Genomic DNA, 229,651 nt, shown 5'->3' with positions numbered 1-229,651 from the left:
AATTTGTTGTCGGTCGCCTCGGCGACGCGTTTGCAGAAATACTCACAGCCGCCATAGAGCGTATCGAGCGCCTTCGGCCAGCTGGCGGCGAGCCGCCATCTCACCTCCGGCGAAGACTGTGCAATGGCTGGTGCCGCAACTGCGGCGCTCGCCGCGAGCCCGGCGCCTGTCACTTTCAGGAATTCACGACGTTTCATGCGTATCCCTCCGTTGCGTCGATTCCTCGACTAAGGGAACGATCTTCGTGTCGTCTTGGCCTCGCCGCTAACCGACGTGGTTGTGATGATGTGGCGTTTCCGATGGCCCTTCGGGCTCTTGTGGATTCCGTGCGTTGCGGTTCCAGCGTCAGGATGACTGGTCGTTCTGCGATAATCAAGCGCTGTCGCGGCGCTCGCAGTTGCGAGAGCCGCGCGCAGTTGCCACACAGGAGCCATGACGAGCACATGCGAAAAACCCCGGAGATAGCAGGATCTCCGGGGTGCCTCCGTCCTTAGTCGTGTAACCCGCTCAACGGCTCACGTCTTGGTCCGCATCCGCATCATGAAGCTGTCGAAGCTGAGCTCCGCAACCTGGAACCAGGGCAGTGCCTCCGCGCGATAGGCGGACAGGCTTGCATACATCTTGCCGAAATGCGGGTTGGTCTTGGACAGTTCGGCATAGGTCTCGTTGGCGGCCGCGTAGCAGGCTTCGAGAACCTCCTGCGGGAAGGCTTTCAACGTCGCGCCCGCGACCAGGAGCCGCTTCAGTGCCGGCGCGTTCAACGCGTCGTACTTGCCGGTGATCCACGTAAAGGTATCGCGCGAGGCCGCATCGACCGCCGCTTGATAATGCTTCGGCAGCGTATTCCACTTGTCGAGGTTGATGATGTTGTGGCCCTGGCTCGTGCCTTCCCACCAGCCGGGATAGTAGTAGTACTTCGCGACCTTGACGAAGCCGAGCTTCTCGTCGTCGTAGGGACCGACCCATTCGGCGGCGTCGATCGTGCCTTTTTCGAGCGCCGGATAGATGTCGCCGCCGGCAATCTGCTGCGGCACCGCGCCGAGCTTGGCCATGATCGTGCCGGCAAATCCGCCAATGCGGAATTTCAGGCCCTTGATGTCGTCGAGCGTCTTGATCTCCTTCCGGAACCAGCCGCCCATCTGGGCGCCGGTGGAGCCGGTCGGGATGCCGTAGCAATTGTGCTCCTTCAGGAGATCGTTGACGAGCTCCTGCCCGCCGCCCCACAGCAGCCACGAGATCTGCTGGCGCGTGTTCAATCCGAACGGGAGCGCGGTGGCGAAAGTGAAAGCGGGATTCTTGCCCCAGTAGTAATAGAGCGCGGTGTTGCCCATCTCGACGGTGCCGTTCGAGACTGCATCCAGGACCTGCAAGCCCGGGACGATCTCGCCGGCGGCGAAGGGCTGGATCTGGAATTTGTTGTCGGTGATCTCGGCGACCTTCTTGGTGAAATATTCACAGCCGCCGTAAAGGGTGTCGAGCGACTTCGGCCAGCTCGTGGCATAGCGCCACCTGACCTCGGGCGACGACTGCGCAATCGCGGGCGCAGCCACGGCTGTGCTCGCGGCCAGGCCGGCGCCCGTTACCTTCAGAAAATCACGACGTTTCATGCGTACCCTCCGTAGTGTCGATGCTTCGACCCAGGAACGATCTTGCTGTCGTCTTGTCTTCGTCGAGGTTCGACGTTGTTTTGTTTGAGGCTTGCTAGCGTTTCCGAACGGCCCTGATGGGCTCTTTTTTTGGAGTTCCGGTCATTGCGGTTCCGTCAGCAAGGATGACCGGACGCCTTGCGATAATCAAGCCTCATGCCTCCCTCGCATCTGCGAACGCGGGCCAGACGCAAGTCGGGCCCACGACGATCTGCTAATCGATTGGGCAATAACAAAAGGGAGGCTCGCGCATGACGGGCAAGAAGGTCGTGGTCGCCGGGGCGACCGGTCTCGTCGGCAACGCCGCGCTGCGGCACTTCGGCACATCGGAGCCGTCAGAGGTTGTGGCGCTGTCACGGCGCAAGCCGCGCGATCTCTATGGCGCCCGCCACGTACCGGTAGACCTCACCAGCGAAGCCGATTGCCGCCGTGCTGCGGCCGAGCTCAAGGGCGCCACCCACCTGATCTACGCCGCGCTCTACGAGGCGCCGCAGCTCGTCGACGGCTGGCGCGATCCGCAGCAGATCAGGACCAACGATGTAATGCTGCGCAATCTGATGGGCGCGCTCGAGCCTGTGGCGCCGGATCTCAGGCATGTCGCCCTGCTGCAAGGTACCAAGGCGTACGGCGTTCACGTTCGTCCGCTGACGGTGCCCGCACGCGAAGGCCGTTCCGAAATGTACGAGCAGCCCAATTTCTACTGGGCACAGGAAAACTTCCTGCGCGAGCTTCAGGCCGGAAAGGACTGGCACTGGAGCATCCTGCGTCCTGTCCTGATCGTCGGCCTCGCCATGGGCGGCGCGATGGACCTGATCCCGCCGCTCGGCGTCTACGCCGCGATACTGCGCGAGCAGGGCAGGCCGCTGGATTATCCCGGCGGCGCCGCGCGGGTGTCGCAAGCGGTCGATGTCGATCTCCTCGCGCGTGCGATCGCCTGGTCCGGCGAGGCCAAGGCCGCGCAGAACGAAGCCTTCAACGTCACCAATGGCGATGTCTTCACTTGGGAAAACATCTGGCCCGCAGTGGCCGACGCGCTGGAGATGAAGCCCGGCAAGCCGGCCCCGCTGTCGCTCGCCAAGGAGTCCCCGAACTGGATCGAACCTTGGGACGCGCTCCGGCGCAAGCACGACCTGGTATCGCCCGGCCTCGCCGAATTCGTCGGCCTGTCATTCCAGTATGCCGACTACAGCCTGCGCTACGGACAAACCGAGTCCGGCCCGCCCTCCATCGTCTCGACCGTGAAAATCAACCGCGCCGGCTTCACCGAGATGATGGACACCGAGGACATGTTCCAGAAGTGGTTCAGGCAGGCGAAAGACGAGCGGCTGCTGCCTTGAAGCCAGAAATTTAGGTCGCCCGCCCGCACCAACCCGCAATGACGCGCACATCATCGCCAGGATGATGTAAGTGGGAGCGTCTCCTGCTGCGGTGCAAAATCGGTTGGCGCCGATGGCGGCATATGATGCTCAAAGAGCCCGCGCGCCCCAAATTGAAAAATTCCAATGCTCAGGGCATGTTCATCCCATGATTTCGATTTTGATCCTTGTGGGGGTCGTCGCCGCCGTCGCGATGACCGAACGAAGCGTTGAACATCTGCCGTTTGCGGTCGCAGCTCTTCTCTTCAACGCCGCTCTGCTGCTGTTATGTCTTGCCGACGCAGAGAGAGCGATCCTGCTGTCTGGTCTGCTGGCAGTCGCAATCGCCGGCATATCAATCGTTAAGTTCAATCACAGCGCGCTGAAATTGACCGTTTCCGATTTGCCTCTGGCGTTTGCGGGCACGGTCCCATTCTTTGTGCTGCAATACCCACGCATGATGCTGGGTGTTCTGGCGGGAGGCGTGATATTCGCCGCCGCTTCGATCGCGGTTCTGTTCCAAGCGGCTGGATCTCCCGTCTCCATCATCTTCCGAATTCCTTTGTTCTGTCTGGCGCTCGTTGGCTTTGCCAAGGCTTCCACGTCAAAGGAGGCCGCTTCTTTGCGTCTTACCCTGACGCAAGGGCGGTGCTTCTACTCCACCTTCATGGCGTCGCTGGGTGCCCCCGCTTCCTGGCGACAGTTCGGCGCGTTGGCGCTGAGCGATATCGCAAACGAACCGCTGCCATTGAGAGAGGCCACCCCTTCGCGTTCCGCCTGTTCTCCCGACATTATCGTCATTCAGCACGAATCTGTCTTCGATCCTCGTATCTTCGGACTGCCTGTCGAGCCGGGCGTCGAGGCCTTCCTGTCCCCGTCAGATGGGGAATCCGGACGCCTGAACGTCGACATCTTTGGGGGAGGTTCGTGGCAATCCGAATTCAGCCTGCTGACCGGCCTTTCGAGTGCCAGCTTCGGTTCAAGCGCCTATTATCTCTTCCAGAAGGGGGCCGGCCGTTTTCATAGCAGCCTGCCCCGTTCGTTGGCATCGCTCGGCTACAAGACGACACTCATATCCAGCTGTCGCCGCGGGTTTCTCAGCTACGACAAATTTTACAGTTCAATCGGTATCGAGGAGCGCATCTTCGCCGACGAACTTCCGCCACCGTTCGATGTCCGGCGTTTCGAGGCGACAAATTCCGACGCAGTGTTTCTGGATGCAGTCATCGATGCGCATACCAGGACGATCACCAGCGATCCGACACCGAGATTTCTGTATGTGCTGACCAACTTCAATCATGGTCCGCACAGCCGGCAGCTCGTGCCGCAAGGTCAATTCGAGAGCGAGCGCACCTTTGCCGCGGCCAGCTGCCGCGATGCTGGATACGCCGAGTACTACACGCGACTGGCAGAGACCGCGACCACCTGGAAAAGGCTCAAAGACAAGCTGGCGAGCAGCGCCCCGGGGCGGCCTGTTCTCATTGTGCACTACGGAGACCATCAGCCGGTGCTGACGAAACAGATCGATCAACACCTGAAACGGCCCGAAGATGGCAGGTCTCGGTTTCGTACATTCTATGCGATAGAGGCCCTCAACATCCCTGATTTCACCGCGGGACCGGGCGCCGACCTCGATATCGCCTTCCTTGGCACTGTTGCCTTGCAACGGGCGGGCGTTGCGCTCGACCCGATATTTGCCACGCGCGCGAGCTTGCTCGATGATTGTGGAGAAGCCTACTTCGCGTCAGCTTCCGAACGGAAGCGTCGTTTCCATCGCACGCTGGTGGATCTGGGCTTGATAGACCTGATGCCAAGCGCGAAGCAAGCTCGCTAGAGCGGTTCATCGATTGATTGAATCGGGAGGGATTCCGTCGGGCGGCGGTTTGTGATTCAAGATGCTGGCTGGATCGGAGGCCAGCATCAGATGGTCCGACCTCTTTCGAATGATCTTCGTGAACGAGCCGTGAAGGCGGTGGAATCCGGCGAGAGTTGCCATGCTGTGGCGGCCCGGTTCGATGTTGCAGTGTCGTCCGTCGTGAAGTGGAGGCAGCGCTATCGCGCGACGGGTTCGGTGGCGCCGGGCAAGATGGGCGGTCACCGTAAGCCGGTTCTGGGGCCGCATCGAGCGTTCATCGTGGAGCGGATCAGGCAGACGCCACATCTAACGCTGCACGGGCTGAAGGACGAGCTTGCCGCGCGAGGCGTGAAAGTCTCACACCATGCGGTATGGACCTTCCTGCGACGCGAAGGTCTCAGCTTCAAAAAAAACACTGTTCGCCCTTGAGCAGGGTCGCGCCGACGTCGCGCGGCGGCGGCAGCGCTGGCGCAGCTTGCAGGATCGCCTCGATCCAAGCCGCCTGGTGTTCATCGACGAGACCTGGATCAAGACCAACATGGCCCCGTTGCGCGGCTGGGGATCCAAGGGCGAGCGGTTGCGCGGCTTTGCGCCGCACGGTCACTGGCGAACCCTGACCTTCCTCGGTGCCCTACGCTCTGACCAGCTCACTGCGCCTTGCGTGTTCGACGGACCGATCAACGGCGAAAGCTTCCGCGCCTATGTCGAACAGCAACTCGTCAAAGTGCTCAAACCGGGCGACATCGTCGTCATGGATAATCTCGGTAGCCACAAGTCCCCGACCGTCCGGCAGATGATCCGGAAAGCCGGCGCAAGACTGTGGTACCTGCCGCCGTACTCACCCGACCTCAACCCGATCGAGCAAGTCTTCGCCAAGATCAAGCACTGGATGCGCATCGCACAGAAGCGCACGATCGACGACGCCTGCGACCACATCGGCAACCTCGTCAGAAGCGTTCTGCCCAGCGAATGCAGCAACTACTTCGTTAATGCCGGATACGCTTCTATCAAAAAATGAAACGCTCTAGCTCGGCGCGCTATCACGCGACACGGCTTCACGAGCAATGTGAATGGCGCTCTGTCGCTAAGACTTCGGAGCGGCGGCGCATTTCGTCCGCTCGGCCTTCAGCAATGCCCGCATTTTGGCAATGTAAGTGTCGTCGAGAGCCGCCGGTAGATCGGCACAGATGTACGGCAAATGAAACCTGACGTCTTCCTCGAAGCTGCGGCGCCACTCCGGTTCATCGTAGACGCCGAGAATCTCGTCATAGGCGAACAGCATGTGAGCGACGAAGTTCTTGTAGCGCACCCATTCATCCGGATCGGCCCGCAACTTCTGCAGATTCGGCTCGACCAGGTTGGGATATCGCAGCAGGGATTCACTGTAGGACATGTAGACCTGCCGGGCGGTCGCGATCCTCGCATTGGTGCGGATGCTCCAGACCTGATAGGCCACAAAGACGAGGGCCGCAGCGGCCACCACCGCAGAGGCGATCTGTGCCGTATTGCCATGCCTGCTGGCAAACGAGGGTTTGGGCGGTTCCATGAATGCTCTGCCCGAAGTCGTGGGAATGATCTGATTGACCGGACGCTAGACCAGCATCGGTCGATAAAGTGTTGCCATGACTGGTCATCGGATTAGGTTCTGTACCCATAACCATTGAGCGTTTGGGTTTGTCGTGATTCAAGGTCCCAGGAGGACCTTGATCATGGCCCGGTACGATGTTTCGGAGACCGAGTGGCGTTTGATCGCACCGCTGCTGCCCAACAAACCGCGGGGCGTGGCACGGGTGGACGACCGACGCATCATCAATGCGATCTTTTATGTTTTGAGGACGGGCTCGCCCTGGCGCGATCTGCCCAGTCGCTACGGGCCTTATACGACCGCCTATAATCGCTATAACCGCTGGTCGAAGGCTGGCGTCTGGCTGCGGATTTTCGAGACACTTGCGGCGCAATCACCCGGATCCCTGCACCTCATAGACTCTTCGATCATTCGCGCTCACCAGCATGCAGCCGGCGGTAAAAAGGGGGCCCGGATCACGCCATTGGCCGTTCTCGTGGAGGACTGAGCACCAAGATCAACGCCGTCGTGGATGAGAATGGCCTTCCATTGCGGATCGTGCTCTCCGCCGGACAGGCATCTGACAAGGCCGCCGTGGCAGCCCTGCTTGAGGGACTGCCGCCGGCCCGCGCGCTCATTGCCGATCGCGGCTACGACGCTCAGGCCATTGTCGAACTGGTTCGCCAGCGCGGCAGCGAGGCGCACATCCCGACCCAGCGGGACCGTAAAGTTCAGCGCTCCGTCGATCCGGGCCTCTATCGCCAGCGCAATATGATCGAGCGCTTCTTCTGCAAACTCAAACACTTCCGCCGCGTCGCTACGCGCTTCGACAAACTCGCTAGAAACTTCCTCGCCGCTGTTCTGCTGGCATCAACGAGACTTTGGCTCCGAGCTTATGAGTCCACGACCTAGTCCGCGATTGCGCTCATTCGCACGCCCGCGCTCCGAAGCGCTTCCTCCCCCGCTTGCGGGGGGCTGGGGAGAGGGTATCTCCGCAACCGCACAATCCCCCGGAGGAGAGAGCCCTCACCCGGCGCTAAGCGCCCTTCCCACCGCAAGCGGGAGAGGTGCAGCGAGACCGCGGCTACACCAACTCAACCCAAGCACTATCCCTCCTTCGCGAACGCCGCCTCCATCGCCTTCCGCGTCCTGATCGTGTCGTTGTTCGCGTCGAATTCCACGTCGCTCCAGCGTACGATCTCGCCATGGGCGACGTCGTGCTTCAGCTTGAGGCGATGCGCGAGGCCGATCGGCAGGGCGCTTGTCTTGAGGCTCGCGGCGGCCGGCACCAGCTTGCCCCACACGGTGTAACCGCCTTCGCCGTCCAGCATCTCGCCGGCACGCAGATTGCGCTTGGCTACGGAGGCGACGTCGCCGCGGAAGCCGTAGGGCTGCCCGGTTGGCTCGCCGCGCAGTGCAGCCGACAGGATCGACACGTTCAGCTCGAGCCCGATCAGATGATACGGCTTGTACATCGCGGCAAAGCGCCCGCTGCCGTCGGTCTTCAGGCCGTACTGCCTGAAGCAGTCGGCGGCGTAGTCGTTCGGCGCCTCCAGCACGACATAGACGCCCCAGCGCAGATCGCGAAACACCGGCCTTCCATCGCGTTCGAGCGACGACACCACCTCCACCACGCCCGATCGCTCCAGCACGCCGCCGCGTGAGCGCGGTCGCATGATGTGCGGCAGATCGTCGACGCCGCAGGGCGGAAACAACAATCCTTCCGATGGGACGTCGAGCCCACAAGCGTTCGCGATCGCGGCCATCTCGATCGCCGATTTGGTGCCGTCGAGGAAGGAGTTGAACATCTGCGGATTCATGCCGGCCGACTGTGCTTCGCCCGCGGTCAGGCCGTAATGCTGCCAGACGCCATCCGGCGTCACGTCGTGATAGGCTGGCAGATATTTCGTGCCCTTGCCGGCGGCCACCACGCGAAAACCGGTGGCGCGGGCCCAGTCGACCATCTCGGCGGTCAGCGCCGGCTGGTCGCCATAGGCGAGCGAATAGACCACGCCGGCTTTCCGCGCTTCCTCGGCGAGCAGCGGGCCGGCCAGCACGTCGGCCTCGACATTGACCATCACGACATGCTTGCCCGCAGCGATTGCCGCGCGTGCGTGCCTGATGCCGACGGCGGGATTGCCGGTCGCTTCCACCACGACATCTATCGCCCCGCCGGCAATGGCGCGTGCGCCGTCATCGGTGAAGGTGGTCGCCGCGATCCGCTCGGCGCTCCACCCCACGGTGCGGCAGGCCTCGCGCGCACGGTCGCGGTCGAGGTCGACGATAACAGGCACCTCGAGCCCGGGCGTATGCGGCACCTGCGCCAGAAACATCGAGCCGAATTTGCCGGCGCCGATCAGGGCAACACGGACAGGGTTGCCGGCGGCAGCGCGGGCCTGGAGGAGGCGGAAGAGGTTCATGGGAATGTTTCCGGTGCTGCAGAAATTCGTGAGAGGCCCGTCTTTATCCAGATCGTCATGGCCGGGCTTGACCCGGGCATCCACGCCTTACGGCTGGCAACCGTGTCAAGACGTGGATGCCCGGGTCAAGCCCGGGCATGACGGCTGAGGATTTTGTGCGAGGAGTACTACTCCGCCGCCTGCCGCGGCGCACGCGCAAGCCGCACCAGCGCATCATCATCCACCGTCTTGATCGGCGCGAAGTCGCGATGGGCGATGTACTCCGGCCGCGTCGGCTTGCGGATGTAGTTCGAGACCGCATTCAGCGTCAGGTACACGATCTTGCGCGGGTAGGGCGTGATGTTGCCGGCCGAGCCATGCACGAGATTACCGTGGAACATCAGCATGCCGCCGGGCTTGCCGGTCGGCGCGACGATGCCGCCCTGCTTGACCAGCCGCGTCACGGTCTCCTCGTCCAGCGTCCACAGCGGATAGGACGTGGTGGCGAGGTCATGCGAGGCCTTGAGATCGCCGGCGTTCTGGCTCTGCGGCACCAGCATCAGCGGGCCGTTGATCGGCATCACCTCGTCGAGGAAGATCGCGATGTTCATCGCGCGCGGCTCCGGCATGCCGTCGTCGCGCTTCCAGGTGCCGTAATCCTGGTGCCACTGCCAGACGTCGCCGGTGAAGGCCGATTTCGCGTTGATCTTGAACTGGTGCATGTAGACCGGCTCGCCGAACAGCTGCTCGACCGGCTCGATCATGCGCGGATGCGCGCCCAGAAGGCCGAATGCTTCGTTGTAGAGATGCGCGGCAAACGCCGTGCGCGGCGCGCCGCTCTTCTCGCGCCAGACCTCGGGCCGGTTGGCATCGTAAATGCCGACCGCTTCGCGGGCGAGCAAATCGACTTCCTCCTGGCTGAACAGCTCGGGCAAAAACAGCCAGCCTTCGCGGTGGAAGAATTCCAATTGCTCCTGAGACAGTTTCATGGGTCGTCCTCCTTGGTTTTGTTCTGTTTTTCTCGTCATTCCGGGGCGCGCGAAGCGCGAGCCCGGAATCCATTTCTCCGCAGTCTCCGTCGCCCAATGGATTCCGGGCTCGACGCTACGCGTCGCCCCGGAATGACAGCGAGTGTGTTGCTACGCCGCCGCCTCGTCCGTCGCCCTCAATCTCTCCTCAGTCATCCGTCCCGCCGTCTGCGCATGCGCCAGCGCCGCGCGTTCGGCCGCCTTCGCTTCCCCGCTGAGAATGTGTCCGGCAATCGTGGCATGCTCGGCCCAGGCGCTGCCGCGATAATCGAGCTCTGACAGCACGGTCGCCATCGAGCGGCGCATATGCGGCCATTGCGGCGATATCGTCTCCTCGATCACGGGATTGCCGGCGAGCTGGTAGATCGCGCGGTGAAAATCGACGTCGAGCGTGATGAGCTCGCTGAGCGAGGTGTTGCGGTCGATGCCGCGCCCGGCGGCGAGCGCCGCGTCCAGCCGCGCGCGTCCCGCCGCGTCGCTGGCCGCACGCGTCGCTGCGAGCCGCGCCGCCAACGCATCAATCGCGCCGCGCACCTCGTAGAGCTGGCGAATGCGCGAGGGGTCGAGCTGGGTGACTTCAAAGCCGCGCCGGCCGCTCTCGGCGACGAGTCCCTGCCGGTGCAGCAGATGCAGCGCGTGCGACACCGGCTGGCGTGACACGCCGAGCTTGTCGGCGAGCTCGTTCTGCCGGATGCGCTGGCCGGGTTGCAGCGTGCGGTCGGAGATCGCCTCGAGGATCCGGGCATAGACCTGGTCGATCAGGTTCGGGAGCGGGTCGAGAGGGATCAAGCCAACAACTCCAAAAGGCCAAAATGGAATACGGAATTCCATATTCGAAGGTATCGCGGGAGGGGGAGGCGGTCAAGACGGCCTGCGAGGCCTCGCGCTAAGCCATTGATATCGCTAGACCCGTCTACTGTGCATGGGGTTGTTTTCGCGCGAATTGCGCCGCGAGGCTATTCCGCCAGAAACGCGTCCACCACCTCGCCGAACTCCAGCGGCGCCTGCTCGAACATCCAGTGGCCGGCATTCTCGATCACCGCCGTCCTGGCGCCGGCGATGTGGCCGGCCAGCACGCGCCACATCACCGACAGGCTGCCGGTGGTCGCACCGCCGCCGATCAACAGCGTCGGTGTCCTGATCGCCTGCGCATCGCCGAGCGTGTAAGGCCTGCGTTGCTCGTTGATCTGGCCGAGGAAGGTCAACGCATTGTCGCGCAATTGCTGCTTGGCTGCGGCCGGCACCCGCCGCCACGAGCCGTCGCCTTCGATGCCCTCGTAGAAGTTCTGCAGCGCGCCATCGAGGTCGCCGGCGCGGATCATCTCGACCGAGCGCGCCGTGCGCGCGGCGAGCGGCGGATGCGCGGGCGTCCCCACCGGCACCGGCAGGCTGGAATCGAGATCGCCGCCCGGCTCGGCCAGCACCAGCTTGCGCAGCAGATCCGGCCGCGCCTGCGCCACGCGAAAGGCGATGTGGCCGCCGCGCGAATGGCCCATCAGATCGACCGGCCCGGGCTTGACCTGCTCGATGAAGGCAATCGTGTCAGCGACGTGCTGCGCCATCTTGTAGTCGTCGCCGATGGCGTCCCAATGCTCGGGAAAGAAATGCCGGAGGCTGACCGAGATCACGCGATGGCTCTTCGACAGCGGGCCGAGCACCGAATACCAGGTGCGAAAATCCCCCAGCGTGCCGTGCACGCAGACCAGCGGATGGCCCTCTCCGACTTCGAGATAGGCCATGTCGTAACCGTTGACGCGGAAGGTCTGCATGATCAGCTCGCCAGAAAATCGAGAACGACTTCGGAGTATTTCTGCGGCGCCTGCTCGAACATCGGATGCGTCGCGTTCGGAATGATCGCCGTCTTCGAATAGGGCACATGCGCCGCCAGCGCATGCAGCACCTTCGGCAGCAGCCCTTTGGTCCGCGCGCCCAGGATGAACAGCGTCGGCATCCTGATCGCCTCCGCATCCGCCTTCGAGAAGGGCGGGCGATTGTCGCGGACCTGGCCGATCAGCGTGGTGGCGTTGTCGCGCAGGTTCTGCTTCACCATCGCCGGCAGCCGCGGCCAGGTGCCGGCGCCTTCCAGCGTGTCGACGAACACCGCGAGGCCGCCATCGACGTCCCCGGCCGCGATCTTCTCGGCCGAGGCCGTGAACCGCGCCAGCAGCGGCGAAGGGCCGCCGACGTAATCCGGATCGAGGCTCGCATCGAGCTCGCCGCCGGGCTCGGCCAGGATCAGCCGCCGCAACAGGTCGGGGCGCGCCTGCGCCGCGCGGAAGCAGATGTGCCCGCCGCGGGAATGGCCCATCAGGTCGACCGGACCGAGGTCGAGCTTTTCGATGAAGGCGATGACGTCCTGGACGTGCTGGGCGATCGAATAGGTGTCACCGAGGCCGTCCCATCGCTCTGGGAAGAAGTGCCGCAAGCTGACGACGATCATCCGGTGCCGCTGCGTCAGCGGCCCGAGCACGCAACCCCAGACGCGGAAGTCATTGAGCGAGCCGTGCACGCAGACCAGCGGCGGCCGTCCCAGGTCTTCGCCCACGTCGAGATAGGGCATGTCGTATCCGTTGACGTGGAGGCTTTGCATTCGGGGCTCGCGGGAAGGGGGTGGAACTCCTGTGCAAGATCCCCGGAAACCGGGTGGATCGCAACTATTTCCAAGCCTAGATTTAGGCGCAGACCACTATGGGGGCATGCGACAAGGACGCATCCAGGAACCAGGCCATGACCAACCAGCATTTTGCCCTGTTCGACACCAGGATCGGCCTCTGCGCCATCGCGTGGGGTCCGCGCGGCATCAACGGCACGCAGCTGCCGATGGGCGGTGAGGACAAGATCCGCACCCGCATCAGCCAGCGTCACACCGAAGCCAGCGAGGCCGAGCCAACTCCGGAAGTGCAACGGGCGATCGATCGCATCGTCAAGCTGCTCGCGGGCGAGCCGGACGACCTCACCGACATCCCGCTCGATCTCGACGGCGTGCCCGACTTCAACCGCGGCGTCTACGAGATCGCCCGCGCCATCCCGCCCGGCAAGACCATCACCTATGGCGATATCGCCAAGCGCCTCGGCGGCGTCCAGCTGTCGCGCGACGTCGGCCAGGCGCTCGGGCACAACCCGTGCCCCATCGTCGTGCCCTGCCATCGCGTGCTGGCGGCCGGCAATAAGCCCGGTGGCTTCTCGGCCAATGGCGGCGTGGTGACCAAGCTGAAGATGCTCGAGATCGAAGGCGCGCTGGTGAACCACACGCCGAGTTTGTTCGATTGATCTCTTCTCTACCCTCCCCTGGAGGGGGAGGGTCGGCGCGTAGCGCCGGGGTGGGGTGATCTCTCAACTCGGGCACTGTACGATGTGGAGAGACCGTCACCCCACCCCGCTGCGCATTCCGCTTCGCTGCATGCGCATCGACCCTCCCCCTCCAGGGGAGGGTTAACAAGGGCGCCCTAAATCTTCGCCGCCGCCTTCGGCCAATATTTATCGCGCAAATGACGCTTCACCAGCTTGCCTGTGGGCGTGCGTGGCAGCTCGGCTTCGAAATCGATCGAGCGCGGGCATTTGATTGTCGAAAGCCGCGTCCTGCAGTAGGCGATCAGGTCGGCCTCGAGCGCCTTGCCGGCGCGCGTCATGTCGTGCGGCTGCACCACTGCCTTCACCTCTTCGCCCATCTCCTCGTTCGGCACGCCGAATACGGCGACGTCGGCGATCTCAGGATGGGTGATCAGCACGTCCTCGGTCTCCTGCGGGTAGATGTTCACCCCGCCGGAAATGATCATGTAGGACTTGCGGTCGGTGAGGAACAGGAAGCCGTCCTTGTCGAGATAACCGACATCACCGAGCGTCGACCAACCCTTGGCGTTGTAGGCCTTCTTCGTCTTCTCGGGATCGTTGTGATAGGTGAACGCCGGCGCGTCGGCGAAATAGACCGTGCCGATCTCGCCTAGCGGCTGCTCCTCGTCGTTCTCGTCCAGTATCTTGATCTTGCCGACCACGGCGCGGCCGACGCTGCCGCGGTGCTCCAGCCATTGTTGCGAGTTGCAGACGGTGACGCCGTTGCCTTCGGAGCCGGCGTAATATTCGATCAGGATCGGCCCCCACCATTCGATCATCTTGGCCTTGACGTCGACGGGGCAGGGCGCGGCGGCGTGAATCGCGCCCTTGAGCGTGGAAACGTCGTACTTGGTGCGTACATCGTCCGGCAGCTTCAGCATGCGCACGAACATGGTCGGCACCAGCTGGGACTGCGTGACCTTGTATTTCTCGACCAGCTTCAAGAACTCTTCGGCGTCGAAATGCTCCATGATGATGGAGGTGCCGCCCAGCACGGTCGCCATCATGTTGAACCGCAGCGGAGCTGCGTGATAGAGCGGCGCCGGCGACAGATAGATGCTGTCCGCGTTCATGCCGCACATGTCGGCGCACAGCACGCGCAGGAGCGGGTTCGGCGCGTCGATCGTCTTGCCTTCGAATGCCTTCTTGACGCCCTTGGGTCGGCCGGTGGTGCCGGACGAATACAACATGTCGTAGCCCGCGACCTCGTCCGCGATCGGCGTCGTCGGCTGCGCAGCTGCTTCCTTGTCGTAGGATCTGAAGCCGGGCAGTGGCTCGTCCATCATGTAGAAGATAGGCCCGCCCTGCGCACCCTCGATCAGTCCCTTGATCTGGTCGGCGCATTTCGGCGTGGTGATCACGACCTTGGCGCCGCAATCGGCGATGATGTAGTCGATCTCGTCCTGCTTCAAATAGCGGCTGATCGCGGTGTAATAGAGCCCGCTGCGTTGTGCCGCCCAGCAGATCTCCATGAAGGCGAGCCGGTTCTCCATCAATAGCGCGATGTGGTCGCCGGCCTTCAGGCCCAGCGAGCGGAAAAGGTGTGCGCCTTGGTTCGAGAGCTCGTCGAGCTCGCGATAGGTGATCGCCTTGCCGGTCCCGGCCATCTGGTAGGCGATCTTGTTTGGCGTCGTCTTCGCGTAGACGGACGGATGGGTCATGGCGTTTCCTCAAAAAAGAGGCGAGCGGTAAGTGGCGACAGGGGCGGAAGCCGCCTCCTGTCACCACTCGCCACTCGCCATTTGTTCTTCGCTTTTCTTCTTAAAGTCGCTCGACGATCGTCACGTTGGCCATGCCGCCGCCTTCGCACATGGTCTGGAGACCATAGCGCTTGCCGCGCTGATGCAGGGCGTGGACCAGAGTCGTCATCAGCTTGGTGCCGGAGCCGCCGAGGGGATGGCCGAGCGCGATCGCGCCGCCATTGACGTTGAGGCGCTCCGGATCGGCGCCGGTGGTCTTCAGCCACGCGGTCGGCACCGAGGCGAAGGCCTCGTTGACCTCGAACAGATCGATGTCGCCGATCTTCATGCCGGACTTCTCCAGCGCGCGCTTGGTGGCATGCACGGGCGCGTCGAGCATGATGACGGGGTCGCCGCCCATCATGGTCATGTGATGGATGCGCGCGATCGGCTTCACGCCGAGCTGCTTCAGGCCGCGCTCGTTCACCACCATGACGCCGGAGGCGCCGTCGCAGATCTGGCTGGCGCTGGCCGCGGACAGCTTGCCGTTCTCGGCGATCAGCTTGACGCCCTTGATGCCGTCGAGCGTGGCGTCGAAACGGATGCCCTCGTCGATATGGTGGGTGTCCTTGCTGCCGTCGGCGCGGGTGATCTCGAGCGGCACGATCTCCTTCTTGAAGTGACCGGCCTGGGTCGCCGCGATCGCGCGCTGATGGCTGTTGTAGGAGTACTCGTCGAGCTCGTTCTTGGACAGGCCGTACTTCTCGGCCATCATCTCGGCGCCGGTGAACTGGCTGAACACGATGTTCGGATAGCGGTGCTCGATGCCAGGGCTCTTGTAATTGCCAAAGCCGTTCTTGGCCGGGAGCTGCGACGACAGCCCCATCGGCACGCGCGTCATCGATTCCACGCCGGCCGCGATCACGACGTCCATCGCGCCCGACATCACCGCCTGCGCCGCGAAGTGCAGCGCCTGCTGCGACGAACCGCACTGGCGGTCGATCGAGGTGCCAGGAACGCTCTCCGGCAGCTTCGAGGCCATGATGGCGTTGCGGGCGACGTTGTTCGACTGCTCGCCGACCTGCATGACGCAGCCCATGATCACGTCCTCGACGAGGGCGGGATCGACATTGGTGCGGTCGACCAGCTCGTCCAGTACCTTGGCGGCGAGATCGGCCGGATGCCAGCCGGCGAGGCGGCCCCCCTTGCGCCCGCCGGCGGTACGCGCAGCGGCGACGATGTATGCCTCGGCCATTTCGGTCTCTCCCTGAATTGTTCTGTATCGAGTTGGGTTGTCGGGGCGATTTAAGGGGTGGGATATCGATTAGTCAATCGATCAATTAACTCTTGTGATGAGGTGCGGCTTCGGCTTATCTGCGCCCGCTTCAAGCGGCGAGAACAGGGATCTCCGTGACTACCAGCGTACCGAACAGGCTCCCCAGCGCAAAGAATTCCACGGCGGAGAAATTGCTCGTGGCCGCGAGCGAGCTGATGATCGAACGTTCCTCGATCGAGATTTCCCTGAGCGACATCGCCCAGAAGTCGGGCGCCAACGCCGCACTGGTCAAATATCATTTCGGCAACAAGGACGGCCTGCTGCTGGCGTTGCTCGCGCGGGATGCCGCGACCGAGATGTCCAATCTCGAATATCTGCTGGCGCAGCCGATCGCCTCGACGGCTAAGCTGAAGCTGCACATCGCCGGCATCATCCGCGCCTATTACCGGTTCCCCTACATGAACCGGCTGATCCACTATCTCCTGCATGAAACCAACGCAGGCTCCGCCGACGAAGTCTCGAAGTTCTTCGTCGCGCCGCTGCTCGACTTTCATCGCCGCCTGCTCGCCGAAGGCGTCAGCCGCGGCGAGTTTCGCGCCACAGATCCGGTGCTGTTCTACACCAGCCTGATTGGCGCCTGCGATCACCTGTTCTTCGGCCGGCACGCGATGTCGCGCGCGACCGGCGTCGGCCCGGTCACCGACGACGTCTGCCGGCAATATATCAGGCACATGGAAACGCTGATCTGCGGCGGCATCCTCACGCAAGCCGGGGAAGCTGCCGCGGCCGGATAATCCGGTCGAAACTTTGAAGTCTAGAGAAGAAACGCCCAAGGAAAGGTACAAGCGATGGAATTGAAAGACGTAGCCGTTCTCATCACCGGCGGCGGTTCGGGCCTCGGCGAAGCGACCGCCCGCGCCATGGCGGCCAAGGGCGCCAAGATTGGCGTGATCGACCAGAACAAGGACAACGCCGAGAAGGTCGCCGCTGAAGTGAAAGGCATCGCGCTCCACGCCGACGTCACCAGCGAGGAGCAGATCAAGGCCGCGATCGCCAAGGCGGAAGCCGCGCATGGCGTCGCGCGCGTGCTGATGAATTGCGCCGGCATCGGCGGCTCGCAGCGCATCGTCGGCCGCGACGGCGTCTATCCCTTGGAAAAGTTCGCGCGCATCATCAACGTCAATCTGATCGGCACCTTCAACTGCCTGCGGCTGTTCGCCGAACGTCTCGTCACGATCGAGCCGGTCGGTGAGGAGCGCGGCGTCATCATCAACACCGCTTCGGTTGCCGCTTATGAAGGCCAGATCGGCCAGATCGCCTATTCGGCCTCGAAGGGCGGCGTCGTCGGCCTCACCCTGCCGGCCGCGCGCGACCTCGCCAGTCAGAAGATTCGCGTCAACACCATCGCGCCGGGCCTGTTCTTCACCCCTCTGCTGATGGGTCTGAACGAGGAAGCCCGCAAGAGCCTGGGCGCCCAAGTGCCGCATCCCTCGCGGCTCGGCGATGCCAAGGAGTACGGCTCGCTCGCGGTGCACATCGTCGAGAATCCGATGCTGAATGGCGAGACGATCCGTCTGGATGGTGCGATCCGGATGGCGCCGCGATAGGTTCGTTTTCCGACCCTCCCCTGGAGGGGGAGGGTCGATCGCGCGAAGCGCGAGCGGGGTGGGGTGATCTGGCGGTGTCTTAATGCGGAGAGACTGTCACCCCACCCCGTCTCACATTTCGCTGCGCTTCATGTGAGCCGACCCTCCCCTCCAGGGGAGGGTGGGAGACGATCTCCGTGTGGCAAGAAAGCACGAGGCCCCATGCCCCAACCGCTGCTGATCGAGCATGACGACGGCGTCGACCGGGTGACGCTCAATCGTCCTGACAGTCTCAATGCGCTCGATCCGGCGCTGATCGACGCGCTCAACGTCTACTTCCAGGGCCTGCAGCGCAACCGCGACACCCGCGTCGTGGTGCTCAAGGGCGCCGGCAAGAACTTCTGCGCAGGCCTCGACCTCAAGGCTGCGATGGCGCGCCGTGCCGGGCAGCAGGAGCCGCCCGACGTCACGGAGTCGCTGGACTCGCAGCGGCGCATCGCCGACATCGTGATGCTGATGCGGCGCTGCCCGCAGCCGATCCTGTCGCTGGTGCAGGGCGCGGCTGCCGGTGGCGGTTTTGCGCTTGCGCTCGCCTCCGACATCCGCATTGCGACGAAATCGGCGCGGATGAACTGCGCCTTCATCAAGCTCGGCCTCGGCGGCTGCGACATCGGCACCAGCTATTTTCTGCCGCGGCTCGTCGGTGTCTCCGTGGCGTCCGAGCTGATCCTCACGGGGCGCTTCATCGGTGCCGAGCGGGCGCTTGCGGTCGGGCTCGTCTCCGAGGTCGTCGATGAAGACAGGCTCGAAGCCGCCGCCGCGCCCTATGTCGATGCGATGATGACGGCCTCGCCGGTCGGGCTGCGCCTGTCCAAGGAATGTCTCAACATGAGCGTGGACGCCGGATCGCTGGAAGCCGTGATCGCGATGGAGGACCGCAACCAGGTCCTGTGCAGCCGCTCCGAGGAATTTTCGGAAGGCATCAGGGCCTTCCTTGAGAAGCGAAAGCCTGTCTATATCAAGCGCTGAACGACAAAGATCCGCAAAGGACAGTAATTCCGGGAGACGCAAAATGAGTGGAAGCGCGGCGGCGGTGATGACGAAGCCCGCCTTTCGCAAGGTGGAGTGGCTGGCGCGCGACATTGATGTCGAGCGACGCGCCGACGGCACGGTGGTGCTGAAGTCGCGCATTCCGCTGCAGGCTTACGAGAAGCATCTTCCCGCCTCGCTCGCGAAATGGGCCAGGCAAGCGCCTGAGCGCATCTGGCTGGCACAACGCGGCGGTCCGAACCGCGAATGGCGCAAGGTGTCGTATGGCGAAGCCAAGCGCACCGTCGATGCGCTGACGCAGGCGCTGCTCAATCTCAGGCTCGACGGCCGCCCGGTCACGATTCTCTCCAGCAATTCGATCGAGCATGCGCTGATGACGCAGGCGGCGATGCAGGCGCGCTCGCCGGCAGCGCCGGTGTCGCCGGCCTATTCGTTGATGAGCCACGACCACGTCAAGCTGAAGTATCTGTTCGACCTGATCAAGCCGGCCGTGGTGATGGTGCAGGACGGCCCGACGTTCGAAAAGGCGCTGAAGGCGCTCGATCTCACCGGCGTCACCGTCGTTCACGTCGTGCGCCCCTGCGACGGCATCAAGAGCGTCAGCTTTGCCGAGTTCGCGGCAACGCCGGTGACGGCCGATGTCGAGGCGTCGATCGCGAAGATTACACCCGATACCGTCGGCAAGCTGCTGTTCACTTCCGGCTCGACCGGCATGCCCAAGGCCGTCATCAACACGCAGGAGATGATGTGCGCCAATGCGGCGATGATGATGCAGGTGCGGCCGCGCGATCCCGACGGTCCAATCTCGACCATGCTGGACTGGATGCCGTGGAATCACACCATGGGCGGCAATGCCGCGTTCCATCCGGTGCTGGTCGACGGCGGTACGCTCTATATCGACGACGGCCGGCCGATGCCGGGCCAGTTCGAGGAGACGCTGCGAAATTTGCGCGAGATCTCGCCGACCTATTACGCGAACGTGCCGGCCGGCTATGCAGCGCTCGCGGCGGCGATGGAGAAGGACGACGCGCTGTGCCGCTCGTTCTTCAAGAACCTCTCGATCATGGCCTATGGCGGCGCGCGGCTGCCCGACGATCTCTACGACCGCATGCAGGCCCTTGCGGTGAAGACCACCGGCGAGCGCATCGTGTTCTACACCGGCTGGGGCTCGACCGAGACCGCGCCGACCTCGACGGGCACCTATTGGAACACCGAGCGCGTCGGCCTGATCGGTCTGCCATTCCCCGGCGTCGAACTGAAGATGGTGCCGTGTGGCTCGAAATACGAACTGCGCCTTCGCGGCGTCAACGTCACGCCTGGCTATTTCGGCCAGCCTGACCTGACGAAGAAGATGTTCGACGAGGAAGGCTTCTACTGCATCGGCGACGCCGGCATTTTCGTCGACGATACCGATCCGGTGAAGGGCATCATCTTTGCCGGCCGTGTCGTGGAGGATTTCAAGCTCACCACCGGCACCTTCGTCCATGTCGGCTCGCTGCGCACCGACGCGATCGCGGCCGCAACGCCGGTCGTGCATGACGCGCTGGTGGCGGGACAGGATCGTGCCTTCATCGGCCTCTTGGCCTGGCCGAACCTGCATGCCTGCCGCCAGCTTGTCGGCAATCCTGATCTCAGCTTCGACGATGCGGTGAGGCATCCGGAGGTGATCGCCTGCTTCAGGCGTGGGCTCGAAGCTCACAACAGGGAGTGCGAAGGCGCCAGCAGCCGCATCATCGCCCGCGCCATGCTGATGGCCGAGCCGCCCTCGATCGACGGCAACGAGCTCACCGACAAGGGTTACATCAACCAGCGCGCCGGCCTCGAGCGCCGCGCCGCGCTGGTGGCGCGGCTCTATGCGGACAAGCCGGATCAGGATGTGATTGTGCTGCGATGAAGACCCGTCTCTATCACCTCGTCATTCCGGGATGGCCCGAAGGGCCAGGCCCGGAATCCATAACCCCGGCTGGTGGTTATGGATTCCGGGCTCGCGCCCCGGAAGGACGGCACAAAATGAAGATGAATAAACAAAGGTAGCCCGCCATGAATTTTGATTTCTCCGACGACCAGAAGCAGCTCCGCGACCAGGCGCGCAAATTCCTCACCGAAAAATGCTCGCCCAAGGCCGTGCGCGTCGTGCTCGACGGCAACGCGCCCTACGACAAGGAGTTGTGGAAGGGCCTCGCCGAGATGGGCTTTCTCGGCGTCGCAATCCCCGAGGAATTCGGCGGCGCCGGTGCCGGTCATCTCGAGCTGTGCGTAATCGCCGAGGAAATGGGCCGAGCCAATGCGCCGGTGCCGTTCTCCTCGACCGTCTATCTTGCCGCCGAAGCGCTGCTGATCGCGGGCAGCGACGCGCAGAAGAAGAAGTGGCTGCCGGCGATTGCCTCGGGCGAGGCGATCGGCACGCTGGCGCTGTTCGAAGGCAAGGGCAATCCGTCGCCGAAGGCCATCAAGCTGACGGCTGCGAATGGTGTGCTCAACGGCGTCAAGAAGCCGGTGGCCGATGGCGCGATTGCCGACGTCGCAGTGGTTGCCGCGCGCACGGGATCGAGCGGTCGCGACGGCGACATCTCGCTGTTCCTGGTCGATCTCAAGGCAGGCGGCGTCGAGGTGAAGAGTCTCACCAACCTCGATCCGACCCGCGGACAGGCCGAGATCGCCTTCACGAACTGCAAGGCGGAGCCGCTGGGCGCCGCCGGCGAAGGCTGGAGCATCCTCACCCAGGTGCTCGACCGCGCCGCCGTGCTCTGCGCCTTCGAGCAGGTCGGCGGCTCCGATCGCGCGCTGGAGATGGGCCGCGACTACGCGCTCGACCGCATCGCCTTCGGCCGCCAGATCGGCTCGTTCCAGGCGGTCAAGCACATGCTGGCCGACATGTATGTGTCGGCGACGCTGGCGCGCTCCAACAGCTATTACGGCGCCTGGGCGCTCTCGACCAACGCCGCCGAGTTGCCTGAAGCCGCCGCGGCTGCGCGCATCAGCGCGACGCAGGCGTTCCAGCACTGCGCCAAGAACAACATCCAGGTTCACGGCGGCATGGGGTTCACCTGGGAGTTCGACTGCCACATGTATTACCGCCGCGCCAACGCCATGGCGCTCGGGCTCGGCAGCCTCACTTATTGGGAAGACCAGTTGATCGACCGCATGCGCAAGAAGAACGCGGCGTAGCGAACGGTGCGTAGGGCGGGTCAGCGGAGCGGGTTGCGCAAAGCGCAAGCCGCTCCGCGTAACCCACCATCCAACCGCGAACGACACTCTGGAGAAGTGGTGGGTTACGCCTTCGGCTAACCCACCCTACGAAGACAAGAGAACCGTCATGAACTTCGACGACACCCCGCAGGAAGCCGAATTTCGCGCCACCGCACGCGCCTGGATCGGCGCCAACGCGCCCAAACAATACGAGGAGGATCTGCGCAAATCCTCGCTCGGCCGCACCGTGCTCAAGAACGGCAACATTCTCGAGGTCGCAAAGGCCTGGCAGAAGAAGAAGGCCGACGCCGGCTGGGCCTGCCTGCACTGGCCGAAGGAGTATGGCGGTCGTGGCTCGTCGCCGATCGAGCGTGTGATCTGGCAGCAGGAAGAGGGGCCGTTCGGCCAGCTGTCACGCATGTTCATCATCGGACACGGTATGTGCGGGCCGACCATGATGGCGTTCGCGCGCGAGGAGCATAAGCGCACCTATCTGCCGCCACTCGCCTCCGGCGAAAAGGTCTGGTGCCAGCTGTTCTCCGAACCTGCCGGCGGCTCCGACGTCGCAGGCCTGCGCACGCGCGCCGAGAAGGATGGCGACGATTGGGTCATCAACGGCCAGAAGATCTGGACCTCAGGCGCGCATTATTCCGACTATGGCATCCTCTTGACCCGCACCGATCCGACCGTGCCCAAGCACAAGGGCCTCACCATGTTCTTCCTCGACATGAAGAGCCCGGGCGTCGAGGTGCGCCCGATCAAGCAGGCGAGCGGAGCCTCCGACTTCAACGAGGTCTATTTCACCAATGTCCGCATTCCCGATCACCAGCGCCTCGGCGAGGTCGGTGACGGCTGGAACGTCTCGCTGACCACGCTGATGAACGAGCGCAGCGCGATCGGCGCGGCCGTCTCGACCGGTTTCCCGGAGCTGTTCGAATATTGCTCCAGCCTGATGCTGGATGATGGTCCGGCGATCGAGGATCGCGCGGTGCGCTCGAAGCTGGCGAACTGGGCGGTGAAGGCGAGCGGGCTGAAATACACCAGCATGCGCGCGATCTCGGCGCTGTCGAAGGGCGAGCGGCCGGGACCGGAAAATTCGATCGGCAAGCTGGTGGCGGGCTCCATGATCCAGGACGTCGCGACCTATGCATTGGACTTGCAGGGTGCGAGCGGAGTGCTTAGCGGCGAGGACGCCGAACTCGCCGGCCGCTTCCAGGCGATGCTGTTGCGTGCGCCGGGTACGCGGGTCGAAGGTGGCACCGACGAGATCATGCGCAACATCATCGCCGAGCGGGTGCTGGGCCTGCCCGGCGATATCCGTGTCGACAAGGACGTGCCGTTCAACAAGATCCCGACGAAGGGAAGAGGGTAGAGGTCCATCATGAATTTCGACGACACTCCGCAGGAAGCGGAATTTCGCGCCACCGCGCGCAAATGGGTCGCCGCCAACGCGCCGAAGGAGTTCGAGGCGGAATTGTCGAAGTCCTCGCTCGGCCGCATCCGGCTCGCCAAGCACGATATGGTCGCGGTCGGCAAGGCCTGGCAGAAGAAGAAGTTCGAAGGCAATTGGGCCTGCCTGCATTGGCCGAAGGAATATGGCGGCCGCGGCGCGACACCGATCGAGAAGGTGATTTGGCAGCAGGAAGAGGGTGTCTACGGCAAGCTGACGCAGCCGTTCCAGATTGGCGAGGGCATGTGCGGCCCGACCGTGATGGCATGGGGCAGTGAAGAGGCCAAGCGCCGCTATCTGCCGAAGCTCGCCTCCGGCGAGGAGATCTGGTGCCAGTTGTTCTCGGAGCCAGCTGGCGGCTCCGATGTCGCCGGACTACGAACCCGCGCAGAAAAACAAGGCGATAACTGGATCGTCAATGGCCAGAAGATCTGGACCTCCGGCGCGCACTATTCCGATTACGGCCTGCTGATCACCCGCACGGATCCGAACGTGCCCAAGCACAAGGGCCTCACCATGTTCTTCCTGGACATGAAGAGCAAGGGTGTGGAAGTGCGACCGATCAGGCAAGCCAACGGCATGCAGGAATTCAACGAGGTCTATTTCACGGACGTCGTGATTCCCGACAGCCAGCGGCTTGGCGCCGTCGGCGAGGGCTGGAGCGTCTCGCTGACCACGCTGATGAACGAACGCATGTCGATTGGTGCGCGGCTTGCGACCGGTGTCCCTGAACTGTTCGAGTTCTGTTCGAACCTGATGCTGGAAGATGGACTGGCTATCGACGATCCCGCCGTTCGCTCGAAACTGGCGAACTGGGCGGTGAAATCGAGCGGGCTGAAATACACGAGCTACCGGGCGATCTCGGCGCTGTCGAAGGGGGAGCGGCCCGGTCCTGAGAATTCCATTGGGAAGCTGGTGTCGGGCGTGATGCTGCAGGACATCGCAGCTTATGCGATGGACCTCCAGGGTACTGCCGGCGTGCTCACCGGGGAAGCCGAGGAAATCGTTCAGGGCCAGTTCCAGCAGATGCTGCTGTCCGCTCCGGGAATGCGGATCGCCGGCGGCACCGATGAAATCCTGCGCAACATCATTGCCGAGCGGGTGCTGGGATTGCCGGGAGATATTCGCGTCGACAAGGACGTGCCGTTTAACAAGATCCCGACCAAGGGTAGATAAGAGGTATTGTGTCCCGGCCGCCCGCATCACTGTGCGCTGCGGGCGGCCGGGACCGAAAGGCGAGTTAGGCAATGGACGCAAAAGTGAATCAGACCGACCGCATCGGCGTGCTCGAACAGCTCCTCAACGAGCGCTATTCCGTCCGCGCCTTCCTGCCGAAGCAAGTCGATCGCGCGACGATCGAGCATGTGCTGACGACGGCGCAGCGTACGGCGTCCTGGTGCAACAGCCAGCCGTGGCAGGTCATCATCGCCAGTGGCGAAGCCAAGGAGCGCTTTCGCCAGCTGATCTACAAGGAAGCGTCGGGCGGATTGGGCGATGATTACGACTTCACTCCGCCGCGCGAGTATGTCGGCGTCTATCTGGAACGCCGTCGCGAAAGCGGCTTCCAGCTCTACAATACGCTCGGGATCGCCCGAGGCGACAGAAGCGCCTACGCCAAGCAGGCGCTGGAGAATTACAATTTCTTCGGCGCGCCGCATGTCGCGATCATTCACACCAATGAACCGCTCGGTATCTACGGTGCGATCGATTGCGGCGCCTATGTCTCGAACTTCATGCTGGCGGCGCAGGCGCTCGGACTCGGCACCATTCCGCAGGCGGCGATTGCGCGCCATTCCGGCCTGATCCGCCGTCACTTCAATTTGCCCGATGACCGCCGCATCGTCTGCGGCATCTCGTTCGGCTATGCCGACAACGCGCACAAGGTGAACAGCTACCGTACCTCGCGTGCGAGCGTGGCTGAAACGGCGACGTTCGTGGACGAGTGATCGAGACGCGCGAAGGCGGCCGCGAGAACGGCCGCCTTCACGTCGAGTCGGGGATCGGTTGACGCCTGTCGCTATCCGCCGCTGCCGCCGATCACGGCGCGAATGGTCTCGTCGGGCCCGAAGTCTTCGGCGCCGTCGACATAGAGCAGCGCGGCGAGCTTCGAGCGCGCGCGATTGACGCGACTCTTGATCGTGCCGACCGCACAGCCGCAGATCGAGGCCGCGTCCTCATAGGAGAAGCCGGAGGCGCCCACCAGGATGAGCGCTTCGCGCTGGTCCTGCGGAAGCTTCTCGAGCGCGCCGCGAAACTCCTCGAACTCGAGATGGGCGTTCTGCGAAGGCTGCGTCTTCAGCGTCTTGGCATAGTTGCCTTCGGCATCCTCCACCTCCCGCCGCCGCTTGCGATAGTCGGAGCGGAACAGGTTACGCAGGATCGTGAACAGCCATGCCGGCAGGTTCGAGCCGGGCTGAAACGAATCGATGTTGGCGAGCGCACGCAACAGCGTTTCCTGCACCAGATCGTCGGCGCGGTCCGCATTGCCGCTTAGCGAAATCGCGAACGCGCGCAAACTGGGCACGGCCGCGAGGATGTCGTCACGCAGGGAGTCCGTGAGAGGCATTAATCCCTCCCATTGTTGTTGTCGTTGGAGCCCCCGTCGTCTTCCACTTGGGGTGCGCCTCCCGGCGCATCAAGCTTCTTGATCAGTTCCGCGAACCGGTCCGGAACCCCCTGCCGTACTACGTCGTCGTACATGGCGCGCAGCTGGTGCCCGATCCGGGACTGAATCTCCGGAGTTAGGCCTCCCTTGCCGGGGGTCGTGCTTTTGCTGACTTGAGACTTGAGATCTTTCATGACCTGTTCCACGTTTCCCCGAGTTAAGTAACTGTAAAATCGAGAAGTTCTCTCAACCGGGAGCCGTTCCCTGGACGAGTTCAATTCCAGGTTCGACAAAAAGTTCCCGGATCAAGGGAACTTTTCTCATTCTGGGGCGTCATCAGCCCCAGTAGGGGAACCCGGGCCTCCCCTCGCAGTTCCAGATTTTCAAGGTTGGCCCGAATGAATGGAGTGGGGATGTCCCGTTCGCAGCTTGTTGCTGAACACTTGCCGTTGTTGCGCCGGTATGCGCGCGCCCTGACGGGCAGCCAGGCCTCCGGTGACGCCTATGTCGCAGCCATGTTGGAAGCCATGCTGGGGGATCCTTCGGTGCTCGACGAGAGCCACGGGCCACGAGCCGGCCTGTTCCGGTTGTTCACCCAGATCTGGAATTCGGTGTCGGTCAATGACGACGCCGAAGTGGCGACGCTGCCGATGCCGCCGGAGCGCCGGCTCTCGAACATCACGCCGCTGCCGCGGCAGGCGTTCCTGCTGCTCTCGCTCGAGGGATTTTCGGAAGAGGAAGTCGCCTACGTGCTCGGCACCGACGTCGCCGAGACTCGGCGGCTTGCCGACGCCGCGGGACGCGAGATGGCGGCCGAGATCGCCACCGACGTGCTGATTATCGAGGACGAGACCTTCATCGCCATGGACCTCGAGAGCCTGGTGAAGAACCTCGGCCACAATGTCGTCGGCGTCGCGCGCACCCATGCCGACGCGGTGGCGCTGGCCAAGAACAAGCGTCCGGGCCTGATCCTGGCCGATATCCAGCTCGCCGACGGCTCGTCAGGCCTCGACGCCGTCAACGAGCTGCTGAAGACGTTCGAGGTGCCGGTGGTGTTCATCACCGCCTATCCCGAGCGCTTCCTGACCGGCGAGCGACCCGAGCCGGCGTTCCTGATCTCAAAACCGTTCCAGCCCGCGATGGTGTCTGCTGTGGCGAGCCAGGCCCTGTTCTTCCAGCGCAACTCGCGCAACCGCGCGCCCAAGGCGCCGGCGGCGTAAACAAGGCACTATTTGGCGAATTAGCCGATCCGGCGTGCTGCAAGGCACGCCGGATTTTTCTTGTCCGCTTGCGCGCTTGACGGCCATCGAATTCGCCGCTCATACCTCGTGCATTGCCCAATCGGAGATGTGCCCATGGACCAAGCGCTGCTCGACCGCCTCGCGATCCGCGACCTCGTCGAAAATTGGGCGGTGTGGCGCGACGCCGGCGACTGGGAACGCTTTGCGACCGTCTGGCACGACGAGGGCTGGATGTCCGCCACCTGGTTTCAGGGGCCGGCGCGGGATTTCATGCGCGTCAGCCAGGAGGGATTTGCTAGGGGCGTGCGCATCCTGCATTTCCTCGGCGGCACCAGCATCGACCTCGCCGGCGAGCGGGCCATCGCACAAACCAAGATGACGATCTCGCAGCGTGCCCCGGTGCATGACGTGGTTTGCGACGTCGTCTGCACCGGCCGCTTCTACGATTTCCTGGAGAAGCGGCATGACCAATCAGGTATTGGCCATTGGGGCATCGTCCGCCGCCAGCCGATCTACGAGAAGGACCGGATCGACCCGGTCGATCCTGCCGCGACACTGCGCCTCGATCAGAATGCGCTCGCCGCGCTGCCCGAAGGCTACCGCCATCTCGCCTACATGCAGGAGTTGATCGGCTACCAGGTCAAGCGCGACATGCCGGGCCTCACCGGACCGGAGGTCGAGAAGCTCTATGGTAAAGGGCGGGAGTGGTTGGCGGGGAAAGCGAAGTAGACGCCAGACAAAAGTAAGGCGCGACTGGCATCACCACAGTCGCGCCCTACGCCGCCGGCTTATGGGGCAGGGGGGAATAGCCGGCTGTTGAGACGACTCGCACGCCACGGAGTCGTTCCAGGTTGTTGCAAAATTTTTCGCCCCGCCTGCGATATTTCGCACACGGTTAAGTGATCTTAACGGCTGAGAACTTGCGGTCGTCTCCTTGCGTTGTTCCCGTGATCGCCATGGGGCGAGGGATCGACAGCCATGTCACAGATTTACAAAGCATTTTTCGGTGCAGTCGCGATCACCTTCGCGCTCGGCGCTGCTCAGCTGGCCTCCGGCCACGATCTGGCCGACCGCTGGCAGGCCGTCGCCGACAAGGCCGACAAGCCCGGCCATAACGTCAATCGCTCCGGCAAGTCCGACCGGCTCGCCGATCTCAAGCAGGGAGTTCCCTCCCGCACCGTGTCGATGCGGCTGAACGACCTAGCCGATACGTCGGTGCTGCTGCGGGTCCCGGCGGTGATCGAGACCGGCAATGCCAAGTCGCCGGCGCTGCTCAAGGATCAGAAGCTGGGCCGTAACAAGCCAACCATCGCCTGCGAGCCGATGGTCAGCTCCCTGACCGAAGTGGCAAAACTGCTGCAGCCGGGCCGCTGCGTGACCTGATCCGCGGCGGCCGTGGAAAAATCGTCCTCCTGTCCGGGGGCGATGGTTCACGTCCACTTGATCCCCAATCCCCTCGCGTTATATCCCGGGTTTCTTCCCCTTTTGATTGACCGGGTAAACGCATGACGACGTCCGATACCGCTGCGCATACGCAGCCATTCCAGGCCGAGGTTTCCGAGCTGCTGCACCTCATGGTGCACTCGGTCTATTCCGAGACCGATATTTTCCTGCGGGAACTCGTCTCCAACGCCTCGGATGCCTGCGACAAGCTGCGCTACGAGGCCATCGCCAATCCGGCCCTGCTCGGCGAGGGCGACGCCCTCAAGATCCGCATCATTCCGAACAAGGCGGCTGGAACGCTCACGATCGCCGACAACGGTATCGGCATGGAGCGGCAGGAGCTGATCGACCATCTTGGCACCATCGCGCGCTCCGGCACCAAGGCCTTCGTCTCGAAGCTGAAGGAGGCCAAGGAAGGCCTCGGCCTGATCGGCCAGTTCGGCGTCGGCTTCTATTCCGCCTTCATGGTGGCCGAGAGGATCGTGGTGCTCAGCCGCCGCGCCGGCGAGAGCGACGTCTGGACCTGGACGTCATCCGGCGGCTCCGGTTTCGAGATTGCACGGGCCAGCGACGAGGACGCAGCGCGCGTGGCGCGCGGCACCGAGATCGTCCTGCACTTGAAGGACGACGCGAAGAAGTATCTCGAGGCCTACGAGATCGAGCGCATCATCAGTGCCTATTCCGACAACATTCTCTTCCCGATCGAGCTCGTGCCGGAAGAGGGCGAACCACGCCAGATCAATTCGGCGAGCGCGCTGTGGCAGCGCTCGAAATCCGAGTTGACGCCGGAGGACTACAAAAAGGCATATCAGCAGATCGCGTCCGCCTTCGACGATCCTGCGATGACGCTGCACTATCGCGCCGAGGGCCGTTATTCCTACGCCGTGTTGCTGTTTGCACCGTCGACCAAGCCGTTCGACCTGTTCGAGCCCTCGCGCAAGGGGCGCGTCAAGCTCTATGTCCGCCGCGTCTTCATCACCGACGATGCCGATCTGCTGCCGGGGTACTTGCGCTTCATCCGCGGCGTCGTCGACAGCGAGGATCTGCCGCTCAACATCTCGCGCGAGATGCTGCAGAACAATCCGCAGCTCGCGCAGATCCGCAAAGCCGTGGCGACGCGTCTCGTGTCCGAGCTGGAAAGCCTCGCCGACAAGGACCCGGAGAATTTTACCAGGATATGGGACGCTTTTGGCGCGGTGCTGAAGGAAGGCATCTACGAGGATTTTGAGCGCCGCGAAAAGCTGCTCGCGCTGTCGCGCTTCACCACCACCACGGGCGAGAAGCGCTCGCTGAAAGACGTCGTCGCCGGGTTTAAGCCGAACCAGACCGAGATCTACTACCTCGTCGGCGACAGCATCGAGCGGCTGAAGTCCAATCCGCGGCTGGAAGCTGCGACCGCGCGCGGCATCGAGGTGCTGCTGCTGTCCGATCCCGTCGACGCGTTCTGGACCTCGATGCCGACGGAATTCGACGGCAAGCCGATGAAGTCGCTGAGCCAGGGCGATCTCAATCTCGACCTGATCCCGCGCACCGACGAGACGGACGAGACCAAAAAGGACGAGCCGGCGGCGGATGAAGCCGCCACCATCGCTGTGATCAAGGCGGCGCTCGGCGAGCGTGTGACCGACGTCAAGGCCTCAACGCGCCTCACCAGTTCGGCCTCCTGCCTCGTTGCCGACAGCCAGGGTCCGAGCCGCGAGCTCGAGCGCATCCTGTCGCAGCAGAACCGCGGCATGCGCACCAGGCCGATCCTCGAGATCAATCTGCGCCACCCGATGGTCACGGCGATCACCAGGGCGCAGGCCGGCTCCAGGGACGTCGACGATCTCAGCCTGCTCCTGCTCGAACAGGCGCAGATTCTGGACGGCGAGCTGCCGGAGGACCCCGCCGCGTTTGCCTCACGGTTGAACCGGCTGGTCTTGCAGGGACTCGGCGGATAGCGTCATCTGGCGCAGTCGTCATGCCCCGGCCTGACGACTGCGCGCGAGGCGCAAAGGCCGTGACGGGGGCGACAACGCCAATTGGTCGCGTCCATGCGGTGGATCACGCACCCACTCACCTTGCCGTCATATGGTTCCGGGAACAGTCGCCTCCGGCGTGGTGTTGTGCCATAGGAGGCGGTCGGCACCAGTTCCGCCGACGCCATCGATTCGAGGATGTTTCCATGCGCTTGCCGATCCTGACCCTCACCGCGATTGCCACGCTGTTCGTCGCGGCAGACGCCAGCGCCCAGACCTATGATCCGCGCTATCCGGTGTGCATGCACGTCTACTCGCCGGGTGGCTGGGGCGGGGGCGGCGACTATTACGACTGCTCATTTACCTCGATCCCGCAGTGCCGTGCGACGGCTTCGGGCCGCTCCGCGAGCTGCGACGTCAATCCCTATTACGCCTTCGACGAACCGCCGCCGGCCCCGCGCCGTCGTCACAAGAAAGAGCACTAGCGGTCGGCGATGCGGCGTCTCGGGATGTTTTTCAAGCGTTGTTCCTTCAGTCTGGCCATGATCGCCGGTGTATTGCTCGCGGCTACACCGTCGCATGCGCAGACCTTCGACCCCCGCTATCCCGTCTGCATGCACGTCTATTCCGGCGCGAGCGGCGGCGGCGGGGAGTGGTACGACTGCTCCTTCACCTCGCTGCCGCAGTGCCGCGCCACCGCGACAGGCCGCGCCGCGACCTGCGATCTCAATCCTTATTATCCGGTCTATGTACCGCGCCCGCACGGCAGGAGACGTGGTTAGCGCCGGGGCCACCGTCCGCAAGCTACTCCTTCCTGATCCCCGACAGCTCCACCACCTTGCGCCAGCGGTCGGTCTCCGCCGTCAGCATGCTGCCGAACTCGCCAGCATTGCCATGCAGCGGGATTGCGCCGAGTTCGGCGACGCGGGCCTTGATCTCGGCGTCGGACAGCGCAGTGTCGATCTCGCGATTGAGCAAGTCGACGATCTCGCGCGGCGTGTCGTGCGGCGCGCCGACGCCGTAGAATGAACTCGTCTCATAGCCTGGAAGTGTCTCGGCGATCGGCGGCACGTCGGGCAGAATCTCCGAGCGGTCGCGCGTGGTCACGCCGAGTGCGCGGAGCTTGCCGGCGCGCACCAGCTCGAAGGACGAGGTGACGTTGTCGAACATGCCCTGGATCTGGCCGCTCACGACGTCGGTCAATCCCGGCGCCGAGCCGCGATAGGGTACGTGGGCGAACTGCACGCCGGCCATCGACTTGAACAGCTCGCCCGAGAGATGCAGCGACGTGCCGATGCCGGAGGAGGCGATCGACATCTTGCCGGGATTGGCCTTGGCGTAGGCGACGAAGTCGGCGACGGTCTTCACCGGTAGGTCGCTGTTGACGACCAGTACCAGCGGAATCCGGGCGACACCCGCGACCGGCGCGATGCCCTTGGCGAAATCATACGGCAGTGCCGGATCGAACGAGGCGTTGATCGCATTGGCGGTCGAGGTCAGCAGCAGCGTGTAACCGTCGGGCGCGGACGTGATCACCGCTTGTGTCCCGATGTTGCTGCCGGCGCCAGGCTTGTTCTCGACCACGAAGGTCTGGCCGAGCCGGTCGGACAAGCGCTGGCACAGCAGCCGCGACAGCACGTCGGTCGCGCCGCCCGCCGCATAAGGCACCACCCACTTCACGCTGCGCGAGGGATAGGAGGGATTGCCGATCGCAAATGCGCGCGGCGCGGCGAACGCCGTTGCGACAAAAGCCGCGGTCTGAAGGAAATGGCGTTTGGTGATCATCCGCGTCTCCGCTCCCGCTGCACCGCTCGTAGAAGGAATGGAAGGTGAGCGCAGCATTCGGCCTCGTCGCTTCGCTATCGCAAGAATCGCGACAGACCGCACGCCGATCCCGTCGGCTTGGTAAAGGATGACTGGAGTTAATCGTGCACTAACCGGCTTTTACCTTGTCTCTTAACATCTGGGCAGGGCGCGCGGATTAGACTACCGCAATCAGCAGGCACGTTCCGAAAGAATGAACGACATGACCACCGGCGTCATCGAGCAACCGAAAGCCGCGCGCGCTCCCTCGGCATCGAAGATCTGGCTGACGGCGATCGAACTCACCGCGCGCATCGAAACGCTGCCGGGCCGCTTGTTCGCCGACGTCGTCGACGATTGGGCGCGGCGCCAGCCCGACCGCATCGCGCTGATCACGGACGACGCAAGCCTCGACTATGACAGGCTCGCCAAACGTATCAACCGTTACGCGCGCTGGGCGCGCTCGGTGGGCGTGGCCAAGGGCGATACTGTCGGCCTGATCATGCCGAACGGCATCGACTATGTCGCCGCCTGGCTCGGCATCAGCCGCGTCGGCGGCGTGGTGGCGCTGCTCAACACGAAGCTGGTGGGACAGTCACTCGCGCATTGCATCGACGTCGTGGCGCCCTCGCATCTCATCGTCGCACATGATCTGGCGGAAACGCTGGAGAGCGCGAAGCCGCATCTGAAGACCGAAGCAAAAATCTGGACCCATGGCGATGCCCGCAGCGAGCGGGCCATCGACGTTGCGCTCGCAGCGCTCGACGATGCTCCGCTTTCACCGGACGAGCATGGCGACGTCACGATCAACGACCGCGCCCTGCTGATCTATACATCCGGAACCACCGGTCTGCCGAAAGCGGCCAGCATCAGCCATCGCCGCATTCTCAACTGGGGTTTCTGGTTCGCCGGCCTCACCGGAGCCACGCCGCAGGACCGGCTCTATGATTGTCTGCCGCTGTTCCACTCGGTCGGCGGGATCGTCGCGCCGTGCAGCATGCTGGCCGCCGGCGGCTCGGTCGTGATCGCGGAAAAATTCTCGGCCTCGAACTTCTGGCCGGATATCGTGCGGCATGACTGCACGCTGTTCCAGTATATCGGCGAGCTCTGCCGCTATTTGCTGAAGGCGCCGCCGTCGGAGTACGAGAACCGACATCGTTTGCGTCTCGTCTGCGGCAACGGCCTGCGCGGCGACATTTGGGAGGATTTCCAGACCCGCTTCGCCATTCCGCGCATCCTCGAATTCTATGCCGCAACCGAGGGCAATTTCTCGCTGTTCAACGTCGAGGGCCAGCCCGGGGCGATCGGCCGCATCCCGCCGCTGCTCGCGCATCGTTTTCCGGCGAGCCTCGTCAGGCTCGATCCCGACAGCGGCGCGCCGCTGCGCAATCGAGATGGCCTTTGCATCGCCTGCACCCGCGGCGAGGCCGGCGAAGCCGTCGGCCGCATCGGTTCCGCGGACCAGGGTGGTGGCCGCTTCGAGGGCTACACCGATGCCGGCGAGACCGAGAAGAAAATCCTGCGCGACGTCTTCGCCAAGGGGGATGCCTGGTTTCGCACCGGCGATCTGATGCGGATCGACGATAAGGGCTTCTTCCATTTCGTCGATCGCATCGGCGACACGTTTCGCTGGAAGGGCGAAAATGTCGCGACGTCCGAGGTCAACGACGCGGTGCGCGACTTCACCGGCGTGGTCGACGCCACCACCTATGGCGTCAGCATTCCCGGCACCGACGGCCGCGCCGGCATGAGCGCGATTGTTGTCAACGAGGGTTTTGACATCGCAGCGCTACCTGCGCATCTCGCGCGACGTCTGCCGGCCTACGCCCGCCCCGTCTTCGTTCGCCTCTCGCGCGAACTCGATGCGACCGAGACATTCAAGCAGAAAAAGGGTGATCTCGCTCGCGAGGGATTTGATCCCGGTTCGATCGTCGATCCGCTGTTCATGCTCGATCCAAGATCCGGCGTCTATGCAATACTGACTTCCGAGGCCTACGCGCAGATCGTCGACGGTGCGGTCAGGCTGTAGCCCGACCTAAAATCCGGAGATAGGTCCAATTTTATCTGAATTGTCCAAGAAGGCATTTACCTCTGTCCGGTAAACAGACGGCCATGGGGAGGCGGTCATCAAGAGCCGCCGCAAGAGATACGATCAATTAACAAAGCAAGAGCGAGCCAGCTATGTCGGTAAGGTCTAAGGTCATCGAGGCGATCCAGCAGATCGCCAAGGAGCAGCACGTCACGCTTCCCGCCCTCTCGGACGATCTGTCCCTGCATGAGACCGGGTTCGACTCGCTCGCCTTCGCGATCCTGGTGGCGCGCCTCGAGGACGAAACCGGCGTCGACCCCTTCACCATTTCCGAGGACGCAGCGTTCCCCGCCACCGTGGGCGATTTCGTGCGGGCCTACGAAAATGTCCCCGCGTGAGATCTTTGCGCTTCGCGACCACCTCGGCGCGGAGCTGACGGGCCGCACGCTGTCGGACGCGCACGATTGCGTGTCGCTGACAGACATCCTCTTGCAGACGGTCCTGGGTGGCCGCCTGCGTGAGCTGTCCGGCCGCGCGGTGCTGCTCAAGCTGTCCGACCAGCTCCGTTCCGGGCTTGCCATGATCGAGCTCGACGGCATCGCCCGCCGCATGCTGCTCTGCCCGCCCGATCTCAATCCGGCGCATCTCGACGCGCTGATCGCCGATGCCGGGATCGATGCCGTCGTCACCGACGAGCCCGATCGCTGGGCCGCGACCGGCGTGCCGCTGATCGTCACCGCGCAATTGCCGCTTCAAGTCACCGCGCCGGCCACGACCGAGCGCGCCACCGAATGGCTGATGCTCACCTCGGGCACGTCAGGCGTGCCGAAAATCGTCGGCCATACGCTGGACGCACTCACCGGCGCGATCGTCGCCGAAGGCCCCGCGCGTGGACCCGCGCCGGTATGGGCGACGTTCTACGACATCCGCCGCTATGGCGGCCTGCAGATCTTCCTCCGCGCCATTCTCTCGGGCGGCTCGATGGTGTTGTCCGATCCGCATGAAGCACTCGCCGACCACGTCGCGCGGTTGAATGCGCGCGGCGTCTCGCACATCTCGGGAACGCCGTCGCACTGGCGCAAGCTCCTGATGAGCGGGTCGGCCGCGCACTTCAGGCCGGGCTACGTTCGCCTCTCCGGCGAAATCGCCGACCAGGCGGTGCTCGACGGCCTGAAGGCCGCATTCCCCAATTCCTCCGTTGGCCATGCCTATGCCTCGACCGAGGCCGGCGTCGGCTTCGCGGTCAATGACGGGCTGGAGGGCTTTCCAGCGAATTATCTCGGCAACCGCAATGGCGTGGAGATGAAGGTCGTCGACGGCTCGCTGCGCATCCGCTCGACGCGCACGGCGCACGCCTACATCGGCCGCAACGCCGCCGCGCTCACCGATGACGACGGATTTGTCGACAGCGGCGACATCGTCGAATTGCGCTGCGATCGCTATTATTTCGTCGGCCGCCGCGGCGGTATCATCAACATCGGTGGATTGAAGGTCCATCCCGAAGAGATCGAGGCGGTGATCAACCGCCATCCCGACGTGCGGATGTCGCGGGCGAAATCACGCCGCAGTCCGATCACCGGCGGCATCGTCGTCGCCGACGTGATCCTTGCCGACGGCACCGAGCCGGCGCGGGCGAAGGACATCCGCGACCAGATCCTGGATCAGTGTCGCGCGCAGCTCGCCTCGCACAAGGTGCCGGCGGTGATCCGCTTCGTCGAGAAGCTCGACGTCACTCCGGCCGGCAAACTGGCGCGCACCGATGCATAATGTTCTCGTCACCGGCGGCAGCCGCGGTATTGGGCTGGCAATCGGCAAGCGCCTCGTCGGTGCCGGCTACAATGTCATCGCAGCGGCGCGACGCGAGAGCGACGAGCTCAAGGCCGCGATCGCCGAAGCCGAGGGTCGGCTGCATTTCCGTGCTTGCGACCTTACGGTGATCGATGCGATCCCGGCATTCGCAAAACTCGTGCGCGACGAGTTCGGCGCGATCTACGGCCTCATCAACAATGCCGGCCTCGGCACCGAAGGCCTGCTCGCCACCATGCACAATTCCGAGATCGAGGCGCTGGTGCAGCTCAATGTGCTGTCGCCGATCATCCTCACGAAATACGTCGTGCGGCAGATGATGGCCGATGGCGCCGGTCGTATCATCAACATCTCGTCGATCATCGCAACCACCGGCTACAATGGCCTGTCCGTCTACGGCGCGACCAAGGCTGCCGCGACCGGCTTCACCCGCTCGCTCGCGCGCGAGGTGGGCAAGCTCGGCATCACCGTGAATGCGATCGCGCCGGGGTTCATCGACACCGAGCTGACGCACAATCTCTCAGACGAGAGCCGCAAGCGCATCGCCGGCCGTAGCGCGCTACGCCGCCTGCCGGAGACCGACGACGTCGCACGCATGGTGGAATATCTGCTCGGCGAAGGCGGCCGCAACGTGACCGGCACGGTGTTCACGATCGATGCGGGGAACACGGCGTAATTGGAACTTGCGCCGCTACAATTGCGTTGATCCGGCGCAATGACATCAAGCCGGATTTGGTCGTAAGATATTTTGCACTCGATTGGATTACGTCAATCGATCTGCCCTAATTGACAGGGAGCAGTGCATGGCCACGCAACACATGACCGCTTCAAATGAACGCCGGACAGAGCAGGCTCGCACCAAGCCGAGCGATGTTCTTTGCCCGCCGATGACGCATTAGAACTCCGGCAGTCACGGCCATGAAATGTATCCGCAACAATTCGTGCACCTGGTCGGTTGCCATGACGCTTGCCTTGAGGCCTTGCGCAAGCGCGAGGACGAGAGGCTGCACTAAGGCTCACGTCTGCTGCTTTGGCAGGTCAATCCGTTCGTGCAGGAATTCCGGCGGGCCCTCGGTGAGGCGGCGGATGCGGCGTTCACGCTCGTCCGTGGGCAATGCCGGATCGAGCAGGCCCTCGATTTCGTGCACCGCGATCTCCTCGATCCGCGTGGCGTCCGATGCTATGGGATGTGCCGATGCCGGGGGAGCAGGCGAAATCTTCAGACCCAACTCGACCAGCTTGCAGATCGCCTCCGAGCGCGACAGCTGATGGGCTTCAGCCCAGCCATCGATCGCCGCGGTCAGTCCTTCCGGCATCTTCACTGCGCTGATCGGGTCATGCCCCGTGCGCCGGCGGACCGGAGCTGTGGAGCCCTTGTTGCCAAAGTCGGGCACTTCGATCATCCCGCGTAACCCCCTGGAGATCGTCTAACTCTAGTGGCTCTCGCGGCCGGCTCTTTGACGTCGATCAATGACAGGCTGCGGCATTGCGGCGCGCTGCGATCTTGTTGTCCGGGCCCGTTTCGGCCAATGATGACAGGGCGGCCGGCGAACCCGGATCGATCCTGCCACGTATCTTGCTTCTCGCATCGATCTGGACTTGCTTCCCAACCATCCGGCATCACCCGATGACTTCAGGCGAATCCTTCTACGGCGGCATTCCCGTCTTCCGCGGCTTCACCAGCCTGATGGACCCCGCGCTCTATGCTCCGCTGCCGGACGACTGGAGCATCGGCGTGGCGGACATCGTCGATTCCACCAAGGCGATCGTGGCGCAGCGCTACAAGGCGGTCAACATGGCCGGCGCGGCCGTGATCGCAGCGGTGACCAATGCGCTGGAGGGGCGGGAATTCCCCTTCGTGTTCGGCGGCGACGGCGCGAGCTTCGCGGTCGCGCCTTCCGATATCGAGCCGGCCCGCGAGGCACTTGCCGCAACCGCGACCTGGGTGCGGGAGGATCTCGACCTGAAGATGCGGGTCGCGATGGTGCCGGTGGGAGCGATCCGCGCGCAGGGCCTCGACGTGCGCATCGCGCGCTTCGGTCCGTCGGCCAATTTGTCCTATGCGATGTTCTCCGGCGGCGGCCTCGCCTGGGCCGATGCCGCCATGAAGCGCGGCGAGTTCGCGGTCAACGAGGCGCCCGCCGGCACGCAGCCCGATCTCTCCGGCCTCTCCTGCCGCTTCGAGGTGATCCCGGCCGCGCGCGGCCTGATTCTGTCGGTGCTGGTGATGCCGGCGCGCGGCGCCGACCCTGCTGCCTTCCGCAAGGTGATCGAGGACATCATCCATCTGGTCGAGCGCAGCCCGGATGGCGGCCGCCCGGTGCCGGCGCAGGGGCCGCCGTTGAAATGGCCCCCGCAGGGGCTGGACTTCGAGGCCCGCACCAAGCGCGGCGGTTCGCTGCTCGCGCGTCGCGCCAGCGTGTTGGCCTACACGCTGTTCGTCTATCTGATCATGCGTTTCGACCTCAACGTCGGGGGCTTCGTGCCAAACGTCTACAAGCGTCAGGTGGTCGAAAATTCAGACTTCCGCAAATATGACGACGGCCTGCGCATGATCCTCGACTGCACTCCGCAGCTCGAACGCGCGCTGAGCGACCGCCTTGCGGCGGCCGCGCGCGACGGCATCGTGCATTATGGACTCTACCAGCAGGACGCCGCGATGATGACCTGCTTCACGCCCTCGGCGCTGCGGAGCGACCACGTGCATTTCATCGATGGCGCGCGGGGCGGCTACGCCTCGGCAGCGACGGCGCTGAAGGCAATGATGGCGTGACGTGTCAGCGTCCCGCGCGCGTCCAGGTCTCGCCGCCGCAGAGCGCGCCGACGCAGCCTTCGACCCGCAGCGCATCCGCCGATGTCACGCTGACGCTGCTCGCATAGGTACTGCCGTCGTCCGCATTGTAGATCTGGCCCGACCATTTGTTCGGACCCGATGGCTGCATGCCGCTGAACAGCGGCATGCCGATCATCGGGCGCTTGGCGAGCGCGGGATTGGGATTCTTGCTGTCGGTGGCGAGCTGGCCGGTCGCGGTGTCGTGGGGCTCGCGCAGCCAGACGATGTGGCCGCAGATGCCGCCGCCGCATTTGCTGACCTTGACGCGGGCATCGCCCGCCTGTGTCAGCCAGATCCCGTCAGCGCTCTGCGCATGGGCGGCCGTCGCGCCGAGCAGCGCGGCCAGAATGACGGAGAAGATAGCGAATCTGCGGAGCATGGAGGGAGCCTCGAAAAATGGAGGCGCCTCCATAGCAGTCCAGCAGGATAGTGCAACGCTGGATGGAATCACATTGCCGCGCTTATTTGCCTGCGCTCATTTGCCCCAGCGTACGAAGGCGACCGAAGCCGCGGTCGAGAGTCCGAACACGACCATGGCGCCGCCGACCAGCGCAAACAAAGTCCAGGCCGGCGCCTGCGCCATCATGAGGCCGACGCCGCCGATCGCGACGATCAGAAGCCGCGCGGTGGAGGCGAGCACGGGCCCGCCGACGCGGGCAGCGCCCTGCGAGGAGAAATACAGCGACACGCCCATGCCGAAGAACACGAAGGCCGGCCCGGCCCAGTGGAAATAGCTGTGCGCGGCGGCGGTGACGCCCAGATCGTTCGTGAAGAGCGAGACCCACAACGCGGGATCGAGCGCGATCACGAGTCCGATCAGGCCGACCGTGAGCCCGGAGGCCGCGGCCGCGGTCCAGGCCACGCGCCGCGCGCGCTTGATCTGCCCCGCGCCCATCGCCATGCCGACCATCGGCACCGAGGCGATGCCGAAGGCGAAGGTGATCGGGATCAGCAGAAATTCCAGCCGCGAGCCGATGCCGTAGCCGGCCAGCATCTCGGTGCCGAAGGTCGCCAGGATCTTGGTGAAGATCAGGATGGTCAGCACGGTCTGCAGCGGCGACAGGCAGGCGACCGCGCCGACCTTGAGAATGTCCAGGAACATCGCGCGCTCGAAGTGGAAGGCGCGGACGTTGAGCGATAGCCGGCTGCGGCCGGACAGGAGATACCAGAGGAAGAAGACCGCGGCGCAACTGAACGCGATCAACTGGCCGGCGGCGACACCAGGCATGCCGAATTGCGGCACGCCGAACAGACCGAGCCCGAGCGTGCCGCCGAGCGCGATCTGGAGCGTGCTCGCCCCGATCAGAATCATCGAGGGCAGCCGCATGTCCCCCGTGCCTCGGATCACCGAAGCGAGCGTATTGACGAGCCAGATCGCGACCGCGCCGGAGAACAGCACTTGCGAATAGCCGCTGGCTTCCTCGAGCACGCGCTCGCGGCCGCCGAGCAGCGCGAAGAACGAGCGGCCGAAAGCGAGCATCGTCACCGTGAAGAAGAGGCCGCCGCAGAGGCCGATGATCGCAGCATGCAGCGCCAGCGTCGCGGCGCGGTCGCGGTCTCCGGCCCCGAGCGCACGGCTGATCGCAGACGACACGCCGCCGCCCATCGCGCCCGCGCTCATCATCTGCGTCAGCATCGCGAATGGAAACACCAGCGCGATGGCGGCAAGCGGGATGGTGCCGAGGCGACCGATGTAGGAAGTCTCGGCGATCGCGACCAGCGTGCTGCCGACCATGGCGACCATGTTGGGAATCGCGAGCCGCAGCAGCGTCGGTAGGATCGGCGCCGTCAGAAGGCTGGCGATGGGGGAGGCGACCGGTGCGCGCGGCGGGACGGTGTCTGCGGAGGCGTCGATCGTCATGTTCACCGCGCGGAATATTGGATGATGATCGACATACTACAGGGCGCGCCTCTCCGGCACCAGCCCTCCGGTCACGCAGGGCTCACCACGGCAGGCCGCATAGGTCGACGATGCCCAGCGTCGGCGCCCGGACGATGTTGAAGACGTAGGGCGCCATATGGTCGAAGCGGATCCGCCCCTCCGGCTGCTCGCAATAGACCTCACCCTTGAAGGGCAGCCAGCTCCGGGTTTCGTAGAACGTAAAATTGTGTGGTTCGCAGAACAGCAGTGCGAAGCGCACCGCCTCGTTGGCCCGCATGGTGTGCACCGCCGCGTCGATCGCCACGGTCGCATAGCCGCGACCGCGCTGGTCCTCGCGGGTGCAAACACCGCCGATGCCGCCGATATGGACCTTTTGCCCGTTCCAGGTAGCGGTGCGGAAGTAGATGCCGACATGGCAGACGAGGCCGTCCTCGGGCGTCTCGATCAGCACGCGCAGATCGGCATTGGCCCATTTGACGTGAGCCCAGGGCTTGTCCGCAACCTGTTGCGGGCCCCAGACCGCCTGATGCAGAGGCTCGGCGATCCGCCACGAGGCGTCGCCGTTCAGAATGTCGATTTCGATGCTCATTGTTCTTTCTTTCGCATCTGCGCGTGGTGTGTCCCTTCTGTCATAAGCGCCTCAAAGGCAATGATATTTTCCGGCCCCTCTTAAAGCGCCCCACATACCTGCGCCGATTTTATGCAATCCGACCCAGCCGACGCATCACGTGTTTTCGCAAATTCGCGGTATTTAACGGCAGCGGAACCTTCTATAAGAGTCCCCGTTAAGCTAGTTCCCCATCAGTCGCGGACAACATCCCATGACCTTTACGCTCCCCCCACTCCCTTACGCCTATGACGCCCTCGGCCAGTTCATGTCGAAGGAGACGCTGGAATTCCACCACGACAAGCATCATCAGGCCTACGTCACCAACGGCAACAACGCGCTCAAGGGGACCGAATGGGAAGGCAAGTCCCTTGAGGAGATCGTCAAGGGCTCGTTCGGCAAGAACCCGGCCGTGTTCAATAACGCCGGCCAGCACTACAACCACATCCACTTCTGGAGCTGGATGAAGCCCAATGGCGGCGGCACCAAGCTGCCGGGCAAGCTCGAGAAGAAGATCAACGAAGACCTCGGTGGCTTCGAGAAGTTCAAGACCGACTTCCAGGCGGCTGGCGTCGGCCAGTTCGGCTCCGGCTGGGCCTGGCTCCAGGTCAAGAACGGCAAGCTCGAAATCGCCAAGACCCCGAACGGCGAGAATCCGCTGGTGCACGGCGCCACTCCGATCCTCGGCGTGGACGTCTGGGAGCACTCCTACTACATCGACTATCGCAATCGCCGTCCCGACTATCTCAAGGCGTTCGTCGAGAACCTCGTGAACTGGGAATACGTCGAGTCCCTGTTCGACAAGGCGTAAGTTTTACTCCGTCATTCCGGGGCGGCGCGTCAGCGCCGAGCCCGGAAGCCATCGGGCGTCATCCCGAATGGATGGATAGATTCCGGGCTCGCGCTTCGCGCGCCCCGGAATGACGAAGAGGCGGTCGCTCGCGCGGCCGCCTTTTTGCTGTGCGGAATTGAACGGCCGAGTCCTGCGCAATGCGCGCAAGGGTCTGTCATCCTACCGTTTGCATCGATGGGGCGCCGCCCTTAATCAGGACGGGCATCACCCTCGATCCGACCGAGCCATTTGTCAGACCCTTCCCCGAAAAATCCGGCGCCTGCCGACGACGCAGAGTCCGAGCCGCGACCGGGGCGTGTGCGCAAGCCGATCGGCTGGTCGACGATCATCATTGCGGCGCTGGTGGCGGTGAGCGCAGCTCTGGTCTGGCGGCGTGACGGCACCGACGGTGTCCTCGATATTCTGACCCACGACCTCTCGCTGTTCGGCGGTATCCTGCCGCGCGTGCTGGCCGGCTGCCTGCTCGGCGCGTTCATCTCCGAGATATTGCCGCACGAAAGAGTCTCGCGCTCGCTCGGGCCGAAATCCGGGTTGAGGGGCCTTTTGATCGGTACCGCGTTCGGCGCGATCCTGCCCGGCGGGCCCTTCACCGCCTATCCGGTGGCGAGCGCGCTGCTGGCGGTCGGCGCCGATTTCGGTGCCACCATCGCCATGGTCGTGAGCTGGACCCTGATCGGCTATGGCCGCGCGGTGGCCTGGGAAATCCCGATCATGGGCACTGATTTCACACTGTGGCGGATCGTCATCTCGCTGCCGCTGCCGGTGCTCGCCGGCGCGCTCGGCCGCTTCGTCTATGTCCGGCTCTATCCGAAGCGCGGCAGCGACGAGGATGCGGCATGAGCGCAGCGCTCCTGATCGACATCCTGTTGTGGGGCTCGGTGTTCGGCGTCGGCCTGATCGCCTTCCGCCGCGGCCCTCCGGTGTTCAAGGCCTCGCTACGCGAAGGCTCGATGGACTTCATCAACATCGTGCCCCGGATCGCGCTCGGCGTGATCGGCTCCGGCTATATCGCCGCCATCATCCCGCAGGAGGTGATCACCGGCTGGCTCGGGCCGGACAGCGGCTGGCTGGGCGTCGCAACCGCCGTGGTCGCCGGGGCGGCCACGCCCGGCGGCCCCGTGATCGGCTTTTCCATCGGCACGGTGGCGTTGAAGTCTGGCGGCGGGGTGCCCCAGGTGGTCGCTTATGTCGTGGCCTGGGCCCTGTTCGCTTTCCAGCGGGTAATTTTGTGGGAAATCCCGTTCATGCCGGCCCGTTTCGTCTGGTTCCGCTGCGCCGTGTCGGTGCCGTTCCCGTTCGTGGCGGCCGCGATCGCAATGGTGATCGGCAAGCCCTGAGCCAGCCGTGGACAGGGGTAATGTTATAATATAACGTCAATGGCATGGTTCCCGCCGCGTCCCCCGCCCATCCCCACGACCATGCCCATGGTCATTCCCAGGGTCACTTTCCTGACCACGCGCATTCGCATGGGCACGATCACAGCCACGCCCATGTCCACGACGCGGCCTCGCCGCATCCGGCCCAGGCCGCGCCTTGGTCGATCCTGCGCATGACCGTGGCCGGGCGCCTTTCGGCCGCGCTGGCCGTCTGTGCCGTGCTCTGGGGCGTGGTCTTCCTGGCGATGAGGTGATCATGGCGGCCGTGCATTTCCACAACGTCACGCTCGGCTACGACCGGCATCCGGCCGTGCACCACCTCAATGGCGAGGTCGCCTCCGGCGCGCTGGTCGCCGTGATCGGTCCGAACGGGGCCGGCAAGTCGACGCTGCTGCGCGGTATCGTCGGCATCCTCCGGCCGCTCGACGGCAGCATCCATCTCGGCGGGCTCGACTCCCGCGACATCGCCTATCTGCCGCAGAGCGCGGAGATCGACCGCAGCTTTCCCATCTCGGTGTTCGATTTCGTCGCGACCGGGCTGTGGCGGGCGACCGGCCTGTTCGGCGGCATCGGCAAGGCTGCGCGCGAAAAGATCCTCCGCGCGATCGCTTCCGTTGGCCTCAACGGCTTCGAGAACCGTCCCCTTGGCACGCTCTCGGGTGGGCAGATGCAGCGCGTGCTGTTTGCGCGCGTGCTGCTTCAGGATGCACGTCTGATCGTGCTCGACGAGCCTTTCAATGCCATCGACAGCAAGACCACGACCGACCTGCTTGCGCTGGTCAAGCACTGGCACGGCGAGGGCCGCACCGTGCTGGCCGCATTGCACGACATGGAGATGGTGCGCACCCATTTCAGCGAGACCCTGGTGCTGGCGCGCGGCCCCGTGGCCTGGGGACCGACGGCGGAGGTGCTGACCCCGGAGAACCTGATGGTCGCGATGCGGATGTGCGAAGCCTTCGACGACGGTGCCGCGGCCTGCGGGGCCGACGACGCCCGCTCGCAAGCGGCGTGACGTCAGATGGTCTATGACGCCCTGATCGGTCCGTTCACCGAATTCGAGTTCATGCGGCGGGCGCTCGCCGCCGTCATCGCGCTGTCGCTCGCCGGCGCGCCGATCGGCGTGTTCCTGATGCTGCGGCGGATGAGCCTCGTCGGCGACGCCATGGCGCATGCGATCCTGCCCGGTGCGGCCGTAGGCTTCCTGCTCTCCGGGCTCAATCTGTTCGCGATGACGGCCGGCGGCCTGATCGCCGGCTTTGCGGTGGCGATCCTCGCCGGCGTGGTCGCGCGCTCGACCGGGTTGAAGGAGGATGCGTCGCTTGCGACCTTTTATCTGGCCTCGCTGGCGCTCGGCGTGACCATCGTGTCGATCAAAGGCACCAATATCGACCTGTTGCACGTGCTGTTCGGCAACATCCTCGCGATGGACGACCAGACCCTGCTGGTGGTGGCCTTCAATGCCACCGTGACGCTGCTGGTGCTCGCGGTGATCTACCGTCCGCTGGTGATCGAGAGTGTGGATCCGCTATTCCTGCGGACCGTGAGCCGCGCCGGCGGCCCTGCGCATCTCGCCTTCCTCGCGCTCGTCGTCATCAACCTCGTCAACGGCTTTCAGGCACTCGGCACGTTGCTGGCGGTCGGCCTGATGATCCTGCCGGCCGGCATCGCGCGATTCTGGTCGCGCGATCTCACAATGATGATCTGCATCGCGGTGGTCGCCGCCACCGTCTCCGGCTATGCCGGCCTCGTGCTGTCGTTCCAGACCCGCGTGCCCTCCGGCCCTGCGATCATCCTGGTGGCGACCGTGCTCTACATCGTCTCGGTCCTGTTCGGCCGCGTCGGCGGCATCGTCCGCCAGTTGTTTCCCGGCCGGCATCTGGAGGCCTGACAGCGATGCGCTTCCTCGTGCTCCTCGCCTTGCTGCTGGTCGCTTCGCCGCTGCGCGCCGCGGAACGGCTCAACGTCGTCGCCAGCTTTTCCATTCTCGGCGATTTCGTCCGCACTATCGGCGGCGACCGGGTCAATGTGACGACGCTGGTCGGCCCCGATAGCGACGTCCACGTCTACACGCCCGCGCCAAGCGATGCGAAGCGGATCGCGGACGCAAAGCTCGTCATCGTCAATGGGCTCGGCCTCGAGGGCTGGTTGCCGCGGCTCGTGCAATCCTCCGGAGCCAGGGCGCAAGTGGTCACCGCGAGCGCCGGGATTACGCCCCTGAAGCTTGGTTCGGCCGTGGATCCCCACGCCTGGCAGTCCGTTCCCAACGTCAAAGTCTACGTCACCGACATCGCCAATGCGCTGGTCGCGGCCGATCCTGACGACGCGGAGTTCTTCCGCGCCCAGGCCAAGGCCTACCTGGAAAAGCTCGAAACGCTCGACCGTGAGGTTCGGGAAGCCGTGGCCAAGATCCCGCCGGAGCGCCGCAAGGTGATCTCCACCCACGACGCCTTCGGCTATTTCGCCGCCGAATACGGCGTCCAGTTCATCGCCCCCCTGGGCGTTTCCACGGAAACCGAGCCCAGCGCGCGGGACATCGCTGGTATCATCGGCCAGATCAAGGCCCAAAAAATCCCGGCGGTCTTCCTGGAAAATATCAGTGACGACCGGCTGATTCGGCGGATTGCGACCGAGACCGGGGTAAAGGTCGGCGGGACCCTGATTTCGGACGGTTTGACGGGTGAAAAGGGGCCTGCACCCACTTACATTGATATGGTCAGGCACAATATAAAGGCCCTGACCAGCGCGCTTGACCACTAGGGCAGGGGCCACCCCGCCTTGCGTCGCGCGGAAGCCCTACGTCCGGAGTTGTTATGTCTGAAGCGTCCCAGAAAATTCCCGTGACCGTCCTGACCGGCTATCTCGGTGCCGGCAAGACCACGCTGCTCAACCGCATCCTGTCGGAAAACCACGGCAAGAAATACGCCGTCATCGTCAACGAATTCGGCGAGATCGGCATCGACAACGACCTCATCATCGGCGCCGATGAGGAAGTGTTCGAGATGAACAACGGCTGCATCTGCTGCACCGTGCGCGGCGATCTCGTGCGCATCATGGATGGCTTGATGAAGCGCAAGGGCAAGTTCGACGCCATCATCGTCGAGACCACCGGGCTCGCCGATCCGGCGCCCGTCGCCCAGACCTTCTTCGTCGACGAGGACGTGCAGAAGAACGCCCGGCTCGACGCGGTCGTCACGGTTGCCGATGCCAAATGGCTGTCAGACCGGCTCAAGGATGCGCCCGAAGCCAAGAACCAGATCGCCTTTGCCGACGTCATCGTGCTCAACAAGACCGATCTCGTCACCAAGGCCGAGCTTGCCGAGGTCGAGGCCCGCATCCGCGCCATCAACCCCTATGCCAAGCTGCATCGCACCGAGCGCTGCTCGGTGGCGCTGGCCGACGTGCTCGACCGCGGCGCGTTCGACCTCGACCGCATTCTGGAGATCGAACCGGATTTCCTGGAGGCCGACGATCATGACCACGACCATGATCATCACGGCCACGACCATCATCACCACCATGATCACGGCCACGGCCTGAAGCATTATCACGACGAGGACATGCAGTCGCTGTCGCTCAAGTCCGACAAGCCGCTCGATCCGAACGTGTTCATGCCCTGGCTGCAGAACCTGGTGCAGGTCGAGGGCGGCAAGATCCTGCGCTCCAAGGGCATCTTGTCCTTCCACGACGACGACGACCGCTACGTCTTCCAGGGCGTCCACATGATGCTGGAGGGCGACCACCAGCGGAAGTGGAAGGACGGCGAGCCGCGCCAGAGCCGCCTCGTCTTCATCGGCCGCGAATTGCCCGAAGATCTCATTCGCAAGGGCTTCGAGAGCTGCATCGTCTCGTGATGAAAGAGTTTACGCCGGCCCCGGATTCAGCCTCGATCGTCTCCGTCACCGACCGCGTCAAGCCGGTCACGCTCGGCATGGGCGTGACATCGGTGCATTTCCTTGGGCCCCGCGCCGCCTTCGTCGGGGCCGAGGAAAACGTTGCGTTGGTCGATGCCAAGGGAGAGATCACCAAGGTCGCCGTGCACGGCGGCGGCATTCTGTCCACCGCCTCCGACGGCAAGCGCCTGATCATGGGCGGCGACGACGGCAAGGTCGTGTCGCTCGACGCAAAGGGCGAGGTGGCATTGCTTGCCACCGACCCGAAGCGGCGCTGGATCGACGCGGTCGCGCTGCATCCCGACGGAGCCTATGCCTGGTCGGCCGGGAAGTTCGCATTCGTCAAGAGCGGCAAGAATGAAGAGAAGTCGCTCGAGGTGCCCTCCACCGTCGGCGGCCTTGCGTTCGCGCCCAAGGGGCTGCGGCTGGCGATCGCGCACTACAACGGCGCGACGCTGTGGTTTCCGAACATGGCGGACTCGGCCGAATTCCTGCCCTGGGCCGGGTCGCATCTCGGCGTCACCTTCAGCCCGGACAACAAATTCCTCGTCACCACGATGCATGAGGCGGCGCTGCACGGATGGCGGCTCGCTGACAACCGTCACATGCGCATGACCGGCTATCCCGGCCGCGTCCGTTCGATGTCGTGGAGCGCGGGCGGCAAGGCGCTCGCGACCTCGGGCGCCGACACCGTGATCCTGTGGCCGTTCGCCAGCAAGGACGGCCCGATGGGCAAGGAGCCCGCGATGCTCGCGCCGCTGCAGGCGCGCGTCTCCGTGGTCGCCTGCCATCCGAAGAACGACATCTTCGCCGCCGGCTACAGCGACGGCACCGTGCTGATGGTGCGGCTGGAAGACGGCGCCGAGATCCTGGTCCGCCGCAACGGCACGCCGCCCGTCGCCGCGCTGGCGTGGAATGCCAAGGGTACGCTGCTGGCCTTCGCCGACGAGAATGGCGATGGCGGAATGCTGGAGCTTTAATCTGTCATCGTTCTGACCGTATAGGGGGCCATGCGGTTTCTGACGACCTTCCAGATTGCTGATTTCGCCGACACGCTGGTCAGCCTGTTCACGGCCTTCGTGCTGGGCACGCTGATCGGCGCCGAGCGGCAGTATCGCCAGCGCACCGCGGGCCTGCGCACCAATGTGCTGGTCGCGGTCGGCGCGGCCGCGTTCGTCGATCTCGCCATGCATCTGACGGGCTCCGACGGTGCGGTCCGCGTAATCTCCTATGTCGTCTCCGGCATCGGCTTCCTCGGGGCCGGTGTCATCATGAAGCAGGGCATGGACGTGCGCGGGCTCAACACCGCAGCGACCTTGTGGGCGTCCGCGGCCGTCGGCTCCTGCGCCGGCGCCGACATGGTCGCGCAGGCCGCGGCTCTGACCGTGTTCGTCATCGCCGGCAATACGATGCTCCGCCCCCTGGTCAATGCCATCAACCGCATCCCGCTGAACGAGAAGACCTCGGAAGCGACCTACTATTTCAAGCTCGCGGTCGCGACAGATGCGTTGCCCGACATGCGCGACCGTCTCATCGAGAAGCTCGAGGGCGCGAAATATTCGGTGGCCGATGTCGAGGTGGTCGATATCAGCGAGGACGTCCTGGAGATCGTCGCAAGGCTGGTCGCGAGTGCGGTGGACCCGAACGAGCTGAACGCTGTGGCGACCGATCTCCAGCACCTGCCGGGCGTGCGCCACGCCACCTGGGAAGTCAGCACCACGGATTGAGCGCGGCGTTTTGGCGCGCGAAGATGCGGTTCCCGGCTTCAGCGGCAACGGAACCGCGGCCCGGCGACTTCGTTGATATCGCGGACAAAGGCGGTGATCGACATGACCGGCAATGACAAGCGCAGACTGAAACTCGACTTCATGATCGCCTGCTTGCTGGTTGCGGCCGGCATCGTGATATCGGGGGTATCGATCGCGCAAATCCGCGCTGAAGGTCGCATGGAGCTGGCGCAGGCGACGCAGCCGCTCCAAGGCACGCCGTCCCACGATCAGAGCAAAACTCCCGCGGAAGCCAAGCCTGGCGGCGACCGGCCGACCACGCCGGCTCCAGAGCCCGCGCGCCCCGATCCGCAGACGCAGGGCGCTGCGAAGCCGGCGTTGCCGGCGGCTCCAGCCGAGAAGATTGCGCCGCCGATCAGGGAGAAGTAGGCCTCTCCGTCATTCCGGGGCGCGCTGAGCGCGAGCCCGGAATCCATTTCTCCGCATGTCATGCCGCTCGATGGATTCCGGGTTCGCGCCAAGTGGCGCGCCCCGGAATGACGAAGAGAGAGCCTCTCCTCACCGCACCAGAACATTCCGGAACTGCCAGGGATCGCTCGTATCGATATCTTCCGGAAACAGTCCCGGACGATCCGTCAGCGGCGTCCAGTCGGTGTAGAAGCCCTTCACCGGACCGAGATAAGGCAGCTGGATTTCCAGCAGCCGGTCGAAATCCATCTCGTCGGCTTCGACGATGCCTTCGTTCGGGTTTTCCAGCGCCCACACCATGCCGCCGAGCACGGCGGAGGTCACCTGCAGGCCGGTGGCGTTCTGATAGGGCGCGAGCTTGCGGGTCTCTTCGATGGAGAGCTGCGAGCCGTACCAGTAGGCGTTGTTGTCGTGGCCGAACAGCAGCACGCCGAGCTCGTCGATGCCGTCGACGATCTCGTTCTCGTCGAGGATGTGGTGCTTCTCCTGCATCTTGGCGGCGCGGCCGAACATCTCATGCAGTGACAGCACGGCGTCGTCGGCCGGGTGATAGGCATAGTGGCAGGTCGGCCGGTAGACCGCGGTGCCCGATGCGTCGCGCACGGTGAAGTAATCGGCGATCGAGATCGATTCGTTGTGGGTGACGAGGAAGCCATACTGCGCGCCGCGGGTTGGGCACCAGGTGCGCACGCGCGTGTTCGCGCCGGGCTGCATCAGATAGATGGCAGCGCCGCAGCCGGCCTCGTGGGTCCGCGCATTCTCCGGCATCCACTTCTCATGCGTGCCCCAGCCGAGCTCGGACGGCTGCACGCCTTCCGACAGGAAGCCTTCCACCGACCAGGTGTTGACGAAGACGTCAGGCTCTTTCGGCGACTTGGAGCGCTGGGTGTCGCGTTCGGCGATGTGGATGCCCTTGATGCCCGCCTGCCGCATCAGATCCGCCCATTCGGCCTTGGTCTTCGGCTTGGGGGCATTGAGCTTCAGATCGGCGGCGACGTTGAGCAGCGCCTGCTTGACGAAGAAGGAGACCATGCCGGGATTGGCGCCGCAGCAGGAGACGGCCGTCGTCGAGCCGGCGGGACGCGCCTTCTTGGCGGCCAGCGTCGCTTCGCGAAGCGCGTAGTTGGAGCGTGCTTCCGGACCCTTCGACGAATCGAAATAGAAGCCGAGCCAGGGCTCGTTGACGGTGTCGATATAGAGAGCGCCGAGCTCGTTGCAGAGCTCCATGATGTCGGTGGAGCCGGTGTCGACCGAGAGATTGACGCAAAACCCCTGGCCGCCGCCTTCGGTGAGCAGCGGGGTCAGCAATTCACGATAATTGTCCCTGGTCACGCCCTTCTGGATGAAGCGCACATTCTGCTTCTCGCAATGTGCCTTGCGGCCCTCGTCCTTGGGATCGATCACGGTGATGCGCGACTTGTCGTAGTCGAGATGCCGCTCGATCATCGGCAGCGTGCCTTTGCCGATGGAGCCGAAGCCGACCATGACGATGGGACCAGTGATCTTCGCGTAGATCTGCGAGGGGTGGCTCATGGGATGGTTTCTCCGGAACGTGCTGGCAGACAATGGGTGAGGGGGGATCAGGCGCTGCGGCGCTTGTCAGATGCTGCGGCGCTTGGCGGTCGCTTCGATCTCGACTTTCATTTCGGGCTTGTACAGCGCCGAGACGACGAGAAGCGTTGCGGCCGGGCGAATCTCGCCGAGGACTTCGCCGCAGACAGCGAAATGGGCGTCTGCATCCTTGGCGTCGGTGAGGTAGTAGGTCACGCGGACGATGTCGGCCATCTCGAATCCACCCTCCTTCAGGGCCGCTTCGATGGTCTTGAAGCAGTTGCGTGACTGGCTGGTGACATCGAACGGCATGCTCATGGTCGCGTAATCGTAGCCGGTGGTTCCCGCGACGAAGGCAAAGTCGCCGTCGATCACGGCGCGGCTGTAGCCGGCGGTCTTCTCAAACGGGGAGCCCGTGGAAATCAGGCGGCGGGACATGGTCATGGGCCTCGACTGAAGGGGAATTTCGTGGGGTTAAAGGGCGTTTCCGGGGCCTGCGCAACCCCAAAGGAGGTGAGCTTGGCACAGGCACGGCCGGTCGTTGCCGCTCAATGCGGCTTCGGTCTCGCCATCATGGCGATTCCTTAGGCCGCGTGCGCTTCGAGGGCGCGAACTACCCTCCGTTTGGGCAGGGCCGCACCGGTCGGGACGATCATCCCCTCGGCGCCATCCAGCGCACCGGTCTGGAATTCGATCGCCAGCAGGCGGTCGCGCTCGAACGGGCCGGGCAGCATCAATGCACCGGTCTTCTCGGGCGAGAAACCGAAGCGGGCGTAATAGGGGGCATCGCCGAGCAGGATCACCGCTTCATGCCCGCGCGCCCGGGCGGCGGCCAGCGCTTGTTGCATCAGCGCGGCGCCGATCCCGAGCTCGCGGCAGGCAGGGTCCACCGCCAGTGGTCCGAGGACCAGAGCGGGCCTGCCTCCGGCGCTGACGTGCCACAGCCGCACGGTTCCCACGAGCGTCCCCTCGCGCACAGCCGACAGCGCAAGGCCGGCGGCAGGTGCACGTCCGTCGCGCAGGCGCTGGCAGGTGCGGTCATGGCGGTTCTCGCCAAAGGAGGCATCCAGCAGCGTTTCACGGGCGGCGACGTCGGCAGCACGCTCGCTGCGGATCGCGAACGGAGCGGCTTTCGAAGTGAGGGCGACTTGTGGCTTCCGAAAAGCAGTCATGGCGCGTCAGTCCCCGCTTGAACGGGCGTGCGCGAAGCACGCCGATCCAAGGCGTCGTCAGAATGGCAATGTCAGGGAGGGAGCCGGCAAGCCGGCTCCCGGGTTCATCAGGCCTCAGAAAAGAGAGGCTGCCTAGATGTGGAAGGTCTTCAGCGGCGGGATACCGTTGAACGCCACCGACGAGTAGGTCGACGTATAGGCCCCGGTGCCTTCGATCAGCAGCTTGTCGCCGATCTCGAGCGTGACGGGGAGCGGATACGGATTCTTCTCGTACAGCACGTCGGCGCTATCGCAGGTCGGGCCCGCGAGCACGCACGGCGTCATGTCCGCGCCGTCGTGACGGGTGCGGATGGCGTAACGGATCGACTCGTCCATGGTCTCGGCGAGACCGCCGAACTTGCCGATGTCGAGATAGACCCAGCGCACTTCGTCCTCGTCGCTCTTCTTCGAGATGAGCACGACCTCGGATTCGATGATGCCGGCGTTGCCCACCATGCCGCGGCCCGGCTCGATGATGGTCTCCGGAATCTGGTTGCCGAAATGCTTGCGCAGCGCGCGGAAGATCGAGCGGCCGTAGGTCACCACCGGCGGCACGTCCTTCAGGTACTTGGTCGGGAAGCCGCCGCCCATGTTGACCATGGACAGGTTGATGCCGCGCTCGGCGCAGTCGCGGAACACCTGCGAGGCCATCGCCAGCGCACGGTCCCACGCCTTCACCTTGCGCTGCTGCGAGCCGACATGGAAGGAGATGCCGCACGGCTCCAGGCCCAGGCGCTTGGCAGCGTCGAGCACATCGACGGCCATCTCCGGGTCGCAGCCGAACTTGCGCGACAGCGGCCACTCGGCGCCGGCGCAGTCATAGAGGATGCGGCAGAATACCTTCGCGCCGGGAGCGGCACGGGCGATCTTCTCGACCTCGGCGGTGCAATCGACCGCGAACAGGCGAATGCCGAGCGCGAAGGCGCGCGCGATGTCGCGCTCCTTCTTGATCGTGTTGCCGAAGGAGATGCGGTCGGGCGTCGCACCCGCGGCCAGCGCCATCTCGATCTCGGCGACCGTCGCGGTGTCGAAGCAGGAGCCCATGGAGGCGAGCAGGGCCAGCACTTCCGGTGCCGGGTTCGCCTTGACGGCATAGAACACACGGCTGTCGGGCAGCGCCTTGGCAAAGGTCTGGTAGTTGTCGCGCACGACTTCGAGGTCGACCACGAGGCAAGGCTCGGTGTCCTGGCCCTCGCTGCGGCGGTTGCGCAGGAATTCCTGAATACGTTCGGTCATAGCACTCTCCCAAACGGCCCAGCGACGGGGATCCGTTCAAAAAATGTCGTCGGATAAGCGCCCCGGCCAGATCGCGCGATGGAGGCGCGACGAGCCAAAGACTCAAATCAGACTGTGCTGCCGTGGATTGGTTGGGAATTTCCCGCCCGCACACCTGGCAATGAAGGACAAGCCTTTTCAGTAGCCCGCGCCGGCGTTGGACTGCCGGTAGAGACCAAAAAAGCCCGATCCGTCGTTGCTTTAAGTCGCGTCCCCCGTTGAGAGCGGGGTGCGCCGGTTCGCCTCCGGCTGCCAGTCACGGTTGCAAAAAGTGAAGTCACCTTCGACAAGGCATCTCTTTGAGAGAGATGCTGGACGCTCCGGGTTTGCTTTCAGTCTTCAGACTTTTGGGTCTTTCGACTTCCGCACTTCCGAAGAGCCCCTCGGCTTCTTCACCCCTTGGCGGCTGTCCGGCCTCTTGTCCGGATACCTACCGACTGACACACGACCACAGGCACGTGCGAAATTGGGCAAGAGCGCACATAAGGCTTTTGACTCCGCTTCGCAAGAATTTTTTTAGGCTGCGGGCGGAATTGCCTAACATCTGCTTGCGCAGTGTTGCGCGAGCGACGCGGAAGATGAACGCGCGTTAAGTTTTCGGTGTCGTGCGCGTGTCTGACGCGCGCGAGGAAGCGTCAGCCGCGCTTCGTGAAGGGTTCGACGCGCTGAGCTGCGCGGACGAAGGCCGTCATCACGAGCACGCCGAGCGCGAACAGCACGGCCTGCAGGATGTGCGTGCCCTGGTCGCCGAGCCCGAACAGGATCGCGAGCGCCCAGCCGCCGGCAAACGCAGCGCCGAACACTTCGGCGCCGATCAGGATGGCGGCGCTGATGACAGTGATGACGCTCGGCCAGACGATCTGACGGGAGGACGAGGAGGGCGCGTTCATGGGCTCAGGGATCCCTAGGCTTCGAGGGCCGCAATCTCCCTGAAAAGGCGGGCGGGAGCAAGGCCAAATGGCCCAAAAAAGCCCCATCGCATGCTATAGCTGGCCGCAACAAATCAGCTCAAAAACCGGGACTTGCAATGTCAGAACCCCGCCAAACTACGGACTCCGAGACCAATCCGCTGCTGAAGGCCTGGGTGACGCCGTTCGCGACTCCGCCCTTCGACGAGATCGAGCCGGAGCATTTCCTCCCGGCCTTCGAGCAGGCCTTCGCCGATCATTCCGCCGAGATCGCGGCGATCACCAACGATCCCGCCGCGGCCGACTTCGCCAACACCATCACGGCGCTGGAGCGCTCGGGCAAGCTGCTCAACAAGGTCGCGGCCGTCTTCTACGACCTCGTCTCGGCGCATTCCAATCCCGCCATCCTGGAGATCGACAAGGAGGTCTCGCTGCGGATGGCGCGGCACTGGAATCCCATCATGATGAACGCCGTGCTGTTTGGCCGCATCGCCCAGCTGCACGAGAACCGCGCCGCGCTTGATCTCAGCCCGGAGCAGCTTCGCTTGCTGGAGCGTACCTACACCCGCTTCCACCGCTCCGGCGCCGGCCTTTCTGAAGAAGCCAAAAAGCGCATGGCGGAGATCAACGAGAAACTCGCCCAGCTCGGCACCGGCTTCAGCCATCATCTGCTCGGCGACGAGCAGGACTGGTTCATGGAGCTTGGCGAGGCCGACCGTCAGGGTCTGCCGGAGAGCTTCGTCGCGGCCGCCAAGGCTGCGGCGGAAGAGCGCGGCATGGCCGGCAAGGCCATCGTGACGCTGTCGCGCTCCTCGAGCGAGCCGTTCCTGAAGAGCTCGGCGCGGCGTGACCTGCGCGAGAAGGTCTATAAGGCTTTCACGGCGCGCGGCGACAACGGCAATTCCAACGACAATAACACGACCATCGTCGAGATCCTGAAGCTGCGCGAGGAGAGCGCCAAGCTCCTGGGCTACCCCACCTTCGCGGCCTACCGGCTCGAGGATTCCATGGCCAAGACGCCTGATGCGGTGCGCGGCCTGCTTGAGCGGGTCTGGAAGCCGGCGCGGGCGCGAGCGCTCGCCGATCGCGACGAGATGCAGGCGCTGATCACGGCCGACGGCGGCAACTTCAAGCTCGCGCCCTGGGACTGGCGCTTCTATGCCGAGAAGCTCCGCCTGCAGCGCGCCAATTTCGATGACGCCGCGATCAAGCCCTATTTGACCCTCGACAACATGATTGCCGCGGCCTTCGCTTGTGCCACGCGCCTGTTCGGCATCACCTTCGCCGAGCGCAAGGATGTTCCGGTCTGGCACCCGGACGTCCGGGTCTGGGAAGTGAAGGGACCGGACGGCAAGCACAAGGCGCTGTTCTATGGCGACTACTATGCCCGGCCGTCGAAGCGCTCCGGCGCCTGGATGACCTCGCTGCGCGACCAGCAGAAGCTCGACGGCGAGATCGCGCCGCTGATCATCAATGTCTGCAATTTCGCCAAGGGCGCCGGCGGCGAGCCCTCGCTGCTGTCGCCGGACGATGCCCGCACCCTGTTCCACGAATTCGGTCACGGCCTGCACGGCATGCTCTCCAACGTGACTTATCCGTCGCTGTCGGGGACCTCCGTGTTCACCGATTTCGTCGAGCTGCCCTCGCAGCTCTACGAGCACTGGCAGGAGCGACCCGAGGTGCTGCAGCAGTTCGCTCGCCACTACCAGACCGGCGAGCCGCTGCCGGACGATCTGCTCCAGCGCTTCCTCGCGGCGCGGAAATTCAACCAGGGCTTTGCCACCGTCGAGTTCGTCTCCTCGGCGCTGGTTGATCTCGAATTCCACACCCAGCCGGCTTCGGCCGCGCAGGATGTGCGCGCGTTCGAGAAGAAGGAGCTGGAGAAGATCGGCATGCCCGAGGAGATCTCGCTGCGCCACCGGCCGACGCAATTCGGCCACATCTTCTCCGGCGACCATTATGCCGCCGGCTATTACAGCTACATGTGGTCGGAGGTGATGGACGCCGACGCCTTCGGCGCGTTCGAGGAGGCCGGCAACATCTTCGATCCCGCCATCGCCAAGCGCCTGCACGACGACATCTACTCCTCGGGCGGATCGGTCGATCCGGAGGCCGCCTATGAGGCCTTCCGCGGCCGGCCGCCGGAGCCCGACGCGCTGCTGCGCCGCCGCGGCCTGCTCGACGCGCCGAAGGCGGCTTGATGGGCATGCGCGCCCTGTTCGGACTGCTGCTTGCCGCCGGCCTCACGCTCGCGGCAAGCGTGGCGCACGCGCATCCGCATGTCTGGATCACCGCGACCAGCGAGCTCGTCTATGCGCCCGACGGCAGCATCACCGGGGTGCGCCACGCCTGGACGTTTGACGACATGTTCTCGGCCTATGCGGTGCAGGGGCTCGAGAGCAAGACCAAGGGCGCCTATACGCGCGAGGAGCTGGGGCCGCTCGCGCAGACCAATGTCGAGTCGCTGAAGGAATACGCCTACTTCACCTTCGCGCGAGCCGACGGCAAGAAGGAGCGATTCCAGGAGCCGGTCGACTACTTTCTCGACTACAAGGATACGGTGCTGACCCTGCACTTCACGCTGCCGCTGAAGAACCCGGTCAAGCCCAAGCAACTGGTGCTCGAAGTGTTCGACCGCTCCTACTTCATCGACTTCCAGATGGCCAAGGACAATCCGGTCAAGCTGGTCGGCGCGCCCGCCGGCTGCCAGATGAAGCTCGATCGGCCCAGCGACGGCACCGCGTCCGCGCAGAAGCTCAACGAGCAGACCTTCATCAACGGCGAGAACTCGAATTTTGGCATGATGTTCGCCAACAAGATCACGGTGGATTGCCCTTGAGGCCGCAACTCTCCCCGCTCGCGCGCGAGTTGCTCGCCTGTGCTGCGGTTGTCGTCGTGGTGGCCGCGGCCGATGCCGCCCTCCATGATCTCCTCGCGCAAAACCCCTTTGGCGCGCCGCGTCCGGCGCAGGCCGCCGAGCCCGAGGCAGGCGGCTTCATCGGCTGGCTGCTCGCAAAACAGTCTGAATTCTATCGCCAGATGTCCGCGACCATCCGCGCCGCGAAGACCGACGGCTCGGCGGTGTGGACGCTGCTGTTCATCTCGTTCGCCTATGGCATCTTCCACGCCGCAGGGCCCGGCCACGGCAAGGCGGTGATTGCCTCCTATCTCGTTGCCAACCGCGAGACCGCGCGGCGCGGCATCGCGCTGTCGTTTGCCTCGGCGCTGATGCAGTCGCTGGTCGCCATCCTCATCGTCGGCATCTCGGCCTGGGTGCTGAACGCGACCGCAAAGACGATGTGCAAGGCGGAAGGCGCCATCGAGATCGCGAGCTATGGCCTGATCGCGCTGTTCGGCCTGCGGCTGGTCTGGGTCAAGGGCCGCACTTTCATCCGTGCGCTGCAGGCAGCCCAGCCGGTGCCGGCGATCGCCGGCGTGCCACATGATCATCATGATCATCACCATCATCATGAGGCCCACGATCATCATGGCCATGCTCACCATCACCACGATCACGGTCAAGCCGATGCCGATCATCGCCACGAGCACGACCACGTCCATGACGAGCATTGCGGCCATTCCCACGGCCCTACGCCGAGCGAGCTTGCCGGCCCAGGCGGCTGGCGGCGCGGCTTCGCCGCGATCCTGACCGTAGGCATCCGTCCCTGCTCTGGCGCGATCCTGGTGCTGGTGTTCGCGCTCGCCCAGGGCCTGTTCTGGGCCGGCATCGCCGCGACCTTCCTGATGGGGCTCGGCACCGCGATCACGGTTGCTGCGATCGCCGTCGTCGCCGTCTCCGCCAAGGACGTCGCCGCCCGCTTGAGCGCAGGCCGCGACGGCGGCGGCGCGCTGTTCATGCGCGGCATCGAATTCGGCGCCGCCGCGCTCGTGCTGCTGTTCGGCGCGGGCCTGCTGTTCGGCTACATCGCGGCCGAGCGGACGACGTGCTTCTGAGGTGTTTCTTCCCCTCTCCCCTTGGCAAGGGGAGAAGGAAGAGGCCTCACACCGGCAAGAACTTCTTCAACAAGGGCATGAAGAAGATTCCGAGATTGATCGCAAAGCCGATGCTCCAGAGGATCGAGCGCAGCGTCGGGCGGTTGCCGAGATAGGTCAGCACGTAGGCGATCCGCACGATCAGGAACAGCGCCGCCAGCTCGTCGATCAGGCGCTGCGGCGAATCCCGATACTCGGCAAGCAGGACGGCGAAGGCGAAGAACGGAAAGGTCTCGATGCCGTTCTGGTGCGCGCCGAGCGCGCGCTGCGCGAGGGCGTCTTCGTAGAAGGCGGCGTCACGCGGCCGGGAATTGTCGAATCCGCGAAACCTGATCCATTTGATCGAAGCGATCGTTACCAGATAGAGCAACAACGCTCCGAATACACACCATTCCGCCAGCGTCATGGTTCCTCCCCCTCGACGCGGACCCTAGCGAAACCGGCCCAATCTTGACAAGTTCGGTGCAACGCGCGACGCAACGGATCATGACGACCATAGCCCCCATCGAGACCGCGAAGCCCCTCCTTCAGTCCAGCCGGGGGCGGGTCGGCGTGCTCCTGGTCAATCTCGGCACCCCTGATACGGCCGACGCGCCCGGCGTGCGGGTCTATTTGAAGGAATTTCTGTCGGATGCCCGCGTCATCGAGGATCAGGGCCTGATCTGGAAAGTGGTGCTGAACGGGATCATCCTGCGCAGCCGTCCCCGCACCAAGGCGCTCGACTACCTGAAGATATGGAACACCGAGAAGAACGAGTCGCCGCTGAAGACCATCACGCGCTCGCAGAGCGACAAGCTCGCGGCCGCGCTGTCGGATCGCGATCACGTCGTGGTGGACTGGGCGATGCGTTACGGCAATCCATCGATCAAGTCGGGCATCGACGGGCTGATCGCCCGTGGGTGCGACCGCATCCTCGCCGTCCCGCTCTATCCGCAATATTCCGCGCCGACCTCGGCGACCGTCTGTGACGAAGTGTTCCGCGTGCTCTCCCGGCTGCGCGCGCAGCCGACGCTGCGGGTGACGCCGCCTTACTACGAGGACGAGGCCTATATCGAGGCGCTCGCCACCTCGATCGAGACGCATCTGGCGAGCCTGCCGTTCAAGCCGGAGCTGATCGTCGCCTCCTTCCACGGCATGCCGAAATCCTATGTCGACAAAGGCGACCCCTATCAAGGCCAGTGCGTTGCCACCACCGAGGCCCTGCGCCGCCGGCTCGGCATGGATGAGACGAAGCTGCTGCTGACCTTCCAATCGCGCTTCGGCAATGACGAGTGGCTGCAGCCCTACACCGACAAGACCATGGAGCGGCTCGCCAAAGAAGGCGTGCGCCGCATTGCGGTGGTGACGCCCGGCTTCTCTGCCGACTGCCTGGAGACGCTGGAGGAGATCGCGCAGGAGAACGCCGAGATCTTCAAGCACAATGGCGGCGAACAGTTTTCCGCGATCCCCTGTCTCAACGACAGCGAGCCCGGCATGGACGTGATCCGCACCCTGGTGCTGCGCGAGCTGCAGGGCTGGATTTGAGAGGCGTTCAGACCAAGTCGCGCGGTGCGGCTCGAAATCTTAACTTTTGCCGCTAGGTTTGCGTCTGCTCGCTTTCAAGAGCCTTTCGCAAATACATAATCGCGACCGGTCCTTGTCCGCACGTCTTGTGCAGAATCACGCTGATACCGACGTTACCGGCGACCGCTGAACCGGTAAGGTCGCGATCCCGACCAATGACAGCGCGGGAAACGGCTTTTCCGCCTTGGAGGATATATGAGCGGCTTCGACATTTTCGCGATTGTTCTGGTTTTGCTCGTCATCGTCACCCTGGTCGCCGGCGTGAAGACGGTGCCGCAGGGCTATGACTGGACCATCGAACGGTTCGGCAAATACACCCAGACCCTGAGCCCCGGGCTCAATCTGATCGTGCCCTATTTCGATCGCGTCGGGCGCAAGATCAACATGATGGAGCAGGTGATCGATATCCCCGAGCAGGAGGTCATCACCAAGGACAACGCCACCGTGACGGTGGACGGCGTCGCCTTCTACCAGGTGTTCGACGCCGCGAAGGCGAGCTACGAGGTCTCCAACCTGACCCAGGCCATCACCGTCCTCACCATGACCAACATCCGCTCGGTGATGGGCGCGATGGATCTCGACCAGGTGCTGTCGCATCGCGACGAGATCAACGAGCGCCTGCTCCGCGTCGTCGACGCCGCGGTGTCGCCCTGGGGCCTCAAGGTCAACCGTATCGAGATCAAGGACATCGTGCCGCCCGCCGACCTCGTCGAGGCCATGGGCCGGCAGATGAAGGCCGAGCGGGTCAAGCGCGCCGACATTCTCGCCGCCGAAGGCCAGCGCCAGTCCGAGATCCTGCGCGCCGAAGGCGCCAAGCAGGGCCAGATCCTCCAGGCCGAAGGCCGCAAGGAAGCCGCGTTCCGCGACGCCGAGGCGCGCGAGCGGTCAGCCGAGGCCGAGGCCAAGGCGACGCAGATGGTCAGTGACGCCATCAGCAAGGGCGACGTCGCGGCGCTGAACTATTTCATCGCCGACAAATATATCAAGGCGTTCGGGCAATTGGCGGACTCGCCGAACCAGAAGATTATCATGCTTCCAATCGAGGCGACCAGCATTCTCGGCTCGCTCGCCGGCATCGGCGAGATCGCCAAGGCGACGTTCGGCGAGAGTGCGGCATCCGCGGCCGCGCGCCGCGGTTCGGTGCCGACGACCGGCGGTACGCCGCCGGTGGTGCCGCCGCGGCAGGGATAAATCAAGCGCATGCCCCGTCCAGGGGCACGCGCCAATTCTCGGAGGTCGCGTCATGACCGACATGTTCGTATCGCTCGGTACCTGGAACTGGCTGATCTTCGGCTTCATCCTGATGGCGCTGGAGGTGCTGGCACCGGGCATCTTCCTGTTCTGGCTCGGGCTGGCCGCGCTGCTGGTCGGCCTGATCTCGTTCACGGTCGTCATATCCTGGCAGATCCAGCTCGTGATGTTCGCGGTATTCGCCGCCGCCGCGGTGCCGGTGTGGCGCCGGCTCGCCCGGCCGAAGCTGGATGCAAGCGCGAGCCCTTTCCTCAACAAGCGCACCGAGGCGCTGCTTGGTCGCGAGTTCACGCTGGAGAAGCCGATCGTCGACGGCAACGGCACCATGCGCATCGGCGATACGGTGTGGCGTGTCGCAGGTCCCGATACGCCGGCCGGAACGCGGGTGAAGGTGGTTCAGGTGGACGGCGTCAATTTGACGGTGGCTGCGGCGTAGTCGCTTCGCCTCTCCCCGCATGCGGGGAGAGGCCGGATTGCATCGCAGATGTATCCGGGTGAGGGGGACTCTCCGCGAGTCCGTCTCTCACCGTTTGCGCAGAGGCTCCCCCTCACCCCGACCCTCTCCCCGCAAGCGGGGAGAGGGGGAAGCGCTCCGCCACTTCTCCGCAAACCGGTGCAGCGGCATGAACGTCTCGCACAATTCCCGCCCGAGCGGCGTCAGCCCATAGCCGCCGCCGTCGCCCAGCTCCACGAACCCCGCCGCACGCAACTCCGTCAGGCGCGCCTGCAGCACCGTCGGTGAGGCCTTGTCGCAGGCCGTGCGAAGTGCGCGCGAGGTGAGGGGCGCGTCACGCAATTCCCAGAGGATACGCAGGCTCCAGCGCCGGCCCAGCAGGTCGAGCAGCGCCATGATCGGCCGCCCGGTGCGCGAGCCGCGGACCTTGCCTGATGCTGGCTGTTTCGTCATCCCGGGCCCTCTTGCGCGATGCTACAAATAGTGTAGCAATATGCTACATTAATTGTAGCATATGGAGACAGCGAATGTCCCAGCCTGGGCCGCGCATTGCCCCGCTCACGCCGCCTTATCCCCCGGAGATCCAGGCGCAGTTCGACCGCATCATGCGCGGCGCGCCACCGCTGGTGCTGTTCCGGGTGATGGCGGGCCACAGCCGCGCCTGGGACAAGTTTCGCGCCGGCGGCCTGCTCGATCCCGGTCCGCTCTCCCTGCGCCAGCGTGAGATCGTCATCGACCGCACCTGCGCGCTGACCGGGTGCGAATATGAATGGGGCGTGCACGTTGCGATCTTCGCTGGCCCGGCGAAACTCACCGCGGAGGAAATCCGCGCGACCGTCGGGGGCGATGCGGCGTCACCGTGCTGGTCGTTGGCCGAGCAGGCGCTGATCGCAGCCGTGGATGCGCTGCATCACCGTGCGACGCTGAGCGACGCCGAATTCGCCGTGCTCGCGAAGCATTACGACGAGGCGCAGATTCTGGAGATCATGCTGCTGTGCGGCTTCTATCGCATGGTGTCGTATCTGGCGAACGGGCTGCGACTGCCGCTGGAGCAGAATGCGGCGCGGTTTCCGGCGTAGCTCTAACCGCCGTCATTGCGAGGAGTAGCTCATCCTGCCGTCATTCCGGGGCGCGACAAAGTCGCGAGCCCGGAATCCATAACCACCATCGGGAGTATGGATTCCGGGCTCGCGCCCAAACGGGCGCGCCCCGGAATGACGAGTGGAGAGAGGGGGCGCCTTACGCCACGCCCGCGCGCAACAGATCGTGCAGATGCACGATGCCGACCACCTTGTCCGCTTCCGTTACGACCAGCGTGGTGATCTTGCGCGTGTTCAGCACCTCGATCATCTCGCTGGCGAGCATCGAGGGCGGCACGGTCTTGGGTTGCTTCGTCATGATGTCGTCGACAACCACCGTCAGCAAATCGGGCCGCATGTTGCGGCGCAGATCGCCGTCGGTGATGATGCCTGCGATTCTGCCGGCATCATCCACGATGCAGACGCAGCCCAGTCCCTTCGCCGACATCTCCATGATCGCATCCGACATCTCGGCGCCGAGCGGCTTGACCGGGATCTCCGCGCCCGTGCGCATGTAATCGCGGACGAATTTCAGCATCGCCCCCAGCTTGCCGCCGGGGTGGAAGTGGGCGAACTCCAGCGCGGTGAAGCCGCGGCCTTCGAGCAGCGCGATCGCGATGGCGTCGCCGATCGCGACCTGCATCATGGTCGAGGTGGTCGGCGCCAGATTGTGCGGGCAGGCCTCGCGCGCTTTCGGCAGCTCGATCACGAGGTCGGCAGCCTGGCCCAGCGAGGAAGTCGCGCTGGACGTCACCGCGATCATTGGGATCGCGAAGCGCGCCGAATAGTTCACGAGGGTCTTCATTTCCGGCTGCTCGCCGGACCAGGACAGCGCCATGATGACGTCGTCGGTGGTGATCATGCCGAGGTCGCCATGGGCGGCCTCCGCGGTGTGGACGAAGAAGGCCGGCGTGCCGGTCGAAGCCAGGGTCGCGGCGATCTTGCGTGCCATGTGGCCGGACTTGCCGAGCCCGGTGACGATGACGCGGCCCTTGGCATTGCGGATCAGATCGACCGCCTTGGCAAAGGTCTCGCCCAGTGGGCCGCGCAGGGCGGCGGCGAGGGCGTTGATGCCGCCGCTCTCCGTCTCCAGCGTGCGGAGCGCGGATTCGACGCTGGCAGGGGTGGAGCCGGATGATTGGGTCATCAGCGGTTTCGATCTCGGCATGTTTTCGTCCAAGGAAGGGTGGGGCGGTGGCCCGTTGGCGCCTGCTTAGCACGCCCGGGCGGGCGAGGCGACGCGACCTCCGGGACCCTCAACCGGTCATTAACCATAATTGTTTTAACTCCATTAACGATGGTCTCCGCCAGCCGGCGGGGATGATCGTTAAAGTATCTGATTTCGTTGGGGTAATTCCATCGTGGGGTCGTCTCCAGGCACCAGCCGGAGCAAACGCGCGCATTTCCTGCGTGCGGCCTTGCCGTGCCTCGTGCTGACCGCCCTCGGAAACGCGCCGGCCGCCGCCCAGAGCCTCACCCCCGACCTCTTCAATCCCACCCGCGGCGGCTTCGCTTCGCCCGACACGCTGCCGACGCGCCGCACCGCAGGCGTCCCGCAGGCGCCGTCGGACACTCTGCCGACGCCGCCCGACCCCAATGCCGATCCGCGCAAGCGCCAGCAGGCGCCGGCGGCCTCGCGTAGCGGCCAGACCCCGACCAATCAGGTCCCGACCTATGGCCTGCCCGCCGCAAACGGCGCCAGCAGCTCCGGCTACGACTCGCTCAACCGCAAGCGGCAGCAGCCCAAGCTCTATCCCGGCCAGCCGAAGCCGAAGCGCGCTGGTCCCGGCTCGCCTTTGCCGACCACGAAGCCGCAGCCGTCTACGCTCGGCCTGCCGAAGATCGCGCCGCCGCCATCCGCCTCCGCCAACAAGGCGCCGGTGCCGGCCGCGATGGCGGGCACCGTGCCTGGCCAGCCGCTGCGCCGCCGTCTCAAGGCGGATGACGATGCGTTCGGCGCGGTCGGCGATTACGCCGGCAGCTTTCTGATCAAGGGCGGGCTCGAGCTCTCCGCCGGCTACGACACCAATCCGGCGCGCCTCAACAAGCCGATCGGCTCGCCGGTCTATGTCGTCGCGCCAGACCTCCTCGTCGCGTCCGACTGGGAGCGCCACGCGCTGGTCGCCGATCTGCGCGGCTCGTTCTCGGGATACACCAACAACATGCCGGCGACGATCGACGGCTTCGCCTCACCCTCGCCGGTCGAGATCGACCGCCCCGATTTCACCGGCCACATCGATGGCCGCCTCGACGTCGACCGCGATCTCAAGCTGACCTCGCAGCTGCGCCTGCGGCTCGCCACCGACAATCCCGGCAGTCCGAACGTGCAGGCCGGCCTGCAGAAATATCCCATCTATGCTAGCTACGGCACCACGGTCGGGTTCGACCAGACCTTCAACCGCTTCCAGGTCGCGGCCGGCGCGACGGTGGATCGCACCGCCTACACGGATTCGAAACTCACCGACGGCTCGATCTTCGACAACCACGACCGCGACTTCAACCAGTATGGCGGCGTCGGGCGCTTCTCCTACGATCTCAAGCCGGGCCTGAAGCCGTTCGTCGAGATCCAGGGCGACACCCGAATCCACGACGAGGCCGCCGACCGCAACGGCTATTTCCGCGATTCCAACGGCGGCTACGCCAAGGTCGGTTCGTCCTTTGAGTTCTCGCGCATCCTCACCGGCGAAGTCTCGGTCGGCTATTCCGCGCGCAACTATGTCGATCCGCGCCTCAGCCAGCTGGCGGGCTTCCTCACCTCGGGCTCGCTGATCTGGAACGCGAGCGGCCTGACCACGGTGAAATTCGCCACCGACACGCAGATCGCGGAGACAACGATCCCCGGCTCCTCCGGCGTGCTGGTGCACACCTACGCCGCCGAGGTCGATCACGACTTCCGCCGCTGGCTGACCGCGGTCGGCAAGTTCACCTACGGCACCTACGACTATCAGAATCAAGGTCGGAACGACAAAACCTACTCACTCGAAGGCAATTTGATCTACAAGCTCAACCGCAACATCTGGGTGAAGGGCACGCTGCGGCATGACATCCTGGATTCGAACCAGGCAGGTTCGAGCTCGCAGGGGACGGTAGTGATGGTTGGGGTGAGGTTGCAGAATTGACGCCTGTTGGCGTGCGTTTGGTGTGAGAGAGGCGCGATGGCGCGGCTCTCTCCGCTCGACATTCCGGGGCGCCCCATTTGGCGCGAGCCCGGAATCCATCGGGCCTCAGGGGGCGTGGATGAATGGATTCCGGGCTCGCGCTTCGCGCGCCCCGGAATGACAGTGTAGCGGCTAACCTACCGCGGCAGATCCGTCTTCCCCATCAGGAACGTATCGATCGACCTTGCACACAGTCGGCCCTCACGGATCGCCCACACCACCAGCGATTGGCCGCGGCGCATGTCACCGGCGGAGAACACGTTCGGGCGCGAGGTCTGGTAGTCCAACGTGTTGGCCTTGACGTTGCCGCGCGGGTCGAGCTCGACCGAGAGCAGCTTCAAGAGGCCCTCGTGCACGGGGTGCACGAAACCCATCGCGAGCAGGACGAGGTCGGCGTCGAGAACGAATTCGGTGCCGACAATCGGCTTGAACTTGTCGTCGACGCGGACGCAGTGCAGCTTCTTGACCTGGCCGTTCTCGCCGGAGAACTTCTGTGTCAGCACGGCGAATTCGCGGACGGCGCCTTCGGCCTGGCTGGAGGAGGTGCGCATCTTCAGCGGCCAGTTCGGCCAGGTCAGGCCCTTGTTCTCGTGCTCGGGCGGCGCGGACATGATCTCGAGCTGGGTCACCGACAGAGCGCCCTGGCGCAGCGAGGTGCCGATGCAGTCAGAGCCGGTGTCGCCGCCGCCGATGACGACGACATGCTTGCCGCCCGCCAGAATCTCGGTGACGCCGCCCAGCGGTTCCTCGGAGACGCGGCGGTTCTGCTGCGGCAGGAAGTCCATGGCGTAATGGATCCCGGCGAGGTCGCGGCCGGGGATCGGCAGGTCGCGCGGGGCCTCGGCGCCGCCGGTGAGCGCAACGGCGTCGTACGCGTTGAGCAGTTCGCGCGGATCGACATTGCCTTCAGCGCCGACATGGCTGTTGTAGTGGAAGGTGACGCCTTCGCCTTCCATTTGCTTGACGCGGCGGTCGATGATGCCCTTCTCCATCTTGAAGTCGGGGATGCCGTAGCGTAGCAGGCCGCCGGCCTTGGCGTACTTCTCGAACAAATGCACGTCGTGGCCGGCGCGCGCCAGTTGCTGCGCGCAGGCCATGCCGGCCGGACCCGAGCCGATCACCGCGACCTTCTTGCCGGTCTTGCGGGAGGCAATTTCAGGCTTCAGCCAGCCATTGTCCCAGGCGCGGTCGACAATGGCGCATTCGATGGTCTTGATGGTGACCGGGTTGTCGTCGATGTTGAGCGTACAGGACGCTTCGCATGGCGCCGGACAGATGCGCCCGGTGAATTCAGGGAAATTGTTGGTCGAGTGCAGGTTGCGCGAGGCCTCTTCCCAGTTGCCCTGATAGACGAGGTCGTTGAAATCGGGGATCTGGTTGTTGACCGGGCAGCCCGGCGTGCCCGGCGTGACCGAGCCGGTGCCGTGGCAATAAGGAATGCCGCAGTTCATGCAGCGCGCGGCCTGGTCGCGCGTTTCCTTCTCGGAGAGGGGAACGACGAATTCGTGAAAATGCTTCACGCGCTCGGCGACCGGTGCGTACTTGCGGTCATGCCGTTCGATTTCCAGAAAACCCGTGATCTTGCCCATTAAACCCGAAGTCCCTGCCGCTTAATTCGTTTGTTGCTTCTTCAACCGTCATTGCGAGGAGCTCGTGACAAAATTGCGAAGCAATTTTGGACTTAAGCGACGAAGCAATCCAGTCTGTTGCTCAGGAGAAGGTCTGGACTGCTTCGCTGCGCTCGCAATGACGGGCGCTGATACTCTTACGCCCCGATCGCGATTTTCGGCTCGGCGTCCGCGTTGGCGGCCAGTTCGCGCAGTGCGCGCCGGTACTCGACCGGCATCACCTTGCGGAATTTGGGGAGCCAATCCTTCCAGTTCGCAAGGATGTCGGCGGCGCGCTTGGAGTCGGTCGCTTTCGCGTGGCGCGTGATCAGGATGTGCAAGCGCTCGACGTCGGAGGCGAGCAAATCCTTGAACACGTCGACCCGCCCATGGGCCTCGAGATCGCCGCTGGCGTGATAGCTGTCGGCGTTGATCATCTCTTCCGACAGCACCGGCTCGAGCTCGACCATCGCCATGTTGCACAGCTTGTCGAAGTCGCCGGTCTCGTCCAGCACATAGGCGATGCCGCCGGACATGCCGGCCGCGAAGTTGCGCCCGGTCTTGCCGAGCACGACCACGATGCCGCCGGTCATGTATTCACAGCAATGATCGCCCGCGCCTTCGACCACGGCGACCGCGCCGGAGTTGCGCACGGCGAAGCGTTCGCCGGCGATGCCGCGGAAGTAGCACTCGCCCTGGATCGCGCCGTACATCACGGTGTTGCCGACGATGATGCTCTCTTCCGGCACGATGCCCGAGTTCTTCGGCGGCTTGACGATGATCTTGCCGCCCGACAGTCCCTTGCCGACATAGTCGTTGGCTTCACCTTCCAGCTCGAAGGTGACGCCTTGCGCCAGCCACGCACCGAAGGCCTGGCCTGCGGTGCCCTTGAGGCTGACCTGGATGGTGTCGTGCGGCAGGCCGGCATGGCCGTAGATCTTGGCGACCGCGCCCGACAGCATCGCGCCGGCGGAACGGTTGGTGCTGTTGATGGCGGCGTCGATCTTCACCGGTGCGCCGCGATCGAGCGCGGGCTGCGCCTTCTCGATCAGCGTACGGTCGAGCACGGCTTCCAGATGATGGTTCTGGCGCTCGGAATGATAGATCTTCTGGCCCTTCTCTTCCTTCTGCTTGACGAACAGCTTGGAGAAATCGAGGCCCTTGGCCTTCCAGTGCGCGACCAGCTTGGTCTGGTCGAGCAGCTGAACCTGGCCGACCATCTCGTTGAAGGTGCGGAAGCCGAGCGAGGCCATGATCTCGCGGACTTCCTCCGCGACGAAGAAGAAGTAGTTGATCACGTGCTCGGGCTGGCCGGTGAAGCGCTTGCGCAGGATCGGGTCCTGCGTCGCGACCCCGACCGGGCAGGTGTTGAGATGGCACTTGCGCATCATGATGCAGCCGGCCGCGATCAGCGGCGCGGTGGCGAAGCCGAACTCGTCGGCCCCCAGCAGCGCGCCGATCACGACGTCACGGCCGGTTCGGAAGCCGCCGTCGACCTGGACCACGATGCGGCTGCGCAGCCGCTCGCGCACCAGCGTCTGGTGGGTTTCGGCGAGGCCGATTTCCCACGGCGAGCCGGCATGCTTGATCGAGGTCAGCGGCGAAGCGCCGGTGCCGCCCTCGAAGCCCGCGATAGTGACATGGTCGGCGCGCGCCTTGGCGACACCCGCGGCGACCGTGCCGACGCCGATTTCCGAGACGAGCTTGACCGAGACGTCACCGGTCGGGTTGACGTTCTTGAGGTCGTAGATGAGCTGCGCCAGGTCCTCGATCGAGTAGATGTCGTGGTGCGGCGGTGGCGAGATCAGGCCGACGCCGGGCGTTGAGTGGCGAACCTTGGCGATGGTCGCGTCGACCTTGTGGCCGGGCAGCTGGCCGCCTTCGCCGGGCTTGGCACCCTGCGCCATCTTGATCTGCATCATGTCGGAGTTGACGAGATACTCCGTGGTGACGCCGAAGCGGCCCGAGGCGACCTGCTTGATCGCCGAGCGCATGCTGTCGCCGTTCGGCAGCGGCTTGAAGCGGTCGGCTTCCTCGCCGCCTTCGCCGGTATTCGACTTGCCGCCGATCCGGTTCATGGCGATCGCGAGGGTAGTATGCGCCTCACGCGAGATCGAGCCGAAGCTCATCGCGCCGGTGGCGAAACGCTTGACGATGTCCTTGGCCGATTCGACCTGGTCGAGCGGAACCGGCTTGCGCTTGTCTTCCTCGGCGTTCTTGATCCGGAACAGGCCGCGCAGCGTCAGCAGGCGCTCCGACTGCTCGTTCAGGATCTTTGCGAAGGCGCGATAGCGGTCCAGCGAATTGCCGCGCGCGGCGTGCTGAAGCAGTCCGACCGATTCCGCGGTCCAGGCATGGTCCTCGCCGCGGCTGCGATAGGCATATTCGCCGCCGACGTCGAGCGAGGTCTTGTAGACCAGCGCTTCGCCGAACGCGTCGGCATGGCGGCGGACGGCTTCTTCCGCGATCTCGGCCAGGCCCACGCCCTCGACGCGGGTATGCGTGCCGGCGAAGAACTTTCCGACGAAGTCCGCCTTCAGCCCGACCGCGTCGAAGATCTGCGCGCCGCAATAGGACTGGTAGGTCGAGATGCCCATCTTGGACATCACCTTCAAAAGGCCCTTGCCGATCGACTTGATGTAGCGCTTGACGATCTCATAGTCGTCGAGCGAGCCGGGCAGGCGGTCCTTCATCGCGATGATGGTCTCGAACGCCAGGTAAGGATTGATCGCTTCGGCGCCGTAGCCGGCGAGGCACGCGAAGTGATGCACTTCGCGCGGCTCGCCGGATTCGACGACGAGGCCGACCGAAGTGCGCAGGCCGGTGCGGATCAGGTGATGATGCACGGCGGCGCAGGCCAGCAGCGAGGGGATCGGAACGCGGTCGCTGCCGACCATGCGGTCGGACAGGATGATGATATTGACGCCTTCGCGCACCGCGCTTTCCGCGCGCGCGCAGAGTTCGTCGAGCACTTGGTCCATCCCGGCCGCGCCGAGGCCGGCGTGGAAGGTGGTGTCGAGCGTGCGCGACTTGAAGTGCGATTCAGCCACTTCCGAGATCGAGCGGATCTTTTCGAGATCGGCGTCGGTCAGGATCGGCTGGCGCGTTTCCAGACGCTTGGTGGTGGCGAGACCCTGCAGGTCGAACAGGTTCGGCCGCGGTCCGATGATCGAGACCAGGCTCATCACCAGCTCCTCGCGGATCGGGTCGATCGGCGGGTTCGTGACCTGCGCGAAGTTCTGCTTGAAATAGGTGAACAGCGGCTTGGCCTTGTCCGACAGCGCCGAGATCGGCGTGTCGTTGCCCATGGAGCCCGCTGCTTCCTCACCGATGGAGGCCATCGGCGTCATCAGGATCGTGATGTCTTCCTGGCTGTAGCCGAACGCCTGCTGGCGATCGAGCAGCGACAGGTTGGAGCGCACGCCGGTGGTCGGCACCTTCGGCAGCTCTTCGAGCACGATCTGGGTCCGCTCCAGCCACTCCTTGTAGGGATGGCTCCTGGCGAGATCGGCCTTGATCTCGTCGTCGGGGATCAGGCGGCCCTGCTCGAGGTCGACCAGCAGCATCTTGCCGGGCTGCAGCCGCCACTTGGTGATGATCTGGTCCTCGGGAATCGTCAGCACGCCCATCTCGGACGCCATCACGATGCGGTCGTCCTTGGTCACGAGATAGCGCGCCGGCCGCAATCCGTTGCGGTCGAGCGTGGCGCCGATCTTGCGGCCGTCGGTGAAGGCGATCGCGGCGGGACCGTCCCACGGCTCCATCAGCGCGGCGTGATATTCGTAGAAGGCGCGCCGCGTCTCATCCATCAGGGGATTGCCGGCCCACGCCTCCGGAATCATCATCATGACCGCGTGCGGCAGCGAGTAGCCGCCCTGCACCAGGAATTCGAGGGCGTTGTCGAAGCAGGCGGTGTCCGACTGGCCTTCGTAGGAGATCGGCCAGAGCCGGTTGATATCCTTGCCGTAGAGCTCGGAACTCACCGAGGCCTGGCGCGCCGCCATCCAGTTGGTGTTGCCGCGCAGCGTGTTGATCTCGCCGTTATGCGCGATCATGCGGTAGGGATGCGCCAGCGACCATGCCGGGAAGGTGTTGGTCGAGAAGCGCTGATGCACCAGCGCCAGCGCGCTCTCGAAATCCTTCTCATGCAGGTCGGGATAGTACTTGCCGAGCTGGTCGGCGAGGAACATGCCCTTGTAGATCACGGTGCGGCAGGACATCGAGCAGGGGTAATAGCCCGCAAGCCCGCGGTCGCGGCGCTGATAGATCGCCTGCGAGATCGACTTGCGCAGGATGTAAAGCCGGCGCTCGAAATCGTCCTCGGTCTTGGCGGTGCCGTTGCGGCCGATGAACACCTGCATGCAGGCGGGCTCGGTCGGCTTCACGGTGACGCCGAGCGAGGAATTGTCGGTCGGCACGTCGCGCCAGCCGAGCAGGGTCAGGCCCTCTTCCTTGATCTGGTCGGCGATGATGCTCTTGATGACGTTGCGCCAGGCGGTGTCACGCGGCAGGAACAGCGCGCCGATGGCGTATTCGCCGGGCTGAGGCAGCGCGAAGCCGAGCTCCCCAGCCTTGCGGCTGAAGAAGGCGTGCGGGATCTGCACCAGAATGCCGGCGCCGTCGCCGGCGCGCGGGTCGGCGCCGACAGCGCCGCGATGCTCGAGATTGCAGAGGATGCTGAGCGCGTCCGAGACGATCTCGTGGGACTTCTTGCCCTTGATGTTGGCGATGAAGCCGACGCCGCAGGAATCCTTCTCCAGGCTCGGATCGTAGAGGCCCACGGCCGGCGGACGCGAATTGTGTTCCTGAATCGGATCGGTCGTTTTCGAGGCGACCGTCGCCGACAGTTCTTCTGCCACGATGTTTGCGCGCTCGAATTGCGACCCGTTCATGTCCTCGTCCTCTCCATGCGGCAAGCTGCCTCACCGCTCTCGTCGGCGCACCTTGGGCGTTCCGCGGCACCCGCTTCTGGGTCACCGCTCGTCCGCTGCGAGCCGCATTTTCTTAGAGCTCAGGCTAGGCGTTCTTCGTCCCCGAGAACGGCTTTGCCTGTTGCCTTCCTGGTGCTCGAGAGCACCGACTTTCATTGCAATCCGTATGCCGGAACCGCAAGCAAAATTGAGACAGTCTTCCTGTCCTAACCATCACCTTGCCAAATTTTTGTCTATCACACAAGCGCGCGAAAGTCCCGATTCCCGATCTGTCAATCAATCGCTTTCCGGAAGTTGCGCGGCCCCCGTTTTGAAGCAAACGCGCCCTGATCCGGCCCAAGCGGCGCCGGAATCCCCAGTGAAGCTTCGGATCACCCCTTCGAAAGGCGCGTCACGCCACAAGAAGCGAAAGCGCGCGAGGCATTCGGGGGCCTGACAGGAGCGTGCCGATCATGAAGTTTTTCACAGGATGTGTGGCCGCCGCCGCGCTGGCGCTGGCTGCGACCGCGGCTCAAGCGCAGATTCTTGCGCAAGTCCCGGCGAACGGTATTTCAGTCGGGGCCGCAATCGCCGTGTCCGATTTCGACGGGCCCTATGCACCGCCGGAGGCCGCGCCGCCACCGCCGCCGCGCTACGGCTACGGTTACGGCTACGAGGAGCGCGGCCCGGCACCGGCGCTGCTGCCCTCGACCGAGGTCTACGCGGTGCTGCGCGACAACGGCTTCTCGCCGCTCGGCATCCCGCGCCTGCGCGGCAGCGTCTATACCATCGCGGTGATCGACCGCCGCGGCGATGGCGGCCGGCTCGTGATCGACGCCCGCGACGGCAGAATTTTGCGCTTCATGCCGGCCGCCGACGCCTACGGCATGGCCCCCGCTTTCGAGGGGCGCGCGGTCGTGCCTTACGGGCCGCAAAGCGCGCTGCCGCCGCCCACCATGGTCCGCGGCGGCCCGCCACGTCCGCCAGCCCTGATCCCGCATGTCGCCAGCCGCGCCATGCCGCTGCCGAAGGCCGCTCCGCCGCGTGGCGGGGCGCCTGTCGCAGCGGCGAAGCCGGCCGAGCCCGCGACGCAGACCGCCGCCGTGCAGGCAAAGCCGGCCGAGGCTGCTGCGCCAACTGTGGGTCAGGCCAAGTCCGCGCCGACGATCCTGCCGACCCAGGAGATGCCGGCCGCGCAGGGGCTGGATTAGAGCTGAGCAAAACAAAAGCGCCCGAACATCTCGGGCGCTTTTTCACGAAGGCGATTACCGCTCAGCTTCGTCCATACCCCGCCGCTTCCAGGATCAGGTTCGCCACCTCCTTCGGATGCGACACCAGCGAGAGGTGGCCGGCATCGAGCTCGACCGTGGTTGCGTTCATGCGCTTGGCGAGGAAGCGCTCGAGGTCAGGATTGATGGTGTCGTCGTTCTTCGAGACCGCGTACCAGCTCGGCTTGGTGTGCCACGCCGCTTCCGTGGTGCGGCTGGCGAAGATCGAGGCGGCTGTCGGCCATTGCACCGCATAGAGCTCCCTGGCCCGCTCCGGCTTCACGCCATTGGCGAAATACTTCAGGAACGCGTCTTCCGAGAGCTTGGTGTAGCCGTCGCGCTCGACGATGCCGGCGCGCACCGGGCCGGTCGGAAACTGCTTCGACAGCGCGACGAAATCCTCGTTCGCATCGGGGGCGCGCGCGGCGACGTAGACGAGGCCGGACACCTTCGGGTCGGTACCGACCTGGCTGATCACGGTGCCGCCCCAGGAATGCGCGACCAGCACGGTCGGCCCGTCCTGCTCGGCCAGCGCGCGCCTGGTCGCCTCGACGGAGTCCGCAAGCGACGACAGCGGATTTTGCACGGCGGTCACGTGCAGGCCCGCGGCCTGGAGGACCGGGATCACCTCCGACCAGCTCGAGCCATCGGCCCAGGCGCCGTGCACCAGCACGACGTTCCTGGTCTTCACGGTCTGCGGGGGCTGGGCGTGAGCGAGGCTGAGAGGGGCCGCCAGCAGGCTCGCGGCGACGAAAAGGCTGCGCCAAAGTGTCATGATCGTTCTCCGTCTTGTTTTGGGTGCGACGTCCAAATGACGGAGCGCGGGGCTGCGACGTTACGCGTCCTCACCGCTCTGTGATGCGGTGCAACACGAAAAAACGCCCCGGGGCACCGGGGCGTTTTCGCAACCTGGAAGTGGTGCGCGTGTTTTACGCGGCGACTTGCGCGGCCGAGTTCTCGATCACCTGCGCCTTCGGCGCGCCGACGTTGATGGCGATCTGACGTGGCTTCTTGGCCTCGGGAATCTCGCGGACGAGGTCGACGTGAAGCAGCCCGTTCTCGAGGGAGGCGTCCTTTACCTGCACGAAGTCGGCAAGCTGGAAGGCGCGCTCGAAGGCACGCGCGGCGATGCCGCGATAGAGCACTTCGGCCTTGCTGTTCTCGTTCGCGACTTTCTCGCCCTTGATCGTCAGCGTGTTTTCCTTCGCGACGAGGGAGAGCTCATCCTTGGCGAAGCCCGAGACCGCAACGGTGATGCGGTAGGTGTTCTCGCCGGTACGCTCGATGTTGTAGGGGGGATAACCGGGGCTGCCATCCGAACCGGCCTGGTCGAGCAGGTTGAAGAGACGGTCGAAGCCGACGGTGGAACGGTAGAAGGGGGTGAGATCGTAGGTACGCATGGTCAAGTCCTCCATTGAGCGACTGTTGGCTAACCCGCCCGCCAATCGGGCCGGGCTTTCGTCTGTGTGCAGCCTGATGTTCCGGTTCCGAAACACTGGTAGCGGCCTGCACCATGGTGATATGGGTTCAGGGACACTGCGTTCAAGAGGGCGGCAACCTGCGCCTTTTCGGCGCTCCCGCCCCCTGATTTTCAGCACTTTGCGCCCAATGACGCTGGTCTCGATTCCGTCCAATCCCGTGCCCGAAAACGTCGTCAGCGGCACCATCAAGACGCCCGACGGCGTCGAGCTGCGCTTTGCGCGCTGGGCGCCGCCGGCGGGCCGCAAGGGCACGGTCTGCGTGTTCACCGGGCGCAGCGAACAGATCGAGAAATATTTCGAGACCGTGCGTGACCTGCGCGACCGCGGCTTTGCGGTGGCGATGATCGACTGGCGCGGGCAGGGCCATTCCTCGCGCCGCCTGCGCGATCCACGCAAGGGCTATGTGCGCGACTTCTCCGATTTCGAGATCGACGTCGAGACCTTCGTGCAGCAAGTGGTGCTGCCGGATTGCCCGCCGCCCTTTTTCGCGCTCGCCCATTCCATGGGTGGCACCGTACTGCTGCGGGTGGCGCATGCCGGCAAGCGCTGGTTCGACCGCATGGTGCTGTCGGCGCCGATGATCGACCTGCCCGGCCGCGCCACCTCGTTGCCGGCGCGAGCGCTTTTGAAGACGATGCGCCTGATGGGGATGGGCGGCCGCTATGTCCCTGGCGGCAGCGACCAGATCACCGGGCTCAACCCCTTCATCAACAATCCCCTGACCAGCGATCCCGTGCGCTATGCGCGCAACGCCGCAATCCTGGAGGAGGATCCAACGCTCGGGCTGGCGTCACCGACGGTCGCCTGGGCGGATACCGCCTTCCGCGCGATGCACACCTTCAAGGGCATGCACTACCCCTCCGAGATACGCCAGCCGATCCTGATGCTGGCGGCATCCAACGACACCGTGGTCTCGACCGCGGCGATCGAGGAATTCGCCTATCACTTACGCGCCGGCTCCCATCTCGTGATCGCCGGCGCCAAGCACGAAATCCTCCAGGAGCAGGACCGCTACCGCTCCCAGTTCTGGGCCGCCTTCGACGCCTTCGTGCCGGGCACGCCGCTGTTCAAGTGAGAGCGGCAGCGCCGGTGCGCTCCCTCGCAGCGCTATAGCGTCTTCAGATACTCGATCAGGTCGTAGCGCTCTTGTTCCTTGAGCACGCGGCCGATAGTGCCGTCCTTGCCGGGGCCTGGCGTGCCATCGAACGAGTGGCCGGCATTGCTGTTACCGAACATCTCGGTGCCGTCCGACGCTCGCGTCGAGAAGCGCGACTGCCCGGTCTTGCAGCTCTCTCCGTCGGCGACCGCGAAGCCGACCTGCTTCGGATCGTAGTCGCGACCACCGCCCATGCAGAACGATTTGGGGCGCTCGGCTGCGGGGCTCAGCATCCAGTAGAGCGAGGGTACTGATCCGTTGTGCAGGTAAGGCGCGGTGGCCCAGACGCCGTTGAGCGGGCGCGCGCGATACCACGGCCCCGGCTCCGTCTTTTCGGGCGGCTGAGGACCGGGGTTGGGGCAGTTCTTGCGCTTACCCCACCAGGCCTGCTGATCCTTCGGGTCGATCTTGGCGTCGTCCATCGCTTTGCGGCTGACGATGTCGACGAGCACCATCAGGCCAAGCGAGTACGGCATATCGGTCGAAGAAACATCCGGCAGATTGCAGCTCCACCAGGCATTGAGTTTCTGCGTGGGATCGAGCTTGAGAAAGCCCGGCACCTGAACCGTTCGTGTCGCTAGCACGCTGGCCTGAGCGGGGTCGGTCCCCATGCCTTTGGCGCTTTTCTGGACCTCGTTCAGGAATTTGTCGTCGCCGATGGTTTCCCACCGCGACGACGACCAGATGCTCTGGTCGGGAAACTCGCTGTCGAACACCGGATCGTTCACCGGCCCGAGATGGCATTCGGCGCAGATCTGCGCGTAGAGCTTACGGCCGTTCTTGACGCGTTCGCCATCGATCTTCCACGCAGCATCGCCAAATATGTCCGACGGCCATTTCGGCGATGTCAATCCTGAGAGCTGCTTTTTCGGATGGGGCGCCGACCCCTTCAGCAGATCCTCGATCCAGTTCAGATTCTTGATGTCCATCGACGAGCGGAACAGCGTGTCCTTGGGCGTATTGTCGGACAAATTGAGCAGCGCGGTCACGCCCAGCGCTTCGCCGGCGTTGCGGATCAGCGGTTGTTCGATGGACGCGTCATATTGCGCGAATTTGAGCCAGGGCACGGTCCAGATCGGCGGGAAGCTGACCGGCGCATCCTTGGCATGCAGATTCTTCTCGAAGCCGCTGAGGCCGCTGAGCGTCATGTCCTGGGCGAAGACCTGATTGCCGATGCGGTTGAGCGCGTCGAGGCGGCCGTATCCTTCCTCCGTGTCCTGCTGCGGCTCTTCCCGCTTCGTCTTCTCGTTGAACCTCGTCTTGCCGTCGATGGTCTTTGCGTAGGTCTTTTCCCAGTCGATCAGGAATGTGCTGATCGTGCGCAGCTTCTGCTTCAGCGCATCGCGATCCGCATCGCTGGCGGAGGCGCCGAGCACACGGTCGGCGAAGCGCGTGAAGCGACCCGGCACGAGGAGAGTGTAGGCGATCGACAGGCCGGTCGTGACCTCGAGCTTCCTCAGGTCGGTCATCGCCGGGCCGCCGTCGAAACGGATGTCGATGCCTTTGTAGTGGATCTGGCCGGTGTGGCAGGCTGCGCAGGTCAGGCCGATCCGGTCCTCGCCGATCTTGCCGGTCGCGGGATCGGGCACGCCGGTCATGCGCGCAAACCCGACGGGCAGGCCGTCGACGTTTTCAGCCTGGGCACCCCAGTTAACCGGCGGATCCCAAAGCCGCGCCGGCACTGGCTTCGTCTTGTCGTAGACGTTAGCATAGCCGAACCGGCGCAGCGTGGCGTCGTCGGTGTTGATCGTCTGAGGGCTGGGGATGAAGCCGAAGCGCTGCAGATGGTCGCTGTCATGCAGCATTCCGGGCTTTGCGAAGAAGTGGAGCCGCGGCTGCTCGAGCGCCATGAACCAGCTATAGGGCACCGGGAAGGTCGCGGTGCCCTGGCTGGCGTGATGAAACCAGTGCCGGTCTTCCAGCGCCCAGTTTTGCTCGAGCCAGTACGCGGCGCGGGGTTCGACGTGCTGCGGCAATGGCGGCGCTACGAGGTCGCCGAGGATGCCGGGCAGCATCGGCTGGAATTGATCGGGAAAGCGCAGCGCGACGACGCCGAAGAGAAGGAGCGCGGCGACCAATCCGCCGGCAGCGCGCAATATGAGCGAGGGCGGTTTGACCGGCTGGGCGACGATCCGCTGGGTGATCCTGTCAGGTAATTTGCGCTCGTTGAACAATGTCCTCACCTCGGCCACGCTGAGATAGCGGTCATCACCCTGACCCTTGCCCATGATCTTGAGCAGGATCGGCCATTCGAACTTCATCAGGATCGGGTAGTACCAGCGCGATTGATTACCGGCGCGCTTGAGATTGTCGGCCATGAAGGTCTGGATCTGCGCGGCGTTGAGTCCGGTCTCGGCGCCGCCATCGGGATCGGCATAGGTGCCGCCGAAGCTTGCGAGTCGCGCAATCTCGTCCTCGTTGACGCGCCCGTCGACGCTAAGGATGCGCGAGCCGGCACCGAGCTTGTCGAGCGGGCCGCCGCGCAGCGCATTGAGCTGTGCGCCCCAGAAGAGGCTTTGCAGAATGTGACAGGCTCCGTTGGCGATCAGCGCGACGCCGCGGACCTGGATGCGAGCCGAGGTCTTCTTCAGCCCGGTCTCGCCGCTCGCATTTGCGATGGTCTGTGACAGCGTCCGCAGCGGGACGGTGCCGCCATCGACAAAACCTTCGCCCACGAGGCCGCGCAGGAACGGACAGGGATTATTCGGCGAGACCTGGATCGAGGGATCGAAAGGGGGCTTCGAGGCGGGGTCGTTCATGGCCCAAAATCCTGAGAACGGCGAATCGTCAAATGCAGGCGCGCCGATCAAGCGCGGAAAGTCCTAACAAACCGGCATCAGGCTATACTACTTCAGCGTGTAGCGAAGTGTGGCTGAATTCACTGTCCTAGCAACAAAAGCGGGCCGGAGGGCGCCGACGAGTTGCCGCTGACCGCGGCCCGCCGGTCAGGACTCCGCCGCGCGTTTGACGTCGCTCTGGATCAAGGTCAGCCTGGCGAGCGGCACCCCCGCTTTCAGAAGCCCGTCGCGGTAATGGGCGAGGTCCTCGGGCCGCTTCCAGTGGAAATTGCGCAAGTGCCGGTCCACGTTCAGGGTCGGGTAATGGCCCATGAGCACGCCGGCGGCTTCGGTGGCTTCGCCGGTGCGGCCCAACTGCGCCAGCGCCGCGGCCCGGATCGCCAGCGCCTGCATATGGTTCGGGTTGATGTAGAGCTGCTCGCGGGCCCATGACAGCGTCGCGTCGTACTGCCCCAGCAGATAATGGCTGAAAGCGTTCAGCGCCGCCCATTGGTAGCGCGGGTCGCTGTTGTCGCGCTGCGAGGCCATCGAGAACAGCTCGATCGCTTCGCGATGCTCGCCGACGATGAAATGGCAGATGCCGAGCACGCCGCGTGCGCCGTTGTCATAGGGGTTGAGCGCGACGGCCCGCTTGGCGGCGTCCATCGCCGCCTCGTAATGCCCTTCCATCCCGTGCGCCCAGGACAGGATCGAGAAGGCGAAGGAGGAGCGCGGGTCGAGCCGCACGCTGGTCTCGGCGAGCTTCATCGCTTCCGCCCACATCTCGCGCGTGCCCTTGATCCAGCCGAACTGGATGCTCTGGATCTGGATCGTGGCGAGATAAGCGTGCGCGATCGACAGTTTGGAGTCGAGCTTGATGGCCTCCCCGAACAGGTCGATGGCGATGTGCAGATCTTCCTTGGTCTGCCGGTAGTAATGCGACAGCCCCTTGAGGAAGCGGTCCCAGGCGGTCACGTCGGTCGAGAGCCGCGCCGGTGCCGATGCTTCCGCCCGGACGATCTCGGTGGCGATGGCGGCGGACAAATTGGTGGTGATCTCGTCCTGCATCGCGAAGAGGTCGCCGATGTCGCGGTCGTAGCGGCCGGTCCAGAGCTGCTCGCCGGTTTCCGGCGCGATCAGCTCGGCGGTGACGCGAATCTTGGCTCCGGCTCGCCGCACCGAGCCCTGGATCAGGTATGTGGCGTCGATCTCCCGCGCGATCAGCCGGGTGCTGACATTGTTGCCCTTGAAGGCGAAGGTCGAGTTGCGGCTCAGCACGCGATAGAACGATTGCAGCGACAGCGCGTGGATCAGATCCTCGGTCAGTCCGTCGGAGAAATATTCGTCCTGGGCATCGCTGAGATTGGCGAAGGGCAGCACGCCGACGATGGCGGTGCGGTACTGTTGCGACAGCGCCGATGCTTCCCGCAGCTCGGGGGCCAGCGCCGGTGTGCCTTCCGGGGACCAGGTCCAGATCGCGACCGGGTCCTTGATGTTCTTGAGGCGATGGTTGCCGCCATCGACCAGCGGCACGGTCAGATGCCGGCTTGCCTCCTTGTAGGCCTTGGCCGAGATAGCGAAGCCGCCGGGGCTCGCCACGGATTCGAGGCGGACGGCAATGTTGACATCGTCACCGAACACCTCGTCCTCGTCGGCGATGACGTCGCCCATATGGATGCCGAGCCGGAACTGCATGGCGCGGTCGGCGGGCAGATGGTGGTTGCGCTCCGCCATCAGCGTCTGCATCGCGATCGACGCCTCGGTGGCGCCAACGATAGAGGGGAACTCCAGCAGGAAGCCGTCGCCGGTGTTCTTGATGACGCGGCCGCCGTGATTGAGGATGATGGGATGGATCGCGCTGCGGTGGGCCTTGAAGGCGGCATGGGTGCCGGCCTCGTCGCTGCCCATCATGCGCGAATAGCCGGCGACATCGGCGCAGACGATAGCAGCCAGACGTCTTTCCATATTCCGGGGCTCCAGAGACTTGGAAGGGATCTGTGACCGGCCACGGCGTGGCAGCCGCCTCGAATCCCGCATATCAAGAACCGTGCCTTTATAGAGCAGATGCGGCCGAGCGATAGTATGATCCGCATTGCAAATTCGAGGTAAATACTCCGCAAATCCGGCGGTGGACGGGGGCGGGTGAACCGACTAAGCCCGCCGCTTGAGAAGCGGAGCGGGGGCGGCGGGGGCACCTCACATGCTGGGCATTCACGAAATCTGGCTCTTCATCCTGTCGGGCGTGCTGCTCAACATCACGCCGGGGCCGGACTCCGTCTATGTGATAGGACGCAGCATGCAGATGGGTTGGCGAGGCGGCGCCGCTGCCGCGCTCGGCATCAGTTGCGGCTGCTTTTTCCACGTTGCGGCCGCGGCGATCGGCCTGTCGGCCCTGCTGATGGCCTCGTCGACTGCGTTCTCGATGCTGAAGCTGGTTGGCGCGGCCTATCTGGTCGTAACAGGACTTCAGATGCTGTGGTCGCGTCCGGTGCTGGCCTCGGCGATCGACGAGCCGGTGCGGAGTTCGCTGCGGCGGGTCTTCTTCCAGGGCATTTTCACCAACGCGCTCAATCCCAAGGTCGCGCTGTTCTTCCTGGCCTTCCTGCCGCAATTCGTCGCAGCCGATTCCGCGCACAAGCCGCTCGCCTTCCTGACGCTCGGCCTGATCTTCATCTTTACGGGGACGCTGTGGTGCCTGGTGCTGGCGGCGTTCGCGGCCAAGGCCGCGCACCGCCTGCGGAGTTCGGAGGGCGCAATCGCCTGGGTCAACCGCGCGCTCGGCGGCCTCTTCATCTATCTCGGCATCCGCGTCGCCATGCTGGAGACGCGGTAGCTCGTTCGAACGAATGACTGGTGCAGCCCGCGATCGGCCAGGTAGAGGCCGCGCGGGAGGGAGGTTTCGATGGTTCGTGGAAGCTGTCTCTGCGGCGCCGTGCGTTTCGAGGTCGATCAGGTGCGCGCGCTGACGCATTGTCATTGCGCCAATTGCCGCAAGCTCACGGGCGCTGCGTTCGCCACCTACGCCCATGTCGATGCCGACAAGTTTCGCTTCGTCGCCGGCGAGGACATGACCGTGGCTTATGAATCCGCGCCGGGGAGTTTCCGCTATCGCTGCAGGACCTGCGGCTGCCTGACGCCGGGCAGGGCGAGCTATCTGCCGACCGTCAGCATTCCCGCCGGCCTGCTCGACGACGATCCGCAAGTCAGGCCTCGCCTGCATGTCTTCATCTCATCGCGCGCGCCGTGGTGGACGATCCAGGACGATCTGCCCCAGCACGAAAAATGGGTGCCGGGCTTCGAACCGAAATCCTGAGCGTCTCAGGCAAACTCTTTCGCCAGCGCGCTGCCGGCGAGATAGAGGCCGAGCAAGATCATCGCGATCAGGAACCAGCGGCGAAACGCTTCCGCCGGCATCCGCGCCCGCACCGACTGGCCGATGAACATGCCGGCAAAGGCCATGGCCATGCCCACGGCGCCCGGCACGGCGTTGGCCGGCGTCAGCAATCCGCCGGCGGTCAGGGTGAAGGCGAGTGCCAGCGTCGCGGTCGTGAAGAACACGCCGAGCGCCTGCACGAGCTCGTCCTTCTCCATGCCGATCGCCTGCATGAACGGCATCGAGGGGATCACCTGCACGCCTGTCGAGGCCGAGATCATGCCGGTGATCACGCCGACCACGCCGCCGACCCATTTCTCGTTCTCTGGCGCGACGTGGAACTGGAACTTGTTCAGCCCGATCACCGCGTAGATCACCAGCAGGACGCCGAGCACGATCGTGCCGTAGCGCGCATGCGGGCCGGTCAGTGCGCCGGCATTGAGCCAGCAGCCGATCACGGTGCCGATCATCAGCGGCCAAAGCCGCCTCAGGATATCGCGCAAATAGGGGCCGGCGAAGGTCTGCCAGATGTTGGTGACGATGGCCGGCACGATCACAATGGCGATTGCGCGGCTTGGCGCCATGCTCACCGCGAGCAGGCCCATGGACACCGTCGGCAGGCCGAGTCCGACCACGCCCTTGACGAATCCGGCGATCAGGAAGACGGCAGCGATGACAATGAGAAGCGGGTCGATCATACCGGGCACATTGACCGAAGCCGCGTGCCGGCACAATCTGGAGGTTACGGAGACAGCCTTCGTCACTGACGAAAGCTGCGGAGACCAGCCATGCGTTTCGACCTCGTCGACCTCCAGCTCTTCATCGCGGTCGCCGACCAGCGCAGCATCACCCGCGGCGCGGAGCGGTCGCATCTCGCCTTGGCCTCGGCCAGCGCCCGCATCAAGGGGCTCGAGGATGCTCTAGGCGTCGCGCTGCTCAAGCGCGGGCGCCGCGGCGTCGAATTGACCGCGGCCGGCGAGAGCCTGCTCGAGCATGCCAGACTCGTGATTCATCAGGTCGACGCCATGCGCGGCGACCTCGCCGGCTTTGCCAGTGGCGTGCGCGCCAGCGTGCATTTGCTCGCCAACACCTCGGGGCTGTCGGAGCATCTGCCGAAGGCGCTGGCTGGCTTCCTGCGCGAGCATCGCGACGTTGCCATCGACATCGAGGAGCGCGAGAGCACCGACATCGCGGCGGCGATCACCGCGGGCGCCGCCGATCTCGGTTTTGCCGCCGAGCATGCGCTGCCCGATCATATCGAGCGCTTCTCCTTCAGCGAGGACCGCCTGACCCTGGTCACGTCGCGCCGCGGCCCGTTTGCTGGCCGCCGCCAGATCGATTTTCAGGAGGCGGGTGCCTGCGACTTTGTCGGACTGACCAGCGCCACCGCGCTTCAGGTCCATATTTCCAAGCATGCCGCACGGCTCGGGATGCGTCCGCATTTCCGCGCGCGGTTGCGTGACTTCGACGCGATCTGCCAGATGGTCGCCGCCGACGTCGGCGTCGCGCTGGTGCCCGAAGCCGCCGCCCGCCGCTGCGCCAAGCTGATGCCGCTCGCCATGGTCCGCCTGCGCGATGCCTGGGCGAACAGGCGCCTCGTGATCTGCGCGCGCAGCTTCAAGGCGCTGCCACGGCCGGCCAAGGTGCTGGTGGAGCATTTGCGGGCAGAGGCGGTGTGAGAGCTTAGCGGGATGTAGGGAGACTGTCGAACGTGCTCGGCCTGCATGGTTCGAGACGCCCGCTTTTAGCGGGCTCCTCACCATGAGGGTCTGATATTCAGCCAGCCGCAAAATGCGACCTCATCCTGAGGGCCCGCCGTAGGCGGGCGTCTCGAAGGATGGGCCACAGGCGAGCTACTTCGCCGTCTCGACCCCAGCGTCCTTGATCACCTTGGTCCATTTCGCGGTCTCGTCCGCGATGAATTTCCGAAAATGCTCTGGCTCGTCACCAACAACCTTCGCGCCCTGGGCGGCGAGCTTTTCCTTCACCGCGGGATCCGCCATCGCCTTCGTCGCCAGACCATGCAGCGCCGCGACGATCTCCTTCGGCGTGCCCTTCGGCGCCACCATGCCGTACCAGTTCTCGATGCGCAGGTCGGGAAAGCCCGCTTCTGCCGTCGTCGGCACATCAGGCGCAGTCGGTGAGCGCTCGGCCGAGCCGACCGCGATCGGCCGCAGAGCGCCTGCCTTGACCTGCGGCAGCAGCACGGGCAGGTCCAGGAACGTCATCTGCACCTGCTGGCCCAGCAAATCGTTCACCGCCGGCGCGGCGCCGCGATAGGGCACGTGCACGATGTCGATCTTGGCTGTCAGCTTGAACAATTCACCGGCCAGATGCGGCAGGCTGCCCGGGCCGGAGGAGGCGAAGTTGAGTTTTCCGGGCTGCGCCTTGGCCAGCGCGATCAGCTCGCCGATGTCCTTGGCCGGCACGTTGGTGGCGACGACAAGCATTTCCGGCACGATCGCAACCAGCGTCACCGGTGTGAGGTCGTTCAGCGTGTCGTAGGCGACCTTCTCCATGCTCGGGCTGATCGCAAGCGCGCCGGCGCTCGATATCGCGATGGTGTAGCCGTCAGGCTGGCTCTTTGCGACCGCGTCGGTGCCGAGCACGCCGCCCTGGCCGCCGCGATTGTCGATCAGCACCGGCTGGCCCGACAGCTCCGACATGCGCTGGCCGATCACGCGGGCGATGATGTCGTTGGGGCCGCCGGCCGGGAACGGCACGATCAGCTTGATCGGTTTGGCGGGGAAATTCTGCGCGGACGCCAGCGTCGGCAGCAGCAGGACCATAAGGAGGAGCGTACGGCTGATCTTCATGCGGGCTCCTGCAGGCTTCTTGACGACCTATTGGTTGAGCAGTTTCAGTGCTTCTTCGTGAACCCTGGCGTCACCGGCGGCGATGATGCGGCCGCCGCCTTGCGCCGGCTTGCCTTCCCAGGTGGTGACGACGCCGCCGGCGCCGGTCACGATCGGGATCAGGGCCGCGATGTCGTAGGGCTTCAGCTCGGTCTCGACCACGAGGTCGACGTGGCCGGCCGCGAGCATGCAATAGGAGTAGCAATCGCCGCCATAGCGCGACAGCCGCGCGCCCTTCTCGATCCGGCCGAAAATGGCGCGGTCGCGCTCGTTCATCAGCAACGGGCTGGTGGTGTAGGTCGTCGCTTCCGACAGCGAAGCGCAGCGGCGGACCTGGAGCCGGCGCTCGCCGGAGGGGCCATTATAGGTAGCCGAGCCGTTGTCGCCGGAGAAGCGCTCGCCAATGAAGGGTTGGTGCATCATGCCGTACACCGGCCTGCCCTTGTGCAGCAATGCGATCAGCGTGCCCCAGATCGGAAAGCCGCCGATGAAGGATTTCGTGCCGTCGATGGGATCGAGCACCCAGACATAGTCGGAATCCTCGCGCTCATTGCCGAATTCCTCGCCGACGATGCCGTGCTGGGGAAAGCTGGCCTTGATCAGCCGCCGCATCACCGCTTCGGCGGCGCGGTCGGCCTCCGTCACGGGGTCGAAATCCTTGGTCTTGCTCTTGTCGTCGATCGACAGCGAAGTGCGGAAGAACGGCAGGATGGTTTCGCCGGAGGCGGTCGCGAGCCGTCCGATGAAGGCGGAGAAGTCGATCACCGTCACGGCGTATCCTCAAAACGAAAGTCGGGTGAAGCTTGCTTCTGCCTAGCTTAAATCGTCTCTCGCGTGCAGCGCTGTCTTGATTTGCTCCCTGGTATTTTGGATGCCGGCGCCAGCTGCCCCCTCCGCCATGGGCTGGCCAAATATCGATCATTGAGTTGAAAACTTAGTTCCGAGCATGCCTTGTTCGTATGCAAACGACTATCAACCCATTGAATTTCCTTATCAAAGAAACTGAATCTGGGTTTCTGTATAAGCAATTGAGCCATGTGCGTTTTGCATGGGAAACGGCTCAAAAGCCCTTGCACTTTGTGCGTCGCGGCCGCATATTGTTGCGGTGCGGTAGCGCTCTGCGTTACCGCTGCCCTCCTTGGGCGTTTCCTCCCTAGACTTGGGCCGCTTCTTCATCAGAAGCGGCCCTTTTTTCTTAGAGCCTCCATCTTCACTTCAGCCGCGCGAAAATGCGAAGCGAAGATTCGGCGTTCGATCTGCTTGCAGCTGTGTTGGGTTGATCCGCGACGTGATCCCGCGGCGACGGCTTGTGCCTATTCCGCCGCGGCCTGGAACGGGCCGAGGTCGCCGAACGGGATCGTGGTCGCCAGCACGTCGGCGAGCACCCCGAAGTCGGAGGCAACCTGGCCGAAGCGAGGACCGCGCTCGCGCCGCCGCTCGTCCATGTAGATCCCGCGGTTGAGCTCGAGCTGCACGGCGTGCAGGCCGCTCGCGGGATTGCCGTAATGCTCGGTGATGAAGCCCCCGGCATAGGGCTTGTTGCGGCCGATCGAATAGCCGAGCCCGCCCATGGTCTCCTCGACCCTGTCGGGAAGCAGCGGCGTGCAGCTCGTGCCGTAGCGATCGCCGATCACGATGTCCGGCCGGCGCGGCTCGTCGCGGGAGACGCCGACCGAGGGCATCGAATGGCAATCGACCAGCACCACGGTGCCGAACATCTGGTGCACCTTGTTGATCAGCCGGCGCAGCGCGCGATGGTAGGGCTTGTAGAGCGTCTCGATCCGCGCCAGCGCATCGTCGACCACGATGCGGTCGCGGTAGATCTCCTGGCCGTCGCCGACCACGCGCGGAATGGTGCCGAGCCCGCCCGCGACCCGCATCGAGCGTGTATTGGCAAAGCTCGGCAGGCGGCCGGTGAACATGCGGGGATCGAGCTCGTAGGGCTCGCGATTGACGTCGACATAGGAGCGCGGAAAATTGACCCGCACCGTCGGAAAGCCGCGTTCGCTGAGATGGCCGATCAGCTCGTCCATGAAGGAGTCTTCCGAGCGCCGCAGTGTCCCCAGGTCGATCCGCGATGCGCTCAGGAATTCGTCCGGGTAGGTGGAGCCGGAATGGGGCGAGTTGAAGATGACCGGCGCGCGCCATTGCGCGGGCTCTACGATCTCGAAGGCTGGCGACATGTCGCCGTCAAACCGGGTCATCTTCTCAGGCTTCGTCCCTTATTCCAGGCTGGGTCCCTTGCGCCGCAGATTTCGCAAAGAGGCCCGGATCGAATGATTCGGCCGATCAAGCGGCTCTTATGTGTCGTCATTGTCCGGAATCGCAACCATTCTGCCAAGCGAAAAGATGTGATCGGAACTGGAACATGTCTTAACCGTGCGGGCAGCGAGGCGGGGACTGCAGCGGGCGGCGCGATTGATTCGTGCCGCGTTCGGGTTCACAAAGGGGGCCGCGCCGGTCGGGCCAGGGTAAAGATTTTCACCCGAAATTTACCCTCTGTCGGGCTTAGTGAACTTTGCTGATGCCTTGTAATTGCCTTGGGGATTCGACGTTCCAGCCATGCCAAAGATCCTGCTCGCCGAAGACGACAACGACATGCGACGTTTCCTGGTCAAGGCGCTGGAAAACGCCGGTTTTCAGGTTTCGTCCCATGACAACGGCATGGCCGCCTATCAACGGCTCCGCGAAGAGCCGTTCGAGATGCTGCTCACCGACATCGTGATGCCCGAGATGGACGGCATCGAGCTCGCTCGCCGGGCTTCGGAACTCGATCCGGACATCAAGATCATGTTCATCACCGGCTTCGCCGCGGTCGCCCTGAACTCGGATTCGGACGCCCCCAAGAACGCCAAGGTGCTGTCCAAGCCCGTGCATCTGCGCGAATTGGTCAGCGAAGTGAACAAGATGCTGGCGGCCTAAATCGGCCCCCTTCGGTCCTTGCACCGGCTCCCCTGAGCCGTTATAGGGACCCGACCCGATCTAGACGACATCTAGGGCGCGTAGCTCAGCGGGAGAGCACTACCTTGACATGGTAGGGGTCACAGGTTCGATCCCTGTCGCGCCCACCATCTTCTTCAATAACTTAGGCGCCCCGCGTCAGAGGCCTGAAGAGGTGGTTTCCACGAAATTTCCATGAGGGGTCATATCGGCGCTGCCCCTTCCGTACGAAGCCGGGTGTCGGAATGCGGGCACTCGTCGCCAGACCGCTGGAGAGGGATGCCGAAGCATAGCCTGGCTTCCCCCGCGTTACCGCGAGGGTAACGCAGAAGACCGTCCCTAGCTCATGTCTCCGTCTCGAGGAAGAATAGCCAGCGAGTGGCTCGCTTACATTCGGCCTCACGTCCGACCCTACGAGGCGCTGGGCCGGGGGCGGTGCGGGCCTTTATGACTTAGTCTCGTCTTTGCCCCTACCTGGCGTGAGGACGTCGGCAAATTGATGCACACAATGCAGCCCGAGATGCGACAGCGCGTTATTCTACTGGACGAGTAGACAGCTTTTGCAGCGCCTCCTCCCCACCGGGAAGGTTGGATCACAGAAACTATAATCCTAGTGTGGAGTTTCGAGTCCCTCTCCGGCTCCCGGATGACAAAGACACAGACAAACTGCTGCGGCGGCTACGCTATAAACATCCCGATAAAAAGCTTCTCGTTGGAATATCCGTCCAGCCCAGTGTGTCATTCTTAGAATTTAAATCGATCAAATTCAAAACGACAATATTTCACTCAGTAAAACTAGTACTGAACGCACTCAAATGAGGGCAGTCGAAGCCGAACAGCGTCGTTCGTATTCCGAGTGACAATCATTTATCAATTTTTTGGAGTTATTTTTTAACGTTGATCAAAAAACCGCGTTAGTTTTGGTTTGGCAGTCTTTTATTGGCGTCGCCAGAACGGCAACTTCCCCATCCGTACCTTGAGCAGTGCAGGCTCGACGAATGACGAATAGTCGCACATCGACGCGTCCGTGGTTGCCGGACGAAGAGGCGGAACTTCTATCGCTCTTTGCTTCGGGTGTTACAGCTGAGCAAGTCGGCGAACGTTTACACCGCAGCCGCCAAGCAGTTTACGCCCGACTGCAGCGCTTTCAAAAACAACATGGGAGAGCAAGTCGGGTGAGCGGGAAATCGTTTGCTCAGTTGCCAAAGTGATCGAGCATCGCGATCGATCTCCAAGCGAAACTGGCGATGCTATAGAAAGCTCTCGACGACATAGTCCCCGCCACTCTCCGCGTGTAGGCCGACGATTGGATTGGGTAGGCAAGCGGCGACTTGCCTACGATATGAGGCGGCACAGGAGCAGTACCGGTTTGGTCGTATCCATCACCGGACCAGACGGGACGGACCTATTATCGGCTCGCCATCAGTGCTCGAACAATCGGTGCAATGTCCCGTCATATGGCGGATTCGACGCGGCGGTGTTATGCGTTTGCGCCGGATACGCTGTGTCAATGAGCTCCCCAAATTAGGATCTGCCTATGCTGGAAGACACCATGTGCCCGGCACTCGTTGAGGGTCTCGATAGCATAGCGAAATCGAGTATCACTGATCCTCTTCGCCGTAGGAGGATGAAGGGCGGACCATTCCAAAACCCTTCGGCCTGAGCACGCGCACCTCGGAGCGACGGAGTTCGGTTTCCAGCTCCACGAGAGCGACTTCAATGCGCAGCCTTCGGAGTTCCTCCATCGCCGCGTCGATTTCCTGTTCCGACAGCTGCTTGGATTTTCGAGAAAGAAAGGGGATCTTCATAGCGATTCCTCTCTTGCAGAACTCGACATACCCTAATTCGTTGCCTACCTTCCTCGTGAAATCCAAAGAGTGCGAGACGCACTGTTCCATCGCAACAGCTTGCTAGATCAGTTTCCACCAAAGTTGCTTTGGCGGGTTCCTCAAATCAGTTGCGTGCGAGCTTTCGACTTCAATTGATTTCCCGGTTGATCGCTTTGAAATGGCGCTGCGGCCTCGCGCGTGCTCTGGGAAATTGCTCGCAAAGCGAGATCATGTCCGCCATCAGTCCTCGACGCAAGGAAATGAAAGGGATGTCTCAGAGCGCCATCTCCTCCGCGCACTACGGGCGGCGCTCAACATTCAAAACGGAGTGCCGATGGACCCTGGTATTACCTGCGTTCATGCAATGATCGAATTTTCTCGGGCTGCTGTCATGGTTCTACGTAGCGTCGCGACACCAGATTCCGATTGCGCTGGCCGCATCGTCGGCCGTGCTTCGTTTCCCTGGCAATGAGTCCCACGAGTTCGCCGCAATAGTACCTTTAGGAGCACCCTAACGAGTTATGGACCGTATTGGGTGGCTGTAATCCTGGTGGTCCTCGCAAAAAAGATCGGTCTGATCTTGGTCGTGGGGCCGCACCCCGATGTAGCGCCAGCCCACGGGCTTTCGATCTTACATGCAGACAAGCCCGCCTTAGATGGGCAGCAGCTGATGGGTAGTTCAGATGCTTCGAGCACAAGTTTGATTTTCGTTGCGCCACGATCGCCAGGAAACATCTCTCCTCTCCGCAACCTGCTCCTTACGGAGGAATGATCAGTCGACTTGACTACCGGCTGGCAGTACTTTGCTGCACAGGCATCGCAACCACCGCGACCATATGTCCGCAGTTGTTACCAAAACGCCCCTGAATCACGCGGTAACCGGCCAACGAAGGTTTCGACAGCTGGACCAGCTCTGCATGAAAGGATTGATCATGCATGTCGATCGTCACCGAAACGTCCTGAAATTCCAAGAAGGTGCCGGTAACTGGGAAATAGGACTTGTAGAACGCCTCTTTGATGACAAAGAGCAGCTTCCCCGTGTCCATTCGGTCCTGGTCGCAGGCGCCAGCCCTTGCCCGTTCTTCCGGGCGACAGACCAGAGCAATAAGATCGGGATCAAGGGCAGTATCTCCCTCGATGTCTATACCAAGTGCGCGAAAATCGCGACTTCGGGCGACAATTGCAAATGAGAGTCTATTGGAGTGTGTGATCGATCCCACAATTCCAAGCGGCCAAATCGGCTCGCGATGCTCGCCGACCGGGATGCCGCAGGATTCGGTGCCAAGAATGCTCAGTGCTGCACGGGCGTAGGCGCGACCCGCGCGAAATTCATGAGTTCTCTTGGGTACAGCACGAGCAAGCGCCTGTTCCTCAACTTCAAAACCAGGAAACTCGCGGCGACCAATCGGTCCGCCGGCGACTGCTACACCCTGAGGCAGAAGATTCTTGAGCAGGTTAAGCATGATGGCAGCGAGATTCTAATTGTCAAAACTTTGCAGTAGATTTATGTCAGTGACATGCCAAAAGATCGGCAAGAAGCTTTCGAAGAATGGATTATTTTAAGCCGTGAGACCAGCGCGAAGTCGGGAACTGCCGGTCATTAAGCAGGGCGCATTTCCGTCAGGCGGCGGATTCATCATTTGTCTGCTGCTGGGCCTCATTGCTACGGTTGCGTACTTTCACTGATTTTCGAGTCTTGAGTTTCTGTTGTGGATTTCTCAGGAACCAATCGATCTCGGATCACGCCAGTCCGCTCTAGGGCTTGAAAAGCCGGTGACAAAATCAAGTGATTGCGTGAACTTAACGTCGAAGTCTCCCGCTGGTGCCGCGAGGCGCTCGCAGCTGAGCCGCGTAGCTTGTCTTGTTCGATCAAACTGCTCGCCCAGCGGGTGCGAGATATGAAAGCCCTGCCACGGAGCAAATCAAAAGCCCGATCGGGGTTCACCCAACGCCGTTAGCCTCGCCGTTTTTTGATTCTTGAGGCTGTCATTCGAATTAGTCGAGGTGCCCCAACTCCGCAGCTTCGCATTAAATGACTATTTCTAATTAAGCTAAGCACACTCGTATTCGTTCGAGCAGTTTCTCATCGCATGATGGCGGGCGAATTGCAGAGTATATTAAATGAACTGATGGGCGGAGGGGCGGCGAATTCACGTGAAACTAAATTTGTGTTGCCAGCTCTATAAATAAGGCTAAGATTGGGCGGATATTTTATATGCTTGTATGTGAGGGGCCTTTGATTAGTTCCAGCCCGAGTCTCCGACGTATTTTTGAGGCAAATCTGAAGCTGAAAGGCATAATGCTGGATATCCAGCGGCTGCGCGGGCTTGTGACTCGGGCAGAGGCCGAGGTGCATAACAGGCAAAGAAGAGTTCGGTCAGGACAAATTCAGGACCTTGGGTGCCTCCGAAACGCAAGTCCAAAAGCGATCGCAAATTCGCGATAGCCCCTTCTCTTGAGGGGAATTCCGGTAAGTTTGATTTTGGTATGCCGGTCCTGCAGTCTGCATAGCGCTATCGAGTTGGATAGCACTCGTTCGTATGCTTGGGACCTGAAGATATTTGAATCAGATCCGCTTTCAGCTACGCCTAACGCAATTCTTCCGTAGCGGCATCGGTGCCTGCCGCCCCACTCACAGCGAGGATGCTGCTGGATTTGGAGCGTCGCCCAACCTGATCATTGACTGTAATAATCCGTGTCGCGACAGACCACACCGGCATGGGGGAGGGCATTTGCAGTTGAAGAAGGACGATCTTCGCGAGCCAACGGCCGGATATCGCTTCGAGCGCGAAGACCGTATCTCTTAACTCTATCAATCAAGCATAATGTTGAACACGTCTTGTCCGATCAAGGCGGTAGATTTAATTTGTGGGCTGCTATTGATTTCATTTGTTTGATTGAGAAGAAATCGCATCGTGTGGCTCTACATCGGGATGGCGTCGATTTCATTAGTGGTCGCTGTACTTGCCTTCGTCCTGTACGTCGCCTTCAACCTGCCCGAAGACATTTATCACGATGGGGACTAGGCTCTGTACGTATAATCATTGAGCGTCTGCGTGGTCATGATTCAAGGCCCTGGACGACCTTCAATCACGAGCCGGTACGATGTCTCCGAGACCGATTGGCGTTTGATCGCACCGCTGCTCCTCGATCATTCGCGCTCACACCAGCCTGCAGCTGGTGGTAAAAAGGGCGCCCGGATTCACGCCAATGCCCGTTCTCGTAGAGAACTGAGGACCAAGATCAACGCAGTCGTGGGACGAAATTCGCGCCAATCAGGCGCGCCTCATCTCGAGTTCCGATGCAAGCAGGCGGGGCGGCCGAAGAGGTGATTGGATCTGTCGTTCTGCTCGCTCGTTCAATGAACGAGCGAATGAACTGAACTGAACTGAGGTTCGTTCGCGCTGACGATACGCGCGAGGCAATATCTGTCATGCCGACCAGAGCGCTGTAACGTCTGCGATAGGCGGCGTCAGCGGCGTCGAGCGTTCGAATGGCGTGTTTCCGCACCAGCTTGCCACCAGTTCGTCGAGTTCGCTCCTCGACCTGATGGAACTGAAAGTGTGATCAGCATTCTGGAAAAACTCCAGTTGCAAGGAATCGCCGAACGAAACCTTGGAGAAGGCGTTGATGAATTGTTCGCGGTAGGTCTGGCGAGGCGCATGATGCTGCCCCGTGCAAATCACGAGCAATTTCACCCCTGCCTGGGCAGTGGCCTCATAGGCTTTCTCGAGTGAAGCGCGGGGGTCTAATCCATGATATTCTAGGTGCAACGGGCCCCCGTCCAGATGCAGGGTCTGCGAAATATGTTCGAACAGGCGCCTCAGAAGCTTGCTCTTGTGTAGGCGAAAATTCCTCCAGTTCCTGACGTCCCGCAAACGGTGGGAGAGATAGTCGAAGAAGTAGCGGGCAGTTGGCGGGATGTAAGGATCAATCAGTACCAGACCGACGACGCGAGGATCGGAAAATCCGTACAGGATTGCGTGATCGGCCCCGGAACACAGGCCGATCAGCACGACCCGGGAAATCCCGCGCGTTGCCTGCAGCCAATCCAGAGCGGCCTCGATGTCCGTCAAATTGGACTGAAGAAGCGGCTGATCCGACAAATGGGGCGAGCTGTCGCCAAGACCGGAGAAGTCGAACCGCAGAACCGTGATGCCGGTTCGAGCAAGCTTCCGGGACATTCCGACGTACATGCGGTGATGGCCGACGCGGTGAATTGTTCCAGTGTTCAGAATGACGACGGCCAGTCTGTTTTCGTTGGACGGCACAGCTGGATCCGCAACGATTCCAACCAGCCCCTTCTCGCGACCGAATTGGGCGATCTTCTCGACAATGTGTGCTACCGTAGCCACTTCAGCATCCGTTCAAATACCTCGACTGGCAAACCCTCTTCTTGGTCTGCAGAATCCCTCCAGGGTGAGGGGGCTTCGAGGATCACAACTTCGCTGTCCTTCGAGGCGCTGCCGATGTTGCACTTTCGATGCTGATTGTCGGTGAAAATCGTCAAGACCTTCGAGGGGAGCCGCACTTCACGCGAGGACAGGTCAATGGACCTCAAGCCATCGATAAAGGATGATGAAACAAGAAGGCCTCCCAGTTGGGATGCAGCAACCTCCGGCGGTCCGTGCATAGGAGAAACAGGCGTGGTTTTGCGGTGATCGCCCTGCGGAGCTTGGAGTGACTTAAGGTAGTCGGTTCCGCACAAAATTGGATCCCACAGGACGATGCTGTCGGCCCTGACGGGCAACAGCGGTGCCGCTTCCACGACGAGTGTGGCGCCAAGCCGCATGCCGATGATGGCGATACGCGACGTCCCACTCATTTCCGTCAATTCCCTTAACGCCGTGCTGATATCGTTCTTCCAGCCGTCGAGTTCCGCGTCAATGGTCTCTCCGCCGGAATCGCCTGCGCCGAAATAGTCGAACCTCAATGTATCAAAGCCCGCGGTGCAAAGTCGCTTAGAAAGAACCCGCATCGCTCGGTGTGCGTTGGTATATTCCGTCCCCCATGATCCGCACAGCAGCGCAGCGCCTCCGCCACTGCGGTGCGTTGCCGGTTCGAAGGAGCCGAACAGGGGGCGCTTCTTTGATCCGAAGAAAAACGGCAACATCGCAAGAGTTACTCGTTTTCACGATCGGCGTATTCGGCGAATTGCCGCAGAGTTTTGAAGTAGAGGGTTCGTGGATCTAATGCGCGCCCAGTTCGCTGTTTGATGATGCTGACCATTCTTACCGCCAGGAGCGAGTGTCCGCCCAATTCGAAGAAATTGTCGTCTGCGCCGATCTCCTTCACGTGGAGCAACTCACGCCAGACGTCGGCGACCAGTTTCTCGATCGCTGAGGCCGGAACGATTCGCTCCGGATCCATCCGTACTTGGGCGATGAACGGATCCGGCAAGGCCTTGCGATCGACCTTTCTGTTCGGCGTCATAGGGATGTTGTCTATCGGCACCACAACGGCCGGGATCATGTAGTCCGGGAGGTGATTCCGGAGGTAGTTTCGCAACTCACTGACGATTACATCTTCGTCCCTGTAAACGACATAGGCGACCAGCCGGCAATCTGACGAACTCAGTTCCCGTGCGACGACGACCGTGTCAGCTACAGCAGGATGCTGTCGCAACACCGACTCGATCTCGCCGATTTCGATCCGAAAGCCTCGCACTTTGACCTGACTATCAATGCGGCCAAGGTGAAAAAGCTCGCCGTCTGAACTCCATTTGCCGAGGTCACCGGTCCTGTAAAGTCGTTCTCCCTCGCGCCCAGTGAAACGATCCTGCAAGAACCGCTCTGCAGTGGTTTCCGGAAGGCCCTGATATCCAATTGCGACACCGTCGCCGGCGATCAGAATTTCCCCGGGAATTCCTATCGGACATAGTTCACCTTCTCGATCCGCAATGTAAACGCGCGTGTTCTCGATCGGGCCGCCTATCGAAATGGGTGCGTCGCCCGGCTCAATTCGCGCAACAGTCGACCAGATTGTCGTCTCGGTCGGCCCATACAAGTTCCACAATTCGCCCACTCGGGCGAGCAGCGCGTCCGCGAGATCGCGAGAGAGCGCTTCCCCGCCGCACAAGGCACGCAGCTTTCCGTCACCTTTCCAGCCGCCGTCAATGAGCATGCGCCAGGTTGCCGGCGTCGCCTGCATGACGGTAGCGCCACTGTCCGCGAGCAATTGGGATAGCGCGGCCGCATCGGACGCCGTGGTCTTGGAAGCCAGCTCGATACATGCGCCGATACTCAGGGGCAAATAAAGTTCGAGCCCGGCGATATCGAACGAAATGGTTGTGACGGCAGCCATCACGTCGGTGGGATGCAAGCCCGGGCGTCGTGACATCGAAGAGAGGAAATTCGATAGTGAATGATGGCCGACGACGACGCCCTTCGGTCGCCCTGTCGATCCCGACGTATAAATAATGTAAGCGGTTCTTTCCTTCGACGAGTCGATCGAGCATCCGTTGTCGCTTGCGGCTCCGGTGACGATCGTGAGGGAGCTGCTATCGAAGTGATGTATGTCGTCAGGCGCAACAATATGGTCGTTGGAATCCGTGTCCGTAATCAAGGCGCGAACCTTGCTATCGGTCAGCATATACGACAGTCGGTTTGCGGGGAATGACGGATCAAGGGGGACATAGTATGCTTCCGCCTTTTGTATCCCGAGCAGGAGCGCGACCATGTCGGTCGATCGGGCCATACAAAGCGCTATTCCGTCGCCTGGTTGGATACCGAGACTACGCAGATTATTTGCGACGACGCCGGCGCGCGCGTTGAGAGCAGCGTAGGTGATCGTTTGCCCGCAGAAGGATATCGCGGGTGCGTCGGGGAACCGGACGACCTGCTCTTCGAACATCGTTATGAATCGCGGCCTGCTTGCGCACGGCGTATTACAAGTACCGGCGTAGTGTAGAAGCTGAGCTCGCTCCACCTCAGGTAAAATCGGAACCGATGCGACATTAGAGGTAGGGTCGTCCGCGAGCTGTTCGAGAATGCGAAGGTACTGGGCGGCAAAACGCTCGATCGTGCGTTGCTCGAACAGATCCGTATTATATTCGAACGTGATGCTGTGCGACACTTGAGCATCCATAGACAGGCTTAGTTCGAACTGAGCGCCCCCGCGGTCGATGACGGCCGGCTCCCACTTCAACCCGTCAAATGAAACACCGTGAAACGGGACGTTCAGCATATTGAACATCACCTGCACGAGAGGTGCTCTGTTGTTTTCCCGTGCGGCCGAAATGTCCTGCACCAATCTGTCGAAGGAAACGTCCTGCCGGGCGTAAGCATCGAGTGCAACAGTGCGGACGCGCTTTAGGAGCGCGAGAAAGCTGGGCCTGTCCGAGAGATCAATGCGTAGGGCAAGAGTATTGACGAATGTCCCTACGAGGTTCTCCAAATCGCTGTGGGTACGATTGGCGATCGGCACTCCGATCGCGAAATCGTCTTGCCCGGTCAAGCGATACAACTGAAGAGCGAAGGCCGCCAAGGTCGTCATGAAGAGGGTGCATCCCTCACGCCTACTCAGTCGATCCAGCTTCGACAGTACCGACGGGTCTATCGATGTCAGATAGCTCGCGCCATTCAATCCACGCACTTGTGGTCGAACGAAATCGGTCGGAAGCTCAAGTGCGGGCAATCCTCGCAGTTGCTCGCGCCAATACGCCAACTGCGTCTCATGGTGGCTTTGTTGCTGTCGCTGCCACGCTACATAATCGTGATAACGGAGCTTGAGTGGATCAAGCGCTACGCTTTGTCCGATCCGTAACGCATTGTATGCAGCGGCCAATTCTCGGGCAACGATTCCGACCGACCATTGGTCGCCCGAAATATGGTGCAGGGTCAGCTGAAGCAGATGTTCTTTGTCTGCGATCTGGAACAGTGACGTCTGAAAGACCGGGCCGCGGGATAGATCAATTGGAGTTTGCGCGGCTGCTTGAGCCATCCGCATTGCCTCGGCCAGTGCCGAGTTACCGAGCAAGCGCAGGTCGGTCGCGCTGAGTTTTTGAGGCTGCCAAGCGTTGATCTGTTGCCGTACTTCGCCGTTCACCTCTTGAAACGTTGTCCGCAAATTTTCATGCCGTCGGCGCATCTCATCGAGGGCGCGAGAAAGAGCCTCTCCATCCAGATCGCCGAATAGACGTACCGCACCACTCAGATTGTAGGCTGTATTTTGCGGGTCGAGTGATTGTATGAGCCACATTCGCTGCTGCGAATAAGAGAGTGTCGAGGGCACTTCCACTGATGGGGCTATTGGAGCGACGATACGCGTAAGCGATTTGTCGCTTCCATCCGAATCGGGATCCGGCGATCGATGACCAACACCGCGGGACTGCACAACGAACTGTTTGGTCGCTCCTATGGCTTGCTCGATTTGCCGCGCCAGATCCTTCAAAGTCTGAGCTTCGAAGATCGTGTGAAGCGGAATTTCAAGATTGAAAATTCGGGATAGGCGCGAGGCGACTTGGGTTGCCAGTAGGGAGTGGCCGCCTAACTCGAAGAAATTGTCGTACCGGCCAAAATGCTCGATCCGAAGCACCTCTTGCCAGATCGCATGGAGGGCAATTTCTGTACTTCCCTGGGGCCCGAAATCGGCGACGGCATCTTCTTGGGGTGGATGTCGTGCGGCAAGCGAGGGGCGGTCCACCTTTCCCCCGGCGGTTAGAGGCAGCGCTGCGACGGGTAAATATCGGGTTGGCCTCCAGTGAACGGGAAGGCTGTGGGACGACGCCCGCTGCATAGCTGAGATCGTGAGCGGGTCCGGATGGCCGAGCTCGGCCGGGTCTGCATCGGTCTCGGTGAAATAAGCCAGCAGCTCGCGCATGCCCACGGTGTTCTCGCGCAAAACGACCGCTGCGTCTTTCACCCGCTTGACTTGCTTCAGGCATCTCTCGACTTCATTCAAGTTCATCCAGATGCCGTGAAGCTCAATTTGGTCGTTACGGCGGCCCATCAGTTCCACCGAGCCATCTGGTTGCCACCGCCCGGAGTCGCCGGTCTTATAGAGCCGGATATCCGGATCGTCCGGGGCAAAGATTGATGAAACGAACCGCTCTTCATTGAGCGCCGGTTGCCGGAAATAGCCCCGCCCGATGCCGGCACCGGCGATGTAGATCTCGCCCGTGGCTCCTACTGGTACCGGCTGCATCAACTGATCGAGAATATAGATCTGGGCATTCGCGATCGGGCGTCCAAGTGTGTTTGAACTTGGATCGGCAACTAGACACTCACGGTGAATGGCCTCGGACGCTCCGTCGGTTGGCTGATAGAGGTCGTAAAGCCGTATATCCGGCAGAAGCTCGAAGCAGCGTCGCGACACCTGCGGCGAAAGCCGTTCGCCGCTACAGAGAATGCGGCGGATGGACCTGCAGCTATCCATCTCGGCACAATTGAGGAACGACGACAGGGCCGACACAAAGAAGTGGATAGTCGTGACGCTATGCGCGCCGATCAACTGTTTTAGATACAGCGGCTCGAGATACCCCCGAGGTTTCGCCACGACCAGTCTCGCCCCAACCGTGAGTGGCCAGAAGAATTCCCAAACGGATGCGGACAGTTGCAACGATGTCTTCTGCAGAACGCGGTCATCGTGCGATAGACGATATTGGTCTTGCATCCACTGCAACCGACTTACAATCCCCTGGTGCTCGTGCTGCATTCCTTTTAGGTCGCCCGTGGGACCCGACGCAAATATCACGGCGGCGAGGTTGCCGGGCGCCAATCTCATCGCCTCGGCCTCAAGGTCGGCCCCTGCGAATTCCGCAAGATCTGCTTCATCGATTGAGATGACTTTATAGCGGGTGTCCAGCAGGTGCGCCCGCAGGTGACCTGCGGTCAGGACGACAGATGGATCGATTGCCCGGAGCAAAGATGCCATTTGCTCCGATGCCAGATCCGGATCGATCGGGACATAGGCTCCCCCCGCCTTCAGGACAGCGATGACAGCCACCAGCATGTCGATAGACTGGCAGAGGTAGACGGGAACCAAGACCTCTGGCCCGACTCCTTCAGTACGCAGACGGTGAGCGAGCTTGTTGGAAAGAACATTCAATTGCGAGTAGGTCAGGCTGATATCTTCAAAGCAGACGGCAATCGCATTCGGAGTAGCTTTCGCCTGCTGCTCGAAGAGCCGATGAACAAGCGTATCGCCAGCATGACCGTCGCGATTGCCGGCGAAGCCGATCAGTATCCGCTCTCGCTCAGTGGATGTGAGCAGATTAGCGCGACCGCAAATCGTGCTTGGCCTCGCGGTGCACTGATTTATCAAGTCGCAGAGTTTGTGGAGGTGCTGATCGAGTTGCTCGACGGTATATTTGGCAGAATTCCCGACAACGTCGATCCGGTATCCGGTTTGTACCGAACCTCCATAATAGACAAACTGGATGTCCTCCACGCGCCAATTACCCAGCGGAGCGCGGCGGATGGGGTGGTCTGCGAATTTGATATTTTCATCAAGCGGCATATAATTCGCGAAGACAGAAAAAATGTCGTTCTGCGGCAAGATCCCCAGGTCGCGCCTGAGGTCTTCGACCCGGTATAACTGATGACGAAAGGCCCCCCGCATTGTTCGAACGGTCCGTTGCAACAGGGTATCGAAATCCTCGTCTAGGTTTACGTTGAGGCGAAGGGGGATCACGTTGGCTGCCATGCCGACGGCGCGTCTCGATTGACTTCCGATTCTCGCCGATACCTGCATCCCGAGCACGATGTCGCTGGCTCCCGTCATGCGACAAAAATAAAGAGCGATGCCGGCCATCATCACGGCCGCGGCACTCGATCCGTAAGCACGGCTGAGGCGCTCGATCTCCACGTCGCCGGGAATCCACCCGGTGAGCTGCCGGACGCCCTGTCGCGTGGCGTTTACGGTTGAAAGACTTGCAGTCTTCGGTCGATTCCTAAGGACGGTCAGCCAATATTCTCGATCGCGCACGAAATGTTGGGATTCGCGATACGCTCGTTCGGCTTCGATCAGGTCGTCCTGAGTGGCGAAGCGTTGAGGTTCGTAGTCGCTACGGCTGGTCAGATGGCCGTACAGTTCTGCGACGCGGCGGAGCAGGAGCGTCCAGCCAGCGCCGTCGTTGACCAAATGATGGTTGACGGCATACCAGAAGTAGCAGGCAGTGCCGATGCGAAGGAGAGAGAATCGAAACAAGGGACCGCGAGCAAGGTCGAAGCTGCGAGACATATCCGTCCGCATCCATGCTTCGGCCGCCGAACGGGGATTATTCTGCGGCGTAAAGTCGACGAACGGCATAGCCCAGTCGTCGTCTCTTCCCAAGTATTGCCGGGGCCCGTCATTCGTATCTACCACTCGGAGGTGAAGCGCGTCCGCCTCCATCACGGCTTCACGCAGAGCCAATTCGAAACGTTCCTTGTCGACGGCACCGCAAATTTCGACGCACTCGCCGATATTGAACGCGGGATCGTTCTGGTCGAGCATTTGGGCCAGCCAGATACTGAGCTGGCCTTGCGATAATGGGAGAAGTTTCGAATTATCGAAATTGGAATTATCGAAGTCCAAGGGGAGTCTGCTCCTGGCCCACTCGAAATTAACGATGTAAAACTAACTGTCCGTGGCTAAGCTATCCGAGTATCACAGATTGCATAATACTGGAATAATTCCGCCGATGCCCACATCCGGGTCATAGGATTAATAGACCGATTAGCCTGGAACCGGAGCGACTTTGCCTAGGGTGCATATATGCTGGACTGATCGGGTGTGTCGATTTGCCGCCGATTTTGCCGCGTTTCATGGCCGCCCGTTGAACCCGGAGCCTGTTGCGCAGGAAGACATTACCAACAGGGCATTCGTGACCGGTTCCACGGAGCGGGCAGGATGGGGGTGAGGGGCGCGTTCCTCTGGGCATCGTTCGGGCGATATCTCGTTATGTCGATCAATCTTGCGGTCGCAATTGTCGTCGCAAGATTGATCGGCCCCGCCGCCTTCGGCGTTTCAGTTCTCGGCAGTTCAGTCTTCGTAATCGCAGAAGCCTTTAGAGAATTCGGCGGAGGCGCCTATCTGATTCAGCAGAAGGGGCTGACTCCGAAAAAGGTCCGCACGAGCATCACGATAAGCATTCTCGTATCAGTGGCGATTTCCCTCTGCCTGTATTTCTCCGCGGGTTTTATCGCGAGTTTCTACGGTCTTACTGAGGTCGGTCGCTATATTAAGATCGCCACCATCGGATATCTTCTGGGCTCTTTCGTCTTTCCGGTTTTCGCGTTGCTGAACCGCGAAATGGAATTTCGAACCTTTGCGTTGATCAACATATTGATGGCCCTTTCCGGAGGGCTCACAAGTATTTGGTTGGCAAAGTTGGGTTTCGGCTTCCTGTCGCTCGCTTGGGCGGCGACCGCTTCGGCTGCCTCGGGAAGCATTCTCTGCCTTCTTCTTTATGCAGACCGCTCGATCTACCGGCCGTCGTTGAGCGAATGGCGCAGCGTGATGGGGTTTGGGGCCTTCGACAGCGCCGCAGCCCTAGTTTCAGCGATTGGTGAATATGCGCCTTATCTAATTATCGGGCGGACGCTGGATTCTGCAAGCGTCGGACTTGCGCAGCGCGCCGTACTTATTTCCGTGTTTCCGGAGCGCGTGATCCTCGCTGGCGTCGGAGCAGTCATGCTTCCGATCTTCTCACGAAGTGTACGCGACAAGTCAGATACGAAAGCGATCTATCTCAGTGCGCTTGAATTAATTACGGCGGTGCATTGGCCCTGCTTGGTGTTGTTGGCCGCGCTTTCGACGCCGTTAATCTCGCTTCTCCTCGGGCCTCAATGGCTGGACGCTGCGCCACTTGTGAAGATCCTGTGTCTTGCCGCGGCCTTCTCCTTTCCTTGGGCTCTTCAGTATCCCGTTCTCGTGGCGGTCGGGGCCGTGAGAAAGTTGCCCTTTCTGGTGGCTGTGCAGGCGGCGCTGAATACGGCGGCCGTTGCTTTGGTTGCCGGACATGGCCTTTTGGCGATCTCGTGGTGTTTGGTCGGCATCGTGCCCCTGAACGCGCTGATCGCCGTTGCGGTCGTTCGTCGATATCTTGACTTTGGCTGGGGCGATTTCTTCGGCGCGCTTCGCAAAAGCATTTTGCTTTCGATTTTAAGTAGCCTTGGCCCGACTTATTTGATCTTCACTCATGGCGGGCCTGACAGCCTTTCGATCGAAGCAGGGGCGCTCTGTGTATCACTCTCGTTAGCCGGGTGGGGCATTGGACTGGTTATCACGCGCCATCCGCTTCTTCAGCAACTGGTACGAGCGTTTGTAATTTTAAGGCGAAAGATTGTCGTGCAAATGCCTTAACCATTTAAAAATTGAGAAAGATCGATGCCGACCCACACCTTCTCAATTAAACCATCGTCAGGTTCGGGCGAACCAAGTTGCGGTGTTCTTGGAAATAAACGTAGCTCCTTGAGGATGGATGATTTGTGCGGCGTTTAATATCGCGGAGTTTGCATTCTAGCCCGCGACCTACGAGCCAAGCGGGTGCCTTTTGGCCGCAGAGCCGTGCTTTCTGGGGCGCAACCGACCTTCCCGGTCGACCCGTCAGGAGGAATGGGCAGTCCGATGCACTGAATGAGACGGGTGCGGATCGGGCTTTGAAGGGGCAGGTTTATCGCCGCTTAGTATGCTAACGCGATCCCTCCGTTCAGCCCCAGAACGCGCTATCATAGAGCTCGCGTAAATTGCGATCGCAATGCTCACGCCTATGAGCGTGCAAGCGCATGCGAGCAAGATCCACATTACCGACATTCGGGTCCCCTAGGCACCACGCCGCGCATCGGCATGTTCAACATTCCTGAGCGAATCGTGTCGCAATCAGCCACCGTCGGTAAGGGTGGTACAGGAATTGGGCGGCTTAGGGGCCTGACGTCATTCGCTTAGCAGAAACATGAATGGGGACCAGTGCAACCTCAAGGTGAAGCTGCCTAACCGTCGCAGGAGATTGCGGGGGCCGCGGGACAAAATCGACCTTGGGGGTGATAAGTACCTTTTGCCCCCTAAGGCTTCGCGTTCACCCGAAACGCGGTTGTGGATTGATTGAACGCCGCGCCACTACCGACGCCCCGCGAAGGCGCGCCTAAAGTCTAGACCATGCATGCTGAGCAGTTGCAGGTCCAGAGCCTCAATCAGTCACCCTATGCTCATTGAGGACGGCACCATTGCTGCGGAAAGCCGTATGAAACTCCGCGATAGCTCCACGAACCGACCGTCGTCCTCACCGGTTGATTGCTGAAGGTGCTCGTCGCGATGACAGGGTAGCGCGGAGGGCCGCCATCTCCCGGGCAGCCGGCATAGAGCGGGTAATTGTAGTACTGAAAGTCAGGTCCCCAGGAAAAGGCGTTTGTCGCCCCGTAATTGTAGGGCCCGGAAGCGTGTCGTGATTTGGCATCTGCGGACGCCGGCAGAAGAACCAGCAGGAGCAATCCGAACGTGCCGGCTACGCTGAAGCGGGGAGCAGCTTTCACCATGTACCTTCCCTTTCATGTCGTCCTTGTCCAAGCAACGGCGATTCGCGCGCGATGGTCGGGCTATTGTTAGACACAATGTAGCAGAACCACCGCATTGTCTTTCACATTTACCTTCCGATTGGCCGATCTTTTGGAGCGGTCCATCCAGAATCCTCCTTCGAGACTGAACTTCCCACGTGAGAAACCTGCAGTCGGGGCCCTCAGGCCGTACCTTGCGAATACTGTCGCAATTAAATACCATCCAGTCTTTATTTGTTTAATTGGCGATTGTGCGAAATGAATATTGCAGGGGCATTGTTGCTGATCTTCGGATTCTTCCTCTGCATCTCGATCGCTTGGGCAACGATCGGGTTTGTTGCCATGGGACTTGGCCTGATTTTGCTCCAAGTCGTAGCCAAACGTCCGCCGATCGAGCTGGAAGAGAAGTTGGTTCAACCAAATCTCCCGGACGTCTCCCCCGATGAACTTGCCATCCCGTCCAATCTGGCAAGTGGAATTGAGCATAAGGAAGGGTGGGAGCTTCTTTTGAAATCCGATTCTGAGCTCGCAAGCGTCGCGGCAGTCCTCAGCCGATTTGGCTCCCAATATGTGGATCAACTCGCCCGAGTGTACATGGCGATCAACCGAAGAGAACTTCTGCCTGCCATACTCGAACTGATCGTCAGCGCCGCAAGACATGATGCCATACAGAGCGAGGCAGCAAAGTTGCCGACGCAAGTAATCATCTTTGCGGATAACGCGGAGGCTACAACACTTGTATCGCCGGCTGCTCGACCGCCTTCCTCCTTGCTCACCGGCGGGTCGTACGATGCCGCAGAGGATGGCATAATGCCGTCCCGCGCGTTTGAGGAAGTTTGGGACGGCCACAAGACGGCGACCGGCGAGATCGCCACGGCGTTTCCAGCGCTCGACTTCGATGACCAGAACAACCTCAAAGAGCTCTTCGAAAAATTGGCTTCAATTGAGGATAACGACAATCCTTTCGCCACACCGCGCGACCGATCTGGTGACCAGGATATTATCCGCAGAACTTGAAGGGGCGATAGATGCCGAACACTTGACCTTGTCAGAAAGAATTGTCGTCGCGAATCGCGGAGGCGCAGCCTTCTGATCGAGGTAAGTCGATGGCGATGGAGCCTGGCTGGGCCGAGCCCTGATCATACTGCTGTGCAACTGCCGACATCAGAGCTTCCAGAGCGAAGTTCTCCTCCATCAATCGGCGTTCGATAAACTCGCTCTCCGACGAGGTAAGCGTTGTCGCCTTCAATTCACGATAGCGGCAGATATTGTTGTAGTGCGTCCGCAACCGGATGAAATCCTCGTCCATAGCGGGATTGTCGGCAAGCAATTCGCCACCTAATCCATTCTGCAGATGTTTCTCGACTTGCTTAAGCAGATCACCAGCAGCTTGAGGCTTTCTGCGTCGATGAGGACGAGGCCGATTGGCACGAAGTAAAGGTGAATTGTCAAAATACTTCATGTGAAAAGCCTTTCAAAATTAATCGCGTCGCAATTATGACTGACGATCTACTCAAAGGCTCGGCGTCTCCTCCCATAACCGCCACCTCTTCGGACGTTGGAATCCAACGCTACGGCACCGCTTTGAGACCGCGCCGTCGCCAGAGCTCAGATCGAGCGACCAGCTGACTCCGCATTGATTCCCTCGACTGTACGATATCGTGCAGAACGATCTCCGTCGGCATCCAGCGCAACTTTGATTGGTCCTTGCCAGTCGACAGGTTGAGCGCTGAGAAGCCCTGCTCGATCGCCCATTTGATGATCTCCACGACGAGAGTGGTCATCACTCCATATTTTTTCCAGCTCGGCTCAAAACCGGAGAAGTAGAGATAGATGTCTCGGCCGAGGGCAAAGGCAATTCGGGACGCAACAACCTCGCCATTAACCTCGAGTTCGAAAACGCGTACCAGCCCGCGCGACGCCAATTTACCTATGACGTCGTCTAGGAAACCTCGGCTCTGAGCGGTATGGAAGTTGTCTCGATGCTGCTTCATATCGGCGGCCGACGATCGCGCCTGATGAAGTCGAAAGAAGCGGTGCAAGATTTCAGCGTCGATGTTAGCGGACTCGGCTACGCGTAACGCCAATCTGTGCCCGTCTCGATCGAGAAACTCATACCCCTTTCGAATGCTCTTGCGGGTATTGTTGGAGAGGGTCGCGTGGAGCGCCTCCCAACGGTTGGGCAAATTCACAACGTAGTCAGGCAGGATCCGCTCGGTTCTTAGTTTGTCATGAGGAAGTTGACTGAGCGCGTCGGACCGAAGACCGCTCCACTTGAATACATCCCAATTGTTTTCCTTCTCGCTAAAATGCTTGGCGAGCGCATATAGCGCATCGCTTTGATGTTCGGCCCTGCACACCAGCCCCCGCACCTCGGTGAGGCTCGGGTCAGTGCCGAAGAACTGCACCTTGCACAAACGGACTGGCCCGAAGCCGGGTTCATAAGTTCGCATCATCGGGGCAATTGCGACGAGTTCTCCATCGGGACGGCGGATTTCATGGAGCAAGAACTCGTCACGTCGCAACAATCCCGATCGAGAAAAGTGTTTCCACCATAGCTCGTTCCAGACCGGCGAAGTAAATGGAGTCCGAGGCGACAAGCTACTGTCGAGATTCTCCCACTCGTGTTGCAGCTGCCCAAAGGCCGTTGACTGTGATAGCCTGTTGACGATCAATGACATCGCTTTGCCATATAAACTTTGTGCCTCATACGAACTTGAATACTGTGCGTGCAAATATCTTTAAGGCATAAAATTCAAATACACCCCAGGTCGACTTGTACCGTGTGTTTGTTCGATACTGAGCTGCGCGAAGATCGTCCACATCGCATTGCGTGAGGTTGGGCGCATGCATGAGTGAGGGGCTTCCAATACGGTATCTAAGTCCAACCCGATCGAGAAAGCACACGTCAAATTGTCGCATAGCTCTCGCATAAAGATCCACATCTTCGCGGAGTCGAAGTTGCGGATCGAAGCCGCCGAGTTGATCGACGCACCGTCGGCGCAGGACTCCTGCGCTGCAGACGAGTAGTGCCCAATGGAACATGAGGCAGGCGACAAAGGCACGTCGCGAGCGAAGGCGCTGGCAGAGGTTTGCAAGCCGCGCTGCTTTCTCGAAGTACAATTTTTCTTGTTGCAACTGTGTTGGTGAACAGTTGCCGAAAGGATCGATCCGGCAGAAAACGACGCCGACATCGGTGTGCTTGGCGAAAAGGTCCTTGACGGCTGCATAATGCCCCGGAGGAATAATATCATCGTCGTCGAGAAAATGGACAAAGTCTCCGCGTCCGGATGGCCAGCCCAAATTTCTTACGGCGCTGGGGAAGCCACCTGTCGGTTGGGGGTTGGCCATATATACTATTCGTGGGTCGTTCAGGCTTGCGACCACTGACTCGGCTGACCGCTCCGGGCTGTCATCGACCACAAATATCTCGATCTCCACATCGCGCTGATCGAGTACGCTCGAGATAGCTTCGCGGAGTTCGAGCGGACGGCGGAACGTTGGAATTACGACTGTGAAATCAATTGGTTTCACTATTCACCACCGAAAACTCAAGGGTGCGACAAAACGCAGCTTGAAATACGTAATTATTAGCATCAACGGAGTCCGTTTTATACGTTTAAATGCGCGGTTGGTTATCGATCGTTCGATCAAGGGCCGCATCCGGGTCAACAGCCGAATAGGATGGACGGGAGACTCGGTGAACGCTGTTGGCGCCCGAGGGCGGGGAACCAGTCCTGTGATCGAGAGCTGTGAAATCAATCGTGCGCGCCGCCCGTCATCCGGCGTAGACCCTTCACGACAAGAAGACTGGCAAGTTCTGCGTAGAAGTATAAGGTCGTGTTTTGTGCACGGGAGGTGACCATGCGGCTAGTTCTTGCGGTGCTGTTGTTGTGGGGGTCGTCGGCCCAGGCTCAGAATTGCCAGTCAGCGGCTGGGCAGGCGTCTTGCGGGTCCGATGGCTTTTCCGGGACGCGCAACGGAGGCGTTACCTATTGGAGCAACGGCGACACCTCGCGGCGCTTTGGGAGTACAAGCTATAGTAGTGATGGAACGACCTTCCAAACCTTTGGCAACAGCACGTATTTCAGCAACGGTACGACGGCGCAGACTTACGGCAACACGACTATCTTCAGCAATGGTCGTGCCTGCCAGCGTTATGGCAATCAGCAATTCTGCAACTAGATCGGATCCGAGGCCGCGTCGTGGAGAGAGTATTGACGCCTTGGCCGCTGCAAACAGGTCGTCAGGTTGCTGACTTATGAGCGAGTATCCTTCCTACTCCGATTTTCCGTATACCTATCGGTGGACGAACGGGGGCCGGCAGGGGCAGCAATGCCGCCTTCTCGCGGTGGGTACCATGTATGCCTGCCTCATCGAGTTTCCCGATGGTTTCAAAATGGTGAGCACGGTAAACGCGCTGAGAGAGGAAGTCCGGGGCGCCAGCGATGGCGAGCCGGAGGCTCAGCTCTCGTACGCTTTTAAATAGGCAAGCGTCTATCCACGCAATACTCACATAATCGAGGTTCGGCTCTCGCTCTATCGTGAGCCGTCAGCGGACCCGTCGTGCGTGAAATCACTCGACAAACGGGATTTGGTGCGTGCGTCGAGATCGGCTAACTGAATATTAACCTTACTGTTATATTTAAATCGTCAATCATCAATGTGAGCCAAGGGTGTTGACCCGTATGGCCAGGCGCATCGTGATCTTGCTGGCGATGGCTTTGTGTCTCTGCGGGTGCTGCAGGGAGACAAGAGGCTACGCACAGTCGTCCAAGAATGCGGGCCTAGAGCGGGGTGCTCGCGCCGCCGTGCCGGTTTTCCTTCCCACCCCCCATAGGCCGGGTAATCTTCGCGGCGCAAGCACGGGGGCTGCTAACATGCCGCAAGTAACGCGAGATGAGGTTCCCACGGAAGCCGACCTTGCTAAGCTCAAGCCGTACTCCAAAGAGTGGGGAGCTGCGCTGGAGGCTATGAACCGCGCGGCCGATGAGAGGTTGAGCAAGAAGCTCATCATCTGCCGTGGTTGTTTATCCCCCGCGGATGAAGATCGAACGGAGCCTTCCGCGTCTTACCTGCAAAGCGTCTCAAGGGAGGAATGGGCCCGACCTTTTCCGGCGCCTAATATGCATTCCGTTGCTTCAAAACTTCCGAAAGCGTTTTGATCAGGATCCTGGCGTCCAGTTTCAGGCTCCAGTTGTTGATATACCAAAGGTCCAGTCGAACTCTTTGCGCAATATGGTCGACCGATGGAGTAGCGCCTCTGGCGCCGTTACATTGAGCCCATCCGGTAATGCCCGGCTTGACGTGTTGGCGATTCGAATAGTTGCTCAACATTTTTTCGAACTGGTCGTCGTGGGCCAGTGCGTGAGGACGCGGTCCGACCAGGGACATGTCCCCCTTCAAGACATTGAACAGTTGCGGCAGTTCGTCGACGCTCATGGATCGCAATATGCGCCCGAGATCTGTCACCCGCGGATCGTCCCGGATGGCTTGCGCGACCGCCGGACCGTTCTCCTGAACCGTCATCGTTCGAAACTTGAATATGGTAAAATGCTTCTTGTTGAAGCCTTTTCGTTCTTGCCGGAAAATGATCGGACCCGGGCTGTCCAATTTGATGGCGATCGCTGTAATGGCCAGGAGCGGCGAAAAGAAGAGCAGAGCCAAGGTGGAAAGAACGATGTCGACCGTACGTTTGATCAAGCATTCGGCTTCGCTGAGCGGAGCACGCTGGACGTGAAGGGCAAGGGTACGAATGCACTCGGACGCTGCATCACGCGTCAGCAGACGAATATTGGCGTCGGGCAGAAGCCAGACGGTGACCGGAAGAGTCTTTAAGTGACCCCGGACACGTTCGAGGTGCCCAGCGTCAGTCCATGGCAAAGCGAGTAGAATTTCCCGGCAGTCTTGACGTCTCGCGAAGTCGCATGCCGAACGCAGGATATTCGCGTCGGTAAGCGTGGTCACCGGACTTGCTGGTTCGCTCAGCACGAAGGTCTTGATATCCCCCGCGCCAACGCGAGTCAGAATACGTTGCTCTCTCAGCGCGGCAATCTCATCCGAAAAGCCAATCAATACGATTGGACGCCAGCCAACGATTTTGTGAGAAACGGCAATGGATAGGGATGCTTTCGAGAGGTTACGCGCCGCCAGCAGAAGCAACGGCGTGAGAAGGTTGAAGGTAACGAATGCGCCACGGGAGTAGCTCGGACCAATCTTGAGCAGGAAGGCAAGGAGCGCCAGCAAGAGCGCCGTCACAAACCAGCCAGATATGATTGCGCCAGTCTCAAGGGCGGGCGCCATCGCTTCGGGAAGTCTGTAATGCCCACGCCCCCCCATTCGGAGCACGTAAAGCAGCCCAGCGAGGATCCCTATCGCGCAATAGGAAGGCAGGTTTGGCAGGTCATGATTGACCAGCAACTGATAGCCACCTCCTGCAACGGCGCACGAAAGGAGGATGACCGTAAGATCGAGCGTCGACAGCAAATAGGGTACGACGCTCTCCGAAACGCGAAGACGCCTCCCTAAGGACCAGCGCTCGAGCCGACCAACGTCGCCTGAGAAATCCGAGCCGTCTGTCAAATTAGCACCGAACCAATTGAATATGGTGAATAGTAAATGTTGCCAGCAAATTAAATAAGAATTAACTATGCCACTATAGTCAAGTGACGACTTGGTGCAACATTAAATAATTGATCGGCGCATAGGGTATTCATGCGCCCTCGCGCCGTCGGGACGGGGGCAATACGGCCTTCGTGGCTTGAATCATCGACCAGTTGCGCCGTCCACCCAAATGGCCTGTTGAGAGCCGGTGCCTAGGTAATATGCTCAGTCCATCTGACGGTCTGAGCGTCGCTGGAGGCAACCAGCCTTGATAAAATTCTTGTTTTTTCTGTTTGGTGTCGTCGCCCTTGCGGCCGCAATTCAGGCACAGCCCATTGGGGAGCGCATTCTGCGGAATGGAGCGACGGCTGTTACGCCAGAATCATCGAAGCGATGCCAGATGGCGCCTCGTGGAGGGAGGCACGTGACCTATCGGCTTCCTCCCAGCAGCGGGCCCCGGGATGAAGGCGTCACCTTCGCGACGAACTGGGGAGAGCTTCGAACAGGCGGTTGGTACGGTCAACAGGCCGTGGACGATTGTCGGGTGCAGGTGGATGGTTTCCAGACCTGGCATGGCAAGCCGGCCGTCCGCATCGAAGTGCAGCCTAACGACGACCCGCTTTCGCTCAACTCCAACAGCGAGCGCGCCGAAATGTTTTCGATGCAAGACAGCAGCGGAACAGAGATTAGGGAAGGACCTGCGAGCGGACTACAATACTATGCCACCAGTTACTATTTCCCAAGCAATTGGGAGGGGCAGCAACTCCCTTGGTCCGCGTTCGCCCCTGCCGACTGCTCGGCCGACGGCGGAAATGCTTGCAATAGCTGGTCCGTTGTTTGGCAATTCTACGGGTGGGGAGGACTGGCAGCAGCTCAACAAACCATGGGCGGCCCTCAGCGATATACATTCAATCAAGCTGCTTTGTCGGATGGCGGGTTCGTGACACTAGGCCGATGGACGGATTTTATTTTTAGGGTGGACTGGCGCAGTGGCGCCTTCGCCATCTGGCGGCGGGACGAAGGCGAGAAGCGGTTCAAACTGGCGCTTGAGGGAACTGTTCCGGCTCCGTCTGGCAGACGTGTCTATGTCAAGCAGGGACTTTATCGCGGTGGCAGGGTCGAGGGGCGGACGGACGTTCTTTGGATTGGTCCAACGATTCGAGGCGCCACCTTTTCCGCAGTCGAGCGGCAAGCGTTTGGTACCAGAGACGGTCGTCTTGACGATCATGACTAGGTTTGCCCTGCCCACCCGGGCATCGGCGCGATGATGGTCAGGCGCGTTCAGCATGTTGAACGCGCGACCGAGTCTCAATGGATTAAATCCCATTCTCTTGCTACAGTTATGCTTTGGCGCGGCTCCGGAGTGCACAGGGCGCAAAATGAGTAAGATCAGTATTATTATCAAAACCCTTAACGAGGCGACGAACATCGCGAGGGCCGTCCAGAGCGCGCTCGCCGCTATTGCGGACTACGAGGGCGAAGTCATTGTCGCCGACAGCGCTTCAACGGATGAAACAGTCGCGATCGCAAGGCAGTTCCCGACGTCTGTTGTCGTGCTGGAGAGTGCTTCACAACGACGATGTGGTGTTGGGCCCCAGCTGGGTTATCAGTACTGCAAGGGCGAATATATTTACATCCTCGATGGTGACATGGAGCTCGATGCCGGCTTCATCCGCAAGGCAGTCGGCATCCTGGATCATCAACAAGACGTGGCAGGTGTGGGCGGATATATCCATGAGATGCGGACCGACAATCTCGAGCTCAAGGGGCGGGTCAAGCGCTTCCAGCGCGCGCGCAGGAAGGATAAGCTTGACGTTGATTGCCTGAATGGCGGCGGGCTGTATCGGCGGGTCGCCATTTCGCAGGTCGGGTACCTGTCCGACCGCAATCTGCATGCATTTGAGGAATACGACTTGGGAGCGCGGCTTCGCGGCGCGGGTTGGCGCCTTGTGCTGTTGGAAGACAAGGCAGTCGACCACTACAGCTACGTCATGGGAACGTGGTCGCTCCTTTGGCACCGCGTCCTCAGCGGCCGCTTTTTGAGCTGCGGTGAACTCTTCCGCGCGGCGATGGCAGGTCAGTACGTCGGACGCCTGCTGCGGGAGGTAAGAATTGTTCCACTCTCGATTGGCGTATGGGTTTATTGGGCGCTCGCCATCGTTGTGGCCCAATCGGCCTTGCCGTCTTTGACTCTGCTCGTCGCCCTGGGAATACCGGTCATCGCAATGGCCGTCCGCACAAAGTCATTAAACCTCGGGCTCTTCAGCGTCATCACCTGGCATCTTTCAGCCGGTGGGTTTGTCGTTGGAGTTCTTAGATCTCGTTGTTCTCCCAACGCAGTAATTGCAAGCCGCCTCGTGCATTCAGTTGATCGTGAGGCCGCTGATCCCGGAAGAGGCCCATTGTACGCCGGTGCAGGTCTCGAATCAGGGATCTATCCCGTTTGGTCGAAGCAGCCGGCTGCACAACGATAGCCTCCAGAGTACTATTAGGCTTCTCGGCCTTGCGACGGCCGTTCCGGCGGAGGGTCGAAGCGCGGCTTCCCCGAGGAGCGCGTAAACCACGCAGGTAGGTGATTCGGACGATCGGCTTGAGCGGTCCAATGCCGGGGAAGACGACCCGCAATAGCGAACCATTTACCTGAATCAGGCAAAAATTGAGCGTGAGACGTCCGAATATGCATTTCGGCGGCCGAAATATCGCCTCGGTCGAGGTTTCTTCGCGTCTATCACGGCTTTTTCTGTGCTTTTCGGGAAACACTTGGTTGAAAATATTAAATCGCGGGCTTTCAGGTCATCCTCCTCTGCAGTCTCTCCGTGTTAGAGCGGAGCAACACAGGGGTAGGGGCATGCATTTCCGCCTAGCGTTTCTGACAGCGCTGATTGCAACGTTGGTGGGTGGGTGCGCGATCATGCCGGTTGCGGGTCCGCAAAGCTGGGACATCACATCCGGGCAGGGTGATCTTCCCTATGCCCTTGTTCGATTGCGGCCAGAGGCACTCAATATCCTGGCGGCCCACGCGCCGAGGATCGCAGGCAGAATTGCCGACGGGCGGGGGCCCCAGCGGGTTGTCGTGGAGATTGGGGACATCCTCGGTGTGACCGTCTACGAAACGGGCGCCGGCCTGTTTGTGCAGAACGATCTGGGAGTGCGACCGGGCAACTTCTTCACCGTCCCGCCCCAGGCGGTCGGCCCGGACGGCAACATAACGGTACCGTCGGCAGGGCCCATACCTGCCAAGGGGCGGACGACGGCAGAGATCGAGCGCGAGATCGTCGCGGCCCTGAAGAAGCGATCGCTTGAGCCCAATGCTGTTGTCACCCTTCTCGACCAGCGTTCCTCCGCCTATACGGTATTGGGAGACGTTCGTGCGGCTGGCCGTTATGCTGCAAATGCCGGCGGAGAACGCCTGCTCGAAGCGATCGGACGTGCTGGCGGTCTTTTGGGGGCAGGCAACGAATCATGGGTGGTGCTTGAGAGGAACGGTAAGAAGGCTGTCAGCCCCTTCGGCGCTCTCATCGACGAACCCGGGAACAACATTTATGTTCGTCCGCGTGACTTGATCTACCTATACCGCGAGCCGCGCACGTTCCTCGCCTTTGGGGCATCGGGCCGCCAAGGGCAGTTCCCGTTCGAAGCGTGGCGTGTTTCGTTGTCCGAAGCGATCGCAAAAGCGACCGGCTTGAGCGACCTGACGGCAGACCCGGCCTCCGTGTTCCTCTATCGCGGCGAAACGCGCGAGGTTGCAGCGCAACTTGGGGTCGACATTTCTCGCTTCGAGGGACCTGTTATCCCGATCATTTATCAGGCTGATCTGCGCGATCCTGGCGGCTATTTTCTGACCTCGCGGTTCGAAATGCGCAACAAGGACGTGATTTATGTTTCGAACGCTGCGGCTGTTGAATCGACAAAGTTCCTGAATTTTGTCAGGACGATCGTGGCGACCGTTCAAGACCCGGTCACACTCGCGAACTCGGCGAAAGCGCTTAGTACTGGTGGCGGAACCACTATTGTGACCCAGCCCATAAGCGCAGGTAACTGAGCGACCGAAAACGTCCTCGGTGTTCGGCAGGCCCTGTTGAAACGTGGGGGACTTGATTTGCCCCGCAGTTGGCATGCCGCCGACTTATGGCAGAGCACTAAGTCGTGGTCATATGCATGACCGTTTATTGTACGACGGGTGCCCCTCCGAGTGTCTGTGGCGGCTCGCTTAGTTGGTCCTATTTGACCGGCAGCGGCGTCGCCACCCTTGCGACAAGATCGGACTTTCCGACCTCCATGTTGGCGAATTGAATAGCGAGGGGCGTGGCGATCGGGCCGTAGCCACGGTAGATCCCATACTTCCAGTAGGCTTGGTTACCCGTCGCCCCTATCATCCCGGAAAAGTCGACCGCCTTTTTGCCATCGAGCCAGATTTCGAGCTGCCCGTTGGTCGATCCCTCGCGCAGGTGGAACACCACGTGGTGCCATTCGTTGCGACTGAGCATTTGGTTGTAGCGAATGCTTGTCTCCGGCCCTGAGCGGGATCCCGATGCCTCACTGTAGATGATCAGCCGACCAGCCTTGAAGTGTATGTGGAATGGCCGAATTTTGGATCCGTGCATCTGGCTGATGGCTGTCCAGTCGGATTGGTATTCAGCGCCAGGCTCAATCAGGAACGAGTAGGCACCCCAAACGTCCGAGCCGTACTCATAGCGACGCTTGTAGCCATCAAGCTCGGAACGCTCTTTGTTCTCGCCAGACGAGCGGTCCTCACCCCAAACATCTCCCGCCCGCACCTCGAAGCGCGTTATATCGGCCGTGTCGACTGATGCCCTGCGGATACTCCAGTCTGCGCCGGCTGTTTCAGCTACGTATGGCGTGCCATCGATGGTGATAGGTCCTTCCGAGCTTCCGACGGCCGTCCATCTCATTGGCTGTGCATCCTGCGCTCTGGAGGAGCAGTTCACCGGCAGCAGGATGGCGAAGAACGCGGTTGTCACCGCAGCGGCGAGCCGGTGTGAGATTCGCATGATTGAGCCTCTCATTCGAGGGATCTTAGCCTCCCTACGTGGCTTGCTTGCAGGCGACGCGACGTTGATCTGCGGCGTAGCCGTCAATCCACTGGCCGACGTCTATGAATTCCACCGATGCGTGCGATCTGAGGAAGTCGAGCAAGCTCTCGAGAGCGTGCCAGACAGGCTCATCGTGCACCAGGTGATGTGTCAGAATCCCGATCGGCGCATCGGACTTCAAGAGGCCGAGCCTTCTACCCCGCAATTGCTGGACAAGGCAGTCAGAGACGACTTCGACGCTCTGAGCCGTTCTCGCCTTCCAATCGATGATGTCCAGGTGAACGTCGATCCGATGACCGTCCTTGAATTCCGGCATTCTGACAATTCCACGCCATTGCATGCGAGAACTCAACTGCAAGAGCTTCCGCTCGAAATAGCTAGGCATGAGCGAAACTCCAGCGAATCCGACGTGCGGCAAGGCGCTGACCAACGCAGGCGTAATACGGTTGAAGGGCGGGACAAATATTGGCTGCGACGAGCCAAAGAACTGTTGGAAGGAGCGCAATGCAACCTCTGCGTCCTCGATCATGCTGGCAATCGGTCGGTCGGGGCCAAACTCGGCGGGCTTTTTTCCAAGGTTGTGATTGATGTGCTTCCAGCCGTGGCACATCGGGTAGAATTGATGAACGCTTTCGGCGAGATATTCTTGGAGGCCCGTAGTTATTTCTCCCGGAATAACTGCCAACCCGATCTTGGTCTCGTGTCGAGTAGCCACGTCGCTAAGGCGCTTCAGATTTGTTGACGTCTCAACGGCATCGTCGTCGCGAATCCAGAAATGAGCCTTTGAAGAACTGGAATCCGCCCAGATGTCCAATTCTCGTCGTGCGTAGTCCCATAAGCTAGTCACATGCAGTCTCGCAATTTAGCAGCCGACCTTGCTAGATCTGGTCGGAAGCTGTGAGACGACGCACGCAGTTGGAACTGCTCGACGCCTCGTTTTGTGATCGGAAGATCAGGTGACCGTAAGGATCCCGCGGTTATGTCGACTTCGATGCAAATCGCATCCGAAAGGCGGTGGATGATCGTATCACCGTGCACGGATTAAACTTGTTCCAATTTATATCTATGCGAGGCGGTGAGGTTGATTGTCCTAACAACCGCACCCAAAATTAATATGGCGTTGCATTAAACTAAAAATACCTGTGGAACACCAGAAATAAATTCGTTCTTCTATTGAGATTAACGCGCCTTCTCCATCCGTGGCGGAAACATAATTTTGACCTTTAGGAGGCGAGTTGCCGAGGCGAAATTAACCCTTGTCCAATTGATCGTCTGCCGATTGTAGGATTTGCCTTGCCTCGCTCCGAGTTAGAAACGCACCTTAATTATACAACAAGGGGTATTTCCAATGGTTTCTGCCCGGCCGATCAAGGTGATGATTGCCACCCCGTTCGGGGAGCATCAAAGGGGGGGGATCGACCGCTTGACGGATTTGATCGTCGCGAAGATCAGCGAGGGTCATTCAGCGCGCGCCGGAGTTTCCAGATTGGTTACGCGCGGTCCCGGTGCGCGGGTCATGGCGCCGTTCGTTTTCGGCCGGGCCTTGGCCCGTCTCTGGATCGCCAAACAACGAGGCGATGTCGACATCCTGCATATCAACGTGGCCGCCGACGGAAGCGCTATTCGAAAGGCGTTTCTGGCGCGCTTTGCGCGGGGTCTGGGGATACCTTACGTCGTTCATCTTCATGGCTCGCGGTTTCAGGAGTTCTGGCCGTCGGCAAGTCCTCGCGTGCGCATGTGGGTTGATCGACTCTTTGCGGAGAGTTCCGCCGTGATTGTCCTCGGAAAGGTTTGGTCGGATTTGGTTCTGGCGCATGTGCCTCAAGTCCAGGGCCGAATAATCATCCTTCCAAATGCGACTCTGCCAGCCGATTTTGCCTGCGATGCGCCGTGGAACGGGAGTGTTAGGATCTCGTTTCTCGGTGAACTCGGAAGCCGAAAAGGTACGCCGCAACTCGTCGAAGCGTTGGGACGCCTGAATGGCGATCTGGATTGGACAGCGACGATCGCTGGAAACGGAAAAGTTCAAGAGACCAAGGCTCGAGTGGAGCAGCTGGGCATTGCGGACCGGGTCAAGGTGCCGGGCTGGCTGGATGCCGAGGCGACGAAGAGGGTCCTGCGAGGTTCCGATGTATTCGTCCTTCCGTCATTTGCGGAAAATCTGCCGATGTCGATCCTCGAAGCCTTTGCCTATGGGCTTGCCGTCGTTGCGACACCGGTTGGCGCAGTGGCCGACGTGATCATCGATGGCACGAACGGCCTGCTTGTTCCGACAGGGGATGTGGATGCACTTGCTTCTGCTCTTCGCAGGCTGATTGTCGATCACCGCCTTCGTGTCGCGCTTGGGGTGGCCGCCAAGGCCGATCACGCCTCGAAATATGAAATCGGGGTCTATGTGCCACGATTAATAGAGATATGGCGGAGCGCCACAGCTCCATTACACAGCTAAGTCCTGGCTTTGGAGGTCTTGCCGGGAACCCGACGTGCGGGCAATAAATGTTTAGGTCGCGGTGCGCTTGAAAAGGTTCACTAATTAAACATGTTGCGTTAATTGTTGCCCGGCGTATTTTAAATGGGATAATTACTTTGGCGGATCGATTTATTTAGTAGTGATTTGAACATGAGAGTCAGTGTTTTTGGGTTAGGGTATGTTGGGGCTGTAACGGCCGGATGTCTCAGCTCGTTCGGCCATTCCGTCATTGGGGTTGATCCCGCCGAGGCCAAGGTCGCCCTGATAAATGAAGGCAAGCCGCCCGTTATCGAGAAGGGCCTTGGCGAGAAAATCTCTGCTGCAGTCTCCAACGGGCAGCTCAGGGCAACCCGCGACGCGCGGGATGCCGTGCTCGGAACTGATTTGTCGCTTATCTGCGTTGGAACGCCGAGCAAGCGGAACGGCGATCTCGACACTGCCGCTCTAAGATTCGTCTGTGCCGAGATCGGTAGCGCACTTGCCGAAAAAGACTCATATCATTCGGTGATTATCCGATCGACTGTGCTGCCCGGCACCATACGGAATGTCATTATTCCGGAGCTTGAGAAGGCGAGCGGCAAAAAGGCAGGTGTCGATTTCGGGGTTGGCTCGAATCCGGAGTTTCTCCGTGAAGGGACAGCTCTTGAGGATTTTTTCGCGCCACCCAAGACCGTGATCGGCGTCGAGGACGATCGGACTGCCAGCGCGCTGGAAGCGCTCTATGGCCCGATCGAGGCGCCGATCATTCGAACGTCGATCGAAGTGGCGGAGATGATCAAATACTCCGACAACGTCTGGCACGCGGTGAAGGTCGCCTTTGCCAACGAGATTGGTGTTCTCTGCAAGAGCCTTTCCATCGACAGCCACGAAGTGATGGACGTCTTCTGCAGAGATACCAAACTGAACCTGTCCAGCTATTACCTCAAGCCCGGTTTCTCGTTTGGAGGTTCGTGCTTGCCCAAGGACGTCCGAGCCTTGGTGCACAAGGCCAAATCTCTGGACCTTGATCTTCCTCTGCTAGGGGCGGTACTGCCTTCCAACGAACGCCAAACAAGTCGCGGCTTCGAGATGATCGTCCAACTCGAAAAACGGCCCGTGAGTATCCTGGGCATGAGCTTTAAAGCCGGCACGGACGATCTTCGTGAGAGCCCCATCCTTGAGATAGTCGAGCGACTGATCGGAAAGGGATACGACATCCGCATTTTCGACCGCAACATTAGCTTGTCCAAGCTGGTAGGCGCCAACAAGGATTATCTTCTGCGCATGATCCCACATGTCTCGTCATTGCTCGTCGAGACCCTGGATGAAGCTCTTTCGCACGGTGGAATCATAGTCGTTGGGAATGCCGATCCTGAATTTCGGACGATCGGTGATCGCCTGCGACCTGGTCAATTTGTCGTTGATCTGGTCCGCATCAAGGATCACTCTCGATTAGTAGGAAATTACAATGGTATTAGCTGGTAAATCATTGCGGCCAAGACGAATATTGATCATCGTCGAGAATCTTCCGGTGCCGTTCGACCGCCGAGTCTGGAACGAGGCCACCGCTCTGGTCAAGGCCGGCTACGAGGTCAGCGTGATCTGTCCAGTGGGACACGGAGCGTCGGCTCGCCGCGAAGTCATCGATGGCGTTCACATCTACCGGCATCCCATCGTTGAAGCGCGCAGCGTCTCCTTTTACTTCGTCGAGTACGCTGTTGCGTTGTTCTGGGAGTTCCTGCTGGCATGGCGTGTGCTCTTCGAGCGGGGCTTCGACGTCATTCACGCGTGCAATCCCCCCGATTTGATTTTCCTGATCGGAGGGTTCTTCAAACTGCTTCTTGGAAAGAAGTTCGTCTTCGACCACCACGACATCAATCCCGAGTTGTTTGAAGCGAAGTTCGGTAAACGCAATCTGCTCTATCGAGTCGTGGTCGCCCTTGAGCGCTGCACTTTCGCTATTTCGGACATTTCGCTAGCGACCAATCTCTCTTACCGCTCGATCGCCCTTGAGCGTGGCAAGATGGACCCCTCTCGAGTCTTTGTCGTGCGTTCCGGCCCAAATTTGGAGCGGCTCAGGATCGTTCCTCCAGATCCATCCGTAAGGAAGGGGCGTGCGTATTGCGTCGGCTACGTTGGAGTGATCGGTGCACAGGAAGGGATCAACTATCTTCTTGAGGCAGTGAGGCACATCGTCCGCGATCTGAAGCGCACTGACATCCAATTCTGCATCGCAGGCGGCGGGCCCGAGCTCGAGCGGCTCAAGGCACTCGCAATCAAGCTGGAAATAGACGAGTACGTTACATTCCATGGCAGGGTCTCGGACGACGAACTGCTCAGGATTCTCAATACAGCGGACGTCTGCGTAAACTCGGACGAATGCAATGCGATGAATGACAAGTCGACCATGAACAAGATCATGGAATACATGGCGCTTGCGAAGCCGATCGTTCAGTTCGATCTCACGGAGGGCAGGTATACGGCGCAGAACGCCTCGCTTTACGCAGCGGCCAATGATTCAATCGATTTCGCGGTCAAGATACTTGATTTGCTGAGCAACGCGGAGCGCCGGAAGCAACTTGGTGAGTTCGGAAGGGCTAGGGTCATGGAGCAGCTCGCCTGGCCGCATGAGGAGCCGAAGCTCCTCAATGCGTACGAAGTCCTTTTCGAGGGTGGTCTGGCAGTGCATGGTCAATCCAGAGGGCAAGTTGCGAGTAGCCATGGCGCTGATCTCGTGCCCGGAAACCTGGTGAGGCGACTACTGAGTCCGCTTGCATCTAGAAAATGAGTTGGGCCATGCCCTCGTTTTGGACGAAGGTCAAAGCAGACGCCTACCGCGTTAAGGGCAGAACTCCCTCGATCGGTTCGGTGTTTGCGCTTGCGTTGCTCAATCGCAATTTCCGGCCAATCTTGACCATGAGGCTCTGTCAGTGGAGCGCGGAGCATTCTTCAGCTCTAAATCTACTGGTGAGAGTGCTGCACCGCTTCGCGTCGGCGAAAGCGGGGATCGATATGCCCTCGGTGGTTCGTGCCGGCGCCGGTCTTACTATCGTGCATGGTTGGGGTCTGGTTGTGAACCGCGATGCCGTCATCGGCTCGAACGTAACCTTGTTCAACAGCGTCGTGATCGGCCGCAAGGACAGAATCACACCCGAAGGGCGCGTAACGGAATACCCCGTTGTTGGCGATGATGTATGGATCGGACCGCAGGCCATCATTGTCGGTGGGATCAATATCGGAAACGGCGCGATCATCGGTGCGGGAAGTGTCGTCACGAGGGATGTTCCGGCGCACTGCATCGTTGCCGGAAACCCTGCGAGGGTTCTCAAGACAGGCGTGCCTCCTGACGTGATGAACCGAGCGCCGACGTGCGCCGAAAGTTCGGGAAGGAAGCATCAAATCAGTCGAAATGAGGATGGCCATGCGCGAGCGCCTGACTTGGCCCTTCATCGATCTGAAAATATCGAGTGAGATAATGAATTCATGAGCAGCGCGTTCGTCGATTAAGGCGGCTATGAAATACGCGACAGTATTGCGAATTAACCAAGGAGACCATGTTATCGGGGCGAAATCGCAAACAAGCTGACTATTAAGTCCCGATCGATTATATTCCACCAAGATTTTTTGTATTTTTTAGTACGCCGTCTCGGTTTTTTTCTTCCCGGAGACTGGCTCGAAGAGGCGATTGTACATATGGCGTGGCCAGATGCTGACTCGCTGGTGACAGGGATGGAAACGCAGGCAAGTGCGCCGTTCCGTCTTGAACCATTGTGCCGGTCCTTCGAACGGCAAGCAACTCAAACGCCAGATAACGTCGCGATCAAGCTCGGGGACGAATGCCTCACGTATCGCCAACTCGACGAGCGTTCGAACCAACTTGCACGCCTTTTGCGCAACCTGGATCTGAAGCCCAATAGTCTGGTTGCTGTGTGCTTTGACAGGTCGTTTGACCTGGTCATTTCAATGCTTGCCGTCCTCAAGGCGGGTGCTGGCTATCTCCCGATCGATCCGTCCTACCCGATCGAACGAATCTCGATGATTCTCGCCGATGCAAACCCGTCTGCGATCCTGACACAGGAAATGTTGGCCGGGAGGCTAGGACAGAGAGACTGCGGGACGGTCATCTGCGTCGATCGGGACCGCCGCGAGATCGACGAGCAGAGCCCGGATCGATTGGAGGAGATCGCTTCGCCAGATAATCTTGCGTATGTGATTTACACCTCGGGATCGACGGGCCGGCCCAAGGGGGTAATGGTCACCCATCTGAATGCAGCCCGCCTTTTTACCTCGACTGCGCATTGGTTCAATTTCGGGCCGCGCGATGTATGGACCCTGTTTCACTCATCGGCATTCGATTTTTCGGTCTGGGAGATCTGGGGCTGCCTGCTGAGTGGAGGTCGGCTGGTCTGTGTACCGCACTGGGTAGCCCGCTCGCCGAGCGATTTCTATCGGTTGCTGGCCGTGGATCAGGTCACCGTACTCAACCAGACGCCGGCCGCATTCTATCAACTGGTCCAACTCGAAGAATCCGGCGTCGTTGAATTATTGAAACTTCGCTATGTCATTTTCGGCGGCGAAGCGCTCAATTTCGCAAATCTCCGTCCCTGGTTCGAGCGTCATGGTGACCAGACGCCACAGCTAATCAACATGTACGGGATAACGGAAACGACCGTTCACGTGACTTACAGGCCCGTCACGGCAATAGACGCTCAAGCCGAAACAAGAAGCCTGATCGGCGTTCCTATTCCGGATCTGAAGCTCTATTTGCTCGACTCGGAAATGCGGCCCGTCGCCAAGGGCAGTGTCGGAGAGATCTATGTCGGTGGCGCTGGCGTGGCGCGGGGCTATCTGAATCGCGCGGAGTTGACGGCGGAACGCTTTGTTCGGGATCCGTTTGCAGCCGGGCCGCTGAACGTCATGTACAGATCCGGCGATCTGGCACGCGCCACGGAGGAGGGAGATGTCGAATATCTCGGCCGGGGTGATTTGCAAGTCAAGATTCGCGGCTACCGGATAGAGCTGGGGGAGATCGAGGCTACGCTTGCGGATCATCCGTCCGTTGCGCAGGCCGTCGTCATGGCGCGAAGAGACGGCCAGCCGGGCGAGCCGAAGCTCGTAGCTTATATTGTCAGTAAACCGTCTGCATCTGCTTCCACGCTGAACTTGCGTGACTTTCTCAAGTCGCGCCTTCCCGAGCATATGGTGCCTTATGCTTACGAAATGCTCGAAGCCTTCCCACTGACGGTGAATGGCAAAATCGATCGTGCCGCTCTTCCTGCGCCCCAACGAGTGGCTCACGTCGAGCCTGTACGTGCGTCGATGCCCTTGGAGGTAGAGATCGCCAACATCTGGTGCACGGCTCTAGGTACAGAGGCGGTTGGTATCGACGACAATTTCTTCGATGTTGGCGGAGACTCCTTCCTGCTCGCGAGAGTTCATGTTCGGATGCAACAAGAGCTGCAGCTCGATATTCCCATTACCGACCTGTTCGAATTCACCACGATACGCGGTCTCGCGCGGCATCTGAGTGCGAGCACCGCGCGGCAGGCGGGCCTCGCGGACGCGCGGTCCAGAGCACAAAGGCAACGCGCAGCGTTTGGCCGAAAGCGGCCATTCCGCATCGGAGATGCATCGTGAGCGATGGGAATGCAGAGCGTGAGGCTGCGCAAGGCGTAGCGATCATCGGAATGGCGGGACGGTTTCCCGGCGCGCGTAGCGTGTCGGAGTTCTGGCGGAACCAGCTGGATGGGGTAGAGGCGATCTCTCGCTTCGGAGTTGCCTCGCCGGAGGGACCTGGACAGGGCGCGCCGGCGGCGGGCGCGGGTATTGTGAACGCTCGGGCGATTATCGACGACATCGAACTTTTCGACGCGGACTTTTTTGGGATTTATCCGCGCGAAGCCGAATTGATGGATCCTCAGCAGCGTCTATTTCTCGAATGCTGTTGGGAGGCGATCGAGAACGCCGGCTACGTACCTGAGTCGTATCCTGGCCTGATCGGCGTGTATGCCGGATCCAGTCTTTCTTCGTATTTTCTCTCACGGCTGTGTGCGACGCCGGGGTTCATCGCGAAATTTACCTCCGGTTACCAGGTCTCGAACTACGTCGAGATGATGGGAAACAGCCTGGATTTCCTGTCAACCCGCGTGTCGTACAAGCTGAACCTGCGCGGACCAAGTTTCACCATGCTGTCTGCCTGTTCGACATCGCTGCTATCGGTGACCCAGGCGTGTCAATCGCTATTGACCTACCAGACGGATATGGCCCTGGCGGGTGGCGTTTCAATCACCCTTCCCCAGGAGCGCGGATATCAGTATCAGGAAGGGGGCATGGCCTCACCTGATGGTCACTGTCGGGCCTTCGACGCGGCCGCGCAAGGGACGGTCTTCGGAAGCGGCGTTGGTGTTGTGCTGCTGAAGAGACTCGACGATGCGATCCGCGATGGCGATCAAATCCACTCCGTCATCCGTGGCTTCGCCGTCAATAACGATGGATCGGCGAAGGTCGGCTACACGGCGCCAAGTGTGGAAGGGCAGACTAGCGTCATTGCCATGGCGCATGAGGCGGCGGATGTCGACCCGGATACGATAGGCTATATCGAGGCTCACGGAACAGGGACGCCGATGGGCGACCCGATAGAGCTGATTGGCCTGACCAAAGCATTTCGTCTCTCTACTGGACGCAAGCAATTCTGCACAATTGGAACAGCCAAAACCAATGTGGGGCATCTGGATATCGCTGCCGGCGTAACGGGATTGATCAATGCCTCTCACATCGTGGAACACGGTGTGTTCCCGCCGACTTTGCACTTCAAGAGTCCCAATCCAAAATTCGATTTGGCGAGCAGCCCGTTCAGGGTCATCACCGAGCGTACGGAATGGAACTGCGGCGATGGTCCGCGACGAGCGGGCGTGAGCGCTTTCGGCGTCGGTGGAACCAACGCGCATCTGGTGCTTGAGCAGGCGCCACAGAGAGAGCCGACACTCTCGACCAGATCATCGCAGCTGCTGGTGCTGTCCGCGCGTTCGCCGACCGCCCTCGAGAGCGCTACCGACAATCTAGCAGAGCATCTGCGGATGCATCCTGGGCTCGACCTTGCGGACGTCGCCTGGACCTTGCAGGAGGGTAGGCGCGAATTTTCTTGCCGCCGGATGGTGGTGGCAGGAGAGGTCGATGAAGCCGTCCTCGCATTGTCAAAGCGGGAACGAGTACAGACACGATCCAAGCCGTACGACACGCCCGAGATCTGCTTCATGTTCCCTGGGCAGGGTTCGCAGCACGTCGACATGGCGCGTGAGGTCTACGCAGCCGAGCCGATCTTTCGGGAGGTCGTCGACCGTTGTTCCGAGATCCTCGTCCCGCACCTTGGGGTCGATCTTCGAAGCGTGTTATATCCGCCAGAGGGAGCGAATGATCAGACAAATCGCGCCGTAACCGAAACAATCATCGCGCAACCGGCCATCTTCACAGTCGAATACGCCTTGGCGCAACTCTGGATGAGTTGGGGTGTCCGGCCAACAACGATGGCCGGCCACAGCATCGGTGAGTTTGTCGCAGCATGCCTTGCGGGCGTCATGTCATTGGAAGATGCGCTGAAGCTCGTTGCTGTGCGGGGACGTTTGATGCAGCAGCTGCCTGCCGGCGGCATGCTCTCGGTCCGGCTACCAGAGGCGAAGCTTCGCGGCATTCTGCGCGGGCCCCTTTCGATTGCGGCGGTCAACTCTCCCTCGCTTTGCGTGGTTGCAGGCCCGCTTGAAGCGATCGCCGACCTTGAGCGTGAGTTGGGCGATCAGAAGGTCGTTTGTCGGCGGTTGGTAACGTCTCACGCGTTTCATTCTGCGATGATGGATCCTCTCGTTGATCCATTGGCGGAGGCAATCGCCGAGACGAAGCTGAGCCAGCCTCGGATCCCCTATGTATCTGGCGTTACTGGCGATTGGATCACCGACGAGGACGCAACTGATCCTCATTATTGGGCGCGACATGCGCGCGAGCCGGTCCGATTTTCGTCCGTTGTTCAGGCGATCCGGCAGAATCCACAAGCGGTTCTCCTGGAGGTGGGACCAGGGAATGTCCTGGCTACGCTTGCGCGGCAGCACGGCGGCCCGCAAGACCAGATCATCGTGTCTTCGCTTTCAGATCAACACTCCGGTGGGCGCGATGTCGAAGCGCTCCTATCCGCCGTAGGCGCTCTATGGCTTGGCGGAGTTCGGCCGGACTGGAAGGGTTTGCACAATGGCGAGCACCGTCTGCGCGTTCCATTGCCGACCTATCCGTTCGAACGAAAGCGCTATTGGCTCGAAACGGTCCCAGAGGCGATCGGTGAAGAAGATCCGACATCAGCCGCAGGAGCCTCAGGGTCGGATCGCAACGTGCGCAATTTTCAGTCTACACAGGAAACGGAAGTCGCGAACATGGCGCCCAACAATGGATCGCAGTCAGCTTTGATGTCGCTGTCGGCTCGCTCGTCCAAAATTCAGACCGCGATTGCTGAATTGTTGCACGAACTCTCCGGAGTGGACGTCGCCTCGGCCGATGGCTCGATGACATTTCTAGAATTGGGCTTCGATTCTCTGTTCCTCACGCAGCTCGCGCAGGCCGTGCAGGAGAAGTTCGCGATCAAGATCACGTTCCGGCAGTTGCTCAATGACATATCGAGCCTGGCGGCATTGACCAACTATGTCCAGGGCGAGCTGGCGCCTGATGCGTTTTGCGAACCGCCAAGCACTCCGAGGCGTCCAGATGAGACCGGTACCGTGACGGCCATCGCGGCTGCCTCCGTCGCAGCGCAAGAATCTCGACCTGCATCTGCTGCGCCAGGTACCCCGTCGTCCCCGGCTGGAGACGCGGTAGGGCAGCTCATGCGAGATCAACTGCAGGCGATGAATCAATTACTCGCGAAGCAGCTTGAGACGATGCAGGTCGCAGTCGCGCAAACTGCGGTCCCGGTGGTCTCTAGCGCGTCAATTGTTCCTCTGCCGCCAGTCCCGCAGGCAGCGCCGGCTGTCGTTGCCCAGGAGATCACCCGGTCGGACGTCGGCAGGGCTCACGGTCCATACAAGCCGCCGCAGATTGGAGTGTCCCAGGATTTGACGGCAACGCAAAAGAGTCGGCTCAAGGGGCTCATCGAGCGGGTGACGCAGCGCACCGGGAAGTCCAAGAGTTTTACTGAAAAATACCGTGGCGTGCTCGCTGACCCCCGTGTGGTTTCTGGCTTCCGCGACCAGTGGAAGGAGATGGTCTACCCGATCGTCACGGACCGATCCAAGGGGTCTCGCATCTGGGATATCGACGGCAACGAGTACATCGACCTTGTAAACGGCTTCGGCCCGATCATGCTCGGCCATCGTCCCGCGTTCGTCCAGGACGCTATAGAAAAGCAGCTGCATGCCGGCTTTGAGACCGGCCCGCAAAGCGCGCTAGCCGGCGAAGTCGCGAAGATGTTCTGCGAGATGACCGGCAACGAACGCATGGCGTTCTGCAACACGGGGTCGGAGGCAGTTCTCGCAGCTTTGCGTGTTGCCCGCACCGTAACGGGCCGTAGCAAAGTCGTCATGTTCAATGGCGACTATCATGGCTTGGTTGACGAAGTTCTCGTCAAAGGCCTCCGGGACAAAGCCGGTGAACCAGTTGCGTTCCCGATCGCGCCCGGCATCCCGCGGCAAAGCGTGTCCAACATGGTCGTCCTCGACTACGGGGCAGACGAGTCTCTCGAATGGATCCGGAAAAACGCTGGCGATATTGCGGCGATTCTGGTTGAGCCCGTTCAAAGCCGTCACCCCGCGCTACAACCGCTTGGGTTCCTGAAGGAGCTCCGGAAGATTGCGACACAATCGGACGCCGCATTGATCTTCGATGAGGTCGTCACTGGATTCCGCGTCCATCCCGGTGGGTGTCAGGCGCTGTTCGGGATCCAGGCGGACCTTGCGACCTATGGAAAAGTGATAGCGGGTGGCATGCCCGTGGGTATTCTGGCCGGCACACGCCGTTTCATGGATGCTCTCGATGGCGGAACCTGGCAGTTTGGAGACGATTCCTATCCTGAGGTCGGCGTCACGTTCTTCGCAGGAACGTTCGTGCGTCATCCCCTCGTCCTTGCGGCAATGCACGCTGTCTTGCTGCATTTGAAGGAGCATGGGCCCGCTCTCCAGGAGCAATTGAACAAGCGAACTTCAGAGCTCGTTCATCGGCTCAACGAGGTCCTGCAGGCCGAGCAGGTTCCGACCCATATCGAGACGTTCGCGAGTTTCTTTTACTTCAGCTTCCCGGCCTCCGAGCGGCTCGCCAGCCTCTACTATTTCTACCTTCGCGACAAAGGCATTCATATTCGGGAGGGTTTCCCCTGCTTCATGACCACGTCGCACAGCGATGAGGACATGGAAAGCATTGTAAGCGCGTTCAGGGCCAGCGCGGTCGAGATGCGCGAGGGCGACTTCTTCTCAACGGCGGGGAATCTCGTGTCTTCCACGGCGGCCGTTTCCAGACTGGAAGATCCGGCTCCCGCAGGGCCACAGCAGATCCCTCTGACTGAAGCGCAGCGTGAAATATTTCTCGCGGCTGTCTTGGGGAGTGACGCGTCCTCCGCCTTCAACGAGTCGTTCAGCATCAGCCTGAAGGGCGATTTGCAGATTGGCTTGTTGCGCGAGGCCGTGAACGAACTGATCGAGCGACACGAGGCCCTTCGTTCCACCGTCGATGCGGATGGTGGCATCATGCATGTCCAGCCGCAATTACGGCTCAACGTGCCAGTGCGAGACCTGACCTCGTTTGAACCGTCCGAGCGCGAGAACGAATACCGGCGCACGCTGGCGGCGGACGCGCGAAGGCCCTTCGATCTCGTCAAGGGGCCGCTGATTCGTGCGGAGATCGTGCGCCTAGAACAAGGCCATTATCAGTTGGCGATTACGGCCCATCATCTCGTGTGCGACGGGTGGTCGACCAATCTGCTCGTCGATGAGCTGGCAAGGCTCTACACGGCAAAGGCTGGGAGAAGGGATGCCGATCTTCCCGTGGCGGCGCGTTTCTCCCAGTATGCCCGCAAGCAAGTCGAGCTCCAAGATGCCGGCAAGAATGCTGATGTTGAAAGATATTGGCTTGATCAGTTCCGTGACTTGCCCGAGCAACTGGCGCTGCCAACCGATCGCCCGCGGCCGTCGGTGAAGACGCACACGGGTGCCACGGCTCGGCATCACGTCGACGCAGCGTCCTACTCCAGGATCAAGCAACTTGGCGCGAAGAAGTTGTACGCTTTTTGCGACGTTGCTTGCGGGATTTTACGTGCTCCTTCATCGGCTCAGCAGCCAGACCGATATTGTTGTCGGCATTCCCGCGGCGGGGCAGAGTCTGCTCGACAACGGAAATCTCGTAGGCCACTGTGTCAACTTCCTCCCCCTTCGAACTCGCATCGACCCGAACGCCTCGTTTGCGGCAACTCTGAGCGATGCAAAGCGAGTTTTGCTCGACGCGTATGACCACCAGACCTATACTTACGGAACCCTCGTGAGAAAGCTCGGCGTCCCCCGCAATCCCGCGCGGATGCCGCTCATGGAGGTCCAGTTCAATCTCGAGCGCCTCGGAGCGGGTGCTCGATTTGAGGGTCTCAAAACGACGGTCGAGCCGAACCCAAAGGCTTCCGTAATTTTCGATGTCTTCTTCAACGTAGTCGAGTCCGATCAGGGTCTGATGATCGATTGCGACTACAATGCCGACCTTTTCGACGAAAGCACGATATCGCTCTGGATGCGATATTATGAAGCTCTCTTGCTCGATGCAGTCTCCAATGCGTCGAAAGCCGTCGATGACCTGACGCTCATGAGCCGCGAGCAGACCTCTTCGGTGCTTGCAAGGCTGAATCCGAATTCGATTGATGCGAGCGCGACGGAGTCGATCGTCGATATGTTCGAACGGCAGGCCGCCCGCATGCCAGGCAGTATTGCCGTGCAGATGGGCGATACCCGCCTGACTTACGATGAGCTCAACACGCGGGCAAATCAGCTCGCGCGTTATTTGCAGCGACTGGGAGTCAAGCCGTCGTCGATGGTGGCGACCAGCTTCGAACGATCGGTCGAGATGATCGTAGCGATGCTGGCGACCCTCAAGGCAGGGGCCGCCTACGTGCCGCTCGACTCGTCCTATCCTATCGAGCGTTTGACCACACTCGTCGATGACGCGAGACCGTCTGTCCTGCTCACCCAGGCCACGCTCGAAGGCAAACTGCCGAACAGCGGAACAAAGGTGATTTGTGTCGACAAGGTACGGCTCGATATCGGCCTGGAGGATTCGACCAATTTGCCGTCATTGTCCCGTCCCGACGTTCCTGCCTATGTGATCTACACTTCCGGGTCTACCGGGAAGCCGAAGGGTGTTGTCGTTAACCACCACAATGTCGTGAGGCTGCTGAAGTCGACCAGTCATTGGTTCAATTTCGCAGAGACCGACGTGTGGACGCTGTTCCACTCCTCCTCATTCGACTTTTCGGTTTGGGAAATTTGGGGCTGCCTCCTGACCGGTGGACGTCTGGTCATCGTGCCGTATCTCGTCACGCGTTCGCCGCAGGATTTTTACAACCTGCTGGCTGACGAGAGAGTCACGGTTCTCAATCAGACGCCGGCTGCATTCTATCAGCTGATCCAGGTGGAGGAGGAGGGTCTTCTCAAGCCATTGTCGCTTAGATACGTGGTCTTCGGCGGTGAGGCGCTGAATTTTGCGAGCCTCCGTCCTTGGGTCGATCGCCATGGCGATCGCAGTCCGCAGTTGATCAACATGTACGGCATCACTGAAACGACGGTGCACGTAACCTATCGGCTGCTGAACGCGACCGATGTGTCGGGAGAGGCCCGTAGTCTCATAGGAACGCCGATACCCGACCTTCGTCTCTATGTGCTGGATGCGAAGCAGCGTCCGGTGCCCCCGGGCGTGACTGGTGAAATCTATGTAGGCGGGGCCGGCGTCGCAGGCGGCTATCTGAACCGGCCTGAACTCTCTGCAGAGCGCTTCCTTCCTGATCCGTTCGCCACGGGTCCGAACGCGCGGATGTACAGATCGGGCGATCTCGCCCGGATGCTATCGACGGGCGACATCGAATATCTGGGTCGCGCCGATGCGCAACTCAAGATTCGCGGATTTCGGATCGAGCCCGGAGAAATCGAGGTCGCCTCGGTCGAACATCCCGGGGTGCAGCAGGCGGCGGTCGTCGTGCGCAAGGACGATGGAGGAGCTGCAAGGCTTTTTGCCTATTATGTGGCCAAGCCAGGGAAGCACGTTACACCTGCGGAGTTGCGGCAACATCTTCTGGACAAGTTGCCCGCGCATATGATCCCGCACGCGTGCGTCGCCATCGATGCCGTCCCCTTGACGATAAACGGCAAGGTCGATCAGAGCCGACTTCCTACGCCGGATCCCGACGTGGCGAGCCAGGGACGCGAATACGTTGCACCTACGACCTCGCAGGAGCAAAGCCTCGCAAAGATCGTCTGCGAAATACTGAAGCTCGATGTCGTCGGTACGACGGACAATCTGTTCGAGCTTGGAGCCGATTCGCTTCACGTTTTCCAAATAACCTCTCGCGCGGCTAAGGCTGGTCTACCGATCACGCCAAAGTTGGTGCTTCAACAGCGTACAATTGCCGGGGTCTTGGCTGAACTCGATAGAGATCAACCGGTGGCGTCGCACGTAATAACTCCGGTGGAGCGCGGCATGTATCGCGTGAGGCGCGAAGTCTCCCGGGGCAGGAAGGCTCAGGACTAACAGCGAGAATGGAGTCCGCATGCCCGTTTTGAGTCCCATGCAAGGAGGACTTGGCAGTTCAGGCGCCTCGGTCCGAGCGGATGAGGACATCTTCGCGTTTCCGGTCTCGCCTGCGCAGAAGCGAATCTGGCTTCAAAACGAAGAGCGGCCCGGGAATTCGGCCTATAACGCTTCATTTCGCTGGAGTCTGGAAGGTCATTTGGATCCTTCGGCGTTGCAGCAATGTTTCAACGAGATTGTGGCTCGGCACGAGGTCCTCAGAGCCACCTTCGCCTGGATTGACGGTGATGTCCGTCAATTGATTTCCCCTACGTTGAGGTTGCTCATCCCGGTTACCGATCTCCGGAATCGACCGGCGTCAGGAAAAGAAGCCGAGATCGAGCGGATGTGTGCGGCCGAAGCGACCCGGCCATTCAATGTCGAAAAGGGGCCGTTGATCCGCGTTGCCCTGCTCCGTGTCGATGAGCTTCGGTATGTGCTGATGCTGACACTCCATCACATCATTTGCGATGGTTGGTCGATCAGCGTCATCCTGCGCGAGCTGAAGGAGTTCTATACCGCTCGCGCCGAGTGCAGGGCGGCCGAGCTGCCTGCGCTTCCCATTCAATTTCCGGATTATGTGATCTGGAGCGCGGAACGTGCGGAAGAAGCGTGGGATCGTGAAATTGGCTATTGGAAGCGTAAGTTGCGGGGTTACCGGCCGGTCAGGCTGGCGCCGACGGTGCATCATCGCGGCGGATCAACGACGAACGGAGCGATCGTCTCGCGCCTGCTGCCGAAGAACATGACAAATGACCTGAAATCGTTCAACGAGAAGTACGGCGGAACGATGTTCAGCACTGCGTTCGCGGCTTGCGCTGTAATACTCCACCGACATACCGGCGCGACTAATCTCGCGATGTGGACTCCGCTCGCGGGCCGAAGCCTCACCGAACTTGAGAATCTGGTAGGGCTGTTTGTCAACCAGATCGCCCTGCGGCTCGATCTTTCGGGCGACCCGGGATTTGACCAACTGGCTGCTCATGCCCGGGACGAGGTATGGGATGCACTCGGTCATCAGGTTGTTCCATTCGAGAGTGTCATCGCTGAGCTACCGGAGGACGATAGACCGCGAAACGGGCAATTTTGCTCCGTCAATTTCGTCTGCCAGCGCGCATTTGGCGGCGCCGTCAATTCCGAGTTTGATTTTGCAGGAGTGCGTGTTTCGCCGATCCCGTCGAAGTCTCCGGGAGCTCTCTATGATCTCAACTTCTTCCTCGTCGAAAGGGCTGAAGGGTGGCGCCTGTCGCTTGAGTACGACACGGATCTCTACACCGAAGCCACGGCAAATCTGCTGGTCGAAGGCATGGTGCAGGTTCTTCAAGCGATCGCCGTGGATTCTTCCCTGAAGCTTTCCACACTGACTGCCGTCCATCCTGCCGATTCGGAACCATCCACGGCGCCAGCGCACGAAGGGGTCGTCGTATCGTTGGCAGAGCCAGAGGAATCGCCGCTTGCGGATGACAGCTGCGAGCTGCCGGCAAGCGTCAGTCAACTCAGATTCTGGAATCTATCGAGGTTGCGGCCTGATAGCGCCGCATTCAACATGCCTGCCTCGGTTCGAATTGCAGGCCCACTCTCGATCGACCTTCTCCAAAAGAGCCTGACGTCAATCGTCGAGAGGCACGAAGGCCTTCGTACGACCTTCAGGGAGGCCGAAGGCGAACTGAAGCAGATCATATCGAGCCGCACAGATTGCGAGCTTCACTTCTCCGATCTGAGCGAGATGTCGCAGCAGGCGGATTTCGAAGTCGGGGATCTTCTGCGCGAAGAGGCACAAGAGCCGTTTGATCTCGAACGTGGACCTCTTGCAAGAGCGCTCTTGCTTCGTCTCGGTCCTGAGGACCACGTGCTCGCAATCACCGTACACCACATCATTTCTGACGGTTGGTCGCAAAGTATTCTACAGCGAGAGATCTGGGTGACGTACGAAGCGCTCGTAGCGGGCCGGCAGCCTGTCCTTGCGCCCATACCAATTCAGTACGCTGATTTTGCGGTCTGGCAGCGCGATTGGCTTAACTCTGAAGAAGCCAATGGGCATCTTGCTTACTGGATGCAGTCGCTCACAGGGCCGCTTCCCGTGTTGGATTTTCCGACCGACCAACCGCCGGGACAGCGCCAGCAGGTCCGCGGTGCGATCGAACGGCTCTGCTTGCCTGCCGATCTGACCGAGCAGCTGAAGGACCGGAGCCGCGCGGCAAACGTAACGATGTACATGCTGACCTTGGCGGCATTCGCGGTGTTGTTGGAGCGCTACACCGGTCAGCAAGATCTGACGATCGGCTCCCCAAGTGCAAACCGAAGCACCCAGACGGAGAATGTCATCGGGCCGTTTTCGGGACCGATCGCCATTCGGCTCAATCTGGGTGGTCAGGAGAAACTGAGCGATGCGCTGAGGCACGCCAGCCAGCTGATCATGAATGCACTCGACCACGCGGCCTTTCCGTTTGAAAGCATTATGACAAAGCTCAAAATGCGGTCCGTTCGTGGTAGAAACCCTCTCTTTCAATTCTACTTTCTCTACCAGTCGGCATTTCTTCAGCGTCGCGACGCGGGCGGCCTGGCCATTACACCGATTCCGACGACCAGCGTTGGCAATCCGTTCGAGTTGCAACTCGCGATTATCGAGCGCGAAGGGAGCGTGTGGCTGAACCTCGAATACGATCGAGGTTTGTTCGAAGCTACATCGATACGTAACATTCTCTCGTTCTATCAATCGATACTCGAAGAGATTGCAAGGAATCCAGACAAGCGGATTGTTGATCTGACGCCGCCGCTCGTCCCGCGACCGTCGATGTCGGTCGAGGCGGCCTCGTCGGGGCGGACAGATTATCTTGCGCCGCGCAATCCATGCGAGGCTAAGCTGGCGGCCATATGGGAGAGGCTATTCGACTTGCCAAAAGTCGGGGTCAGCGACGATTTCTTCGATCTGGGCGGGCACTCGCTGCTGGCAGCATCGTTGATCGGCGAGATAAAGAAAGAGTTCGGCGTAAAGATTGATCTCTCAAAGTTGCTCGTCGACCGCACCATCGAGCAGATCGCCGCCGCGATAACTGCGGAGGATGAAGGCCCGCGCTCGTCCTTGATTCCTCTTCGGGCGTCCGGGACAAGAGCGCCCCTCTTTTGTGTACACGGTGGTGGTGGCCATGTGCTTGGCTATGAAGAGCTTGCCAAGGCGCTTCCTCACGATCAGCCGGTGTACGGACTGGCGTCGCCAGAGCTCGACGGCGCTCAGAAGGCGATGACCATCGATGAGCTGGCGAGATTGTACAACAGCGAGATAAGGCGTCTGCAGGCGAAGGGGCCATATCGGATATGCGGTTATTCGTTCGGCGGAGTCGTCGCATTCGAGATGGCGAAGCAGTTGATCGAGGAAGGGGAGGAAGTGCCCATCCTTGTGATGCTGGATACGGGCAATAGGGGATATTATAGGCACCTGCCTTTCAAGGAATGGTGCCGTTTCTGGAGCGTTCGGTGCGTTGATCGCGCGAGGCGATACTATCGCAGGATAGCGGACCACCGGGTCGACGTCGCTCTCTCAAGCGCATTCTTCTTTGTCAGAAAAAACCTACATTTGCGATTGTGGACGCTCACACGGCGTTTCGCTCGCCTAGCAAACCGGCCGATGCCGGTTCAACTGCGCGACAATCAGACGATGTTCAAGGCTTTGGCGAGATCGTATGAACCTGCGCCAATCCCGGCGCGGATTGTCCTTTTCCGGGTCGACGAGCGGGATCCGGAATATAGCCTCAATGAATCTTTGGGCTGGGAGCTGGTCGCACTGAAGGGCGTGAGCGTCAACTACGTCTCCGGGGACCATCTGTCGTTCATGCACGAGCCACATGTTTCGAAAGTAGCGGAACGGCTGAAGGAATATCTTGGCTAGCGATTGCGGTCGACGTGGATTCTGAGCCTGAAAAGGGCTGCCGCGCGACTTGACCGCGAGGAGGCGGACCGATGCGCATTTGGGAGCTTTCTTCGGGCATCGTGCTGATCGCTTATGTCATTTACGCACTTTCGCCGTATCGCAACGATTATCCCTGGCTGGCCTATCTTCCTTTCCTATGCATTCCAATCTTCGCGTTTCATGTCCAGTTCGAAGGGCCCCGGTGGGAGATGGCCCCGATCTATTTCACGTTCGTGGCCTGCCTATATCAGGAAATGGCGCCTCAGCGGACGATGGACATCCAGACGCATTATATCGTCGCGTCGATCGGATTGTGCTGCATTGGTGCCGGCATTCTCCTGAGTACGAGTCTCCCTGTATTCCAACTTCCAGCACCGAGGGGCCCTTACGCTGTCGGTACCAGCATTCGACATCTGGTCGACCGAAGTCGCGTGGAATTGGCCCAGCCCGACTTTCCGCGAGAGCTGATGGTGCAGATCTGGTATCCGGCTGATGAGACACCCAAGGGTAGACGGGCAGCTTACCAGGATAGAGCCACCACCACGTTCTGGAACGCGCGCTTTTCGCTCGTGAGAACGCATTCTGTCGTTGACGCTGCTGTCGCGGGGTCGAACGGGCGCTATCCGGTCATATTATATGTACCATCGTGGAACGGGATGAGAACCGAAAACACCCATTTGGCCGAGGAGTTGGCAAGCCAAGGTTATGTGGTGGTCGGAATAGACCATCCTTACAGTTCCTTCTCTACTGTGTTTCCCGATGGCCGTGTGATTATAAGCAGGCTGTTGGACGAAGAGTTTTTCAGGACGGACGCCTCCTTCAATCGGTTTCTGAAGACAGCCGAAACGGAAGTGCGCAACAGAGCGGAAGATGCCCGATTTGTGCTGAGTGCCTTGGAGCGGCTCGATGCCGCGGACCAGACGGATCCGATCGCGCATCGTCTCGATCTTGACCACGTTGGGATATTCGGTTTCTCCCTGGGAGGGGGAGTTGCGGCGCAGACCTGCTGGCTCGACCGGAGATTCAAGGCATGCCTCAACATGGATGGTTTGATGGCGGGGGAATCATTGAAGAGCGGTGCGATTGCCCCATTGTTTTTCATGAGCGAGGTCGACCCACGCCCACCGCCTTATCCTACCGATATTAGTCCGGCGAAGCGTCGCGAGAAGGAGCTGTACTGGGAACAGTTTGCTCAAGCCAGGGAGCTTTTTTCCACGTTCGGTGGGTATTGGTTGACGATCGATCGAGCGAAGCATTTCAACTTTTCCGATTATGCATTTTCGTCCCCGTTGCGTCTTTTCAGTCGCTCCGGGAGCATCGATCCGGAGAGAGCAGCCCGCACGATCGGCCAACACACCCTTGCGTTCTTCGAGTTCTACCTGAAGGGCAATCCCCGTCCGTTGGCAGATGAACCGGATTCAAATGGAACGGACGTTCGCTTCGAAAGGGCAAGATCTCATGTCGAGGCCAAGCCGTAGTCCCGGCTGGAAACATCTCTGCAAATGCCGGCAACTGGGTGGTCGGCAAAGACACGTGCACAATTATCTCGAACACAGCATCCGCAGTGGCGGTAGTGGGATTAACCAAAATGGAGCGAAAATCCCCGGATACTTGGAACGAACGATATCCTGATGATCGTCGGCCGACGTCAAGTTTGACCTGTAACTTCGTTCTTCCATGGGAAGGCACACCTCCCATGGCTCGTGGAGATATTCGCGTTCGAGGCTGGCAAGAAGAGCTTTCCGGGCCGGCAATCACCACACTGGCAATCCGAAACTCACAATGAACATGTCCAAGTTGCCCGCACCATTGCAGTATCTTCTTTCAGCGCGCCCGATTCTCTTTGTTCGAGGCATGATGGGGCATCTGCTCGCCCTTTTCAGATCATCGTATCTCAGGCATCGCGGTGCGTATGCGACATATGAGGAGGCCGCTGCGGCGGTCCGGAGCGGCGCACTTGTCGGCTACAACAACGACGAAGTTGTCATGCACTCCTTGGAGTACATGTCGGAACTCAAGCTCGAAGACTACCCGATTCTGTTCTGGCTAAATCGTCTTGCACCGGAGACCAGAGCCATTCTCGACGCTGGCGGTCACCTGGGGACCAAATACCGGGCCTTCGGCAGGCACCTGGAACTGAGAGGAAGGGTCGATTGGGTCATTTATGACTTGCCCGCGATCGTCCGAGCTGGACGCCGTTTTCTGGACGAAGGGAAATTGAGTGGACCTACGTTCATAGATGATCTGGCCAAGGCTCGGGAAACCGACGTTCTCCTCGCTTCGGGCTTGCTGCAATATCTCGATGTCCCCTTTGACGCCTTTCTCAGAAAGCTGCCATCGTTGCCGCGTCATCTGCTTCTCAACAAGGTTCAAACCCGCGAAGGCCCAACGGTCGTGACACTCGAAAACTTTGAGTGCGCGGAGATCCCGTACCAAATTCGCAACAGGGCGGAGTTCCTCGCCAGCCTCGACAAGCTTGGGTACGACATCGTCGACGAATGGTCGATTCCAAGCCTGTGCAGGACAATTCAGACCCACCCGCATTTGGGCCGCTCGTCCAGCCGTGGCTATTATGCAAGACTGCGGTTGGTGTAGCTCGTTGTTTTGACGACGAAGCTGATTTATCCGGTAATATTCGCCGCGTTGCCTGGCCGCCTCATTTCATCGAAAGGCGACGGCGGCGCCTTGATTGATGGCACAAGAAAAATATTGGGCATGTCTCAGATTGCAGCGTTTTTCAGACCGAAGCTACCCATGGTCAGGCTCCTCGCGGGATCAGTCGGAAGTCTGGCTACTGGTGTCGTTGCGCAGGCGATCGCTTTTATCCTTCTTGCGCGCTCCCTAGGCACGGCGCAGTTTGGCGAACTGACGACGATCAGCGCAGTGACGGCGCTTGCAAACACCTGGTGCGGATTTGGGCCGGGAGAGGCGCTACGCCGAATCGTGAGCCGCGACCCTGCGCGATATGCCGAGGCGCTTGGTCATACGCTCCTCGTCATCCTTGTCACGGGTGCCGTACTGACGGTCGTGGTCGTTCCCTGCATGTTTTTTGCGCCGGGAATTCACAGTGGCAGCCGGGGTGCCTGGCTTCAGGTTCTGCTTCTTCTGGTGCCGGTCAATATTGCATTCCCCTCCTTCTTCAGCCTGGTCGAGAACATCTTTCTGGCCCGCGGGGACTTTAAGACGGCCAACTTGATCAACGGCGGAACCGGTGTGGTTCGCGCCCTGGCCGCGGTCGCGGCGTGTGGTCTCTTTGGGGTGACTTCATTGGACAACTGGGCCGTGTGGTGGGCGGTGGTCCACGTCGCCATCGGCGTTGTCTGTGTTGCCCTGATCTGGCGGTTTGGGCGCCCCCAATTGTGCGTGCTCCGCCGAGAGTTGTGGTTAGGCGGAAGCCTCGCGTTTTCGAGCTTTCTCATCATGCTTCGGCACAGCGTGGACGTTCTCGTGCTGAGTGCTGTCACCTCGCCTGAGTTCGTCGGCGTCTATGGTGCGGGCCGGAGATTGATAGGTGCTGCACTCGTCGTGCCGGGCTCGTTTGATCGTGTCATCTACGGGAAACTCGCAGTTGCCGGCCGAGATGGGCCTCAGTCCAGCCTTGCGCTCGCAACGAAATACCTTCCCTACTCGGTCGGCATCAGTGCGGTGACAAGCGTCGGCCTGTTCCTGATCGCACCTTACATGCCATACGTGTTCGGCCACGCGTTTGTTGCGTCATCGGACGTTGTCAGAACCCTCGCGTGGACGGTGATCCCGACCGCCATCCAATTCCTCGCGTTCGACGCGCTCAATGCGGCGGAGCACCATAAGATGTCGACGGTCGTAAGCGGTGTCGCAAATGCCGTCGGCGCCATGATGGTGGTTTTGCTGGGCACCAGCAACGGGACATCCGGAATCTACGTCGCCCTTTATTTCTCCGACATCTTACGGGGCGGGGGGCTATGGCTCGCTCTCAACCTATCGGCGCGCCGACAACGGCACGTAGGAGCCTACTAGAATTCCATGAGATCCGCGGCTCATCTCGAACTCGCATATCTACTCAAATGCTCTGCGCTCTGATGTTTAGAGCGTTATGTGGAGGAAGTCAGATCCGCACCGGCGGCCCCCCAAAGCGTCCGTAGTCCATCACACCTACGCGCGCCAAGGGGAAAAGGGATCGCTAGGCATGTCCTTTGCGGTCGCGTCGAGCGGCCTCAACGATTGCGATGCGACCAATCGGGAAAGAGAATGATGCCGTGGGCGGGTGTCCAAAAGCCGGATCGAGTAGGCCCGGCAGGGCGCACAGGAGAAACACTCTGTGCCGCACTTAGTCGAGCATGAAGACGGACAGCTGGTGCTGAAAGATCCGTGCCAGCTGTTGCCCAGTCCAGAATTTGGGAAACGGTTTATCGGGCGGGCCTGGCTACGGGCCCGTCGATCGCGACAGGCTGTCTCTACTGGTTATAGCCATATTGCGTATAGTGCTTGTTGACGTAATAGGTCCTGTTCTCGCCGTCGTACTTGTAAAGTCTATCCATATTGACTTTGTTGAGAACGATACCGAGCGCATTTTCCGAAATGCCAGGAGCCCTGCTCAGGGCATGCTCGACAACATCGACCTTCGTAGCGCCCCATTCGACGACGAACAGATATGCGTCGATCAGGTGGGTCGTCGCCTTTGCGTCGACAACGGGCGCAAGGGGCGGCAAGTCTACGATGATGTAAGCGTACTCCTCGCGAAGTTGGTCCATGAACGTCTTCGTAAGCTGCGCGCCCATTATCTCGTTGCTTTGAACGAAAAGGCCATTGGTGATTGTCGGCAGGAACGAAAGATACTGGGACTGGTCGGACCAAACGGCATCTGCGAGGGGTGTTCTTCCCGAGATGACATCGAGAAAACCTACCTTCGCCTTGGAGGCCAATGAACGCGTCAGAGCCGGATTTCGAAGATCGAAGTCCAGAAGCATCACTTTTGCCCCGGCTGCCGCTATGGTCAGCGCGAGGGAAATCGCCACAGTCGATTTACCTTCTCTGGGCAGCGATGAGGTCATGCCGATCACTTTGGCGCCTTTGCCCGGGCAATTTAGATCTATTGCCAACTTAATCGAACGCATCGCTTCTGCATGGTGCGAAAGAGGGGAGTCGACGGTGGCCCAGGCAGGCCCCTTCGAACGCATAAGCTTCCTTTCGCCCTCTAGGGGCGGCACCAGCGACGGACCGTTTTCGGTCTCGTCGTTCTTCCAGAGCGGTACTGGCGTAATGCAATTCATCTGCAGCTGCCGTTCAACCTGGCCGACGCTACGAAATACATTGTCAGTGAACTCACGAAGAAAGGCCAGTCCAAGGCCGAGGGCAATTCCCCCGCCGAGAATTCCGGCTAGGATCTTCATCGTGGATTTGTACTCGCGGTCCAGCGCCGGCGCCGCGCGCGTGATCACTCTTGCCTCCGTGACCGGAAACGATTTTTGCTCGACCGACTCGAGATATCGTTTGTTCAGATTGTCGTACAGTTCCTTGGTGCTGGTCGCTGTGCCCTCGAGCTCGCGTAACCTCACCTGATTGCGGGTGGATGAATCCGATTGGGAAACCGCTTGGGCCACTTCTGTTTCCAGGCCCTTTTCGCGGCGCAAGGCGAGATCGTAGTCGCTCTTGAAGGCCTCGCCGACCCGGCGAAGCTCGTCGATCATGGCGGAGCGAACCTGCTTGGCCTGACTGTGCAGATTGATCACCGCAAGATGGTCGCTTCCAAACTTCGCAGACCATTCCTTTTCTTTATTGGTAAGTTCGATCAGTTGGCTTCGGAGCTTGGCGATCGGTTCGTTGATGGGAACATCCGTCACCAGGGCATTGGAGTTATCGGCTGAAAGAGCTGATTGAACCACTGCATTGACGCGCTCAAGCCGGGCCTTTGCTTCGGATGTCTGTCCACGCGCGGTCAGCAACTGGCCGTTGAGCTCGGAAAGTTGCTGCTCGCTCATGAGCCGCCCGCCGGTATCGACGATGCCGTTCTTGACCTTGAATTCCACGACCGCATGTTGGGCCGCCATGGTCTGCTCTCGCATCTCCTTGACGCGTCCCTCCAGCCAGGCACTCGCCTGTCGCGTCGCCTGATACTTTGAATCCAGCTGATCGGCGATGTATGCATCGGCAAAGGCATTGGCGAACTGCGCCGCCTGCTCGGGATCACGGCTTTCGTAGCTGATCTCGATAATCCAGGCGATGCCGAGGCGCTTGACCGTCAGATGCTTCTGAAGGACTGCCACCAATTGCCGGGTGTACGCAAATTCGCTCGGCGGTTTCGACGAGCCGAACCAGCCTGCATGGGCGGCCGGAATACTGTCGGTCAGACGAAGCTTCTTTATGACTTCGAGCGCCAGCTTCTCGGATTTCAGGATCTCGAGCTGACTCTCGACGGCGGACGACGTATCGATGATCAATTCGCCCGCGGGTTGAAACAGTTGGAATTTCGTTGTGTCGATTCCTACAGTCGCTGTCGCTTTGTAAGTCGCCGGCACGAGCAGGACATAGGAAGTAGCTGCAGCTATGGCCAATACGATGGCAATGCATACGACCCAGGCTTGGCGTCGCGCGAAACCTAGAACCATCTGGATGTATTGAGCGGAGGAACCGGACGTTAATCCTGTCTGTTCCGGCTCGAATGAAGAAAGCCTGCGATCTTTGTTCAGCTGAAGCATCAAAGAACCCAAATTAAATTGGAGCGCACTTGCGATATGTATTTAAATCTAGCACGCTTGCCGGGCTGCTTCCATGAGGAACCTGCTGCTTGCCGGGTATGGAGGCGGTTTGATCGATTTAAAGGTTAAGATGTTGAAGTGTTGGGGCTATTCCTCGAATAATTGTAAATGGGAGAGGCGCGGCTTAAAATTGCAAGTTGGAAAACGCCGAGTCGGGCCAGAAATCCGGTATTTAAAACAAGATGATTGTTGGTAGACGCTGATGTCTGAACTTTCTGGGCACCCGCTGGATGTCGCCACTGAACGGGCATTGCCCCGTCTGAGCGTCCGGCGTGGATTGGGGGCGACGGTGACGGCGGTACAGGGCGCACCCCTTCCGATACGTCTGGTGCTAGGGGTGCTTTTCATCTTCTACTTTCCAGCTTTTACGATTCAGTTGGCGCTGGATATGACGACCGGTCGCTGGGTAGGCTCGACAACGCTGCAGATCATAACGATTAGCTCAGAGCTGTTTGCGTTCGTAGCCTTGATCATGTCGCCGTCCACCAGAACGCTCGCCTTTCAATGCTGGCCGGTCTGGGTGCCGGTTTTGGTGGCATTTGCTTCGGCTGCATGGTCCTACAACCGTATGGCGACGATTCAGGCCGCCAACACCTACATGACCACGGCATTGCTTGGGCTTGTAATCATCGGATCAATGCCTGGATTTCGATCGATCGTATTCGTAGTCCGAACCATGGCCGTCGGATGCCTCCTGAGCATTATCTGGGTCGTGTTGTTCCCGGAGACTGCTATTCACCAGTTGACTGACCCGTACCAAACCGTTCACGCGGGCCTGTGGCGCGGAGTATTCAGTCACAAGCAAGGTCTTGGATACTTTTCCGGGGTCACGCTCGGACTTCTGTTGTTCTATCGAACTTCGATTTTTTCCGCGCCGGTTTTGGCATGTTTTCTGGCCTTCAGCGGCGGATGCCTGATCGGCACGCAATCGGCTACCGGAATGATCGCTGCGGTGATCGTGCCCGCGTTCCTGTCGATGGCATATTTGGTTGCCCGCCTGCCATATCCGCTTCGCCAGCCCATGTTCGTCAAATTCGGCATCGGCATCGGCATTCTCGGCCTGGCATTCAAGCTCGGCCTCCTCAATTACGTGATCGTTGGGATCCTCGGGAAATCCACCGATCTCACCGGCCGGGCTGATTTCTGGCCGATCATCCTGAAAAACTTCTATAGCTCTGGTTATAGCTTGCTCGGAGGAGGCTTCGGGGCTCGTATCGCTGATAATATGTCCGAATGGAGTGTCGACAACGGCTACGTCGACAAGTTTCTTGAGTTTGGCTACGCGTTCACTCCGCTGATTTTCGGAGCGTTCATCGCGATCTTGTGGGGCGCAATCCGCTTGGTCATCGCAAACCCCGCAGGGCAAGCGAGCACCAACATCTTCCCGTTCGCAATCTGGTCGGTCACCCTCGTCCTGAACATCTCCGAGAGCAATTTCATGACGAAATGCCTTAGCACGGTGCTGACCTCGATCATTGTCGGTATGGTGGTTCAGCAGACCCGATTGCTGTCATCGCAAGCGCGAAAGTCGACGGTCGAATATAGGCGGGTTGACTGATTTCGAGATTTTCGAGATCCGAGACAAACTCCGACGGGTAACCTGCAGCGCTGGGAAACGGTGTAAGCGCAACTCCACCTGGCCCGCGCGTGCTCCAGGCAGAGCGATGCCGCGTTCGCGGACTTTCGGACACATGGAGCCGAGAGGTGCAGCGCAATTGCATCAAAGCCTCGCGCGATCGAGGCAATAAATCGTATTCCTCCGATATTTGATTTACGCAGTTAATTTTCGGAAGTGGCCGACTCGGGTCTGATTTACGCCTCCGGTCATCTGCGACACCAAATTAATGGTCGTAGACTTTGGAGAAGGTAATATGATGTGGTTTAAGGCGTCGGTTGAGCCAGAAGTGTCACATTTTGAACAATTGGGGTTCCAAGCGATGCCGCAATAGGCAATTAACCATGTTTTACTGCTTTAGGGTGCAAGATTAGTGCGCCTCTGGTGGTGGGGTGTGCGGGGGTATTTGGCTGCGCATAGAGCGGCCTTCGACGCAGAGGGGATGACGTTGGAATATTCAATTGGAATAGGGGGGTCTGCAAATGCTGGTTGCGGCACGGTACGCCTTGAACTGCCTGAGCTCCAATTAAATCAGACGGCCCAAGGCGTGGGAAATAAATGGCGCAATTCACGGTATGGGCACGAAGATTTTATAAAACTCTACGATTCTAAAAAGCCCGAAATTCATAGGTGGCCTCTCAATTTGATCCAGTAATTCGACTGCATCAGGGCGCTCGTGGCCATCGAAGGGGGCTAACTAAATGGTTTCGCAGATTAATCCGCCCGTAATTCTGGCGGCTTCTCCGGATAATATCGCTTTCGACAAGGATCCCGGTGTTAGTTATTCTGATGAACTGACGCTTGTCGGCACGGCGACTGCATACAGCACGATTACCGTCTATGACGGCACGACCGCGCTTGGCACGACGACGGCTAACAGCGCGGGAGTCTGGTCGTATGCGACGCCCTCACTGACGGATGGTGCGCACAGCTTTACGGCAACCGCGACGGTTGCCGGCGTCACGAGCGTGGCGTCCTCAGCCGTGACGCAAACAATTGCTGGGGCCATTTCCAACTTCTCTCCGCTGACCGACCAATGGTCCTCTCCGATCTCCGTCGGCGGTATGCCGTACTATGCTGAAAATGCCAATATCAACGGCAATGCGCCATGGGCAATCACCCAGCTCGACAGCCACACAATTCGATTCGAGGTGCGCCCGAATGACATCTGGGCGGGCAATGACAGTCATCGCAGCGAAATCAGCGGTGGCACGGTTTACTCGGCGACCTCGACGATAGACCTGTCGTATCAGTTTACGGTTCAGCCCGGGTTCAACGACACAAGCAACGACTTGGATTGGCAAATTCTCGGGCAGTTCCACGCGGACGACAATGACCCGACATACCTGTCAATAGATGGTGGCAATCCGCCGTTTGCGTTCCACCTGACGGGCGCCAACGGATCCGGGGAGGGCGATTATCTCGCCGTCCAGGCATTCTATGCCCTGCCCGGCCAGAAGGCGTGGACGGCAGCGACGCTGCCGAGCGATCCCTTGAACGGCTATCTCTGGGTTTCTCCGACGCCGATCGTTCGCGGTCAAGCTATTGACGTCCACGTCGAGGCCAACTTCCAGAACAATGCGAGCGGATTCCTGGAGGTCTGGATCAACGGCCAGCAGGTCGTCGATTATCACGGCGCGCTCGGATATGGCGGCGGCGTCTATTGGAAAGAGGGAATCTACGAGGGCTGGTCCAGCAATCAGCCCATCACCGTGGATTATGCGAATACCAGCATTACGACGAAGCCCGGCGCGCCGCTCATCCTCGGAAACGTGGTGAATGGCAACCAAGTGATGCTGAACGGCACGGCCCAGGCCAACAGCATCATCACGATATACGATGGTTCGACTAAGCTGGGGACGGCGACGACATCGTCCAACGGTTTATGGTTCTACGAAACCAATACGCTGGCTGTCGGCGGCCATAGCCTTTCCGCTACGGCGACTGACAGTGCCGGCAATGTCGGAGCAGCATCGGCGGCGAGTGCGACGATCGCCGCGTTTACTGGTCCAATTGTCACGCAGGTTACGACATCGGCTCAGACCGGCGAGACTGTGACCGGAAGCTCCATCACATTCACGCTTAAGACGAGCTCGGTCGTGTCGGTGACCGGAACTCCGACCTTGACGCTGAACAATGGCGGCACGGCCGTCTACAGCAGCGGGTCCGGCACCAATACACTCAAATTTACTTACACCGTCGGAGCGAACGATAGCATCGTCAAGGGAGTTGCAATCACCGGCGCCAACTTGCCGAACGGCGCATCGATTACGGATAGCAGCGGAAATGCGGCGATCCTGACTGGCGCCGCCGTCCTGTTTCCCGGGGTCATTATCGACACGCAGCCGGTCAAGACGCCAGTCTTCGGTGATCCCGTGGACAATGGCAACGGCACCTTTACATTCACGGGTACCGCGGGCGCCAATACCACCGTCTATTTCGCGACTTCATATGGCACCGCGTTGGGAAGCGCTCCGGTCGACAGCAACGGTCGCTGGACTTTTACGACTCCCACGTTGGCCGGTAATAGCTGGACCAGCATCCAGGCCTATAACGTCAACTCGCTCGGAGATGTCAGCGCGATTGGGAGTGAAAATGGAATTGGGTTCGGCAACAACTCGAACCTGCCTCCTTCTCCGACCATTACGGGTAACGCCCTGGTTGGAAACGTCGTTACTCTTTATGGCTCAGTGGAAGCCGGCTACTCGATCAGCAAAGTCACCATTTTCGACGGCACCACGCAGATTGGCACCGCCTCGATAAATAGCAACAATACATGGTCGTTCTCGACAAATACCCTGACGAATGGTGTCCATAACTTCTCTGCCAAAGTGACGAATGCGGCCGGCACCAGCTCTGGCTCGGTGTCGGATCCGATCACTGTCGGCACGGTTGGATCCCCGGTCAACACGCCGCCGCCGGTCGACACCACGGTGCCGACGGTGTCGTCGCTGGTGGCCTCGGGTTCTGGCATCACGTCTGGAAATGGCACGCTTGGTGTCGGCGGCGTGGTGACGTTGACGATGAACCTGAGCGAGGCGGTGACGGTGTCCGGCGGCACGCCGACGTTGACGCTGAGCAACGGCGGCACGGCGACCTATGCCGGCGGCTCGGGCAGTAATGCGCTGACCTTCAGCTATACGGTAGGAGCCGGCCAGAATACCTCCGACCTCGCCGTGACAGCCGTCAATCTGAACGCAGCGACGGTGAAGGATGGCGCCGGAAACACGGCGAACCTGGCTGGTGCGGTTATCAACCCGTCGGGCACCTTGCAAATCGACACGACGGTGCCGACGGTGTCGTCGCTGGTCGCCTCGGGTTCTGGCATCACGTCTGGAAATGGCACGCTTGGTGTCGGCGGCGTGGTGACGTTGACGATGAACCTGAGCGAGGCGGTGACGGTGTCCGGCGGCACGCCGACGTTGAAGCTGAATAACGGCGGCACGGCGACCTATGCCGGCGGCTCGGGCACCAACGCCTTGACCTTTAGCTACACGGTCGGTGCCGGCCAAAACACCTCCGACCTCGCCGTGACGGCGGTGAATCTGAACTCGGCGGTGGCGAAGGATAGCGCCGGCAACATTGCCAACCTGGCCGGCGCGGTGGCCAATCCGTCCGGCACGCTGCAAATCAACACTGCTGCAACGACGGTATCGTCGGTGGCGGCCTCGGGCACCGGGATCACTTCGGGGAACGGCATTCTGAATGCCGGCGACGTGGTGACGTTGACGGTGAATCTGAGTTCTGCGGTGACGGTGGTCGGCGGTACGCCGACGCTGGCCCTAAACGGCGGTGGCACGGCGACCTATGCCGGCGGCTCGGGCACCAATGCCCTGACTTTCAGCTATACGGTGGGAGCCGGTCAGAACACCTCCGACCTCGCGGTGACGGCGGTGAACCTGAACTCGGCGACAGTGAAGGATAGCGCCGGCAACACTGCAAACTTGGCCGGCGCGGTGACCAATCCGTCCGGCACGCTGCAGATCGACACCACGGCGCCGACGGTGTCTTCGCTGGCGGCCTCGGGCACCGGGATCACCTCGGGGAACGGCATTCTGAATGCCGGCGACGTGGTGACGTTGACGGTGAACCTCAATGAAGCAGTGACGGTGGCAGGCGGCACTCCGACGCTGAAGCTGAACAATGGCGGTGTTGCGGCCTATACGGGTGGGTCCGGCACGAAGGTCCTGACCTTCAGCTACACGGTTGGAACTGGCCAGAATACGTCGGACCTCGCGGTGACGGCGGTGAACCTGAACTCGGCGACGGTGAAGGATAGCGCCGGCAACACTGCCAATCTGGCCGGCGCGGTGACAAACCCCTCCGGCACGCTGCAAATCGACACCACGACGCCGACGGTATCGTCGGTGGCTGCCGCTGGCACCGGGATCACCTCGGGGAACGGCATTCTAAATGTCGGCGACGTGGTGACGTTGACGGTGAACCTCGATGAAGCAGTGACGGTGGCAGGCGGCACCCCTACGTTGAAGCTGAACAATGGCGGTGTTGCAGCCTATACGGGTGGGTCCGGCACGAAGGTCCTGACCTTCAGCTACACGGTTGGAACTGGCCAGAATACGTCGGACCTCGCGGTGACGGCGGTGAACCTGAACTCGGCGACGGTGAAGGATAGCGCCGGCAACACTGCCAATCTGGCCGGCGCGGTGACAAACCCCTCCGGCACGCTGCAGATCGACACCACGACGCTGACCATCGAAGCCTTGGGCGCGACAAGTCTGGTTAAGGCCGGACGCAACTACTACATGAATCCCGTGGGTGGCGGTTCAGGGCCGGTGCTGAAGTATGGTGACGCGTCCGTGGTCGCAGCGCAATTTGGTGTCTGGACTCCGGTTGCCGCTGAAAAGACGTCGAGCGGCTACCAGATCGCCTGGCAAGCGCCTGGTACGAACCAGTTCATCATCTGGAACACGGACGCCAAAGGCAACTATCAGAGCAACACAGCTGAGCTGTCCGGTAACAGCATTACCCTGGAACAGGCGGAGACCAGCTTTCGACAGGATCTGAACGGGGACGGCACGATCGGTGTCCCGACGACGGTGTCTACGATTGAATCCTCTGGCAGCACAAGCCTCGTGCAGGTTGGCGCGAATTTCTATCTGAATCCCGAGGCTGGCGGTTCGGGACCGCAACTCAAATACGCCGGTTCGGCCGTGGTCGCAGAGCAGTTTGGTGTCTGGACTCCGGTTGCCGCTGAAAAGATGTCGGGCGGTTATCAGATCGCCTGGCAAGCGCCTGGTACGAACCAGTTCATCATCTGGAACACGGACGCCAAAGGCAACTATCAGAGCAACACAGCTGCGCTGTCCGGTGACAGCATTACCCTGGAACAGGCGGAGACCAGCTTTCGACAGGATCTGAACGGAGACGGCACGATCGGTGTCCCGACGACGGTGTCTACGATTGAATCCTCTGGCAGCACAAGCCTCGTGCAGGTTGGCGCGAATTTCTATCTGAATCCCGTGGCTGGCGGTTCGGGACCGCAACTCAAATACGCCGGTTCGGCCGTGGTCGCAGAGCAGTTTGGTGTCTGGACTCCGGTTGCCGTTGAGAAGACGTCGAGCGGCTACCAGATCGCCTGGCAAGCGCCTGGTACGAACCAGTTCATCATCTGGAACACGGACTCCAGCGGCAACTATCGAAACAACACGGGCGTTATCTCGGGGACCAGTGCGTCGTTCGAACGTGCGGAGACCAGCTTCCATCAGGACCTTAATGGGAATGGGGTGATCGGTGTTGCCGGAGCGGCGACAACGGCTATTGAATCATTGGGCAGCACGAGCCTGGCGCAGGTTGGTACGAGTTTCAATTTGACCCCCGTTGATGGGGGCTCCGGACTTGAGCTGAAATACTACGGCTCGCCCGTAGTCGCAGCGCAGTTTGGAGTCTGGACCCCGATCGGTGCGGAGCAGACCCCCAGCGGATACTTGGTTGCATGGCAAGCTCCTGGCACGGACCAGTTCATCCTCTGGACCACCGACAGCAATGGCAACTATCTGAGCGACACTGGCTTGGTGCTTGGAACCAGCGCGGCGCTTCAGCGGGCGGAGAACACGCTCCACCAGGATCTCAACGGCGATGGAGTCATCGTTTTGTCGGGTAGCGGGACGGTCATTGGATCAAACTCGCTCATAGTCGGCAGCGGTGCCAGCGTCGAGCTTGTTGGGGCCTATTCGGGTACAATACGTTTCGCGGGAACTACCGGGTCGCTCATAATTGACCAGTCGACGCAATTCGGTGGCACTATCAGCGGCCAACTCACCAAGGGCGATTTGATCGATTTACGCGACATTACCGCCGGCGCTGGCGCAACCGTCACCTATTCTGGGAATAATTCACCTGGAAATCTCAGCGTGAGTGACGGAACCAATACCGCCAATATTGCCTTGAGTGGCAACTATTCGCTGGGTAACTTCATCGTATCAAGCGATGGAAATGGTGGTACGTTGCTTGTCGATCCACCGCTTTCCACGGCTCAAGGCAACGAGGTCCTGACGAATGGCTCAGAGTCCAAGTCGGCATGGCTCGATTCAATCGACTCCAAGCTCGCACTTTGGTCGCAACATATCGCATCTGCATTCTCTTCCTCGCCGTTCGACACAAGCTCTTCGGGAGCCACTGTGAATTCCGAGACTGGTCGTGCCACTCCAACCTTCCAATTGGCCACGTCAGTAATTAGCCAACAGCAATATCCAAGTTGACTCTCCCAAGGCGCTCGGACCACAGCGGCGATTGGGCGCTGGTACCGCGATCAATCTGTGTGTGCGGTTTCTTCGCAACCTGACCGGTTCTTCGGACTAGGCTGTGTTAAAGCAATGCTTCTGCCTGCAAGGCATTTCAGCGAGAAAAATGCAAACATACTTGAAGATGTTGTTGCTGTGCTTTGTTGCCGTTCATCTGCAGTCACGCGCGAGTATGGCTGCGTCTGAGCGCATTGCTCTCGTTGTCGGGAACGCGTCGTATCGGGGGCAGCAGCGGGCTGAGATCGCGGCAAACGATGCCGGACTCATTGCAGGTGAGTTGCGGGCGGTAGGATTTGAAGTTACCCACACCCGTGACCTGACTAGTGCGAACCTCAAGAGTACATTTTTCGACTTCGTCGAGAAGGTCTCGAAGGCGGGCCCCGATGCGGTTGCTCTGGTGTACTTCAGTGGTTATGCACTTCAGTTTCAGGGGGAAAATTTTCTGCTGCCGGTCGATGCCGATGTCGATATCGACGTTGCCGAAACCTCAATTTTGCCCCGGTTCGCCCTGCGCGTCTCCGATCTGACCCACTCACTTTCGGCGCTTCGCCCACAGGCTGCTCTCGTCATTCTGGATGCCGCGCGCGGAAGTCCGTTTCTGCTTTCGGGGCAGCCACCAGCCAGCGGGCTGGCATGGATCGAGACGGCGCCTAACGTCCTCGTGGCATCTAATGCGGCACCGGGAATGATCTCGCCCGCTTTCCGGAGCAGCGACGGTTACGGCCTTTACGCCAAAGCCATTGCCGAGATGATTGAGGACAGGAATTCCACGCTCGTCGATGGCCTTGTACGTGTCCGTATCCGCGTCAATGAAATGACGCACGGAGAGCAGGTGCCTTGGCACGGCTCAGGCATATTATCGCAGCTCTCACTGTTTGAGCGCGGAATGTCAAAAGAGCCCGAATCCCGGGAAATGGACCGGTTGCGGTTGCGACCGATGTCGGGACTTTCCGGGCAGGATGCTTACTTTGCGGCGCTCTTGCGCGATACGCTCGATTCCTACGCGGATTTTCTGGCGGATCATTGGCGCAATCCGTTGGCCAAGCGCGTTCGCGCCCTTCTGGCGACTCGGCGCGAGGTTCTCCTGTGGCAGAGGGTTTGCCGAGCAGGTGCGTTGGAGAATTTTTGGTCATATTTGGAACGTTACCCGGGCGGTCCACACGCGGATGAAGCGCGCCGCACTCTGCAGAAACGCAAGGCGTCCCCAGTTCCTCCGCCAGGCTTCAGGCAGCCCGAGTACGATATTCCATCTCCGCTGCCGGGCGAGGCGGACTATCTCTTCAGTCCGACGGCTGGATTCGATCCACCGCCGCCGGTGCCCGCTGGTCTCTTGGGGGTGACTGCAGAGACCGCCCTCTTGCCGAAAACTCGGACGTCCGAGGCGGAAGACAGCACGGTCCACAGCAATTCGTCGATGGAGCAGGGAGCGGTCTCTCTCGAAAAGAACGCGTCCTCGACCCCGCTTTCGGATATCAAGCGGGCTCGGTCCTCCAATTCGGAGGGAAGCGTTTCCGAAGGACGTTCCGACACGCAGGCTGGGATCGGGCTGCCCTATTGGGTCTATCCAGATCTGGCGCCGGTGAGGCACAAAGACGATTTGACCAAAGCCTTCGCCTCTCGATTTTCAGAATGGGTAACTTTTGGTCTTTGGCCAACAGCTGAGCTCGGGCTGCATTCCAGTGACCCTGCCTTTACAGGGGCTCTAGTGCCTCCTGCCTCGCTCGACGGCGACGTGCCGGCGGACCAGGCGGCGGTCACGTCCTTGACCGCGCTTCGCCCGTCTCTGACCGAGCCTCAAGCGACGCCACGCGTGCGAATTCCCTTGCCAGTCGCTCGCCCAAGGGCGGGAGCTTCACTTCAGGCAATGCCTAGGCAGCCACTCTCTTCGCGTCGATCGCAACCAACATCGAGTGCGGGCCCGCGCGAAAGGCTCGCGCCGAGCAGGTGAATGTTCATCGCTCGCGCATGCTCTCTTGCCTATACTTCATGATGGGCGACAGCAAATAGCTGATCAGCCGTCGCGAGCCCGTCTTGATCTCTGCCGTGACAGCCATCCCTGGCGAGAGGCTAACGACTCGATCGTCGATCTGAATACGGGGATTCGAAACGGCAATGCGCGCCACGTAGGTCATTTCCTGACCCTTGGGTTCGCTCGTCGTGGTGGTGGATCCGGGCGCCTGTCGGTCCGTCGGTTTTTCTCCCGGAACTTCACGCGTGACTGCGTCGGATGAGATGCTAAGTACCTTTCCATGCAGGAGGCCGTATCTCGTGAAGTCGAAGGTATCGACCTTGATTTCGACATCGTCACCAGTGTGAACAAAGCCGATGTCACGATTGTTGATAGCCGCCTCGATCTCCAACTTGCTGTCGTAGGGGACAATGACCATCAGCGCCTGTGCGGGGGTAACAACCCCGCCAATCGTGTGAACGGCCAGCTGCTGCACCGTGCCGGATACTGGTGCAGTCAACGACTGAAGCTTGGCCCGCTGCTCCGCCTTTGAAAGGTCGGCCGTGAATCCAGAGGCCTTCCTTTCGGCTTCAGCAAGGTCTGCGAGCAAAGTACGACGGAATTCGGCCCTTGTCTGCGATCGCGTTTCGAGAATGGTCGCAATCGCCGCTTGCATTTCTATGGCGTGGCTCTTCTGGACCAAGCGTTCTTGCTGGCTTTCGGTGAGCTGCTGCAACACTTCATAATATTGTAGCTTGGATCCAAACTCGTTGAGGGTTTTGCGAATGTTCACGCGCTCCTCAATGGTGGGAATGACCGCATCGAGCTTGCTGACCGTGGCGGAAATCGTGGCCAGGGCCGCTTCCTTTTGCGCCTTTTGGCCGTCAAGCGACGCGATCTTGGCGCGGTGCTCGGAGACCTGTGCGATCAGGAATTGACGCTGCATTGCCACCAGATCCGGATTGACCTTGTCTGGGGGTTGAAAGGCACTCAGCGGGTCGTCCGTATCCGCCAGCGCCGCTCTCAAGCGAGCAATATCGAGCTGCACTGAACGGAGGTCACCCAGAAGATGACTGATCTCGCCGTCGTTGATGGTGGGGTCCAGCTCAATCAGGGGCTGGCCGGACTCGACAAACTGCCCCTCGGAAACGCGAATGGCGCGCACAACGCCCGTTTCGAACGGTTGAATGACCTTGCTGCGGCCGGTTGGAATGACCTTTCCAGTGGCAGTCGCAACGATATCAACGCGGCCGAAACTTGCCCATATCAGGCTGGCCACGAACAGCCCGAGAAGCGTGGCTCCGATGGCGCGCCCTAACGGCGAGGGAGGAGTCTCAACGATCTCCAGGGCAGCCGGCAAAAACTCGAGCTCTTCGGTCGAGCGCGGCTTAGACAGCGCAGGGAATTGTACGATTCTCGCAGTCGACTTCATTGTCCGGCTAATCCGATGATTTAACTGGGTAATCTACGCACGACCAGCGTGGTTGTGAATCACCCTGGTGCAACCGGAGCGAATTCTCGAATTATATCAGCTCCCACTCTGTTATTTCAGCCGATTGAGGATATTTTTTGAATAAATCTGTGCCGAATCAGCGCCTGATTATCGCTATAACTTTACCAACAAGGACTATCATTAAGTGGCAGGTGGCGGCCGGGGGTGTCGCCGATAGGGCAGATAATGAACGCAGATATGGACGTGCCCGGGCAAAATGACCCGGGTCTCATCGCACTCGCCATGATGCTGCGTTTTCACGGCATCAGCGCAGACCCGGCGCAAATACGCCACTATTGCGGCATGGCGGATATCGGCACTGCGGAAATGGTCCGGTGTGCGAGAGAGTTTGGGCTCAAGGCCCGTGAGCTCAAAACAGACTGGGGGCGGCTCCTCAATACACCCTTGCCTGCCATCGCTGCGCTCAAGGACGGCGGATTCATTCTTCTCGGAAAGGTGGGTGATGACAAGGTCGTCGCTCAGTCGACAAGGACGCCTCGCCCGGAATTACTGACCAGGGCGGATCTGGAAGCGATCTGGGACGGGCGTCTTGTTTTGATGACCAAGCGCGCCAGCTTGACGGAGCTCACGCGCCGTTTCGATTTGACCTGGTTTCTCGGCGCCATCCATAAATACCGAGCTCAATTGGTTGAGGTGCTGGTCGGATCCTTTTTCCTGCAGCTTCTGGGCCTGGCATCACCGCTGTTCTTTCAGGCCGTCATTGACAAGGTGCTGGTGCAGCGAAGCCTCAGCACACTGGACGTGCTCGCAATCGGCCTTATCGGAATAGGTCTCTTCGAGACCATTCTCGGTATTTTGCGTACTTATCTTTTTTCCCACGCGACCAACCGTATCGATGTCGAGCTCGGCGCGCGGCTGTTTCAACATCTGCTTGCGCTTCCAACAGCGTATTTTCAGGCTAGGCGTGTCGGCGATTCTGTCGCTCGCGTTCGTGAGCTTGAGAACATTCGGAACTTCCTGACCAGTTCTGCACTGACGCTGGTTATTGATCTCCTGTTTACGTTCGTCTTTCTTGGCGTCATGCTTTTCTACTCCCCGCTATTGACCGGCATCGTCTTGCTCGGATTCCCGTTCTATATCGGCATCTCCGCCGGGGCGACGCCGCCATTTCGCCGATTGCTAGACGAAAAATTTAAACGCGGCGCGGAAAATCAGGCTTTCTTGGTGGAATGCGTCAACGGCGTCGATACTTTGAAGGCAATGGCTATCGAGCCACAGATGCAGAGGCGCTGGGAAGAGCAGTTGGCTGGATATGTCGCTGCAAGCTTCAGGGTTCTCAGGCTAGGCAACTATGCAAGCAATAGCGTTCAGTTCGTCAACAAGCTCGTAACCGCCGGTATCCTGTATTTCGGGGCACGCCTCGTTATTTCCGGTGACCTGACAGTGGGTGAACTCGTCGCATTCAACATCCTGGCGGGGCGGGTAAGCCAGCCGGTGTTGCGTCTCGTGCAGATTTGGCAGGATTTTCATCAAGCGCAGATCTCGGTGGACCGCCTTGGCGACATTCTCAACACGCCTCCCGAACCCCGGTTTAATCCTGCCCGCGCCGCGTTGCCCTCCATTAGAGGCGACGTTACTTTCGATCGCGTTGTTTTTCGATACCGTCCCGATGGCCCCGAAGTACTTCATGCCGTCAGCTTTGGCGTTTCTGCCGGCCAGGTGATCGGAATAATCGGACCTTCCGGTTCAGGGAAGAGCACAGTCGCGAAATTGATCCAGAGGCTGTTCATTCCTGAGAGCGGCCGGATACTTATCGATGGCGTCGATATATCCATGGTTGATACGTCCTGGCTGCGTCGACAGGTGGGGTCCGTGTTGCAAGAAAGCGTTCTCTTCAACCAATCTATTCGCGACAACATCGCTCTATCAGATCCGAGCATGCCGATTGAACGGGTCGTCGAGGCAGCAAAACTCGCAGGTGCTCACGAGTTCATCCTGGAGCTTCAAGAAGGCTATGACACGGTTGTCGGGGAGCGCGGCACAAGTCTGTCAGGCGGACAGCGCCAACGGATCGCGATAGCCCGCGCACTTGTGACGAACCCGCGCATTCTTATTTTCGACGAAGCGACAAGTGCGCTCGATTATGAAAGCGAGCGCATCATCCAGGACAACATGCGGCGCATCGCACAGGGTAGGACGGTATTCGTTATCGCTCATCGTCTTTCAACAGTTCGGCGTGCAAATCGAATATTAACCATTGATCGCGGACGATTGGTCGAGGATGGTACGCATGACGAATTGATCAAGCGCGGAGGCCGCTATGCAGCCCTTCATCGCTTGCAGTCTGATATTCAGGAGGTCCGCTAAAAGCGCCTGCTAAGGGCTGGGGTGCTTGGTGGCCGCCCGAGTTCCCGACCTTGCGGGATTGCTTGAAATACGGCAAGAGAGATCGTCCAATCTGCATGCTGCGGGCGATTCCGAGATCGAGACTACTTGATGACCCACAAACTAGACTTCGATAACATGTCCGTCGATGAATTGTGGCGGTTGCACGAACAAATTGGTCGTATCCTGTCGGCGCGTCTGACGACGGAGAAGCGGGAGTTAGAGAAGCGTCTTTCGCAACTCCACCGCGAGGGCGAGGAGCGGGACACCGAGCTGCAGAATTCGCCAGGTGCCGTGCGTCGCCGTCGTAAGTATCCGGAAGTCTTGCCGAAATATCGTAATCCCAACAGCCCGACGGAGACTTGGTCCGGGCGCGGAAAGCAACCGCGATGGTTGGTTGCAGCTTTGAAGACAGGTCGACGCATTGAGGAGTTCGCAATCGCCCAAGCTGCCGCAGGCAAGCGGGGATCCCGCGGTCGACGTCAAAAAGGGCACGCCTCCCGAACCTGAGATTTTTGGTTGCGTGATCGATACCATGCAACCAGTAGCCACGTGAACAGGCTCCCGCTTTGCGATTGTCCATGAGGTTGCTCGATTAGCTTTCGCCAGCGACGTTAAATCTCGGCGCGAAGCAACTCCAGATAGCAGACGCGGCCGCAAAGATTCCTCCAGTCCTGCAGCCGCTCCAGCGGAATGCCTTCGATCTCACCATCGTCAACGAACGATGTGGAGTAGAGTCGATCGACATATGAACTGCCGAGGTCATTCCGAAGAAACTCTTCGACCTGGGTGGTCCACCCATGGACGTGCAATCGCGACGATTCGGCGTCCCTTGCTGGATCGCGTAGTCGCGCCAGCATAAGCCGTCCTTCGTCAATGAACTGGCCGAGTAGTGCACGCATACGCGCGTGCTCCGATGCGACCGTCAGGGCTTTCTGACGGTGGATGTATCTAACCACGGGGGCTGAGCCAAAACTTAGCAGGCTTCGCGTAGTCTCCAACGGAAAGTGGGCAACGGTCACCACCAACGTCGCAGTCAAGATCCCGACGACGTTGAAGAGAACGTCCATGCGCCTTCCTAAAATGTGCTTCGTCCCTCCGGCCGCGTCGAGCCCCATGGAGCAGGCAGGTGGCCCACCTGTAGAGGAAAGCCAGAACCTAGGTGACCTGCCCGGGAAAGCCAATCAGCCGAATTGATATTTCTCCGAGCGCTTTAAATGTTTATATTTGTTTAATTGTGTCCCACATCATATAATTGCGGCGGTTTTCTGATCCCTAATTGGCTGCATACGTAAGATTCTCGATAACTCGATAAATCTGTCCTCCATATCCGTCACGACGTTGCTAGCCCGATTTTTAATAATTATTCCAATGTCTTGTTCCTTTGAGCAGGTCGATTTCTGAGCGGATATTCGAGTGAACTTGATGCAGTCTTTTTTGGCGGCCTTTCTCGGTCGTCTGGATGGTCGAAATCGGTCCAAATATTCCGACAGAAGGTTGGAGATGGCGGAGATTGATCCGGTTGACTGGAACGTCGAGGAATTCAGACGCTTGCTGGACGGCCCATTTAAACCGACGAGTGAGCCAGCACGTGTTGATGAGCTATCGGATCTAGCCTGGGACGATCATCAACTGATCCCGGTCACGACCGAAGATAGTCTCGCTCCGGAAGAAGCCGGCGATGGAATTTTGATTCCTGCGCCAGCGGGCGGCGAGTCGGCCAATTATGGTCCCTTCATTCTTGCCCAACCGCCAGTTGAGCCGTCCTTGGAGGCGGTGGCCAGGCCGGCATTACAAGATACAGATGACGATCCGCAGCCGCTCAGTGCGACGACCATCAGCGTCCTCAAGATTGAAATAGCTTCGGTGTTCAGAACCGCCCCGGCGCCGCTGAGCGTTGATTCAATGCAGGATTATAGCGATCGCCCCTCAGCCACGTACACTCGTGCCGACTTGGATACAGCGGTGCACTCCACGGCCGAACTGTTTGAGGGAGGTTTGCCCAGAGAAGTCGAGAAGCATGGGGATGATGATGAGCTTGGTCGGTTCTTTGACGAGTTCTCCGCATCGAGCGACGCCTCTGTTTCGCCGATGCTCGAGATCACGGAAGGGCATCCTCAGCAAGAGAGTGCGGTAAGCGGCCCGTCACCCCTAGCGACGCTAGCTAGCGGAGCGCCGACGCCTATCGAAGGGCCACAACTTCAAAAAAATGAGATAGCCAGAAAGCCGGGTCTCAAAGTTGATGCCGCGACGCTAGATCGACAATCCGAAGCGAGCCCACCAGCAAAGGAAGTCGGGCAAACGTCGTCCCTCACCGATGCCGGGCTGTACGTCGAAGAAGCATCGACCATCGAAAAGGGCCGGATATCGGAAGATTATTTGCGCCAGTTGGACACGGCAGACCCAGACCGACCGGATGGCGGGGCACAGACCATGCTGGACCCTCCGATCGAAATCCCAGAACGCAGCCAAGGAAGTGACAACACTTGGATAGAACCTGCGTCGACCGCAGATCTAAACGTTTCGATCTCGTCTGCCGCGGATGATGCTGCTGGGTTCGAAGCTCTGGATATTCAGCATTTAACTCAGAGTGACGTTTCTTCTTGTGATCGGCCTTTGATTGGATCGGATGCTGCAGATGAAAAATTGACGCTGCTCCCGGCGGCGCTAGACCCACATGCATGCGACGCGACTGCGCTGGTAGCTTTCGAAGGGAATATTCAAGAGCATCAGCCGGCGGTGGTGGGCAGTCAAGAAGTCCCTCGAGAACCAATAATCTCACCCGGGGCGACCTCCAATCAATCAAATGGAGAGAGGATCGACGCCGCCGAACATGCTAGCGCCGATCGCGAGCCGGGGCCTGTAAAAGTCCCTGTAGTTCGCCCGACGTCCCCTTTGCACAAAGCCATCTTTGAACCTGATATCTGGACAGCTCGTGTTGATCGGGACCGGGCGATTGAATTGCGTTGGGCATTGAGAGATATCAGAGCAAATCGCTTGAGATGGCTACCGATCGACCCATTAACGCTTCAGACGCTTGTCGACTTGAATTTCGTCGAGATAGCGGATGGAAAGCCGGTGTTGACGAGTGCAGGCTCCGAAGCGATTGCGTCGACCTGACGGTGTATCCCTGTTGTTGCGGCATCCGCGCTGCTGCAGCCGTGATCGCATAGTGACGCCTCGACAAGGACTCGGTTCACCGCTGCCTCGGCAGAGCGGCATCGCACCGGGCGATTTGAGACGAGCAGAATTGTGCCGCCTGCGACTAACTTAGAGGAGTGTGGAATTTATCCTCCACACCGGTTCCAGGCCCCTGTGCCGCAGCAGGGTGCAAACGCTGCACTAGCCTGAAGGGCGGCTTGAAGCGAGGATCACAAAGCTTGGCGGGTTCCACGATCCCAGAGCGAAATTTGTGCTCAGTTGGGTCGGAGCTTGAGACGCCATCTGGTATCGACCTGAATTCCACGCTTGATACGAGTCTTCAGCCTGGAGACGGGCTCTTCGACGAAAGTCCAGGAAAGCATCGCAAATGCAAATGTTAGCGGCAAGCCCACCAGCAGAATGACTAGGCCGCTCCGATAGTCGGAAGGTAGGAGATGCACCATCGTCTGCTGGATCGGGAAGCCAAACAAATAGATACCGTATGAACAGTCCCTGTCTCGCAGAATACCCGGAAGACGTATTTTGCGTGTGCCAATGTAGATGACGATATATGTCAACGCCAGAAGGTGAAGGATAATAAGGGGCGAATACATCGTGGCGCCGGCCGCGATAAGCACCGCTAGCAGGGCACGGGGGCCAGACATGGCGAGACCGTCGTTCCAGTGGAACGCGCAGCTGCCAATGACGAATGCCAGGATGAGTATTTTCCAGTCGGCCACGCCGACAAAGTTATAGAGTTGCCCGCCTCGGATCACATACACCGCGCTCGAGACAATAGTCAGGAATGCAATCAGAGTGCTTATCTTCCTGCTGAAAATAAACTTCATCGCGATCATGGTCGAAATAAAGAGATAGCAGAAAAATTCCGGCTTAAGCGTCCATAGATTGAGATTCACCGCGCCAGGTACGGGATTGTGCAGAAACAATCCTGGAAGAAAAAACTGAACGTTGCCGACCATGTTCAGGAAGTATTTCGCAAACAATGGATCAGAAAAGTACTCGCGAAATGTCTTTTCCGTGAGCCATGGTCCGAGGACCAATGCGCTGAGCGCAATTTCAATAGCTAGCGCAGGCATTATCCTCAGCACGCGGAACAGGAGAAAGGTCGATACGCTCTTCGTGCGAATGGCACTTCCGGCGACCAAATAGCCGCTGACAATAAAGAACATCGGTAGAGCGGGCTTGACGAGAAGGCTGTGAAGCGGGTTGGCAACAAATGCTTCCGCAACGTCGGCTCCATCGCAAATGAACATCGCGTGTACCGTGAAGACCCACACCGACAACAGGAATCGAAGCGCGTCAAAGCCTGGGCCCGTCCCTCCGTTGATTTCCAGAATGTCCGCGGCCGTCGAAACGCGCCGCCGGCTCACCGATTGATTTAGTGCCGGAAACATCTTGCTCACAATAGAACAACAAAAGCGAAGGCCTGGTGCGGCCCATACATCAATGAAACAATAGACCGGTGCAACCGGAATGTCGGCCTAGGAACTCCGATTTTTTGACGGGGCGGTCTTGGTCCAAAGTAGTGGCGGCGCTTTAAGGACACGGGAGACGGTTTGCATTCGGTCCCGCTTCCGATGCTTATTGGCGACAGTTGCATATGTTCCGTTGAACCGGCACCCTTCGTACGACGACCAATTGTCAGGGCTCCCACGAGCAGCGTAAGAGTATGTCCCAAGTCGCACAGGAATACGGACGCCGCAGACGCGCATCCGCCGTGAAGATTGCTTGGATCGTTCTGTGTTCGATATCCATGGCTGGCTGGATGAGCACGCTGGTCTGGAGCGCGGTGCGTTTGATGCAGTGGTTGCTCGTCGGCGGATGAGAAAACGTTCGCGCGCACAGATCGGACGTGGCGCGGAAATCCGAATGATGCGATCTTTTCGGGTGTGGACGGCAGGTATCGGCAATTGCTGGCCGGTGCTGGATCAAATCGCACGTCGGAACACTTTTCACCTTGAGGTTCACGAAAGAGTTATTTAATATATTATATCTGGTAATATGGGCGAGCTAATTTATCCTGATTTGATGTTTGATTAATTGTAGCGCATGTCTGGGGCGGAATTGATCCGGCTAGCGGTCCGTGCGCGCTGACTTCCTGTTTTGAAGACGAAAAGATCATTGAGCAGTTGGAATTCATGTCTGGGGATCTGGCTCGTCGATATTCTGAAGTGAAACATTTGCGAAAATTGGTGGCTGATCTCGAGCTTCGGCTTTTGCAGCGCAGGCGCGGCCATGAAGATAAGGGCGAAGTCCAGGTTGTGTCGCGCGAGCCCGATGCCCCGACCGGGGCGACAAATGAGTAGCGTGGCGGCAAAACGACCGAGCTCCGAATCTGGTTTGCTGCCGTAAGGTTTCCAGGTGCTCCCTTTGCTTCTTACCAAAGGCAAGTCCGAAATCGGCTGCTTCGCGCATGCAACATTACCGCGAAGATGGGCTTCATTGACCAGCCAAATCAACAAACGGAACTATCCGGTAGTACGATTGGTCCCTGCGGTATTTGCATAATGAAATAGAACCCGCCTGCAGTCGTTGCAGACGGCTGCAGGTGCGTCATCAAAGGGCGCTGGGCCACGCGCTGTGGAAGTCTCACTGAGCTTCATCGCGAGCAGGGCGTATCTCCTCCCAGGCTTTTGGGGGCAATGCTCGCGCGTTGCAGGTAGAACGAAACGATGTTGATGGCGTTGATGCGATGTGACGGCCCGTCCCGCACCTTTTGTTGCCACCCTCGTTGCGGTTCAGCCGAAAATGCTGATGTCAATGACGTCGAGACGGACGCTGATGTCAATGACGTCGAGACGGACTACGAAATTGCTTTAGGGATGCTGGATCTCTGGCGAATAACACGTCGAGACAGTTGGTGCCGGTTGAAGAGACTTGAACTCCCGACCTCCGCCATACGATGGCGGCGCTCTAACCCTGAGCTAAACCGGCGATCTGATTAAAACATACTACTGAAATTCATTGGACGTGAACAGGGGTGTCGGGAAAAAAGGTTAATTGCTGTCGCCGAAATTTAAATATCAACGATTGAAGATCGGCCCGGTCGATGCATGCTGCGACAAGTTCCCCAACGGCGCTCTGCTCCGTCGGAACATGTCAATCGGCTGCGTGACTACGTCAGCTGGCCTGATGGCGAATTCGCAGAACAGCCGGTTGCATGCGACAATGTGATCCGCCGTTTGCGCCACAACGCCGCAGCTCCTGGCACGCCCGATGATTTATTATCTCGGCGCGTAAACATTAATTGTCTCCAGCGTCACGATTTAAATCATGCGATCAGCCGTATTGGCGGCCTGTATTATTCCTGCCCTTTTGGCGTTCGATCTGTCCGCGGATTTGGCGGATCTGCTGGCTTGTTTCGAAACTGATCTCGCAAGATCGCAAGCCCAGGCAATCCTCGCCGCGCTGAATGGTCAGGCCCTAGCCTCGGTCGGGATACCCGCACGGCAGTTGAGGCCTTTCGCTCAGCCGGAGCCTCGCCAAAAAGTGCGAGTTCTGCACTATATGGGCACCAATTTCGGAATGACCGGCGTCGAGACCTTCATCCTGCAACTCACTGCCGCTCAAAGGCGTCGCGGCCTTGTTCCGACGATCTTAATGGACCTGCACAATCGGCAGGAAGTCCGGGAGATTGCAGGGGGGCGCGGCATAGCCGTGCATGACCTGCCCAATCGAAATTCCATTGCACAGCTCCTGCCAGGGAAACTCGGCACGGCGGTGCTACGCGTTCAACGAATCGCGGCAATCTATCGATTGCTCAAGAAGAATGACGTCTTGCACATCCAGGCTGTTGGCATCTCCTGCCTCGACGGCTTTATTGCAGCGGCCATGGCGGGCGCCCATGTTATCGTCACGCACCACGGCACGCTGAGCTGGTTCGCGCCGCAACGTGATCTGCTCGCCGAAATCACCTTCTGGATAGAGAAGCGTATCTCGTCAACGATCGTCATGCCCTACAAGGCTGCCCTTGCTGAACTGATGTCGGAAGGTGTGTCTTCTGACCGGTCCAGGGTCATTCCATTCTGCGTGGACGAGGAGTTATTCACACAGTCTAGTCCTCTCGCGAACGGCGGCGCATTCACGCTAGTCATGGTCGCGCGCATGGTCTTCGGCAAGGGCCATCTGGAATTATTGGGTGCGCTCTCCAAGCTCTCCGCGCGCTATCCCGAACTTCGGGCCCTGTTCATCGGAGACGGACCGATGCGCGGGCAGATCGAAAGGGAAATCGACCGGCTGGATTTACGGCGTATCGTCGAATCCAAGGGTAAGGTCGATCACCGAGAGGTCCCCGAACTAATGCGGAGCGCCCAGGTGATCGTCCTCCCGACTTACGAGCCCGGCGAAATGTATCCCGTTTGTCTTCTCGAAGGTATGGCGCTCGGCCTCCCAGCGATTGGCACAAGATGGTCCGGTATTCCGGATATCATCGATGACGGTGTGACAGGCGTCATCGTTGAACCAAAAGACGAGGCGAACCTCATACACGCCATAGAACGATTCGTTGCCGAGCCGAGCTTTCTCGCGCAATCCCGTGAGGGCGCCCTGGCTCGAATACGGTCTCGTTTCACCGCAACAATCGTTGCCGACAGCTATGCGGAATTGTATCGCGAGGCGATGTCGAGCCGTACGCGGCATCTCACCTCGCATCACATACGGATTCGGCCGCCCCGGCGTCTGGCGTGACAAGGACCGGCATTGCGCCAGTTCCCACACGGGCTGCAGGGACCGGAGCCGCCGGAAAGGTGGAGTTCGCTCCGTTGGAAGGCGGTCGCTGCGGCCTCAGCACGCTCTTGTCGGCTTCGGGCCGCAGCATTTTCGGAAGGAACGATGGTTGACCGAGCGGCTCAGAGTGAGCCCGCAATTGGGCCGTGCTGCTGGTTTGCGACGGGCTGAGCCAAGTGCGGGAGCTCTGAACCCTTCCATGCTCCTTGACTGACCGCCGAGGTATTCGCTTCAGCGAACGGCGAAGACGGAAAGGCCGACGCAATGTGCTGCGCGAACAGCGCCAGGCGATGATCCAGCGAGGACCCCATCATGGGCGATGTATCACCTGCGGATGTATCCTGCACTTTGGCGGCCTGGCCGGCCGTATCGGTGGACGCAACGGTTGTGCGGATGGCACCGCTGAAGGCAGCAAAGTGGTGCTGCCAGTGATGAGGCGCGCTGTCGGGGCTTCCGCCGCTCCCGGTCGACGGAGTCGGTGAGTTTGTCGCCGTGGCGGTCGTGTTGACCTGCAGCACGCCTGCGGGATTGGAGATCGCTGCCGCAAGATTGGCGATATTGCCTGCGCCGTCTTTCACCGTTGCAGTGCCGGAATTGACCGCAGTCACGGCAAGATCTGCTGTGTTCTGACCGGCTGCGACCGTGTATTTGAAGGTCAACGTGTCGCTGCCCGAACCCGACGCATAAGTCGCCGTACCACCATCGTTGAGCTTGAGCGTGGGCGTGCCGCCCGTGACGGTGACTGCTTCGCTCAATTTGAGCGTTAGGTTGACAACCTTGCCAACTCCGACGACTCCCGAGCCCGCCGCTATTCCTGAACCGGACGCCGCAACAGACGTCACGATTGGTCTCGTCGTATCGATCCTCAGCGTGCCGGCGGGGTTTGAGACTGCACCCGTAAGACTGGCAATTCCGCCGGCGCTACCCTTCACGGTTGCCGTGCCCAAATTGACTCCCGTCACGGTCAGGTCAGAGGTGTTTTGACCGGCTGCGGTTTTGTAGGTGAACGACAATACGTTGGTGCCGGAGCCGCCGGTGTAGGTTGCAATACCGCCATCGTTGAGCTTCAGCGTCGGCGTGCCGCCCGTGACCGTCACAGCCTCGCTCAATTTGACGGCCAAAGTAACCGTTTTTCCGGCTCCAAGATTGCCAGTCCCGGACAGAATTCCGGCGCCGGACGCCGTGACCGACGTGACCGCTGGCGTGCTGGTGGGCGCCTTGATGGTGGCGTTGAAGGAAGACGAAGTCACGCTGTTGTTGCCGGCCGCGTCCGAGGCCGTTGCCGTAAGCTGATGCGTCCCCGTCGACAAAGCTGCTGTGGTGAGAGTCCACGCCCCACTTCCGTTCGCAGTGGCTGATCCCAACAGGGTCTTTCCATCATAGACGTTCACCTTGCTGTTTGCCTCTGCATTGCCTGTCAGTGTCAAAACCGAACTCTGGCCAGCCTTGGGAGATGATGAAACGATCGCTGGAGCTGCCGGGGCGACGGTATCGACAGTGACGGCAAGCGTTTTGGACAACGCGCTGGTGCCGCTCGAGGAGGTAGCGGATGCCGAGAAGCTGTGCTTGCCGTTTGCGAGCGTGCTGGTTGTGTAAGTCCAGTTTCCGCTGCTGTTTGCTGTTGCAGACCCGAGCAAAGTTGTTCCGTCGTAAATTTTGACGGAGTTGCCTGCGGAGGCAGTCCCGCTCAGCACTAGGGTATTGTCGTTCGTGATCCCGTCACCGACGATATTGCTGTCGTTCGAGAACGAACTGATCGTAGGTGCCGTCGGAGGCGTCGGCGTCTGACCGGTACCCGCTCCGCCGAATGGCGGGGTCGGGAAGTTGGGATCGGTCGAGGTGACGATATTGCTATAGTCGGCGGCCATCGTGTAGTTGGCAGCCGTCGGCTCTCCCCGATAGATGCCGAGCTTCAGGTTGTAGTTTGCTCCGGGGTCTCCCAACACCCCGTGGTAATTGACGATCTGGACGCCATCACGCCACATCTCGAGATAGCCGGTCGAGTCCGAGGCAAAGCGCGCCTGAATCTGAATGCTGTAGGCATGGCCTCGCTGAATGGAATTAGGGTCGATGTAGACTTGCTTTTCGGTCGCCTCGTTCAGATTGACAACGACGGCCATCTGCTCGCCCTTGAGCTGAATGGAGAATGTCGCTCCATTTGCCCCGTACATCTGGGTGAGCGAAAGCCAGGACAGGCCGGAATTCACGTTCGACGTGCCGGGCTCGATTGTCATCTGGTAGGTCGCATTGAAAACGTCGCCGTTGGCCACCGAATTGGCAGCCAGGATCTCCGAGCGAGAGCTGTTGCCTCCATCAGCCCAGTAGTCGCCGGCGCGCAACTCCATCCGAACCGTGTGAGAATCCGGTGTCGTCAGGCTCCACGATTGACCGGCATTTTCGCTGTACCAACCCTGGCCGTCTATGACGGATGGATTGCTCCAATTGTCCGTACCGGACACGAATTTGGTCACGCTCGGAACGACTTTGATCGACATGGCAGCTGATGCCGCGCTGGTGCCCGATGCATCGGTCGCCGTAGCCGCCAGGCTGTGAGTGCTGTCGGCGAGCTTGGGAGTCGTAAATGCCCATGAACCTGAACTGTTGGTGGTAACCGTTCCCAACCGTGTCGTACCGTCGTATATCGTTACGGTCGAATTTGCCGCAGCCTTGCCCCACAACGTAACGACATTGGAGTCAGTAACGCCGTCGCCGCGCGTACCGCTATCCGCAGAGAATTGTTCAATGGTCGGAGCCTGAATTGCCATGGACGGTTCTCTTTCTGAGAATAAGGCAGGGGACACGTTACGAAAGGTAGTCAAGAAGTCACCCAACATTCGCGCGCGCGGCAAACGTGGAGGTGTCTCTGCGATAATCAGGTTGCGAGACGACTATTTGCTTCAATAGAGGTGGTGATGTGATTAATTTGCGCCTGCCGTGTGCAACTGGAACCATGCCGACGCGACTTACTCTAGGCCCGGCTTATAGCTATCCGTTGTGAAGGCTGCGCCCGCGCCGGGTCTCGTTGGATGCATCCCGGGGCGCCTCGGAGAACCGAGTTTGTCATAAATCAGAGCCGATTGGGTCCCGGCCCAGGCTCGAGCCCGGACCGCCTTTAGCCCACGCCGTAGCCAAAGACGGTCGCTGAGTCATCGAGATCACCTTCAGGGTACCACTTCGTCATGAAGGCTCGCCATTCGTTCATCGAGGCGTCACTCTCCCACTCCATGTCTTTTGTATCCTACAGGTCTGCGGTGGATAGGATGCCTTGGCTGGCCTCGTAGCCGGCAGGTTTGATGACGCCGCCTATGGATCCGGAGACATTCGTCAGAGACTGCATCGGATGCCGACCCAACTCCGCGACCATCTCTATCGCCTGCGCGGCAAACTTTGGTATTGCGATGTTGAAGAAGATATCAGGGTTTGCACCCTTGATTTGCACGACCTGAGAATCGACTCTGGGCGAGTTGGTCTCATACGCTGCCTCGACTACGATAAGCTTGCTAGCTTGGTCACTTGTGGCCTGCGAGGTGCTATTCAAGGATGAATTATTTCGGCGGTAGATAACCATACAAAGTTAGGTTAACCCGTAAATTGAATTGAATCCGCCGGTCGCACTGCGCTACGAGATGTATCGCCGGACGGGCGCGGATCTTTCCCCAAAAGAGCCGCCCACCCACTCAACTGAAATCGCCCGGCACGGGTCGCCAGTTCATCGCCCCGAGTTGGCGGCCCGCCCCACATTTCGAGCATCAAACTTTTCGACGGGACTTTTGACTTACGATGGACCGCGAGCATTCGGCTTGGTCACCAAGCGATGACGCTCGTTTTCGCGATTTGGTCGAAGACGGCGTCTCACCAGAGAAGATCGCAACGGCGCTGAAAAAGACCCACGAACAGCTTCGTCGGCGTGGTTACGACCTCGGACTGCCCCTGACATGGCGACGCATCTAGGCTCGCGCATCGGCTCGATCGGCAACAATCAGGTTGCGAGCGGCAAGCTCCAACTCAATTTCGGCAATCCGCTCGAAGATAGAGCCGCATTCTTCGGACTCCTTGGTGAGTGACCGGATACCGCACGAGGCAAACTCCTCTTTGGGCACCTGAGCCACCATCAATTGGATAGCCGTTCAAATCATATTCTAAACGCGGCGATCCAACAGCAACCTTGGGACGAGAGCAAGGAGCATCGCTTTGCATGCGCCCGAGGGGGGACACCTGAGGATTATGCCTTTGCCCGGCGCCAAGGATTCGCTCGAGCGCACAAGCAGCGCCATCGGCGGGCCCCGTCGGACTCTGGTGGCCAAATCTTACTGAATCCGCTTACCGCCGGTCGCCAAAATCTGGGTTGCGAACTTGCGCGAACTCCCAGGTCGGCGGGTTTTTCTTGTCGACGAGCTAGCCTCCAATTATGTTTCAGCGGATCATTTTGAATGGAGATTTCTGACGTGGCTCTCGGGACAGTTAAATGGTTTAACGTAACCAAGGGGTATGGGTTCATCCAGCCACAGGACGGCGGCCCTGATGTGTTCGTGCACATCTCGGCGGTTGAGAAAGCGGGCTTTACCGGGCTCGCTGAAGGCGCAAAGGTGAGCTATGAGCTCGTCAACGGGCGAAGTGGCAAGGTGTCAGCTGAGAATTTACGTATCGGCTAATGTGGCGAAGGCCCGATGCCACGGATGGCGAAAACGCGGCCACGGCGTTCAAACATCTTGTGGCACTTCGCTGATCTCTGCCTAGGTTCTGTACCTGGTGCATCAGGCTCGTGCTGGTTACGAGCGTGAACAAGGTGCCGCTGACATCATCAGCACGCCTACACGCAGGCGGACCCTCGCGCTACTGTCGGCACAAGCGACCGGTGCCTGCCGGTCTAAAATCTGGATCAACTCCCGCCGGCTCAAAGGTCGGCGGGTTTTTGTTTGGCGGAAGGGGATGAGCTTTTTGAGCTAGCTCTTCGATGAGCATGAGCAGTGCGCGGCGCGTCCCGCGGCTCTTGATCTCCGTAAACGCATTGACCAAGCATAGAACTTCGCGATCAATTTCAAAGACAGTCATTTGCGACTCCAGCATCACAAGACCACCGCAGAGGAGTGCCGCGGTCCATACGTCATAATACCCGGGTAAAAGATCGAACTGAAATATGCAGCCAGTCCCGATAATCACTTTTTAGAATTAAATCCGATCTGTTTCAAAACGAATATTTTCGCTGTCAGCCACAACTATTTCACGTGCTTAACGTACACGCTGAAATGAGGGAAGGGCGCCGAAGGTTGGCTGCTGGCTGGCCTTTCGTACCTCGAAACAAGGGCATGTATGTCCCCACTCGGAAGACAAAGCTGCCGCAGCCAGCGTTCCCATCAGCTTTCCGCCCGCGAGCGACACTGTTCCGGCCCGAGCGTATCCCCCGGGTGACGCTTAGGCCGATTCCTAGCTTGGTCCAGCCTGATTGCGGTGCCTTCGGATCTCTTCGCTTATCGACGGTAACGGCTGCGGCCCGGTTTTAACCGGGCAGGTCGACTTCGTACTGGATCGCCAGTTCGAGCAGTTGCTGCTTAGTGGATGGTCAGCTCTGTTCGCCAAAGCGCGGGCCAAGATCGCTCTGTCTTTGTTGAAATGATCCTTCATGGCAGGCTTTGAGCGGGGAAGCGTCGCACGGATCAGCGGCGTTAGGATTTCTGTTTCGATCCGTCGCCTGATTGGCTTGAGATCGCACGCAGCTTTCCACCCGGCATAGGCAACCTGGGCGAGATCACGTCCAAGCCGACCATGCACCGAGGTCAGAAATTCAGCCCTCATCTTGCAATCGCGCTTGCTGGAGACTTGCGATCTTTCGCCTCGATACCCACCCGCGCAATGCCGATGACGACAAGCGTCAAAGGACAGATGTAGGTGAGAGCGGTAAATATGCTTCGCATGATGCAGAGGCGTTTGTCGGAAGCAGAAGCCGACGCGCCGAGTATGATGGCGCGCCGACTTCGCCTTGGTAAACCCGGACGAGGGCAATGTCCGATGTGTCAACCTAACACTTTCAACGACGGCAGCAATCGAACTCGCGAATTAAGCTTGATGCCGCGCCCCCGAATTAATTCTGGAACCGGATAGCATCGGCGTTGGACGTCTCATCTTTCGGAGGCGCGAGGGCATCATTTAATCCTGACAAGAAGAAATATCGAAATCTGGGACGACCCTCTTCACCTCCGTGCGATCAAGGCGACGTGAAGCGAGAACATCGCCACACCTCCCTCGAAACTGTGCTCGTCGGCTCTCCCCTTCGCCGTGGAACGTCCTTTACCGCTTCGCGATTATCGGCGGTAGGAAGGAAATGCAGTGCCACCATCTGACGCTAACAGGTTCGCGAGGAAAGCGGATGAGTACCGACGTTTGGCGGCACAAGCTGAAAGCGAAATCGACAAGAGGGCTTGGCTACGTCTGGCTGCCGAGTGGGACAAGCTCGCCGACAATGCGGCTCAGGGGCGAGGCATTTTCGAACGATACAAGTGAAATCTGTTAGTCGACGGACCAGAGGCCGATGATGAAAAGGGCGCTTCCGACGACAGTCAGATGCTCGCTGGCCCCCAAATTATCCATGCGCCGGCTGGCGCCATTCCCAACCCGATGATGCACTAAAATATTGGCAGCAGATTCATGCGGAGAATGGTCGCAGGTAATGGGCCGATTTACGAGACGGCTTTGGTGGGGTCGCTCTACTCGCATCAGGGGCGACGCTGGTCCCAGTTAAGCGCCTGAGCAACTGAACGCTCCTCGCCGCGGCGGCCGAAAGAAGGGCCGCCTCCTGGGCGGCCCGTTTGAAGTTGACGATAGGAGGTCAAAAGATTGTTTCGAGCAAATCCAGCCCCGGGAATTAAAAACTTAATTATTCAAACTTGGTGCCCGGTAGCCTCGTTTAAAGCAGCTCATTGTTTCGTCGTAAACTTAAATCGTCGTTCCAATTGAGGAACTTGCATCGATAACTGGTTCTTTTACGCGCATTTTAGTTGTTCGGATTTACCGTGGGTGAAGGTCCAGGCGGGCTCCCATTTCTCTTCGCTCAAGGTTCAGGATAATGACTATTTTTGATAGTGAGTTTACCGACCTGCAGCTCGAAATTGCGCGGCAGCGTTTGCACATTGAGGACCGAGAGGCGTTGGTCGAGGTCCTCACACAAGACGGTCATGATGTGAGCGACCAGGAAACGATCCTCAAAGAGCAGCGTTCTGAACTCGCCGTGACGATCGCCCGAATGGTCGCCTTGATCCGCTAAGTTTCAGCTGGGGCCGCCGCTGCTCGCGGTCATGCGGTCGATGACCTAGTCGACATGGCCTTGAACGCCGCGGGCTGGTCGTCGATATCGGCGAGCACCCAGTCATGGCGTTGGCCTGTGGCAGCCAACTCGGTCTCGGGCTTTTCGGCGCGCGTGAGTTGGCCGGCGAAGCTTGCCAGTTCGATCGGCCGCTTGATGGTTCGGGTCGTGTCGATGGCCTCCTAAGATTGCGTTGCGCTCGATCGCGATCAATAGCCGGCGCAGGCGCAGCACCGATGCGCAACGACGACAAGCGCAGTGAGATGCTCCATGGGTCGCCTTAACCCTACGCGGTGAGGTTAATACGCGCCTTGCGTTGTGGCTGCTCGAACATCGCTGTAACCTTGGCTGAAATAATACAATATCAAGACGAGGATACGCGTGAAGAAGACAAAGCGGACTTTGACGCCAGAGCAGACCATCACGGTTGTTGCGGAGATCGAGCAGCGGCTCGCAGAACTGGACGCGATGGAGCGACGCCTTGCACGGCCCGTGCACAAGTTGACCGACGACGAGCCGCCCTTCAACGCCGGCTGCACGCGGCACCGCTGCTACTAAGCTGTGACGTCTGCGCCGCCCGCAGCCACAGAAAACAGTCTCAGGCCTAGATGTCTTTGAACCTGCAGAAAGTGTGATCACGCTAATAAATGAAGATGGCAGTGCGTGATAAGGTGCAGCCCAGACTTCGGGAGGATAAGCTGACCGTCCAAGATCCCAGCATCAAGGCGCCGCGCTGGTATCGACGCATTGTCACGCTTTGCTATCTCGTTGCCATCGCCCTAGCGACCTTGGGCTGGTCGGCCGCGATCCTATGGGGGGCCTTCGCAATTGCAAAGTGGCTGATTGCTCTAAGTGATTAGAGTAGCACCTGATAGCACTTTATTGCAGCGCAAAAAATCATAACCCAAAGCGCAACGGTTATCTGCAAGGTCGTGGCCATCGTCCCACCCGTGCTGCGTAGCTCTCAATGGCTCTACGCGATTCAACGCAAAATTCCCAGTATTAGTTCCCTCGCCCGGAACCTTACGGGCACTCCGGTTCATTTTATCTTAATCGTGAGTGGTCCATGTGCGATCGCGGGCCGTGGCGACGTCGTTTTGCGACAGTTTGCTTCGCCCTCGGAGCCGCCCGGGAACGGTCCTAAAAAAGGAACGTTCTGAATTCGCCGTGACGCCCGAACGGTCGCCTTGATCCGCTGAGTTTCCGCTGGCTATCTTCTTCGAGGCGGGCATCTTTGCGTGACCCGGCCGGTTCTAGCCCACGGTAGCGAACCACATCTGCGGTATTCCGCACCGCAGCATTGAACCTCTTCAACTCCATATAGACCAATCTGTACCGGGGTTTTGCATCATCCCCCTCGGGGCTGGTAAGCCGCCGCTCGCGGTCATTTAAGCGAGCGGCGTTTTTATTCTCCCGAAAACGAAAAAGCCCCGATCCGGGGCTGGCGGGACTGGGGCTCTCTCGCAGTCGCACGACTTATGCGGGCGACTCCAACACCACCCATCTGGGGAGAAGATCGTGTCCTAATTCGGAGTGCAGGGTGTCCTAATTGGGACAGGCGTCCGCGAGAGAAAGCTTGGACGGAAATGCCCGGTGCGACTTGCATTGCCTTATCTCGGAATTGCTCTCTCCGCGTCGCTGGCCGGCTGGATGGCGCTGTTCTTTCTCCACTGATGTGTCAGTCGTCGCCTCCTTGCCCTAAGCGGCAGCGAGCGCTGAAGGTTGAACCGCTTTCGTGCAGATCCAGCCATCCTCTCTCGATCGCGGATGCGAGGGCGGCGCCGTAGAGCGGCGGCGAAAGACTGGTGCTAATGTTGGTTCAAGCGACCGGTGCCCGCCAGTCTACAATCTAGATCAACTCCCGCCGGCTCAAAAGCCGGTGGGTTTTCGTTTGGGACAAGGGGACTGCCATTCTGCGCCAGCTCTTCGACGAGCATCAGAAGTGCACGGCGCGTCCCGCGACTCCTGATCTCCACAAACGCATTGATCAGACTAAGAACTTCGAGATCATTTTCAAGAAAGATCATCTGCGACTCCGGTATGACGGGACCGCAGCAGGGGACTGCTGCGGTCTCATTGTCGAAATATCCGGGTGAAAAATATCCAAGTGAAATATGCAGCCAGCCCCGGCGGGCCAAAGCTACCGGGGCTTCGTTAAAGCGCAAATTAAATTTGCCGCAACGCAGACAAGAACCGACTAATTGATTAAGATAGGGCAAGCTCCATTGAGGCAAGGCCCGCCGCGGGCTTGCTGCTGGCGGGCCTTCGCCTTGAACAAGGCCGCATATGTCCCCCACGGCCCGTCCCAAAGCCGAAGATTATTTGAGTTGAGCGCATGGTCGCGTTGCCAGGCTGTCGTCCTACACTTGCTTCGAGCGACTAGCCTCCGTCTCTCGCTATCCGCAACTCCTGTAGCCCGCTAGGTCGGCGGGTTTTCTTTTGGATAGCGAGGTCAGGGTGACCCAATCGCCAACCGTCCCATCAGCAACAATGGGGGCGTCGCTTACGATGGCACTTGCGAGCGCGGTCCGCCAGCTCTCGCCGAACTCGATCTCGCCGCCGAGCGGACGCACGCCCTTGAGGCGACCCGCATCGTCGCGCACTTCGGCCGCGAGCAGACGCCCGTCCCGCCAGTGCAGGCCGATCGCGACGACTCTGACGTGCGGATGAGGGCGCCATGTGGTCATGGAGCACCGATAATCCGTGTCGCCATTGCGCGCAACGATGAACGCCTTCATCGACCGGCGGCGTGCCCATGCCATTGCAGCGCTGGCGCCGAGATGTCCGGCAAGCCCAGGAGATTGATGGCGCGGCAGGCGATCTGGTCGACGATGTCGGCCACCGACTCCGGCTTCAGGTAGAAGGCCGGCAGCGGCGGCGCGATGACCGCGCCGATCTCGGTGGCCTGTACCATCGCGCGGAGGTGGCCGAGATGCAGTGGGCTCTCGCGGACCAGCAGCACCAGACGCCGCCGTTCCTTGAGCTGCACGTCGGCGGCCCGCACGAGAAGATTGTCCAGCTGCCCGAAGGCAATGGCCGACAGCGTGCGGATCGAGCACGGCGCTACGACCATGCCGCTGACCGGAAACGAGCCGCTGGCGATGCTGGCGCCGATGTCCGAAGCCGCGTGCTGGCGAAAGGCGAGCGTGCGCAGCCGGGACAGTGCCTCGGCGCCGACTTCCTCGCTCAGCGTGCGCTCGGCCGCCGGTGAGACCACCAGATGCACGGCGCAGTGCGGATTCTCCGCCAGCCGCTCGACGATCCGCACGCCGATGGCCGCGCCCGAAGCACCGCTGATGCCGACGATCACGCCATGCCGCTCGCTCATGCGGGCTCGCCCGCGCGCATTCCGCCGAGGCCGAGCGCAGGCCATAGCGCATCAACTCTGGCGATCACGGCGGGATCCATCGCCATCGGCTCGCCCCACGCCCGCTCCGTCTCCGGTGGCATCTTCGTCGTGGCATCGATGCCGAGCTTGCCGCCAAGGCCGGATTTCGGTGAGGCGAAGTCGAGATAGTCGATCGGCGTGTCCGCGATCGTGACGAGATCGCGCGAGCTGTCGCTCCGCGTCGCCACCGCCCACATCACCTCGCGCCAGTCGCGAATGTCGATATCGTCGTCGACCACAATCAAGAGCTTGGTGTAGCTGAACTGCGGCAGCATCGACCACAGCCCCAGCATCAGACGCCGCGCCTGGCCAGGATAGCGCTTCTTGATCGATGCGATCGCGATCCGGTAGGAGCACGTCTCCGGCGGCAGCCAGCAGTCGGTGACCTCAGGGAATTGCTGCCGGATCAGCGGCACGAACAATCGGTTCAGGGCCTCGCCGATCCGGGATGGCTCGTCCGGCGCCCGGCCGGTGAAGGTCGACAGATAGATCGGCTGCTGGCGCAATGTGATTGCGGTGACCCGCAGCACCGGAAATTGCTCGACGGAATTGTAGTAGCCGGTGTGGTCGCCATAGGGACCTTCGGCGGCGGTGTCGGTGGCCGAGACGAAGCCCTCGATGACGATCTCCGCTCTGGCCGGGACTTCGAGCGGAACGGTGAGGCAGCGCGTCAGCTCTGGGCGGTCGCCGCGCAGGATGCCGGCGAAGCGCAGCTCGGAGATCGCCTCGGGCAGCGGCAGCACGGCGGCGAGAATGGTCGCGGGGTCGGCGCCGATGACGATCGCAACCGGCATGTCGCGCTTCTCCGCCTTCCATTGCTGATGGTGCCGGGCGCCGCCGCGATGGGCGAGCCAGCGGATGATGGCGCGGTCGCGGCCGAGGATCTGCATGCGATAGACGCCGACATTCTCCTCCTGATCCACGGTCGACGATTCCGGCGGGGCGGTGATGACCAGCGGCCAGGTGATCAACGGCGCGGGCTCGCCCGGCCAGCAGATCTGCGCCGGCAGTTTCGCCAAATCGATGTCGTCGCCCATCGCGACGCGATCCTGCACCGGCGCCGCGGCGCACGACCGCGGCCGGGTCGCAAGCGCGGCGCGGGCCAGCGGCAGCTTGCGCCATGCGTCACGAACGCCATGCGGAGGCCGCGGCGCGCGCAACTCGGCGAGCATCGCGCCGAGCTCGTCGAGCCGGTCGGGCGTGATGCCCATGCCCCACGCGATCCGTTCCACCGTGCCGAACAGGTTCGTCAGCAGCGGCATGCCGGATGGAACGCCGTCGGCCCTGACCGGCCGTTCGAACAATAATGCCGGGCCGTTCTCGGCAATGACGCGGCGGTGGATCTCGGTGATCTCGTGGACCACGGAGACCGGTTCGCGAATGCGTCGCAACTGTCCCTTGCCTTCGAGGAAGCGCACGAAGTCGGTCAGATCGCGAAAGCGCGGAACGTCACGTTGCAAGCGGGCAGCCTCCCGAAAAAGCGGAAGCTAGCCGGCGCGATTTCGGTCTTCCTTGTTCCCGCTCAAATACATTCGCGTGCAATCGGTTCAGATGACGCGATGACTCATCCGTCCGTTTCGTCCGGCCCATTGCCGGTCATTCCGCCGCTCCTCGCGCTCGCGATCCGGCCCTTGCCGCTGCTGCCGCTGCAACTCGTTCTCAGCGGCTTCCTCGCGCGCATCCTCCGGCGCCATCCCGGCCTGCTCGACAGGCTGGGGGATCATCGCCGCGCCCGGTTCGGGATCAGGCCGCTCGATCTGCCATTCGGCTTCATCGTCGAGGCCGCGCCGCCGCGACTTCAGGTGGTGCGCGAACTGCCGCAAGGCCTCGATGCCTATGTCTCCGCCTCGCTCGCGAATCTACTGGCGCTGGTCGAGGGCAGGGTGGATGGCGACGCGCTGATGTTCTCGCGCCAGCTCGGAATCGAAGGCGACATGGAGGCGGTCCTCGCCTTGCGCAACGCGATCGACGATGCCGGGCTCGATCTCGCCGCGGAGCTGGCATCCCTGTTCGGTCCGCTGGGCGAGCCGGCCAAGCGCTCGTTCGACATCGCGCGCGACCGGCTGACCGGCGCGTCCCGGGAGTCCATATGATGGAGCTGATCTGTCCCGCCGGGACGCCGGCCGCGCTGCGGAGCGCCATCGAGGCCGGCGCCGACGCCGTCTATTGCGGCTTCAACGATGAGACCAACGCGCGCAATTTTCCGGGGCTCAACTTCAGCCGTGACGAGCTGCGCAAGGGGATTGCGTTTGCCCACAGCCACGGCGCGCGCATCCTCGTCGCCATCAACACCTTTCCGCGCTCCGCGTCCGTGACGCTCTGGCAGCGCGCGGTGGACGATGCCGTCGATGCCGGTGCCGACGCGCTGATCGTCGCCGACATCGGCCTGATGGACTATGTCGCAAGCCGCCATCCGAGCCAGCGCCTGCATGTTTCGGTGCAGGCCGCGGCGGCAAACCCCGATGCCATCGCCTTCTATGTCGAGACCTTCGGGGCGCGCCGCGTCGTGCTGCCGCGCGTGCTCAGCGTTTCGGAGATCGCCGAAATCACCCGCGAGACGGCCTGCGAGACCGAAGTGTTCGTGTTCGGCGGCCTCTGCGTGATGGCCGAAGGGCGCTGCTCGCTGTCGTCCTATGCCACCGGGAAGTCGCCAAACATGCAGGGCGTCTGTTCGCCGGCGAGCCACGTGGCCTATGAGGAGACCACTGGGGGAACGACGTCCCGGCTCGGCGGCTTCACCATCAATCGCTTTGCTCCGCAGGAAGCCACGGGCTATCCGACCCTGTGCAAGGGCCGCTTCTCCACCGCGCATGGTGACGGCTATATCTTCGAGGATCCCGTCAGCCTCGATGCCACGACGCTGCTCGGCGGATTGCGAAGCGCCGGCGTCGCCGCGCTGAAGATCGAGGGGCGCCAGCGCGGACGGGCCTATATCGAGAGCGTGGTCCGTCACTTCCGCCGCGCGCTCGATACGCTGGAGGATGGAAACGAGGCTGATATCGTGAGCCTGAAGCCGTTCACCGAAGGCCAGGCCTCCACGCTCGGTGCCTATCGCAAGACGTGGCGATGAAGGATTTGGCGATGACCATGATCGGCTCGCCATCCATGAAGGAAATCCCGATGCAACTCAGTCTCGGCCCTGTCCTCTACAATTGGGCGCCGGAACGCTGGCGCGATTTCTACTTCCGGATCGCCGACGAGGCGCCGGTCGATGTCGTGTCCGTCGGCGAGATCGTGTGCTCGAAACGGTCGCCCTTCTTCGCGGAACATCTGCCTGACGTGATCGAACGCCTGCAACGGGCCGGCAAGCAGGTTTTGCTGGGCTCGCTGATCCTGGTGTCGCTGCGGCGCGAGCGGCGTCAGACCGAGGAAATGTGCACAGGTGACGACGCGCTGGTCGAGGTGAACGATCTGACCTGCCTCCGGTCGATCAAGGGCCGGCCGCACGCGATCGGGCCCTACGTCAACATCTACAACGAGACCAGCGCAGCTTTTCACGTCCGGCAAGGCGCCGCGCGCATCTGCCTGCCGCCCGAGCTGCCGATCTCCTCAGCGGCCGTGATCGCCGCCGCGCTCCCCCAGACCGTGATCGAGATATTTGCCTTCGGCCGGGTGCCGCTGGCGATCTCCGCGCGCTGCTACCACGCGCGGCTGCACAAGCTCTCCAAGGACAATTGCCGCTTCGTCTGCGAAAAAGACCCCGATGGCCTCGCGCTGAAGACACTGGACCAGCAGGATTTCCTGACCATCAACGGCGTTCAGACCCTGTCGCACGCCTGCACCAATCTCGTCGGCGACATCGCCGCGCTGCGCGAGGCCGGCATCGGCTCGCTGCGCCTGTCGCCGCAGGATTGCGACATGGTCGAGGTCGCAAAGACCTTTCGCGACGTGCTCGACGGGCGCAGGTCGGCCGAAGACGCAAACGTCCGCCTGTCCGGGCTCTATCCCGGCGTCGCCTTTGCCAACGGCTTCCTGCGCGGCCAGCCCGGCTTTTCCTTCGCGCGGGCCTAGCTCGGCAGGGATCAATTGACGAGATATGTCTTCACCGCCGCCTCGTCCCACGCGATCCCGTTGCCGGGCTCTTCGCTCGGCAGCGCAAAGCCGTCCTTGATCGTCAACCGTGTCGACAGCACCGCGTCGGCCCAGTCCACATATTCCAGCCAGTGCGCGGTTGGCGTCACGCAGAGCAGGTGCGCGCTGACCTCCGAGAACAGATGCGTCGACATCTCGATGCCGGCGGCGTGCGCGAGCGAGGCGGCACGGAGCCAGCCGGTGACGCCGCCGATGCGCTGAACGTCCGGCATCACGTAGTCGCAGGCCTCGGCGGCGAGTGCCGTCTGCATCGAGAAGGCGCTGTCGAAATTCTCGCCGATCTGGAGCGGCGTGCGCAGCGCGTCGGCGATCCGCGCGTTGCCGGCATAGTCGTCGTGGCGGATCGGCTCCTCGATCCAGCTCAGGCCCTCGTCCTCGAGCATCTCGCCGCGGCGGATTGCCTCGGTCACCGTCAGCGCCTGGTTGTAGTCGCACATCAGCGTCACACGATCGCCGACGGCCTTGCGCACCGCGCGCACGACGGCGAGGTCCTCGCGCGCATCAGGCCGACCGACCCGGATTTTTGCCGCCTGAAAGCCTTCGGCGAGCAGCTTGTGCGCTTCCTCCACCGCGGCGCCCGCCGGCATGATGCCGAGTCCTTTCGAGTTGTAAGCCTTGACCGGCTTTGGCGCGCCGCCGAGCAGGCGGGCGAGCGGCAGCCCCTTGCTGCGCGCCAGCGCATCCCATGCCGCCATGTCGACGCCGGACTGCGCCAGCCGCTGCAGTCCGGCGAGCCCGAGCAGGGTGAAGCGCTGGGTCAGCTTGCGCTCGATCTCGAACGGCAGCAGCTCGTCGCCGGCCAGCAGCTCTGACATTTCCGTGACCATCGCCGTCAATGGCTTCAAGGCCGAGGGCGTGATCGAGAACAGATAGGCATGCCCCGCGGGCCCCTGGTCGGTCTCGCAGTCGATCAGGACCAGCGGCGCCCTGACGACCGCGCCGGTCGAGGTCTGGAGCGGCAGATTCATCGGCACGATCACGGGGCGCGCGACGAAGCGCCTGATGCGGATGGTCTCGGTCATTTGGAGGATCTCCCGGCGGCGTGAGCGTTGGTCGATACCGATCTAGGACATTCGTCATGAAACGAAAAGGTGCTTGCCACGACCACCATAAAAGGGGGTTGCACGGGCGCGCGTTTCTTGGCTCTGTGCCGCCGCATGTTGTGCCGCAAAGCCCTGGACTTTGCGACAAAAACACGACGGAGCCACAGAGTGAAACAAGAGATCGTCGAAGAACAGCGCAAGAGCGGCCTGCTCACGGGAGCCGTGATCGCTTTCCTCCTGCTCGCTCTGCCGCTCGCGGTGTGGCTGGACCTGACCGAGCTCAGCAAGACAGCGCTGCGCCGGCAGGCGGTCGATCTCAATTCCGTCATCACCAGCGTGCGCAGCTATTACGCGTCCAACGTGGTCGGCCGCGTGCTCGCCAACCCTGGCGGCACGACAAAGGTCGTCCACAATTACGAATCCGTCCCCGGCGCGATCCCGATCCCGGCGACGCTGTCGCTCGAGCTCGGGCGGGTGATCGGCGCGCAGCAGGAAAACATCACCTACCGCTTCGTATCGGACTTCCCGTTCCAGAACCGCGCCCCGCACCAGCTCGACAAGTTCGAGAAGGACGCGCTCGATGTCCTTCGCAAGGACCCCGAGCAGAAGATCGTCGAGACCGAGACCTCGCTGTTCAACGACAAGGTCCGCCTGGTCGCGCCCGTCATGATGGGGCCGGCCTGCGTCAGCTGTCACAACAGCCACCCCGAAAGCCCCAAGAAGGACTGGAAGGTCGGCGACGTCAGGGGCATCCAGGAGGTGATCATCGCGCAGCCGATCGCTGCCAACATCTTCTCCTTCAAGTTCCTGCTGGCCTATTTCCTGATCGCCGCCGGCAGCGGCCTGTCGTTCCTCTCGCTGCAGCGCCGCCAGGCCAGCCGCATCAAGGGCATGAACAGGGAGCTGGAATCCGCCAACGACTTCCTAGCCTCGCTCTCGATGAAGATCTCGCGCTACATCCCGCCGCAGGTCTACAAGAGCATCTTCAGCGGCCAGAAGGACGTCACCATCCACACCGAGCGCAAGAAGCTCACCATCTTCTTCTCCGACATCCAGAACTTCACCGCGACCGCCGAGCGGCTTCAGCCTGAATTGTTGACCCAGCTCCTGAACGAATATTTCACGGAGATGTCGGCGATCGCCCATGACTATGGCGGCACCATCGACAAGTTCATCGGCGACGCCATGCTGATCTTCTTCGGCGACCCCGAGACCAGGGGCGATCGCGCCGATGCGCAGGCCTGTCTCCAGATGGCCTGGCGCATGCAGCACCGCCTCACCGAGCTCAATGCGAAGTGGCGCGCCTCCGGCATCGAGCTGCCGTTCAAGGCCCGCATCGGCATCAATTCCGGCTATTGCAATGTCGGCAATTTCGGCAGCAGCGACCGCATGGATTATACGATCATCGGCGCAGAGGCCAACCTTGCCGCGCGCCTGCAATCGATCGCCGAGCCCGGCGGCATCGTGATGAGCTACGAGACCTTTGCGCTGGTCAGCGACATCGTCCGCGCCCACGCGCTGCCAGCGATCACGATGAAAGGCATCAGCCGCGAGGTCATTCCCTATTCGGTGGATGCGCTGAACGATGCGATGGCCGAGAAAAGCGGCGTCATCACCGAGCGCGCACCGGGCCTCGAGCTCTATCTCGACCCGGCGATGGTGAAGTCAGGTGATGCGGCGCGGGTGCGCTCGCTGCTGGAGAGCGCACTGGCTGCGCTGAAGCCGGCGTGAGGAAGTACCTCCGCAGCCGCTTTCTGATCGAGAGAGTCCCCGTGTGGCACCCCTCTCCCTAACCCTCCCCCACAAGGGGGGAGGGAACGCATTCGTGCGTGTGGCTGGTTCAAGGTGCTGAAAATCGGCTTTGAGTTGTGGGCCCAGCTTCCACTCCGCTCCCTCCCCCCTTGTGGGGGAGGGCGGGGGAGAGGGGTGGCCCAGCAAACGGTGGAAGTTGGTCGCCGCGCCGCCGCCAACAAACCGCTACGGCAGCCCCCGCGCCTCCAACTGCTTCACCAGCAGCAGCGTCGGCTCGGCAAGACTGTCGCCGGAGCCATCGAGCCCGAACGCGCCGGCGATGCCGTCGCGGCTGCGCAGCAGCGCGGCGCGCGGGCAGTGGCCGGCGCCGCAGAGCGTCTTCTTCAGGGTCTCGCCCTGTGCCACGACACCGGCGGCATCGTCCGACGCCCAGGCAAGCACGATCGGCACGTCGACGTTGAGGATGCCGGGAAACACCGAGCGCTTGTCATACTGACCTGCATCAGTGCCAAGATAAGCCTTCACACTGTCGCTCGCGTCCTTGCTGGCGCGATAGAACCCGGATACCAGCACCACGCCCGCGACGTCGGCGCGGTCGGTCTGGAACTCGGGATGCGCGAGCAGGGTGGCGACATGGAACGCGCCGGCGCCATAGCCGATCGCGACGATCTCGCGGGCATCGCCGTTGAACAGGTCGATATTGCCGTGCACCCAGGACAGCGCCGCCGCCACGTCGGTTGCACCGGCAGGCCAGGCCGCCGAGGGCGCCAGCCGATAGTTGACGCGGACCCCGATCATGTCGTTGCGCGCGGCAAAGCACATGACCTGGTCCTGAATCTCGCGCGACAAGTCTGGTGCGGCGAGGTCGCCGGTGAAGGTGTCGCCGGCCACGAACAGCAGCACCGGCCGCGGCGTGTCCGCCTTGGTCGCGCTGGCGGCGACGTCGAGCACATTGGCCTCGCTCTCACCGTAGCGCAGGCCGCGCGAGAAGGTGACCTGCTCGCACAGCCGCGCGGTGCCGCCGGCGGTCGTATCGGAATCGGTGAGGCCTGTCAGGACGAGATCGGAGGGCGCAGCCAGCCGTGCCGGCACCGGACCATGCGCGGAGGCCGCCGTAACGGTCAGAACAAGGAATAAGACGAGATAGCGTTTCATCATGCTGGTGTCGGCCCTGCCACCAATATCGATCAGCGCTTACGACCTGTCTTGTCAAATCGCCTCTTTATTGATCGGGCGTGAGGCGATTTCGCGGCACCCAGGCTGGTCCCATAACGCGGAGCGCGCGCGCTATGGCCTCCAGCCTTGGCCGGCCGAGGGCGGAGCGGTGCCCCCTGGCGATGCGGTTCCGGCGGCGCGGATATTGCCGGGCTGTCGATCCCTTCACGTCTGCCGATGATGAACACCGTAGCCATACGGACGCTCGTCCGCGGTAGCCGGTTTTGACGGCAGCGGTATCGCGGAGGGGAAACTCGAGCCACATCACCGGTCGCGTTGCCTGTTTTCGATAGGGTTATTATCCCTGCGTTAGAAAAGCGATCCCGATACCGCGAAGCATCATAGTCAGCTTAACGCGCGTGTCAGAATCCGGCCAGAGTGTCGTGGATCGGTCAAATACAGTGATAACTCGACTCGGCTACTAGCGAAGCCGCCGGCCGGATCTTTCGCCACGGGAGCGCTGCATGTCGAACGTCATCCAATTCTGCTCTAAGCGAAGCGACCCCGACAGGCCGGGCGAGCGCCGCGATTTGTCCACCGGGATCAAGTCGGCGGCGTTGCGCGCCAGCGCCCGTGATGCGCTCAGCCTGCTGGCGGGTCAGTTTGAGCTAGCCATCGAGCATGCGCGCGCCATCGAGCCGCAAATTCACGATCCGAGGAAGCGTCAAGAGTTTTCCGATCAGGTCGATTTCGCCCAGCGGCTGCTGGATGTCGCCCACCTCAAGATCCTGATGCTCTAGCAGCATTGCTCCCCCAGTCTTGCCCACGTCCTCCATCGCCGGAAAGATGAACCATGCGTACCAATTTGCCTGTCACTGCCACCGAGTACCCGCTTACGGACGAGACGATGATCGTCTCGAAGACCGATCTCAAGGGCAAGCTGACCTACTTCAACGACCAGTTCGTCGAAGCGTCGGGCTTCACGGAGCAGGAGCTGGCCGGACAGCCCCACAACATCGTGCGGCACCCGGACATGCCGCCTGAAGCCTTCGGCAATCTCTGGGAGACATTGAAAGCCGGCAAGCCGTGGGCGGGCGCCGTCAAGAACCGCCGCAAGAACGGCGGCTTCTACTGGGTGCAGGCGAGCGCGACGCCGATCTGGGAGGGCGGGCAGGTGGTCGGCTACATGTCGATCCGGACCAAATTGCCTTCGGACCAGCGAGAAGAAGCTGAACGCGTCTATGCGGCGATCCGCGACAAGAAGGCCAGTGCCTACAAGATCGAAGCCGGCATCATCCGCAAACGTTCGTTGTTCGATGTGCTTTCCCCGTTCACGCGATCCCTGAAAGCGCGGCTCGCCACGATGGTAGGCATCCTGTCGGTCGGCATGCTGATCATCGGCGCCCTAGGTCTCGTCGGGATGAGCCAGATTAATCAGCGAGCCAAGTCGATCTACGAGGACCGATCGGTTCCGCTGGCCCAGCTCTTCGAGATCAACGACCGCATGAAGGACGATTCGCTCATCCTGCTGCGTGCGGCCATCGAGGGCCGCAACGGGCCGGAGTTCTCCAGCGTTCAAAGCGTTGTCTCTGCCAACATAGAGAGGATCGCCAAGCTGTGGTCGGACTATATGGCCACATATCTTACGCCGGAGGAGAAATCGGTCGCGGATTCATTCGTGCCGAAGCGGATCGAGTATGTCGAGCGCGGTCTCAAACCGGCCCTCGGGATGCTGTCGGATCGCAAATATGACGAACTGAATGCTCATTTGACCGGCAAGCTTGCCGAGCTGTTCAAGGCTGCCAAGACGGACATGGACCGGCTGGTCGCGATCCAGGTCGACGAAGCAAAGGTGGAGTACGAAGCGGCGGAACGGTCGTTCCTGACCGCAAACGTGACTGCGATTGCCGCAATGTCTCTCGGGCTTCTCTTCGCCGTTCTGCTTTCCATAGCCACGGTCCGCGCCATCACGAGACCCCTGGCGCATTTGAACGACGTTCTGTCGCGGATCGGGCAAGGACTGTTCAACACGCGCGTCAATGTCGAGCGTGATGACGAGGCGGGGGTGGCGTTGCGCGGTCTTCAGGCGGTTCAGGCCAAGCTCGGCTTCGATCGCGAGGCGCAGCGAGACCTCGAACGCCGCGCGGTCGACCAGCGCCGGACCGACATGCACAGACTGGCCGGCGAGTTCGAAGCTGCCGTGGGCGACATCATCGAAACGGTTGCCTCCGCCGCGACCGAGCTTGAGGCGGCGGCGGGGACGCTGACCAACACCGCTGAGTCGACGCAGCAGCTTTCGATCGCGGTCGCGGCAGCGTCCGAGGAGGCATCGACCAACGTCCAGTCGGTCGCGTCCGCGACCGAGGAGATGTCATCATCGGTGACGGAAATCAGCCATCGCGTTCAGGATTCCGCCAGGATGGCGGCCGAGGCGGTCAGTCAGGCCCGCCAGACCAACGACCGGGTCAGCGAATTGTCGCGCGCCGCCACCCGGATCGGCGATGTCGTCGAACTCATCAGCAATATCGCCGGGCAGACCAACCTGCTGGCACTGAACGCCACCATCGAAGCGGCGCGCGCAGGCGATGCCGGCCGCGGCTTTGCCGTCGTGGCGGCAGAAGTCAAGGCGCTGGCCGAGCAGACCGCCAAGGCCACCGGCGAGATCAGCCAGCAGATTGGCGCTATCCAGATGGCGACGAAGGAGTCCGTGACGGCGATCGAGGTGATCGGCGGAACGATCGGCAGTCTTTCCGAGATAGCGGCGGCGGTTGCCGCAGCCGTCGAAGAACAGGGCGCCGCGACCCAGGAGATTTCGCGCAACGTGCAGCAGGCTGCGAAAGGTACACAGGACGTGTCCTCGAACATCACCGACGTGCAGCGGGGTGCCTCGGAAACAGGGTCGGCATCTTCACAGGTGCTGTCCTCGGCCCAGTCGTTGTCGATCGAGAGCAACCGGCTGAAGGCGGAGGTCGACAAGTTCCTGGTGACCGTGCGCGCGGCCTGATCGCGCCTGCCCGACGACGGCCCGGCCGCAGCGAACGGACGTCGCCGCGGCCGCTACCGTGACGACCGCGCGCGCTTCAGCGTTTCAGACGGAAGCTCGCCATGAAGCCGCAGATAGTCCGAGGCGAAACGCCCGATGTTCTGGAAGCCGCAGCGAAGAGCGGCGCCCGTCACGGTGGTCGTTGCCGCCGGAGATCGCAGCAGCTCGGCGGCCCGCCGCAGCCGGACCCGTTTCGCGAACTGGGCGGGAGATCCCTTGCCGGCCCGTGCGAACTCGCGAAACACGGTACGAACGTTGACGTTCGCGACGCCTGCGATCTCCTCCAGATCGATCGGTCGGTTCCAATTGGCCTCGATGAAGGCCTCGACCTTGTCGACGACGTTACGCCCGGCACCGCGCGGTTCGCGCCTGAGCAGATCGGCAAAGTTGTGCTCGTGGGCCAGCAGAAATCTCACGATGAGATCGCGCTCGAGTTCGGCCTTGGCAAGCGGAGAATATTGATCGGCAAACGTCTCCAGCTCCTCGGCGAGATGGAAGACCTGACGCCGGAGGAACGACATGCTGGACGGGTTCGGATCGCATTCGGACAATTCCAGCCGCCTGTCACTTGCGTCGCCGGTGATCGCTTTGATGGTGCGCTCGAGCGCCGGCACATCGATCCGCAGGACCAACTGCCGATAGTCCTCGCCGAACTCCAGTCGCAGCCTGGAGTTTCCGGAGACGACGGGTGTCCAGGCACCGATTGAACCGCTTCCGTGCGACGTGGTGAAGTTTGCCCTGCCGTGGATGGAGAAGAACTGCCGCACGAAGCTCGCCTCGGGATACGTCACCGAGACCGGACAATCGTAGGAGCAGTAGCCCAGACCGACGGCCGTCAGCTTGGCGTAGTTGGCCTGGATTCCGAAGCTGCCAGGCCCCTTGTCGAAGCCATCTGCGCCGTAAACGCTGAACAGACGGTCGCGTGCGAACTCGCTGTCGTGCGAATGCACGGCCTCATACTTATCCAGATAAATGATGTCACCCGAACCCGGCAAACGAAGCCCCCGAAACTAGAAACTAAATTTACGCATCCATCGCGACAGTGCCACCAATCTCGAATTGCATTGTCTGCCCGACGCGTCGCTGCGTTGGACGCGCACGGCATCCGTTCGGATCGCGCCCGTCTGGCGCATATCGGAAATCGGCAAATGGCAATGTGGATGTGATCTGGCCGATTTCGAACTGGGGTGAGCGCCTGGCACGCGTCTTTTAATTCCGCGCGGCCGGTATTCGTCTACACGTGGAGCGCTCGGGATTTCAGCGCCGAGTCTGCACTGGCGGTGTCGCCTGGCGATCATCTTCCGCCAGCGCGGCGCTGTTGCTCCCGCCGCAAGCCTTGTTGCCCTCGATTAATTCCCCGGCTGGAACGTGCAGTCTGCCCCGCTGCCGTCCTTCCGTCTGATCGCATTGGGGTCGATCGTGCAGCTCAGCTTGCTCAGGCTCTCGAAATTCGATCCCGCCGCTCCGTCAGGCGGAACGCCAGCCAGTGCTTCGGTCGCAAAGATCTCGTTGGCCGTCGAGCCGTTGACGGTCCTGGTCTTCTTGCCGAAGGTCACTTCGCAGCTGCGCAACGTGATATCGACATTGCCGTTGCGGCAGACGATCCTGTCAGCGGTCACCACGATCGGCTTCTTGTAGGGGATGTCGGCATTGGCGGCGAACAGCATCGCTACCGCTTTCTTCTCGGCGCCGGTCAGGTTCGGCGACAGCGGCGCGATCACGCCCGCGAGCGCCAGCGCCGTCGAGCCCGAGACCTTTGCAGGTGTGGCGCCCGAGGCGGAGGCGGCCCCGACAATGAGGGCGCTGGCGAGGATCAGTCGGACGGACGTCATTTTGCCTCCGCAGAGCTGCGAGCTCAGGCCTTTGTCTTCGGCTTGCTCACCCTCCTGGTGGTCTTTTTGGCCTTTTTCTTCTTTGCCGCCTTTTGCGCCGCAAGATAGGCCTCGACCTTTTTCGAGGAATGGCCGGCCGCGGCGACGGCGGCCTTCAGCTTGGCCGGCGTGATCTTGAATTTCTTCGACCAGTAGCGGACCTCGTAGGCTTCGCTGAGCGCGATCCGGCTCTTGTCGGAAGCACGGTGCTTCTGGAGCTTGATGTAGTCCTCGACCTTCCTGGCGGAGCGGCCGACCTTCTTGACGGCGTATTTCAGCTTGGCCGGCGTCACCTTGAACTTCTTCGACCAGTAGGCAACCTCGTATGTCTCGGTGAGCGCAATCAGCGCCCGATCCGCTCCGCCCCGCTTTGCCTTGTCGTCGGCCATGCGTCCCTCCCGCCCTCGATTGCGTCGGTCAGTCTAGCACGCAACCGGATTCGGAGCGCAAGCCGCGAGCCGCCGCGGTCATTGCGCCAGGCGGCCGCTTTGCACCGGTGACGCAAGCATTTGGGAGGGGTGACCCCGCCTCGGCAGCGAGGTGGCCGTCTACTGTGCATGGGGTTGTTTTCGCTGTTTTTGTGTCCTCGCATGTCCGTGATGGAACCTTTCGCCGGCTGAAGCGACTTATCCATGACACGGGGAAACACGTGCGAGGCAGTCATGGCACACAAGCATACCGCCGATCCCACTGAGATCATGCGGGCGACCGGTCATCCTGAACTGGAATACGCCGCCGGCTGGACCATCGCCGGTCTGGTCACCATCGGCACCATCGTCGCGGCCTGGGTGTTTGCGATCTAGGCCGCCGGAAACTGCAGTTCGAAGGCCGCGCCCTCGTCGGTGGGCTTGAGACTGATCGAGCCGCCATGGCTCGCCATCACCGCGCGCGCGATCGCGAGCCCCATCCCGGTGCCGCCCTGGTCGCGGCGGGTGGTGAAGAAAGCATCGAAGATCCGGTCGCGGTTCGGCGCCGAGATCGGCTCGCCATCGTTGCTCGCCGTCAGCAGCAAGGTCGTCCGCGCGTCCACCGCCTCCAACCTGATCGACCGCGCCTTGTGCCGCACCGCGTTGTCGGCGGCGCGCAGCTCTACCGGGTCTTCCAATGCGCACTGGAAGGATCGCGGCAAGGCAAGCTCGACGCGGCGATGCTGCGCGCGAGCGAGGCGCGGCTGCAACGGGGCTCTCCGAGCGAGCAGGCGCGAGCCACGTCCAGCGTCGTGCACGTCGTCGACAAGAATCAGCCCTTCGCGAACTGACGGTAGTCCGGCTCACGGTGAAACCAAAACTCGTAGCCGCTGACGGCCTTCTGCATGGCGACGTCGTGGATCGGCTGGTTGAGCGGAACGACGGGAACGTCGCGCATGCAGAGCGCGATGAAATCCTTCACGGCCTTGTCGTACTCGGCCGCATCCGCGCTGAACCGCGCCTTGTCGATCAGCGCGTCCATCTCCTTGTTCTGGTAGGAGGAGATGTTGAAGATCGAATTGTTGCCGTGGAAATTCCAGTAGAAGTAATATTCGGGATAGTCGAGCCAGCCGCTGAAGCGGCTGAGCGCGAGCGGCAACTCCTTCTTGTTCAGCGTCGTGCGCCAGTTCGCGCCGGGGATTTTTTCGATCGACACCTTGATACCGATTTTTGCAAGACTCTCCTGGATCAGGATCGCGGTCGGCTCGCCGACGGTCGCTGTACCGGTGTCGAGCGACAGCGTCGTTTCAAGTCCGGACTCGAAGCCTGCCTCTTTCATCAGGGCCTTGGCCTTGTCGAGATCGGTGACATAGGGAGATGGCTGCGGCCAGACCGGCTTTGAAACCTCTGGAGCTCCGCCATACATCGGAACGGCTCGGCCAAAGAACGCGCTGCTCTGGATCTGCTCGTAGGGCATTGCCCAGGCGATGGCCTGGCGCAGCTTCACATTGTCGAACGGCGGCTTCGCGGTGTTCAGCGCCACGCACCAGAGCGCGTTCGGTATCGGCACGCCCGAGACCTTGACCTTGCCCTCTTTGATGATCTGCTCGAAGTCGCGCGGCGCAAAGCCGCTGGAGAGATCCGCATCGCCCCGCTCCAGCATGGCGCGACGCGTGCCGGCGGAGGGCACGTCGCGCGCGATCACGCGTTTGACCTTCGGCAGCGGTCCGCTCTTCCAGTCGTCGAAACGCGTCAGCACGGTCTCGCTGCCGGGCTTCCAGCTCTCGATCCTGTATGCGCCGCCACCGGCCTCGTTGGTCCTGAGCCACGCCAGCGCCCATGGGTCTTCCGCGGTCGCATTCTTCTTCGCAAGTTCGGAGTTGATGATGAATGGCACGACGACAGCGACATTGAACAGCAGCATCTTGTCCTTGCGGACATAGTCGATGCGGAAGGTGTGGTCGTCGACAACGACGAACTGCTCGGGCTTTTCCAGCGATCCCGCCGACATCTGGAAGGTCGGAAAGCCACCGACCTTCACCGCGCGGTCGAACGACCATTTGACGTCCTTCGCGGTCACCGGCGCGCCGTCGTGGAATTTTGCGTCCTTCCGCAATTTGAAAGTGCACGACATGCCGTCGACGGCGACCTCCCAGCTTTCGGCGAGTTCAGGCGCGAGCTTTTCTCGGTCGTAGGACACCGTGCCGTCGGGCAATGTCTTGGAAGCGTAGGAGAGCAGGCGGTCGTAGCAATTCCAGGACAGGCCGTTCACGGTCTGGTTGGAGCCGACGCCCTGCATGTCGAGCGAGTTCGGCCCCAGCTCCTGCACCACCAGCAGCGTCTCCGCGCGCCCCTGCGCAGAGGCGAAGCGCGGCGCGACCGCCGTCATTCCGGCGATGCCGAGGCCGCCGAGCATGACGCGGCGACGATTCATACCGGAAGATGATGCGCTCATCGCTGCCTCCTCAGGAGAAACTCGGGATACGAGGAGGCAAGGGGCATGCCACGACGAGCGTGCAGCTAGCTCGGTTGTGCGATCAATCCGTCGATCATCGCGCGCACGAGGACGGCGATTTCCTTCCGCAGCGCGGGCAGCGGAACGGCGACCAGCTTCTGCTCCAGGCCGAGCGCCACCATGCCATGCACCGCCGAGAACAGGCTGCGTGCGGTGATGCCGATCTCCTCCGGGCTGCGCTGTCGAAACAGCGCGGCCAGCGGCTGGTAGATATGGCGGAACAGCCGCATCTGGTCGTCGACGGACCAATCGGGCACGGTTTTGTCAGTCGCCATGCGGTGCTCGAACAGCGCGCGCCAGAGCTGGAGATTTTCCGCGGCGAAATCGCAATAAGCAATCGCGATCCGGACCAGGGTCTGTTGCGGCGACGGTTCGCCCGCGCTTTCCGCTAAAAAAAAAAAGATTGCTGCTACAAACCATCCGTGAGCAACGCTCATAACAGGGAGCACGAGATGTTCAAGACCGTCATGACACTTTTCCGCGGCAGCGTCGCCGCCGCCGGCGAGGAGCTGGAGGACCGCACGGCTCTTCTGATCCTCGACCAGCAGCTGCGCGACGCGGCCGCCGCCGTCGAACGCAGCAAGCGGACGCTGGCGCTGGCGATTGCGCAGGACCAGCAGGAAGGCCGCAAGCTCGAGGCGACCATCGCCCGCATCGCCGATCTCGAGACCCGCGCGGTTGCGGCGCTTGATGGCGGCCGCGAGGATCTCGCCCGGGACGCGGCCGAGGCCATCGCAGGCCTGGAGGCCGACCGCGATGCGGCAATGACGGCGCGCGCGCTGTTCGCGACCGAGATCGCCCGCCTGAAGCGGCATGTCGCAAACGCTCAAGCCCGCATCACCGAGCTCGACCGCGGCCGCCGCGTCGCCCGTGCCTCGGAAGCGGTGCGCTCGCTTCGCCGCAGCGGCATCGAGGCCGCACGTCCTTACGAATCCACGCTGCCCGAGGCGGAGAGCACCTTGAGGCGCCTGCGCGACCGCCAGATGGAAGCCCAGGCCGCGGACGATGCGCTGATCGAACTCGACGCGGCCACCGGCCCGCTCGCCACCGCCGAGAGATTGGCCGAGCAGGGCTTCGGCCCCCGGCTCAAGACGACCGCGGACGACGTGCTGGCGCGGTTGAAGTCCAAGCGCATGCCGACTGCCTGATCTCAAACCCCATCATCAGTCAAACCAACAGGAGACCATCATGAACCAGAACGGACAGCCCCACAGCAGCGCCTGGGTGACCTTCACCTACGCGTCTTTCGCCGCCTCCGCTTTCCTCGTCGCCATCGGGATTTTCTTCCTGCCGATCGACCTCTGGATGAAGGGTTATCTCACCATGGGGATCGTCATGCTGATCCAGACCTGCATCACCTTGACCAAGACGGTCCGCGACAACCACGAGAGCAGCCGGCTGGTGAACCGTATCGAGGATGCCAAGGCCGAGCGTCTGTTGATGGAAGTCTCCAAGGCGGCTTGAGACGGCGGCTTGATCAAGCGGCTGGCGCGAACGCGTCGGAGAACGAAGCCATGCACCATACAGGGCGGCGGATGCTGCTACATCCGTCGCCCTCATGACAGTTCCTGGGAACTGCAAAAAGGCCCGCATGCCGCCGAGACGTTTCCCGATATACGTCGAGGCCAGCCATGGGATTGTCGAGGTCCGGGCGGCCGTTTCGGATTGTGATTTCGACGCAGGTGCGATAAGGCTCGCCCGCATTCATTGCGGAGATGAGCCTTGTCCAAACAATCCCTGCGAGAGGAGGCCGAGCGCCTGATCCGCGAATCGATGGAAAAGAAGACCATCGTCGTCAAGCAGGGCGATACCCGCATCGAAGCGGTGTGCGGCAAGTGCGGCGCGCCGAACCGGGTGCAGGCCCCCAAGGGCCAGACCCGCGTCAAGTTCGCCTGCAAGCAATGCGGTCAGCAGCAGGAAACGTTGTAGGTTTCTCCACCCGTGCCCGCAAGAACGGGGCAAGGGAGTGAGAGCGTTGCAAGCCTACTCCCCCTCCACAAATCGCTTGAACGCATCTGCATAATCCGGATGCCAGCGCGATAGCGGCGGACGGTTCTCGACGATATCGCCGGCGGCCCAGAGCATGCGCTTCTCGTCGAGCGCGCGCGGCACGTCGTTGTCCGGACACAGGATGTAGAAGTCGCCGGTTTCCAGCCGCGCCAGCATGAAATCCACGGTCTGCTCCGGCGTCCAGGCGCCGGCCGGCTTCTCGGTGCGGCCCTTCGCGGTCAGCCCGGTGAAGACGAAGCCGGGAATCAGCAGATGCGCGCTGATGCGGCAGTCTTTCGTGCTTCGCAACTCGTGCTGGAGGGCTTCCGTAAACGCCTTCACGCCGGCCTTGGAGACGTTGTAGGCGGGATCGCCGGGCGGCGTAGTAATGCCCTGCTTCGAGCCGGTGTTGATGATGAGGCCGGCCTTGCCGCGTGCGATCATGCCCGGCGCGAAAATGCGCGAGCCGTTGATGATGCCCCACATGTTGACGCCGATGATGCGCTGCCAATTGTCGGGTTCGGCGAATAACGTGCTGCCGGGCTGGATGCCGGCATTGTTCATGAGAATATCGGTGCCGCCGAAATGCGCGCCGACCGCGCGTTCCAGTTCCTTGACGCTCTCCGCTTTGCTGACGTCGACCGCGACGGTCATCACGTGTGTGGCAGACGCGAGGGATGACAGTTTTGTTGCGGCCTCCGCCAGACGCGCCTCATCGACATCGGCGATGCACACCTTCAAGCCGGCACGCGCGAAGGCAAGGGCGGCGGCCAATCCGATTCCGGATGCGCCGCCGGTGATCACGGCAACATTGTCTTTGACGATGGCGGGATGCGGCATGGATCGTCTCCGGGAGAAGGGTTTTGGTCGAATTATAACATGGCGTTCGTGCGATCCTGCACAAGTCGACATGGGAGGTCTTCGTTCCGTGCCGCCTTTACGCCTCTCTGGCGCGGCTGTATTCTTTGACCCAACGATCCCGCCCAGATCGAACACAATCAATCACCTGACAGGGAGTGCAGCCATGGCTGTGTCGCAGGCTATTCCGATCACGCGCCATCCGTTCGCCAACGGGTCCTACAAGCAGATGCTGATCGACGGGAAGTGGGTCGATGCCGCTTCCGGCAAGCGCTTCGAGACCCACAACCCCGCGACCGGTGAATTGCTCGCAACCGTCGCCGAGGGCGACAAGGAGGACATCGACCGTGCGGTTGCCGCCGCTCGCCGCGCCTTTGAGGGACCATGGAGCAAGGTCAAGCCGTTCGAGCGGCAGAACCTGCTCTTGAAGCTCGCCGATCTCGTCGAGAAAAATTTCGACGAATTGTCGCAGCTCGACACGCTCGACATGGGCGCGCCGCTCAGCCGCACCCGCGCCTATCGCCTGCGCGCCGTCGGCATGCTGCGCTATTATGCCGGCCAGACCACCGCGATCCACGGCGAGACCATCGAGAATTCGCTGCCGGGCGAGATCTTCTCCTACACGCTGAAGGAGCCGATCGGCGTCGTTGGCGCCATCATTCCCTGGAACGGCCCGCTCACCGCGACGATCTGGAAGATCGGTCCGGCGATTGCGACCGGCTGCACCGTGGTGCTCAAGCCGGCCGAAGAGGCGCCGCTGACCTCGCTGCGCATCGCAGAGCTCGCGATGGAGGCGGGCGTGCCGCCCGGCGTCATCAACGTGGTGCCGGGCTACGGCGAGACCGCGGGCGCGGCGCTCGCCTCGCATCACGACGTCGACAAGGTCGCGTTCACCGGCTCGCATGTTACGGGCCAGTCGATCATCCGCGCCTCGGCCGGTAACCTCAAGCGCGTCTCGCTCGAGCTCGGCGGCAAGTCGCCGGACATCGTGTTCGCGGATGCCGACCTCGATGCCGCCGTGCCGGGCGCCGCGATGGCGGTGTTCGCCAATTCCGGGCAGATCTGCAGCGCCGGTACGCGCCTGTTCGTCGAGCAGTCGATCTACGAAGAATTCGTCGGTCGTGTCGCCGAGTTCGGCAAGAAGCTGCAGGTCGGCAACGGCCTCGATCCCAACGTGCAGATCGGCCCGCTGGTCTCCGAGCAGCAGCTCGAACGGGTCACGAGCTATCTCGACATCGGCCAGAAGGAAGGCGCCCGCGCGCTCGCCGGCGGCGGTCGTGTCACCGAGGGTGCGCTGTCAAAGGGCTTCTTCGTCTCGCCGACGGTGTTTGCGGGCGTCCAGGACAACATGCGCATCGCGCAGGAAGAGATTTTTGGTCCGGTCATCTCCGCGATCGCCTTCAAGGACATGGACGAGCTGGTCAAGCGCGCCAACAACACCACCTTCGGCCTCGGATCCGGCCTGTGGACGCGCGACGTCAGCAAGGCGCATGCGGTTGCAAAATCGCTGCGTGCCGGCTCGGTGTGGGTGAATTGCTACCAGGCGATGGACCCGGCCGTGCCGTTCGGCGGCTACAAGATGAGCGGTTACGGCCGCGAATCCGGCAAGCAGCACGTCGAGGAATATCTCAACGTGAAGGCCGTCTGGATCAAGACGGCGTAAGGCGTTTCTGCTGTCGCGTCCGGGTTTCAGTGGCTGATCTTGCTTGCAGCGACAGAGACTGCTTGCAACGACCTGAAATTGTTGCCCGGATGCTACACGCGTTTTTGAAACGACCTCTTGCCTGCGATCTCGCAAGGATTGTTATCCCATTTCGAAGGTTGGCCCGTTACTGCTGGTCAACGTCATGTTCGGCTTTGGGATATCGAGAATGCTCCGTTTCGCTTCGATCGTGTTTGTCGCTTTGGGTGTCGCCTCGGCGCAGCCCGCGGCCGCAGCCGATATCGCCGCACGTGCGCCGCTTTACAAGGCGCCGCAATTGCCTGTCGCCTACAACTGGTCGGGCTTTTACGCCGGCGTGAATGTCGGATATGGCTGGAGCGACGATGCGATCAAGCTCGCGCCGCACGATCCGGTTTTCACGGCGGGCGTGCTCGACGTGGCCCTCGCCGGCGGCCTTGTCCCGCCGTCACTGGCAATAAATCCGCGCGGTGTGCTGGGCGGCGTGCAGGCTGGCTACAATGTGCAGACCGGCTCCCTGGTGTGGGGCGTGGAAGCCGATATCGCGGCTGCCGGCATCAAGGGCAGCTCGACGGTTACGCGAAGCTTGCCGGTCTTCCCGACCCTCACGACCACGCAGGAGCAGAAGGTCGACTGGCTTGGGACCGTGCGCGGCCGGATCGGTGTCACCGTCACGCCCGACTGGATGCTTTATGCGACCGGCGGTCTTGCCTATGGGCACGTCAAGGCGTCGACGTCGATCGTGGATCCCACGCTTGCGGCCGGCACGCCCTGTCTCAACTTGATCTGCGGCGCAGGGACGGCCGAAAGCTGGCGCGTGGGCTGGGCGGTCGGCGGTGGCGGCGAGTACCGCTTTTCGTCGAACTGGAGCGTCAAGCTCGAATATCTCTATTATGATCTCGGCAGCGAGAAATACACTTTCTTCAATCCGCTGTTCCCGTTCACTCCGGGCCCCGCGCGCGGCTTCGACGCAACCGCGGATTTCACCGGCCACATCGCCCGGGTCGGCCTGAACTACAAGTTCGGCTCGGGCCCGGTCGTCGCGAAATACTGATCCCGCCGTTCCGGACGGACAGCAAGCCCCGGGCCCGGCCCGGGGCTTTTTGCTTCTGCCGCATCTTTCGGCTGGCCTGCCATCCACCCAAGCGGCTTCCGGGCCGCCACCCTTTCTCATATGATCCCCGTCCTCTCATCGATCATCCGGGGATCACATGAAATTCGAGGCGTTGTTCAAACCGTTGCAGGTCGGTCCGTACAAGCTCGCGCACCGCGTCGCGCTGGCGCCGCTGACGCGCATGCGCGCCGAACGCGAGAGCTTTTCGCCGCGGCCGCTCAATGCCGAATATTACGGCCAGCGCGCGACAAAGGGCGGCCTGCTCATCGCCGAAGCTTCGCCGGTGGTCTCGCACGGCCGCGGCAATCCGGCGACGCCGGGCATCTATTCGGAGGCGCAGATCGCCGGCTGGCGCAAGGTGACGGATGCCGTGCACGCCAAGGGCGGCATCATCTTCCTCCAGCTCTGGCATGTCGGCCGCGTCTCGCATTCGTCCTATCATGGCGGCCAGCTGCCGGTGTCGGCCTCGGCGATTGCGATCAAGGCCGAAGGCATGAAGGCGATGACCGCCGACGGCAAGATCGCCGATTACGAGACGCCGCGCGCGCTGGAGACCGATGAGGTCAAGGGCGTCGTCGAGGCCTTCAGGCAGGGCGCGAAGAACGCGCTCGCCGCCGGCTTCGACGGTGTCGAGATCCACGGCGCCAATGGCTATCTGCTCGAGCAGTTCCTGCAGTCGCGCAGCAATCAGCGCACCGATCAATATGGTGGTTCGATCGAGAATCGCGCGCGGTTGTTGCTGGAGGTCACGCAGGCCGCGATCGACGTCTGGGGTGCCAATCGCGTCGGTGTGCGCCTGTCGCCGCACGGCATTGCCAATGATTCCGGCGAGCCCGATCCGATGCCGCTCTACACCCATGTGGTCAAGGCGCTCGACAAGCTCGGTCTCGCCTATCTCCATTTCATCGAGCCGCGCTCCAGCGGCGCCGGCCGTGCCGACGTCCACTGGGATAATGTGCCCTCCGCAATGGTGCTGTTTCGCCCGCTCTACAGCGGCGTGCTGATGACGGCCGGCGGTTTCGTCGGCGAGACCGCGAATGCCGCGATCGCCGACGGCCACGCCGACATCATCGCCTTCGGTCGTATCTTCATCTCCAACCCCGATTTGCCGCGGCGGCTGGAGCACGACTATCCGATTACGCCCTACAATCGTGCGACGTTCTACGGCGGCGAGGAAAAGGGGTATACGGATTATCCCGTGTATGACGAACTGACGCCGGCGTAGGCGCTCTCTTGTCATTCCGGGGCGCGACGAAGTCGCGAGCCCGGAATCCATCGGGCTGTACCTATTGAGGTAAAATGGATTCCGGGCTCGATGCTTCGCATCGCCCCGGAATGACGAGCTTGATTTGTTGCGCGACCGCATCACAAACTCCGCCCGCAACGACGGAGATACCTATCATGGCCAAAGCCGCAGCCGCCGCAGGTATTGCCACCGGCCAATGCCTCTGCGGCAAGGTCACCTTCGAGATCGATGTTCCCGCGCGCTGGGCCTGGCATGATCACTCGGCCGCCAGCCGCCGCGCCCATGGCGCGGCTTACGCGACCTATGTCGGCAGTTGGAAGAAGCGCTTTCGCATTACATCCGGCAAGACCGCGCTGACCCGCTATCAGGACAAGTCCACCATGACCGCGCGCAGTTTCTGCTCGTATTGCGGCACGCCGATTGCCTATGAGCGCCCGCGCGGCCCGCACATGGTCAACATCCCGCGCGCACTCTTTAACGAGCGGACCGGGCGCCAGCCGCTCTATCACATCGCGATCGAAGAGCTGCAGGAATGGGCCTATACCGGCGAGCCGCTGGTGCCGCTGAAAGGCTTTCCCGGCGTGGTCTGGCAGCGTTCGAAAAAGAAGAAGCGGGTGGGCGGTGAGGATCCGTTCGAACTGGGGCGGGAAGAGATGTAGCTCGCGCCCACGCAACGCAGCCATGACGGCGCTTCCTTGCGCGCCTCCCGCAACTTCGGCCATCATGTGATCCGTCCTTGCGGCAACGTCCGCTCCTGGAGGAAACATGAAGAACAAGATTACCGGCCGCTCCGCCTTTCTCGCGCTGCTCAAGGACGAGGGCATCACGCATCTGTTTGGCAATCCCGGCACCACCGAATTGCCGATCATGCATGCGCTGAAGGATCATCCTGATCTCACCTATGTGATGGCGATGCAGGAGAGCTTGGTGGTCGCGATCGCCGACGGCTACAGCCGCGCCTCGGGAAAGCTGGTCGCCTGCAACGTCCATGTCGCCCCTGGCCTCGGCAACGCGATGGGCTCGCTCTACAATGCCCAGTTCACGGGTACGCCGATGATCCTGACCGCCGGCCAGCAGGAGCAGGGCCACGGCCTGATGGAGCCGGTGCTGTACGGCCCCTTGGTGCGCATGGCCGAGCCGCTGGTGAAATGGGCGGTCGAGGTGACGCGGCTGGAGGATTTGCCGCGCATCGTGCGCCGCGCCGCCAAGGTCGCGATGACGCCGCTGACCGGGCCGGTGTTCATCTCGCTGCCCGGTGACATCCTCAACAGCGAGGCCGGAATCGATCTCGGCCGCTCCACCCGCATCGACGCCCGTGCCAAGCCATCCGATGAGGCGTTGAAGGCTTTGGCCGCGCGCCTGCTCAAGGCCGAACGCCCCGTGATCGTCACCATGGACGAGGTGGTCAAGAGCGATGCGCTGAAGGAGGCCGCCGAACTCGCCGAGCTGTTTGGCGCGGCGGCCTACCAATCCTCGACGCCCTATGGCTCGCATTTCCTTTCCGAAAGCCCGAGCTTCGTCGGCACGCTCGCGCGCGTGCAGAAGGTCGCGCGCGATACGCTTGCGCCTTACGATCTGTTGATTGCACTTGGCGGCGACCCCCTGCGAATGTCGGTTTATAGCGAGGTCGATGCGCTGCCTGACGGCCTCGGCATCGTTCAGATCGGCCTCGTCGATTGGGAAATCGCCAAGAACTACGGCGCCGAGATCGCGCTGAAGGCGGATTTGAAGGAAACGCTGCGCGCGCTGATCCCGGTGCTGAAGGAGATGGGCGGCGCGACGCTGGCGAGCCGCGCCAGGCAGCGCCTCGCCGAGCTCGCTCCGCAGAACTGGACCGCGCGACGCACCGCGCTGATCGAGCAGATCGGCAAGAGCGCTGGCCGCAGCCCCATCGATCCCGACTATCTGGTGCTGCAAATGGTCGAGGCGATGCCTGACAACGCCATCCTGGTCGACGAAGGCCTGACCTCGAGCCGTCAGATCACGGCGCTGCGTCCGCATCGCGACCGCTACGGCTATCACGGCCTCGCCTCCGGCGGCATCGGATGGGGACTGCCGGCCTCGGTCGGCGCCAGCATTGCCAATCCGGATCGTCCAGTCGTGTGCTTCTCCGGCGATGGCAGCGCGATGTATTCGATCCAGTCGCTGTGGACCGCGGCGCATCACAAGCTGCCGCTCAACGTCGTCATCGCCAACAATGGCGGCTACCGCATCATCAAGCAGCGCCTGCTCGCCTTCCATGGCGATGATAACTACGTCGGCATGGATTTCGTCGATCCGCCGGTGGATTTCGCCGGCGTCGCCAAGGCGCTCGGCTGCGAGGCGATCAAGGTGAGCGATCCCCGCGAGCTGAAGGCGACGCTGGCTGCGGCGTTCAATCGGCCGGGGACGAAGCTGATCGAGGTGATGGTGGACGGGAAGGTGTAGCTCCGCTGTCGTCCCGGCGAACGCCGGGACCCATACCGCGTGATCTATCGATTGCGGATGGTGGTAGACCCGAACGACCAGCCTCCGTCAAACTGCTCCCTGGGGTTATGGATCCCGGCGTTCGCCGGGACGACACCGAAGGTGTGGCGCGCTCCTACCCCTTCTTCCCCACCCGATACCCTGCCGCCGGATGTGGCGCGTCCAGCCGCGCGCGGCCGTCGCCGAACAGCTTCTCCCGCAACGTGCCTTTTGCATATTCCGGCTTGTAGCGCCCGCGCTTCGTCAGCTCCGGTACCAGCATGTCGGCAATGTCCTCAAAATCGCCGGGCGAGATCGCGAACGCGACGTTGAGGCCGTCCACGTCGGTCTTCTCGAACCAGTCTTCGATCTTGTCGGCGACGCTTTCGGGCGTGCCGACCACGACGGGGCCGGCGCCGCCGATGCCGACATGTTCGATGACGTCGCGCACGGTCCAGACGCGGTCGGGGTCGCCACGGGTGACGTTGTCGAGTGCGCTGCGGCCGGCATCGTTCTGGACGTGACGGACCTGCTGGTCGAGCTCGTAGCCGGAGAAGTCGATGCCGGTCCATCCCGACATCAGGGCGAGCGCGCCTTCCGGGCTGATATGCGACCGGTAATCGGCATACTTTGCCGCCGCTTCGGCTTCGGTGTTGCCGAGGATGATCGTCATCATGTTGAACATCAGGATTTCCGCCGGGTTGCGGCCGATCGCGGCTGCTTCCTGGCGGATCGCGGAGACGCGCGGCCCGATGATCTTGGCCGACGGTCCCGACATGAACACGCATTCGGCGTGCTTGGCCGCGAACTGCCGGCCGCGCGGCGAGGTGCCGGCCTGGTACAGCACGGGCGTGCGCTGCGGCGACGGCTCGCTGAGATGAATGGTGTTGTTGATGCGATAGTTCGCGCTTTCATGATTGACGCGATGAACTTTGCTGGGATCGGTGAAGATGCCGCGCGCCCGGTCGCGCAGCACCGCATCGTCCTCCCAGCTTCCTTCCCAGAGCTTGTAGACGACCTCCATGTATTCGTCGGCGATGTCGTAGCGGTCGTCATGCCCGGCCTGCTTGTCCTTGCCGGCGCCGCGCGCGGCGCTGTCGAGATAGCCGGTGACGACGTTCCAGCCGATCCGTCCCTCGGTGAGATGATCGAGCGTCGACATCCGCCGCGCGAACGGGTAGGGCGGCTCGAACGAGAGATTGCTGGTGACGCCGAAGCCGAGATCCTGCGTCACCGCCGCCATCGCCGAGAGCAGCAGCAGCGGGTCGTTCGATGGCGACTGCGCTGCATTGCGCAGGGCTGCGTCAGGGCTGTTGCCATAGACGTCGTAGACGCCGAGCACGTCGGCCAGGAACAGCCCGTCGAAGCGGCCGCGCTCCAGCGTTTTGGCAAGGTCGATCCAGTAGGGCAGGCGGTTATAATTGGCGGTGCGGTCGCGCGGATGGGTCCACAGGCCCGGTGACTGGTGCGCGACGCAATTCATCGCAAAGGCGTTGAGCCTGATCTGCTTGGCCATAGGTCCCCCGGCACGCTGTACTGAGCGCCTTTCGAGTGATAGATGTGCGCCCCAACTTGGCGAAGTTCTTGCATATGGCTTGCGCTTGGCAAGGCCAAAATCAGCAGCACTGCTGCCCATGGCAAGCCAATCTCAAGCGAGCAAGAACGAAATCCCAAGAGAAGTACAAGAGAACTACAAGAACAATCCAGGTCCCCGCCACTTTCGAAGGCCCCCCTGTCTCGGGTAGGGTCCCTCGCCTCGAAGTCCGAAAAGCAAATCATGACCAGAGCCGACGCCATCTCCCGCGCCCGTGAGGATTTCAAATCCGGCGCGTTCCTCGCCGAACTCGACCGCCGCGTCGCTTATCGGACCGAGAGCCAGAATCCGTCGCGCGGCGCGGAGCTGCGCGGCTATTTGGAACAGGAGATGGTGCCCGCCTTCGCGGCGCTGGATTTTACCAGCCGCATCGTCGAATCTCCCAGCGGCAAGGCGCCATTCCTGTTCGCCGAGCATCACGAGAGTGAGACGGCGCCCACCGTGTTGATCTACGGCCATGGCGACGTCGTCGACGGCATGGAAGGCGAGTGGCGCGACGGCCGCGATCCCTGGCGCACCACAGTTGCGGGCACGCGGCTTTACGGCCGCGGCACTGCCGACAACAAGGGCCAGCACAGCATCAACATGGCCGCGCTCCGCGCGGTGCGCGACGCCCGCGGCGGCAAGCTCGGCTTCAACGCCAAGTTCATCGTCGAGATGGGCGAGGAGATCGGCTCGCCCGATCTCGGCAAGGTCTGCGATCTCAATCGCGATGCGCTCAAGGCCGACCTGTTCATGGCCTCCGACGGGCCGCGTCTGTCGGCCGACCGCCCGACTCTGTTCCTCGGTTGCCGCGGCGGCATCCGCATCCATCTCGACGTCAATCTGCGCGATGGCGGCCATCATTCCGGAAATTGGGGCGGCGTGCTCGCCAACCCCGCGACCATTCTGGTCAACGCCATTTCCACGCTGGTCGACGGTCATGGCCGGCTGCAACTCGATGCGCTGAAGCCGCCGCGGCTCACCAATCAGATCCGCAGCTATCTTGCCGACGTGCAGGTGGTGCCGACCGAGGACGAGCCGGCGCTCGCGGAGAACTGGGGCGAGGAAGGGCTGTCGGCCGCCGAGCGGCTCTATGCCTGGAACACGCTTGAAGTGCTGGCGATGTCGTCAGGCAATATCGACAAGCCCGCCAACGCCATTCCCGGTCACGCCAATGCCGTGCTGCAGCTGCGTTTCGTGGTCGGCACCAGGGTCGACGGCTTGGTCGATGCCGTCCGTGCGCATCTGGTCGAGAAGGGTTTTCCGATGGTCGAAGTGCGGGCCGCGCAGAGCTTTGCGGCTTCGCGCACCGATTTCGACAGCCCGTGGATCAAATGGGCGGCGGGCTCGGTGCAAGAGACCACCGGCAAGCCGCCGGCGGTGCTGCCGAATTTCGGCGGCTCGCTGCCCAACGACGTTTTCTCCGAAATCCTGGGCCTGCCGACGATCTGGGTCCCGCACTCCTATCCCGGCTGCTCCCAGCATGCGCCCAATGAGCACATCCTGCTGCCGTTGACCGAAGAGGCCTTGACGGTCATGGCCGGGCTGTTCTGGGATCTCGGGGAATTGCCCAAGCCACTGACCTGAGCCGTGACCCAGCCAAAAGTCACATTCTAATCCGGCCCGATCTGTGCTTGCATCCGGGCCGCATCATCCTGAAAGGGGACCAAAAAAGTGAAACATTTCCGTAGCATCGGCCTCGCGCTCGCCGCGACCTTCGCTGTCAGCCAGGCTGGGGCGCAGGAGCTGACCGGTACGCTGAAGAACATCAAGGACACCGGCGCCATCACGCTGGGCTTCCGCGACTCCTCGATCCCGTTCTCCTATCTCGACGACAACCAGAAGCCCATCGGGTTCGCGATGGACATCTGCTACAAGATCGTCGACGCCGTGAAGAAGGAGCTCAAGCTCGACAAGCTCGAGGTCAAGCTCAACCCCGTGACCTCGGCGACCCGTATCCCGCTGATGGCCAACGGCACCATCGACCTCGAATGCGGCTCGACCACCAACAATGCCGAGCGCCAGAAGCAGGTCGCCTTCACCAACACCCACTTCCTGACCGCCAGCCGCTACGTCTTCAAGAAGTCGAGCGGCCTCAAGTCGATCGACGACCTCAAGGGCAAGACGGTGGTCTCCACCGCCGGCACCACCAACATCAAGCAGCTCACCGAGGCCAACGTCGAGAAAAAGCTCGGCGCCAACATCATCCCGGCCAAGGATCACGCTGAATCCTTCCTGATGGTCGAGACCGATCGCGCGGTCGCCTTCGTGATGGACGACATCCTGCTCGCGAGCCTCGTGGCCGGCTCGAAGTCGCCGGACGACTACGTCATCTCCAAGGACGCGTTCTCGAAGCCCGAGCCCTACGGCATCATGCTGCGCAAGGACGACGCGCCGTTCAAGAAGGTGGTCGATGCCGCGACTGCAGCGCTCTACACCTCGGGCGAGGGCCAGAAGATTTACGACAAGTGGTTCACCCAGAAGATCCCGCCGAAGGGCCTCAACCTCAACAGCCCGATCTCGGCCGAGCTGAAGAACGAGTTCGCGAAGCCCACGGATTCGCCGAACCCGGACGACTATAAGTAAGATAGAGCCTCGATCCCTGGATCGAGATCATGTCCGGCCTCTCTTGACACCAGAGTGGCCGGACATTTGCATAGGCGCCCGGGTACCTATGATTGGCGCGTTCGCGCGGGGGACACGTGAACTACCACTGGAACTGGGGAATTTTCTTCGAGCCGAACCCGATGGGGACCGGCACCTATCTCGACATGCTGTTGTCGGGACTGGTGCTGACCCTGAAGACGGCGGTGCTCGCCTGGATCATCGCGCTGATCTTCGGCTCGCTGGTCGGCGTCATGCGCACGCTGCCGTCCAGGGGCGCCACCTGGTTCGGCTTCTGCTGGGTCGAGTTCTTCCGCAACATGCCGCTGCTGGTGCAGCTGTTCCTGTGGTTCTTCGTGCTGCCGGAATTGCTGCCGAAATCAGCCGGAACCTGGCTGAAGCAACTGCCGAACGCACCGTTCTGGACCGCCGCGATCGGTATCGGCTTCTTCATGTCGGCGCGCGTCGCCGTGCAATTGCAGGCCGGCATCGGCTCGTTGCCGCGCGGGCAGAAGATGGCCGCGACCGCGCTCGGCCTGACGACGATACAAGGCTATCGCTACGTTCTGCTGCCGATGGCGTTCCGCATCATTCTGCCGCCGCTGACCTCCGAGTTCCTCAACACCATCAAGAACACGGCAGTCGCGATCACCATCGGCCTGCTCGAGCTGACTGGACAGGCGCGCTCGATGCAGGAGTTCTCGTTCCAGGTGTTCGAGGCCTTCACCGCCGCCACCGTGCTCTATCTCCTCGTCAACGCAGTTGTGGTGACCGCGATGCGCTTCCTCGAGCGCTACGTCGCGATCCCCGGCTACATCACGGGGAAATAGCGCCATGTTCAGTAATCTCGATTTCGACGTCATCCGCCGCGCGCTGCCCTATCTGTTCTACGAGGGCATGACGTTCACCGTGACCCTGACGGCGCTCGCGGGCCTCGGCGGCCTGATCTTCGGTACGGCGATCGCGCTGATGCGGCTGTCCGGCTACAAGGTGCTCGGCCGCATCGCGGGCGTCTATGTCGACTTCATGCGCTCGCTGCCGCTGGTGCTGGTCATCTTCTGGTTCTACTTCCTGGTGCCCTATATCGGGCAGTGGGTGACCGGCGCGTCGCGCCCGATCAGCGTCGGCGCGTTCGCCTCCTCGCTCATCACCTTCATCCTGTTCGAGGCGGCGTACTTCTCCGAGATCATGCGCGCCGGCATCCAGTCGATCTCGCGCGGCCAGCCCGCCGCCGCCAACGCGCTCGGCCTGACCTACGCCCAGACCATGCGCTGCGTCGTGCTGCCGCAGGCGTTCCGCAACATGCTGCCGGTGCTGCTGACACAGACCATCGTGCTATTCCAGGATACTTCGCTGGTCTACGTGCTCTCGATCCCGGACTTCCTGGGCGCGGCGAGCAAGGTCGCGCAGCGCGACGGCCGTCTGGTCGAGATGTATCTGTTTGCAGCCGTCGTCTATTTCACCATTTCCTGTGTTGCGTCCTTTGGCGTGCGTCGCCTCCAGGCGCGCATCGCCATCATTCGATAGAGCGTGTCGGTCATGATCGAAATCAGCCACGTCAACAAATGGTATAGCCCGACCTTCCAGGTGCTGACCGACTGCACCACCAGCGTCACCAAGGGTGAGGTCGTCGTGGTCTGCGGCCCGTCGGGCTCGGGCAAGTCGACGCTGATCAAATGCGTCAACGCGCTGGAGCCGTTCCAGGAGGGCGACATCTCGGTCGACGGCACCAAGGTCAACGATCCCAAGACCGATTTGCCGAAGCTGCGCTCGCGCGTCGGCATGGTGTTCCAGCACTTCGAGCTGTTTCCGCATCTGAAGATCATCGAAAATCTCTGCCTTGCCCAGCAGAAGGTGTTGGGCCGTCCCTACGACAAGGCGGTGGCGAAGGGCATGCAATTGCTGGATCGCGTCGGCTTGAAGGAGCAGGCGCAGAAGTTTCCGGCGCAGCTCTCCGGCGGCCAGCAGCAGCGCGTCGCCATTGCACGCGCGCTCGCGATGGATCCGATCGTGATGCTGTTCGACGAGCCGACCTCCGCGCTCGACCCTGAAATGGTGAGCGAAGTGCTCGACGTCATGGTCGATCTCGCCCGCGAAGGTATGACCATGATGGTCGTGACCCACGAAATGGGCTTCGCCCGCAAGGTCGCCAACCGCGTCATCTTCATGGACCGTGGCGAGATCGTCGAGGATGCGGAGAAAGAGGATTTCTTCGGCAAGCCGCGCAGCGACCGTGCGCAGAAGTTCTTGTCGAAGATTCTGTCGCACTAACTTGCCCTGTCATTCCGAGACGCGCCCCTTGGCGCGGGCCCGGAATCCATAACCACCATCGGGAGTATGGATCCTCAGATACGCCATTGCGCATCATAGCTCGCGCTGCGCGCGCCCCGGGATGACGAAGAGTAGGGTTTATCGGGCCCCCCAAATCTCCTATACCGTGCCCAAATCCCTTCCCCGTCAGGAGACCTGCCTTGGACCCGATCGCTTACGTCAACGGCTCATTCGTCCCGCTCTCGGAGGCCAAAATCTCGGTTCTCGATCGTGGCTTCCTGTTCGCTGACGGGATCTACGAGGTCTCGGCCGTGCTCGACGGCAAGCTGATCGACAACGCCTCGCATCTGGCCCGGCTGGAACGTTCGGTCGGCGAGATCAAGCTGAAGTTGCCGGAGACGGTCGAGCGCATTACCGAGATCCAGAAAGAGCTGATCGCCCGCAACAAGGTGACAAGCGGCCTCGTCTATCTCCAGGTGACGCGCGGCGCCGACAAGGGGCGCGACTTCCCGTTCCCCAAGGCTGACGTCAAGTCGAGCCTCGTGATGTTCACCTCCGAGAAGGACATCATCAACGCGGCTTCGGCGAAGACCGGCATCAAGGTGATCACCGTGCCCGACATCCGCTGGGAGCGCCGCGACATCAAGAGCGTGGCGTTGCTGGCGCAGGTGCTGGCGAAGCAGGCCGCGGCCGAAGCCGGTGCCGGCGAAGCCTGGATGCTGCAGGATGGCTATGTGACCGAAGGCGGCTCGTCCACCGCGTTCATCCTGACCAAGGACGACGTCATCGTCACCCGCCAGAACTCCAACGCGATCCTGCCGGGCTGCACCCGCAAAGCCGTGATCGCGCTCGCCGAAGAGCGTCAGCTCCGCGTCGAGGAGCGTTCCTTCACGGTCGCCGAGGCACTCGCCGCCAAGGAAGCCTTCATCACCTCGGCCTCCTCCTTCGTGCAGCCGGTGATCGCACTCGACGGCAAGACGATCGGCGACGGCAAGCCCGGCCCGGTGGCGACGCGCCTCCGCGAGATCTATGTGGAGTTCGCCAAGGCGACGGCGGTTTAAGTCGCATAATAAGCTGTCGTAGGGTGGGCAAAGGCGCGCTTGCGCCGTGCCCACCATCTCTCAGAGATCGCGTAGGGAGCGGTGGGCACGCTTCGCTTTGCCCACCCTACGAGATTTTCCGCCTACGCCACCGACGCCTTCACCTTCACCGGATGAATCGCACGGAACGCGATCGCCAGCCTGTTCCAGGCGTTGATGGCCCCGATCAGCATGGTCAGGTTCACCGTCTCCGCATCGGAAAACTGCGCGCGCACCTGCTCGTAGACGTCGTCGGGCGCGTGCGTCGCGGAGATCAGCGTCACCGACTCGGTCCAAGCCAGCGCGGAGCGTTCGCGGTCGGTATAGAGCGGTGACTCGCGCCAGGCATTCAGGAGATAGATGCGCTGCTCGGTCTCGCCGCGCTTGCGGGCGTCTTCGGTGTGCATGTTGATGCAGAAGGCGCAGCCGTTGATCTGCGAGGCGCGGATCTTGACCAGCTCGATCAGCGATTTCTCGAGTCCAGTGGACTGGATCTGCTCTTCCAGGGCCATCAGCGCTTTCATGGTGTCGGGGGCGGCCTGGTAGAAGTTCATGCGGGGTTTCATGGTCGTTCTCCTTGCTTGCTGGGTTGACGTTAGTGGGCTCCACCGGCCGAGGTCTGGCCGGGCTTCTTCAGGAAGAGGACGGCGGCGAGCGCCACGATCAGGGCCGCGCCGAGCAGATAAAAGGTGTCGCTGAAGGCCAGGATGTAGGCCTGCTTCTGCACGATATGACCGATCGCGACGTAGGCGCGATGCGCGGCATCCGCACGGTCGAGGACGCCGTGATTGACGAAATACTGCGTGAGCTGCTCCAGTCGCGTGCGGGTGGCTTGCTCGAACACCGAGACCGACTGCGTCAGCACGTTGGAATGATATTGTTCGCGCTTGGTCAGCACGGTCTGGAGCAGCGCGATGCCGACGGCGCCGCCGAGATTGCGCATCATGTTGAACAGGCCGGACGCTGAGCCCGCGTTCTCCGCCTCGATGCCGGCCGTGGCCACCGCAGACAGCGGCGCCATCACCAGCGCCTGGCCGATCGCGCGGACAACGTTCGGCCACAGCAGCTGGTCGGCGGCGTAGTCGTTGGTCATATAGATGTTCATGAAATTGGAGGCCGCGAACAGCACGAAGCCGATGCCGATGATGATCCGCGCATCGAACCGCTGCATCAGGCGCGGCACCAGCGGGATCAGCACGAGTTGCGGCAAGCCGGTCCAGGCCAGCACCATGCCGATTTGCTCGGCGTTGTAGCCCTGGATGCGCGACAGATATTGCGGCAGGATGAACACCGAGCCGTAGAGCGCGACGCCGAGCAGGAAGTTCGCGAGCATGCCGAACCCGAAATTGCGGCGCACGAGCAGGCGCAGGTTCAGCAGCGGCTTCTTCACGGTGAGCTCGATGATCAGGAAGGCGGCCAGCGCCACGCCTGCGATGACGGACAGCTTGACGATGAAAGGTGAACCGAACCAGTCGTCCTTGTTGCCTTCCTCCAGCACGGTCTGGAGCGCCGACAGGCCGATCGCCATGGTGATGATGCCGGCCCAATCGCCCTCGCGGAGCAACGAAAGCTTCATCGGTTTGGCGTCGAGCGCATACCAGAGCATGCCGACCATGATCGCACCGGGCACGACGTTGACATAGAAGATGTACTGCCAGCCGAAATTCTCGGTGAGATAGCCGCCGATGGTCGGGCCGATCGCGGGCGCGAACGTCGCCGACAGCGCGAACAGCGCAAGGCCCACTGGCTGCTTGGCGCGCGGCAGCAGCGTGATGATCAACGTGAACGCCATCGGGATCAGAACGCCGCCGGTAAAGCCCTGGACGGCGCGCAGCACGATCATCTGCGGCAGGTCCTGCGCCAGCGCGCAGGCCGCGGAGAGAACCAGGAACAGGATTGCGTTCGTGAGCAAATAAATGCGGATCGAGAATACCTGCGCGAGCCACCCCGACAGCGGGATCACCACGATCTCGGCGATCAGGTAGGAGGTCGAGATCCAGCCGCCGTCGTCGATGCCGGCTCCGATCGCGCCCTGGATGTCGGCGAGTGAGGCGTTGACGATCTGGATGTTCAGAACCGCCATGAAGGCGCCGAGCGTGGCGCCGATGACCGCGATCCACGTTTTTGCTGAAACCACCGGCGCCGCGGCAGCGACGGGGGCGGGGATGTCGGTGGCGGAAGCGGCGTTGACGGTCGGTTGAAGCGTGCTCATGGAAGCCTCGTCTCGGGCATGGAGACAGGATGCATCAGGCGGATGGTTTCAAAATCGGAGAAGCGAAGGAGGGATCATCCGGCAGGACTCGATCATCCTGCTGGCCTCTCCCGGCTTCAGCCGCCGTTCGGGCGCATCGTGTTGTCGGCGAGGCGCTTGGCCGTCTCGCGCTCGGCCAGCACAGTCGCCTTGGTGTCGATGGTCGGGACCGCAGACATGCCGGGCCGCAGCAGACCAGTGAGACTGTGGTCGTCGAGCACGATCTTCACCGGCACGCGCTGCACGATCTTGGTGAAGTTGCCTGTGGCATTGTCGGGCGGCAGCAGTGCGAACTCAAGCCCGCTGGCCGGCGAGAGGCTGTCGACATGGCCGCGCAGCGTGCGATTGCGAAAACTATCGACGTGCAGCTCGACCGGCTGGCCCGGACGCACATGCGTCAGCTGCGTCTCCTTGAAGTTCGCGACCACATAGACCGCGTCGAGCGGTACCACCGCCATCAATTGCGTGCCGGCCTGCACGTACTGGCCGACGCGCAACGAGCGCGCGCCGACCGTGCCGTCGACCGGCGCGGTGACCTCGGTGTAGGACAGGTTCAGCGCGGCCTGCTGTGCGACCGCGCGGGCGTGGTCGAGCTGGGCTGTGGCTTGGGCGCGCTGGGTGGTGAGCACGTCGACCTTGCGTTGCGCGGCCACGAGGCCCGACTTTGCGTGCTGTAACTGCGCGCCGCTGGCCCGCAGCGCCGCGTCAGTCTGCTGCGCGCGCTGGATCGTGCCGGAGCCAGACTTCATCAAGTCGTCGTAACGGGCGCGCTCTTCCTGCGCGAACTTCAGATTGGCATCCGCGGCGGCGACGTCGGCCGTGCTCTGCGCGATAATCGGCTGTTGCAGTTCGAGCTGGGCATCGATGTTGCGCACTGAGGCTTCACCGGCAGCGACGTCGGCGCGGGCCTGGTCGAGCGCCGCCGTGAAGTCGCGGTCGTCGATCTTCGCCAGCGCCTGGCCGGCTCTGACTTTCTGGTTGTCGCCGACCAGCACTTTTGCGATGTAGCCGGAGACTCTTGGCGCGACGATCGTGGAATCCGCCTTCACATAGGCATCGTCGGTGGCTTCGAGATAGCGGCCGTGCCTGAGGTAGTCGTAGGCGTAGTCCGTGGCGATCGCGATGCCGAGTGCCAGAGCCAGCCCGATGGCGGCCCGCTTGATCGCCTGGCGGGACGGGCGCAGGCGGATTTTTTCATTGTTTTCAGTAACATAAGAAGTGTTCGACACGGCATCCTCCGGGGGCGCAACGTCCCGGTCTGAAGGGGCACGCTGTTGATGTCTGCAAGATGCGTTGTCCCGGCCGTTGTGATAATCCCGGATTGAATGGAAGCATTATCCAGCCCTGGCGGATAATCGGAGCTTGACCCATGGACCGCTTCACCAGCCTCACTGCCTTCGTCCGGGTGGTCGAAAACGGCGGCTTTTCCGCCGCCGCTCGCCGGCTGAACATGTCGACGACCATGGTGAGCAACCACGTCCAGGCGCTCGAAGACCGGCTCGGCGTGCGGCTGCTCAACCGCACCACGCGAAAGGTGAGCCTCACCGAGATCGGCAAAGCCTATTACGATCGCTCGACCCAGATCCTTGCCGATCTCGAACAGGCCGACGACATCGCCGGCGCACTGCAGTCGGCGCCGCGCGGCACGCTGCGTATCCACACCGCCACTCACATGGTGCCGTTCGTCGCGCCCGTGATGGCGGAATTCCTCGCGACCTATCCCGGGGTGAAGGTCGATCTGCGCATGGGCGAGGCTAATGTCGATTTGATCGAGGAAGGCTTCGATCTTGCGTTGCGCATGACCGCACCGCCGGATTCGAGCCTGATCGTGCGCAGCCTTGCGACCTGGCGGCACGTGTTGTGCTGCTCGCACGCCTATATCGAGGCGCATGGGCGCGTGCAGACGCTCGAAGAGCTCGCCGGGCACAATTGCGTGCGACATCTCAACTATCCTTTCGACGAGTGGCGCTTCTTCGACCGCAAGGGCGCGCCGGCCTCGGTGCGCGTCTCCGGCAATCTCATCACCAACAGCGGCGAGGCTCTGCGCGAGGCCGCGCTGCAGGGCGCAGGCGTCAGTCTCGCGGCCGGCTTCCTGGTCGGCGACGATCTCGACGCCGGTCGGCTGGTGCGTCTGTTGCCGGAATACCGGCCGGTCGAGATGTCGATGAACGCGGTCTACCCGCACAAGCATCATCTGTCGGCGAAGGTCAGGACCTTCATCGATATGCTCGTGGACCACAGCGCTGAGCAGCAGAAGCTGATCAATCCGTATGCGTGAGGCGCTGCGATGGCAGGACAGTAGGGTCGGCAAAGGCGCGAAGCGCCTTGCCCACCATCTTTTCTAAGCGATACCAATGGTGGGCACGCTTCGCTTTGCCCACCCTACGACAGCGTCAGCGTGGCCAGGGCAATCGTCCGAACACGGCGTCAAGCGCCATGCCGATCGCAAGCAGGCGGCGATCGCTGCCGGCGGGACCGTCGAGCTCGAGGCCGATTGGCAGTTTGCTCTTGGCTCCCAGCGCGATCGGAATTTGCACGCCGGGAATGCCGGCATTGCTGCCGGGATCGGTGTTCTGGATGAACAGGCCGAAATTCTCGGGCGTGCTGGACTCCGGGTTCGAGGGAATGGCAACGCGCGGCGTGGTCGGGAAGGCGATGGCGTCGAGCCGATGATCGGCAAAGGTCTTGCCGTAGAGCGCTTGAAGTGCGGGGCGCGCGATCGTGATCGCGGCGTCGTAGATCGGCTTGGCGTCAACCAGCGTGCCATCGGGGGCGGGGAGTTTGCGCGGAATCACCAGACCATCATAGGTGCCCTTGACGTCGGCGCTGGAGATCTCCAGTGCCAGCGCCTCGACGCTCAGCCCTGTGCCGGTATGCGCGAGATAAGTGACCAGATCGTCATAGGCCTCGTAGAGCGCGACCGGAAAGCTGACCTGGACGTTGAGCTCTGCCAGTTGCGGCATCTCGATCTCGACGACCGTGACGCCCTGCGCCTTCAGTTTCGCGACGGCCGCCTGGAACGCAGCGTCGGTGTCGGCGTCGAGATTGGTCAGCATCGCCTTCACGATGCCGATCCGCACCTGCTGCAGATCGGCCGGCGTAACCTCGTCCCCACCCGCGATGACGCGGTCGAGCAGCGCGACGTCCCTCACGGTCGCGGCCATGGGGCCCGCGGTATCGCGGGTGTGCGAGATCGGCGCGATCCCCTCTTGTGGATAGCGCCCGACCGTCGGGCGCAGCGAGGCACAACCATTCAGCGCAGCCGGCACCCGGACCGACCCGCCGGTATCCGTTCCGAGCCCGCCCGCGACGATCCGCGCGCCGAGCGCGGCGCCCGTGCCTGACGAGGAGCCGCCGGCGATCAGGGACCGGTCATAGGCGTTGCGGACGCCGAACTCCGCGCCGGTCTTGAACGCAGTGTTGTAGCCGGAGATGCCGAAGGCGAGCTCGTGCATGCTGGTCTTGCCGATGATGATCGCGCCCGCGGCCCGCAGTTTTGCGACCACGGGCGCGTCGGCCCTCGGAATGTAATTCTTTAGCGCGGGCGTGCCGGCGCTACAGGGCAGTCCCGCGACCTCGATGTTGTCCTTGATCACGATGGGTACGCCGCCGAGCGGCTTCATCTTGTCGCCCGTCGCGTCGTACGCGGCCGCGGCGTTCAAGGCGCCGGCTTCGTCCAGGGTGACGAAGGCGTTGAGGTCGGCATTGGCTTTGGCGCGGACAAGAGCTTCCGTCGTGTGCGCCGTGCTCGTGACCTTTCCTGCGCGGAGGTCGGCCGCGGCCTGGCTCAGGGTCAACTGGTCGAAATCCATGATGCGTCATCCGATGGCAGGGGCGCCAACAGGGCACTCCTCAATGCCGCGAGGCTGAGGCCTCACTGGCGCCTCGTCAACCGTGGGCGTGCATCTTTTGTGTTACCGACGTCGTCAAGTTCGCAAGTCGCCGTTCGACCTCGGGCCTCACCTTGGCGATCGCGGTGTCCTTCACGGGTCCATAGCCACGGATCTCCATTGGCGCTTTTGCGATGGCAATGAGGTCGGGCAGACGCGCCACGTCGAGCTGACAGAGCATCCGTTCGATCAGGCCTTCATACCAGCTGATCAGCTCCCGCTCCGCGCGCCGCTCATTCGTGTAGCCGAACGGATCGAACGGCGTCCCGCGCAATCCCTTCAAGCGCGCCAGCATCGCGAGCGGCATCTGGATCCACTGGCCGAGGGCGCGCTTGCGGGGGCGGCCGCGGGCGTCGCGTTTGGGCGGCAGGAAGGGCGGGGCGAGATGGTACTTCACGCTGAAGCCGTCCTCGAATTCGCGCTTCAACTCGTCGAGGAAGCCGCTCTGCATGTGCAGTCGCGCCACCTCGTATTCGTCCTTGTAGGCCATCAGCTTGAACAGAGCGCGTGCGACCGCCTCGGTCAGTGCCTCGCTGTTCAGCGGGGCTTCGGCGCTGCGAATCTTCTCGATCATAGCCCGATAGCGCGCCGCATAGGCCCCGTCCTGATAATCCCCGAGGAAATCGGCGCGGCGGGCGATGAGCTGGTCGAGCGCCTCGGCCGCGGGCGCATCATTCACCTTTGGCAGGACGTCCGGATCGGCGGCGGCGATCCGGCCCCAGGCAAAGGCCTGCTTGTTGCGCTCGACCGCGACGCCGTTCAGCTCGATCGCGCGCAGCAGCGCTTGCAGTGAGACCGGCACCAGTCCGCGCTGCCAGGCGAAGCCCAGCATGATGATGTTGGCATAGACGGCATCACCCAGCAGCCGCTCGGCCAGCGCGTTGGCGTTGATCGTATCGAGATTTTCGTTGCCGATGACCTGCCGGATCGCGCGCAGGCGGGCGGGCGAGGCGAGATCGGCGTCGCGGAAGCGGACGACGTCGCCGGTCGGCATCTCGGCGGTGTTCACAGCGCCGCGCGTGCCACGGCGATAGGTTCCGGACGCCTTGGTCGAGGAGCTGACGACGAGGTCGCACCCGATCAGCGCATCGGCCGCGCCCTGGTCGATGCGGACCTGGTGCAACGCCTCGGGGGAGGCCGCGAGGCGGATGTAGCTCAGCACCGGTCCGAATTTTTGCGCAAAGCCGGTGAAGTCCAGCACCGAGACGCCGCGTCGTTCGAGATGCGCGGCCATGCTGATCAGCGCGCCGACCGTGATCACGCCGGTGCCGCCGACGCCGGTCACGAGCAGGTCGTAGGGCCGGTCGAGCGATGCGGGGGGCGGCAGGGGAAGCGCGGCGGCGCGGCTGACCGCGTCGATCTGGCTCGCGCTCCTCTTCCGGCGTGTGGCGCCCTCGACGGTGACAAAACTCGGGCAGAAACCGTTGAGGCAGGAAAAGTCCTTGTTGCAGGTCGAAAGATTGATCTGCCGCTTGCGCCCGAACGGCGTCTCTTTCGGCTCTACGCTGAGGCAGTTGGACTCAATCGAGCAGTCGCCGCATCCTTCGCAGACGAGATCATTGATATAGGCAAAGCGCTTTGGATCGGCCATCAGGCCGCGCTTGCGTCGCCGCCGCTTCTCCGTGGCGCAGGTCTGTTGATAGATCAGCACCGAGACGCCGGAGGCGTCACGCAGCTCACGCTGCACGGCATCCATCTCCTCGCGCGGATGGATGCTGACGCCATCGGGCAGGTCCGCCGGCGAAAATTGCGCGGGATCGTCCGACACGAGTGCGATGCGCGCCACGCCTTCGGCACGGACGCTGTGCGCGATCGCTTGCACGCTGACGGGGCCGTCGACCGGCTGGCCGCCGGTCATGGCGACGGCGTCGTTGAACAGGATCTTGTAGGTGATGTTGGCCTTGGCTGCGATGGCCTGGCGGATCGCCATCGAGCCCGAATGATAATAGGTGCCTTCGCCGAGATTCTGGAAGATGTGCTTGTGGCCGGTGAATCTCGACGAAGCGGCCCAGTTCACGCCTTCGCCGCCCATCTGGATCAGCGAGGATGTCTCGCGGTCCATCCAGCTCGCCATGAAGTGGCAGCCGATGCCGGCGAGCGCCTTCGATCCCTCCGGCACCTTCGTCGAAGTATTGTGCGGACATCCCGAGCAGAAATAGGGCGTGCGCGTTGCGCCCGGGACGTTGATCGTGCGTTCTGCCTCCGGCAGCAGCGCGGCGGCCTGTGCGGCGAGATTGAGCCCTGGAAACATCGGATCGAGCCGGCGCGCGAGCACGCCAGCCAACGCACGCGGTGACAACTCGCCGATCCAGGAGATCAGCCGGGCGCCGCTTTCGTCGTGCTTGCCGACCATGCGCTCGGGCTTGCTGCCGGGATAGTCGTAGAAATATTCCTTGAACTGGCTCTCGATGATACCGCGCTTTTCCTCGACGACGAGAATCTCGCGCTTGCCCTTCACGAAGTCCATGGCGTCGTGCAGCGCCAGTGGCCAGACCATGCCGACCTTGTAGACGTCGATGCCGATGCGGCGGCAGGCGGCCTCGTCGAGGCCCATCAGCCGCAACGCTTCCATCAAATCGAGATGTGCCTTGCCGGTGGTAACGATGCCGTAGCTGGCGTTGGAAATGTCGTAGATGCGGCGATCGATCGGATTGGCCTTGGCGAAAGCGTAGACCGCGTGCTTCTTCGCTTCCAGCCGTTCCTCGATCTGCGGACCCGGCAGGTCGGGCCAGCGATAGTGCAGCCCACCCGGCGGTGGTGTGAAGTCGGGCGTGCGGAAGATTCGCGGCGGGCGCAGTTCGACGGAAGCGCCTGATTCCACGATCTCCGAGATCGCCTTGAAGCCGACCCACATGCCGGAGAAGCGGCTCAGCGCGTAGCCATATTCGCCGAATGCGAGATATTCGCCAACATCGGCCGGATGCAGCGTCGGCATGAACCAGCTCATGAAGGCGACGTCCGACTGGTGCGGCATCGAGGAGGACACGCAGCCATGGTCGTCGCCGGCGACCACCAGCACGCCGCCATGCGGAGAGGAGCCGTAGGCATTGCCGTGCTTGAGCGCATCGCCGGAGCGATCGACGCCGGGGCCCTTGCCGTACCAGAGGCCGAACACGCCATCGACCTCGCGGTCGCCTTGCGTCTCCACCTGCTGCGAGCCGAGCACGGCGGTTGCGGCGAGGTCCTCGTTCACAGCCGGCAGGAACTCGATGCGGTCTTGCTTGAGCCGCTCCTGGATGCGCCAAAGTTCGAGATCGACGCCGCCGAGCGGTGAGCCGCGATAGCCGGAGATGAAGCCCGCGGTATTCAGCCCCGCGGCACGGTCGCGGCGCATTTGGTCGAGAACGATGCGGACGATCGCCTGCGTGCCCGTGAGGAAGACGCGGCCCTCCTCGCGATCGTAGCGGTCGGAGAGCTCGTAGGCATCGAGTGACGGAATGGCGTCCATGGCGGACCTCGCGCGGCATCCTGACCGATGGTGGAAGGGTATGCCGGGGAGGCTGGTAGGTCTTACCCATCTATCCCTAATAGGCCGGTGCTTTCGGTAGCATTTTGCAACTCGAGCTAAAATTCGGTAGATTTAGTCGAATTGAGGAGCCTTCATGATCGAAGAGCAGGACACGCGAATTCTCGCCCATCTCCAGAAGGATGGCCGCGCCACCAACCAGCAGCTGGCCGACGAGGTCGGCATGTCCACCTCGGCCTGCTGGCGCCGGGTGCGCGCGCTGGAGGAGAGCGGCGTGATCAAGGGCTATGCGGTGCTGATTGCGCGCGAGCAGGCGGGCTTTGCCATGTCCGCGATTCTCCATGTCTCGCTGGAGCGGCACGACACCAAATTCGTCGACGAATTTGTTTCGCGGGTTACGAAACGTCGCGAGGTGCTGGAGTGCTTCGCGACCACGGGTGACGCCGATTACCATTTGCGCGTCGTCGTGCAGGACATGGCGGCCTACAACAGGTTCCTCGACGAATTCATGTTCCGCATTCCCGGCATCCGTTATGTTCGCAGCAATGTGGTGTTGAAGGAGATCAAGACCAGCGTGGCGCTGCCGTTTTGAGCGGCTTGCGCAACTGCCGTAGGGTGGGGAAAGCGAAGCGTGCCCACAATGTTGGCGAAATCGCGGAGAGATGGTGGGCACGGCGCAAGAGCACCTTTGCCCACCCTACGAATCGCACTACCGCTCCTCCCGCACAAACCTGTTCCGCAGCGTCCCCACACCAGTGATGTCGATCTCCACGACGTCGCCGTGCTTGATGTCCGGCGAGGCGCCATCGGTGCCCATCCAGATCACGTCGCCGGGCCATAGCGTGAAATATTTGGTCAATTCGATCAGAAACGGGACCACGCCAAAGATCATGTCGTTGGTGTGGAAACGGTTGGTCTCCTTGCCGTTGACCCGGACGACGGTCTCCATTTTTGCAAGGTCGGCCTCGGTCTCGATCCACGGGCCCATCGGCTTGAAGGTGTCGGCGTTCTTCGAGCGCCACAGGCTGCGGTCGGCCTTCTGCCAGCTGCGTTCGCTGACGTCGTTGCCGATGGTATAGCCGAACACGCAGTCCATCGCGTTCTGCTTGGTGAGATGCTTCACCTTCTTGCCGATGACGACGACGAGTTCGCCTTCGTAGTGGATCTTGTCGGTGGCAAAGGACGGGATCACGACATCCTCGTCATGCGCAATCAGCGCGTTCTGTGCGCGGTAGCCGATCTCGGGCCGATCAGGCACGGCCGGCACCTCGCCGCGCTTGTCGGCGGCCTCCTTCAGATGCTTGAGGTAGTTCAGGCCGACGCAATAAAAGGTGCGGGGGATCATCGGCAGTTCGATCTTGACGTCGCCAAGAGCATGCGTGCGCGAGGTCCTTTGCCATTCGCCAAATGGATCGCCGTCGACCGCGGTCACCTGGTCGCCCTCGACGATCCCCCAGGACGTCCTGTCCGACGCGGTGAATTTCAACCAGCGCATGTCCTGTCCTCGTTGTTATTCCGCGGCATCGCGCGGCTGCACTTTCCAGGCGCCGGCCGCCGGCCGCTTCAGCCCGAGATTTTCCCGCAGCGTCTTGCCGCGGTAGTCCTTCTGGAACAGGCCGCGGCGCTGCAATTCAGGCACGACGTGCTGCACAAAATCCGCATAGGAGCCAGGAACGTAGGTCGCGGCGATGACGAAACCGTCGCAGCCGCGCTCGACGAACATCTCCTCCAGCTTGTCCGCGATCTCCCTGGGGCCGCCGACCATCGCGTCGTGGACCTGGCCGCGGCCGGAGAAGGTGACGAAGTCGCGTGCGCTCGGATTGCTCTTGCCCGAATTCTTCAGCACGCCGTCGCGGATGCCCAGGATGCCCTGCATGCTTTTGAGATCATCCGTCGTCAGCGGTTCGTCGAGACCCTTGCTGGCAAAGTCGTAATTGAGCGCTTCGGCGAGCAGCGACAACGCGTCGATCTCGAGCGGCAGCTTGTTGATCAGCGCCATCTTGTCCTCCGCTTCTGCCTTGGTGGCGGCGCAGACCGGTGTCGTCAGATTGCAAAGGAACATCTGGTCGGGATCGCGGCCGGCCTTCGCGGCCTCGTTGCGCACGGCCGCGTAGCCTTCCTTGGCGCCCGCAAGATTTCTCGCGGCGGTAAAGATCACCTCGCCCCATCGTCCGGCAAAGCGCTGGCCGCGACCGGAGGCGCCGGCCTGGATGATGACGGGGTGACCCTGGTCCGAGCGTGGCACGGTGAAAGGTCCGCGGGACTTGAAGGCCGCTCCCTTGTGATCGAGCCGCTTCACCTTGGCCGGGTCGGCAAAGCGGCCGCTCTTCTTGTCCATGATGAGCGCGCCGTCTTCCCAGGTGTCCCAATGGCCGAGCACGACCTCCATGAACTCGTCGGCCTTGTCGTAGCGGGAATCATGTTCGGGATGGGAATCGCGCCCCATGTTGAGCGCCTCGCCGTCGTTGAGCGAGGTAACGACGTTCCAGCCGGCGCGGCCGCCGGACATCAGGTCGAGCGTTGCGAAACGGCGGGCGACGTCGAAGGGTTCGTAGTAAGTGGTCGAGCAGGTCGCCCCCAGCCCGAGCTTCTCGGTGACCAGCCCCATCGTAGTCAGCACGATCAGCGGGTCCATCTTCACGCAGCGGATGCCGTATTCGACGGTGTGGGCGTGGTCGTTGCCGTAGCGGTCAGGCATCGCAAGGCGGTCGTCGAAGAACGCCATGTGGAATTTGCCGGCCTCGAGGATCCTTGCGATCTCCTGGTAATAATCCGCCGACATCGAATCGGCGCGCGAGTCCGGATGCCGCCAGGAGCTTGGCAGGTTGGTGCAGTTCTGCGCCTGGAGGAAGCCGACAAGTACCATCTGTCGCGTCATGCTTATCTCCGAATTTCGTCAGGCCAGATCGAGCACTGCGTCGAGCCGGTATTCGCGCGCCAGCGCGCGTAGTTTTTCCCAGGTCGTATCCTCGACCTCGATGCCGTCGCGCAAGCGCTGCTGCTCGCGCAGCCCCTCGATCTCGCCGGGATAGTAGACACCCTTGCTGCCTTCGGACGGCGGCGTCGTTTTCAGGTAATGCGCGAACTCCGCGACCTCGCGCTTAAATTCCTTCAGCGGGCGGAACGCGGCGACGTTGAACACTGCCATGAAGCAGCCGTCATTGTGCCGCCCGGTGGGCTCGACGCCGAAACCGAGACCGGTGAGGAGGCCGCAGAGTACCTCGACCATCGCGGCGAGACCGCTGCCTTTGTAACCTTCAGTGCCTCCGAGCGGCAGCAGCGCACCGCCCTTGCGATATTGGGTCGGGTCGGTGGTGTGCCGTCCCTCGGCGTCGATGATCCACCCGGTAGGTATGTCCTCGCCGCGCGCGACTGCGAGCTGGATCTTGCCGGCCGCCACCGCCGAGGTCGCCATGTCCAGATAGAACGGCGCGTCGAGATCGGACGGCACCGCGATCGAGATCGGGTTGGTGCCGAGCCGTGCTTCCTTGCCGCCGAACGGAGCCACGTGTTTCGGCGAGCGGCCGGAATCCGCGGTTGCAATCCCGATCATGCCCTCGCGCATCGCCATCAGCGGATAGGCGGCGAGGCGGCCGACATGGCTCTGCCGGAACACGGTGCAGGCGGCGACATTCGCCGTCCTGGCCTTCTCGATCGTCAGCGCCATCGCCTTGGCGTTGACGTGGAAGCCGAAGCCCCAATGGCCGTCGATCACGGTCGTGGTCGGCGATTCCTGGACGATGGACCATTTTGCGCCGGGAACGATGTGTCCGGCCTTGATACGGTCGATATAGGTGGGAACCGCAATCACGCCGTGGGAGTCGTGTCCCGCGAGATTGGCTTTGACGCAGCCGACGGCGACCGCGTCGGCTTCTTCTTCGGACGCTCCGGCGGCATGGAGCAGTGCCGCGCCGATGCGTGTGAGGCGGTCGGCCGTAACGATCGGCATGGCGTTCCCTCTGTCGTCGCCCTTGGTCGGCGGTTGTTGGAAGCCATCGTCTCAAAGCGGCGCTGCGATATCAATCTCTCGTAAACCAATACAGGGCTGCAAATTCGTAAAGAGAGCGCGCCTTTGGTCGATGATTCCTCCCGTATGGCGGCATTCCAGACAGCTTGACGCCAGTCGTTCGCAGCTCGTTCACTTTGATCGATGGTTTGCGGCGCGCAATAACGACCACTTAGGCGATCGCCGTTCATAAGGGTAGCCGGGATAAAGAGGCAGAAATGCCCGGGAGTTAGATCGTGCAGACGACCCTCGCGCGCACCTTTGCAGCGTTGAGCGCCATCAACGAAGCGATCCTCTACGCGAAATCGCCGGACGAGCTGTACCAGAAGGTCTGCGACGCCGGGTTTTCGAGCGGGGACTTCATGGCTGTCGCCGTGTTCCTGGTGGAGCCGGACAGCCGCCGGCTGCGCTTTGCCGCCGGTTGCGGCGACGACGTGGCGCGGCTCAGCACGATCGAAATCACCACGGAAGCCGGCACGCCGCAGGGCTCAGGCGTCGGCGGCGAGGCGTTTCGCAGCCAGAAGCTGTGCATCAGCAACGATTTCCTGAACGACCCGCGGTCGCTGGCTTGGCGCGAGGGCGTGGTCAAGGCGCGTGTGGGTGCTGCAGCGGCGCTGCCGTTGCTGTGCAACGGCAAGAGCGTCGGCGTGCTGTTCGTGATCCGCAGCGAGGCCGAATCGCTCGACGCGCAGATGGTGTCTCTGTTCGAGCGTATGTCGGCCAACATTTCGTATGCGCTGGACAATTTCGCACGCGAGGCCGCGCGGCAGGCCAGTGAGCGGGCGACGCGGCGGCTCAATCGCATGTTTGGCGCGCTCAGCGCGACAAACGAGGCCATTCTGCGCGCCAAGACCGAACAGGAACTCTACCAGCTCGTGTGCGATGCCTCCGTGCACGGCGGCAAGTCACTGGCGACATTCGTCCTGCTGAAGCAGCCGGATTCCCATTGGTTAAAGCCCGTCGCCGGCACCGGCGAGAACCTGGAGCTTGTGGCGCGGACCCACTACTCCGTCGATCCCGAGAATCCCTATGGCAGCGGCATCTCCGGCGAGGTGTTCCGCACCCAGAAGCCGTTCGTCGAACGCGATCTGGTGCGTCGCACTAAGGGAACGCCGTGGGAGCAGGCCAACGTCAACACCGGCGTTGCCGCCTGCATCGCAGCTCCGCTTATCAGGCATAGCCAGAGCATCGGCGTCATCCTGTCCTTCCTCAGCCCGTCCTGGGCCAAGGACGAAGAGATTGTCGCGCTGATGTTGCGCATCGCGGAGAACCTCTGTTTCGCCATAGACAATTTCGACCGCGAGGCAGAAAGGGCCCGGATCTCCGCGGAGGAGGATCGCCTCGCGCGCATGTACGCGGCACTGAGCGCCACCAATGAAGCGATTCTGCGAGCGCGCTCCCGCTCCGAGCTGTTCGATCTCGTCTGCGAAGCAACGGCGAAGGGGGCCAAGTTCACCTCGGCCAACATCGCGCTCGTCGATCACGATGCCGAGCTGCTCCGCGTCGTTGCCTGCTACGGGCCGAATGCGGATACGGTCCGCACCTTCAAGTTCTCCACGTCCGATCAGGTGCCTGAAGGCCGGGGGCTGACGGGAACCGCCTTCCGGACGCGCCAACCCTGCATCAGCAACGATGTGCTGGCCGACGACCGCATCAGGCCCTGGCACGCCAGCGCCCGCCGTAACGGCATCGCATCCTCCGCGGCGCTGCCGTTGTTCAACGGTGACCGTGTCGAAGGGGTGTTCCTGTTCAATTCCCCGGAGCGAGATACGTTCACGCGGGAATTCGTCGAACTGTTGCAGCGGCTCCAGGCCAATGTCGCCTTCGCGCTCGAGAATTTCGATCGCGCCGACGAGAAGGCGAAGGCAGAGATGCAGCGCAATCGCCTTCGGGGCATGTTGGAGGCGCTGAGCGCGACCAACGAAGCGATCATGCGCGTGAAGGACCGCGCCGAATTGTTCGAAGCGGTCTGCGAAGCCGCCGTGCTCGGCGGCACGTTCACATCCGCCACTATCGCCATGGTCGATCCCACGGGTCGGCATCTCGACGTCGCCGTCACCAAGGGCGAATGCCGCAGTCACGTCGAGAAATGGCGTTTCGCGACGTCCGCTGACGCACCTGAAGGGCGAGGGCTGGCCGGGACCGCATTCCGCACCAGGGCGCCTTGCGTCTCGAACGAGCTCCTCACCGACGTTCGTGCGACGCATTGGCGCCACATCGCGCGGAATCAGGGGACGAAGTCCGGCGGCTGCTTCCCCTTGATGAGGAACGGTACCGACGCTGTCGGCATTCTCCTGTTTCTGTCGCCGGACGAGGGCACATTCACGCCCGATCTCATCCAGCTGCTGGGGCGGCTGGCCGAGAACGTGTCCTTTGCGCTCGACAATTTCGACCGGGCCGAGGAGCGGTCGCGGACCGAGGCGCAGAAGGAGCGCCTGACGCGCATGTTCGCGGCGCTGAGCGATACCAATGAGGCGATCGTTCGGGCCAAATCGCGCACCGAGCTGTTCGATCTGGTGTGTCAGGCCGCGTCGACCGGCGGCAAGTTCACCTCGACGACGATTGCCCTGGCCAGGGCCGACAGCGATCAGCTCGCAATTGTCGCGACCGCGGGGCCGTCCGCCCAGACAACCCGCAACGTCCGCCTCTCCATCGATGCCGATCGGCCTGAGGGACGCGGCATGAGTGGCACGGCGTTCCGCACCCGGCAGCCCTGTGTCAGCAACGACTATGTCAATGACAGCCGTGTGAGCGCTTTCCATGCTGTTCTGCAAGGCGACTGCGCGCGCTCCGGCGCGGCGTTCCCGCTGATCACGCACGATCAGGCCGTCGGCGTCATGATCTACATGTCGACCGAGCAGGAGACCTTCACGGCCGAGTTCGTCGAGCTGCTGCAGCGTCTCGCCGACAACGTCTCCTTTGCGATCGAGAATTTCGATCGCGCCGACGCAAAGAACGAGGCGGACGAGAGGATCGAGTACCTCGCCTCCCACGACAGCCTGACCGACTTGCCGAACCGCGAGACTTTCAACGGGCTGCTCCGCAAGGCGATCGACGAAGCCGAGCGCCACGACCACCGCTTCGCGGTGCTGTTCATAGATCTCGACCGCTTCAAGGTCATCAATGATTCGCTGGGCCACGAGGCCGGTGACCTGCTCCTGCTCGAAGTGGCGAACCGGCTGCGCAGCGCGCTGCGGGCCAGCGACGTGGTGGCGCGCCTCGGCGGCGACGAGTTCGTGGTGATCCTCGACCAGTGCGGCGAGATCGACGCCGTCCAGCGGATCGCGGCCGGGCTGTTGACCGCGCTCAGCGAGCCCATGGAGCTTGCCGGCTACGAGTGCCACACCACCGCCTCCATCGGCATCGCGATGTATCCGGCCAATGGCTCCGACGCGCAGACGCTGACCAAGAACGCCGACATGGCGATGTACCTTGCCAAGGAAGACGGCAAGAACGGCTATCGCTTCTTCTCCAAGGAAGTGAAGACGCAGTCGATCGAACGCCTGTCGCTGGAAAGCGCACTGCGCCGGGCGCTGGAGCGCGAGCAGTTCTCGCTGAACTACCAGCCCAAGGTCGACATGCAGACTGGTCAGATCACCGGCGTCGAAGCACTGTTGCGCTGGGCCCATCCGGAGCTCGGCAACGTCCCCCCGGCTCAGTTCATTCCGCTCGCCGAGGAAACCGGCCTGATCGTGCCGATCGGCCGCTGGGTCGTGAAGGAGGCCTGCGCGCAGGCGATGGCCTGGCAGCGTCGCGGCCTGTTGCCGGTATCGATGGCGGTCAACCTCTCGCCGCGGCAGTTTGTCGACGAACATCTGTTGCAGGACGTCGACGAGGCGCTGGCGGCCTCCGGCATGTCGCCGGTGCTGCTCCAGCTGGAGGTCACCGAGAGCATGATGATGCGCAATGTCGGGCGCGCGCTCAAGGTGCTCGACGCCATCCAGAGCCGCGGCATCCGCCTCGCCATCGACGATTTCGGCACCGGCTATTCGTCGATGTCGCTGATGAAGCACTTCCCGATCGACACGATCAAGATCGACCGCTCCTTCGTGCGCGACCTGCCGCAGGATTCGGAGGATCAGGCGATCGCGCAGGCGATCATCAGCATGGGCAAGGCGCTCGGCATGACCGTCGTCGCCGAGGGTGTCGAGAATGCCGAGCAGGAGGCGTTCCTGCGCAGCCATGGCTGCGACGAGATGCAGGGCTTCCTGATCTCGAAGCCGGTCCCGGCCAGGCAGATGGCCGAGCTACTGCGGCCGATGGTGCTGCCGGTCGCGCCACCGCTCCAGCCGGAGCCGGACCTGGTGGCGCAGGAAGCCGCGGCGTCGCGGCTGAAACGCGCCTTCAGCTAGCGCGCTCTAGCGTGACTTGAGCGGATGCGCCTTCTGGTGCCACGCCCAAGCGGTCCGGATCACCGTGGCGAGGTCGGAATGGCGCGGCACGAAATTCAGCACCTTGCGCGCGGCGGAGGCATCGGCGACCAGATAGGTAGGATCGCCGGCGCGGCGCGGCTTCATGGTGTGCGGTACCTCGCGCCCGGTTTCCTGCCTGATGGCGTTCAGGATCTCGCGCACCGAAAAGCCGGAGCCAGTGCCGAGATTGAAGCTGCCGCCGGCATGCCCCGTCTCCAGCAGCTTCAGCGCGGCGACATGTGCCGCGGCGAGGTCCGTGACATGGATGTAGTCGCGGATCGCAGTGCCGTCGGGCGTGTCGTAGTCGTCGCCGAACACGGCGAAATCGACATGGCCTTGCAGCGCCATCATGGCGCGCGGAATGAGATGAGTCTCGTTGTCACGCAGCTCGCCGATGCCGCCGGCCGGATCGGCGCCGCTGGCGTTGAAATAGCGCAGGCAGAACGCGCCGAAGCCGTAAGCCGCGCGATAATCGGCCAGCATGCGCTCGATCATCCATTTCGACGCGCCGTAAGGGTTGATCGGCGCACAGGGGAAGTCTTCCGGCAGCTCCTTGGAATCGGCGTTGCCGTAGACGGCGCCGGTCGAGGAGAACACGATGCGATGGCAGCCCGCGTTGCGCATCGCCTGCAACAGGGACAGCGTGCCCTGCACATTGTTGATGTAGTATTTCTGCGGGTCGATCATGGACTCGCCGACGAGGCTGGCGGCCGCGAAATGCATCACCGCCGTGACCTTGTGGTCGGCGAAGGCGCGCGCCAGCGCCGCGCCGTCGAGCAGATCGCCCGTCACGAGCGGGCCAGCGACGAAGCTGCGATGACCCGTCGAGAGATTGTCGTAGACGACGGGTTGATAGCCGGCGGCGGCCAATGCGCGGCAGGCGTGCGAGCCAATATAGCCCGCGCCACCTGTGACGAGGACAGTCGGTCGGTCGGTCATGTCGTCTTGTACTCTTCTCTCAGCGATTGAAAGGCCGGTTGCGGCTGAAGAGAAGATAGAGCGCGCGAGGGTTGGTGGTCAAATAGCGCCAGAGCAGGCGGCGCGGCTCGAGCCATGTGCGCCAGGCCCATTCAAGCCCGACCTTCTGCATCCATTGCGGCGCGCGGGACCGGCTGCCCGACAAAAAGTTGAACAACCCGCCGGATGTCTTGATAACGCCAACATTGGTCATCAGCGGGGTATATTCTTCAACGAATGCCTGCTCGTTGGGCACCCCGAGCGCGACCCAGAGGTAATCCGGCGCGAGCGCGTTGATCTCCTCGACCTTCGCGCGGAGGGCTTCGCCGCGCAGATAGCCGTGGCTGTATCCGACGATCTTGAGGTTCGGATACAATCGCTGCACATTCTCGACCGCGGCGGCGTTCTCGTCTTCGCTGGCGCCGAACATGTAGAAGGTGCGGCCGACCGCTTCGGCCTTGCGCGCGACGACGTGGAACAGGTCCGTCGTGGCGACGCGCTCCGGCAGCGGAAACCAGGATTGCAGCTTCGAGGCCGCGACCAGCGGCTGGCCGTCGGCGTTGATCAGGTCGGCGCCGCGAAACAGGCGTTCGGTCTCCGGCTCGGTCGAGCAGCGCGCCAGCACCTCGCCATTGGCCGAGGTCAGATGCAGCGGACGGCCGATGCGATTGTCAGGATCAGTGGCCTCGATCATGAAATCGGCGGTGGCCTCCAGGTCGAGCGCGGCCATGCGAAGGCCGCCGACGGTGATCCGCGGCACATCGGCGGTTGCGGCCCGCCCGTCAATATTGACGCGACGCTCAAGCATATTGTCTGCCTCGCTGGCGCGCTTGGGTTGCGGGGGTGAGTTCGTCGAGCACGACGCCGACGAGCTTGCGCTCGGCGCGGCCGAGCATGCTCAAGATCTCTTCCAGGCTGTCGTTGATGTCGAGGCTGGTCGGCAGCACCGCCACCAGCGCGTCGGCGTCATCGAGCAGCTTGCGGCTGCCGGCCGAGAGCGGCATCGCGGGGCCGTCGAGGACCACGAGATCATAGCCGCCGGCGGCGCGCGCCTGCTCGATTGCCTTGCGGATGGCATCGGTCGCCTTGCTGGCATCACCTTCGGCGACCGGCAGCACCGAAATGTCGTTGACCGTCTTGATCTCGCGCGCGGCCTTGCTGCCGATCGAGAGCCAGCCGAGCCTGCTCGGCTCGCTCTTGCCGGGACGGCTGATCTTGTTCGAGAGCGGGTGCGCCTGATGGTCGGCGTCGATCATCAGCACGCGGGCGCCGTCACGCGCGGCCGCGAGCGCGAAATTCAGCGCGGTCACGCTGCGTCCGGTCGTGTCTCCGGCACCGACGAGCGCGATGACCGGCATCGCCTTGCCGTCGGCACGCCGTGCCAATGCGGCGCGCATGTCGCGCCAGGAATTGAGCAGCGTCGTGAGCGGAAAGCCGGGTCGCAGCGTCGGCCAGCCGAGCCGGGTCAGGTCGACACCGCCGCCGGTCGCGAGTATGGCGCCCAGCGTGTGGATGACGTCGGCCTCCTGGAAGCGCGCGATCAGCGGCTTCTCCATCAGGGAGTTCTCGATCATCGAAGGTTGCAGCGGTGGTGCGGCAAGCTCCGGTGGAGCCTGTGCCA

General features: G+C 61.6%; 177 protein-coding genes, 2 tRNA genes and 4 pseudogenes (2 of these 183 cut by a window edge). 103 read left to right on the top strand and 80 right to left on the bottom strand.

Annotated elements, in window-relative coordinates:
- On the bottom strand, nt 1-197 hold the 5' portion of the coding sequence (locus WHZ77_RS30180) for a TRAP transporter substrate-binding protein (protein ID WP_375311274.1). The gene continues 895 nt to the left of window position 1, outside the view; only the first 197 of its 1,092 coding nucleotides appear in the window; it begins with the start codon at nt 195-197; the stop codon falls past the left edge of the window.
- A 318-nt stretch (nt 198-515) separates the two neighbouring features.
- Nucleotides 516-1,607 carry a TRAP transporter substrate-binding protein gene (locus WHZ77_RS30175; protein WP_375311273.1) on the bottom strand — a complete coding sequence of 364 codons (1,092 nt, stop codon included), beginning with the start codon at nt 1,605-1,607 and terminating at the stop codon, nt 516-518.
- Between the two features lie 290 nt (nt 1,608-1,897).
- On the opposite strand from WHZ77_RS30175, the gene WHZ77_RS30170 reads away from it, so the two are divergent.
- The 3 genes from WHZ77_RS30170 (at nt 1,898) to WHZ77_RS30160 (ending at nt 5,874) form a co-directional block, all read left to right on the top strand.
- Entirely contained in the window at nt 1,898-2,983 is a 1,086-nt protein-coding gene (locus WHZ77_RS30170) for an SDR family oxidoreductase (protein WP_375311272.1), read from the top strand.
- Between the two features lie 187 nt (nt 2,984-3,170).
- Complete coding sequence (locus WHZ77_RS30165; RefSeq protein WP_375311271.1) at nt 3,171-4,835, top strand: sulfatase-like hydrolase/transferase; 1,665 nt, start codon at nt 3,171-3,173, stop codon at nt 4,833-4,835.
- A 90-nt stretch (nt 4,836-4,925) separates the two neighbouring features.
- Nucleotides 4,926-5,874 (top strand): IS630 family transposase gene (locus WHZ77_RS30160; protein WP_375309229.1). Its coding sequence is split into 2 segments (ribosomal slippage): nt 4,926-5,261 and nt 5,263-5,874, totalling 948 coding nucleotides; the frame shifts between segments, so codons are not numbered across the junction.
- Nucleotides 5,875-5,940: 66 nt separating this feature from the next.
- Here WHZ77_RS30160 and WHZ77_RS30155 read toward each other — a convergent pair.
- Nucleotides 5,941-6,402, bottom strand: coding sequence for a hypothetical protein (locus WHZ77_RS30155; RefSeq protein WP_375311270.1), 462 nt, complete (start codon nt 6,400-6,402; stop codon nt 5,941-5,943).
- Nucleotides 6,403-6,565: 163 nt separating this feature from the next.
- Between WHZ77_RS30155 and WHZ77_RS30150 the strand changes: the two genes are divergently transcribed.
- Nucleotides 6,566-7,332, top strand: a protein-coding gene (locus WHZ77_RS30150; protein ID WP_339026611.1) for an IS5 family transposase whose coding sequence is annotated in 2 segments (ribosomal slippage) — nt 6,566-6,890 and nt 6,890-7,332 — 768 coding nt in all. Because the reading frame shifts where the segments join, the coding sequence is not laid out codon by codon here.
- 194 nt (nt 7,333-7,526) lie between these two features.
- Here the strand turns inward: WHZ77_RS30150 and WHZ77_RS30145 are convergent.
- The 5 genes from WHZ77_RS30145 to WHZ77_RS30125 all read right to left on the bottom strand — a co-directional run bounded on the left by WHZ77_RS30145 (nt 7,527) and on the right by WHZ77_RS30125 (nt 12,437).
- A complete protein-coding gene (locus WHZ77_RS30145; protein ID WP_375311269.1) occupies nt 7,527-8,840 on the bottom strand; it encodes an NAD(P)H-dependent oxidoreductase in 1,314 nt (437 codons plus the stop codon).
- A gap of 167 nt (nt 8,841-9,007) precedes the next feature.
- Complete coding sequence (locus tag WHZ77_RS30140) at nt 9,008-9,808, bottom strand: phytanoyl-CoA dioxygenase family protein (protein WP_375311268.1); 801 nt, start codon at nt 9,806-9,808, stop codon at nt 9,008-9,010.
- A 150-nt stretch (nt 9,809-9,958) separates the two neighbouring features.
- Complete coding sequence (locus WHZ77_RS30135) at nt 9,959-10,636, bottom strand: GntR family transcriptional regulator (RefSeq protein WP_375311267.1); 678 nt, start codon at nt 10,634-10,636, stop codon at nt 9,959-9,961.
- A 167-nt stretch (nt 10,637-10,803) separates the two neighbouring features.
- Nucleotides 10,804-11,616, bottom strand: a complete 813-nt coding sequence (locus WHZ77_RS30130; RefSeq protein WP_375311266.1) for an alpha/beta fold hydrolase — start codon at nt 11,614-11,616, stop codon at nt 10,804-10,806.
- 2 nt (nt 11,617-11,618) lie between these two features.
- Nucleotides 11,619-12,437 carry an alpha/beta fold hydrolase gene (locus tag WHZ77_RS30125; protein WP_375311265.1) on the bottom strand — a complete coding sequence of 273 codons (819 nt, stop codon included), beginning with the start codon at nt 12,435-12,437 and terminating at the stop codon, nt 11,619-11,621.
- A 137-nt stretch (nt 12,438-12,574) separates the two neighbouring features.
- Between WHZ77_RS30125 and WHZ77_RS30120 the strand changes: the two genes are divergently transcribed.
- Nucleotides 12,575-13,117: a methylated-DNA--[protein]-cysteine S-methyltransferase gene (locus tag WHZ77_RS30120; RefSeq protein ID WP_375311264.1), complete on the top strand. Its 543-nt coding sequence runs from the start codon at nt 12,575-12,577 to the stop codon at nt 13,115-13,117.
- Between the two features lie 176 nt (nt 13,118-13,293).
- Here the strand turns inward: WHZ77_RS30120 and WHZ77_RS30115 are convergent, their stop codons facing one another.
- Nucleotides 13,294-14,838 (bottom strand): acyl-CoA synthetase, encoded by a 1,545-nt coding sequence (locus tag WHZ77_RS30115; RefSeq protein WP_375311263.1) that lies wholly within the window; start codon nt 14,836-14,838, stop codon nt 13,294-13,296.
- A 100-nt stretch (nt 14,839-14,938) separates the two neighbouring features.
- Complete coding sequence (locus tag WHZ77_RS30110; protein WP_375311262.1) at nt 14,939-16,111, bottom strand: acetyl-CoA C-acetyltransferase; 1,173 nt, start codon at nt 16,109-16,111, stop codon at nt 14,939-14,941.
- Between the two features lie 236 nt (nt 16,112-16,347).
- On the opposite strand from WHZ77_RS30110, the gene WHZ77_RS30105 reads away from it, so the two are divergent.
- The 8 genes from WHZ77_RS30105 to WHZ77_RS30070 all read left to right on the top strand — a co-directional run bounded on the left by WHZ77_RS30105 (nt 16,348) and on the right by WHZ77_RS30070 (nt 25,353).
- Nucleotides 16,348-16,926, top strand: a complete 579-nt coding sequence (locus tag WHZ77_RS30105; RefSeq protein ID WP_375314847.1) for a TetR family transcriptional regulator — start codon at nt 16,348-16,350, stop codon at nt 16,924-16,926.
- Nucleotides 16,927-16,980: 54 nt separating this feature from the next.
- The gene (locus tag WHZ77_RS30100) at nt 16,981-17,739 is read left to right on the top strand and encodes an SDR family NAD(P)-dependent oxidoreductase (protein WP_375311261.1); all 759 of its coding nucleotides are present in this window, start codon (nt 16,981-16,983) and stop codon (nt 17,737-17,739) included.
- A 201-nt stretch (nt 17,740-17,940) separates the two neighbouring features.
- Nucleotides 17,941-18,747 carry an enoyl-CoA hydratase/isomerase family protein gene (locus WHZ77_RS30095; RefSeq protein WP_375311260.1) on the top strand — a complete coding sequence of 269 codons (807 nt, stop codon included), beginning with the start codon at nt 17,941-17,943 and terminating at the stop codon, nt 18,745-18,747.
- A gap of 43 nt (nt 18,748-18,790) precedes the next feature.
- Nucleotides 18,791-20,662 carry an AMP-binding protein gene (locus tag WHZ77_RS30090; RefSeq protein WP_375311259.1) on the top strand — a complete coding sequence of 624 codons (1,872 nt, stop codon included), beginning with the start codon at nt 18,791-18,793 and terminating at the stop codon, nt 20,660-20,662.
- A gap of 146 nt (nt 20,663-20,808) precedes the next feature.
- Complete coding sequence (locus WHZ77_RS30085) at nt 20,809-21,936, top strand: acyl-CoA dehydrogenase family protein (protein WP_375311258.1); 1,128 nt, start codon at nt 20,809-20,811, stop codon at nt 21,934-21,936.
- A 148-nt stretch (nt 21,937-22,084) separates the two neighbouring features.
- Nucleotides 22,085-23,329, top strand: coding sequence for an acyl-CoA dehydrogenase (locus tag WHZ77_RS30080; RefSeq protein WP_375311257.1), 1,245 nt, complete (start codon nt 22,085-22,087; stop codon nt 23,327-23,329).
- 9 nt (nt 23,330-23,338) lie between these two features.
- Nucleotides 23,339-24,583 (top strand): acyl-CoA dehydrogenase, encoded by a 1,245-nt coding sequence (locus tag WHZ77_RS30075; RefSeq protein WP_375311256.1) that lies wholly within the window; start codon nt 23,339-23,341, stop codon nt 24,581-24,583.
- Nucleotides 24,584-24,654: 71 nt separating this feature from the next.
- Nucleotides 24,655-25,353, top strand: a complete 699-nt coding sequence (locus tag WHZ77_RS30070; RefSeq protein ID WP_375311255.1) for a nitroreductase — start codon at nt 24,655-24,657, stop codon at nt 25,351-25,353.
- A gap of 71 nt (nt 25,354-25,424) precedes the next feature.
- Here the strand turns inward: WHZ77_RS30070 and WHZ77_RS30065 are convergent, their stop codons facing one another.
- Entirely contained in the window at nt 25,425-25,973 is a 549-nt protein-coding gene (locus WHZ77_RS30065; protein ID WP_151644595.1) for a sigma-70 family RNA polymerase sigma factor, read from the bottom strand.
- Nucleotides 25,973-26,206, bottom strand: a complete 234-nt coding sequence (locus WHZ77_RS30060; RefSeq protein ID WP_375311254.1) for a NepR family anti-sigma factor — start codon at nt 26,204-26,206, stop codon at nt 25,973-25,975. Before WHZ77_RS30060 ends, WHZ77_RS30065 begins: the two co-directional genes overlap by 1 nt.
- Nucleotides 26,207-26,425: 219 nt before the next feature.
- On the opposite strand from WHZ77_RS30060, the gene WHZ77_RS30055 reads away from it, so the two are divergent.
- The 6 genes from WHZ77_RS30055 (at nt 26,426) to WHZ77_RS30030 (ending at nt 31,436) form a co-directional block, all read left to right on the top strand.
- On the top strand, nt 26,426-27,232 hold the full coding sequence (locus WHZ77_RS30055; RefSeq protein ID WP_162005992.1) for a response regulator: 807 nt from the start codon (nt 26,426-26,428) through the stop codon (nt 27,230-27,232).
- A gap of 135 nt (nt 27,233-27,367) precedes the next feature.
- On the top strand, nt 27,368-27,982 hold the full coding sequence (locus WHZ77_RS30050; protein WP_375311253.1) for a nuclear transport factor 2 family protein: 615 nt from the start codon (nt 27,368-27,370) through the stop codon (nt 27,980-27,982).
- Between the two features lie 249 nt (nt 27,983-28,231).
- Nucleotides 28,232-28,636: a hypothetical protein gene (locus WHZ77_RS30045; protein ID WP_375311252.1), complete on the top strand. Its 405-nt coding sequence runs from the start codon at nt 28,232-28,234 to the stop codon at nt 28,634-28,636.
- 122 nt (nt 28,637-28,758) lie between these two features.
- The gene (gene htpG / locus WHZ77_RS30040) at nt 28,759-30,636 is read left to right on the top strand and encodes a molecular chaperone HtpG (protein WP_375311251.1); all 1,878 of its coding nucleotides are present in this window, start codon (nt 28,759-28,761) and stop codon (nt 30,634-30,636) included.
- Between the two features lie 224 nt (nt 30,637-30,860).
- On the top strand, nt 30,861-31,139 hold the full coding sequence (locus tag WHZ77_RS30035) for a DUF3551 domain-containing protein (RefSeq protein WP_375311250.1): 279 nt from the start codon (nt 30,861-30,863) through the stop codon (nt 31,137-31,139).
- A gap of 57 nt (nt 31,140-31,196) precedes the next feature.
- The gene (locus WHZ77_RS30030; protein ID WP_375311249.1) at nt 31,197-31,436 is read left to right on the top strand and encodes a DUF3551 domain-containing protein; all 240 of its coding nucleotides are present in this window, start codon (nt 31,197-31,199) and stop codon (nt 31,434-31,436) included.
- A gap of 22 nt (nt 31,437-31,458) precedes the next feature.
- Here WHZ77_RS30030 and WHZ77_RS30025 read toward each other — a convergent pair whose 3' ends face one another.
- Nucleotides 31,459-32,439, bottom strand: a complete 981-nt coding sequence (locus WHZ77_RS30025) for a Bug family tripartite tricarboxylate transporter substrate binding protein (RefSeq protein ID WP_375311248.1) — start codon at nt 32,437-32,439, stop codon at nt 31,459-31,461.
- A 232-nt stretch (nt 32,440-32,671) separates the two neighbouring features.
- On the opposite strand from WHZ77_RS30025, the gene WHZ77_RS30020 reads away from it, so the two are divergent.
- From WHZ77_RS30020 to WHZ77_RS30005, 4 genes are all read left to right on the top strand, one after another.
- Nucleotides 32,672-34,486, top strand: coding sequence for a long-chain-acyl-CoA synthetase (locus tag WHZ77_RS30020; protein ID WP_375311247.1), 1,815 nt, complete (start codon nt 32,672-32,674; stop codon nt 34,484-34,486).
- A 152-nt stretch (nt 34,487-34,638) separates the two neighbouring features.
- A complete protein-coding gene (locus tag WHZ77_RS30015) occupies nt 34,639-34,884 on the top strand; it encodes an acyl carrier protein (protein ID WP_015688794.1) in 246 nt (81 codons plus the stop codon).
- Nucleotides 34,871-36,253, top strand: coding sequence for a class I adenylate-forming enzyme family protein (locus tag WHZ77_RS30010; protein ID WP_375311246.1), 1,383 nt, complete (start codon nt 34,871-34,873; stop codon nt 36,251-36,253). The genes WHZ77_RS30015 and WHZ77_RS30010 overlap by 14 nt, the downstream gene beginning before the upstream one ends.
- Entirely contained in the window at nt 36,246-36,968 is a 723-nt protein-coding gene (locus tag WHZ77_RS30005; protein WP_375311245.1) for an SDR family NAD(P)-dependent oxidoreductase, read from the top strand. The genes WHZ77_RS30010 and WHZ77_RS30005 overlap by 8 nt, the downstream gene beginning before the upstream one ends.
- A gap of 340 nt (nt 36,969-37,308) precedes the next feature.
- Here WHZ77_RS30005 and WHZ77_RS30000 read toward each other — a convergent pair whose 3' ends face one another.
- A complete protein-coding gene (locus WHZ77_RS30000) occupies nt 37,309-37,695 on the bottom strand; it encodes a hypothetical protein (RefSeq protein WP_375311244.1) in 387 nt (128 codons plus the stop codon).
- A gap of 224 nt (nt 37,696-37,919) precedes the next feature.
- On the opposite strand from WHZ77_RS30000, the gene WHZ77_RS29995 reads away from it, so the two are divergent.
- Nucleotides 37,920-39,065, top strand: a complete 1,146-nt coding sequence (locus WHZ77_RS29995; RefSeq protein ID WP_375311243.1) for a DUF3095 domain-containing protein — start codon at nt 37,920-37,922, stop codon at nt 39,063-39,065.
- Nucleotides 39,066-39,069: 4 nt separating this feature from the next.
- On the opposite strand, the gene WHZ77_RS29990 is transcribed toward WHZ77_RS29995, so the two are convergent.
- The 3 genes from WHZ77_RS29990 to WHZ77_RS29980 all read right to left on the bottom strand — a co-directional run bounded on the left by WHZ77_RS29990 (nt 39,070) and on the right by WHZ77_RS29980 (nt 41,596).
- Nucleotides 39,070-39,504, bottom strand: coding sequence for a DUF2147 domain-containing protein (locus tag WHZ77_RS29990; protein ID WP_375311242.1), 435 nt, complete (start codon nt 39,502-39,504; stop codon nt 39,070-39,072).
- A 96-nt stretch (nt 39,505-39,600) separates the two neighbouring features.
- Entirely contained in the window at nt 39,601-40,986 is a 1,386-nt protein-coding gene (locus tag WHZ77_RS29985; RefSeq protein ID WP_375311241.1) for an MATE family efflux transporter, read from the bottom strand.
- An 82-nt stretch (nt 40,987-41,068) separates the two neighbouring features.
- Nucleotides 41,069-41,596: a GNAT family N-acetyltransferase gene (locus WHZ77_RS29980; RefSeq protein ID WP_375311240.1), complete on the bottom strand. Its 528-nt coding sequence runs from the start codon at nt 41,594-41,596 to the stop codon at nt 41,069-41,071.
- A 232-nt stretch (nt 41,597-41,828) separates the two neighbouring features.
- Here WHZ77_RS29980 and WHZ77_RS29975 point away from each other — a divergent pair, with 232 nt between their 5' ends.
- The 10 genes from WHZ77_RS29975 to WHZ77_RS29930 all read left to right on the top strand — a co-directional run bounded on the left by WHZ77_RS29975 (nt 41,829) and on the right by WHZ77_RS29930 (nt 49,889).
- Nucleotides 41,829-42,425 (top strand): superoxide dismutase, encoded by a 597-nt coding sequence (locus tag WHZ77_RS29975; RefSeq protein WP_063985730.1) that lies wholly within the window; start codon nt 41,829-41,831, stop codon nt 42,423-42,425.
- A gap of 270 nt (nt 42,426-42,695) precedes the next feature.
- A complete protein-coding gene (locus WHZ77_RS29970; RefSeq protein WP_375311239.1) occupies nt 42,696-43,307 on the top strand; it encodes a permease in 612 nt (203 codons plus the stop codon).
- Nucleotides 43,304-43,804, top strand: coding sequence for a hypothetical protein (locus WHZ77_RS29965; RefSeq protein WP_008138982.1), 501 nt, complete (start codon nt 43,304-43,306; stop codon nt 43,802-43,804). The genes WHZ77_RS29970 and WHZ77_RS29965 overlap by 4 nt, the downstream gene beginning before the upstream one ends.
- Nucleotides 43,805-44,099: 295 nt before the next feature.
- The gene (locus WHZ77_RS29960) at nt 44,100-44,855 is read left to right on the top strand and encodes a metal ABC transporter ATP-binding protein (RefSeq protein ID WP_375311238.1); all 756 of its coding nucleotides are present in this window, start codon (nt 44,100-44,102) and stop codon (nt 44,853-44,855) included.
- A 6-nt stretch (nt 44,856-44,861) separates the two neighbouring features.
- A complete protein-coding gene (locus WHZ77_RS29955; protein ID WP_375311237.1) occupies nt 44,862-45,731 on the top strand; it encodes a metal ABC transporter permease in 870 nt (289 codons plus the stop codon).
- A 5-nt stretch (nt 45,732-45,736) separates the two neighbouring features.
- Complete coding sequence (locus tag WHZ77_RS29950; RefSeq protein WP_375311236.1) at nt 45,737-46,600, top strand: metal ABC transporter substrate-binding protein; 864 nt, start codon at nt 45,737-45,739, stop codon at nt 46,598-46,600.
- A gap of 53 nt (nt 46,601-46,653) precedes the next feature.
- The gene (locus tag WHZ77_RS29945; RefSeq protein WP_375311235.1) at nt 46,654-47,694 is read left to right on the top strand and encodes a CobW family GTP-binding protein; all 1,041 of its coding nucleotides are present in this window, start codon (nt 46,654-46,656) and stop codon (nt 47,692-47,694) included.
- Nucleotides 47,694-48,713: a WD40 repeat domain-containing protein gene (locus tag WHZ77_RS29940; protein ID WP_375311234.1), complete on the top strand. Its 1,020-nt coding sequence runs from the start codon at nt 47,694-47,696 to the stop codon at nt 48,711-48,713. Before WHZ77_RS29945 ends, WHZ77_RS29940 begins: the two co-directional genes overlap by 1 nt.
- 30 nt (nt 48,714-48,743) lie before the next feature.
- A complete protein-coding gene (locus WHZ77_RS29935) occupies nt 48,744-49,460 on the top strand; it encodes an MgtC/SapB family protein (protein WP_375311233.1) in 717 nt (238 codons plus the stop codon).
- A 102-nt stretch (nt 49,461-49,562) separates the two neighbouring features.
- A complete protein-coding gene (locus tag WHZ77_RS29930; protein WP_375314846.1) occupies nt 49,563-49,889 on the top strand; it encodes a hypothetical protein in 327 nt (108 codons plus the stop codon).
- A gap of 129 nt (nt 49,890-50,018) precedes the next feature.
- Here the strand turns inward: WHZ77_RS29930 and WHZ77_RS29925 are convergent, their stop codons facing one another.
- From WHZ77_RS29925 to WHZ77_RS29905, 5 genes are all read right to left on the bottom strand, one after another.
- Nucleotides 50,019-51,461 (bottom strand): homospermidine synthase, encoded by a 1,443-nt coding sequence (locus tag WHZ77_RS29925; RefSeq protein WP_375311232.1) that lies wholly within the window; start codon nt 51,459-51,461, stop codon nt 50,019-50,021.
- 66 nt (nt 51,462-51,527) lie between these two features.
- Complete coding sequence (locus WHZ77_RS29920; protein ID WP_375314845.1) at nt 51,528-51,917, bottom strand: RidA family protein; 390 nt, start codon at nt 51,915-51,917, stop codon at nt 51,528-51,530.
- 146 nt (nt 51,918-52,063) lie between these two features.
- Nucleotides 52,064-52,651: a GNAT family N-acetyltransferase gene (locus WHZ77_RS29915; RefSeq protein ID WP_375311231.1), complete on the bottom strand. Its 588-nt coding sequence runs from the start codon at nt 52,649-52,651 to the stop codon at nt 52,064-52,066.
- Between the two features lie 132 nt (nt 52,652-52,783).
- Nucleotides 52,784-53,926 carry a type III PLP-dependent enzyme gene (locus tag WHZ77_RS29910; RefSeq protein WP_375311230.1) on the bottom strand — a complete coding sequence of 381 codons (1,143 nt, stop codon included), beginning with the start codon at nt 53,924-53,926 and terminating at the stop codon, nt 52,784-52,786.
- Nucleotides 53,927-54,600: 674 nt separating this feature from the next.
- Complete coding sequence (locus WHZ77_RS29905; RefSeq protein ID WP_143843172.1) at nt 54,601-54,855, bottom strand: hypothetical protein; 255 nt, start codon at nt 54,853-54,855, stop codon at nt 54,601-54,603.
- Between the two features lie 137 nt (nt 54,856-54,992).
- Between WHZ77_RS29905 and WHZ77_RS29900 the strand changes: the two genes are divergently transcribed.
- The 3 genes from WHZ77_RS29900 to WHZ77_RS29890 are packed head-to-tail and all read left to right on the top strand — an operon-like array spanning nt 54,993 to nt 58,827.
- Nucleotides 54,993-57,074 carry a M3 family metallopeptidase gene (locus WHZ77_RS29900; protein WP_375311229.1) on the top strand — a complete coding sequence of 694 codons (2,082 nt, stop codon included), beginning with the start codon at nt 54,993-54,995 and terminating at the stop codon, nt 57,072-57,074.
- Nucleotides 57,074-57,712 (top strand): DUF1007 family protein, encoded by a 639-nt coding sequence (locus WHZ77_RS29895; RefSeq protein ID WP_375311228.1) that lies wholly within the window; start codon nt 57,074-57,076, stop codon nt 57,710-57,712. The genes WHZ77_RS29900 and WHZ77_RS29895 overlap by 1 nt, the downstream gene beginning before the upstream one ends.
- Nucleotides 57,709-58,827 (top strand): nickel/cobalt transporter, encoded by a 1,119-nt coding sequence (locus WHZ77_RS29890; RefSeq protein WP_375311227.1) that lies wholly within the window; start codon nt 57,709-57,711, stop codon nt 58,825-58,827. The genes WHZ77_RS29895 and WHZ77_RS29890 overlap by 4 nt, the downstream gene beginning before the upstream one ends.
- 46 nt (nt 58,828-58,873) lie before the next feature.
- Here the strand turns inward: WHZ77_RS29890 and WHZ77_RS29885 are convergent, their stop codons facing one another.
- On the bottom strand, nt 58,874-59,272 hold the full coding sequence (locus WHZ77_RS29885; protein WP_375311226.1) for an MAPEG family protein: 399 nt from the start codon (nt 59,270-59,272) through the stop codon (nt 58,874-58,876).
- 80 nt (nt 59,273-59,352) lie between these two features.
- On the opposite strand from WHZ77_RS29885, the gene hemH reads away from it, so the two are divergent.
- The 3 genes from hemH (at nt 59,353) to WHZ77_RS29870 (ending at nt 62,116) form a co-directional block, all read left to right on the top strand.
- The gene (gene hemH, locus WHZ77_RS29880) at nt 59,353-60,390 is read left to right on the top strand and encodes a ferrochelatase (protein ID WP_375311225.1); all 1,038 of its coding nucleotides are present in this window, start codon (nt 59,353-59,355) and stop codon (nt 60,388-60,390) included.
- A 234-nt stretch (nt 60,391-60,624) separates the two neighbouring features.
- A complete protein-coding gene (locus WHZ77_RS29875; RefSeq protein ID WP_375311224.1) occupies nt 60,625-61,620 on the top strand; it encodes an SPFH domain-containing protein in 996 nt (331 codons plus the stop codon).
- A 52-nt stretch (nt 61,621-61,672) separates the two neighbouring features.
- Nucleotides 61,673-62,116, top strand: a complete 444-nt coding sequence (locus WHZ77_RS29870) for an NfeD family protein (RefSeq protein WP_375311223.1) — start codon at nt 61,673-61,675, stop codon at nt 62,114-62,116.
- Between the two features lie 87 nt (nt 62,117-62,203).
- Here the strand turns inward: WHZ77_RS29870 and WHZ77_RS29865 are convergent, their stop codons facing one another.
- Nucleotides 62,204-62,587: a winged helix-turn-helix transcriptional regulator gene (locus tag WHZ77_RS29865; protein ID WP_375311222.1), complete on the bottom strand. Its 384-nt coding sequence runs from the start codon at nt 62,585-62,587 to the stop codon at nt 62,204-62,206.
- A gap of 74 nt (nt 62,588-62,661) precedes the next feature.
- Between WHZ77_RS29865 and WHZ77_RS29860 the strand changes: the two genes are divergently transcribed.
- The gene (locus WHZ77_RS29860) at nt 62,662-63,213 is read left to right on the top strand and encodes a carboxymuconolactone decarboxylase family protein (protein WP_375311221.1); all 552 of its coding nucleotides are present in this window, start codon (nt 62,662-62,664) and stop codon (nt 63,211-63,213) included.
- Nucleotides 63,214-63,373: 160 nt separating this feature from the next.
- On the opposite strand, the gene WHZ77_RS29855 is transcribed toward WHZ77_RS29860, so the two are convergent.
- Nucleotides 63,374-64,381: an SIS domain-containing protein gene (locus WHZ77_RS29855; protein WP_041749085.1), complete on the bottom strand. Its 1,008-nt coding sequence runs from the start codon at nt 64,379-64,381 to the stop codon at nt 63,374-63,376.
- Between the two features lie 193 nt (nt 64,382-64,574).
- Between WHZ77_RS29855 and WHZ77_RS29850 the strand changes: the two genes are divergently transcribed.
- Entirely contained in the window at nt 64,575-66,332 is a 1,758-nt protein-coding gene (locus WHZ77_RS29850) for an outer membrane beta-barrel protein (RefSeq protein ID WP_375311220.1), read from the top strand.
- A 176-nt stretch (nt 66,333-66,508) separates the two neighbouring features.
- Here WHZ77_RS29850 and WHZ77_RS29845 read toward each other — a convergent pair whose 3' ends face one another.
- Together WHZ77_RS29845 and gltB are read right to left on the bottom strand one after the other, a co-directional pair.
- Nucleotides 66,509-67,960, bottom strand: coding sequence for a glutamate synthase subunit beta (locus WHZ77_RS29845; RefSeq protein ID WP_375311219.1), 1,452 nt, complete (start codon nt 67,958-67,960; stop codon nt 66,509-66,511).
- Nucleotides 67,961-68,136: 176 nt separating this feature from the next.
- Nucleotides 68,137-72,870 (bottom strand): glutamate synthase large subunit, encoded by a 4,734-nt coding sequence (gene gltB, locus WHZ77_RS29840; RefSeq protein WP_375311218.1) that lies wholly within the window; start codon nt 72,868-72,870, stop codon nt 68,137-68,139.
- Nucleotides 72,871-73,361: 491 nt separating this feature from the next.
- Here gltB and WHZ77_RS29835 point away from each other — a divergent pair, with 491 nt between their 5' ends.
- Entirely contained in the window at nt 73,362-74,099 is a 738-nt protein-coding gene (locus WHZ77_RS29835) for a hypothetical protein (RefSeq protein ID WP_375311217.1), read from the top strand.
- Between the two features lie 61 nt (nt 74,100-74,160).
- On the opposite strand, the gene WHZ77_RS29830 is transcribed toward WHZ77_RS29835, so the two are convergent.
- Nucleotides 74,161-74,931, bottom strand: a complete 771-nt coding sequence (locus tag WHZ77_RS29830; RefSeq protein ID WP_375311216.1) for an alpha/beta fold hydrolase — start codon at nt 74,929-74,931, stop codon at nt 74,161-74,163.
- Nucleotides 74,932-75,085: 154 nt separating this feature from the next.
- Nucleotides 75,086-75,556, bottom strand: a complete 471-nt coding sequence (locus tag WHZ77_RS29825) for an Hsp20 family protein (protein WP_259173305.1) — start codon at nt 75,554-75,556, stop codon at nt 75,086-75,088.
- Nucleotides 75,557-75,764: 208 nt separating this feature from the next.
- Here WHZ77_RS29825 and WHZ77_RS29820 point away from each other — a divergent pair, with 208 nt between their 5' ends.
- The gene (locus WHZ77_RS29820) at nt 75,765-76,712 is read left to right on the top strand and encodes an alpha/beta fold hydrolase (RefSeq protein ID WP_015688755.1); all 948 of its coding nucleotides are present in this window, start codon (nt 75,765-75,767) and stop codon (nt 76,710-76,712) included.
- A gap of 32 nt (nt 76,713-76,744) precedes the next feature.
- Here WHZ77_RS29820 and WHZ77_RS29815 read toward each other — a convergent pair whose 3' ends face one another.
- Both WHZ77_RS29815 and WHZ77_RS29810 read right to left on the bottom strand, forming a co-directional pair.
- Nucleotides 76,745-79,552 (bottom strand): di-heme-cytochrome C peroxidase, encoded by a 2,808-nt coding sequence (locus WHZ77_RS29815; RefSeq protein WP_375311215.1) that lies wholly within the window; start codon nt 79,550-79,552, stop codon nt 76,745-76,747.
- A gap of 186 nt (nt 79,553-79,738) precedes the next feature.
- Entirely contained in the window at nt 79,739-81,535 is a 1,797-nt protein-coding gene (locus WHZ77_RS29810; RefSeq protein ID WP_375311214.1) for an adenylate/guanylate cyclase domain-containing protein, read from the bottom strand.
- 235 nt (nt 81,536-81,770) lie between these two features.
- Between WHZ77_RS29810 and WHZ77_RS29805 the strand changes: the two genes are divergently transcribed.
- Complete coding sequence (locus tag WHZ77_RS29805) at nt 81,771-82,403, top strand: LysE family translocator (protein WP_375311213.1); 633 nt, start codon at nt 81,771-81,773, stop codon at nt 82,401-82,403.
- 69 nt (nt 82,404-82,472) lie between these two features.
- The gene (locus WHZ77_RS29800; protein WP_375311212.1) at nt 82,473-82,883 is read left to right on the top strand and encodes a GFA family protein; all 411 of its coding nucleotides are present in this window, start codon (nt 82,473-82,475) and stop codon (nt 82,881-82,883) included.
- Nucleotides 82,884-82,888: 5 nt separating this feature from the next.
- Here the strand turns inward: WHZ77_RS29800 and WHZ77_RS29795 are convergent, their stop codons facing one another.
- A complete protein-coding gene (locus WHZ77_RS29795) occupies nt 82,889-83,641 on the bottom strand; it encodes a sulfite exporter TauE/SafE family protein (protein WP_375311211.1) in 753 nt (250 codons plus the stop codon).
- A gap of 90 nt (nt 83,642-83,731) precedes the next feature.
- Here WHZ77_RS29795 and WHZ77_RS29790 point away from each other — a divergent pair, with 90 nt between their 5' ends.
- On the top strand, nt 83,732-84,622 hold the full coding sequence (locus WHZ77_RS29790) for a LysR substrate-binding domain-containing protein (RefSeq protein ID WP_375311210.1): 891 nt from the start codon (nt 83,732-83,734) through the stop codon (nt 84,620-84,622).
- Nucleotides 84,623-84,796: 174 nt separating this feature from the next.
- Here the strand turns inward: WHZ77_RS29790 and WHZ77_RS29785 are convergent, their stop codons facing one another.
- The 3 genes from WHZ77_RS29785 to WHZ77_RS29775 form a co-directional block, all read right to left on the bottom strand.
- On the bottom strand, nt 84,797-85,759 hold the full coding sequence (locus WHZ77_RS29785; protein WP_375311209.1) for a Bug family tripartite tricarboxylate transporter substrate binding protein: 963 nt from the start codon (nt 85,757-85,759) through the stop codon (nt 84,797-84,799).
- Nucleotides 85,760-85,786: 27 nt separating this feature from the next.
- Nucleotides 85,787-86,569 carry a histidinol-phosphatase gene (gene hisN, locus WHZ77_RS29780; RefSeq protein ID WP_375311208.1) on the bottom strand — a complete coding sequence of 261 codons (783 nt, stop codon included), beginning with the start codon at nt 86,567-86,569 and terminating at the stop codon, nt 85,787-85,789.
- Nucleotides 86,570-87,111: 542 nt separating this feature from the next.
- The gene (locus WHZ77_RS29775) at nt 87,112-88,002 is read right to left on the bottom strand and encodes an N-formylglutamate amidohydrolase (RefSeq protein ID WP_375311207.1); all 891 of its coding nucleotides are present in this window, start codon (nt 88,000-88,002) and stop codon (nt 87,112-87,114) included.
- A 358-nt stretch (nt 88,003-88,360) separates the two neighbouring features.
- Here WHZ77_RS29775 and cpdR point away from each other — a divergent pair, with 358 nt between their 5' ends.
- The 3 genes from cpdR to WHZ77_RS29760 all read left to right on the top strand — a co-directional run bounded on the left by cpdR (nt 88,361) and on the right by WHZ77_RS29760 (nt 89,949).
- Complete coding sequence (cpdR, locus tag WHZ77_RS29770) at nt 88,361-88,720, top strand: cell cycle two-component system response regulator CpdR (RefSeq protein ID WP_007597092.1); 360 nt, start codon at nt 88,361-88,363, stop codon at nt 88,718-88,720.
- A gap of 74 nt (nt 88,721-88,794) precedes the next feature.
- A tRNA-Val gene (locus WHZ77_RS29765) sits at nt 88,795-88,869 on the top strand.
- Between the two features lie 867 nt (nt 88,870-89,736).
- Entirely contained in the window at nt 89,737-89,949 is a 213-nt protein-coding gene (locus tag WHZ77_RS29760; protein WP_375311206.1) for a helix-turn-helix domain-containing protein, read from the top strand.
- A gap of 390 nt (nt 89,950-90,339) precedes the next feature.
- Here the strand turns inward: WHZ77_RS29760 and WHZ77_RS29755 are convergent, their stop codons facing one another.
- The 5 genes from WHZ77_RS29755 to WHZ77_RS29735 form a co-directional block, all read right to left on the bottom strand.
- Nucleotides 90,340-90,546 carry a hypothetical protein gene (locus WHZ77_RS29755; protein ID WP_375311205.1) on the bottom strand — a complete coding sequence of 69 codons (207 nt, stop codon included), beginning with the start codon at nt 90,544-90,546 and terminating at the stop codon, nt 90,340-90,342.
- A gap of 806 nt (nt 90,547-91,352) precedes the next feature.
- Nucleotides 91,353-92,030 (bottom strand): 4'-phosphopantetheinyl transferase, encoded by a 678-nt coding sequence (locus WHZ77_RS29750; protein WP_375311204.1) that lies wholly within the window; start codon nt 92,028-92,030, stop codon nt 91,353-91,355.
- 1,968 nt (nt 92,031-93,998) lie between these two features.
- A complete protein-coding gene (locus tag WHZ77_RS29745; protein WP_375311203.1) occupies nt 93,999-94,922 on the bottom strand; it encodes an alpha/beta fold hydrolase in 924 nt (307 codons plus the stop codon).
- Nucleotides 94,910-95,680: a serine aminopeptidase domain-containing protein gene (locus WHZ77_RS29740; protein ID WP_375311202.1), complete on the bottom strand. Its 771-nt coding sequence runs from the start codon at nt 95,678-95,680 to the stop codon at nt 94,910-94,912. The genes WHZ77_RS29745 and WHZ77_RS29740 overlap by 13 nt, the downstream gene beginning before the upstream one ends.
- 8 nt (nt 95,681-95,688) lie before the next feature.
- A complete protein-coding gene (locus tag WHZ77_RS29735) occupies nt 95,689-102,084 on the bottom strand; it encodes an amino acid adenylation domain-containing protein (protein ID WP_375311201.1) in 6,396 nt (2,131 codons plus the stop codon).
- Between the two features lie 366 nt (nt 102,085-102,450).
- Between WHZ77_RS29735 and WHZ77_RS29730 the strand changes: the two genes are divergently transcribed.
- Nucleotides 102,451-103,854 (top strand): oligosaccharide flippase family protein, encoded by a 1,404-nt coding sequence (locus WHZ77_RS29730; protein ID WP_375311200.1) that lies wholly within the window; start codon nt 102,451-102,453, stop codon nt 103,852-103,854.
- A gap of 1,445 nt (nt 103,855-105,299) precedes the next feature.
- A complete protein-coding gene (locus WHZ77_RS29725; protein WP_375311199.1) occupies nt 105,300-106,058 on the top strand; it encodes a hypothetical protein in 759 nt (252 codons plus the stop codon).
- A gap of 31 nt (nt 106,059-106,089) precedes the next feature.
- On the opposite strand, the gene WHZ77_RS29720 is transcribed toward WHZ77_RS29725, so the two are convergent.
- The 3 genes from WHZ77_RS29720 to WHZ77_RS29710 form a co-directional block, all read right to left on the bottom strand.
- Nucleotides 106,090-106,503: a hypothetical protein gene (locus tag WHZ77_RS29720; protein WP_375311198.1), complete on the bottom strand. Its 414-nt coding sequence runs from the start codon at nt 106,501-106,503 to the stop codon at nt 106,090-106,092.
- Between the two features lie 109 nt (nt 106,504-106,612).
- Nucleotides 106,613-107,722 (bottom strand): GNAT family N-acetyltransferase, encoded by a 1,110-nt coding sequence (locus tag WHZ77_RS29715; protein WP_375311197.1) that lies wholly within the window; start codon nt 107,720-107,722, stop codon nt 106,613-106,615.
- Between the two features lie 25 nt (nt 107,723-107,747).
- The gene (locus WHZ77_RS29710; protein ID WP_375311196.1) at nt 107,748-108,575 is read right to left on the bottom strand and encodes a glycosyltransferase family 2 protein; all 828 of its coding nucleotides are present in this window, start codon (nt 108,573-108,575) and stop codon (nt 107,748-107,750) included.
- Between the two features lie 330 nt (nt 108,576-108,905).
- Here WHZ77_RS29710 and WHZ77_RS29705 point away from each other — a divergent pair, with 330 nt between their 5' ends.
- On the top strand, nt 108,906-109,226 hold the full coding sequence (locus WHZ77_RS29705; protein WP_375311195.1) for a hypothetical protein: 321 nt from the start codon (nt 108,906-108,908) through the stop codon (nt 109,224-109,226).
- Between the two features lie 936 nt (nt 109,227-110,162).
- On the opposite strand, the gene WHZ77_RS29700 is transcribed toward WHZ77_RS29705, so the two are convergent.
- A complete protein-coding gene (locus WHZ77_RS29700) occupies nt 110,163-111,527 on the bottom strand; it encodes an undecaprenyl-phosphate glucose phosphotransferase (RefSeq protein ID WP_375311194.1) in 1,365 nt (454 codons plus the stop codon).
- A gap of 541 nt (nt 111,528-112,068) precedes the next feature.
- Between WHZ77_RS29700 and WHZ77_RS29695 the strand changes: the two genes are divergently transcribed.
- From WHZ77_RS29695 to WHZ77_RS29685, 3 genes are all read left to right on the top strand, one after another.
- A complete protein-coding gene (locus WHZ77_RS29695) occupies nt 112,069-112,878 on the top strand; it encodes a heparin lyase I family protein (protein WP_375311193.1) in 810 nt (269 codons plus the stop codon).
- A 145-nt stretch (nt 112,879-113,023) separates the two neighbouring features.
- Complete coding sequence (locus tag WHZ77_RS29690) at nt 113,024-114,118, top strand: glycosyltransferase (protein WP_375311192.1); 1,095 nt, start codon at nt 113,024-113,026, stop codon at nt 114,116-114,118.
- Between the two features lie 374 nt (nt 114,119-114,492).
- Complete coding sequence (locus tag WHZ77_RS29685; protein ID WP_143843208.1) at nt 114,493-115,686, top strand: polysaccharide biosynthesis/export family protein; 1,194 nt, start codon at nt 114,493-114,495, stop codon at nt 115,684-115,686.
- A gap of 178 nt (nt 115,687-115,864) precedes the next feature.
- Here the strand turns inward: WHZ77_RS29685 and WHZ77_RS29680 are convergent, their stop codons facing one another.
- Nucleotides 115,865-116,656 (bottom strand): heparin lyase I family protein, encoded by a 792-nt coding sequence (locus WHZ77_RS29680; protein WP_375311191.1) that lies wholly within the window; start codon nt 116,654-116,656, stop codon nt 115,865-115,867.
- Nucleotides 116,657-116,690: 34 nt separating this feature from the next.
- Entirely contained in the window at nt 116,691-117,512 is an 822-nt protein-coding gene (locus tag WHZ77_RS29675) for a hypothetical protein (RefSeq protein WP_375311190.1), read from the bottom strand.
- 534 nt (nt 117,513-118,046) lie between these two features.
- Here WHZ77_RS29675 and WHZ77_RS29670 point away from each other — a divergent pair.
- From WHZ77_RS29670 to WHZ77_RS29620, 11 genes and pseudogenes are all read left to right on the top strand, one after another.
- Entirely contained in the window at nt 118,047-119,147 is a 1,101-nt protein-coding gene (locus WHZ77_RS29670; RefSeq protein ID WP_375311189.1) for a glycosyltransferase family 4 protein, read from the top strand.
- A 171-nt stretch (nt 119,148-119,318) separates the two neighbouring features.
- Complete coding sequence (locus tag WHZ77_RS29665; RefSeq protein ID WP_375311188.1) at nt 119,319-120,632, top strand: nucleotide sugar dehydrogenase; 1,314 nt, start codon at nt 119,319-119,321, stop codon at nt 120,630-120,632.
- A complete protein-coding gene (locus WHZ77_RS29660) occupies nt 120,616-121,935 on the top strand; it encodes a glycosyltransferase family 4 protein (protein WP_375311187.1) in 1,320 nt (439 codons plus the stop codon). Before WHZ77_RS29665 ends, WHZ77_RS29660 begins: the two co-directional genes overlap by 17 nt.
- Nucleotides 121,936-122,324: 389 nt before the next feature.
- A pseudogene (locus WHZ77_RS29655) lies at nt 122,325-122,477 on the top strand (DapH/DapD/GlmU-related protein); the annotation flags it as partial.
- A gap of 399 nt (nt 122,478-122,876) precedes the next feature.
- The gene (locus WHZ77_RS29650; protein ID WP_375311186.1) at nt 122,877-124,784 is read left to right on the top strand and encodes an amino acid adenylation domain-containing protein; all 1,908 of its coding nucleotides are present in this window, start codon (nt 122,877-122,879) and stop codon (nt 124,782-124,784) included.
- 50 nt (nt 124,785-124,834) lie between these two features.
- A pseudogene (locus WHZ77_RS29645) lies at nt 124,835-130,315 on the top strand (aminotransferase class III-fold pyridoxal phosphate-dependent enzyme); the annotation flags it as partial.
- A gap of 109 nt (nt 130,316-130,424) precedes the next feature.
- On the top strand, nt 130,425-132,893 hold the full coding sequence (locus tag WHZ77_RS29640; protein WP_375311185.1) for an amino acid adenylation domain-containing protein: 2,469 nt from the start codon (nt 130,425-130,427) through the stop codon (nt 132,891-132,893).
- A gap of 19 nt (nt 132,894-132,912) precedes the next feature.
- Entirely contained in the window at nt 132,913-136,818 is a 3,906-nt protein-coding gene (locus tag WHZ77_RS29635; protein ID WP_375311184.1) for a condensation domain-containing protein, read from the top strand.
- Between the two features lie 71 nt (nt 136,819-136,889).
- On the top strand, nt 136,890-138,317 hold the full coding sequence (locus WHZ77_RS29630; RefSeq protein WP_375311183.1) for an alpha/beta hydrolase family protein: 1,428 nt from the start codon (nt 136,890-136,892) through the stop codon (nt 138,315-138,317).
- 304 nt (nt 138,318-138,621) lie between these two features.
- Nucleotides 138,622-139,434, top strand: a complete 813-nt coding sequence (locus WHZ77_RS29625; protein ID WP_375311182.1) for a TIGR04325 family methyltransferase — start codon at nt 138,622-138,624, stop codon at nt 139,432-139,434.
- Between the two features lie 9 nt (nt 139,435-139,443).
- A complete protein-coding gene (locus WHZ77_RS29620; RefSeq protein WP_375311181.1) occupies nt 139,444-140,835 on the top strand; it encodes a lipopolysaccharide biosynthesis protein in 1,392 nt (463 codons plus the stop codon).
- A gap of 437 nt (nt 140,836-141,272) precedes the next feature.
- Here the strand turns inward: WHZ77_RS29620 and WHZ77_RS29615 are convergent, their stop codons facing one another.
- On the bottom strand, nt 141,273-143,513 hold the full coding sequence (locus WHZ77_RS29615; RefSeq protein WP_375311180.1) for an AAA family ATPase: 2,241 nt from the start codon (nt 143,511-143,513) through the stop codon (nt 141,273-141,275).
- A 262-nt stretch (nt 143,514-143,775) separates the two neighbouring features.
- Here WHZ77_RS29615 and WHZ77_RS29610 point away from each other — a divergent pair, with 262 nt between their 5' ends.
- The 3 genes from WHZ77_RS29610 to WHZ77_RS29600 all read left to right on the top strand — a co-directional run bounded on the left by WHZ77_RS29610 (nt 143,776) and on the right by WHZ77_RS29600 (nt 153,897).
- Nucleotides 143,776-145,131: an O-antigen ligase family protein gene (locus tag WHZ77_RS29610; protein WP_375311179.1), complete on the top strand. Its 1,356-nt coding sequence runs from the start codon at nt 143,776-143,778 to the stop codon at nt 145,129-145,131.
- 758 nt (nt 145,132-145,889) lie between these two features.
- Entirely contained in the window at nt 145,890-151,907 is a 6,018-nt protein-coding gene (locus WHZ77_RS29605; protein ID WP_375311178.1) for a heparin lyase I family protein, read from the top strand.
- 166 nt (nt 151,908-152,073) lie between these two features.
- Nucleotides 152,074-153,897, top strand: coding sequence for a caspase domain-containing protein (locus WHZ77_RS29600; protein ID WP_375314844.1), 1,824 nt, complete (start codon nt 152,074-152,076; stop codon nt 153,895-153,897).
- Nucleotides 153,898-153,901: 4 nt separating this feature from the next.
- Here WHZ77_RS29600 and WHZ77_RS29595 read toward each other — a convergent pair whose 3' ends face one another.
- Entirely contained in the window at nt 153,902-155,329 is a 1,428-nt protein-coding gene (locus tag WHZ77_RS29595; RefSeq protein WP_375311177.1) for an HlyD family type I secretion periplasmic adaptor subunit, read from the bottom strand.
- 246 nt (nt 155,330-155,575) lie between these two features.
- Here WHZ77_RS29595 and WHZ77_RS29590 point away from each other — a divergent pair, with 246 nt between their 5' ends.
- Together WHZ77_RS29590 and WHZ77_RS29585 are read left to right on the top strand one after the other, a co-directional pair.
- Nucleotides 155,576-157,717 (top strand): type I secretion system permease/ATPase, encoded by a 2,142-nt coding sequence (locus WHZ77_RS29590; protein ID WP_375311176.1) that lies wholly within the window; start codon nt 155,576-155,578, stop codon nt 157,715-157,717.
- Between the two features lie 129 nt (nt 157,718-157,846).
- Nucleotides 157,847-158,245, top strand: coding sequence for an H-NS family nucleoid-associated regulatory protein (locus WHZ77_RS29585; protein ID WP_375311175.1), 399 nt, complete (start codon nt 157,847-157,849; stop codon nt 158,243-158,245).
- A 104-nt stretch (nt 158,246-158,349) separates the two neighbouring features.
- Here the strand turns inward: WHZ77_RS29585 and WHZ77_RS29580 are convergent, their stop codons facing one another.
- Nucleotides 158,350-158,805, bottom strand: coding sequence for a hypothetical protein (locus WHZ77_RS29580; protein WP_375311174.1), 456 nt, complete (start codon nt 158,803-158,805; stop codon nt 158,350-158,352).
- Nucleotides 158,806-159,151: 346 nt separating this feature from the next.
- Here WHZ77_RS29580 and WHZ77_RS29575 point away from each other — a divergent pair, with 346 nt between their 5' ends.
- Nucleotides 159,152-160,855: a hypothetical protein gene (locus WHZ77_RS29575; RefSeq protein WP_375311173.1), complete on the top strand. Its 1,704-nt coding sequence runs from the start codon at nt 159,152-159,154 to the stop codon at nt 160,853-160,855.
- Between the two features lie 296 nt (nt 160,856-161,151).
- Here the strand turns inward: WHZ77_RS29575 and WHZ77_RS29570 are convergent, their stop codons facing one another.
- Nucleotides 161,152-162,291 (bottom strand): acyltransferase family protein, encoded by a 1,140-nt coding sequence (locus WHZ77_RS29570; RefSeq protein WP_375311172.1) that lies wholly within the window; start codon nt 162,289-162,291, stop codon nt 161,152-161,154.
- 346 nt (nt 162,292-162,637) lie between these two features.
- Between WHZ77_RS29570 and WHZ77_RS29565 the strand changes: the two genes are divergently transcribed.
- The gene (locus tag WHZ77_RS29565; RefSeq protein ID WP_375311171.1) at nt 162,638-162,880 is read left to right on the top strand and encodes a hypothetical protein; all 243 of its coding nucleotides are present in this window, start codon (nt 162,638-162,640) and stop codon (nt 162,878-162,880) included.
- A gap of 53 nt (nt 162,881-162,933) precedes the next feature.
- Here WHZ77_RS29565 and WHZ77_RS29560 read toward each other — a convergent pair whose 3' ends face one another.
- Nucleotides 162,934-163,359, bottom strand: coding sequence for a hypothetical protein (locus WHZ77_RS29560; RefSeq protein ID WP_375311170.1), 426 nt, complete (start codon nt 163,357-163,359; stop codon nt 162,934-162,936).
- Between the two features lie 396 nt (nt 163,360-163,755).
- Nucleotides 163,756-163,831, bottom strand: a tRNA-Thr gene (locus tag WHZ77_RS29555).
- Nucleotides 163,832-164,170: 339 nt separating this feature from the next.
- Here WHZ77_RS29555 and WHZ77_RS29550 point away from each other — a divergent pair.
- Nucleotides 164,171-165,583, top strand: coding sequence for a glycosyltransferase family 4 protein (locus tag WHZ77_RS29550; RefSeq protein ID WP_375311169.1), 1,413 nt, complete (start codon nt 164,171-164,173; stop codon nt 165,581-165,583).
- Nucleotides 165,584-165,744: 161 nt separating this feature from the next.
- Here the strand turns inward: WHZ77_RS29550 and WHZ77_RS29545 are convergent, their stop codons facing one another.
- The gene (locus WHZ77_RS29545) at nt 165,745-168,387 is read right to left on the bottom strand and encodes an Ig-like domain-containing protein (RefSeq protein ID WP_375311168.1); all 2,643 of its coding nucleotides are present in this window, start codon (nt 168,385-168,387) and stop codon (nt 165,745-165,747) included.
- Between the two features lie 473 nt (nt 168,388-168,860).
- On the bottom strand, nt 168,861-169,190 hold the full coding sequence (locus tag WHZ77_RS29540) for a hypothetical protein (RefSeq protein WP_375311167.1): 330 nt from the start codon (nt 169,188-169,190) through the stop codon (nt 168,861-168,863).
- Between the two features lie 367 nt (nt 169,191-169,557).
- On the opposite strand from WHZ77_RS29540, the gene WHZ77_RS29535 reads away from it, so the two are divergent.
- Nucleotides 169,558-169,686 (top strand): hypothetical protein, encoded by a 129-nt coding sequence (locus WHZ77_RS29535; RefSeq protein WP_375311166.1) that lies wholly within the window; start codon nt 169,558-169,560, stop codon nt 169,684-169,686.
- 381 nt (nt 169,687-170,067) lie between these two features.
- Entirely contained in the window at nt 170,068-170,274 is a 207-nt protein-coding gene (locus WHZ77_RS29530) for a cold-shock protein (protein WP_375314843.1), read from the top strand.
- A gap of 181 nt (nt 170,275-170,455) precedes the next feature.
- Here the strand turns inward: WHZ77_RS29530 and WHZ77_RS29525 are convergent, their stop codons facing one another.
- Complete coding sequence (locus WHZ77_RS29525; RefSeq protein ID WP_375311165.1) at nt 170,456-170,674, bottom strand: hypothetical protein; 219 nt, start codon at nt 170,672-170,674, stop codon at nt 170,456-170,458.
- 2,008 nt (nt 170,675-172,682) lie between these two features.
- Between WHZ77_RS29525 and WHZ77_RS29520 the strand changes: the two genes are divergently transcribed.
- Together WHZ77_RS29520 and WHZ77_RS29515 are read left to right on the top strand one after the other, a co-directional pair.
- Nucleotides 172,683-172,880: a hypothetical protein gene (locus WHZ77_RS29520; protein ID WP_375311164.1), complete on the top strand. Its 198-nt coding sequence runs from the start codon at nt 172,683-172,685 to the stop codon at nt 172,878-172,880.
- Between the two features lie 420 nt (nt 172,881-173,300).
- Nucleotides 173,301-173,477, top strand: coding sequence for a hypothetical protein (locus WHZ77_RS29515; RefSeq protein ID WP_375311163.1), 177 nt, complete (start codon nt 173,301-173,303; stop codon nt 173,475-173,477).
- A 1,250-nt stretch (nt 173,478-174,727) separates the two neighbouring features.
- On the opposite strand, the gene WHZ77_RS29510 is transcribed toward WHZ77_RS29515, so the two are convergent.
- The 4 genes and pseudogenes from WHZ77_RS29510 to WHZ77_RS29495 form a co-directional block, all read right to left on the bottom strand.
- A complete protein-coding gene (locus tag WHZ77_RS29510; protein ID WP_375311162.1) occupies nt 174,728-174,946 on the bottom strand; it encodes a hypothetical protein in 219 nt (72 codons plus the stop codon).
- A 492-nt stretch (nt 174,947-175,438) separates the two neighbouring features.
- Nucleotides 175,439-175,606: pseudogene (locus WHZ77_RS29505) on the bottom strand (DNA mismatch repair protein MutT); the annotation flags it as partial.
- Nucleotides 175,607-175,653: 47 nt separating this feature from the next.
- Nucleotides 175,654-176,247 carry a UbiX family flavin prenyltransferase gene (locus WHZ77_RS29500; RefSeq protein ID WP_375311161.1) on the bottom strand — a complete coding sequence of 198 codons (594 nt, stop codon included), beginning with the start codon at nt 176,245-176,247 and terminating at the stop codon, nt 175,654-175,656.
- Entirely contained in the window at nt 176,244-177,767 is a 1,524-nt protein-coding gene (locus WHZ77_RS29495; protein WP_375311160.1) for a UbiD family decarboxylase, read from the bottom strand. Before WHZ77_RS29495 ends, WHZ77_RS29500 begins: the two co-directional genes overlap by 4 nt.
- Before the next feature lie 99 nt (nt 177,768-177,866).
- Here WHZ77_RS29495 and WHZ77_RS29490 point away from each other — a divergent pair, with 99 nt between their 5' ends.
- Genes WHZ77_RS29490 through WHZ77_RS29480 form a run of 3 tightly spaced genes read left to right on the top strand, consistent with a single transcriptional unit; the run spans nt 177,867 to nt 180,318 of the window.
- Nucleotides 177,867-178,400: an SCP2 domain-containing protein gene (locus WHZ77_RS29490; RefSeq protein ID WP_375311159.1), complete on the top strand. Its 534-nt coding sequence runs from the start codon at nt 177,867-177,869 to the stop codon at nt 178,398-178,400.
- Nucleotides 178,400-179,377 (top strand): peptidase U32 family protein, encoded by a 978-nt coding sequence (locus WHZ77_RS29485; protein WP_375314842.1) that lies wholly within the window; start codon nt 178,400-178,402, stop codon nt 179,375-179,377. Before WHZ77_RS29490 ends, WHZ77_RS29485 begins: the two co-directional genes overlap by 1 nt.
- Before the next feature lie 50 nt (nt 179,378-179,427).
- The gene (locus WHZ77_RS29480) at nt 179,428-180,318 is read left to right on the top strand and encodes a U32 family peptidase (RefSeq protein WP_375314841.1); all 891 of its coding nucleotides are present in this window, start codon (nt 179,428-179,430) and stop codon (nt 180,316-180,318) included.
- A gap of 11 nt (nt 180,319-180,329) precedes the next feature.
- On the opposite strand, the gene WHZ77_RS29475 is transcribed toward WHZ77_RS29480, so the two are convergent.
- Nucleotides 180,330-181,421, bottom strand: a complete 1,092-nt coding sequence (locus WHZ77_RS29475; protein WP_375311158.1) for an enolase C-terminal domain-like protein — start codon at nt 181,419-181,421, stop codon at nt 180,330-180,332.
- Nucleotides 181,422-181,610: 189 nt separating this feature from the next.
- On the opposite strand from WHZ77_RS29475, the gene WHZ77_RS29470 reads away from it, so the two are divergent.
- Nucleotides 181,611-183,173, top strand: a complete 1,563-nt coding sequence (locus WHZ77_RS29470) for an adenylate/guanylate cyclase domain-containing protein (RefSeq protein WP_375311157.1) — start codon at nt 181,611-181,613, stop codon at nt 183,171-183,173.
- Between the two features lie 246 nt (nt 183,174-183,419).
- On the opposite strand, the gene WHZ77_RS29465 is transcribed toward WHZ77_RS29470, so the two are convergent.
- Entirely contained in the window at nt 183,420-184,349 is a 930-nt protein-coding gene (locus tag WHZ77_RS29465; RefSeq protein ID WP_375314840.1) for an alpha/beta hydrolase, read from the bottom strand.
- A 524-nt stretch (nt 184,350-184,873) separates the two neighbouring features.
- Here WHZ77_RS29465 and WHZ77_RS29460 point away from each other — a divergent pair.
- Together WHZ77_RS29460 and WHZ77_RS29455 are read left to right on the top strand one after the other, a co-directional pair.
- Nucleotides 184,874-185,149 (top strand): hypothetical protein, encoded by a 276-nt coding sequence (locus WHZ77_RS29460; RefSeq protein ID WP_375311156.1) that lies wholly within the window; start codon nt 184,874-184,876, stop codon nt 185,147-185,149.
- A gap of 53 nt (nt 185,150-185,202) precedes the next feature.
- Nucleotides 185,203-187,353 (top strand): methyl-accepting chemotaxis protein, encoded by a 2,151-nt coding sequence (locus WHZ77_RS29455; RefSeq protein ID WP_375311155.1) that lies wholly within the window; start codon nt 185,203-185,205, stop codon nt 187,351-187,353.
- A 53-nt stretch (nt 187,354-187,406) separates the two neighbouring features.
- Here WHZ77_RS29455 and WHZ77_RS29450 read toward each other — a convergent pair whose 3' ends face one another.
- From WHZ77_RS29450 to WHZ77_RS29440, 3 genes are all read right to left on the bottom strand, one after another.
- Nucleotides 187,407-188,387: a helix-turn-helix domain-containing protein gene (locus tag WHZ77_RS29450; RefSeq protein ID WP_375311154.1), complete on the bottom strand. Its 981-nt coding sequence runs from the start codon at nt 188,385-188,387 to the stop codon at nt 187,407-187,409.
- A gap of 354 nt (nt 188,388-188,741) precedes the next feature.
- On the bottom strand, nt 188,742-189,224 hold the full coding sequence (locus tag WHZ77_RS29445) for a hypothetical protein (RefSeq protein WP_375311153.1): 483 nt from the start codon (nt 189,222-189,224) through the stop codon (nt 188,742-188,744).
- A gap of 23 nt (nt 189,225-189,247) precedes the next feature.
- Nucleotides 189,248-189,652 carry a DUF3606 domain-containing protein gene (locus tag WHZ77_RS29440; RefSeq protein ID WP_375311152.1) on the bottom strand — a complete coding sequence of 135 codons (405 nt, stop codon included), beginning with the start codon at nt 189,650-189,652 and terminating at the stop codon, nt 189,248-189,250.
- Between the two features lie 273 nt (nt 189,653-189,925).
- Between WHZ77_RS29440 and WHZ77_RS29435 the strand changes: the two genes are divergently transcribed.
- Nucleotides 189,926-190,066: a hypothetical protein gene (locus WHZ77_RS29435; RefSeq protein ID WP_008133926.1), complete on the top strand. Its 141-nt coding sequence runs from the start codon at nt 189,926-189,928 to the stop codon at nt 190,064-190,066.
- On the opposite strand, the pseudogene WHZ77_RS29430 reads toward WHZ77_RS29435, so the two are convergent.
- The 3 genes and pseudogenes from WHZ77_RS29430 to WHZ77_RS29420 all read right to left on the bottom strand — a co-directional run.
- Nucleotides 190,063-190,341, bottom strand: a pseudogene (locus tag WHZ77_RS29430) (sensor histidine kinase); the annotation flags it as partial. The gene WHZ77_RS29435 and the pseudogene WHZ77_RS29430 overlap by 4 nt on opposite strands.
- A 161-nt stretch (nt 190,342-190,502) precedes the next feature.
- Nucleotides 190,503-192,125, bottom strand: coding sequence for an ABC transporter substrate-binding protein (locus tag WHZ77_RS29425; protein ID WP_375311151.1), 1,623 nt, complete (start codon nt 192,123-192,125; stop codon nt 190,503-190,505).
- A 65-nt stretch (nt 192,126-192,190) separates the two neighbouring features.
- Complete coding sequence (locus tag WHZ77_RS29420; protein ID WP_375314839.1) at nt 192,191-192,730, bottom strand: TetR-like C-terminal domain-containing protein; 540 nt, start codon at nt 192,728-192,730, stop codon at nt 192,191-192,193.
- On the opposite strand from WHZ77_RS29420, the gene WHZ77_RS29415 reads away from it, so the two are divergent.
- The 3 genes from WHZ77_RS29415 (at nt 192,638) to WHZ77_RS29405 (ending at nt 194,114) form a co-directional block, all read left to right on the top strand.
- Complete coding sequence (locus WHZ77_RS29415) at nt 192,638-193,333, top strand: PspA/IM30 family protein (RefSeq protein ID WP_375311150.1); 696 nt, start codon at nt 192,638-192,640, stop codon at nt 193,331-193,333. The genes WHZ77_RS29420 and WHZ77_RS29415 overlap by 93 nt on opposite strands.
- A 40-nt stretch (nt 193,334-193,373) precedes the next feature.
- The gene (locus tag WHZ77_RS29410) at nt 193,374-193,649 is read left to right on the top strand and encodes a YiaA/YiaB family inner membrane protein (protein WP_014491840.1); all 276 of its coding nucleotides are present in this window, start codon (nt 193,374-193,376) and stop codon (nt 193,647-193,649) included.
- Between the two features lie 258 nt (nt 193,650-193,907).
- Complete coding sequence (locus WHZ77_RS29405) at nt 193,908-194,114, top strand: hypothetical protein (protein ID WP_151644445.1); 207 nt, start codon at nt 193,908-193,910, stop codon at nt 194,112-194,114.
- 54 nt (nt 194,115-194,168) lie between these two features.
- Here WHZ77_RS29405 and WHZ77_RS29400 read toward each other — a convergent pair whose 3' ends face one another.
- On the bottom strand, nt 194,169-195,014 hold the full coding sequence (locus WHZ77_RS29400; protein ID WP_375314838.1) for an SDR family NAD(P)-dependent oxidoreductase: 846 nt from the start codon (nt 195,012-195,014) through the stop codon (nt 194,169-194,171).
- Nucleotides 195,015-195,198: 184 nt separating this feature from the next.
- Between WHZ77_RS29400 and WHZ77_RS29395 the strand changes: the two genes are divergently transcribed.
- The 5 genes from WHZ77_RS29395 (at nt 195,199) to WHZ77_RS29375 (ending at nt 201,500) form a co-directional block, all read left to right on the top strand.
- Nucleotides 195,199-196,695, top strand: coding sequence for an aldehyde dehydrogenase family protein (locus WHZ77_RS29395; RefSeq protein ID WP_162005982.1), 1,497 nt, complete (start codon nt 195,199-195,201; stop codon nt 196,693-196,695).
- 208 nt (nt 196,696-196,903) lie between these two features.
- Nucleotides 196,904-197,767: an outer membrane protein gene (locus tag WHZ77_RS29390; RefSeq protein WP_375311149.1), complete on the top strand. Its 864-nt coding sequence runs from the start codon at nt 196,904-196,906 to the stop codon at nt 197,765-197,767.
- A 157-nt stretch (nt 197,768-197,924) separates the two neighbouring features.
- Complete coding sequence (locus WHZ77_RS29385; RefSeq protein ID WP_375311148.1) at nt 197,925-199,052, top strand: alkene reductase; 1,128 nt, start codon at nt 197,925-197,927, stop codon at nt 199,050-199,052.
- Nucleotides 199,053-199,228: 176 nt separating this feature from the next.
- Nucleotides 199,229-199,732, top strand: a complete 504-nt coding sequence (locus WHZ77_RS29380; RefSeq protein ID WP_375311147.1) for a GFA family protein — start codon at nt 199,229-199,231, stop codon at nt 199,730-199,732.
- 106 nt (nt 199,733-199,838) lie between these two features.
- On the top strand, nt 199,839-201,500 hold the full coding sequence (locus WHZ77_RS29375; RefSeq protein WP_375311146.1) for a thiamine pyrophosphate-binding protein: 1,662 nt from the start codon (nt 199,839-199,841) through the stop codon (nt 201,498-201,500).
- A 154-nt stretch (nt 201,501-201,654) separates the two neighbouring features.
- Here the strand turns inward: WHZ77_RS29375 and WHZ77_RS29370 are convergent, their stop codons facing one another.
- A complete protein-coding gene (locus WHZ77_RS29370; RefSeq protein WP_375311145.1) occupies nt 201,655-203,034 on the bottom strand; it encodes an LLM class flavin-dependent oxidoreductase in 1,380 nt (459 codons plus the stop codon).
- Nucleotides 203,035-203,295: 261 nt separating this feature from the next.
- On the opposite strand from WHZ77_RS29370, the gene WHZ77_RS29365 reads away from it, so the two are divergent.
- The 6 genes from WHZ77_RS29365 (at nt 203,296) to WHZ77_RS29340 (ending at nt 209,030) form a co-directional block, all read left to right on the top strand.
- Nucleotides 203,296-204,681 carry a M20 family metallopeptidase gene (locus WHZ77_RS29365; RefSeq protein WP_375311144.1) on the top strand — a complete coding sequence of 462 codons (1,386 nt, stop codon included), beginning with the start codon at nt 203,296-203,298 and terminating at the stop codon, nt 204,679-204,681.
- An 87-nt stretch (nt 204,682-204,768) separates the two neighbouring features.
- A complete protein-coding gene (locus WHZ77_RS29360) occupies nt 204,769-205,680 on the top strand; it encodes an amino acid ABC transporter substrate-binding protein (RefSeq protein ID WP_375311143.1) in 912 nt (303 codons plus the stop codon).
- A 116-nt stretch (nt 205,681-205,796) separates the two neighbouring features.
- The gene (locus WHZ77_RS29355) at nt 205,797-206,528 is read left to right on the top strand and encodes an amino acid ABC transporter permease (RefSeq protein WP_375311142.1); all 732 of its coding nucleotides are present in this window, start codon (nt 205,797-205,799) and stop codon (nt 206,526-206,528) included.
- A 4-nt stretch (nt 206,529-206,532) separates the two neighbouring features.
- Nucleotides 206,533-207,225, top strand: a complete 693-nt coding sequence (locus WHZ77_RS29350; protein WP_375311141.1) for an amino acid ABC transporter permease — start codon at nt 206,533-206,535, stop codon at nt 207,223-207,225.
- Between the two features lie 12 nt (nt 207,226-207,237).
- A complete protein-coding gene (locus tag WHZ77_RS29345; protein WP_375311140.1) occupies nt 207,238-207,969 on the top strand; it encodes an amino acid ABC transporter ATP-binding protein in 732 nt (243 codons plus the stop codon).
- A gap of 200 nt (nt 207,970-208,169) precedes the next feature.
- A complete protein-coding gene (locus tag WHZ77_RS29340) occupies nt 208,170-209,030 on the top strand; it encodes a D-amino-acid transaminase (protein ID WP_375311139.1) in 861 nt (286 codons plus the stop codon).
- Nucleotides 209,031-209,152: 122 nt separating this feature from the next.
- On the opposite strand, the gene WHZ77_RS29335 is transcribed toward WHZ77_RS29340, so the two are convergent.
- The 3 genes from WHZ77_RS29335 to WHZ77_RS29325 all read right to left on the bottom strand — a co-directional run bounded on the left by WHZ77_RS29335 (nt 209,153) and on the right by WHZ77_RS29325 (nt 212,489).
- On the bottom strand, nt 209,153-209,614 hold the full coding sequence (locus WHZ77_RS29335) for a carboxymuconolactone decarboxylase family protein (RefSeq protein WP_375311138.1): 462 nt from the start codon (nt 209,612-209,614) through the stop codon (nt 209,153-209,155).
- 29 nt (nt 209,615-209,643) lie between these two features.
- Nucleotides 209,644-211,260, bottom strand: coding sequence for an MDR family MFS transporter (locus WHZ77_RS29330; protein ID WP_375311137.1), 1,617 nt, complete (start codon nt 211,258-211,260; stop codon nt 209,644-209,646).
- 116 nt (nt 211,261-211,376) lie between these two features.
- Nucleotides 211,377-212,489, bottom strand: a complete 1,113-nt coding sequence (locus tag WHZ77_RS29325) for an HlyD family secretion protein (RefSeq protein WP_375314837.1) — start codon at nt 212,487-212,489, stop codon at nt 211,377-211,379.
- 179 nt (nt 212,490-212,668) lie between these two features.
- On the opposite strand from WHZ77_RS29325, the gene WHZ77_RS29320 reads away from it, so the two are divergent.
- Nucleotides 212,669-213,577 (top strand): LysR family transcriptional regulator, encoded by a 909-nt coding sequence (locus tag WHZ77_RS29320; protein ID WP_375311136.1) that lies wholly within the window; start codon nt 212,669-212,671, stop codon nt 213,575-213,577.
- Between the two features lie 115 nt (nt 213,578-213,692).
- Here WHZ77_RS29320 and iaaH read toward each other — a convergent pair whose 3' ends face one another.
- Nucleotides 213,693-215,111, bottom strand: coding sequence for an indoleacetamide hydrolase (gene iaaH, locus WHZ77_RS29315; RefSeq protein ID WP_375311135.1), 1,419 nt, complete (start codon nt 215,109-215,111; stop codon nt 213,693-213,695).
- Between the two features lie 76 nt (nt 215,112-215,187).
- Complete coding sequence (locus tag WHZ77_RS29310) at nt 215,188-218,637, bottom strand: indolepyruvate ferredoxin oxidoreductase family protein (protein ID WP_375311134.1); 3,450 nt, start codon at nt 218,635-218,637, stop codon at nt 215,188-215,190.
- A 154-nt stretch (nt 218,638-218,791) separates the two neighbouring features.
- Between WHZ77_RS29310 and WHZ77_RS29305 the strand changes: the two genes are divergently transcribed.
- Nucleotides 218,792-219,247, top strand: a complete 456-nt coding sequence (locus WHZ77_RS29305; protein ID WP_375311133.1) for an Lrp/AsnC family transcriptional regulator — start codon at nt 218,792-218,794, stop codon at nt 219,245-219,247.
- Nucleotides 219,248-219,364: 117 nt separating this feature from the next.
- On the opposite strand, the gene WHZ77_RS29300 is transcribed toward WHZ77_RS29305, so the two are convergent.
- The 3 genes from WHZ77_RS29300 to WHZ77_RS29290 are packed head-to-tail and all read right to left on the bottom strand — an operon-like array spanning nt 219,365 to nt 222,604.
- Nucleotides 219,365-220,150 (bottom strand): fumarylacetoacetate hydrolase family protein, encoded by a 786-nt coding sequence (locus WHZ77_RS29300; RefSeq protein WP_375311132.1) that lies wholly within the window; start codon nt 220,148-220,150, stop codon nt 219,365-219,367.
- A gap of 15 nt (nt 220,151-220,165) precedes the next feature.
- Complete coding sequence (locus WHZ77_RS29295; protein WP_375311131.1) at nt 220,166-221,533, bottom strand: LLM class flavin-dependent oxidoreductase; 1,368 nt, start codon at nt 221,531-221,533, stop codon at nt 220,166-220,168.
- Nucleotides 221,534-221,551: 18 nt separating this feature from the next.
- Nucleotides 221,552-222,604: an Ldh family oxidoreductase gene (locus tag WHZ77_RS29290; RefSeq protein WP_375311130.1), complete on the bottom strand. Its 1,053-nt coding sequence runs from the start codon at nt 222,602-222,604 to the stop codon at nt 221,552-221,554.
- A gap of 293 nt (nt 222,605-222,897) precedes the next feature.
- Here WHZ77_RS29290 and WHZ77_RS29285 point away from each other — a divergent pair, with 293 nt between their 5' ends.
- Nucleotides 222,898-227,013, top strand: coding sequence for a GAF domain-containing protein (locus tag WHZ77_RS29285; protein ID WP_375311129.1), 4,116 nt, complete (start codon nt 222,898-222,900; stop codon nt 227,011-227,013).
- A 6-nt stretch (nt 227,014-227,019) separates the two neighbouring features.
- Here WHZ77_RS29285 and galE read toward each other — a convergent pair whose 3' ends face one another.
- The 3 genes in view from galE to WHZ77_RS29270 are tightly spaced (at most 19 nt apart) and all read right to left on the bottom strand, a layout consistent with a single transcriptional unit that may run on beyond the window.
- Nucleotides 227,020-228,012 (bottom strand): UDP-glucose 4-epimerase GalE, encoded by a 993-nt coding sequence (gene galE / locus WHZ77_RS29280; RefSeq protein WP_375311128.1) that lies wholly within the window; start codon nt 228,010-228,012, stop codon nt 227,020-227,022.
- Nucleotides 228,013-228,031: 19 nt separating this feature from the next.
- Nucleotides 228,032-228,838, bottom strand: coding sequence for a WecB/TagA/CpsF family glycosyltransferase (locus tag WHZ77_RS29275; protein ID WP_375311127.1), 807 nt, complete (start codon nt 228,836-228,838; stop codon nt 228,032-228,034).
- A protein-coding gene (locus tag WHZ77_RS29270; RefSeq protein WP_375311126.1) for an exopolysaccharide transport family protein crosses the window boundary here: on the bottom strand, nt 228,831-229,651 show its end. The gene runs 1,540 nt beyond the window's last position; the window shows 821 of its 2,361 coding nt (coding positions 1,541-2,361); its start codon lies off the right edge, out of view; the stop codon is at nt 228,831-228,833. Before WHZ77_RS29270 ends, WHZ77_RS29275 begins: the two co-directional genes overlap by 8 nt.

This window comes from Bradyrhizobium sp. A5 (genome assembly GCF_042076515.1).
GTDB lineage: Bacteria > Pseudomonadota > Alphaproteobacteria > Rhizobiales > Xanthobacteraceae > Bradyrhizobium > Bradyrhizobium cosmicum.
The sequence above is the reverse complement of the archived record's forward strand: the minus strand, read 5'-3'. Positions and strand labels throughout refer to the sequence as shown.

Excerpts from the sequence above, each read along its gene's own strand:
- WHZ77_RS29940 (WP_375311234.1), top strand. The coding sequence starts at position 47,694 with ATGAAAGAGTTTACGCCGGCCCCGGATTCAGCCTCGATCGTCTCCGTC.
- WHZ77_RS29570 (WP_375311172.1), bottom strand. The coding sequence starts at position 162,291 with ATGTTTCCGGCACTAAATCAATCGGTGAGCCGGCGGCGCGTTTCGACG.
- WHZ77_RS29590 (WP_375311176.1), top strand. The coding sequence starts at position 155,576 with ATGAACGCAGATATGGACGTGCCCGGGCAAAATGACCCGGGTCTCATC.
- WHZ77_RS30125 (WP_375311265.1), bottom strand. The coding sequence starts at position 12,437 with ATGCAAAGCCTCCACGTCAACGGATACGACATGCCCTATCTCGACGTG.
- WHZ77_RS30080 (WP_375311257.1), top strand. The coding sequence starts at position 22,085 with ATGAACTTCGACGACACCCCGCAGGAAGCCGAATTTCGCGCCACCGCA.
- WHZ77_RS29855 (WP_041749085.1), bottom strand. The coding sequence starts at position 64,381 with ATGCCGAGATCGAAACCGCTGATGACCCAATCATCCGGCTCCACCCCT.
- iaaH (WP_375311135.1), bottom strand. The coding sequence starts at position 215,111 with ATGGATTTCGACCAGTTGACCCTGAGCCAGGCCGCGGCCGACCTCCGC.
- WHZ77_RS30070 (WP_375311255.1), top strand. The coding sequence starts at position 24,655 with ATGGACGCAAAAGTGAATCAGACCGACCGCATCGGCGTGCTCGAACAG.
- WHZ77_RS29395 (WP_162005982.1), top strand. The coding sequence starts at position 195,199 with ATGGCTGTGTCGCAGGCTATTCCGATCACGCGCCATCCGTTCGCCAAC.
- WHZ77_RS29380 (WP_375311147.1), top strand. The coding sequence starts at position 199,229 with ATGGCCAAAGCCGCAGCCGCCGCAGGTATTGCCACCGGCCAATGCCTC.
- htpG (WP_375311251.1), top strand. The coding sequence starts at position 28,759 with ATGACGACGTCCGATACCGCTGCGCATACGCAGCCATTCCAGGCCGAG.
- WHZ77_RS29375 (WP_375311146.1), top strand. The coding sequence starts at position 199,839 with ATGAAGAACAAGATTACCGGCCGCTCCGCCTTTCTCGCGCTGCTCAAG.
- WHZ77_RS29625 (WP_375311182.1), top strand. The coding sequence starts at position 138,622 with ATGAACATGTCCAAGTTGCCCGCACCATTGCAGTATCTTCTTTCAGCG.
- WHZ77_RS29475 (WP_375311158.1), bottom strand. The coding sequence starts at position 181,421 with ATGACCGAGACCATCCGCATCAGGCGCTTCGTCGCGCGCCCCGTGATC.
- WHZ77_RS29400 (WP_375314838.1), bottom strand. The coding sequence starts at position 195,014 with ATGCCGCATCCCGCCATCGTCAAAGACAATGTTGCCGTGATCACCGGC.
- WHZ77_RS30095 (WP_375311260.1), top strand. The coding sequence starts at position 17,941 with ATGCCCCAACCGCTGCTGATCGAGCATGACGACGGCGTCGACCGGGTG.
- WHZ77_RS29580 (WP_375311174.1), bottom strand. The coding sequence starts at position 158,805 with ATGGACGTTCTCTTCAACGTCGTCGGGATCTTGACTGCGACGTTGGTG.
- WHZ77_RS29910 (WP_375311230.1), bottom strand. The coding sequence starts at position 53,926 with ATGACCGAACGTATTCAGGAATTCCTGCGCAACCGCCGCAGCGAGGGC.
- WHZ77_RS30065 (WP_151644595.1), bottom strand. The coding sequence starts at position 25,973 with ATGCCTCTCACGGACTCCCTGCGTGACGACATCCTCGCGGCCGTGCCC.
- WHZ77_RS29775 (WP_375311207.1), bottom strand. The coding sequence starts at position 88,002 with ATGACCCGGTTTGACGGCGACATGTCGCCAGCCTTCGAGATCGTAGAG.
- WHZ77_RS30120 (WP_375311264.1), top strand. The coding sequence starts at position 12,575 with ATGACCAACCAGCATTTTGCCCTGTTCGACACCAGGATCGGCCTCTGC.
- gltB (WP_375311218.1), bottom strand. The coding sequence starts at position 72,870 with ATGAACGGGTCGCAATTCGAGCGCGCAAACATCGTGGCAGAAGAACTG.
- WHZ77_RS29660 (WP_375311187.1), top strand. The coding sequence starts at position 120,616 with ATGGTATTAGCTGGTAAATCATTGCGGCCAAGACGAATATTGATCATC.
- WHZ77_RS29885 (WP_375311226.1), bottom strand. The coding sequence starts at position 59,272 with ATGACGCTGGCGGAATGGTGTGTATTCGGAGCGTTGTTGCTCTATCTG.
- WHZ77_RS29490 (WP_375311159.1), top strand. The coding sequence starts at position 177,867 with ATGACTCATCCGTCCGTTTCGTCCGGCCCATTGCCGGTCATTCCGCCG.
- WHZ77_RS29425 (WP_375311151.1), bottom strand. The coding sequence starts at position 192,125 with ATGAGCGCATCATCTTCCGGTATGAATCGTCGCCGCGTCATGCTCGGC.
- WHZ77_RS29790 (WP_375311210.1), top strand. The coding sequence starts at position 83,732 with ATGCGTTTCGACCTCGTCGACCTCCAGCTCTTCATCGCGGTCGCCGAC.
- WHZ77_RS30075 (WP_375311256.1), top strand. The coding sequence starts at position 23,339 with ATGAATTTCGACGACACTCCGCAGGAAGCGGAATTTCGCGCCACCGCG.
- WHZ77_RS30025 (WP_375311248.1), bottom strand. The coding sequence starts at position 32,439 with ATGATCACCAAACGCCATTTCCTTCAGACCGCGGCTTTTGTCGCAACG.
- WHZ77_RS29995 (WP_375311243.1), top strand. The coding sequence starts at position 37,920 with ATGACTTCAGGCGAATCCTTCTACGGCGGCATTCCCGTCTTCCGCGGC.
- WHZ77_RS30130 (WP_375311266.1), bottom strand. The coding sequence starts at position 11,616 with ATGCAGACCTTCCGCGTCAACGGTTACGACATGGCCTATCTCGAAGTC.
- WHZ77_RS30090 (WP_375311259.1), top strand. The coding sequence starts at position 18,791 with ATGAGTGGAAGCGCGGCGGCGGTGATGACGAAGCCCGCCTTTCGCAAG.
- WHZ77_RS29350 (WP_375311141.1), top strand. The coding sequence starts at position 206,533 with ATGTTCAGTAATCTCGATTTCGACGTCATCCGCCGCGCGCTGCCCTAT.
- WHZ77_RS29610 (WP_375311179.1), top strand. The coding sequence starts at position 143,776 with ATGTCTGAACTTTCTGGGCACCCGCTGGATGTCGCCACTGAACGGGCA.
- WHZ77_RS29730 (WP_375311200.1), top strand. The coding sequence starts at position 102,451 with ATGTCGATCAATCTTGCGGTCGCAATTGTCGTCGCAAGATTGATCGGC.
- WHZ77_RS29480 (WP_375314841.1), top strand. The coding sequence starts at position 179,428 with ATGCAACTCAGTCTCGGCCCTGTCCTCTACAATTGGGCGCCGGAACGC.
- WHZ77_RS29960 (WP_375311238.1), top strand. The coding sequence starts at position 44,100 with ATGGCGGCCGTGCATTTCCACAACGTCACGCTCGGCTACGACCGGCAT.
- WHZ77_RS29365 (WP_375311144.1), top strand. The coding sequence starts at position 203,296 with ATGACCAGAGCCGACGCCATCTCCCGCGCCCGTGAGGATTTCAAATCC.
- WHZ77_RS29300 (WP_375311132.1), bottom strand. The coding sequence starts at position 220,150 with ATGCGCTGGTTGAAATTCACCGCGTCGGACAGGACGTCCTGGGGGATC.
- WHZ77_RS29630 (WP_375311183.1), top strand. The coding sequence starts at position 136,890 with ATGCGCATTTGGGAGCTTTCTTCGGGCATCGTGCTGATCGCTTATGTC.
- WHZ77_RS29805 (WP_375311213.1), top strand. The coding sequence starts at position 81,771 with ATGCTGGGCATTCACGAAATCTGGCTCTTCATCCTGTCGGGCGTGCTG.
- WHZ77_RS29945 (WP_375311235.1), top strand. The coding sequence starts at position 46,654 with ATGTCTGAAGCGTCCCAGAAAATTCCCGTGACCGTCCTGACCGGCTAT.
- WHZ77_RS29900 (WP_375311229.1), top strand. The coding sequence starts at position 54,993 with ATGTCAGAACCCCGCCAAACTACGGACTCCGAGACCAATCCGCTGCTG.
- WHZ77_RS29825 (WP_259173305.1), bottom strand. The coding sequence starts at position 75,556 with ATGCGTACCTACGATCTCACCCCCTTCTACCGTTCCACCGTCGGCTTC.
- WHZ77_RS30105 (WP_375314847.1), top strand. The coding sequence starts at position 16,348 with ATGATCGAACGTTCCTCGATCGAGATTTCCCTGAGCGACATCGCCCAG.
- WHZ77_RS30010 (WP_375311246.1), top strand. The coding sequence starts at position 34,871 with ATGTCCCCGCGTGAGATCTTTGCGCTTCGCGACCACCTCGGCGCGGAG.
- WHZ77_RS29665 (WP_375311188.1), top strand. The coding sequence starts at position 119,319 with ATGAGAGTCAGTGTTTTTGGGTTAGGGTATGTTGGGGCTGTAACGGCC.
- WHZ77_RS29705 (WP_375311195.1), top strand. The coding sequence starts at position 108,906 with ATGCGGCTAGTTCTTGCGGTGCTGTTGTTGTGGGGGTCGTCGGCCCAG.
- WHZ77_RS29585 (WP_375311175.1), top strand. The coding sequence starts at position 157,847 with ATGACCCACAAACTAGACTTCGATAACATGTCCGTCGATGAATTGTGG.
- cpdR (WP_007597092.1), top strand. The coding sequence starts at position 88,361 with ATGCCAAAGATCCTGCTCGCCGAAGACGACAACGACATGCGACGTTTC.
- WHZ77_RS29535 (WP_375311166.1), top strand. The coding sequence starts at position 169,558 with ATGGCGACGCATCTAGGCTCGCGCATCGGCTCGATCGGCAACAATCAG.
- WHZ77_RS29895 (WP_375311228.1), top strand. The coding sequence starts at position 57,074 with ATGGGCATGCGCGCCCTGTTCGGACTGCTGCTTGCCGCCGGCCTCACG.
- WHZ77_RS30055 (WP_162005992.1), top strand. The coding sequence starts at position 26,426 with ATGTCCCGTTCGCAGCTTGTTGCTGAACACTTGCCGTTGTTGCGCCGG.
- WHZ77_RS29635 (WP_375311184.1), top strand. The coding sequence starts at position 132,913 with ATGCCCGTTTTGAGTCCCATGCAAGGAGGACTTGGCAGTTCAGGCGCC.
- WHZ77_RS29510 (WP_375311162.1), bottom strand. The coding sequence starts at position 174,946 with ATGATCTTTCTTGAAAATGATCTCGAAGTTCTTAGTCTGATCAATGCG.
- WHZ77_RS29615 (WP_375311180.1), bottom strand. The coding sequence starts at position 143,513 with ATGCTTCAGCTGAACAAAGATCGCAGGCTTTCTTCATTCGAGCCGGAA.
- WHZ77_RS30140 (WP_375311268.1), bottom strand. The coding sequence starts at position 9,808 with ATGAAACTGTCTCAGGAGCAATTGGAATTCTTCCACCGCGAAGGCTGG.
- WHZ77_RS29410 (WP_014491840.1), top strand. The coding sequence starts at position 193,374 with ATGAACCAGAACGGACAGCCCCACAGCAGCGCCTGGGTGACCTTCACC.
- WHZ77_RS30000 (WP_375311244.1), bottom strand. The coding sequence starts at position 37,695 with ATGATCGAAGTGCCCGACTTTGGCAACAAGGGCTCCACAGCTCCGGTC.
- WHZ77_RS29525 (WP_375311165.1), bottom strand. The coding sequence starts at position 170,674 with ATGACTGTCTTTGAAATTGATCGCGAAGTTCTATGCTTGGTCAATGCG.
- WHZ77_RS30030 (WP_375311249.1), top strand. The coding sequence starts at position 31,197 with ATGATCGCCGGTGTATTGCTCGCGGCTACACCGTCGCATGCGCAGACC.
- WHZ77_RS29915 (WP_375311231.1), bottom strand. The coding sequence starts at position 52,651 with ATGACTGCTTTTCGGAAGCCACAAGTCGCCCTCACTTCGAAAGCCGCT.
- WHZ77_RS29990 (WP_375311242.1), bottom strand. The coding sequence starts at position 39,504 with ATGCTCCGCAGATTCGCTATCTTCTCCGTCATTCTGGCCGCGCTGCTC.
- WHZ77_RS29465 (WP_375314840.1), bottom strand. The coding sequence starts at position 184,349 with ATGAAACGCTATCTCGTCTTATTCCTTGTTCTGACCGTTACGGCGGCC.
- WHZ77_RS29295 (WP_375311131.1), bottom strand. The coding sequence starts at position 221,533 with ATGACGCGACAGATGGTACTTGTCGGCTTCCTCCAGGCGCAGAACTGC.
- WHZ77_RS30035 (WP_375311250.1), top strand. The coding sequence starts at position 30,861 with ATGCGCTTGCCGATCCTGACCCTCACCGCGATTGCCACGCTGTTCGTC.
- WHZ77_RS29275 (WP_375311127.1), bottom strand. The coding sequence starts at position 228,838 with ATGCTTGAGCGTCGCGTCAATATTGACGGGCGGGCCGCAACCGCCGAT.
- WHZ77_RS29905 (WP_143843172.1), bottom strand. The coding sequence starts at position 54,855 with ATGAACGCGCCCTCCTCGTCCTCCCGTCAGATCGTCTGGCCGAGCGTC.
- WHZ77_RS29345 (WP_375311140.1), top strand. The coding sequence starts at position 207,238 with ATGATCGAAATCAGCCACGTCAACAAATGGTATAGCCCGACCTTCCAG.
- WHZ77_RS29500 (WP_375311161.1), bottom strand. The coding sequence starts at position 176,247 with ATGAGCGAGCGGCATGGCGTGATCGTCGGCATCAGCGGTGCTTCGGGC.
- WHZ77_RS29750 (WP_375311204.1), bottom strand. The coding sequence starts at position 92,030 with ATGCTTAACCTGCTCAAGAATCTTCTGCCTCAGGGTGTAGCAGTCGCC.
- WHZ77_RS29815 (WP_375311215.1), bottom strand. The coding sequence starts at position 79,552 with ATGAACGACCCCGCCTCGAAGCCCCCTTTCGATCCCTCGATCCAGGTC.
- WHZ77_RS29540 (WP_375311167.1), bottom strand. The coding sequence starts at position 169,190 with ATGGTTATCTACCGCCGAAATAATTCATCCTTGAATAGCACCTCGCAG.
- WHZ77_RS30060 (WP_375311254.1), bottom strand. The coding sequence starts at position 26,206 with ATGAAAGATCTCAAGTCTCAAGTCAGCAAAAGCACGACCCCCGGCAAG.
- WHZ77_RS29950 (WP_375311236.1), top strand. The coding sequence starts at position 45,737 with ATGCGCTTCCTCGTGCTCCTCGCCTTGCTGCTGGTCGCTTCGCCGCTG.
- WHZ77_RS29460 (WP_375311156.1), top strand. The coding sequence starts at position 184,874 with ATGTCGAACGTCATCCAATTCTGCTCTAAGCGAAGCGACCCCGACAGG.
- WHZ77_RS29390 (WP_375311149.1), top strand. The coding sequence starts at position 196,904 with ATGCTCCGTTTCGCTTCGATCGTGTTTGTCGCTTTGGGTGTCGCCTCG.
- WHZ77_RS29820 (WP_015688755.1), top strand. The coding sequence starts at position 75,765 with ATGACGCTGGTCTCGATTCCGTCCAATCCCGTGCCCGAAAACGTCGTC.
- WHZ77_RS29835 (WP_375311217.1), top strand. The coding sequence starts at position 73,362 with ATGAAGTTTTTCACAGGATGTGTGGCCGCCGCCGCGCTGGCGCTGGCT.
- WHZ77_RS29935 (WP_375311233.1), top strand. The coding sequence starts at position 48,744 with ATGCGGTTTCTGACGACCTTCCAGATTGCTGATTTCGCCGACACGCTG.
- WHZ77_RS29605 (WP_375311178.1), top strand. The coding sequence starts at position 145,890 with ATGGTTTCGCAGATTAATCCGCCCGTAATTCTGGCGGCTTCTCCGGAT.
- WHZ77_RS29755 (WP_375311205.1), bottom strand. The coding sequence starts at position 90,546 with ATGAAGATCCCCTTTCTTTCTCGAAAATCCAAGCAGCTGTCGGAACAG.
- WHZ77_RS29415 (WP_375311150.1), top strand. The coding sequence starts at position 192,638 with ATGTTCAAGACCGTCATGACACTTTTCCGCGGCAGCGTCGCCGCCGCC.
- WHZ77_RS30050 (WP_375311253.1), top strand. The coding sequence starts at position 27,368 with ATGGACCAAGCGCTGCTCGACCGCCTCGCGATCCGCGACCTCGTCGAA.
- WHZ77_RS29320 (WP_375311136.1), top strand. The coding sequence starts at position 212,669 with ATGGACCGCTTCACCAGCCTCACTGCCTTCGTCCGGGTGGTCGAAAAC.
- WHZ77_RS30115 (WP_375311263.1), bottom strand. The coding sequence starts at position 14,838 with ATGACCCATCCGTCCGTCTACGCGAAGACGACGCCAAACAAGATCGCC.
- WHZ77_RS29335 (WP_375311138.1), bottom strand. The coding sequence starts at position 209,614 with ATGAAACCCCGCATGAACTTCTACCAGGCCGCCCCCGACACCATGAAA.
- WHZ77_RS29305 (WP_375311133.1), top strand. The coding sequence starts at position 218,792 with ATGATCGAAGAGCAGGACACGCGAATTCTCGCCCATCTCCAGAAGGAT.
- WHZ77_RS29680 (WP_375311191.1), bottom strand. The coding sequence starts at position 116,656 with ATGCGAATCTCACACCGGCTCGCCGCTGCGGTGACAACCGCGTTCTTC.
- WHZ77_RS29720 (WP_375311198.1), bottom strand. The coding sequence starts at position 106,503 with ATGAAGTATTTTGACAATTCACCTTTACTTCGTGCCAATCGGCCTCGT.
- galE (WP_375311128.1), bottom strand. The coding sequence starts at position 228,012 with ATGACCGACCGACCGACTGTCCTCGTCACAGGTGGCGCGGGCTATATT.
- WHZ77_RS29545 (WP_375311168.1), bottom strand. The coding sequence starts at position 168,387 with ATGGCAATTCAGGCTCCGACCATTGAACAATTCTCTGCGGATAGCGGT.
- WHZ77_RS29925 (WP_375311232.1), bottom strand. The coding sequence starts at position 51,461 with ATGAGCCACCCCTCGCAGATCTACGCGAAGATCACTGGTCCCATCGTC.
- WHZ77_RS30155 (WP_375311270.1), bottom strand. The coding sequence starts at position 6,402 with ATGGAACCGCCCAAACCCTCGTTTGCCAGCAGGCATGGCAATACGGCA.
- WHZ77_RS29550 (WP_375311169.1), top strand. The coding sequence starts at position 164,171 with ATGCGATCAGCCGTATTGGCGGCCTGTATTATTCCTGCCCTTTTGGCG.
- WHZ77_RS29830 (WP_375311216.1), bottom strand. The coding sequence starts at position 74,931 with ATGACACTTTGGCGCAGCCTTTTCGTCGCCGCGAGCCTGCTGGCGGCC.
- WHZ77_RS29980 (WP_375311240.1), bottom strand. The coding sequence starts at position 41,596 with ATGAGCATCGAAATCGACATTCTGAACGGCGACGCCTCGTGGCGGATC.
- WHZ77_RS30015 (WP_015688794.1), top strand. The coding sequence starts at position 34,639 with ATGTCGGTAAGGTCTAAGGTCATCGAGGCGATCCAGCAGATCGCCAAG.
- WHZ77_RS29650 (WP_375311186.1), top strand. The coding sequence starts at position 122,877 with ATGGAAACGCAGGCAAGTGCGCCGTTCCGTCTTGAACCATTGTGCCGG.
- WHZ77_RS29455 (WP_375311155.1), top strand. The coding sequence starts at position 185,203 with ATGCGTACCAATTTGCCTGTCACTGCCACCGAGTACCCGCTTACGGAC.
- WHZ77_RS29445 (WP_375311153.1), bottom strand. The coding sequence starts at position 189,224 with ATGACGTCCGTCCGACTGATCCTCGCCAGCGCCCTCATTGTCGGGGCC.
- WHZ77_RS29740 (WP_375311202.1), bottom strand. The coding sequence starts at position 95,680 with ATGTTGCCGTTTTTCTTCGGATCAAAGAAGCGCCCCCTGTTCGGCTCC.
- WHZ77_RS29760 (WP_375311206.1), top strand. The coding sequence starts at position 89,737 with ATGACGAATAGTCGCACATCGACGCGTCCGTGGTTGCCGGACGAAGAG.
- WHZ77_RS30005 (WP_375311245.1), top strand. The coding sequence starts at position 36,246 with ATGCATAATGTTCTCGTCACCGGCGGCAGCCGCGGTATTGGGCTGGCA.
- WHZ77_RS30085 (WP_375311258.1), top strand. The coding sequence starts at position 20,809 with ATGAATTTTGATTTCTCCGACGACCAGAAGCAGCTCCGCGACCAGGCG.
- WHZ77_RS29385 (WP_375311148.1), top strand. The coding sequence starts at position 197,925 with ATGAAATTCGAGGCGTTGTTCAAACCGTTGCAGGTCGGTCCGTACAAG.
- WHZ77_RS30100 (WP_375311261.1), top strand. The coding sequence starts at position 16,981 with ATGGAATTGAAAGACGTAGCCGTTCTCATCACCGGCGGCGGTTCGGGC.
- WHZ77_RS29310 (WP_375311134.1), bottom strand. The coding sequence starts at position 218,637 with ATGGACGCCATTCCGTCACTCGATGCCTACGAGCTCTCCGACCGCTAC.
- WHZ77_RS30020 (WP_375311247.1), top strand. The coding sequence starts at position 32,672 with ATGAACGACATGACCACCGGCGTCATCGAGCAACCGAAAGCCGCGCGC.
- WHZ77_RS29485 (WP_375314842.1), top strand. The coding sequence starts at position 178,400 with ATGGAGCTGATCTGTCCCGCCGGGACGCCGGCCGCGCTGCGGAGCGCC.
- WHZ77_RS29865 (WP_375311222.1), bottom strand. The coding sequence starts at position 62,587 with ATGACGAAACAGCCAGCATCAGGCAAGGTCCGCGGCTCGCGCACCGGG.
- WHZ77_RS29930 (WP_375314846.1), top strand. The coding sequence starts at position 49,563 with ATGACCGGCAATGACAAGCGCAGACTGAAACTCGACTTCATGATCGCC.
- WHZ77_RS29600 (WP_375314844.1), top strand. The coding sequence starts at position 152,074 with ATGTTGTTGCTGTGCTTTGTTGCCGTTCATCTGCAGTCACGCGCGAGT.
- WHZ77_RS30165 (WP_375311271.1), top strand. The coding sequence starts at position 3,171 with ATGATTTCGATTTTGATCCTTGTGGGGGTCGTCGCCGCCGTCGCGATG.
- WHZ77_RS29290 (WP_375311130.1), bottom strand. The coding sequence starts at position 222,604 with ATGCCGATCGTTACGGCCGACCGCCTCACACGCATCGGCGCGGCACTG.
- WHZ77_RS29965 (WP_008138982.1), top strand. The coding sequence starts at position 43,304 with ATGAGCGCAGCGCTCCTGATCGACATCCTGTTGTGGGGCTCGGTGTTC.
- WHZ77_RS30170 (WP_375311272.1), top strand. The coding sequence starts at position 1,898 with ATGACGGGCAAGAAGGTCGTGGTCGCCGGGGCGACCGGTCTCGTCGGC.
- WHZ77_RS29435 (WP_008133926.1), top strand. The coding sequence starts at position 189,926 with ATGGCACACAAGCATACCGCCGATCCCACTGAGATCATGCGGGCGACC.
- WHZ77_RS29955 (WP_375311237.1), top strand. The coding sequence starts at position 44,862 with ATGGTCTATGACGCCCTGATCGGTCCGTTCACCGAATTCGAGTTCATG.
- WHZ77_RS29520 (WP_375311164.1), top strand. The coding sequence starts at position 172,683 with ATGACTATTTTTGATAGTGAGTTTACCGACCTGCAGCTCGAAATTGCG.
- WHZ77_RS29440 (WP_375311152.1), bottom strand. The coding sequence starts at position 189,652 with ATGGCCGACGACAAGGCAAAGCGGGGCGGAGCGGATCGGGCGCTGATT.
- WHZ77_RS29920 (WP_375314845.1), bottom strand. The coding sequence starts at position 51,917 with ATGTCCCGCCGCCTGATTTCCACGGGCTCCCCGTTTGAGAAGACCGCC.
- WHZ77_RS29985 (WP_375311241.1), bottom strand. The coding sequence starts at position 40,986 with ATGACGATCGACGCCTCCGCAGACACCGTCCCGCCGCGCGCACCGGTC.
- WHZ77_RS29795 (WP_375311211.1), bottom strand. The coding sequence starts at position 83,641 with ATGATCGACCCGCTTCTCATTGTCATCGCTGCCGTCTTCCTGATCGCC.
- WHZ77_RS29715 (WP_375311197.1), bottom strand. The coding sequence starts at position 107,722 with ATGTCATTGATCGTCAACAGGCTATCACAGTCAACGGCCTTTGGGCAG.
- WHZ77_RS29785 (WP_375311209.1), bottom strand. The coding sequence starts at position 85,759 with ATGAAGATCAGCCGTACGCTCCTCCTTATGGTCCTGCTGCTGCCGACG.
- WHZ77_RS30045 (WP_375311252.1), top strand. The coding sequence starts at position 28,232 with ATGTCACAGATTTACAAAGCATTTTTCGGTGCAGTCGCGATCACCTTC.
- WHZ77_RS29800 (WP_375311212.1), top strand. The coding sequence starts at position 82,473 with ATGGTTCGTGGAAGCTGTCTCTGCGGCGCCGTGCGTTTCGAGGTCGAT.
- hemH (WP_375311225.1), top strand. The coding sequence starts at position 59,353 with ATGACGACCATAGCCCCCATCGAGACCGCGAAGCCCCTCCTTCAGTCC.
- WHZ77_RS29370 (WP_375311145.1), bottom strand. The coding sequence starts at position 203,034 with ATGGCCAAGCAGATCAGGCTCAACGCCTTTGCGATGAATTGCGTCGCG.
- WHZ77_RS29975 (WP_063985730.1), top strand. The coding sequence starts at position 41,829 with ATGACCTTTACGCTCCCCCCACTCCCTTACGCCTATGACGCCCTCGGC.
- WHZ77_RS29685 (WP_143843208.1), top strand. The coding sequence starts at position 114,493 with ATGCATTTCCGCCTAGCGTTTCTGACAGCGCTGATTGCAACGTTGGTG.
- WHZ77_RS29595 (WP_375311177.1), bottom strand. The coding sequence starts at position 155,329 with ATGAAGTCGACTGCGAGAATCGTACAATTCCCTGCGCTGTCTAAGCCG.
- WHZ77_RS30145 (WP_375311269.1), bottom strand. The coding sequence starts at position 8,840 with ATGAACCTCTTCCGCCTCCTCCAGGCCCGCGCTGCCGCCGGCAACCCT.
- WHZ77_RS29875 (WP_375311224.1), top strand. The coding sequence starts at position 60,625 with ATGAGCGGCTTCGACATTTTCGCGATTGTTCTGGTTTTGCTCGTCATC.
- WHZ77_RS29330 (WP_375311137.1), bottom strand. The coding sequence starts at position 211,260 with ATGAGCACGCTTCAACCGACCGTCAACGCCGCTTCCGCCACCGACATC.
- WHZ77_RS29860 (WP_375311221.1), top strand. The coding sequence starts at position 62,662 with ATGTCCCAGCCTGGGCCGCGCATTGCCCCGCTCACGCCGCCTTATCCC.
- WHZ77_RS29810 (WP_375311214.1), bottom strand. The coding sequence starts at position 81,535 with ATGGAAAGACGTCTGGCTGCTATCGTCTGCGCCGATGTCGCCGGCTAT.
- WHZ77_RS30110 (WP_375311262.1), bottom strand. The coding sequence starts at position 16,111 with ATGGCCGAGGCATACATCGTCGCCGCTGCGCGTACCGCCGGCGGGCGC.
- WHZ77_RS29690 (WP_375311192.1), top strand. The coding sequence starts at position 113,024 with ATGAGTAAGATCAGTATTATTATCAAAACCCTTAACGAGGCGACGAAC.
- WHZ77_RS29870 (WP_375311223.1), top strand. The coding sequence starts at position 61,673 with ATGACCGACATGTTCGTATCGCTCGGTACCTGGAACTGGCTGATCTTC.
- WHZ77_RS30175 (WP_375311273.1), bottom strand. The coding sequence starts at position 1,607 with ATGAAACGTCGTGATTTTCTGAAGGTAACGGGCGCCGGCCTGGCCGCG.
- WHZ77_RS29670 (WP_375311189.1), top strand. The coding sequence starts at position 118,047 with ATGGTTTCTGCCCGGCCGATCAAGGTGATGATTGCCACCCCGTTCGGG.
- WHZ77_RS29845 (WP_375311219.1), bottom strand. The coding sequence starts at position 67,960 with ATGGGCAAGATCACGGGTTTTCTGGAAATCGAACGGCATGACCGCAAG.
- WHZ77_RS29725 (WP_375311199.1), top strand. The coding sequence starts at position 105,300 with ATGAATATTGCAGGGGCATTGTTGCTGATCTTCGGATTCTTCCTCTGC.